At 42.4% G+C, this 230,686-nt stretch carries 232 protein-coding genes, 1 tRNA gene, 2 pseudogenes and 3 other annotated features (2 of these 238 only partly in view); of the genes and pseudogenes, 48 read left to right on the top strand and 187 right to left on the bottom strand.

The features are described from left to right. The 12 genes from IGI82_RS07720 to IGI82_RS07665 form a co-directional block, all read right to left on the bottom strand. Positions 1–480: the beginning of a beta-glucoside-specific PTS transporter subunit IIABC gene (locus IGI82_RS07720; protein ID WP_074535726.1), read on the bottom strand. 1,440 nt of this gene lie to the left of the window's left edge; only the first 480 of its 1,920 coding nucleotides appear in the window; the start codon lies at positions 478–480; its stop codon lies beyond the left edge, outside the window. 200 nt (positions 481–680) lie between these two features. Continuing rightward, positions 681–1,523, bottom strand: coding sequence for a BglG family transcription antiterminator LicT (gene licT / locus IGI82_RS07715; RefSeq protein WP_438842002.1), 843 nt, complete (start codon positions 1,521–1,523; stop codon positions 681–683). Positions 1,524–1,828: 305 nt separating this feature from the next. Further along, on the bottom strand, positions 1,829–3,604 hold the full coding sequence (locus IGI82_RS07710) for an ABC transporter ATP-binding protein (RefSeq protein WP_438842001.1): 1,776 nt from the start codon (positions 3,602–3,604) through the stop codon (positions 1,829–1,831). After that, entirely contained in the window at positions 3,604–5,352 is a 1,749-nt protein-coding gene (locus IGI82_RS07705) for an ABC transporter ATP-binding protein (protein ID WP_438842000.1), read from the bottom strand. The genes IGI82_RS07710 and IGI82_RS07705 overlap by 1 nt, the downstream gene beginning before the upstream one ends. 200 nt (positions 5,353–5,552) lie before the next feature. Next, positions 5,553–5,771, bottom strand: a complete 219-nt coding sequence (locus IGI82_RS07700) for a YneF family protein (RefSeq protein WP_005235432.1) — start codon at positions 5,769–5,771, stop codon at positions 5,553–5,555. Positions 5,772–5,878: 107 nt separating this feature from the next. After that, positions 5,879–6,682 carry an ABC transporter permease gene (locus IGI82_RS07695; protein ID WP_005225815.1) on the bottom strand — a complete coding sequence of 268 codons (804 nt, stop codon included), beginning with the start codon at positions 6,680–6,682 and terminating at the stop codon, positions 5,879–5,881. A 2-nt stretch (positions 6,683–6,684) separates the two neighbouring features. Beyond that, positions 6,685–7,593, bottom strand: a complete 909-nt coding sequence (locus tag IGI82_RS07690; protein WP_271292618.1) for an ABC transporter ATP-binding protein — start codon at positions 7,591–7,593, stop codon at positions 6,685–6,687. 240 nt (positions 7,594–7,833) lie between these two features. Further along, entirely contained in the window at positions 7,834–9,357 is a 1,524-nt protein-coding gene (locus IGI82_RS07685) for a helix-turn-helix domain-containing protein (RefSeq protein WP_438841999.1), read from the bottom strand. 297 nt (positions 9,358–9,654) lie between these two features. Then, positions 9,655–10,707: an LPXTG cell wall anchor domain-containing protein gene (locus tag IGI82_RS07680; protein ID WP_087627348.1), complete on the bottom strand. Its 1,053-nt coding sequence runs from the start codon at positions 10,705–10,707 to the stop codon at positions 9,655–9,657. A gap of 225 nt (positions 10,708–10,932) precedes the next feature. Further along, complete coding sequence (locus tag IGI82_RS07675; RefSeq protein WP_087627347.1) at positions 10,933–11,841, bottom strand: ROK family protein; 909 nt, start codon at positions 11,839–11,841, stop codon at positions 10,933–10,935. 62 nt (positions 11,842–11,903) lie between these two features. Further along, positions 11,904–13,076 (bottom strand): MFS transporter, encoded by a 1,173-nt coding sequence (locus tag IGI82_RS07670; protein ID WP_249270030.1) that lies wholly within the window; start codon positions 13,074–13,076, stop codon positions 11,904–11,906. Positions 13,077–13,105: 29 nt separating this feature from the next. Beyond that, positions 13,106–15,118, bottom strand: a complete 2,013-nt coding sequence (locus tag IGI82_RS07665) for a beta-galactosidase (protein WP_438841998.1) — start codon at positions 15,116–15,118, stop codon at positions 13,106–13,108. A 119-nt stretch (positions 15,119–15,237) separates the two neighbouring features. Between IGI82_RS07665 and IGI82_RS07660 the strand changes: the two genes are divergently transcribed. After that, positions 15,238–16,140 carry an AraC family transcriptional regulator gene (locus tag IGI82_RS07660; protein WP_087627344.1) on the top strand — a complete coding sequence of 301 codons (903 nt, stop codon included), beginning with the start codon at positions 15,238–15,240 and terminating at the stop codon, positions 16,138–16,140. Positions 16,141–16,587: 447 nt separating this feature from the next. Then, positions 16,588–17,715 (top strand): CdaR family transcriptional regulator, encoded by a 1,128-nt coding sequence (locus IGI82_RS07655; protein ID WP_087627343.1) that lies wholly within the window; start codon positions 16,588–16,590, stop codon positions 17,713–17,715. A 319-nt stretch (positions 17,716–18,034) separates the two neighbouring features. On the opposite strand, the gene garR is transcribed toward IGI82_RS07655, so the two are convergent. The 11 genes from garR to IGI82_RS07600 form a co-directional block, all read right to left on the bottom strand. After that, positions 18,035–18,919 (bottom strand): 2-hydroxy-3-oxopropionate reductase, encoded by an 885-nt coding sequence (gene garR, locus IGI82_RS07650; RefSeq protein WP_087627342.1) that lies wholly within the window; start codon positions 18,917–18,919, stop codon positions 18,035–18,037. Positions 18,920–18,931: 12 nt separating this feature from the next. Then, positions 18,932–20,077 carry a glycerate kinase gene (locus IGI82_RS07645; protein WP_087627341.1) on the bottom strand — a complete coding sequence of 382 codons (1,146 nt, stop codon included), beginning with the start codon at positions 20,075–20,077 and terminating at the stop codon, positions 18,932–18,934. Between the two features lie 32 nt (positions 20,078–20,109). Beyond that, entirely contained in the window at positions 20,110–21,006 is an 897-nt protein-coding gene (locus IGI82_RS07640) for a dihydrodipicolinate synthase family protein (RefSeq protein ID WP_087627340.1), read from the bottom strand. Positions 21,007–21,055: 49 nt separating this feature from the next. Then, the gene (locus tag IGI82_RS07635) at positions 21,056–22,384 is read right to left on the bottom strand and encodes an enolase C-terminal domain-like protein (RefSeq protein WP_438841997.1); all 1,329 of its coding nucleotides are present in this window, start codon (positions 22,382–22,384) and stop codon (positions 21,056–21,058) included. A gap of 120 nt (positions 22,385–22,504) precedes the next feature. Continuing rightward, a complete protein-coding gene (locus IGI82_RS07630) occupies positions 22,505–23,815 on the bottom strand; it encodes an SLC13 family permease (RefSeq protein ID WP_087627338.1) in 1,311 nt (436 codons plus the stop codon). 109 nt (positions 23,816–23,924) lie between these two features. Further along, entirely contained in the window at positions 23,925–25,277 is a 1,353-nt protein-coding gene (locus tag IGI82_RS07625) for an enolase C-terminal domain-like protein (protein ID WP_087627337.1), read from the bottom strand. 685 nt (positions 25,278–25,962) lie between these two features. After that, positions 25,963–27,612, bottom strand: a complete 1,650-nt coding sequence (locus IGI82_RS07620; protein ID WP_438841996.1) for an Ig-like domain-containing protein — start codon at positions 27,610–27,612, stop codon at positions 25,963–25,965. Positions 27,613–27,916: 304 nt separating this feature from the next. After that, positions 27,917–30,007 carry an ABC transporter permease gene (locus IGI82_RS07615; RefSeq protein WP_087627335.1) on the bottom strand — a complete coding sequence of 697 codons (2,091 nt, stop codon included), beginning with the start codon at positions 30,005–30,007 and terminating at the stop codon, positions 27,917–27,919. Beyond that, a complete protein-coding gene (locus tag IGI82_RS07610; RefSeq protein ID WP_016610278.1) occupies positions 29,979–30,755 on the bottom strand; it encodes an ABC transporter ATP-binding protein in 777 nt (258 codons plus the stop codon). Before IGI82_RS07610 ends, IGI82_RS07615 begins: the two co-directional genes overlap by 29 nt. Before the next feature lie 89 nt (positions 30,756–30,844). Then, positions 30,845–31,792 carry a sensor histidine kinase gene (locus tag IGI82_RS07605; RefSeq protein WP_087627334.1) on the bottom strand — a complete coding sequence of 316 codons (948 nt, stop codon included), beginning with the start codon at positions 31,790–31,792 and terminating at the stop codon, positions 30,845–30,847. Then, the gene (locus IGI82_RS07600) at positions 31,789–32,484 is read right to left on the bottom strand and encodes a response regulator transcription factor (protein WP_087627333.1); all 696 of its coding nucleotides are present in this window, start codon (positions 32,482–32,484) and stop codon (positions 31,789–31,791) included. The genes IGI82_RS07605 and IGI82_RS07600 overlap by 4 nt, the downstream gene beginning before the upstream one ends. 162 nt (positions 32,485–32,646) lie before the next feature. On the opposite strand from IGI82_RS07600, the gene IGI82_RS07595 reads away from it, so the two are divergent. Then, positions 32,647–33,264 (top strand): FMN-dependent NADH-azoreductase, encoded by a 618-nt coding sequence (locus tag IGI82_RS07595; protein ID WP_005225804.1) that lies wholly within the window; start codon positions 32,647–32,649, stop codon positions 33,262–33,264. A 134-nt stretch (positions 33,265–33,398) separates the two neighbouring features. Here the strand turns inward: IGI82_RS07595 and IGI82_RS07590 are convergent, their stop codons facing one another. From IGI82_RS07590 to tyrS, 4 genes are all read right to left on the bottom strand, one after another. After that, complete coding sequence (locus IGI82_RS07590) at positions 33,399–33,785, bottom strand: cytidine deaminase family protein (protein ID WP_438841995.1); 387 nt, start codon at positions 33,783–33,785, stop codon at positions 33,399–33,401. A gap of 45 nt (positions 33,786–33,830) precedes the next feature. Continuing rightward, positions 33,831–34,724, bottom strand: coding sequence for a deoxyribonuclease IV (locus IGI82_RS07585; RefSeq protein ID WP_005225802.1), 894 nt, complete (start codon positions 34,722–34,724; stop codon positions 33,831–33,833). Positions 34,725–34,812: 88 nt separating this feature from the next. Then, entirely contained in the window at positions 34,813–35,724 is a 912-nt protein-coding gene (locus tag IGI82_RS07580; protein ID WP_005225801.1) for an AEC family transporter, read from the bottom strand. 69 nt (positions 35,725–35,793) lie between these two features. Continuing rightward, positions 35,794–37,056, bottom strand: a complete 1,263-nt coding sequence (gene tyrS / locus IGI82_RS07575; protein ID WP_438841994.1) for a tyrosine--tRNA ligase — start codon at positions 37,054–37,056, stop codon at positions 35,794–35,796. A gap of 262 nt (positions 37,057–37,318) precedes the next feature. Here tyrS and IGI82_RS07570 point away from each other — a divergent pair, with 262 nt between their 5' ends. Then, entirely contained in the window at positions 37,319–39,763 is a 2,445-nt protein-coding gene (locus tag IGI82_RS07570; protein ID WP_034868505.1) for a transglycosylase domain-containing protein, read from the top strand. Positions 39,764–39,905: 142 nt separating this feature from the next. On the opposite strand, the gene ccpA is transcribed toward IGI82_RS07570, so the two are convergent. Continuing rightward, positions 39,906–40,904, bottom strand: coding sequence for a catabolite control protein A (gene ccpA, locus IGI82_RS07565; RefSeq protein ID WP_008378470.1), 999 nt, complete (start codon positions 40,902–40,904; stop codon positions 39,906–39,908). Between the two features lie 194 nt (positions 40,905–41,098). Here ccpA and IGI82_RS07560 point away from each other — a divergent pair, with 194 nt between their 5' ends. Next, positions 41,099–42,199, top strand: coding sequence for a M24 family metallopeptidase (locus tag IGI82_RS07560; protein ID WP_087627330.1), 1,101 nt, complete (start codon positions 41,099–41,101; stop codon positions 42,197–42,199). A 54-nt stretch (positions 42,200–42,253) separates the two neighbouring features. Continuing rightward, positions 42,254–43,132, top strand: coding sequence for an NAD-dependent epimerase/dehydratase family protein (locus IGI82_RS07555; protein ID WP_087627329.1), 879 nt, complete (start codon positions 42,254–42,256; stop codon positions 43,130–43,132). Between the two features lie 83 nt (positions 43,133–43,215). Here the strand turns inward: IGI82_RS07555 and IGI82_RS07550 are convergent, their stop codons facing one another. From IGI82_RS07550 to hprK, 6 genes are all read right to left on the bottom strand, one after another. Next, positions 43,216–43,896 (bottom strand): YtxH domain-containing protein, encoded by a 681-nt coding sequence (locus tag IGI82_RS07550; RefSeq protein WP_087627328.1) that lies wholly within the window; start codon positions 43,894–43,896, stop codon positions 43,216–43,218. Between the two features lie 14 nt (positions 43,897–43,910). Next, positions 43,911–44,336 carry a DUF948 domain-containing protein gene (locus IGI82_RS07545; RefSeq protein WP_005235398.1) on the bottom strand — a complete coding sequence of 142 codons (426 nt, stop codon included), beginning with the start codon at positions 44,334–44,336 and terminating at the stop codon, positions 43,911–43,913. A 160-nt stretch (positions 44,337–44,496) separates the two neighbouring features. Further along, complete coding sequence (gene galU / locus IGI82_RS07540) at positions 44,497–45,414, bottom strand: UTP--glucose-1-phosphate uridylyltransferase GalU (RefSeq protein ID WP_005225793.1); 918 nt, start codon at positions 45,412–45,414, stop codon at positions 44,497–44,499. A 17-nt stretch (positions 45,415–45,431) separates the two neighbouring features. Beyond that, positions 45,432–46,460, bottom strand: a complete 1,029-nt coding sequence (locus IGI82_RS07535; protein WP_005225792.1) for an NAD(P)H-dependent glycerol-3-phosphate dehydrogenase — start codon at positions 46,458–46,460, stop codon at positions 45,432–45,434. A 75-nt stretch (positions 46,461–46,535) separates the two neighbouring features. Continuing rightward, complete coding sequence (gene lgt / locus IGI82_RS07530; protein WP_010748008.1) at positions 46,536–47,366, bottom strand: prolipoprotein diacylglyceryl transferase; 831 nt, start codon at positions 47,364–47,366, stop codon at positions 46,536–46,538. A gap of 14 nt (positions 47,367–47,380) precedes the next feature. Continuing rightward, positions 47,381–48,316, bottom strand: a complete 936-nt coding sequence (gene hprK / locus IGI82_RS07525; RefSeq protein WP_005225790.1) for an HPr(Ser) kinase/phosphatase — start codon at positions 48,314–48,316, stop codon at positions 47,381–47,383. A gap of 157 nt (positions 48,317–48,473) precedes the next feature. Between hprK and IGI82_RS07520 the strand changes: the two genes are divergently transcribed. Next, the gene (locus IGI82_RS07520) at positions 48,474–50,174 is read left to right on the top strand and encodes a M3 family oligoendopeptidase (RefSeq protein ID WP_438841993.1); all 1,701 of its coding nucleotides are present in this window, start codon (positions 48,474–48,476) and stop codon (positions 50,172–50,174) included. Positions 50,175–50,237: 63 nt separating this feature from the next. Here the strand turns inward: IGI82_RS07520 and IGI82_RS07515 are convergent, their stop codons facing one another. The 25 genes from IGI82_RS07515 to IGI82_RS07395 form a co-directional block, all read right to left on the bottom strand. Continuing rightward, positions 50,238–50,597: a phage holin family protein gene (locus tag IGI82_RS07515; RefSeq protein WP_005225788.1), complete on the bottom strand. Its 360-nt coding sequence runs from the start codon at positions 50,595–50,597 to the stop codon at positions 50,238–50,240. Then, a complete protein-coding gene (locus IGI82_RS07510; protein WP_010748006.1) occupies positions 50,597–50,905 on the bottom strand; it encodes a PspC domain-containing protein in 309 nt (102 codons plus the stop codon). The genes IGI82_RS07515 and IGI82_RS07510 overlap by 1 nt, the downstream gene beginning before the upstream one ends. Positions 50,906–50,954: 49 nt before the next feature. Beyond that, positions 50,955–52,517, bottom strand: coding sequence for a daptomycin-sensing surface protein LiaX (liaX, locus tag IGI82_RS07505; protein WP_438841992.1), 1,563 nt, complete (start codon positions 52,515–52,517; stop codon positions 50,955–50,957). Between the two features lie 528 nt (positions 52,518–53,045). Then, entirely contained in the window at positions 53,046–53,723 is a 678-nt protein-coding gene (gene phoU / locus IGI82_RS07500; RefSeq protein ID WP_005225785.1) for a phosphate signaling complex protein PhoU, read from the bottom strand. A gap of 11 nt (positions 53,724–53,734) precedes the next feature. After that, positions 53,735–54,493: a phosphate ABC transporter ATP-binding protein PstB gene (pstB, locus tag IGI82_RS07495; protein WP_005235379.1), complete on the bottom strand. Its 759-nt coding sequence runs from the start codon at positions 54,491–54,493 to the stop codon at positions 53,735–53,737. 31 nt (positions 54,494–54,524) lie between these two features. Beyond that, the gene (pstB, locus tag IGI82_RS07490) at positions 54,525–55,331 is read right to left on the bottom strand and encodes a phosphate ABC transporter ATP-binding protein PstB (protein WP_005225783.1); all 807 of its coding nucleotides are present in this window, start codon (positions 55,329–55,331) and stop codon (positions 54,525–54,527) included. A gap of 13 nt (positions 55,332–55,344) precedes the next feature. Then, complete coding sequence (gene pstA, locus IGI82_RS07485; RefSeq protein ID WP_005225782.1) at positions 55,345–56,229, bottom strand: phosphate ABC transporter permease PstA; 885 nt, start codon at positions 56,227–56,229, stop codon at positions 55,345–55,347. Further along, positions 56,229–57,149 carry a phosphate ABC transporter permease subunit PstC gene (gene pstC / locus IGI82_RS07480; protein ID WP_005225781.1) on the bottom strand — a complete coding sequence of 307 codons (921 nt, stop codon included), beginning with the start codon at positions 57,147–57,149 and terminating at the stop codon, positions 56,229–56,231. Before pstC ends, pstA begins: the two co-directional genes overlap by 1 nt. A gap of 97 nt (positions 57,150–57,246) precedes the next feature. Next, positions 57,247–58,101, bottom strand: coding sequence for a phosphate ABC transporter substrate-binding protein PstS (locus IGI82_RS07475; protein WP_010748000.1), 855 nt, complete (start codon positions 58,099–58,101; stop codon positions 57,247–57,249). 401 nt (positions 58,102–58,502) lie between these two features. Beyond that, positions 58,503–59,234: an alpha/beta hydrolase gene (locus IGI82_RS07470; protein ID WP_438841991.1), complete on the bottom strand. Its 732-nt coding sequence runs from the start codon at positions 59,232–59,234 to the stop codon at positions 58,503–58,505. A gap of 96 nt (positions 59,235–59,330) precedes the next feature. Continuing rightward, on the bottom strand, positions 59,331–61,004 hold the full coding sequence (gene recN / locus IGI82_RS07465; RefSeq protein ID WP_010747998.1) for a DNA repair protein RecN: 1,674 nt from the start codon (positions 61,002–61,004) through the stop codon (positions 59,331–59,333). Positions 61,005–61,019: 15 nt separating this feature from the next. Next, a complete protein-coding gene (argR, locus tag IGI82_RS07460; protein WP_005225777.1) occupies positions 61,020–61,469 on the bottom strand; it encodes an arginine repressor in 450 nt (149 codons plus the stop codon). Positions 61,470–61,566: 97 nt separating this feature from the next. Continuing rightward, on the bottom strand, positions 61,567–62,388 hold the full coding sequence (locus IGI82_RS07455; protein WP_005225776.1) for a TlyA family RNA methyltransferase: 822 nt from the start codon (positions 62,386–62,388) through the stop codon (positions 61,567–61,569). After that, positions 62,385–63,281 (bottom strand): polyprenyl synthetase family protein, encoded by an 897-nt coding sequence (locus IGI82_RS07450; protein WP_081116532.1) that lies wholly within the window; start codon positions 63,279–63,281, stop codon positions 62,385–62,387. Before IGI82_RS07450 ends, IGI82_RS07455 begins: the two co-directional genes overlap by 4 nt. Beyond that, entirely contained in the window at positions 63,278–63,499 is a 222-nt protein-coding gene (locus IGI82_RS07445) for an exodeoxyribonuclease VII small subunit (protein ID WP_005225774.1), read from the bottom strand. The genes IGI82_RS07450 and IGI82_RS07445 overlap by 4 nt, the downstream gene beginning before the upstream one ends. Next, positions 63,480–64,832 carry an exodeoxyribonuclease VII large subunit gene (gene xseA / locus IGI82_RS07440; protein WP_087627323.1) on the bottom strand — a complete coding sequence of 451 codons (1,353 nt, stop codon included), beginning with the start codon at positions 64,830–64,832 and terminating at the stop codon, positions 63,480–63,482. The genes IGI82_RS07445 and xseA overlap by 20 nt, the downstream gene beginning before the upstream one ends. Beyond that, entirely contained in the window at positions 64,833–65,684 is an 852-nt protein-coding gene (locus tag IGI82_RS07435; RefSeq protein WP_005235351.1) for a bifunctional methylenetetrahydrofolate dehydrogenase/methenyltetrahydrofolate cyclohydrolase, read from the bottom strand. It abuts the gene before it with no gap. 293 nt (positions 65,685–65,977) lie between these two features. After that, entirely contained in the window at positions 65,978–66,442 is a 465-nt protein-coding gene (gene nusB / locus IGI82_RS07430; RefSeq protein ID WP_034858046.1) for a transcription antitermination factor NusB, read from the bottom strand. After that, entirely contained in the window at positions 66,435–66,860 is a 426-nt protein-coding gene (locus IGI82_RS07425) for an Asp23/Gls24 family envelope stress response protein (RefSeq protein WP_005225770.1), read from the bottom strand. The genes nusB and IGI82_RS07425 overlap by 8 nt, the downstream gene beginning before the upstream one ends. A 209-nt stretch (positions 66,861–67,069) precedes the next feature. Then, a complete protein-coding gene (locus tag IGI82_RS07420; RefSeq protein ID WP_005225769.1) occupies positions 67,070–68,134 on the bottom strand; it encodes a M24 family metallopeptidase in 1,065 nt (354 codons plus the stop codon). A 157-nt stretch (positions 68,135–68,291) separates the two neighbouring features. After that, positions 68,292–69,731, bottom strand: a complete 1,440-nt coding sequence (locus IGI82_RS07415; protein ID WP_438841990.1) for a glycoside hydrolase family 1 protein — start codon at positions 69,729–69,731, stop codon at positions 68,292–68,294. A gap of 25 nt (positions 69,732–69,756) precedes the next feature. Beyond that, positions 69,757–71,193 carry a glycoside hydrolase family 1 protein gene (locus IGI82_RS07410; RefSeq protein WP_438841989.1) on the bottom strand — a complete coding sequence of 479 codons (1,437 nt, stop codon included), beginning with the start codon at positions 71,191–71,193 and terminating at the stop codon, positions 69,757–69,759. Beyond that, positions 71,190–71,528: a PTS lactose/cellobiose transporter subunit IIA gene (locus IGI82_RS07405; RefSeq protein ID WP_087627320.1), complete on the bottom strand. Its 339-nt coding sequence runs from the start codon at positions 71,526–71,528 to the stop codon at positions 71,190–71,192. The genes IGI82_RS07410 and IGI82_RS07405 overlap by 4 nt, the downstream gene beginning before the upstream one ends. A 21-nt stretch (positions 71,529–71,549) precedes the next feature. Then, positions 71,550–72,797: a PTS sugar transporter subunit IIC gene (locus IGI82_RS07400; RefSeq protein ID WP_087627319.1), complete on the bottom strand. Its 1,248-nt coding sequence runs from the start codon at positions 72,795–72,797 to the stop codon at positions 71,550–71,552. Positions 72,798–72,855: 58 nt separating this feature from the next. Next, positions 72,856–73,179, bottom strand: a complete 324-nt coding sequence (locus IGI82_RS07395) for a PTS sugar transporter subunit IIB (protein WP_087627318.1) — start codon at positions 73,177–73,179, stop codon at positions 72,856–72,858. A gap of 186 nt (positions 73,180–73,365) precedes the next feature. Between IGI82_RS07395 and IGI82_RS07390 the strand changes: the two genes are divergently transcribed. Next, positions 73,366–75,309, top strand: a complete 1,944-nt coding sequence (locus IGI82_RS07390; RefSeq protein ID WP_438841988.1) for a BglG family transcription antiterminator — start codon at positions 73,366–73,368, stop codon at positions 75,307–75,309. Positions 75,310–75,456: 147 nt separating this feature from the next. Here the strand turns inward: IGI82_RS07390 and IGI82_RS07385 are convergent, their stop codons facing one another. From IGI82_RS07385 to rplU, 17 genes are all read right to left on the bottom strand, one after another. Further along, complete coding sequence (locus tag IGI82_RS07385; RefSeq protein ID WP_005225767.1) at positions 75,457–75,696, bottom strand: GlsB/YeaQ/YmgE family stress response membrane protein; 240 nt, start codon at positions 75,694–75,696, stop codon at positions 75,457–75,459. 74 nt (positions 75,697–75,770) lie between these two features. After that, on the bottom strand, positions 75,771–76,136 hold the full coding sequence (locus IGI82_RS07380; protein WP_005225766.1) for a DUF956 family protein: 366 nt from the start codon (positions 76,134–76,136) through the stop codon (positions 75,771–75,773). A gap of 114 nt (positions 76,137–76,250) precedes the next feature. After that, positions 76,251–77,162 carry a PTS system mannose/fructose/sorbose family transporter subunit IID gene (locus IGI82_RS07375; protein ID WP_005225765.1) on the bottom strand — a complete coding sequence of 304 codons (912 nt, stop codon included), beginning with the start codon at positions 77,160–77,162 and terminating at the stop codon, positions 76,251–76,253. Between the two features lie 20 nt (positions 77,163–77,182). Then, the gene (locus tag IGI82_RS07370) at positions 77,183–77,986 is read right to left on the bottom strand and encodes a PTS mannose/fructose/sorbose transporter subunit IIC (protein WP_005225764.1); all 804 of its coding nucleotides are present in this window, start codon (positions 77,984–77,986) and stop codon (positions 77,183–77,185) included. Positions 77,987–78,016: 30 nt separating this feature from the next. Continuing rightward, positions 78,017–79,009 (bottom strand): mannose/fructose/sorbose PTS transporter subunit IIA, encoded by a 993-nt coding sequence (locus tag IGI82_RS07365; protein WP_005225763.1) that lies wholly within the window; start codon positions 79,007–79,009, stop codon positions 78,017–78,019. 69 nt (positions 79,010–79,078) lie between these two features. Then, a complete protein-coding gene (locus tag IGI82_RS07360; protein ID WP_026008065.1) occupies positions 79,079–79,573 on the bottom strand; it encodes a PTS system mannose/fructose/N-acetylgalactosamine-transporter subunit IIB in 495 nt (164 codons plus the stop codon). A gap of 229 nt (positions 79,574–79,802) precedes the next feature. Further along, positions 79,803–82,577 carry a sigma-54-dependent transcriptional regulator gene (locus IGI82_RS07355; RefSeq protein WP_438842597.1) on the bottom strand — a complete coding sequence of 925 codons (2,775 nt, stop codon included), beginning with the start codon at positions 82,575–82,577 and terminating at the stop codon, positions 79,803–79,805. Positions 82,578–82,807: 230 nt separating this feature from the next. Then, positions 82,808–83,341, bottom strand: a complete 534-nt coding sequence (locus IGI82_RS07350; RefSeq protein WP_284591237.1) for a GNAT family N-acetyltransferase — start codon at positions 83,339–83,341, stop codon at positions 82,808–82,810. Between the two features lie 96 nt (positions 83,342–83,437). After that, positions 83,438–84,346: a diacylglycerol/lipid kinase family protein gene (locus IGI82_RS07345; RefSeq protein ID WP_005225758.1), complete on the bottom strand. Its 909-nt coding sequence runs from the start codon at positions 84,344–84,346 to the stop codon at positions 83,438–83,440. Positions 84,347–84,492: 146 nt separating this feature from the next. Then, the gene (gene phnE / locus IGI82_RS07340; protein ID WP_010747988.1) at positions 84,493–85,284 is read right to left on the bottom strand and encodes a phosphonate ABC transporter, permease protein PhnE; all 792 of its coding nucleotides are present in this window, start codon (positions 85,282–85,284) and stop codon (positions 84,493–84,495) included. Continuing rightward, complete coding sequence (gene phnE / locus IGI82_RS07335; protein ID WP_005235330.1) at positions 85,281–86,063, bottom strand: phosphonate ABC transporter, permease protein PhnE; 783 nt, start codon at positions 86,061–86,063, stop codon at positions 85,281–85,283. Before phnE (IGI82_RS07335) ends, phnE (IGI82_RS07340) begins: the two co-directional genes overlap by 4 nt. Continuing rightward, positions 86,060–86,848, bottom strand: a complete 789-nt coding sequence (phnC, locus tag IGI82_RS07330) for a phosphonate ABC transporter ATP-binding protein (protein WP_016610305.1) — start codon at positions 86,846–86,848, stop codon at positions 86,060–86,062. Before phnC ends, phnE (IGI82_RS07335) begins: the two co-directional genes overlap by 4 nt. A gap of 95 nt (positions 86,849–86,943) precedes the next feature. Continuing rightward, the gene (phnD, locus tag IGI82_RS07325; protein ID WP_015509497.1) at positions 86,944–87,879 is read right to left on the bottom strand and encodes a phosphate/phosphite/phosphonate ABC transporter substrate-binding protein; all 936 of its coding nucleotides are present in this window, start codon (positions 87,877–87,879) and stop codon (positions 86,944–86,946) included. Between the two features lie 459 nt (positions 87,880–88,338). Then, entirely contained in the window at positions 88,339–88,803 is a 465-nt protein-coding gene (locus IGI82_RS07320) for a GNAT family N-acetyltransferase (protein WP_016610308.1), read from the bottom strand. Between the two features lie 109 nt (positions 88,804–88,912). Next, complete coding sequence (gene rpmA / locus IGI82_RS07315) at positions 88,913–89,206, bottom strand: 50S ribosomal protein L27 (protein WP_003126181.1); 294 nt, start codon at positions 89,204–89,206, stop codon at positions 88,913–88,915. A 12-nt stretch (positions 89,207–89,218) separates the two neighbouring features. Continuing rightward, a complete protein-coding gene (locus IGI82_RS07310) occupies positions 89,219–89,563 on the bottom strand; it encodes a ribosomal-processing cysteine protease Prp (protein ID WP_005225752.1) in 345 nt (114 codons plus the stop codon). Positions 89,564–89,589: 26 nt separating this feature from the next. Then, positions 89,590–89,898 carry a 50S ribosomal protein L21 gene (rplU, locus tag IGI82_RS07305; RefSeq protein WP_005225751.1) on the bottom strand — a complete coding sequence of 103 codons (309 nt, stop codon included), beginning with the start codon at positions 89,896–89,898 and terminating at the stop codon, positions 89,590–89,592. Between the two features lie 19 nt (positions 89,899–89,917). Then, positions 89,918–89,988, bottom strand: a sequence feature (ribosomal protein L21 leader region). 169 nt (positions 89,989–90,157) lie between these two features. Between rplU and IGI82_RS07300 the strand changes: the two genes are divergently transcribed. Continuing rightward, positions 90,158–90,811: a uracil-DNA glycosylase gene (locus IGI82_RS07300; protein ID WP_010747984.1), complete on the top strand. Its 654-nt coding sequence runs from the start codon at positions 90,158–90,160 to the stop codon at positions 90,809–90,811. Positions 90,812–90,828: 17 nt separating this feature from the next. Here the strand turns inward: IGI82_RS07300 and leuD are convergent, their stop codons facing one another. The 4 genes from leuD to IGI82_RS07280 are packed head-to-tail and all read right to left on the bottom strand — an operon-like array spanning position 90,829 to position 95,360. Next, positions 90,829–91,416: a 3-isopropylmalate dehydratase small subunit gene (gene leuD / locus IGI82_RS07295; RefSeq protein ID WP_087627315.1), complete on the bottom strand. Its 588-nt coding sequence runs from the start codon at positions 91,414–91,416 to the stop codon at positions 90,829–90,831. Beyond that, positions 91,416–92,798 (bottom strand): 3-isopropylmalate dehydratase large subunit, encoded by a 1,383-nt coding sequence (gene leuC / locus IGI82_RS07290; protein WP_087627314.1) that lies wholly within the window; start codon positions 92,796–92,798, stop codon positions 91,416–91,418. The genes leuD and leuC overlap by 1 nt, the downstream gene beginning before the upstream one ends. Beyond that, positions 92,779–93,843: a 3-isopropylmalate dehydrogenase gene (leuB, locus tag IGI82_RS07285; protein ID WP_087627313.1), complete on the bottom strand. Its 1,065-nt coding sequence runs from the start codon at positions 93,841–93,843 to the stop codon at positions 92,779–92,781. Before leuB ends, leuC begins: the two co-directional genes overlap by 20 nt. Continuing rightward, positions 93,840–95,360 (bottom strand): 2-isopropylmalate synthase, encoded by a 1,521-nt coding sequence (locus IGI82_RS07280; RefSeq protein ID WP_087627312.1) that lies wholly within the window; start codon positions 95,358–95,360, stop codon positions 93,840–93,842. Before IGI82_RS07280 ends, leuB begins: the two co-directional genes overlap by 4 nt. Before the next feature lie 574 nt (positions 95,361–95,934). Here IGI82_RS07280 and IGI82_RS07275 point away from each other — a divergent pair. From IGI82_RS07275 to IGI82_RS07265, 3 genes are all read left to right on the top strand, one after another. Beyond that, complete coding sequence (locus IGI82_RS07275) at positions 95,935–96,633, top strand: O-methyltransferase (protein WP_005225745.1); 699 nt, start codon at positions 95,935–95,937, stop codon at positions 96,631–96,633. Positions 96,634–96,778: 145 nt separating this feature from the next. Beyond that, a tRNA-Arg gene (locus IGI82_RS07270) sits at positions 96,779–96,852 on the top strand. Positions 96,853–97,051: 199 nt separating this feature from the next. Continuing rightward, complete coding sequence (locus IGI82_RS07265; RefSeq protein ID WP_438841987.1) at positions 97,052–97,492, top strand: hypothetical protein; 441 nt, start codon at positions 97,052–97,054, stop codon at positions 97,490–97,492. A gap of 40 nt (positions 97,493–97,532) precedes the next feature. Here the strand turns inward: IGI82_RS07265 and IGI82_RS07260 are convergent. From IGI82_RS07260 to IGI82_RS07020, 49 genes and pseudogenes are all read right to left on the bottom strand, one after another. Beyond that, positions 97,533–97,715: pseudogene (locus tag IGI82_RS07260) on the bottom strand (N-acetylmuramoyl-L-alanine amidase); the annotation flags it as partial. A gap of 312 nt (positions 97,716–98,027) precedes the next feature. Then, positions 98,028–98,498 (bottom strand): annotated as a pseudogene (locus IGI82_RS07255) (N-acetylmuramoyl-L-alanine amidase); the annotation flags it as partial. A gap of 2 nt (positions 98,499–98,500) precedes the next feature. Next, positions 98,501–98,749: a DUF5960 family protein gene (locus IGI82_RS07250; protein WP_438841986.1), complete on the bottom strand. Its 249-nt coding sequence runs from the start codon at positions 98,747–98,749 to the stop codon at positions 98,501–98,503. Between the two features lie 37 nt (positions 98,750–98,786). Beyond that, positions 98,787–99,122: a phage holin, LLH family gene (locus IGI82_RS07245; protein ID WP_016611207.1), complete on the bottom strand. Its 336-nt coding sequence runs from the start codon at positions 99,120–99,122 to the stop codon at positions 98,787–98,789. Then, complete coding sequence (locus IGI82_RS07240; protein WP_016611208.1) at positions 99,123–99,530, bottom strand: hypothetical protein; 408 nt, start codon at positions 99,528–99,530, stop codon at positions 99,123–99,125. A gap of 481 nt (positions 99,531–100,011) precedes the next feature. After that, the gene (locus IGI82_RS07235) at positions 100,012–100,752 is read right to left on the bottom strand and encodes a 7-cyano-7-deazaguanine synthase (protein ID WP_325906790.1); all 741 of its coding nucleotides are present in this window, start codon (positions 100,750–100,752) and stop codon (positions 100,012–100,014) included. A gap of 57 nt (positions 100,753–100,809) precedes the next feature. Further along, a complete protein-coding gene (locus IGI82_RS07230) occupies positions 100,810–103,644 on the bottom strand; it encodes a M14 family metallopeptidase (RefSeq protein WP_438841985.1) in 2,835 nt (944 codons plus the stop codon). An 11-nt stretch (positions 103,645–103,655) separates the two neighbouring features. Then, positions 103,656–106,397, bottom strand: coding sequence for a phage tail tip lysozyme (locus IGI82_RS07225; RefSeq protein WP_438841984.1), 2,742 nt, complete (start codon positions 106,395–106,397; stop codon positions 103,656–103,658). Further along, complete coding sequence (locus IGI82_RS07220) at positions 106,394–107,092, bottom strand: phage tail protein (RefSeq protein WP_438841983.1); 699 nt, start codon at positions 107,090–107,092, stop codon at positions 106,394–106,396. The genes IGI82_RS07225 and IGI82_RS07220 overlap by 4 nt, the downstream gene beginning before the upstream one ends. An 11-nt stretch (positions 107,093–107,103) precedes the next feature. Then, the gene (locus tag IGI82_RS07215; protein ID WP_438841982.1) at positions 107,104–109,398 is read right to left on the bottom strand and encodes a phage tail tape measure protein; all 2,295 of its coding nucleotides are present in this window, start codon (positions 109,396–109,398) and stop codon (positions 107,104–107,106) included. A 191-nt stretch (positions 109,399–109,589) separates the two neighbouring features. Next, on the bottom strand, positions 109,590–110,054 hold the full coding sequence (locus IGI82_RS07210; protein ID WP_086269598.1) for a hypothetical protein: 465 nt from the start codon (positions 110,052–110,054) through the stop codon (positions 109,590–109,592). Further along, a complete protein-coding gene (locus IGI82_RS07205) occupies positions 110,054–110,698 on the bottom strand; it encodes a major tail protein (protein ID WP_438841981.1) in 645 nt (214 codons plus the stop codon). Before IGI82_RS07205 ends, IGI82_RS07210 begins: the two co-directional genes overlap by 1 nt. Position 110,699: 1 nt before the next feature. After that, complete coding sequence (locus tag IGI82_RS07200) at positions 110,700–111,068, bottom strand: HK97-gp10 family putative phage morphogenesis protein (RefSeq protein WP_137264644.1); 369 nt, start codon at positions 111,066–111,068, stop codon at positions 110,700–110,702. Beyond that, on the bottom strand, positions 111,061–111,396 hold the full coding sequence (locus IGI82_RS07195; protein ID WP_438841980.1) for a hypothetical protein: 336 nt from the start codon (positions 111,394–111,396) through the stop codon (positions 111,061–111,063). The genes IGI82_RS07200 and IGI82_RS07195 overlap by 8 nt, the downstream gene beginning before the upstream one ends. Next, the gene (locus IGI82_RS07190) at positions 111,386–111,706 is read right to left on the bottom strand and encodes a phage head closure protein (protein WP_272017504.1); all 321 of its coding nucleotides are present in this window, start codon (positions 111,704–111,706) and stop codon (positions 111,386–111,388) included. Before IGI82_RS07190 ends, IGI82_RS07195 begins: the two co-directional genes overlap by 11 nt. Next, entirely contained in the window at positions 111,693–111,959 is a 267-nt protein-coding gene (locus tag IGI82_RS07185; RefSeq protein WP_311902532.1) for a head-tail connector protein, read from the bottom strand. Before IGI82_RS07185 ends, IGI82_RS07190 begins: the two co-directional genes overlap by 14 nt. A gap of 141 nt (positions 111,960–112,100) precedes the next feature. Continuing rightward, on the bottom strand, positions 112,101–113,255 hold the full coding sequence (locus IGI82_RS07180; RefSeq protein WP_438841979.1) for a phage major capsid protein: 1,155 nt from the start codon (positions 113,253–113,255) through the stop codon (positions 112,101–112,103). Beyond that, positions 113,252–113,926 carry a head maturation protease, ClpP-related gene (locus IGI82_RS07175; protein ID WP_438841978.1) on the bottom strand — a complete coding sequence of 225 codons (675 nt, stop codon included), beginning with the start codon at positions 113,924–113,926 and terminating at the stop codon, positions 113,252–113,254. The genes IGI82_RS07180 and IGI82_RS07175 overlap by 4 nt, the downstream gene beginning before the upstream one ends. Next, entirely contained in the window at positions 113,907–115,088 is a 1,182-nt protein-coding gene (locus IGI82_RS07170; RefSeq protein WP_438841977.1) for a phage portal protein, read from the bottom strand. The genes IGI82_RS07175 and IGI82_RS07170 overlap by 20 nt, the downstream gene beginning before the upstream one ends. A 34-nt stretch (positions 115,089–115,122) precedes the next feature. After that, complete coding sequence (locus IGI82_RS07165) at positions 115,123–115,311, bottom strand: hypothetical protein (RefSeq protein ID WP_272017498.1); 189 nt, start codon at positions 115,309–115,311, stop codon at positions 115,123–115,125. 15 nt (positions 115,312–115,326) lie between these two features. Continuing rightward, positions 115,327–117,018 carry a terminase large subunit gene (locus IGI82_RS07160; RefSeq protein WP_438841976.1) on the bottom strand — a complete coding sequence of 564 codons (1,692 nt, stop codon included), beginning with the start codon at positions 117,016–117,018 and terminating at the stop codon, positions 115,327–115,329. Between the two features lies 1 nt (position 117,019). Continuing rightward, positions 117,020–117,382 carry a hypothetical protein gene (locus tag IGI82_RS07155; RefSeq protein ID WP_257601796.1) on the bottom strand — a complete coding sequence of 121 codons (363 nt, stop codon included), beginning with the start codon at positions 117,380–117,382 and terminating at the stop codon, positions 117,020–117,022. Between the two features lie 85 nt (positions 117,383–117,467). Next, a complete protein-coding gene (locus IGI82_RS07150) occupies positions 117,468–117,794 on the bottom strand; it encodes an HNH endonuclease (RefSeq protein ID WP_137264651.1) in 327 nt (108 codons plus the stop codon). A 1-nt stretch (position 117,795) separates the two neighbouring features. Further along, the gene (locus tag IGI82_RS07145) at positions 117,796–118,065 is read right to left on the bottom strand and encodes a hypothetical protein (protein ID WP_438841975.1); all 270 of its coding nucleotides are present in this window, start codon (positions 118,063–118,065) and stop codon (positions 117,796–117,798) included. 208 nt (positions 118,066–118,273) lie between these two features. Continuing rightward, entirely contained in the window at positions 118,274–119,494 is a 1,221-nt protein-coding gene (locus tag IGI82_RS07140; RefSeq protein WP_438841974.1) for a helix-turn-helix domain-containing protein, read from the bottom strand. A 1,034-nt stretch (positions 119,495–120,528) separates the two neighbouring features. Beyond that, positions 120,529–120,942, bottom strand: coding sequence for a phage transcriptional regulator, RinA family (locus tag IGI82_RS07135; RefSeq protein WP_016611240.1), 414 nt, complete (start codon positions 120,940–120,942; stop codon positions 120,529–120,531). An 89-nt stretch (positions 120,943–121,031) separates the two neighbouring features. Then, complete coding sequence (locus tag IGI82_RS07130; RefSeq protein ID WP_438841973.1) at positions 121,032–121,226, bottom strand: hypothetical protein; 195 nt, start codon at positions 121,224–121,226, stop codon at positions 121,032–121,034. Between the two features lie 2 nt (positions 121,227–121,228). Then, on the bottom strand, positions 121,229–121,417 hold the full coding sequence (locus tag IGI82_RS07125) for a hypothetical protein (RefSeq protein ID WP_438841972.1): 189 nt from the start codon (positions 121,415–121,417) through the stop codon (positions 121,229–121,231). Further along, on the bottom strand, positions 121,407–121,808 hold the full coding sequence (locus tag IGI82_RS07120) for a YopX family protein (protein WP_438841971.1): 402 nt from the start codon (positions 121,806–121,808) through the stop codon (positions 121,407–121,409). The genes IGI82_RS07125 and IGI82_RS07120 overlap by 11 nt, the downstream gene beginning before the upstream one ends. Position 121,809: 1 nt before the next feature. Beyond that, positions 121,810–122,004, bottom strand: a complete 195-nt coding sequence (locus IGI82_RS07115; RefSeq protein ID WP_438841970.1) for a hypothetical protein — start codon at positions 122,002–122,004, stop codon at positions 121,810–121,812. Between the two features lie 39 nt (positions 122,005–122,043). Next, positions 122,044–122,289, bottom strand: coding sequence for a hypothetical protein (locus IGI82_RS07110; protein WP_171918296.1), 246 nt, complete (start codon positions 122,287–122,289; stop codon positions 122,044–122,046). After that, positions 122,289–122,657, bottom strand: a complete 369-nt coding sequence (locus tag IGI82_RS07105; RefSeq protein ID WP_230209446.1) for a hypothetical protein — start codon at positions 122,655–122,657, stop codon at positions 122,289–122,291. The genes IGI82_RS07110 and IGI82_RS07105 overlap by 1 nt, the downstream gene beginning before the upstream one ends. A gap of 32 nt (positions 122,658–122,689) precedes the next feature. Next, positions 122,690–123,001 (bottom strand): hypothetical protein, encoded by a 312-nt coding sequence (locus IGI82_RS07100; RefSeq protein ID WP_438841969.1) that lies wholly within the window; start codon positions 122,999–123,001, stop codon positions 122,690–122,692. After that, positions 123,001–123,234 carry a hypothetical protein gene (locus tag IGI82_RS07095; RefSeq protein ID WP_016611916.1) on the bottom strand — a complete coding sequence of 78 codons (234 nt, stop codon included), beginning with the start codon at positions 123,232–123,234 and terminating at the stop codon, positions 123,001–123,003. The genes IGI82_RS07100 and IGI82_RS07095 overlap by 1 nt, the downstream gene beginning before the upstream one ends. Positions 123,235–123,385: 151 nt before the next feature. Next, positions 123,386–123,844: a single-stranded DNA-binding protein gene (locus IGI82_RS07090; protein ID WP_438841968.1), complete on the bottom strand. Its 459-nt coding sequence runs from the start codon at positions 123,842–123,844 to the stop codon at positions 123,386–123,388. Continuing rightward, positions 123,841–124,167: a hypothetical protein gene (locus IGI82_RS07085; protein ID WP_438841967.1), complete on the bottom strand. Its 327-nt coding sequence runs from the start codon at positions 124,165–124,167 to the stop codon at positions 123,841–123,843. The genes IGI82_RS07090 and IGI82_RS07085 overlap by 4 nt, the downstream gene beginning before the upstream one ends. Positions 124,168–124,169: 2 nt before the next feature. Next, entirely contained in the window at positions 124,170–124,505 is a 336-nt protein-coding gene (locus tag IGI82_RS07080; protein ID WP_438841966.1) for a VRR-NUC domain-containing protein, read from the bottom strand. Next, positions 124,502–124,750: a hypothetical protein gene (locus IGI82_RS07075; RefSeq protein ID WP_438841965.1), complete on the bottom strand. Its 249-nt coding sequence runs from the start codon at positions 124,748–124,750 to the stop codon at positions 124,502–124,504. The genes IGI82_RS07080 and IGI82_RS07075 overlap by 4 nt, the downstream gene beginning before the upstream one ends. Next, positions 124,751–125,989 (bottom strand): DnaB-like helicase C-terminal domain-containing protein, encoded by a 1,239-nt coding sequence (locus IGI82_RS07070; protein WP_438841964.1) that lies wholly within the window; start codon positions 125,987–125,989, stop codon positions 124,751–124,753. It abuts the gene before it with no gap. Then, positions 125,979–126,707 carry a conserved phage C-terminal domain-containing protein gene (locus IGI82_RS07065; RefSeq protein WP_324186758.1) on the bottom strand — a complete coding sequence of 243 codons (729 nt, stop codon included), beginning with the start codon at positions 126,705–126,707 and terminating at the stop codon, positions 125,979–125,981. The genes IGI82_RS07070 and IGI82_RS07065 overlap by 11 nt, the downstream gene beginning before the upstream one ends. A 1-nt stretch (position 126,708) precedes the next feature. After that, positions 126,709–127,428 (bottom strand): putative HNHc nuclease, encoded by a 720-nt coding sequence (locus tag IGI82_RS07060; protein WP_438841963.1) that lies wholly within the window; start codon positions 127,426–127,428, stop codon positions 126,709–126,711. A gap of 5 nt (positions 127,429–127,433) precedes the next feature. Beyond that, positions 127,434–128,117, bottom strand: a complete 684-nt coding sequence (locus IGI82_RS07055) for an ERF family protein (RefSeq protein ID WP_438841962.1) — start codon at positions 128,115–128,117, stop codon at positions 127,434–127,436. Further along, a complete protein-coding gene (locus IGI82_RS07050) occupies positions 128,117–128,452 on the bottom strand; it encodes a hypothetical protein (RefSeq protein WP_438841961.1) in 336 nt (111 codons plus the stop codon). The genes IGI82_RS07055 and IGI82_RS07050 overlap by 1 nt, the downstream gene beginning before the upstream one ends. 164 nt (positions 128,453–128,616) lie before the next feature. Further along, entirely contained in the window at positions 128,617–128,799 is a 183-nt protein-coding gene (locus IGI82_RS07045) for a hypothetical protein (RefSeq protein WP_195493374.1), read from the bottom strand. Next, positions 128,796–128,918, bottom strand: a complete 123-nt coding sequence (locus IGI82_RS07040) for a hypothetical protein (RefSeq protein WP_269116825.1) — start codon at positions 128,916–128,918, stop codon at positions 128,796–128,798. Before IGI82_RS07040 ends, IGI82_RS07045 begins: the two co-directional genes overlap by 4 nt. Further along, positions 128,915–129,346, bottom strand: a complete 432-nt coding sequence (locus IGI82_RS07035) for a hypothetical protein (RefSeq protein ID WP_156233179.1) — start codon at positions 129,344–129,346, stop codon at positions 128,915–128,917. Before IGI82_RS07035 ends, IGI82_RS07040 begins: the two co-directional genes overlap by 4 nt. Positions 129,347–129,554: 208 nt before the next feature. Beyond that, positions 129,555–130,256: a Rha family transcriptional regulator gene (locus tag IGI82_RS07030; RefSeq protein ID WP_438841960.1), complete on the bottom strand. Its 702-nt coding sequence runs from the start codon at positions 130,254–130,256 to the stop codon at positions 129,555–129,557. A gap of 20 nt (positions 130,257–130,276) precedes the next feature. Further along, positions 130,277–130,597 carry a DUF771 domain-containing protein gene (locus IGI82_RS07025; protein ID WP_438841959.1) on the bottom strand — a complete coding sequence of 107 codons (321 nt, stop codon included), beginning with the start codon at positions 130,595–130,597 and terminating at the stop codon, positions 130,277–130,279. 12 nt (positions 130,598–130,609) lie between these two features. Beyond that, positions 130,610–130,807, bottom strand: a complete 198-nt coding sequence (locus IGI82_RS07020) for a helix-turn-helix domain-containing protein (RefSeq protein WP_034872774.1) — start codon at positions 130,805–130,807, stop codon at positions 130,610–130,612. Between the two features lie 247 nt (positions 130,808–131,054). Between IGI82_RS07020 and IGI82_RS07015 the strand changes: the two genes are divergently transcribed. From IGI82_RS07015 to IGI82_RS07000, 4 genes are all read left to right on the top strand, one after another. Continuing rightward, complete coding sequence (locus tag IGI82_RS07015; protein ID WP_438841958.1) at positions 131,055–131,387, top strand: helix-turn-helix domain-containing protein; 333 nt, start codon at positions 131,055–131,057, stop codon at positions 131,385–131,387. Positions 131,388–131,397: 10 nt separating this feature from the next. Continuing rightward, positions 131,398–131,811, top strand: coding sequence for an ImmA/IrrE family metallo-endopeptidase (locus IGI82_RS07010; protein WP_438841957.1), 414 nt, complete (start codon positions 131,398–131,400; stop codon positions 131,809–131,811). 97 nt (positions 131,812–131,908) lie between these two features. Next, the gene (locus IGI82_RS07005) at positions 131,909–133,042 is read left to right on the top strand and encodes a tyrosine-type recombinase/integrase (protein ID WP_438841956.1); all 1,134 of its coding nucleotides are present in this window, start codon (positions 131,909–131,911) and stop codon (positions 133,040–133,042) included. A 467-nt stretch (positions 133,043–133,509) separates the two neighbouring features. Next, positions 133,510–133,932, top strand: a complete 423-nt coding sequence (locus IGI82_RS07000; RefSeq protein WP_087627311.1) for an HIT family protein — start codon at positions 133,510–133,512, stop codon at positions 133,930–133,932. A 39-nt stretch (positions 133,933–133,971) separates the two neighbouring features. On the opposite strand, the gene IGI82_RS06995 is transcribed toward IGI82_RS07000, so the two are convergent. Beyond that, a complete protein-coding gene (locus tag IGI82_RS06995; RefSeq protein ID WP_074535676.1) occupies positions 133,972–134,508 on the bottom strand; it encodes an AAA family ATPase in 537 nt (178 codons plus the stop codon). A gap of 114 nt (positions 134,509–134,622) precedes the next feature. Between IGI82_RS06995 and IGI82_RS06990 the strand changes: the two genes are divergently transcribed. Then, positions 134,623–135,480 carry a PhzF family phenazine biosynthesis protein gene (locus IGI82_RS06990; RefSeq protein WP_087627310.1) on the top strand — a complete coding sequence of 286 codons (858 nt, stop codon included), beginning with the start codon at positions 134,623–134,625 and terminating at the stop codon, positions 135,478–135,480. Between the two features lie 147 nt (positions 135,481–135,627). Here IGI82_RS06990 and trpA read toward each other — a convergent pair whose 3' ends face one another. From trpA to trpE, 7 genes are read right to left on the bottom strand one after another with little or no spacing between them, the layout of a single operon-like run. Next, positions 135,628–136,404, bottom strand: a complete 777-nt coding sequence (gene trpA, locus IGI82_RS06985; protein ID WP_087627309.1) for a tryptophan synthase subunit alpha — start codon at positions 136,402–136,404, stop codon at positions 135,628–135,630. After that, positions 136,401–137,594, bottom strand: coding sequence for a tryptophan synthase subunit beta (gene trpB, locus IGI82_RS06980; protein ID WP_087627308.1), 1,194 nt, complete (start codon positions 137,592–137,594; stop codon positions 136,401–136,403). Before trpB ends, trpA begins: the two co-directional genes overlap by 4 nt. After that, positions 137,591–138,238, bottom strand: coding sequence for a phosphoribosylanthranilate isomerase (locus tag IGI82_RS06975; protein ID WP_087627307.1), 648 nt, complete (start codon positions 138,236–138,238; stop codon positions 137,591–137,593). Before IGI82_RS06975 ends, trpB begins: the two co-directional genes overlap by 4 nt. After that, positions 138,235–138,993 carry an indole-3-glycerol phosphate synthase TrpC gene (trpC, locus tag IGI82_RS06970; RefSeq protein WP_438841955.1) on the bottom strand — a complete coding sequence of 253 codons (759 nt, stop codon included), beginning with the start codon at positions 138,991–138,993 and terminating at the stop codon, positions 138,235–138,237. The genes IGI82_RS06975 and trpC overlap by 4 nt, the downstream gene beginning before the upstream one ends. Positions 138,994–139,019: 26 nt before the next feature. Further along, positions 139,020–140,054: an anthranilate phosphoribosyltransferase gene (gene trpD, locus IGI82_RS06965; RefSeq protein ID WP_438841954.1), complete on the bottom strand. Its 1,035-nt coding sequence runs from the start codon at positions 140,052–140,054 to the stop codon at positions 139,020–139,022. Between the two features lie 16 nt (positions 140,055–140,070). Continuing rightward, positions 140,071–140,649, bottom strand: coding sequence for an anthranilate synthase component II (locus tag IGI82_RS06960; protein ID WP_010747970.1), 579 nt, complete (start codon positions 140,647–140,649; stop codon positions 140,071–140,073). Next, positions 140,630–142,036: an anthranilate synthase component I gene (gene trpE, locus IGI82_RS06955; RefSeq protein ID WP_438841953.1), complete on the bottom strand. Its 1,407-nt coding sequence runs from the start codon at positions 142,034–142,036 to the stop codon at positions 140,630–140,632. Before trpE ends, IGI82_RS06960 begins: the two co-directional genes overlap by 20 nt. Before the next feature lie 58 nt (positions 142,037–142,094). Then, positions 142,095–142,340: a binding site (T-box leader), on the bottom strand. Between the two features lie 67 nt (positions 142,341–142,407). Then, positions 142,408–142,620 (bottom strand) — a binding site (T-box leader). An 862-nt stretch (positions 142,621–143,482) separates the two neighbouring features. Here trpE and IGI82_RS06950 point away from each other — a divergent pair. Further along, entirely contained in the window at positions 143,483–144,934 is a 1,452-nt protein-coding gene (locus IGI82_RS06950) for a helix-turn-helix domain-containing protein (RefSeq protein WP_438841952.1), read from the top strand. A 16-nt stretch (positions 144,935–144,950) separates the two neighbouring features. On the opposite strand, the gene IGI82_RS06945 is transcribed toward IGI82_RS06950, so the two are convergent. Continuing rightward, the gene (locus IGI82_RS06945; RefSeq protein ID WP_438841951.1) at positions 144,951–147,515 is read right to left on the bottom strand and encodes an HAD-IC family P-type ATPase; all 2,565 of its coding nucleotides are present in this window, start codon (positions 147,513–147,515) and stop codon (positions 144,951–144,953) included. Positions 147,516–147,783: 268 nt separating this feature from the next. Between IGI82_RS06945 and IGI82_RS06940 the strand changes: the two genes are divergently transcribed. Then, a complete protein-coding gene (locus IGI82_RS06940; protein ID WP_438841950.1) occupies positions 147,784–148,122 on the top strand; it encodes a RidA family protein in 339 nt (112 codons plus the stop codon). A 74-nt stretch (positions 148,123–148,196) separates the two neighbouring features. On the opposite strand, the gene IGI82_RS06935 is transcribed toward IGI82_RS06940, so the two are convergent. Further along, entirely contained in the window at positions 148,197–149,348 is a 1,152-nt protein-coding gene (locus tag IGI82_RS06935) for a glycerate kinase family protein (protein WP_087627299.1), read from the bottom strand. A gap of 170 nt (positions 149,349–149,518) precedes the next feature. Between IGI82_RS06935 and IGI82_RS06930 the strand changes: the two genes are divergently transcribed. From IGI82_RS06930 to IGI82_RS06915, 4 genes are read left to right on the top strand one after another with little or no spacing between them, the layout of a single operon-like run. After that, the gene (locus IGI82_RS06930; protein ID WP_087627298.1) at positions 149,519–150,709 is read left to right on the top strand and encodes a helix-turn-helix domain-containing protein; all 1,191 of its coding nucleotides are present in this window, start codon (positions 149,519–149,521) and stop codon (positions 150,707–150,709) included. Beyond that, positions 150,702–150,929 (top strand): PLD nuclease N-terminal domain-containing protein, encoded by a 228-nt coding sequence (locus tag IGI82_RS06925; protein ID WP_375818865.1) that lies wholly within the window; start codon positions 150,702–150,704, stop codon positions 150,927–150,929. Before IGI82_RS06930 ends, IGI82_RS06925 begins: the two co-directional genes overlap by 8 nt. Further along, complete coding sequence (locus IGI82_RS06920) at positions 150,926–151,837, top strand: ABC transporter ATP-binding protein (protein ID WP_375856172.1); 912 nt, start codon at positions 150,926–150,928, stop codon at positions 151,835–151,837. Before IGI82_RS06925 ends, IGI82_RS06920 begins: the two co-directional genes overlap by 4 nt. Then, positions 151,834–152,598: an ABC transporter permease subunit gene (locus IGI82_RS06915; RefSeq protein WP_375856174.1), complete on the top strand. Its 765-nt coding sequence runs from the start codon at positions 151,834–151,836 to the stop codon at positions 152,596–152,598. The genes IGI82_RS06920 and IGI82_RS06915 overlap by 4 nt, the downstream gene beginning before the upstream one ends. A 102-nt stretch (positions 152,599–152,700) precedes the next feature. On the opposite strand, the gene IGI82_RS06910 is transcribed toward IGI82_RS06915, so the two are convergent. The 4 genes from IGI82_RS06910 to IGI82_RS06895 all read right to left on the bottom strand — a co-directional run bounded on the left by IGI82_RS06910 (position 152,701) and on the right by IGI82_RS06895 (position 155,573). Next, complete coding sequence (locus IGI82_RS06910) at positions 152,701–153,324, bottom strand: YitT family protein (RefSeq protein WP_375856175.1); 624 nt, start codon at positions 153,322–153,324, stop codon at positions 152,701–152,703. A gap of 164 nt (positions 153,325–153,488) precedes the next feature. Next, positions 153,489–154,049, bottom strand: a complete 561-nt coding sequence (locus IGI82_RS06905; RefSeq protein WP_087627294.1) for an NAD(P)H-binding protein — start codon at positions 154,047–154,049, stop codon at positions 153,489–153,491. A 63-nt stretch (positions 154,050–154,112) separates the two neighbouring features. After that, positions 154,113–154,517, bottom strand: a complete 405-nt coding sequence (locus IGI82_RS06900) for a MerR family transcriptional regulator (protein ID WP_087627293.1) — start codon at positions 154,515–154,517, stop codon at positions 154,113–154,115. 75 nt (positions 154,518–154,592) lie between these two features. Continuing rightward, positions 154,593–155,573 (bottom strand): aldo/keto reductase, encoded by a 981-nt coding sequence (locus IGI82_RS06895; RefSeq protein ID WP_005235260.1) that lies wholly within the window; start codon positions 155,571–155,573, stop codon positions 154,593–154,595. A gap of 170 nt (positions 155,574–155,743) precedes the next feature. On the opposite strand from IGI82_RS06895, the gene IGI82_RS06890 reads away from it, so the two are divergent. Next, a complete protein-coding gene (locus IGI82_RS06890) occupies positions 155,744–156,148 on the top strand; it encodes an HIT family protein (RefSeq protein WP_170927518.1) in 405 nt (134 codons plus the stop codon). 67 nt (positions 156,149–156,215) lie between these two features. Here IGI82_RS06890 and IGI82_RS06885 read toward each other — a convergent pair whose 3' ends face one another. From IGI82_RS06885 to IGI82_RS06875, 3 genes are read right to left on the bottom strand one after another with little or no spacing between them, the layout of a single operon-like run. Further along, positions 156,216–157,064, bottom strand: a complete 849-nt coding sequence (locus IGI82_RS06885) for a PRD domain-containing protein (RefSeq protein WP_005235258.1) — start codon at positions 157,062–157,064, stop codon at positions 156,216–156,218. 20 nt (positions 157,065–157,084) lie between these two features. Next, on the bottom strand, positions 157,085–158,548 hold the full coding sequence (locus tag IGI82_RS06880; protein ID WP_438841949.1) for a glycoside hydrolase family 1 protein: 1,464 nt from the start codon (positions 158,546–158,548) through the stop codon (positions 157,085–157,087). A 46-nt stretch (positions 158,549–158,594) separates the two neighbouring features. Further along, positions 158,595–160,427 (bottom strand): beta-glucoside-specific PTS transporter subunit IIABC, encoded by a 1,833-nt coding sequence (locus IGI82_RS06875; protein ID WP_438841948.1) that lies wholly within the window; start codon positions 160,425–160,427, stop codon positions 158,595–158,597. A 336-nt stretch (positions 160,428–160,763) separates the two neighbouring features. On the opposite strand from IGI82_RS06875, the gene IGI82_RS06870 reads away from it, so the two are divergent. The 8 genes from IGI82_RS06870 to IGI82_RS06835 all read left to right on the top strand — a co-directional run bounded on the left by IGI82_RS06870 (position 160,764) and on the right by IGI82_RS06835 (position 168,081). Beyond that, positions 160,764–161,687: a dihydrodipicolinate synthase family protein gene (locus IGI82_RS06870; protein WP_438841947.1), complete on the top strand. Its 924-nt coding sequence runs from the start codon at positions 160,764–160,766 to the stop codon at positions 161,685–161,687. Continuing rightward, entirely contained in the window at positions 161,677–162,336 is a 660-nt protein-coding gene (locus tag IGI82_RS06865; protein ID WP_375852417.1) for an HD domain-containing protein, read from the top strand. The genes IGI82_RS06870 and IGI82_RS06865 overlap by 11 nt, the downstream gene beginning before the upstream one ends. A 314-nt stretch (positions 162,337–162,650) precedes the next feature. Then, a complete protein-coding gene (locus tag IGI82_RS06860; protein WP_005235249.1) occupies positions 162,651–163,715 on the top strand; it encodes an ABC transporter permease in 1,065 nt (354 codons plus the stop codon). 11 nt (positions 163,716–163,726) lie between these two features. Further along, complete coding sequence (locus IGI82_RS06855; RefSeq protein ID WP_005225713.1) at positions 163,727–164,443, top strand: ABC transporter ATP-binding protein; 717 nt, start codon at positions 163,727–163,729, stop codon at positions 164,441–164,443. Continuing rightward, positions 164,440–165,927, top strand: coding sequence for a phytoene desaturase family protein (locus IGI82_RS06850; RefSeq protein WP_438841946.1), 1,488 nt, complete (start codon positions 164,440–164,442; stop codon positions 165,925–165,927). Before IGI82_RS06855 ends, IGI82_RS06850 begins: the two co-directional genes overlap by 4 nt. Further along, a complete protein-coding gene (locus tag IGI82_RS06845) occupies positions 165,917–166,840 on the top strand; it encodes a phytoene/squalene synthase family protein (protein WP_413153425.1) in 924 nt (307 codons plus the stop codon). The genes IGI82_RS06850 and IGI82_RS06845 overlap by 11 nt, the downstream gene beginning before the upstream one ends. 2 nt (positions 166,841–166,842) lie before the next feature. Beyond that, positions 166,843–167,403, top strand: a complete 561-nt coding sequence (locus tag IGI82_RS06840) for a TetR/AcrR family transcriptional regulator (RefSeq protein ID WP_010747950.1) — start codon at positions 166,843–166,845, stop codon at positions 167,401–167,403. Between the two features lie 99 nt (positions 167,404–167,502). Beyond that, complete coding sequence (locus IGI82_RS06835; RefSeq protein ID WP_010747949.1) at positions 167,503–168,081, top strand: TMEM175 family protein; 579 nt, start codon at positions 167,503–167,505, stop codon at positions 168,079–168,081. A 106-nt stretch (positions 168,082–168,187) separates the two neighbouring features. On the opposite strand, the gene IGI82_RS06830 is transcribed toward IGI82_RS06835, so the two are convergent. From IGI82_RS06830 to IGI82_RS06795, 8 genes are all read right to left on the bottom strand, one after another. After that, positions 168,188–169,192, bottom strand: coding sequence for a sugar kinase (locus IGI82_RS06830; RefSeq protein ID WP_438841945.1), 1,005 nt, complete (start codon positions 169,190–169,192; stop codon positions 168,188–168,190). A gap of 9 nt (positions 169,193–169,201) precedes the next feature. Further along, complete coding sequence (gene dagF / locus IGI82_RS06825; protein WP_074931736.1) at positions 169,202–169,951, bottom strand: 2-dehydro-3-deoxy-phosphogluconate aldolase; 750 nt, start codon at positions 169,949–169,951, stop codon at positions 169,202–169,204. Beyond that, a complete protein-coding gene (locus IGI82_RS06820; RefSeq protein WP_010747946.1) occupies positions 169,948–171,054 on the bottom strand; it encodes a DgaE family pyridoxal phosphate-dependent ammonia lyase in 1,107 nt (368 codons plus the stop codon). The genes dagF and IGI82_RS06820 overlap by 4 nt, the downstream gene beginning before the upstream one ends. After that, entirely contained in the window at positions 171,038–172,150 is a 1,113-nt protein-coding gene (locus IGI82_RS06815) for an amidohydrolase/deacetylase family metallohydrolase (RefSeq protein WP_087627287.1), read from the bottom strand. Before IGI82_RS06815 ends, IGI82_RS06820 begins: the two co-directional genes overlap by 17 nt. A 4-nt stretch (positions 172,151–172,154) precedes the next feature. Beyond that, the gene (locus tag IGI82_RS06810) at positions 172,155–173,249 is read right to left on the bottom strand and encodes a DUF871 domain-containing protein (RefSeq protein ID WP_034695473.1); all 1,095 of its coding nucleotides are present in this window, start codon (positions 173,247–173,249) and stop codon (positions 172,155–172,157) included. 1 nt (position 173,250) lies between these two features. Further along, positions 173,251–173,502, bottom strand: coding sequence for a hypothetical protein (locus IGI82_RS06805; protein ID WP_005225703.1), 252 nt, complete (start codon positions 173,500–173,502; stop codon positions 173,251–173,253). 28 nt (positions 173,503–173,530) lie between these two features. Continuing rightward, positions 173,531–174,829 carry a PTS sugar transporter subunit IIC gene (locus tag IGI82_RS06800; protein ID WP_005225702.1) on the bottom strand — a complete coding sequence of 433 codons (1,299 nt, stop codon included), beginning with the start codon at positions 174,827–174,829 and terminating at the stop codon, positions 173,531–173,533. Between the two features lie 306 nt (positions 174,830–175,135). Then, complete coding sequence (locus IGI82_RS06795) at positions 175,136–175,621, bottom strand: GNAT family N-acetyltransferase (protein ID WP_087627286.1); 486 nt, start codon at positions 175,619–175,621, stop codon at positions 175,136–175,138. A 168-nt stretch (positions 175,622–175,789) separates the two neighbouring features. On the opposite strand from IGI82_RS06795, the gene IGI82_RS06790 reads away from it, so the two are divergent. Then, positions 175,790–176,053: a hypothetical protein gene (locus tag IGI82_RS06790; RefSeq protein WP_438841944.1), complete on the top strand. Its 264-nt coding sequence runs from the start codon at positions 175,790–175,792 to the stop codon at positions 176,051–176,053. 116 nt (positions 176,054–176,169) lie between these two features. Here the strand turns inward: IGI82_RS06790 and IGI82_RS06785 are convergent, their stop codons facing one another. From IGI82_RS06785 to IGI82_RS06775, 3 genes are all read right to left on the bottom strand, one after another. Then, positions 176,170–176,340: a hypothetical protein gene (locus tag IGI82_RS06785; RefSeq protein ID WP_005225698.1), complete on the bottom strand. Its 171-nt coding sequence runs from the start codon at positions 176,338–176,340 to the stop codon at positions 176,170–176,172. Positions 176,341–176,471: 131 nt separating this feature from the next. Beyond that, positions 176,472–177,347 (bottom strand): cation diffusion facilitator family transporter, encoded by an 876-nt coding sequence (locus tag IGI82_RS06780; protein ID WP_087627285.1) that lies wholly within the window; start codon positions 177,345–177,347, stop codon positions 176,472–176,474. Between the two features lie 200 nt (positions 177,348–177,547). Next, a complete protein-coding gene (locus IGI82_RS06775) occupies positions 177,548–178,573 on the bottom strand; it encodes an NAD(P)/FAD-dependent oxidoreductase (protein WP_005225695.1) in 1,026 nt (341 codons plus the stop codon). 266 nt (positions 178,574–178,839) lie between these two features. Here IGI82_RS06775 and IGI82_RS06770 point away from each other — a divergent pair, with 266 nt between their 5' ends. Further along, on the top strand, positions 178,840–179,565 hold the full coding sequence (locus tag IGI82_RS06770; RefSeq protein ID WP_005225694.1) for an alpha/beta fold hydrolase: 726 nt from the start codon (positions 178,840–178,842) through the stop codon (positions 179,563–179,565). Positions 179,566–179,567: 2 nt separating this feature from the next. Beyond that, on the top strand, positions 179,568–182,114 hold the full coding sequence (gene mprF / locus IGI82_RS06765) for a bifunctional lysylphosphatidylglycerol flippase/synthetase MprF (RefSeq protein ID WP_005235200.1): 2,547 nt from the start codon (positions 179,568–179,570) through the stop codon (positions 182,112–182,114). 65 nt (positions 182,115–182,179) lie between these two features. On the opposite strand, the gene IGI82_RS06760 is transcribed toward mprF, so the two are convergent. Further along, complete coding sequence (locus IGI82_RS06760) at positions 182,180–183,139, bottom strand: SPFH domain-containing protein (protein WP_005235198.1); 960 nt, start codon at positions 183,137–183,139, stop codon at positions 182,180–182,182. Further along, a complete protein-coding gene (locus tag IGI82_RS06755; protein ID WP_016620494.1) occupies positions 183,136–183,411 on the bottom strand; it encodes a hypothetical protein in 276 nt (91 codons plus the stop codon). The genes IGI82_RS06760 and IGI82_RS06755 overlap by 4 nt, the downstream gene beginning before the upstream one ends. 185 nt (positions 183,412–183,596) lie before the next feature. On the opposite strand from IGI82_RS06755, the gene IGI82_RS06750 reads away from it, so the two are divergent. After that, the gene (locus IGI82_RS06750; RefSeq protein ID WP_034872372.1) at positions 183,597–184,007 is read left to right on the top strand and encodes an organic hydroperoxide resistance protein; all 411 of its coding nucleotides are present in this window, start codon (positions 183,597–183,599) and stop codon (positions 184,005–184,007) included. A gap of 58 nt (positions 184,008–184,065) precedes the next feature. Continuing rightward, positions 184,066–184,500 carry a MarR family winged helix-turn-helix transcriptional regulator gene (locus IGI82_RS06745; RefSeq protein WP_375818829.1) on the top strand — a complete coding sequence of 145 codons (435 nt, stop codon included), beginning with the start codon at positions 184,066–184,068 and terminating at the stop codon, positions 184,498–184,500. 75 nt (positions 184,501–184,575) lie between these two features. Here IGI82_RS06745 and IGI82_RS06740 read toward each other — a convergent pair whose 3' ends face one another. The 5 genes from IGI82_RS06740 to IGI82_RS06720 form a co-directional block, all read right to left on the bottom strand. After that, positions 184,576–184,938, bottom strand: coding sequence for a hypothetical protein (locus IGI82_RS06740; RefSeq protein WP_438841943.1), 363 nt, complete (start codon positions 184,936–184,938; stop codon positions 184,576–184,578). Positions 184,939–185,215: 277 nt separating this feature from the next. Then, on the bottom strand, positions 185,216–185,584 hold the full coding sequence (locus IGI82_RS06735) for a DUF7006 family protein (RefSeq protein WP_375818827.1): 369 nt from the start codon (positions 185,582–185,584) through the stop codon (positions 185,216–185,218). Between the two features lie 680 nt (positions 185,585–186,264). After that, positions 186,265–188,427: a lectin-like domain-containing protein gene (locus IGI82_RS06730; RefSeq protein ID WP_438841942.1), complete on the bottom strand. Its 2,163-nt coding sequence runs from the start codon at positions 188,425–188,427 to the stop codon at positions 186,265–186,267. 18 nt (positions 188,428–188,445) lie between these two features. Beyond that, positions 188,446–189,495: a DUF916 and DUF3324 domain-containing protein gene (locus IGI82_RS06725; RefSeq protein ID WP_438841941.1), complete on the bottom strand. Its 1,050-nt coding sequence runs from the start codon at positions 189,493–189,495 to the stop codon at positions 188,446–188,448. Positions 189,496–189,511: 16 nt separating this feature from the next. Continuing rightward, positions 189,512–190,180 (bottom strand): WxL domain-containing protein, encoded by a 669-nt coding sequence (locus IGI82_RS06720; RefSeq protein ID WP_087627281.1) that lies wholly within the window; start codon positions 190,178–190,180, stop codon positions 189,512–189,514. A gap of 92 nt (positions 190,181–190,272) precedes the next feature. On the opposite strand from IGI82_RS06720, the gene IGI82_RS06715 reads away from it, so the two are divergent. Further along, complete coding sequence (locus IGI82_RS06715; protein WP_438841940.1) at positions 190,273–191,778, top strand: helix-turn-helix domain-containing protein; 1,506 nt, start codon at positions 190,273–190,275, stop codon at positions 191,776–191,778. Between the two features lie 82 nt (positions 191,779–191,860). Here IGI82_RS06715 and IGI82_RS06710 read toward each other — a convergent pair whose 3' ends face one another. The 7 genes from IGI82_RS06710 to IGI82_RS06680 form a co-directional block, all read right to left on the bottom strand. Beyond that, positions 191,861–192,748, bottom strand: coding sequence for an SDR family oxidoreductase (locus tag IGI82_RS06710; protein ID WP_438841939.1), 888 nt, complete (start codon positions 192,746–192,748; stop codon positions 191,861–191,863). Between the two features lie 246 nt (positions 192,749–192,994). Then, on the bottom strand, positions 192,995–194,695 hold the full coding sequence (locus IGI82_RS06705; protein WP_438841938.1) for a DUF4091 domain-containing protein: 1,701 nt from the start codon (positions 194,693–194,695) through the stop codon (positions 192,995–192,997). 2 nt (positions 194,696–194,697) lie between these two features. Further along, on the bottom strand, positions 194,698–195,669 hold the full coding sequence (locus IGI82_RS06700) for an alpha/beta hydrolase (protein ID WP_438841937.1): 972 nt from the start codon (positions 195,667–195,669) through the stop codon (positions 194,698–194,700). 3 nt (positions 195,670–195,672) lie between these two features. Continuing rightward, positions 195,673–197,037, bottom strand: coding sequence for a glycoside hydrolase family 1 protein (locus IGI82_RS06695; RefSeq protein ID WP_413153447.1), 1,365 nt, complete (start codon positions 197,035–197,037; stop codon positions 195,673–195,675). Further along, entirely contained in the window at positions 197,030–197,935 is a 906-nt protein-coding gene (locus IGI82_RS06690) for an ROK family protein (protein ID WP_438841936.1), read from the bottom strand. Before IGI82_RS06690 ends, IGI82_RS06695 begins: the two co-directional genes overlap by 8 nt. Before the next feature lie 9 nt (positions 197,936–197,944). After that, positions 197,945–199,297, bottom strand: a complete 1,353-nt coding sequence (locus IGI82_RS06685; RefSeq protein ID WP_087627275.1) for a PTS sugar transporter subunit IIC — start codon at positions 199,295–199,297, stop codon at positions 197,945–197,947. Positions 199,298–199,316: 19 nt separating this feature from the next. Continuing rightward, positions 199,317–201,518, bottom strand: coding sequence for a glycoside hydrolase family 3 N-terminal domain-containing protein (locus tag IGI82_RS06680; protein ID WP_413153450.1), 2,202 nt, complete (start codon positions 201,516–201,518; stop codon positions 199,317–199,319). A 100-nt stretch (positions 201,519–201,618) separates the two neighbouring features. On the opposite strand from IGI82_RS06680, the gene IGI82_RS06675 reads away from it, so the two are divergent. From IGI82_RS06675 to IGI82_RS06665, 3 genes are all read left to right on the top strand, one after another. Next, positions 201,619–202,854, top strand: a complete 1,236-nt coding sequence (locus IGI82_RS06675) for a helix-turn-helix domain-containing protein (RefSeq protein WP_429960675.1) — start codon at positions 201,619–201,621, stop codon at positions 202,852–202,854. A 108-nt stretch (positions 202,855–202,962) separates the two neighbouring features. Then, positions 202,963–203,220, top strand: coding sequence for a hypothetical protein (locus IGI82_RS06670; RefSeq protein ID WP_005235163.1), 258 nt, complete (start codon positions 202,963–202,965; stop codon positions 203,218–203,220). Between the two features lie 346 nt (positions 203,221–203,566). Next, entirely contained in the window at positions 203,567–203,752 is a 186-nt protein-coding gene (locus tag IGI82_RS06665; RefSeq protein WP_016613442.1) for a hypothetical protein, read from the top strand. A gap of 50 nt (positions 203,753–203,802) precedes the next feature. Here IGI82_RS06665 and IGI82_RS06660 read toward each other — a convergent pair whose 3' ends face one another. The 3 genes from IGI82_RS06660 to IGI82_RS06650 form a co-directional block, all read right to left on the bottom strand. Next, positions 203,803–205,272 carry a glycoside hydrolase family 1 protein gene (locus tag IGI82_RS06660; RefSeq protein WP_015509445.1) on the bottom strand — a complete coding sequence of 490 codons (1,470 nt, stop codon included), beginning with the start codon at positions 205,270–205,272 and terminating at the stop codon, positions 203,803–203,805. Positions 205,273–205,363: 91 nt separating this feature from the next. Further along, positions 205,364–207,265 (bottom strand): beta-glucoside-specific PTS transporter subunit IIABC, encoded by a 1,902-nt coding sequence (locus tag IGI82_RS06655; protein WP_438841935.1) that lies wholly within the window; start codon positions 207,263–207,265, stop codon positions 205,364–205,366. Positions 207,266–207,434: 169 nt separating this feature from the next. After that, positions 207,435–208,277 (bottom strand): PRD domain-containing protein, encoded by an 843-nt coding sequence (locus IGI82_RS06650; protein ID WP_008378663.1) that lies wholly within the window; start codon positions 208,275–208,277, stop codon positions 207,435–207,437. 1,063 nt (positions 208,278–209,340) lie between these two features. On the opposite strand from IGI82_RS06650, the gene IGI82_RS06645 reads away from it, so the two are divergent. Continuing rightward, the gene (locus tag IGI82_RS06645; RefSeq protein WP_123833838.1) at positions 209,341–210,204 is read left to right on the top strand and encodes a helix-turn-helix domain-containing protein; all 864 of its coding nucleotides are present in this window, start codon (positions 209,341–209,343) and stop codon (positions 210,202–210,204) included. Positions 210,205–210,283: 79 nt separating this feature from the next. Next, complete coding sequence (locus tag IGI82_RS06640) at positions 210,284–210,466, top strand: hypothetical protein (protein WP_438740019.1); 183 nt, start codon at positions 210,284–210,286, stop codon at positions 210,464–210,466. On the opposite strand, the gene IGI82_RS06635 is transcribed toward IGI82_RS06640, so the two are convergent. Further along, positions 210,463–212,256 carry an oligopeptide ABC transporter substrate-binding protein gene (locus IGI82_RS06635; protein WP_438841934.1) on the bottom strand — a complete coding sequence of 598 codons (1,794 nt, stop codon included), beginning with the start codon at positions 212,254–212,256 and terminating at the stop codon, positions 210,463–210,465. The two genes, IGI82_RS06640 and IGI82_RS06635, sit on opposite strands and share 4 nt — an antisense overlap. Positions 212,257–212,633: 377 nt before the next feature. Here IGI82_RS06635 and IGI82_RS06630 point away from each other — a divergent pair, with 377 nt between their 5' ends. The 5 genes from IGI82_RS06630 to IGI82_RS06610 all read left to right on the top strand — a co-directional run bounded on the left by IGI82_RS06630 (position 212,634) and on the right by IGI82_RS06610 (position 217,391). Continuing rightward, on the top strand, positions 212,634–213,935 hold the full coding sequence (locus tag IGI82_RS06630; RefSeq protein ID WP_438841933.1) for a DUF1576 domain-containing protein: 1,302 nt from the start codon (positions 212,634–212,636) through the stop codon (positions 213,933–213,935). After that, positions 213,932–214,282: a hypothetical protein gene (locus IGI82_RS06625; protein WP_010747917.1), complete on the top strand. Its 351-nt coding sequence runs from the start codon at positions 213,932–213,934 to the stop codon at positions 214,280–214,282. Before IGI82_RS06630 ends, IGI82_RS06625 begins: the two co-directional genes overlap by 4 nt. 167 nt (positions 214,283–214,449) lie before the next feature. Further along, positions 214,450–214,812: a YxeA family protein gene (locus tag IGI82_RS06620; RefSeq protein WP_010747916.1), complete on the top strand. Its 363-nt coding sequence runs from the start codon at positions 214,450–214,452 to the stop codon at positions 214,810–214,812. 7 nt (positions 214,813–214,819) lie between these two features. Further along, on the top strand, positions 214,820–215,572 hold the full coding sequence (locus tag IGI82_RS06615; RefSeq protein ID WP_438841932.1) for an ABC transporter ATP-binding protein: 753 nt from the start codon (positions 214,820–214,822) through the stop codon (positions 215,570–215,572). A gap of 13 nt (positions 215,573–215,585) precedes the next feature. Next, positions 215,586–217,391 carry an ABC transporter permease gene (locus tag IGI82_RS06610; protein ID WP_438841931.1) on the top strand — a complete coding sequence of 602 codons (1,806 nt, stop codon included), beginning with the start codon at positions 215,586–215,588 and terminating at the stop codon, positions 217,389–217,391. Positions 217,392–217,496: 105 nt separating this feature from the next. On the opposite strand, the gene IGI82_RS06605 is transcribed toward IGI82_RS06610, so the two are convergent. The 12 genes from IGI82_RS06605 to IGI82_RS06550 form a co-directional block, all read right to left on the bottom strand. Then, positions 217,497–218,204 (bottom strand): demethylmenaquinone methyltransferase, encoded by a 708-nt coding sequence (locus IGI82_RS06605; protein ID WP_438841930.1) that lies wholly within the window; start codon positions 218,202–218,204, stop codon positions 217,497–217,499. A 252-nt stretch (positions 218,205–218,456) separates the two neighbouring features. Further along, positions 218,457–222,500: a pectate lyase-like adhesive domain-containing protein gene (locus IGI82_RS06600; protein ID WP_438841929.1), complete on the bottom strand. Its 4,044-nt coding sequence runs from the start codon at positions 222,498–222,500 to the stop codon at positions 218,457–218,459. Positions 222,501–222,521: 21 nt separating this feature from the next. Next, positions 222,522–223,148: a hypothetical protein gene (locus IGI82_RS06595; RefSeq protein WP_087627265.1), complete on the bottom strand. Its 627-nt coding sequence runs from the start codon at positions 223,146–223,148 to the stop codon at positions 222,522–222,524. Next, positions 223,141–223,764 carry a hypothetical protein gene (locus IGI82_RS06590; protein WP_430606412.1) on the bottom strand — a complete coding sequence of 208 codons (624 nt, stop codon included), beginning with the start codon at positions 223,762–223,764 and terminating at the stop codon, positions 223,141–223,143. The genes IGI82_RS06595 and IGI82_RS06590 overlap by 8 nt, the downstream gene beginning before the upstream one ends. Before the next feature lie 2 nt (positions 223,765–223,766). Beyond that, positions 223,767–224,366: a hypothetical protein gene (locus tag IGI82_RS06585; RefSeq protein WP_438841928.1), complete on the bottom strand. Its 600-nt coding sequence runs from the start codon at positions 224,364–224,366 to the stop codon at positions 223,767–223,769. 48 nt (positions 224,367–224,414) lie between these two features. Next, positions 224,415–224,813, bottom strand: a complete 399-nt coding sequence (locus tag IGI82_RS06580; RefSeq protein ID WP_438841927.1) for a hypothetical protein — start codon at positions 224,811–224,813, stop codon at positions 224,415–224,417. 108 nt (positions 224,814–224,921) lie between these two features. Further along, entirely contained in the window at positions 224,922–225,674 is a 753-nt protein-coding gene (locus IGI82_RS06575; protein WP_008378680.1) for a prepilin peptidase, read from the bottom strand. A 59-nt stretch (positions 225,675–225,733) separates the two neighbouring features. Continuing rightward, positions 225,734–226,246, bottom strand: a complete 513-nt coding sequence (locus IGI82_RS06570; RefSeq protein WP_325815608.1) for a prepilin-type N-terminal cleavage/methylation domain-containing protein — start codon at positions 226,244–226,246, stop codon at positions 225,734–225,736. 74 nt (positions 226,247–226,320) lie between these two features. Then, positions 226,321–227,532 carry a type II secretion system F family protein gene (locus IGI82_RS06565; protein WP_438841926.1) on the bottom strand — a complete coding sequence of 404 codons (1,212 nt, stop codon included), beginning with the start codon at positions 227,530–227,532 and terminating at the stop codon, positions 226,321–226,323. 3 nt (positions 227,533–227,535) lie between these two features. Next, on the bottom strand, positions 227,536–228,846 hold the full coding sequence (locus IGI82_RS06560) for a type IV pilus twitching motility protein PilT (RefSeq protein WP_008378685.1): 1,311 nt from the start codon (positions 228,844–228,846) through the stop codon (positions 227,536–227,538). Between the two features lie 91 nt (positions 228,847–228,937). Further along, a complete protein-coding gene (locus tag IGI82_RS06555) occupies positions 228,938–230,512 on the bottom strand; it encodes a GspE/PulE family protein (RefSeq protein ID WP_008378687.1) in 1,575 nt (524 codons plus the stop codon). A 14-nt stretch (positions 230,513–230,526) separates the two neighbouring features. After that, a protein-coding gene (locus IGI82_RS06550; RefSeq protein ID WP_438841925.1) for a hypothetical protein crosses the window boundary here: on the bottom strand, positions 230,527–230,686 show its 3' portion. 314 nt of this gene lie beyond the right edge of the window; the window shows 160 of its 474 coding nt (coding positions 315–474); its start codon lies off the right edge, out of view; it ends in the stop codon at positions 230,527–230,529.

The following is a 230,686-nucleotide window of genomic DNA, read 5'->3' as shown; positions in this document are numbered from 1 at the left end:
CATAAACATGAAGATCGAATCGCCGATCGCATTGAACATCACATAGGTACCAGTCGTTGTTGTATAATCGATCAAGCCTGTTGTACCAATAAAAAGCAACAGTGCGTTTAGTCCTTTGATCATCCCCGCCGCACACAAAGCCCCTAAGAAGGGTTGGAAGCAGCCGCTCAAAATATCGATCAAACGATCAAACAAGTTGCCACCTGAAGCTGTTTCTTCAGCATCACCACTGATTCCTGCAACATCGATCACTTCTGCATAGACATCTGGCACATGGTTTCCGATAACCACCTGGTATTGACCGCCACTCTTCATGACCGTCACGACCCCATCCATGTTCTTTAAGACTTCATCATTTGCGACGCCTTCATCCTTTAATTTAAAACGCAGGCGTGTGATACAATGCGTCAAGCTATTGATGTTCTCTTTTCCACCGACATTTGCTACGATTTTTTCTGCTAATTCACGATATTTTCCCATTTTTGATTCCTCCAATTTTTTTGTATTGAAGGTTTAGCCAACTGAATGTCACTATCCAAAATGTTTTCTTATTTTGATTTCTTGCTGCATGGTCAGATGTCTTGAAGCTGATGTTTGATAAGAATCATTGCGAAGAAATTTTTCTTTTTCGACTCCTTCTCATGAATCAAAAAATCCTTCTCCTTTCTTGTTTTTTTCAATCAACGATTTTTTTGCACAAGTCTGGCAATATGAATCGTTAAATACAAACTTTCGTCACTGGACATTTGATACTGATACTGATTTTCTAATAGCTCAGCGATTTTTTGCACGCATTGATACGCATTTCGATACTTCACTTTGACCATAGCCAAAAGATCTTCATCGGTTTCATCCACATGAGTAGTATGGTTTTGCATTCTTGAAACAAAAAATTTCAAATGCGTAGTGAAGCGATAAAAATAAACGGACTCTTCATCAAAGGTTGTTTTGAAAAAATATTTAACAATGTTTATGATGTCTTGCATCGTTTGGGTTAGTTCAGCAATATTGCCTTGGTCACCATTCTCAGTTTGCGCATTGACGAGATGCAGAGCAATAAAGCCAGCTTCGTCATCTGGCAGCTGAATCCCGTAATGTTCTTTGATTTTCCCTACTGTTTTGCAGCCTATTTGGTACTCATCAGGGAAAAAACGCTTGATATCCCACAATAAGACATTTTTGACCGTCATTCCTTTTTTCGATCGTTCAATGGCACAGTGCATGTGATCCGTCAACGAGATGTAAATGGAATCATTGATTGGAGATGACAATTCTCGCCGAGCATACTCAATGATCTCATTGGATAATTCAAGATATTCCAGTGGTAAGTCAGCAAGCAGCTCTTGAAATTGAGATAAGATCGTCTGATTTTCTAAGCGATACACTTTATCGACCGTTTCTGAAGAAATTTCATCTCCCACTTTTTTCTTAAATGCAATCCCCCGCCCCATAACAATAATCTCGTTTTGACTTTGATCGGTAGTGATCACAACATTATTGTTTAACACTTTACTGATTTTCATGTCCTACCCCCACTTACTTTATCATTGCGGATATGGTTCATTGCTTGTCTTTATTGCTGAGCCAACAGTCAACACAGAAAAAACCTCATGAAAGCAGCGCAAATACCGCAGCTTCATCAGGTTTAGCTTGTTAAAAATCAACAATCACTATCCATTAGAACCAGTTTTATTATCTTTATCATAGCAAAGGTAGAAAGCGCTGTCAATCGTTGTTCGTTATTTTTATATTCATCCCTTCTTTCTTTTTTCGTACAAAAAAACCTTAAAAACGAAAGTCTTTAAGGTTAGCGTTACTATTAAAACTATTAAACTTCACTTGCCTGCAAACGGTACATATCGGCATACAACCCTTTTTGAGCCAAAAGTTCATCATGGGTGCCTCGTTCGACGATCGAGCCTTTATCAAGCACCAAAATCAACTCGGCATCGCGGATGGTAGACAATCGATGGGCGATCGCGATCGTGGTTCGCCCTTGACGCATATTTGCCAACCCTTCTTGGATCAGTCCTTCTGTTTCAGTATCGATATTGGCAGTCGCCTCATCCAAGACCAGCACTTTCGGATCGGTCACCATGGTGCGGGCAAAGGAAATCAATTGCCGCTGCCCGCTTGAATAGCTGGCGCCCCGTTCAATCACTTTGGCGTGGTATTTACCAGGTAGTTTTTGAATAAAGGCATCTGCTTGAACAAATTTTGCTGCTGCTTCGATCTGTTCCTCACGAATGTCCTGATTCAATAAGCGGATATTGTCAGCGATGTCCCCATAAAACATGAAGGCGTCTTGCAATACGAGTCCGACTTTTTTCCGAAGCTCTTCCATCGTGAAGTCGCGGATATCTTGATCATCGATCAAAATTTGCCCTTCCCCGAATTCGTAAAAACGCATCAACACATTGATGATCGAGCTCTTGCCGCTTCCTGTGTGACCGACTAAAGCCACGGTCTCACCTGGATAGGCGATAAAAGAAATATGATTCAATACGTTGTTTTTACCATCATAGGAAAAACTGACATCGCGAAATTCGATTTTTCCTTTGGTGATGGTTTGACTAGCATCGGGGTTTTGCTGCGGCGTGTATTCTTCGTTATCCATAATCTTTAGAATACGGCTGCCGGCGACCATCCCATCAGTAAAGACGCTGAGAAAATCCATCATCTGTGTCATGGGATTAAAAAATCCTTGAATATAGGTCGTAAAGGCGAAAATCAACCCGACTTCAATGGGCGATTCTAAGGCATCAAACCCAAAGACCGTCAATGACAAGGCGATCGCTAAGGCATACAACAAACTAATGATTGGTGATAATAGCAGCGCATTCGTGCGGATCATAGCGTATCTGGTTTTTAAATAATCATCATTAGTCGCTTCGAATTCTTCATTCAACCGCGCCTCTTGACGGAATTGCTGAATGGTCTGCATACCAGAAATCGATTCATTCAATTTCGTATTCAGCTGACTCAGTTTTTCCCGCATTTGACGATAGATACGAGAGCTGAATTTTTGATAATACCAGATGGCTACCATTAGGATCGGCAGAAAAATCAAGTTCAGTAAGGCAATTTTGACGTTGATGCGGAACATGGCGGCAAAGGAAGAAACCACCGCAAAAATTCCTGTCAATACCATCAAGAAGACATACCAAAATTCATACAACGTTTCTGTGTCGTTGCTGACCCGTGAAACGATCGAACCCGCTGGCGTCTGATCGAAATAGCGCATCCCCAGACTATGCAATTTTTCAAATAATTTTGCTCGAATATATTGATAGGTTTTTAAAGAACCCATCGAATAAAGGAACCATTGGAAAAACCAAATCACAGCTTTTACCAACACCCCAAAGAAATACAATGCAGCAAAGAAATAAATGACTTGCTGGGTCGCCGTTTGATTAGTCAAATAATTATCCATAAAGGTTTGAATGATCAAAGGCAACAGGATATTGACGATCGATAGCACAAAAGCAAAAAAGATCGCTGCATAGAAGGTTTTCCGAAATGGCTTGGCAAAAAGAAACATTCGTTTGATGATGTTTTTTTGCTCTTTAAAGGGAATCGATTTACTCCATTCTGATTCTTGCATTAGGCTTCACTCCCTTCGATTTTGGCTTCTAGTTGCTGTTTGTCCCACATTTTTTTATACCAGCCATTTGCAGCTAATAATTGTTCATGGGTCCCACGTTCACTGATTTTCCCATTGTCGATCACGAGAATTTCTTCTGCATGCTTAACACTACTTAGGCGGTGGGCAGCAATGATCGTTGTTTTATTCTGACGGAACGTCCGCAACTGTTGTAAAATAGCTTCTTCTGTTTTGGCATCTACTGCTGAAAGGGCGTCATCTAAAATCAACAATTCTGGATCGGTGATCAAAGCACGGGCAATGGATAACCGCTGTTTTTGTCCGCCAGAAAGAGAAACACCACGTTCCCCCACCATCGTTTCGTACCCTTCAGGAAACTGACTGATATCCTCGTGGATCACTGCCAATCCAGCAGCTGCTTCCACTTCTGCTTGAGAAGCCCGTGGTTGCGCAAAGCGGATATTGTCTCGAATCGTCATGGAAAATAAGAAATGATCTTGCGGAACATAACCGATCGACCCCAAAAGAGCATTCAAGGAGTATTGCTTGCTATCGATGCCCTCGAAGGTGATCGCTCCATCAAATGAATCATACTCTCGCAACAAAAGCTTCATCAAAGAGGTTTTTCCAGCACCGGTTTTCCCGACGACACCAAGTGTCTGACCGGCAGGCAAAGTAAAGTGGATGTCTTGCAGGGCAAAATCATCTCCTTGATAGTGAAAATCATTGATTTGAACGTTAACCGTTCCTTGGGCTGGGGCATTGACCGCATCTTTTGCTTCAATAATATGGGTCTTTGCCGCCAACAATTCGGCAACCCGATCATAACTAGCATTGCCTCGTTCCAGCACATTAAACAGACGTCCGATGGCAAACATCGGCCAAACTAACATACCGATATAACTGATGAAGGATACCAATTGACCGATCGAGATGGTACCATCCATAACATAATTGCCGCCAACGATGATCGTCAGCACATAGGAGATTCCGATGATGATCGTAATAAACGGATCAAACAAGGCATCCAGAAAATTGACTTTGCGGTTTTTGATGATGGCATGGTCGATTTTGGTTTGAAAATCAGCGATGTCCTCTTTTTCCTGTCCAAAGGTTTTGATGACTTTCATCCCAGTAATACTTTCTTGGGCTTTGTCGTTGATGGAAGAAAATGCTTCTTGCGAGTCACGAAACGCATCATGCAATTTGCTGCCAAGAACCCTTGCCATGACTGCTAAGAAAGGCAGCGGCAATAGAGCAATGATCGTTAACCGCCAGTCGATAAAGAGAACCATCGCAATGATGGTTGCCCCTCCCGAGATGAAGGAATCGGCAAAGGTCAAGATCCCCGCCCCTGCCACATTTTGGATGGCATTCAAGTCATTGGTGGCATGGGCCATCAAATCACCTGTCCGATGCTTTTGATAAAACAACTGATCCATCCTTGTAAAATGTGCAAATAGCTGTCTGCGTAACGTTTTTTCTAGCCGAGCGGCACTACCCCAGATATGCGTTCGCCAGACAAAACGAAACACGTATTGAGCGATGGCTGAAGCAATCAAGATCATGACCCAAAAAAAGATCGTCTGCATCGAGATCTCTTTTTCCGCAATCTCATCGATGATGATCCCGATAACTTTGGGAGGTGCCAACTGTACCAAGGCGACCAAGACTAAAGAGCCTACGCCTAACAAATAATGTTTCTTTTCTTGTTTAAAAAACCAACCTAACTTCCTAAATATTGACATAACACTCTCCATTTCTTTATGACCTGTTGCTTAAATTTTGCGATTTTTCCGAATATTCATTGGATTCAGTTACAATTGCTACCCCGCTATTCACAGAACATAAATAGAAAAAGTAGCTTGGGGACATTTTTTATTCGTTGCTGCGTTTTGCCGCAATAAAAAGCGAGCTGATAAAATCAGCCCGCTTTTTAGAAAAAAACCTACTTTTGGTTTTTCATTTGCTGCATCATCTGACGAATTTTTTTCTCAGAAGGTTTTTGACCCATTGACATCATCATCGAGCGAAGCATATCCTCATTAACGGGAGGATTTTTCTTTAGATAATCTTGCATATATTTACGCGCCAAAAAGAAGCCGCCGACAGCGCCTAGTAATGCTGCAACAACAGCGATCACGATTACGATTCCTACACTAACCATTCGAAAACTCTCCTTTCTCTTGTACTCTCAATGAATCATTTTACTAGAAAAAAACACAAAAAGAAAGAGTGAAAGCTGGATTTATCCAAAAACTTTCACTCGTTTCCTCAACTTAATGCGACATCTCTTTTGTTGAATAACCAATTTGTTAAAAGGTAGATTAAAACACTGTAAACAAGGATCCCGATCGCCATTTCCCAATAGCCCAATCCTGGATCAAAAGCAGTCATCTGCATGTCAGGACTATTTAATACACTCGGTATTTGCTCTTTAATATTCATAAAATTAAATGGATTCCACTTCAGCCATGGGTATTTTTCTTGCGCAAAAAGCATGATCGAGTTGATGATGCTGCTTCCAAACAACATACCCAAGCCTAAGCCTACCGCCAGGCTTTGAGAGCGAATGACGGCGGAGATAAAGATGGTCAATGCAATATAAAAGACGATCAATAGCAAGTTGGTTCCCGCAAAAACAAGGGCAACGAGAATCGCCGCTAGCCCGTTGTAGCCAGTAGCAGCAAAAGGTGATTCAGCTGCTAAAAATAAATTGGCAGCTGCTAAACTACTGATGAGTAAAACAGCGGTCCCTAACAGCGCAAATAAAAACGTGTTGATGGCTTTTGCTGCTAAGATTTGGCTTCTGGAAAAAGGCCGAATCAATAAGAACTTGATCGTTCCTCGACTGAACTCTTCTGCTACTGAAGAAGCCGCCACAATCACTACAAATAAGTTTAAGAACGACGTCATATCGCTTAAAGAAGCAAATAAATCATTGGCCCCAATTTCTGGACTACCTAAGCGTACAACATAGGTCAAGCCAAACGTCATTAAAACCAATAAAAGCAGCATGATCCAAGTAGAACGCTTTTTGGTTAATTTGATCCATTCATTTTTAATCAATGTCAGCATGCTTACAAACCTCCTTCTTCGGTCCAAGCCAAGAATGTATCTTCCAAAGAAGATTGCTTTGTCCGTAGTTCTTTTAAGCCGATACCCGCCGTCACGATCGCTGCAGCGATTTCAGAACGCTGATCTGTTTGCAACGTGACTTGCAATTCGTCTTCTACATGCAAGACCTCGACGTCAAAGGAAGCTTTTAACAGTGCTTCGGTTTGCAAGTTATCATCAGTTTTGATGATCAACACATTTTTCTCTGCTTTCAACTCTGCCATTGCTACTTGATGAGTGACTTTTCCTTTTTGCACCACGATCAAATGATCGGCAATTTGTTCGATATCGCTTAATTGATGACTGGAAACTAAGACAGAGACCCCTTTTGCTCGCAAAGAAAGAATCATTTCTCGAAACTCCCGCATGCCTTTAGGATCCAGGCCATTCATCGGTTCATCTAAAACTAATAAGTCTGGTTGATGGACCAATGCCTGGGCAACACCTAAACGCTGACGCATCCCTAATGAATAGGTTTTGACTTTTTGATGGATATGTCCTTCTAAATGCACCTGACGGATCAGGGCTTCTAGCTCAGAGGCTGTGCCTTTTTTCTTCGCCATACGCTGATACTGCATCAAATTCTCATAACCGGTCATATAATTATAAAACTCAGGATTCTCAACGATCGCTCCGACTGAGGCAATCGCTGTTTTAAAAGAAGAATCCAATAAATTTCCCATAATGGCAATCGATCCTGTGTTGTGCTTCATCAAGCCAACGATCATTCGGATGATCGTCGTCTTCCCAGCCCCATTGGGCCCTAATAAACCAACGACTTGTCCTTGGTCCACCACAAAGGAAACATCATCAATGATTCGTTTGGTCCCAATCAATTTGGAAACATTTTGCAGTGCTAATACTTCTGTCAAAGTTACCCCTTCTTCCTAACACCATTTCTGCAACGATTTTAAATAAAAAACGTTATGATAATATGTATACCATGCCATCTCTGTAAAAAAAAGTCAAGAAGTGAAAAAGGAACATCGATGCTCCTGTTTTTGCTTCTTGACAACTTCCTGTATCACTGTTGCTTTTCACGTTTGCCCTATTGCTGCTGGTCAAAAGCTTGACAAAATTATAAGTTCTATTTGCTCGATCTTATAGCGGAGTCACTCCGTTTGGGTGAATGCCAGTTGGGCGAACGCTGCCTTGTTCTTGGCACTTCTGATCTGTTTGATCACTTGCTTGAGCTGTTTCCACTCCTTTGCGCTTGGGTGACCATTCCAATAAAAGAGATAAGGCTGTTCTTCCTCGGAAAATTCCTGATGGATCGGATAATCGCTAATCACCAAATCTGGTTTTTGAGACAGCGAATAATGGGCCATCGCTCGATGCGTGGCATTCATCAAGCGGTTCTTGATCCAAAGCTCTTGCGTTTTTCCGTATTTCGAATGGATCGAGAACGTGACCGGCTGTTCATATTTGATAAAAATAACTCTCAGTAACATACAGTATTGGAAAATCAAGCGATCATTCATTTGCAGTAATCTACGCAACTCTGGTAAAGAAACAGTCGCTTCCAAAAAAAACCGTTTCATGTTTGGATAAAGCACTGGAAAAGCGGCTTGCAGCTCTTGCTCGTCGGTTGTTTTGCCAAAACTATCGCTTTTTTGTCGCGTACCAAAACAGCCAGAGGCGGAATGGATCATGACCAGATTAACCAGTAAATAGTTTTTTTCGGCTTCTGTAAACGTCAACCGAAAATACACGGCTAGTTTTTCAACAAGCTGCGCTTCTTGCTGGTACTTTGGCTGAGTCAGCCACGAGATGTTAGCAGCATCGAGATCCTCCTCAAGATAGGTGTTCATTACCCCAAACATATAATACAAGAAGCTGCGTTCAACCTCCGAAATTTCAGAAAACGGCAGATGATTCCTGTTAAACAGTGGGTTCAAAAAGACCTGATCAAACTGATTTTTTTCAATTAATGGGTGCTCAAAGGTTAGTACTTCGTTTGGTAAAAACGAAAGCGGATGCTTTTGATGGATTCTTTGCACGGTTATAGCGAATAGATGAAGAAATTTATCGATATCGATTTTTCTCATATAAGAAGCATGGGTTTCAAACAACGCTTCAGCCTGCTCTTTCTCCTTGATCGATGCCAAGACTTGTGAGTCCTTCTCATCAAAAATTTGCCAATAGGTAAGATGATAAAAATAGCGGATCGCATATTCAGCACCTACCAAAGGATCACCCTTTTTTAAACTATAGGACAAATGATAATTCGCCAAAACATGATTCAACTCCTGCAATTTTCGTTGAATCGTGCGGGGACTGCTAAAGGTTTTGTGACTGAGTTGTTCAAGGGAATGATAATCCCCCTGAAAGAGCGCATCCAGCAAGATAAACCCAACGGTTCCCTGCAACAATACACTATAGGCTTGGCTCAATAGAAATCGTGGAGAAAAAGTAATCGACACTTCTTTTTCCAACCGATCATAGGTCAAAGTAAACTGAGGATAGCGTGCACGAAACACCTCTACTTGCTGAACGATCGACTGCATTTTGTTGGTTTTCCTATCGAAAACACCTGAGAGCTCTTTAATTGAATAGTCTTTCTTGTTCGTTTCGTAACAATAACTTAGAAACGCATAAATTTGTTTTTCTGTCGTATCCAAAAGTGCCTGTAACATGAAATTTCCCTCGCTCGTATAATCAGCAAACGCTGTTTTTATCCTAAATTTGTCATCTTACAAAATTGTAAGCTGGCAGTGTTTGGTGATCGTACCACCGTGCGCTCTTTTCTGTCAAATCACTTTTAACAAATTTTCCTTTCGTTATCTGTATATTTTCATAAAAAAAGTCTGACGCCTCAAAACGATCGTCAGACTTTTTGTTAAAAACGGTAAAACAAAACGTGATTGTGCTTTCTGGGGAAGAAAATTCCAATCGTGGGTTATCAATTCTCTCATTATCCTCGGCTTTTTTCTTTACTGTCTCTCATCAGAAAATAACTTTCGATTCAGCCAGTAAAGGAAGACAGTAAGGATAACCACGCCTAGACCAAAGAGTAAATAGCGAATACTCGTATTTTTGCTGCCGGTTTTCGGTAGTACGGCTCCATTGACCTCCTTAGCACTGCTTGTCTCCGTAGGTTGTTCCTGTTCCATTTTCACTGAAGACGATGCTTTAGCGAGTTGTTTGCCTGCGGGATCATTGGAGGAAACACTTCGCTTGCTTGACTGACTTTGGTTCGGCGCTAATTTGTTTGGTTTCGTTTCTGAATCTGAAAGATTCTCAGATGCCGCTTCACTAACGGTCATTGTTCCTGTTGTTGCGGTGGTTTCTTGACTCCTAATTGTCTGACTCGATTCACTCTCACTAACTGGTTGGGTGTTGAAGTTTTCTGACTCACTTGCATTGTGACTACTTTCGATACTTTGAGAATCCTGACTTGTGTTTTCCGTAGTAGAAGTCCTTGGATCCGTCGATTGAGAGTCGCTAAATTTCGGTTCGATACTACTAAAGGAAGAGCCTGTTTCTTCAGACACTTTAGAGCTTGCGCTTATCTCAGAGTTCGTGCGCTCACTAGAGCTCGGGGGTGTTATTACCTGCCATTGACTAGGCTTCAAGTTTTCAGTAATCGTTGTTTCACCGTCATAAATCACAACTAAATCTACTTTATCCACACTTTTGATCTCATCGATGGCCATCTCAGCATAGATCCTTAAGTAGTTTTCAACACCTGAAAACCAATCGACATTTGTTAGATACGTTTCACCAATCACCTTTTCACTGTGTCCATTGCCATCCCAACCATAAGTTAATCGGATACAAACGTTTTGTGAAGTCAGCGTTTTGTTCGGCCGTACCGGGATCGTAATGACTTTCAAGGCTTCATCATAGATCACTCGATTCGTTTGAACAGAAAACGATAAATTCCCTCCGGCTCGTTCTTTTGCTGAAGTATGATCGAAACCAAACACCAGCAGCAATAATCCCGCTAACAGCAAAATCAACACAATTCCAACCAGTTTTCTCATTTCCTCACTTCCTAAATAAATATTTCAAGATAACTTGATAAGGAAATTATAATAAATTCTCAGAGAAAACATGCGCCGAAAAAAAAAGGAAAGACCCAATAAAATGGCATCTTCCCTTTGCTATAAAGCATCTGAATTTGTTTATAATCTTCCACGGAATCAAATTGGGCGTGCTTATTCACACATTTTACGATTGTTCTACTTCCATTTAATCGAAACCACTATTCAAGAAAACCTTTGTTCGATAGATAGTAATAAATTATAAACCGCACCAAGAAGGTTCGCTTCGTTCCCGTAAAGACAAGCTTCGATGCTAATTTCTTTAAAATTCATTTCCAAAAGTGGTAACTGTTTTCGAACTGAACGGTACTGGTGTTTTATTTCTTGTATTAAAATCGGTTGGGCACTAATGCCACCACCAATCACTAGTTTGTCAAGATCAAGTGTCACCTGCAAATTAATAATCATCCGTGCAATCAGCTGACAATAGTCCACAAACAATTTCTTTAACGCCACATTCTCACCTTTGACTAGTTCATCAAAAACAGTTTTCCCGTCATACTGATCGTCCATATTTAAAAGTGCTGCCCCACTTTGCACGAAGCCTACAGCGGAACCTTTCAACCCAATTAGTTGTTCCAAAGATAGTTCTCCAGTCATATTTGCTAAAAAGCTTATCTCACCAGCCTGAAAGTTGCTTCCTTGATAAAGCTTGTTGTCGAGAATCAAACCACAACCAATGCCTGTACCCAAGACAATCGCTGCCCCGTGTGAACAGTCTTTTAGATTTCCAATCCACCATTCTGCTAACGCGGCGGCTTTTCCATCATTTGACAATGCACAAGGAAGTCCGTGTGTTTCTTCGATATATTTTTTTAGTGGGTATTCATGAAGATACGTTAGTGCTCCCCCGAAATACACAACTCCTTTTTTGGTATCAATTTTACCTGGTAGACTTATGCCTACCCCCTTGATTTGGTCATGATAGCTTTGAATAATAGAAGAAATCGTTTCGAGGAAATCGGTCAGATCATTCGGGGTTACACGTTGTTTTTTCTCCACGATGCTTCCTGTGTAGTCGATCAATGCATATTTGATTGCTGAACCACCAACATCAATTCCTAAATAATTCATCTATCCACTCCTGCTCTTTAATCGAACTGGTTTTTAAATTTCATAACTAATCGTTCAGTTTGTTAGTTTTCTGACACTCTCAATTGTTTACTAAAGAAGAATGTGATCAAAGCAAAGCCCGTAAAGACATAGCCTGACGAAAGCATACTGAATGCTGCTGACTGGTTAGTAAAAAAGTTGCTGATAGCAGACATAATATACGGCGAAAAGAAAACACCCAAATTAACGCCTACCATGCCAATTGATACTGCTAAATTTGCCGCATTTCTCGGTGCTTTTTGCATTAGTATCCCAAAAGAATAGGGTGTATATAATGCTGCTCCCGCACTGGCTAAAAAGATTGCTACGGTCAATGAGAACATGCTCGAACTGTTCGAGATTAAAAAGAATGAGATCCCCAAAATAAGATAACTAATAGGCATTGTGTAATGTTTCGTGTACTTTACAATGTTTCCATACAAAAAATTACAAATAAATGCGACGATCGTCGCCAATGATAGAGCAGTGCCTAAAAACTCGGCATTCGAAAAATTCGCTTCTAAAACAAACGTTGTTGCTTTCGTGTATAAATTCATAATAAATGCAAAGGTGAAAAAGAAGCCTAGCGCCGATAGAATGGTAAAAGAATTTATTCTGATCGTTCCCTTATCTTTCTCATCGCCTTCAGTCTTCGTGTGAATTGTTGGAATAAAGAAAAGAAACAAAACAACTGGTACCAAGGCTAAACCATAAACGATGTATGCATACTGCCAACTAATCACAGCCAACTGACTTGCTAAAAAGGTCATAATCATCTGACCTAAACTCTGAAAAGCAGTTTGGTAGCCTAGCATTTTATTACGAAGCTCCCCTTCATAAAAATAATCAATCAGACTCACAGCCAATGAATTATACATTCCTAACCCCGCACCAAGCGCTAAACGCGACAGATAAACAATTGTATAATTTTCTGTAATCATGGGAACCATTCCACTGATCCCAGCAATCGTCAATCCTAATAATACAACCGTCTTTGTCCCTAAACTTCTAACTAGAAATGTGCTTAGTAAAACAAAGATCATGATGGTAATATTTGGTGCAGTTACTAAGGATTCAACGGCAGTCGCCGAATGATCAACAAAGGTTTCTTTCATTTTAGAGACGGCTATGGCAATTGTTCCGCCCGATTGCAGCATCAATGAAATTGAGAGAAGTGCTAGCTTAAAGCTGGCACTTCTCGGTCTTGTTTTCTCCATAAAAACACTCCTTTTTTTGATTGCTTTCATTACTTTTGAATGAATATTTTGACGTCCCAAGGGTTTAGCTCAACACTCGTTCCGGCAATCGTTGTCTTATTTTCAAAAAGGTCAAAATATTCTTTGGTGAGACAAATTTTTTGAGGATCATTACAATAATTAAAGTAGAAAGATACTTTTTGTCCTTGTTCATTTAAACAATTTTTGATAATTACAGGGAAAGCTTCTGAGGGTCTTTCAATTTGAGCATGGGTCAACGTTTCAATGAATAATTTACGGATTACTTCATTTGAAGCAAAGCACCCGATATATGTTGCTGTGCCTTTTCCATAATGATTTTTTGTGATGGCTGCATATTTTCCCCAGTGCTGATGATTGTATGAAGCGATCGTCTCTGCAGTAGTTGGGACCAGCAGTTCCATCCATTCAGAAATATCATACGTTGTTGCTTCGTCATCCGCGAATGACAGAGTCACATTCTTTGGCTTAACAAATTGCTGATAGTGGACCCCACAAACTTCCGAGATATAACCTGGCTGAGCGGTGGTCCGAACTTTCACATGCTCATCCGTAAAGCCAGACTTAAAGGTGTAAAGAATATGTCCTCCATTTTCCACAAATTGATTTAGCTGTGCCAGTTCTGTGTCAGAAGCAGTGTATAAAGCTGGAACGATCAGCAACTTGTAACGGTTGATTCGTTCATCACCAACACTTATTACATCAGCGCCAACATTCAAATTATAAAGTTCGTCATATAGTTGACGAAAAATATCATTGTAGCCATGCGCACCGTTATTATATAATTCATGACCAGAAAACGGGAACCAGTCATTTATGGCTGTCAAGCTTTCATTACTGACAACAAAGGCAACTTGATTTTTCTGTTGTAACCCAGAAAGTTCTTTTTGGTATTTTTTCAACTCTGAGCCAATAATTTTCGCTTCGTTATAAACTGGATTTGGTTGCAGATCATGGCTTAACAAACCTTTCCAATAGGTTTCAGCAGAATTATGAATCGAATGCCAGTGCCAATAACAGATCATTGATGCACCTGAAGCAATATGGCTGAACGCTTGCAATCGCAATTGATTTTCATAAGGAACCCATTCCTTAAAGGCCTGTGCTTCTGTTTCAACAACAAAATAATTTTGATCTTTTGTTGTCCTAGCAACATCTCCCGCAAATGAAATCTCTCTTCCCGTGAGTTCATCCTGTGAAGGATGGTAAACATCAATTCCAGTAATATCGAGAGGTTTTGCAGCTTCAAAATGATTGACGTCTGGTTGAATGCCGAAAGAATAGCCACGCCATTCAAAATCAAAGTTGTGCATGACAAACTGATGATCTTTCTTATATTCATTGACGATCGAAACTTGCCATGCTAAAAAATCAGTGACAAGTTTTCTTTGGAATTTTGAAAACTCACTGCCTAAGCTCCCATTGATCGTACCATTAACAGATGGAAAATCTTCCCAAGCATTGATGCGATTGCTCCAATAAGACAAACCAAAGGCTTGATTCATTGCCTCCAAATCATGACTGAACATTTCTTTTACATATTTTTGAAATTGAATCTGGACATTTTCTCCTGCAGTTCCATAATGTTTCGTTTCATTATCTACCTGAAAACCAATCACCGCTGGATGATCAATGACTTCCTCAATCAGCTTTCGTATAATTCGTTCACTGTAATAAAGGTATTGAGGATTTGTTATATCCATAATTTGTCGCGCGCCGTACGTTTTCTTTCCTTCTTTCGTAGTAACCAATACCTCCGGATATTTTTTTACTAGCCAAGTCGGTACAGCATACGTCGGTGTTCCTACGATTACATCAATTCCGGCTGCATGCATTGCATCTAAAACACGATGGACCGACTGAAAATCGAAAACTCCTTCTTGTGGTTCATGGGTACTCCAAGTACTTTCCGCGATGCGCACAACATTGATATTCGCGTCTTTCATCATTTCAATATCTTTTTGCAACCGATCGTAGGGCATATACTCATCATAATAAGCAACGCCGTAGTGAATCTTACTCATAAAACTTCCCCTCTCTTTGAAACCGCTTTTATATTTGTGTTTACATTCTATAAAACATTTGCTAATCTGTATATGGACAAATATTTAGAGAATTTGTACATTTTTCAGGTGGTGGATCTATGAGTATATTAAAAGATGCTAAGCGATTACCAGCAATTGATTGGAAATTATCGTTCTTCGGGGGGCATACACAAGAAGTCGATGAGGGATGGTCTGTAGCTGAGGACAAGCACTTGGCTTTTGAATTGATCTATGTCATTCAAGGAAGTGAAGATGTTATTATAGATAAGACTTGTTACCACTTAGAAGCAAGTGACATGGTCATTATTCCCCCAAACAGCCTTCACAAAATCCAGGCCGGTCCTAGGCTTCATTATTTTTGCACGCATTTTGATATTGACGACCCAGATTTCGTCTCTGACATGATCAATTACAGCGACATTAAGATTACACCACAAAGTAGTTTTTTTATAGCAATCAAAGAAGTGATCCAACGTTGGATTCAATTGATCAATAACCCCGCTATCAAAGAATTCGAAAAGAAAATGCACATTCAAATTTTATTATCCCAATTTCTGCTTATATTGAATCATGAGATTGAGAAAAAAAAGCAACAGCAGCTCTTCCAAGAAAACAGCAACTTAACGATTCACTATGCAAAAACTATTTCAAAAAAAATTCAGTTGGAATTACAGAAAATTTGGAAAGATCCTCAAAAGCAGCGCTGTTTGTCTGATATATCAATCAAGGAGCTGATTGAAGAGATTGGGATCCAAGCATCTTATGGCAGTACTCTCTTTAAAAGAGTGTATGGTCTTTCTCCAAAAAAATATGAATCATCCTTAATTTTAAAAGAAGCAAAAAATTTGCTTAAGATCCACTCTCTTTCGATTGAGGAAATCAGTGAACAACTGCGTTTTAACTCCCTAGCAAGTTTCAGCAAACAATTTAAGCGGTGGGTCAACATGTCTCCGCAACAATACCGAAACAAATACTACAAATCGCTGAAAGAAAACGAATAATCAAAAAGTCGTTGAAACTATATTGTTTTCAGCGACTTTTTGATTGTTCAATTTTCATTGCATCTAACGATAACAAATAAAAACGAACCATTTATATATAAAGTTAGCTTTGTGTATCCAGTTCCCAAAAAGGTATTTGAAAAGTTCTCGCTCCTTTGTGAATAAAACGTTAGTATACACGTGCCAATGAATAATCTCTTTATGCACGATAGAGAAAATACAACGGTAGTTTTGCTAATTGGGATTCAGCGATTCAGCAAACATCAGGAAATGTTTCCATACATAAAAACACGATAGAAATTGTGAATAAAATGAACCCTAAGCAAAATAAACCGCCAATAAAACAGTTTAATATTTATCATTTAAATATATATTATATATAATATATGACCATCTTTGTGATAAAATTCAAGTATAAGCAAATCAACTTTTAGGAGTACGTGATCGATGGAATTAGAGCCAAAAGTAGCAAAATTGATTGTTAAAAGCTTAAAAGATATCATCAACCATGAAATCAATCTTTTTGATACCTCGGGTACGATCATAGCTAGTACAGATACCGTGCGGATTGGTACCAGTCATGAAGGCGCCCGTTTAGCAGCCAAAAATCAACAGACATTAACGATTGAACATGACAATCAGTTTAAAGGAGCAAAAAAAGGAATCAATATCCCGGTCCTTTTTAATCAATCCGTTGTAGCAATTATTGGAATTACTGGCGAGCGTACAAAGGTAGAGCCTTTGGGGAATATTATCAAAAAAATGACGGAGATTTTGATCCGAGAAAACTGGATTCAATTGACAAATTTCCATCAACGGCAAAACTACCACAGTCTAGCTACGATGCTGATCGCTCCTCAAAGAGATGATAGCTTGGCGGCTTATTTAGCCTCGCTCTTGGACATTGATTTGGAACGACCTCGCATCCTCGTGATAGGGAAATTCCTTTTTACTAGAGAAAAAAATAATCTGAATTATGAAAAACTGCTCCATACCATCCAATCGCATTTGCACATTTTTCCAGGTAGTTTCTTCTCGCTGATCAATCAAGAAATTTGCCTGTTTTTCGAAAAGCAGGAAGAAGCTTCGCTGATCCCCCTACTGATGCAAATGCAAAAGGATATTTCTAAGCGTTTTGATCGTCAAATGTCCTTTGGGATCGGCGGTTTAGCAGAAACCATCGATGAGTATTGGTCTAGTTATGAAAAGGCGCAAAAAACCGTCAATTGGTTGATCAATCAAAAAAGTGCGACCATCTCTTCTTATCAAGAAATGGATTATGGGTTGCTCTTTGTCGGGATTTCTGCAGAAGATAATAAACAATTGCAAAAGAAAGTGCTTGGCAGTCTGACTGTTGAGGAGATTGAGCAGTTCCAATTGATCTTTGAAACGTATAAACGCTACAATGGTAGTATTATGAAGTGTGCCGAGGCACTTTTTTTACACAAGAATACTTTTCAAAACAAACTGAATCGCATCACGGAAAAGACGGGCTACAATCCACGTAATTTGAGTGATTTTACTGTGTTGTCGGCTGCTTTTATGAGTTATCGCTTGTCTAATCTAGAGAGATGATTTGTTGAACAAGCAAATGCTTCAGCGTAACAAACTTCGCATTTAAAATTGATGGTATCATTTGTTGTTCAAGTCATCTGTTTCCAATCAGCCTGATTATCCATCAACAGCCTAACTCATAGCACCAGCAACGTTTCCCTGTTTTCTTTCTTCCAGTGGACGAAAAATTGTTTTTACACTGTATTTTTGAGTTTCAATACACGCAACAAAAAGAGAGTTCCTGTGAGAAGAAACGCTCTTTTATTATGTCCTTTAGTTGTGAACAGCTCGTGCTCTCTTTTCAATGAAAAGGAAAACAAATGACCTCGATTCGTTACTGTTAACCTTGCAGTTTTAAATCATTGATCGTTTCATAATAGTTTGCGATTGCAGAATGATCCCTTTTTTCTAATCCGTAGGCTTTCAGTGATTGCATAATCTCCATTGCAGATGCTGTAAATGGTGTAGAAACATTACTATCATGTGAGGTGTCTAATGCATTTTGCAAGTCCTTGATATGCAATTCGATACGGAAACCAGGATCGAAGTTGCCAGAAAAAATCTTTTCTGATTTTTGATCCATGACTGTGCTTCCTGCCAAACCTGTGCGAATGGCTTGATAAACTGCTTCAGGAGAAACACCTGCTTTTTTAGCTAGACAATAAGCTTCAGAAATAGCTGCGATGTTGATCGCTACAATCATTTGATTGGCTAGTTTCGTAATATTTCCAGCCCCTACTTCACCGACTCGTGTCACAGAAGAAGCCATCGTCTTCAATAAAGCTTCATATTTCTCAAAAACTGCTTTTTCTCCGCCAACCATTACCGCGATCGTTCCATCAATGGCTTTTGGTTCTCCACCAGAGACAGGCGCATCAATAAAATGGACTCCTTGTTCTTTCAAACGAGCCGCAAAGTCTTGGCTGGCTTTTGGTGCGATTGAACTCATATCAATGACTGTTTTACCAGCTGACAAGCCTTCAGCGATCCCTCCAGGATTGAATAGCGCCGCTTCTACGTTTGGAGAATTCGGCAGCATCGTAATGATCACTTCTGCTGCTTCTGCCACCTTGGCGCCTGACTCTGCTGCATGTGCACCAGCTGAAACAACTTCATCGATTGCGGATTGGTTAAAATCATACACAATAACCTCATAGCCATTCTTTACTATATTTTTCACCATTGGTTTTCCCATGATTCCTAAACCGACAAATCCTACTTTCATCAATACCCTCTCCTACTTTCGTTGATTTAATAAATATGCTCGGATCGCGGTTTCTCCAGCGATCACCACATTTTCCTCTACTTGTGTCATTGCTTCTTGCAAACTCATTGGTCGATGGATAATTGGCAAAATAAGGTCAATTCCAGCGGCATAAGCTGCCGAAACCTCTTTCTCCCGACTACCGACCACAGCAATCACCGGTTTATCGTGCTTTTTGGCTAGCTCGGCAATTCCCACAGGAACTTTGCCGTTCAGCGATTGCTGGTCAAGCTTGCCTTCGCCAGTTATGACGAGAGCAGCTTGGGCAATTTTCTTTTCAATTTCTACTAAATCTAAGATCGTTTCAATACCGTTGCACGTTTTGGCTTGGCAAAACACTTGCAATGCAGCCCCTAGACCGCCTGCTGCGCCTGCACCTGGTGCGTCAGCAATATCAATCTGCATCTCTTTTTTGATCACAGAGGCATAATGTTTCATCCACTGATCATAGGTTTTCGTTTGGTCAATCGGAATGCCTTTTTGAGGACCATAGATAGCAATGGCACCTTTTTCACCGACTAACGGATTCGTTACATCCGATAAAATATTGATTTTTACATCTTTTAATCGTGGATCGATCTTAGAAATATCTATCGAAGCAAGCTTTGCTAATCCAGCTAATCCTCTCGGGATGTCCTTTCCTTGATCGTCGTAAAAGGAGACCCCTAATGCTTTTGCCATTCCAGTCCCGCCATCACTTGTTGCACTGCCGCCTATGCCAAGGTAGATCTCTTTTGCGCCTTCATCGAGGGCAGCCAAAAGCAACTCCCCTACCCCGTAAGTCGAAGCATTTAAGGCATTCTCAGCATTTTGCTCGATCAAAGTAATCCCACTTGCTTCTGCCATTTCTAATACGACGATTTGATTAGGTAAAACACCATATTGCGCCTTCACAGGATTTCCCAATGGATTTTGAACAGTTATCCTTTTTCGTTTTCCTGCCAAGGCATCAACTAAAGCTTCGACTGTGCCTTCTCCACCATCGGCGACTGAAAATTTATCGATAGGACTATGAGGCAAAACCCGACGAATCCCTTTTTCTAACCACATTGAGATATCTTTACTGGAGGCACTTCCTTTGAAAGAATCTGCTGCAATCACAATTCGCTGTTCTTCCATGAATCCACCCCCTTTTCTATAGTTAGGCTTGATTATAAGAAACCCGCCTTCTTCATTTCATCAATCATCTTGTCTAACACAACGCCCTTACTTGCTTCCGTCGGCAAGATCGAAGGTCCCACATTCAAGCCCATCAAGTTTGCCATATCTTTGGTAGCTGAAGGGAAACTTGCTGCATCTTGCGATAAACGGATCGGGTTCAGGGTAAATTGGTTCTTTAGCGCGCCTTGGAAATCACCAGATACGTACTGGTCATAAATACCGCAAACCAATTCAGGATAAATATTTGCCGTTGAACACACACCGCCGACTGCTCCCACACAGAGTGAAGGATAAACAATGCTATCTTTTCCTGCAATCACTCGAAAGCCAACATCAGCATTCCGTCGAACCAATTCGCTTAGGAAGGTCAAATCTCCGCTCGAATCTTTGATCCCTACGATATTCTCAACGGTATGCGCCAGCTTTTCGATCAATGGTTGACTCAACGAATACCCAGCTCTTGCTGGATTGTTATACAAAAGCACCATCGTATCGGAAACCGCGTCTGCGATTGCTTTAAAATGATTGTACAGTGCTTCTTCTGTGGGTTTGATGAACATTGGGTGTAAAACGGAAATACCAGCGATCGGCAATTTTGCTGCCCGTTTGGCAAGTGCCACCGCATGTTTCGTACGTATTGGGCCCATCCCAAAGAAAACAGGTACTTTTCCAGCGGCTTCATCTAAAATGATTTCTGTTGCTGCAAGCATTTCATCATGTTCGAACATATAAAACTCACTATTACTGCCAAAAGCCAAAATGCCATGAACACCATGATCGATCACATGCCGTACGATCTTTCGCAACTTAGTTTCGCAAATCATTTCTTCTTCATTCACTGGCGTGAGTAAAGGAACAATGATCCCTTTAATCTTTTCTTTTTCCATTATGGTCAATCCTCTCACTCAAAGCTTCGATTAATTTGTATTCGCTCGATTACTCTCTGACTAAAGCTGGGTTTTTATTGTCAAATGTCCAGCCAGGAATCAAATACTGCATGGCAATCGCATCATTGCGCGCCCCTAAGCCTTCTTTTAAATACAGTTGATGCGCTGCATCTAGCTTTTCTCGGTCAAGTTCCAGCCCAAGGCCATGGGAATTTCTTGGAATGGTAATTTCACCGTTTTTGATTTGATGCGGATTTTTGGTCAAGCCTTCGCCATCTTGCCAAATCCAGTGGGTATCTGCGGCATTTACTTCCCCAGGTGCTGCCGCTGCAGTATGAGCGACCATCGCCAAAGAAATATCAAAATGATTATTGGAATGCACACCCCAAGTCAAATCTAGGTCATGACATAACTGTGCCACACGCACACTGCCTTGCATCGTCCAAAAATGCGGATCTGCCAGCGGAATCGTCACACTATCTAAGCGAATCGCTGCTTTCATTTCTCGCCAATCCGTTGCTACCATATTCGTCGCCGTCGGCAATCCTGTTTTTCGGCGGAATTCTGCCATCGTTTCTCTACCAGAGAAGCGACCTTCTGCACCACAAGGATCTTCTACATACGCTAATACGCCATGAAGGTCTTTGCAAAGCGCAATTGCATCATCTAGTAACCATCCGCCATTCGGATCAAGGGTAATCCGAGCATTGGGAAATTCTTTTTTCAACGCTTTGACGGTTTGTACTTCTTCTTGCCCTGATAACACGCCGCCTTTTAATTTAAAGTCCTCAAAACCATAGCGCTCATAGGCAGCTTTCGCTAACTTGACGATTGCTTCTGGGGTCATCGCTTCTTCACGACGTAGGGCTCCCCATGAATCATCGAGCGTATTGTCAGAAGCATAAGGCAAGTCTGTTTTGTCGCGATCTGCTACATAAAACAGATAACCTAAAAACTTCACTGATTCGCGCACTTGTCCTTCACCTAACAAAGCGGCAACGGGCACCTGCATGTGCTGTCCTAGTAAATCCAACAATGGCGCTTCAACAGCAGTCATAACATGAACCGTCGTTCGCAAATCAAATGTTTGGTTCCCGCGCCCACCAGCATCCAACTGCGCATAACGTTCGTGAATCTCTTTCACGATGTTTTTGTATTCGCCCAAAGTCCGACCCACAACTAATTCACGACAGTCTTCCAATGTCTGACGAATTTTCTCACCACCTGGCACTTCTCCTAAACCTGTATTACCCGTGTCATCAGTTAAAATAACGATATTTCTAGTAAAGAAAGGGCCATGGGCTCCACTTAGATTTAATAGCATACTGTCATGTCCTGCTACAGGGACAACTTCCATTTTTACGATTTTTGGAATCATCAAAATCTCTCCTAGTCAAATTGATAGTTTTTAATATACTGTTTCCCCAAAAAAGAATACATAGTATCGAGTGCAGACTTTTCGTCGAAAAACAGTGAATTTCTGTGCTAAAGAACATTTTTAAATAAAGATCCCCAATAAGATCCCTACTAGCGTCCATGCCAAGCTGATTCCCCAGAATTTAAAGAAGGAATAACGCAAGAATTTTCGTACATTGGTTTCCCCTAAATCACAAGCCATAATGATTTGTGGTTGGGCAATCAGTGAAGCAAACGCACCAATATTAAAGAATAATGTCAAGGCAACAATATCTGGAGCAACGCCATATTCACCTGCTAAAGCTGCAATGATCGGAATGAGCGCAAAAAACCAAGTATCGTTGGTAAACAACAGCATCAATGGCGTGCTAAAGATAGCGATCGCAATATGAACATAGGGACCAACAGCTGCGGGAATAATATTCACGAGAACTTGAACCATCGCATCCATCATGCCCGTTCCTTGCAAGATCCCCACGACAACCCCAGAAAGCAAAACGATGGGCGCAATCGGATATGTTTTTGAAGCATATTTACTGATCAATTGATTTTGATCTTTGAAGTCCGGATAGTTCACGCACAAAGCGATGATCAAACCAGCTGCGAAAATATAGTAAGAAGGCAGGTTTGAAAACGACAAAGCGATCACTAAGAGGATGGTCAAGATCAGATTGAACCAAAATAGCTTGGGACGAGCAAGCGGTCCATAGTTTTGCTCTTTCGCTAATGAATCAGCGATCCCATCAAACTTTTCTCCATTTGCCAGATGCTTTTTATGGACACCTAAACCTAAGAAATAACCAAGGATCATCGTTCCGATAAAGACAGTGATCCAAACAGGTAGCAAGGTGGTAAATAAGGTCATCGGTGCATTGGGTACATCCGGAAGCAGACTTGCAGCCCGTAAGATCCGTGCGTTCCATGGTGTGATCGATCCTAACATGATACCGACTGAGCAAAGAAAGACGAGTATCACCGGATCGATTTTCAACTTCTTAAATAGCGGCAAAAACAACGGGATCGCAATTAGATAGGTCGACATGACACTTCCATCTAATGTGGTGATCACAGAAATAAACACAGTCAAGCTACAGAGAATCGGCGCTTTGATTTTTACTTTTTTCAAAAACTTGAATACCATAATATCGAAGACTGCTGCATCAGATATCAGAGAAAAATAAGGTAATGAAAACATGATCATCAAAAAGATGTCTCGTGTCATATCAAGACCGTCAGCGATATATCCTTCCGTCGCTGTCCAGCTTGCCCCGCTTAAGAAAGAAAATGCGACAGGTATCAATGCAAAACAGACAAGTATATTTATTTTATTTCTTAGTAATAAACCCGTGATCAATGTCATCATGACAAAGCCAAGAATAGCTAAATAGCTCATTTTTTATATCCCTCCGAATAATAGATCAGTCAAAGAGGAATATAGCCGAAACTTCAATCAAAAATTTCAGCTATATCTCTGACATCAAGTAGTCCTTCAATAAATACCTTTAGCGCACAAAGCAAGGTTTTTTTGAGTCAAACTGCCAATCTTCAATAAAGTATTGCATCGCAATTGAATCATCACGGTCACGGTATTTTGGGTCCATTGACTGGTACAATTGATGTGCTTCCAGCAATTTCTCCATATTGATTTCAATACCTAGGCCAGGTTTATCGGTGATTTTGATCACGCCATCTTGAATCAAGACAGTGTCATCGCAAAGTTCTTGTCCATCCTGCCAAATCCAGTGTGTATCGATTGGTGTAATATTTCCTGGTGCAGCTGCGGCACACTGTGCGAACGTTGCCAACGTAATATCAAAATGATTATTGGAGTGAGAACCCCAAGTCAATCCCCAGTCATTCAAAATTTGGGCCATGCGAACACTTCCGTTTAATGTCCAGAAATGCGGATCAGCCAAAACGATATCTACTGCTTTTGAATTTAATGCATGATAAAATTGTCGCCAGTTGGTCGCAATCATATTTGTTGCCACTTGATGTCTCGTGGCTGTTTTGAATTCATTCATGATCTCACGACTTGAAAAACCTGCTTCAGGACCACATGGATCCTCCACATAAGAAATCGTGTCTAGTTTGTCTTTGCAAAGCTCGATTGCCTCTGCTAACGACCAAGCACCATTAGGATCAATATTGATCCGCGCTTCTGGAAACGCCTCATGTAAAGCAACTACTGCTTCCATTTCCTCTGTTCCCTTCAGCACGCCACCTTTGACTTTGAAATTTTTGAACCCATAGCGTGCCTCAAGTGCTTTTGCTTGCTGCACCATTCCCTCTGGTGTTAATGTTTCCTGTCTTCTAATGCGCTCCCACTCATCTTTTGGCTCTTCCTCTATGCGATAAGGTAGATCGGTTTTCCCTGCATCGGCGATATAAAACAAATACCCCAACACTTCAACTTCATTACGCTGCTGACCATCACCTAATAACGCACACATCGGTTTATTTAGAAACTTGCCAAGCAGATCCAGCATCGCACATTCAACCGCTGCCTCCGCTTGGACGACAAATTTCAGATTTTTTAAATCCAACCCTTGAAGTCCTTCCCCATCGTTTCCTTTCATCGCCGCTGCATTTTTGCGAATCGTTGTAATCACATTACGATAATTGGCAATTTCTTGACCCACGACAAAAGGAATGTAACTCTCCAGCATTTTGGTGATGTCTTCACCGCCATGGATCTCACCAATGCCTCTATTCCCAGTTTCGTCTTCTAATACAACAATATTCCTCGTAAAATAAGGTGCATGACACCCGCTTAAGGTAAGGGTCGGACTGTCATACCCAGCAATCGGAAACACCTGCATCTTTGTCACTTTTGGAGAACCATTTTTACTCATATTCATTCCACCTTCTCTATTATTTTTGGTTTGTTCAGTTTGAAGAAAAAACATGATTCGTAATCCAAACGCTTTAGGTTTTTATAAATTGCTTCCTGTGCATACCACTAAACCCTTCTTCGCTCATTCTTGTTAACAAAATCACAATACTTTGGTCAGTAAATGTTTTTGAAGAATTCTGCTCATTTTTCGAGCAATCGAAACAAAAATCAGTTTCTAGAAAGAAGGGTCCGAAACACTAACTAGACTAAGGGAACTTCTGATAGTTCTCGCACATTTCCAGTCATATGTCGAAAAAGCGTCAGCGTATGGAAGCGGTTTATGATCATTAACTTGCTCTAAGAATACAAATATTCTTCGCGAATAAAAAGGGTATGTGAGATAGTTATCCGCATCGTTTTTGCTTGATAAATGTTACAGAAACCATTTTAAGAATTCCAAAACAGCCAAATTTTTTCTATAATCGACAGGCTACAAGCGAAAAAACTGTAGGTCAAGCCATCGAGAAAATAGCAAAAAAACCGATAATGCCCTTGATGACCTCTTTCAGTATAAAGAACTAAATTTTACTGAATCAGTCGATCAAAACACATGAACGGTTTTGTCGCTACTTTTTATTCTGTTTTCTGCTAATCCAAGTCCCCATTGGATAATTATGTTTGGTTTTGCCCGTTATAGACTTTTGTTATCTGTTGAAGGGACTTTTCCCCATTGATTTTTTTAGCGTCACATAGTTAACGATAGACAGTATGACTATTCCTAAGAAAATCAACCGATCATTCAAGACTTCATCCGTCTGCGGGAGAAGTTTCTGCTTATTATGGTTGGCATCATCACTTCTTGCCGAGCTGGAAGAGTGACTTGACCCACTATTATTTAGCAAACCTTCCAGTGTATTGCTTGTACTACTTGGTTCTGTGCTACTGCTGGTGCTACTTTCACTACTTGGTTCCGTACTACTGCTGGTGCTACTTTCACTACTTGGTTCCGTACTACTGCTGGTGCTACTTTCAGTACTTGGTTCCGTGCTGCTACTTGTGCTGCTTTCACTACTTGGTTCCGTGCTACTGCTGGTGCTGCTTTCACTACTTGGTTCCGTGCTACTGCTGGTGCTATTTTCACTACTTGGTTCGGTAGTACTACTTGTACTGCTTTCACTACTTGGTTCCGTGCTACTGCTGGTGCTACTTTCACTACTTGGTTCCGTACTACTACTTGATTCCGTACTACTACTTGTGCTGCTTTCGCTACTTGGTTCCGTGCTGCTACTTGTGCTGCTTTCACTACTTGGTTCCGTAGTACTACTCGTGCTGCTTTCGCTACTTGGTTCCGTACTACTACTCGTACTGCTTTCACTACTTGGTTCCGTGCTGCTGGACTCCCCTGGTTCACCGGTTCCGCCACCACCGCCACCATAGCGTGGCGTATAGCCAGTAATACTGCTTGTTCTTGGCACATCATTGACCAAAGCATCAAGGATGCCCCGATTGGTATATTGTTCCAATGAACCATCCGTTTCTGTTTTGTAGGTAATGTAGATCCGTTCCTCTGTATCCCGCAAAGGAATTTCAAAGGAGCCGTCACTATTTAAAACGATCGGTACTTGCTCGACATACGTTGGGTTGGAAACGCTGGGTCCATAGACCACTCGAGCACTCGTACTGACTAGTGTCTGATGAGGACCTAAAAAGTCAATAAACGTTCCATCTTTGATCGTCACTTGGTCCGTGTCAAACGAGTTGATATACACTCGCCAATCAATGATCCGTTTGGGTTGTTGCGTACCTAAATACAGTCCTTGTTTGGTGAGTAAGGCACCCTCCCCTGAATCATCCACTGCTTGAATAAAAATAGGCACCGATTGCGTCCCATTTGCCGTTTCAAAGTTGATGTTGTTGATCTGATTTTCTATCACGTCATCACTGAACTTTGTCCAAAAATAAAAGTCCCCATGTACATTGGTATTTTGTTCGACAAATTCCGTGAAAACAAAGGTCAGCTGATTGCCAACTTGGGAAACATTGACCACTAAGTTGTTATTTTCATCGTATAAAGCATACGTATTATTAACGCCTTCAATCTCAGCTGGCAAGGTGACGGTCGCTTTGTCACCTGCTTTTAAATCACCTAAGTCCTCCAAACTCCAGGTCATATCTATTTTGAAGGAATCATCCTTTTCAATACTTGTGATGACCTCGTTGTGGCTATTAACGATCGATACATTTGTGATCAGCTTGGCACCCACATCGGTTTCCCCATAAACAACCCGCATACCAGCAAAAACAGGAATCAACAGCAGCAAGACAGCAAATGCTTTTCCTAAACGTTTGATCATTGGTTTCCTCCCTTAAGTGAGCGCTTAGCTAACCCCATCGGTCACAGCAATTACTGTACTCGACATGAATATTTTCATTAACAGTTGTCTTTTCGTTTCACGGTGAGAAAAATAGACTTCCAGTTGCCACATTCTTGCCGCGTATCAGCGACTGCCTAATAGAATCAGTGTTAACTAATTTTATCTGCTTTTCGGTGATTTACACAATTAAAACGCTTCATTGGTGAAAGAAAATAACAATGCAGCAAGCAAAAAACCAAATCCCAATCCGTGTGGATTGAAAGGGATTTGGCTAAAAAATAAATCACTCTGTCGGATCGGCGATTCGATCAATTTGCTGGAAGTACCGGTACTGACAAACAAAGTAAAAAACGATTTGGAAAATCAAAAAGAGACTAACGATCACGCCATAGTATTGCCAAACAGGCAATTCTACTAAAATACGCAAAGCGGTCATTGCCACCGCAAAATGGATCATTGCCACGACTGTTGGCAAGAAGTACATCACTTGCAGCTGGCGTCTCAGAACGTTGTGACGCTCCTTGGGCGACACACCTAAAATATGCAAGGAACGATGATACGCACCATCTTTATCTAAATCTGCAAATAAACGGAAATAGATAATCGAAGCGGAGAAAATAAAGAAAACCGAACCTAGTAATACCGTGATCATTAAAATGATGCCATTTCCTTGACGATTTTCTTGGAAAACTTGGTATTTCGAGGTATAAGACGTACGCATCGGAATGTCTTTTGCCGCTTCTGACCACTCTTCATCTGTATAGTCACCTTTGGCTTCAAACTCCCGACTGAGTTCTTCGTATTGCTGATCGATCAAGGCATTTTCTTTATCTAACTTTCCATTGAAATCAGATACCAATTCAGGTGTTTCAGCCCATTCTGGATAGTCTAACCAAATAAAACCAGATTCCATATCATCGTTAGATTCTTGTAAGAGAGCTTGCCATTCCTCAAAGGTCTTATCTGTCACAACTGACAAACCAAAGTGATTCAGAGAAAGCATTGAGGGGCTGTGGACAATCGTAATATCCTTTTTTATACCGGTTTCTGATCCCAATTCGATTGGATAGATACTTGTGCGTTCGTTCTCAGGGACTTCTAGAAGCTGTTTTCGACGTGAATAATTAGCACTAAGTGTCATTATTTGATTATCTGCAACGGAATCAGCTTCCTCACCGATTTGTTTCATCATTTTCTGATAGTCGCTTTCTCGCATAATTGAAAAGCCATTCGTCGTATAAAATGAATCATTCATAACTGCAGATTCATCAAGATTCGCATAGGCCCATAGTAAGGAAACACTATCCGTTACAGGTGAGTACCCTTTTTCTTCTATGGCAGTTTTAATTTCATTCATTTTCCCCTCAGAATGATCGAGGTCTTCTGGCCCAGACCACGGAAACACATAGGCTACACTGATTCCTTGGATTGAAGAAAAAGAAGAACTGCCAATCGCCAGCATCACAGAAATCCCAACGAATGCCACGGAGGTACTAATAGCGATCAGACTATACATCGCCGCATTGTCTCGCATGCGAAAGATCCATTCGCTGATAGTCAGCATCCGAGTCCCACGTAAGAAGGTCGGGCGTTTTTTTAATCGTTTCAACAGAAATACGCTGAACTGATGGAATGACAAAATCGTGCCTGCAACAGTCAACAAGACTCCTAGCATAAGTGGCAGCATTGAGTACGTTTGGTAGCTAAAATAAAAGACCGATCCATAGCCAACTAGTAACAGCACAATTCCTGAAAATGCCAATGCCCAATGACTTTTTGGCTCAGGACGTGGTTTTTCATTTTCCTTGATCAATGAGATGATCTGTTCTCCTTGCAAGGTCCGAGTACTGAAAAAGGAGATCAAGAGGAAAATAAAGACATAGATCCCAAAGGTCAATCCTAAACCTTCCATAGGAACCATAAATTTCAGTCCTTCTGTTAGATACATGACATTTTGCGCAATCAGCAGCAACAATTTCGTCACTAAAATCCCCAACCCAATACCGGTCACTGTGGCACAGGTTCCTAAAAGGGCATTTTCGACAAACAAAATCTTTCGCAGATCTTTTTCTTCGATCCCCAAAATCAAGTAGATCGCCAGATCACGTTTGCGTCGTTTCAAAAAGACCACAAATGTATACCATAAAAACAACAGCGACAGTAAGGCGATCACCACGAGTGCGACGGATAGACCGACCTTAGCTAAGCTTGAAAGTGTATCGCTATTAGATAAGTTTTCTTCCAATTGCGGATGAAAGAGCAAAAGACTAAAGATATAAAACACCATCGCTGCAAAAGCGCTGCTGACGAAGTATGCTGCATAGGTTCGAAAATTTCCCCGCAGATTACGAATGATCAACTGTCTGAAATTCATGACGGCGACCTCCTAAATGTGCTAGGACTTCAAGAATTTTTTGATAAAATTGCTGTTGATCAGCACCACGATAGACTTCGTTATACAGCTTTCCGTCTTTGATGAAAACGACCCGATCAGAAAAGCTGGCGGAATACGGATCATGGGTGACCATCATAGTGGTGACTTTTCGCTGTTTGTTCATCTGACTTAGTATTTCCATGACATCTCGTGCTGCCTTGGAATCAAGATTACCCGTCGGTTCGTCTGCTAAAAGCAATTCTGGTTGATGGATCAAAGCTCTAGCAATCGCAACTCGCTGCTGCTCTCCACCGGAAAGCTGATAGATGCGTTTGTCTTTTTTCTCATAGATCCCAAGTTCACGTAATAGCTGCTCCGAACGTTCTTTCATCTCAGGAACTGCCACCCGATCCAATGTCAGTGGTAAAATCACATTCTCAAGCACGCTCAATGGCGAAAGTAAATTGTAGTTTTGAAAAACAAAGCCTAGTTGCCGACGACGAAACTCCGCGAGTTTTTGCTTAGATAATTCTAGTGGCTGCTCTCCCTTGAGGATCACCGAACCTGAAGTCGGTTTATCCAATGTTGCCACCAAATTCAGCATGGTGGTCTTGCCACTGCCAGATGGACCCATAATGCTGATAAATTCTCCTTCTGGCACTTTGAGATCGATTTGTTGTAAAACCTCAACAGACACTTCCCCTGTATAGGTTTTCGATACATTTTTCAATTCTAGTAAAGCCATCATCTTCACTCCTTTGCTACCAGTTTAGCAGGCGGCACCGCAATCAGTTATCGATTTCATGATAGAAAGCTTACAAAATTGTAAGAAAGCCTTCACCTCCGAAATGTTAAGGTAACTGTCGTGCCTTGATTCTCCTTAGAGGCAAGCGACACATCGATATCTAATTGCGTACTGATCGTTTCAACTAAATAAAGACCGATCCCAGTTGCCTCTCCTGTTTGCCGCCCATTCTGACCTGTATAAAAGGGGCGAAAAACTCGCGGGAGATCCGCTGTTGCAATCCCGCAGCCTTCATCTGCGATCGTTAAGCTTCTAGAAAAAGGATCGATCTCAAAATAGACTTTACTGTCTGGCTTTGAGTACTTGATGGCGTTGCTGATGAGTTGAAAGAGCAAAATACCTAGCCATTTTTTGTCTGTTGTCACCGTGATATCTGCTTCACTCATCAGCTTCGGATAGACTTCACTGCGAATAAAATTTCGCTTCTGGTCACCGATACTGTGTTTTAACAATTCCAACAATGAGGCTGATTCGATAACGAAGTCCTCCGTGAAATCTTCCAAGCGCACAAAATTCAGCGCAGTCGCCAAGCCACTTTTTAAGCGATCTGTTTCAGCCAAAAGATCATAGCTATCGACTTCTTCACTTTCAGCCATTAGCGCCAAAACTGAGACAGGTGTTTTCATTTGATGAACCCAGATATTCATGAAACGAATATGATTTTGATGGTGCTGATCTAATTCTGTCAGCCGCTCTTGCTCTTGCTGTTCATGGGCATCGAACTGCTTGCGCCATTGCTTGGAAAGGTAGCCATTGCTTCGGTGTGTCGCTCTTCCATGCTTGATATACTGATAAAACGCAGTATTGGAAAGGTAATCTACCAAATAAATAAGAACAATGAACAGCCCGAATAGAAGCAGACCATAACCAATTACGAGGTAATTTCGATAGCCATCCAACCAAATCACTAAAACGAACAATGAAATGGCTAGGAACGTAACGAGTAGTTTAGGTAAATGAACACTTGCATATGCTTTCATTCTTCCGTACCTATCACTGATAAAGCGTAGCCCTTTCCGCGAATCGTTTGGATCGGATCATTGATGCCCATTGCCGCCAGTTTTTTTCGCAAACGGCCGACATTGACAGAAAGCGTATTGTCATCAACGAAGCGCTCATCATCCCATAATAGATTTAAGATCCGTTCCCGTTTGACCATCTCTGGGTGTGCCGACATTAACAGGGTCAATAATTCTCCTTCTCGAACAGTCAGCCATTCACTGGCTTCACGATAGACTATCTTCAATGCTTCGGGATAGTAGATCAATTCGCCAGCTTTCAAACTTCTCGCCCGATCAGACTGTGCATAATCCCCGTAGACTCTACGAATGTGGCTTTTTACTTTTGCCAGCAGCAAATCATAAGAAAAAGGTTTGACTAGATAATCATCAGCACCATATTCTAGAGCCATCACTTGATCCATATTGCCGTCACGGGCGGAGATGAAGAGAATTGGAACCAACGAGCGTTCCCTGATTTTTTGGCACCAATAAAACCCATCATAATAAGGAAGATTGACATCCAACAAAACCAAATCAGGTTGGATCATCAAGAATTCATCTAAAACCGCAGCGAAATTTTCTGGAACAAAGGTTTGATACGCATAGCGGGATAATTGATTTTCCATCATTTTGACTAACGATTTGTCATCTTCGACCACGAATATTTTCATATAAATCCTCCTGTTTTCTCTAAAGTTTACCAAATCTGTGTGAAAAAAACTGCAAAATTCCAGCTTTTTTAAAAAAAGTGTACTTATTTATTGTAAGCAAAATTATTTTATAGTATACTACATTTTGTGATTAAAACTTACTTAAAGTAAAGGTGGAAAAAAATGAAAAATATTTTAGTTGTTAAAGCCAATAACCGTCCTGATGGAGTATCTGCAAAAATGTTTGATACGTTCGTTGAAAATCTTGATACCAACAATGTGGACGTTGTAACCTTTGATGTGTACGCACAACCAATGCCTTATATCGGTCAAACGTTATTTGAAGCATTTGGCAAACTTTCACAAGAACAAGAATTAAACCAAGAAGAACAAGAATTGATGACTGTCCGTCAAGACGTGATGAACAAATTCGCAGCAGCGGATACCATCGTTTTCGCTTTCCCAATGTGGAACTTAACGATTCCTGCTGCCTTGCACACATTCATCGACTACATCTTCCAAGCTGGCTTTACTTTCTCTTATAACGAAGATGGTTCAATGAACCAATTATTGAAAGACAAAGAAATCGTTCTATTGAATGCCCGTGGTGGTGTTTACTCAGGCGAAATGAGCGCAATGGAAAACGCTGTAACCTTTATGGAAAAAGTTTTCGGTGGTATGTTCGGCATGAACATCACAGAAGAAGTAATCATTGAAGGCCACAATGCAGATCCTTCTAAAACAGCAGAAATCATTGCTGAAGGTTTAGAACGCGTAGCAGCAGCTGCGAAAAAATTCTAATCATTGCTATCGATCAACTCCTCAACAAAGCGCTATTGCTTGTTGAGGAGTTTTTTTATCCAAAAACGTAGCTCGTCTATGGATCGATAAAACAAAGAGTCCCCTTAGAACACAGCGGTCTAAGGGGACTCTTTTTATTTTGATGCTTTCCAATCAACAGGCAACAGCTCTTCTAGCGTCATGATTTGTCCTGCTGCGATCATGACCTGCGTGTTATGGTTGGCAGGATCCAGCTGGCTGATGAATTCACGGCAACGACCACAAGGTGGGATCGGCTCACCTACCGAATTGATTGCAACCATCTGTAACACCCGCTGCTGACCATCAGTGATCATTTGCGCAGCCGCAGCCTGTTCGGCGCAAAAACCCATAGAACAGCTGGTATCGATACAGATCCCTGTATAAATCTGTCCATCTGCAGTAGCCAGAGCTGCCGCAACACTCCCTGCTTCTGCAAATTGAGAGAGCTGTCTGAATCCCAGTTTTTGTTTCGCGGCATCGATCAGCAACTGAAAGTTCATTTTTCTTCCTCCAATAATAAGCTGGCTCATGGTTAAATGAACCGTTTAAGCACCCGCCATGATTTTCGTCAATAGCTCAGGATCAAAGGTCTTTTCCCGCAGCATCGCGATTTCATAGCCATAAGGGGCTTTTTTATTCTTTTTGTCTTCGCCGACATAAGGTGTTTCCAAAATTTTCGGTAACGCTGATAATTGCTCATGATGAACGATCTTATTCAAGGCTTCAAAGCCGATCGTGCCAAAACCAATATTCGCATGTCGGTCTTTGTGGCTGCCCTGTGGATTTTTTGAATCATTGACATGGATGACCTTCAAGCGATCCAACCCGATGATTTTGTCAAACTCGTTTAACACGCCGTCAAAGTCTTCTTTGACATTGTAGCCAGCATCGTTCGTGTGACAAGTATCTAGTGTAACGGATAATTTTTCATTTAAGGTGACACCATCGATAATTGCTGCCAATTCTTCAAAGCTGCGACCAATCTCGGTGCCTTTACCTGCCATTGTTTCTAATGCGATCTGGGCAGTTTGATTTTTTTCAAGGACCTCGTTTAAGCCTTTAATGATCTGCTTGATCCCAGCTTCTGGTCCTGCACCGACATGGGCACCAGGGTGCAATGTGATTTGAGTTGCACCTAAAGCTTGGGCTCGTTGGATTTCTTCTTGTAAGAACGAAACAGCAAAGCCAAAGTTTTCTGGTTTGATGGTATTGCCTAAATTAATGATGTACGGGGCATGGACGACGATATTCGAAATTCCTTTTTCCGTCATAAAATCTTGTCCAGCTGCGATCTGCATCTCTTCGATCGGTTTGCGCCGCGTGTTTTGCGGAGCTCCGGTATAGATCATAAACGTAGTAGCTTGATAGCTAGCTGCCTCTTCTGCTGCTCCTAAAAGCATTTTTTTGCCGCTCATTGAAACGTGTGAACCAATCAACATTTTTCTTTTCCTCCTAAATCTAGTCTTCTCTATTATCGATAAAAGCGCCTTGTAAAGCGATTATTTTGCTCATTGCCGTATTTTTTTATCAAGCGAGTCCAAATAACATCAGAACACCCGTCATTAGCGGCATACTTATCAAAAAGCTAATGGAAGAAACGAACCCCACCGCTTCTTCCTCCATTCCAGCAATCACGGAATTAATGACACCGAATAAAGGAATTGGAGCAAACACTAACAAACAAAGAACTGGCTTTAATAAAACTGGGATTGGTAAAACATAGAAAGCTGCGAACAGCACGAATGCCAGTCCGTACCGCAAGCTTAAAATTTTGATCACTGTTTGGGTGGTGTGCTTCGGTAAGCGGAAATCCAAAAATAAGCCAATCATAAACATGGACAAAAACGTATTTGCGATCCCGATTGGTTGGACAAGCGCCAATGCCGCTTCGGGAATCCTCCAATCCGCACTGCGGATAATCAGCATCACTAGATAAATAGTAAACGTTGGCGAACGCAGGAGATTCAAAAAGATTTTCCCTGGTTCAAACGTCGTCCGCTTTCCAATCAAGAATTCGATGAAAATCGTCGTTCCCCCTGCCAACATGATACTGTTCCCCATATCAAACAGCGAAATCAGCGGAATCCCTAAAGGATAAAAGCTTTGGGCAAAAGGAATCGCAAAATTGCCGATATTAAAGCCTGAACCGCAGTACATCGCAAACTGCTGCAGCGTGTTCGATTCTTTTTTGGTCAAGAAAAATGCGAAGAGGATCTGGACGATCGTAATGATCAACGCGATCACAATCAAACTAAGCGCACTGACTTGTACTTGCATTGAAGCTAAATTCAAAATGATTGCTGCCGGTAACGTCACATTCAAAATAATTTTGGATAAGATCGAGCCATCCGCTTTTGAAAGGACATTTAGCCGCTTAAGAAAATACCCTAAGAAGATCATGGCAAATAAACCGGCGGCATTCAACACTATATTTCCCATTCCAACAAAAACCCTTCCTCTACAAAAATTTGAAAAAAGCGAACCAACAAGGCGGTTCGCTTTTTGCGATTAAAATGTTAATAAGAAATATTTTTTCTTGCCACGACGAATCACGACGTATTTTCCACCGATCCGATCACTTGCTTGGAGCTCGTACGTTAGGTCTTGGACGCGTTCCCCATTGATGTAGATGGCACCATTTTGAACGTCTTCTCTTGCTTGACGTTTTGATGGTTCGATTTTAGCAGTCGTCAACACTTCAACGATGTTCAAAGAATCATCTGCTGTTACCTGATGGCTTGGCACCCCTTTGAAGCCTTGTTCGATCTCTTCAGCGTTCAATTCTTTGATATTGCCACTGAATAAACTTGCTGAGATACGTACGGCTTGTTCATAAGCCTCTGCCCCATGAACCAAAGTAGTGACTTCTTTTGCCAAAGCTTTTTGTGCTGCTCGAGATTCTGGTGCAGCGTTAAACTCTGCTTCGATCGCAGCGATTTCTTCTAATGATAAGAAGGTGAAATATTTCAAGAATTTGACTGCATCACGATCATCCGTATTGATCCAGAATTGGTAGAACTCGTAAGGCGTCGTTTTCTTGGCATCTAGCCAAACCGCATTGCCTTCTGTTTTCCCAAATTTCGTTCCATCTGCTTTTGTGATCAATGGCATAGTCAAACCGAACCCTTGGACTTCACGCTCACGACGTAATAATTCGATCCCAGAGGTGATATTCCCCCATTGATCGCTACCGCCTAATTGCAACAAGCAACCGTGGTTGTCGTAAAGATTCAAAAAGTCATAGGCTTGTAATAGCTGGTATGCAAATTCCGTGTAGGAGATCCCAGTTTCGATCCGACGTTTGACACTTTCTTTGCTCATCATGTAATTGATCGTAAAGTTTTTCCCAGTGTCACGCAAGAAATCAATCAGTTTCAATTCCCCTAGCCACTCATAGTTATTGGCAATGATGGCAGGATTTTCTTGGTCATCAAAATCAATGAAGCGAGATAATTGGCTCTTGATACTTTGTGACCATTCTAAAACGGTATCTAGTGTGTTTAATTGACGTTCTTGATCTTTAAAGGATGGGTCACCGATCATTCCTGTACCGCCGCCTACTAATGCGATCGGCACATGTCCGTTTTGTTGGAAACGGCGCAACATCAAAATAGGCAATAAATGACCAATATGCAGGCTATCTGCGGTAGGATCAAAGCCGATATATAGTTTCACAGACTCTTCATTTAATTGTTTGGTCAAGGCTGCTTCGTCTGTGGTCTGATGAACTAATCCGCGTCGCTTTAGCTCTTCAAAAAAGTCTGTACTCATTCTTTCTCCTCCTAATAATTGCTTCATTGTTCATCTTAACTGAAAAAGAGGTCAATGAAAAGTCTTTCTCTCAAAGTCCTTTACCAAAAAAGAAACTTTTAGGCAAATCCGTTCATTTTCCTTTATTATCGCTGGTTCAATACAAACACCAACTGGCATTTTCTCCCACACTTCTTTCGATAACAGATAGGGTGCTACCCAAGCGCCTTGTTTTTTGCTATAATTACACGGAATCTATTCTAATTTATTGAGGTGACTCTTTTTGTCCCAGAAAACGAAAAATCAAAAGAATACAGAAAACAAAAATAGAGGCTGGTTCTATTTCAACATCAGTCTTAGGGTTTTACATGCCTTGTTCTTAGTTGCTATTTCTTTGCTGGTTCTAGGCGGTTCTTTAGCCTTAGGGATCGGTGCCGGCTACTTTGCTTTTCTTGTGGAAGATACCGCAGCTCCTTCTAAAGATGAGTTACAAAAAGAATTGACCGACATCACAGAAACTTCTCAACTCGCATACGCTGATGGCAGCAAAATCGCAACGATTCGCTCGGATCTAATGCGAACGTCGGTTAATTCCGATCAAATTTCAGATTATTTGAAAAAAGCGATCATCGCAACAGAGGACGAATATTTTAATATTCATAATGGGGTCGTACCCAAAGCAGTCGTGCGGGCATTATTATCAGAAGCGACAGGCTTTGGCGGCAGCGGGGGTTCCACTTTGACCCAGCAGCTGGTAAAACAACAAATCCTTTCCAGTGAAACGACCTTTAAACGCAAAGCCAATGAGATTTTATTAGCCATGGAAGTGGAGAAATTTTTCGATAAAGATGAGATCGTCACTATGTATTTAAACATCTCCCCTTTTGGTCGAAACAATAAAGGGCAAAATATCGCAGGTGTGCAAGAAGCGGCGCAAGGAATTTTTGGCGTCAACGCAGCTGACCTGTCTTTACCGCAAGCAGCCTTTATTGCGGGTCTGCCACAAAGCCCGATCGTCTACAGCCCTTATACAAATACGGGTGAGATCAAGGAAAACTTGACCGCTGGCTTAGAACGAAAAGACTTCGTGCTCTTCAGTATGTATCGTAACCACGATATCACGAAAGAAGAATACGAAGAGGCGCTTAATTATGACTTGAAGCAAGACTTCAAAAAACAAGAAGCCATTGAACAAACGGATCAAAGCTTCCTTTATTACACTGTGTTAAATGAAGCAAAAGACATTATTGCCAAACAGCTGGCAGATGAAGATGATGTCAGTGACGAAGAATACGCCAAAGAGGAAACCTATCAAAAATACTTCGAATTGGCGCAGCAAAAACTTGTTAATGGCGGCTATACCGTCACATCAACGATCGATAAAGATATTTATAATGCGATGCAAGATGCCGTCGACAAATACGGCTATATGCTAGACAACTGGGGTGACTCCACCATCGAAGTCGGTAATGTCATGATGGACAACGCCACTGGGAAAGTACTAGGCTTTATTGGCGGTCGTAACTATGCTGACAATCAATTCAACCATGCCTTTGATGCCAAACGCCAAGCAGGTTCAAGTATCAAACCCATGCTGGTTTACGGACCGGCGATCGAAAGTGGCTTAATGGGCTCTGAATCGATGGTTTCTGACTATGCCGCAAAATGGCGGACAGGAGAAAACGCCGGTGAGCCGATCGTCAATGCCACAAACCGTGGAACCAATACTTTTATGTCGATTCGTGAATCATTGGAGGTTTCCAGTAATATCGCAGCGACAAATATTTTCCAAGATCTTTGGGAAAAAGAAGGCGATCATTTTTATGCCTACACAAATTATTTAAGCAAAATGGGCTATCCCGAAGATAATAGCTGGGCGTATGAATCAGCGCCATTAGGGGTTACAGATGTCACAGTCTTGAATCAAACGAATGGCTTCCAAACATTTGCCAATAATGGTGTTTATCAGCAAGGCTATATCATCGAATCAATCAAAGACAATGAAGGCGAAGTGCTTTACCAGCATGAAGCCAAACCTGTCCAAGTCTTTTCAGAAGCGACGGCTTCCATCATGACCGACATGATGCGTAGTGTCATCGATGAGCAAAAAACCAGTTCCTTTAAATCGGTTATCAGCGGATTGGATTGGAACCTCGGAAATGCCGATTGGGTCGGAAAAACTGGTTCCACCAACAACTGGTCGGACTCTTGGCTAGTCGTCTCCACCCCATCGATCACCATCAGCAGCTGGTCAGGTCGAGATGACAATAAAGGGACCGATAGTGCTGCAGGAACTCGGACAGCCAACTATATGGCTTACTTGATCAATCGTATTTATCAAACAAACCAAGAAGTCTTTGGTGTGAATCAGAAGTTTGAACTTTCTAGTGATGTCAAAAAAGCTCAAGTTTCCAAGTTTACTGGTACCCAACCAGGAGGAACCGTGCGAGTCGATAATCGAACCTATACCAATCCAAGCAGTACCGTTACTTCGTATTGGGCCACTGGCGGACCAGATACGGTCGATTTCAAATTTGGACTCGGTGGTTCAGATGCAAACTACGCTGACTATTGGAGAAAAGCATCTTCTAGCCGTTCAACAAATCGTTCGTCGAATACATCATCGAATAACGCATCCAACAATGTTACACCTACGGCAAATGATGAGGATGACGATGAGGAACAGCAAGACAATAATCAACAAAATACCAACAATAATGATGACTGATCAGCCTTGTGCTGATCAGTTTTTTTATGCAAAAAAAGTGTGAGGAGAAAATCCATAGATTTTCTCCCCACACGAACGATCGTTGAAGCAAAAAGTGGAACAACAAGGCGTTGTTCCACTGATCGTTTGATCAAATTGCTGCTTATTTCGTAGAGCTTTTTTCTGAAATACCGTAAGGCAAGACGATCGTTTTTTGTTCTACATCTTCTTTGTTCATCATTTTTGTCAATAGACGCATCGCAACGGCACCCATATCATACAATGGTTGCGTCACGCTTGATAAGCGTGGACGAGCTGCTTCAGCCAATAATGAATTGTTGCTGGTGATGATCTCGAAATCTTCAGGAACTTTAACACCTTTGTCTAACAAACCATCTAAGACACCGATGGCTAACTCATCGTCTGTGACATAAGCTGCTGTTGCACCACTGTTGATGATGCGATCAACTAAGGCTAAGCCTTCTTTAAAGCTGTATGGTGATTCAAAGATCAACCCTTCAGAATAGTCAAGGTTGTTTTCTTTCAAGGCTTCTTTATAGCCTTTCAAGCGGTTTTGGCCATTGATTGGATCGATCAAAGCACCGCTGACAAAAGCGATTTTTTGATTGTTTTTCGCCAATAATGAAACAGCATCTTTGGCAGCTGCTGTGTAATCGATATTGACACTTCCTACTTGTTCATCAGGATCGATCGAACCAGCTAAAACGACTGGTGTTTTTGAGCGAGAGAATTCCCCGCGAATTTCATCCGTGATGCGATGACCCATGAAGATAACGCCGTCCACTTGTTTTGCTAACAAGTTGTTCAAAACGTTGACTTCTTTCATCGTATCGCCATCAGAGTTGGCTAAGATGATATTGTATTTATACATGGTCGCTACATCATCGATCCCACGAGCAAGTGATGAGAAGAACATATTGCTGACATCAGGAATGATGACACCAACAGTCGTGGTCTTTTTACTTGCTAACCCTCGAGCAACTGCGTTTGGACGATAATCCAAGCGGTCGATCACTTCCAGCACTTTCTTACGAGTTGCTGGTTTTACATTTGGATTTCCGTTGACTACCCGTGAAACAGTTGCCATCGATACATTCGCTTCCCGTGCAACATCATAAATCGTAATTGTTTGTTTTTCCATGATATATCTCCCTTATTCTATTTTCAGAAAATCTTATTTACATTTCTTTGTTAGGATAGCAAATTTTTTCCGTATTTGCAACCGTTTTAATTTTGTTTTCATGAAAACTTAGCAATTTCCTACTTTCCCCTCCCCTATTCTCTTCGAAAGCATGATAAAATAGAAAAAGAATACTTGAAAGAAGGTTTTATCAAATGAATGATAAAAAAATCAATGAGTTAAATGGCTGGTTGAAAACCAATGGCGCAGATGTTGCCTATATTTCTAATCCAGCAACGATCGCTTATTTTTCAGGTTTTAAAAGTGAACCTCATGAACGGGTCCTTGCTTTGTTTGTCGCACCTGGAAAAGATCCCTTTCTTTTCACACCAGCTCTGGAAGTAGAAGAAGCAAAAAATAGTGGCTGGCCTTTTGACATTATCGGTTATCTCGATAGCGAAGACCCTTGGGCGAAAATCTGTCAGGAATTGACCTCTCGTTACCAAGTTTCTTCCTTCGCACTAGAAAAAAATGACCTTTCCGTCGAGCGCTATGAAGCATTGAAACGGTTTTTGCCACAGACCGATTTTTCTTTAGATGTGACTCCGGTCATTCAAAAAATGCAGTTAACCAAAACGGCTGCTGAAATTGACACCTTGCTAGAAGCTGGCAACTGGGCAGACGTTGCTTTTGAGATTGGATTTGCTGCCATCAAAGAAGGCGTCAGCGAAATGGCAATCGTGGCGGAAATTGAGTACGAGTTGAAAAAGCGTGGGGTTTCCCATATGTCCTTCGATACGACGGTGTTAGCTGGTGCCAATGCAGCCAGTCCTCATGGCGTACCTGGTGACCGCAAAGTGACTGCCAATGAACTTGTCTTGTTTGACCTAGGGGTCGTTTGGAAAGGATATTGCAGTGATGCAACCAGAACGGTTGCCTATAAAGAACCGACTGCATTACAAAGAAAAATTTATGACATCGTTCTTGAAGCTGAACTAGCAGCGCAAGCAGCGGTCAAACCTGGGATTACCGCTGGAGAATTAGACAAGATTGCTCGTGATGTGATTACTGGCTATGGCTACGGCGACTACTTCAACCATCGTCTAGGTCACGGCATCGGGACCACGGTTCATGAGTTCCCCTCTTTGATCACTGGCAATGATTTAGTGATCGAAGAAGGCATGTGCTTCTCTATCGAACCGGGCATTTATTTACCAGATCAGGTCGGTGTCCGCATTGAAGACTGTGTGTATGTCACAGCAGATGGCTGTGTACCTTTTACCAAAACAGCAAAAGAATTATTGATCTTATCTTGATTTTCCTAATGAAACGGTGCAACATGTTGGCATTACATGAAAAGGAGTGTTCTTATGAGTAAAAAAGTGTTGGTTTTAGGCGGTACGCGTTTTTTCGGTAAATATTTGGTCCAATCACTAATTGATCAAGGATTGGACGTGACGATCGCTACTCGAGGGAACACGAAAGATTCCTTTGGCGATCAAGTCAACAGAATCATCTTCGATCGCACGGACGAAGAAAGTATCAAAACAGCATTAACAAAAGAAACCTATGAGGTCATTTTTGACAATATTGCTTATACTTCCAACGACATTGAGATTCTACTGCGTCATGTCACACCGAAGCGCTACATCGTTACTAGCTCAATGTCTGCGTATCATGAATTACACTTCGATTTGATTGAAGCGGATTTTGACCCTGCTAAAGAACCCTTCAGACTGGTCAGCTCTGAGGAGGTCGATTATGCACAAGGCAAGCGAACCGTGGAAGAGATCCTGACCCAAAAATACAGTCAGATCCCGTCCGTTTTTGTCCGCTTTCCTTACGTGATCGGTGCAGATGATTATACAAAACGTTTTGCCTTTTACATCGACCATCTGATAAAGCAAAAGCCAATGGCTGTCGATAATCTAACGCATCAAATGGGCTTTGTGGATGCCCAAGAAGCTGGTAAATTTTTAGCGTTTCTAGGTACTAGCTCGTTCACAGGACCCATCAATGGTGCGTCAAAAGGTACAGTTTCCTTAGAAGAAGTGCTGCAATACGTAACGAAAAAAACTGGTCTTTCCCCGCTCTTTTCAGAAACAGGCGATCAAGGCCCTTATAATGGTACACCTGCTTATTCGATCAATGTTGGTCTCGCTGAGGAAATTGGCTTTCCATTCAGTCACCTGCAGGATTGGCTCTATCAACTTTGCGATTGGGAAATCACCCAAGCATCAAACGAATAACTACCAAAATCACAAAAAACGTTCGCCGATTTAACTGGCGAACGTTTTTATCTTTTGAAGTAATCAAATTTTTGTATCCTTACTTATGCTTCAGGATTGTTTTTTTCTAATGTATCTTTTAATTCTTCTTTCGCATCTTCTAAGTCAGCTTTGGCATCTTTTGCTTCTGCTTTCGCTGTTTTTTTGGCATCATCTGCTGCTTTTCCAGCTTCTTTTTTCAAATCAGCTGCGGCTGCTTGACCGTCTTTTTTGGCTTCTTCAACTACAGGTTTTGCTTCTTGTGCTCCTTCTTTGACGGTTTGTTTCATATCCGCTGCAGAAGATTTTGCATCAATGATGATATCTTGCACCGTGTCATCAGCGTCTACTTTGGCATCTTTCGCTGATTCTTTGACCTCGTTCGCTGATTTTTTGAAGCGTTCTGATAGGTCACCTGCTTGTTTCTTTAACTCTTCAACGGTTTCTTCTGATGAACCAGCTGCTGTTTCTTTTAAGTCATCGACTTTCGCTGTTAAAGAACCGGTGAAGTCAGATGCTTGCTCGCTTAATTTTGCTGCTTTATCTTTAGCGATATCGACAAGATCCGTACTTCTTTCTTTGGCTAAATCACCATAATCAGATGCTTTATCTAATAAATCGTCTGCTTGTTTTGCTAATTTATTTCTTAATGTTTTACCAGATTCTGGCGCCAACAAAAGTGCTGCTGCTGCTGCCGCTGTTCCTCCGATGATTGCTCCTAATAAAAATCCGCCTTTTTTACTCATTGAAAGTCCTCCTTTTATTTTTGGTTATTTTTGTCTTTGAAAAATTTCATGGCTGTTTGACCGACTTTTCCAGCTACCGTTGCTTTGGCAGTGGTCCGGCCAAGACTACCCACGCGCGTAATTAAATTTTTTCCAGAAACATTTAGTTCTGAAACACTGGTACTTAGATCTGCAACTGCTGTGAACAAAGGATCGATGGTTGCGACTTTTCCGTTCACATCTTGTAAAAGCTCATTCGTTTTTACCAATAGACCTTCAACCTCTTTTGAAAGAATATCAACGTCTTTGGTAATGACACGGATGGTTGTATTTGCCTCTTCGACCGTTTTGTCTACTTTGGTCATTGTCTTGCTGACTTGCATCAACAAACGAACGACGAAAATGACCAATACGACAAATGCGATCGCAGCAATCAATGCAGCTAGTTCTCCTCCTGACATAGAATGGCTCCTTTCCCCATTTACTTATATTAAGAATAGCATTTCACTGCACTTTCTACAAATAAAAGACTGCATTTTTAAGAAAATTATCCGCTTTCAACGAGAAATAATAAAAAAACAAAGCAATTTCATCAGAAATCGCCTTGTTTAGGAGTTTTTGTTATTTTTTTGACGCTTTCGGTGCTTCTTTGACTTCTTTTTGAGCCGGAGCTAGTTCTTTTCCTAACTCGATCAAATACTCTTTCAAGCTGTCTTTGACTTCAGGGTGCACTAGACCATACTCGATACTTGTTTTTAAGAAACCGAATTTGTCTCCAACATCGTAACGCTTGCCGGTAAATTGATGAGCAAACACGCGTTGGGTTTTATTTAATGTGTCGATGGCATCCGTCAATTGGATCTCGCCACCAGCACCTGGTTCTTGATTGGCTAAAATATCAAAAATTTCAGGGGTCAGCAAGTAGCGGCCAATAATTGCTAAATCACTTGGCGCATTTTCTGGCGCTGGTTTTTCAACAAAGTTTTTGACATTGAACAAGCCTTTTTCAACTTCCATACCAGGATCAATGATCCCGTATTTTGATGTATCTTCATGAGGAACATCCATGACAGCGATCGTTGATGCATGCGTTTTTTCATAATTATCGATCAACTGTTTCGTCAACGGTACTTGATCTTCCATCAAGTCATCACCTAGCATAACTACAAACGGTTCATTTCCGACAAATGCCCGAGCCTGTAATACGGCATGGCCTAATCCTTTCGGATGAGATTGGCGAATGAAATGAAGATTTACGTCAGTTGTTTCTTCCACTAATTTCAAAAGCTCCGTCTTGCCTTTTTCTTTTAGATTCATCTCTAATTCTAAATTGGCATCGAAATGGTCTTCGATTGGACGCTTTGCTTTCCCTGTTACGATCAAAATATCTTCGATCCCCGATTGTAAAGCTTCTTCCACGATAAACTGAATCGTTGGTTTGTCAACGATCGGCAACATTTCCTTTGCCATTGCCTTTGTAGCTGGTAAAAATCGGGTACCCAGACCGGCTGCTGGGATAACTGCTTTTTTGACATTCATGTGACTCGCTCCTTTAATCATAATGATTGATCTACCGAAAATTCGTTTTCTTCTTTGCCGTCTCGCAGCATAATATCTTTCGCTGCTTGCTTGATGTCTTTGCCTTCATACAAGACCGAATAAATCGTTTCTGTTATTGGCATTTCCACCGACAAAGCTTCTGCTAATTCGCGGGCAGCTTTTGTGGTTGAAACTCCTTCAACGATCATCCCCATATTGTCTAATACTTCATCTAAGCTATGGCCTTTTCCTAATAGGTTTCCTGCACGCCAGTTCCGTGAATGGACACTGGTACAAGTGACGATCAAATCGCCAACCCCACTCAATCCGATAAAGGTTAAAGGATTGGCACCCATTGCCACACCAAGACGACTGATTTCTGCTAACCCACGGGTCATGATCGCTGCCTTCGCATCATCCCCAAAGCCAAGTCCTGCGATAGCACCGGCACCAATGGCGATGATGTTTTTCAAAGCGGCGCCAGTTTCGACACCGATCACATCGTTATTCGTGTAGATTCTAAAGTAATCATTCATAAATAGCTCTTGTACATACTTAGCAGCCGCTTCATTTTCTGAAGCTGCCGTGATTGTGGTGATATCATGGACAGCGACTTCTTCCGCATGAGATGGTCCTGACAAGACAACGATTTCTTGCCGTTTATCAGCTGGGATCTCTTCGGCAAGTACTTCTGAGATTCGTTTATGACTGCCTTGTTCTAACCCTTTTGAGGCATGGATAATGACTGGCTTGCCAGTTGTTTTCTTAGTGAATTCTTGTGCCACGGCACGAATCGCTTTAGTTGGTACGACAAACAAGACGGCATCTGCCCCTTGGATCGCCTCTTCTAAATCTTTACAGCCTAGAATATTTTCAGGAAGCTTCAGATCTGGCAAATAATGCCGATTCGTATGATACGTATTGATTTCATCGATTTGGGCGGGATTGTTCCCCCAAATAGTCACTTCATGTCCATTTTCAGACAAGACTTGTGCCAAAGCAGTCCCCCATGATCCGGGACCTAAGACGGCGATTTTCTGTTTCACTATGGAAACCTCCTCTATCCTTTTCGCAAATTCATGCACTTCATCATTTTACCATAATTTCGATAAAATAACTGTTTAGATAATCGCTTGGTTCTTACCAAAGCTGCGGTTGTAATCCTTTAACGCTTGTTTTTTCCTGCGCCAGATCATTAAAGCGATCGCTCCGAAGAACAATAAAGCGGAAAGTGCCTGTGACACACGGATTCCACCAAATAAGTATAAACTATCGGTACGCATTCCTTCAATAAAGAAGCGCCCGAATCCATACCAAATCAAGTAGCTCAAGAAGACTTCGCCTTCTTTTAATAACCCAGTTTTCTTACGCAAGAAGATCAAAACAATAAATCCAATCACGTTCCAAACCGATTCATAAAGAAAGGTCGGCTGCCGATACGCTTCATCGATATACATATTATCGATAATGAATTTCGGTATATACAAACTTTCTAAGAAGGAGCGGCTGACTTCAGCGCCAAATGCTTCATGGTTCATAAAGTTGCCCCAACGCCCAATGCCTTGTGCCAATAAGACACTTGGTGCGGCGATGTCTAAGAAGGTCCAGGGAGAAATAAAATTTCGTTGGCAGAAAAAGTATAGCCAGATCCCCCCGGCGATCAGTGCGCCGTAGATCGCGATCCCACCAGAGCGAATATTGAAAATTTGACTTGGGTCATCAATGTAGTATTGCAAGTCAAACAGAATATAATAAAGCCGCGCACCAATGATCGCTACTGGCAATCCAATCAACATAAAATCAGTCACATCATCTGGCTTGAGCCCGACACGAACCGCCTCTCTCGTGCTTAACCACATAGCAATGATCACGCCTGATACGATAATGATCGCATACCAATAAATCGGCAAACCAAATAGTTCAAATGCGACTCGATTTACTAAACCTAACATCTATCTTATCCTCTCTAGTTTCCAGAATTTTCTTCGATCAATTGCGTCAATCGGTTTTCAAAGGTCTTCGTTGCATCGTAGCCCATCGTTTTCGCTCGGAAATTCATGGCAGCGACTTCGATAATGATCGCAACATTTCGACCAGTTTTTACGGGGATCTTGATTTGTGGTACATCGACGCCACCAATTTCAACCGTCGTATCATCGGTTCCTAGTCGATCATACTTTTTGTCTTTCGCCCAAGCTTCTAAATACACCGCTACTTGAACCTGCATATACCCTCGTACGGCACTGGCACCAAAAAGATTCATGACATCGATGATCCCGATTCCGCGGATCTCGATCAAGTGCTGCAAGATTTTTGGCGGTTCCCCTACCAAAGTCAATTCATCTTGCTTATACACATCCACCCGATCGTCAGCGATCAATCGATGCCCACGTTTGATTAACTCTAAGGCTGTTTCGCTTTTCCCAATTCCGCTATCGCCTTGAATCAAAACACCTAGCCCATAGACATCCACTAATACCCCATGGACACTGGTTCTTGTGGCTAAGCGTCCATCGAGGAAACTAGAAAGCTCTCCTTGCAGACGTGAGGTTGAGATGGGCGAACGCAAAATTGTGATCTCATGTTCTTTGCAGGCTTGAATCATTTCTGCTGGTACTTCCAAGCCGCGAGAAACGATAAACCCTGGGGTATCCTCGGCACACATTTTGCGCATCACCATCAAGCGTTCTTCTGGCATCATCCGTTCCGCAAAGGTGATCTCTTTGCTGCCGAATAATTGCAGACGATCATGGGAATAGTAATTAAAATAACCCGTCAATTCCAAACCAGGTCGGGAAATATCGCCGGTAATGATTTCTCTTTCTAAACTGTTTTCAGTTCCTTCAACTATCTCTAAATTTAAAGCCTCCGCCAGCTCGCTGACTTTGACGGTTTCTGCCATAGGTTTTCCCTCTTTTCTCAATGATTCTTGCCGCTGTTTCTTGTAAACGACACTCTGGTTCTATTTTATCATTCTATCAGTAAAGTTACTACCTTCGCCAATAGAAGTCCTCATTCTTTTTCGTTTGTGTTATTATTTTACTAAGGAGGGATTTTTAATGAAATTTTCAGCATACAAGTATCAACGCCCTGATTTTCCAGTTTATCAAGAAACATTCAAAAAAGCATTAGCAAACCTTCAGTCAGCCGATACCTTCTCGGAGGCGAAGCAAGCCCTTGATGCTTTGAACGAACTAAGAGGAACGATCGATACCGCAATGAACTTGGCTTCGATCCGCTATTCGATCGATACCAACGATGCCTTTTATGAAGCAGAAGACACCTTTTGGAATGAATATCAGCCTCATTTTGAAGCTCTGGATTTTCAATTCTATCAAGCGCTCCTGGCTTCACCTGTCTTAGATGAATTAAAAGCCGAATATCCAGAAACACTTTTTTTATTTGCCGAAAGCCGTGTGAAGCTTTTTGATGAGGCCTTGATCGAATTATTTCAAAAAGAAAACCAATTGGCTTCTGATTACAGCAAATTGGTCGCTTCTGCCCAAATCGACTTCCAAGGAGAGACCTATACCCTCGCACAACTGCGACCATTTACCGAAAACAAAGATCGCAGTGTTCGAAAAGAAGCGTTTGAAAAACAAACGGCTTTCTTCACGGAAAATGAAGACCGTTTTGATCAAATTTATGACGAGATGGTCAAGGTTCGTACCGAGATCGCCCACAAGCTCGGCTTTGAAAATTATGTTGCCTTTGCGGATACCCAAATGAATCGTTGGGACTATGATCGTTCAATGATCGAGACCTATCGTCGGGAAATTTTAGAAAAAGTCGTCCCAATTACCCAAAAACTGTACCAAAGACAGGCGCAGCGTAATCAATTGACTCAGGCAACCTTTACCGACCTGCCGCTTGTTTATCCTAGTGGTAACGCAGAGCCTAAAGGAACTCCTGAAGAACTAGTAGAAAAAGCCCGTGTGATGTATCAGGAACTATCCCCTGAAACTGGCGAATTTTTTGATTTTATGGTCGAGCATGACCTACTTGATCTACTAAGCAAAAAAGGCAAACAATCTGGCGGCTATTGTACGTTTATCCAAGACTATCAATCGCCATTTATCTTTGCCAACTTTAACGGCACTTCTGGTGATGTCGATGTTTTGACCCACGAAGCTGGCCACGCGTTTCAAGCCTTTCGCTCTCGTTGGATCAAAGAACCGGAAATTCTCTTTCCCAATTATGAGTCTTGCGAGATCCATTCAATGTCGATGGAGTTTATCGCCTGGCCATGGATGAATGCCTTTTTTGAAGAAGAAACAGAAAAATACAAATTTGCGCATCTTGCTAGCAGCCTGCAATTTTTGCCTTATGGCGTTTTAGTGGATCACTTCCAACAAGACGTTTATGAGCATCCTGAGTGGTCACCAGCACAGCGCAAAGCCCATTGGCGGGAATTAGAGCGCCAATATTGCCCAGAACGGGATTATTCAGAATATCCAGACCTTGATCGTGGCTTGTATTGGTTTAGACAAGGGCATATTTTTGAATCACCTTTCTATTATATCGATTATACATTGGCGCAAGTGTGTGCGTTCCAATTTTGGTATCGATTCATCGTGGCAAAAGACGAAACCGCTTGGCAAGATTATTTGGCCATCTGCGAAATCGGCGGCACGAAAACATTCCTTGAGATCCTGTCTCTTGCTCATTTACGTTCACCTTTTGAAAAAGGGGCGCTTGATGAGACGTTACAGGCAGTAGATACGTACCTTGCTGCTATCAAAGAAGAAAAGTTAAACTAAAAAAAGACGTTTCCGTTTCTCCACTAGCTTCATAGCTAGTGGGAGAAAACGTGAAACGTCTTTTTAACGTGAATATTTTTCGATATGGTGTTCAGTCACGATCATATTGATCACTGACATGATCAGTGCCACTAATAGCGCTGCCCCAAACGAGGAGAAGCCGAAGTTGGCTGACCCAACAAAATACGAAGTCAAATTCAGCATGAGCGCATTGATCACAAAAGTGAAGAAACCAAGCGTCAGTAAAGTCAATGGAAATGAAATGACGATCAGAATTGGTTTAATCAAAGCATTCAGGATCGACAGTACGAAACTGGCGATCACTGCAGTCATAATGCTTTGAACATGGATCATATTTGGTAATAGAACCGCCAATGTGACAAACGTCAGTGTATTCATGATAAGCCGTTGAAAATAAGACACTAGAAGTCACTCCAGTCCTCATCCTCCACCTTTTCCGCTTCTTTACGGGGACGATTTGCTTCATTGTATTTGTTTTGTTTGTAGTAGTGATTGTCGTGGCCATATCCTGAGGTGCTCTTGCGACCAGAAGGAATCAAGACCGCCATGATGATATATAAAGTGATTCCAGGAAACGCAGCAGTCACTAAAGATAGAAAGACATAGATCACGCGAACGATGGTTGGATCAATTCGCAAGTATTCTGCCAGCCCCCCTAGAGTACCTGTAATGACAACGTTATTGGCTGATTTTGTTAATTTTTTGTTCATTTATCTACACCTTCCTTCTTTTCTTTAATGAGTGTAAACCCAGCGATTCTTATTGGTCTGTATCTTTGATAAAGACATTTCCTGTTGTTGTGGATAGATCGATTTGAGCGACTTTATCGGCAACCCGACGGAATTGCAATAGTTGGTTTAGGCGTTCTTTTTTCTCACGCACAACTTCCATCTCGCTTAAACGATTGTTGATGCTACCTAAACTTGTTTTTGCGATCCCTTCAAAACCGATTCCTGTCGGTAATGCTACTTTGACATTCCCATTTACAGAGCTGGCGTTTAATTTTTGGACCGTTTCTTCTTTGTAGGTCACACGGATATTGCCGTTAACTAAAGAAATGCCGGTATTTTGTGGCGTTGCTGTCAACGTAACGTCGCCGTTCACCGTTTCGATAATGGCATCTAAAATCTCACCCTCTTGAACAGTGATCGTTCCATTCACGCCTTCAATCTCTAACATCGATGCGTTTACTTTGCGGAAATCGATATTGCCGTTTGTTGATTTTGTATAGACATCTTTCGCATCCAATTCATTGAATGTAACATTGCCGTTCAGCAATTTCACTGCCACATGATCATAGGTACGTTTTGGCAAGTAGAAAACGAGATCGGCACGAATGCGTTTGTTGGGAATTTGGAAAGAGATGCGTTCATCATCGACATTGATTTGGCTTCTTGCTTCAAAAGCATCGAAAGGCTCCGCCGCATCCATTTTACCATATAGTTTGATTTTGGCATCTACTTTGACGCCTGGTTCATCCCATAACTGGAAGGAAACATTGCCGTTTGCCAATTTCACATCGATCAATGTCGCTGCCGTTTCGTCATAGCTGAATGTGTGCTCAAATTTTGTCGCTGCAACACCAGGAACTTTCAGGTTGATGTCTTTCCATTCCATGTTGTCATTGACTGACTCTGTCACTGCCCGAACCGTTTTCTTCAAGAAGTGTCCGAAGTGTGTGCTGGCATCGACCATTTTTTCACTTACTTGGTTAAAGGTGTCAGTCGCTTGCTCTTTCCAATCCTCTGGAATATCTAATTTTTGAGAAATTTTTTCTTTTGTTTGAGACCATTGGTCTTTGCGAATATTTTTTAATTTTGCTTCCAATTCTGCTTTTTCCTCAGATAAACCATCTAAGGTTTCTTCCAAGGCAGTAATGGTCGCTTCTGTTTCGTGACGCGTAGCCAATTCATCTTCTGACAATTGATCCAACTCTTCTTTGGTGTTCAATTGCATCAGTGTTTCTTGTGCTTCTTTTAATTCTTCTTTGACGCCAAGAATTTCAGCATTGATTTCGTCCAACTCAGCAGATGCTTGGTTGGCTTCCGTTGCTAAACCATCGAGAATCTTTTCAAGATTTTCTTTGTCTTGCGCTTCGTTTTGACGAAGTTTTTCTTCGCTGTCAAACGTGAACATCTCATCGTCGTTTTCAGTATCATCAAATGGGCTTGTCGCATTCTTATCCGCGGTTACCTCAGCAGCAGCTTTGTTAATTTGTTTTTCGTCTTTGGCTTTTGCCATACCTTCTAGTAAATCCAAGGCTTCTTCTGTAGAAAGCACACCTTTTTTTACTAGATCCAATATACGTTCTCTTTCGTTCATGGAAATTGCCTCCTTCAGCAAATGTGTGATTGCAAGTTTAGCTTACGAACCTATTATGCCTTGTTTTTGCAAAAGTGTCATAGGTCTTAAGTACCAAGTTTTTCTCAATCTGCAGATTGGCAAGCAAAACCGACACTTTTTCTTCATTACACTAGGCTCAAAACGATCTTCCTATTATTAACAGTACCACGAAAAACCAATAGAAACAAAAGTTTCAGCTAGTAGAACTCTTAAGGAATAGGCCTGCTAGAGTAAATGAGTGATTGCTCCTTTCACTGCAGGTCGGCGACGAAAAGCATAGACGGCTCAACTAGTAAATTTCAAGGACGATAGAATCGATTTCCATTGGCCATCTTTATGGAGGAGCCATTTTCTATTCTGCCTATCCTATTCACGTCATCGATTGAAGCGATTCTTTCAAATCAAAAAGACCGCCGAGAGAAGTTACTCCTTAAAGGACAACTGCTTTCGACGGTCCGTCCCATCTCTTTTAAAAGAGATATGTGATCAAGAACCCAAGCTGGTTTCTTAAATCATTTCCGTACGGTTTGTATTCAATTCACTGATTTTCCCAGTAGCAAGATACACGATCCATTCACAAATATTCGTTACGTAGTCACCGATTCGTTCCAAGTATTGAGCAACGGATAAATAATCGGTCCCACTGACAACTGTTTCTGGATTTTCTTTCATACTCTCGATCGTTTTGTAATAAATGTCTTTGTAATATTCATTGACCCGATCGTCCATTTGAGCGATCATGCGGGCATCATCTTGATCAGTTTTTACATACGCCACTAAGACATTATCAACCATTTTTTTGACGTAATCCGACATATCTGAGATTTCTTTTTCGATTTCGGCGATCCGTGTTTCGCCTTTGACCCGAATCGTTGACTTCGCAATGGATACCGCATGGTCCCCCATCCGCTCCAAGTCAGAGCTGGCTTTCATTACAGTAATGATCATTCGTAGATCGGTCGTTACTGGTTGTTGCAAAGCAATCATCTCAAAGCTCTTTTTTTCTAAACGAACTTCCATATTGTTGATCGCCAAATCATTTTCAATTACTTCCTGCGCAATTTCTTTGTCATGTCTGACATATGCTCGCACAGATTTATGAATGGCACTGCTGACTAGCATCCCCATTTCATAAAATTGATTGTGTAAATTTAATAATTCTTCTTCAAATTGTGTACGCAACATCCCTTTTCCTCCTAACCAAATCTTCCTGAGATATAATCTTCTGTTTCTTTTTTGCTTGGACTTAGGAACACTTTTTTCGTGTCATTGAACTCGATCAAGTTGCCGTCCAAAAAGAACGCGGTTTTATCTGAGATTCTTGAAGCTTGTGACATGTTGTGGGTCACGATGATCATGGTGTAGCGTTCTTTCAGTGCTAGAAGGGTATTCTCGATTTTCCCTGATGAAATGGGGTCTAACGCACTGGTTGGTTCATCCAGCAAAATGATTTCTGGATCGACAGCCAATACCCGAGCGATACAAACCCGCTGCTGTTGTCCACCTGATAAAGAAAGCGCACTTTGGTGAAGTTTGTCTTTGACATCTTCCCAGACAGAAGCTGCTTTCAGGCTTTCTTCTACCGTCTTATCAAGAATCGCCTTGTCCGTGACTCCTTTTAATTTTAACCCATAAATCACATTTTCGTAAATTGAAAAGGGAAAAGGATTCGGTTGTTGAAAAACCATCCCGATTTCTTTGCGCAAATCAACGATGTCTTGCTTTGGACTATAAATGTCTTTCCCTTTATAGACAACACTTCCTGTAATTGTCACACCAGGGATCAAATCATTCATTCGATTAAGAGAACGCAAGTAGGTCGATTTCCCACAACCTGAAGGTCCGATCATTGCAGTGATCTCGCCTTTTTTGATGGAAAGGTCGATTCCTTTTAATGCTTCTTTTTTTCCGTAGTATAAATGCAGATCTTTCGATGTAATAATTTCTTCTGCCATTGTTTTGCCTCCGTTTACTGATCGAATCGGCTCAGCCAAAATGACCGGATACGTAATCTTCTGTTGCTTTAATTTTTGGACGAGTAAATATCTTACGGGTCTCATCGTACTCGATCGCATTTCCTAAGTAGAAAAAGGCTGTATAATCGCTGATCCGAGCAGCTTGCTGCATATTATGGGTCACGATGATGATTGAATAGTCGTTTTTCAAGTTGATAAGAGTTTCTTCCACTGTCCCTGTTGAGATTGGATCAAGGGCACTAGCTGGTTCATCTAAAAGTAAGATATCTGGTTTCATCGCAATTGCTCGAGCGATACACAGACGTTGCTGCTGTCCACCGGACAATGCCAAAGCACTTTTGTCTAAGCTGTCCTTTACTTGATCCCAAAGTGCGGCTTGTTTCAAGCTGGTTTCGACTGCTTCATCCAATTTCTTTTTGTTTCTTTCTCCATGACGTCGCAAAGCAAAGGCGATGTTGTCATAGATCGATTTACTGAAAGGGTTTGGTCGTTGGAAAACCATGCCGATACGCTTGCGCATTTCGAAGACATCGACTTCTTTTGTATTGACGTCGACTCCTTTATACATGATGTTTCCTGTGACTCTCGTGTTTGCGATCCCATCATTCATTCGATTCAAAGAACGCAGATACGTTGATTTACCGCAACCGGAAGGTCCGATCAATGCGGTGATTTTATTTTTTTCAAATTGTAGATCAATGCCTTTGATGGCTTCATTTGATCCATACCATACATGCAAGTCAGTGGTATAAAGCGCCACATCTTCTGGTTTATCGAAGGTAATGATATTTCGATCGTCCCAATTGTAATCGTTCATACTGTCATTCTCCTTATGCTGACGTCATTTTCTTGTACAACCGTTTGCCAGCTGCACGGGCGCCAAAGTTAAATAGCAAGACGGCAATGATCAATACCGCCGAAGCCCCGGCTGAAACTTGAGCGCCATCAGGCATCGTACCTTCTGTATTGATTTTCCAAATATGGACTGCCAGCGTCTCCGCTTGTCGGAAAAGACCGATCGGGCTGGAAACACTCAATGGATTCCAGTTTGTAAAATCAAGGGCCGGTGCACTTTGTCCTGCAGTGTAGATCAGCGCTGCCGCTTCACCAAAAATTCGACCAGAACTTAGAATGACCCCAGTCAAAATTCCTGGTGTTGCTTCTGGAACAATGATGCGTGTGACAGTTTCCCAACGGGATAAGCCTAAAGACAAGCCCGCTTCACGCTGCGTATAATGAATCGCTTGTAGAGATTCTTCCACATTTCTAGTCAATAGTGGCAAATTGAAGAAAGTCAATGCCAAGGCACCTGAAATGATCGAAAAGCCATAACCAAACTGGATAACAAAGACCAAGAAACCAAAAAGACCGACAACCACAGAAGGCAGTGAACTCAAGATTTCGATCGATGTCCGAATGATATCCGTCAACCAGTTTTTCTTCGCATATTCTGATAAGTAGATCCCCGCTCCTAAAGAAATCGGAAAACTAATGATCATTGTCACTAAAAGCAAGTATAGGGAATTGAACAATTGGATGCCGATCCCGCCACCTTCTTGATACGCTTTTGAAGAAGAAGTCAGAAACTCCCAATTGATATGGGGAATACCACGTACCAAAATGTACAATAGTAAGGAAGCCAAAATCAAAACAATGACTCCAGCAACAGCATACAAGACGCCGGTAGCAATTTTATCTGAACGTTTTGCATTCATTATTTCAATGCTCCTTTCTTCCCAATAAAGCGAATGACAATGTTAAATAGTAAGGACATCAATAAGAGAATCAAGGCTAATGACCATAGAACGTTGTTTTGGACTGTTCCCATGATCGTATTCCCAATACCCATGGTTAAGATCGATGTCAATGTTGATGCAGGTGTCACTAAGCTCGTCGGCATCAATGCCGCATTACCGATAACCATTTGGATCGCCAATGCTTCCCCAAATGCGCGAGCCATTCCGAAAACAACTGCCGTTAAAATCCCAGGGACAGCTGCTCGTAAAACAACTTTATAGATCGTTTGCCAGCGTGTTGCACCTAAAGCTAAGGATGCCTCACGGTAGTGCCGAGGGACTGCCCGTAATGCATCGACAGTCATCGTAGTCACTGTCGGCAAAATCATGATAAATAGGACAAAGGTCCCCGCCAAGATCCCAAACCCTGTACCGCCAAAAACAGAACGGACTGCTGGTACAATGACAGACAAACCGATAAAACCATAAACTACAGAAGGAATACCGACTAATAGTTCGATGACGGGCTGTAAAATCTTCTCTCCGTTACGAGGGGAGATCTCCACCATAAAGACTGCTGCACCGATCGCAAATGGTGTTGCGACGATCGCTGATAGGAAGGTTACGAAGAACGAACCAAGGATCATCGGTAAAGCACCTACTAATGGTTGGCCATCAGGACCAACAGCACTTGGATTCCATTGCGTACCAAACAAAAAGTCGAAAACATTGACTTTGTCTACAAAGAATGTCGCTAATCCACGGCTAGCAACGAAATAAAAAATGGAGATCACAACCAATACAATCAACGCAATACATAGAAAGCTAACCAGCTTTCCTCTTTGTTCCATTCTTGCGCGCTTGGATTTTTTTGTTAACACTTCTTTTACATTTTCCACGAGGGTTCCTCCTCAAAAATCAAACTAAACTCATAACCATTAGTTTATCGGTTCAACATCAATTTCTGTTAAAGCTTGTGTAAATTTTGTGTAAAGATTACTCGACGATGTTGCCTTCCCAATCTCTTTCCACCTGCATGATGGAAATTGGAATATAACCCAGATCCCCGACGATATGCTCTTGTACTTCATCAGAAAGCATATATTCGAGAAATTCAGCGGTCAATCCCGTTGGTTCTCCTTTTGTATACATATGCTCGTAAGCCCAAACTTTCCAATCATTGGTCGTTACATTTTCAATCGTTGGTTGAACCCCATCGATGGAAAGGACGTTGACTTCATCTGTCACATAAGAAAATGCAACATAACTGATGGCCCCTGGTGTATCTGAAACGATCGAACGGACCATCCCACTAGAATCTTGCTCTTGGGAAGGAATCGCTGTTTCGCCATCCATGATCCATTTTTCAAACGTACTTCTCGTGCCGCTTCCAGTCGCCCGATTCAACAAAACGATGGGCAGATCATTTCCGCCAACTTCACGCCAATTTGTAATATTTCCTAAGAAGATATTTTTTAAGTCCTCTGTTGAAATATCCGTGATCCCAACGCCTTTGTTGACGATCGGTGTGATACCTACCGTTGCCACTCGGTGGTCAACGAGTGCATCCGCATCGATCCCTGGCTTTTCTTCTGCAAACAAATCAGAATTCCCAATATCGACTGCGCCTGCTTGGACTTGACTTAACCCAGTGCCGCTCCCGCCTCCTTGGACATTGATAAATCGCCCAGGATTTGAGTTTTGAAATTCTTCCGCAACGGTTTCTACGAGTGGCTGCAAGGCAGAAGACCCGACTGCTGTGATCGATTCTCCTCGATCTGCCCAGCTTGCACATCCTGAGAGTAAAATAACCAATCCGATGATAGGACTTAGAAGTTTTAATTTTTTCATCATAACGCTCCTTGTACTTTCGAAAGTCATTGATTGTAAAAATCAATTATTTTCATTTTACCATTAGTTGAAATCAATGAAAATTATTATTTGCTTTTTTTTCTTGAGCTGAGTCTGCCCCTTTATTTAAAACGCTTTTTTTCTTTTACAAAATAACTATTTTGTAAATAAAATGACAAGATTTCTTAATTAAATTACGTGCATCCAGAAGGTATGCTGTGCTATACTGTGAGAGGAAACGTATTTTAAAAAGAACATAATTATTAATCTTGCTTCCCCAATCAAGTACAATATGTTGTTATGTTCAGCGTTTTCACGATTTCATCAACATTTCCCCAAAATGTCTGTTGAATCGAAACGGCAGAAAGAAGCATTCCTATGCATCTTCTGCCGTCTTTTTTTTATTCTAATTCACTTAACCATGCCGCCATCTGCTCAATGATGGCTTCTTGCTGTGCTTCATTTGGAAGATCCGCTGCTGCTTCTCCTTTTTGTAACCCATAGGTACCAAAGCCAGCATGATTGCCGCCTTCGATCGTTTGGAACGTCGTAGTTTCTGGAAGGAGGCTGCGGGCAGCTTGCCAATTTTCCTGATTCACTACTTGGTCTTGACTGCCTGAGAGTGACAACACAGCAATCGATTGATCAGCTAAGGATCCTTTTTCATCTGGGTAACTAGCAAAGAAAAAGACGCCTTTTAACTCGTTGTCGTTTTCAGCCAACTGATTCGCTGCAAAACGGCTGGCCATGACGCCACCTAATGAATGACCGCCAATGACATAGGAGCTATGGGGAATTTCTTCCAAGACCTCTTCTGCACGATTGCCTGCTAAAACAGCCATGTTAAAGGGCATTTTAACGATCGCGACAGGATAGCCTTTTTCCGCTAAACCTGCTGCCCATACACTATAGCTTTCGGCATCGACAAGCGCACCAGGATAGAAAATAACCAAAGGCTTTTCTTCATCTCCAGTAAAATAGAGGACATTTCCCTCATCATCTGCCTCTTTCGCTGCTGTAACTGCAGCATCCACTGCTGGGTAATGCAGTTGTTGCCAACCGACCCAACCGGCAATAGTTAAAATAACAACGGTGATCAATACACCAATCAAAACTTTTGTTCTTTTTCTCATCATATCCTCCTGCAAAAAAAGAAGATCAGGAAAGGATGGCAGACGAAAGTTGCGGGTCCATCATCTCCTGAATCTTTCTATAAGTGTTTCCAATTTTTATCGGTGAGCCAGCGCCAATAGTTCTCGTGCATGTTCGATTGTTAAATCGGTGATTTCTGCACCTGAGAGCATACGGGCGATCTCAGCCACTCGTTCTTCTTCTGATAATTTACGGACATGGGTTTCTGTCCGACCTTCTTGAATTGCTTTTTCGATAAAATATTGATTGTCCGCCACAGCCGCTACTTGCGGCAAGTGGGTGATACACAAGACTTGCGAATTCGCAGCGATCTTGGCGATTTTTTCGGCGATCGCCTGAGCTACTCGGCCACTGACCCCAGTATCCACCTCGTCAAAGACAATACTAGTGATTCCTTGCTTGCGGGAGAAAATCGATTTAAGCGCTAATAAGATTCGGGAAAGCTCTCCTCCAGAAGCAACTCGCACTAACGGTTTCATGCCTTCACCGGGGTTGGTGGTCAAATAAAACTCCACGGTATCAAAGCCGCTACTACTTAATTGTTTTGAGCCAGATGCAAACCGTACTTCAAATTGCGCGTGCTCCATATACAGCTCTTTTAACTCTTGAACGATTTCTTTTTCTAAACGATGAGCCAATTCACGTCGTTTGACGTGCAAGGCTTCCGCCAGCTGCCAAACTGCTTCAGCTTTTTGGGCAAGCTCTTCTTCTAATTGCTCCAACTGACCTTCCGTATAGGCTGATTCGCTGATTTCTTTGCTGATCTCGTCATAATAAGCAAGAATCACAGGAATTGACTCCCCGTATTTGCGCTTCAATTGACGAATCGTTTCCAGCCGTGAAATGACTTCTTCTAGTCGGCCTTCATCTAATTCAAGGTTGTCGACTTGCCGCGAAATATCAGTGGCTGCATCTTGCAACAAGTAATACGCACTTTGGATCGCTTCACTGATTTTTTCATACGCAGGATCAAGATGGGCGATCGACTGGATCTCTGATAATGCCACACTGACTCCATCTAGGCTATTAACTTCTTCGGCAGATAGAGCGCCATAGCTTTGCCCTAGAGCATCCACTATTTTTTGATAATTGGTCAGTTTTTCTCGTTCATCGATCAGCTGCTCTTCTTCATTTTCCATCAATTCCGCTTGGGCGATCTCTTCTTGTTGAAAACGCAGCATGTCCATTCGCTGCACATAGAGCTGTTCATTTTCTTGAATGGTCCGCACATGTTTTTCTAAGGAGCGATAGGCTTGATAGGCTTGACGGTAACTTGCAAGTTCCGCTTTAAAGGCATCATCTCCAAAACCATCCATCAACGCCAAATGTTTTTCTGGCTGCAGCAGCTCTTGATGCTCATTTTGTCCTTGGATATCAACTAAAAACAAGCCGATTTGGCGCAAAACCGACAAGGTAACAGTTCGACCATTAACACGACAAATAGTTTTACCCGATTGAGAGATATCCCTTTGTACGATCAGAACTTCCTCTTCATCAATACCCAGATCTGCGGTCAGCTCTTTGAACTCCAGCTGATTCGGCCATTCAAAAATCCCTTCCAAACGGCATTTTTCTGCGCCTTGACGCAAATAGTCACTGGATCCTCTGCCACCTGCTAGTAAGCCCATCGCATCGATAATGATTGATTTCCCAGCACCTGTTTCACCTGTTAGAGCCGTCATCCCCTCATGAAAAGACAGGTGCAGGTTGGAGATAATCGCAAAATTTTGGATCGACAATTCTAAAAGCATCCCTTGCCTCCTCTTTTATACGTAACGTTGGAAATCCTTGAATAGGTTCTCGGTATCTGCTTCTGTTCTGGTGATCATCAAGACGTTGTCATCATCGTTTAGCGTGCCAAATAACTCTTTGGCATAACGCTTATCGATCAAATTCGCCAAAGCCGAAGCATTGCCAGGCAGTGTGCGCAGGATCACAAATTTGTCCATTCGATCGACAGACACAAACGCCGTTTTTAGGATTTTATCTAGTTTACCACTCACGTCTTCCGTTGTCTCTTGTGGAATACTATAGCGATAGCCGCCTTTTTGGGAAGGAACTTTCACTAACTTCAATTCCTTGATATCCCTTGATATGGTTGCTTGTGTGACTGAGACGCCGCGATCTTTTAACAACTCGACAAAATCTTCTTGTTTCTGAATATCTTGTTCACTTAACAATCGTGTAATCAAGCGATGCCGTTCTTTTTTTCTCATCTCTTGTTCCTCCTGAATGAATTCCTACTAATTTTATCCTATTTTGCACAAGAAAGAAAGAGAGCCGACAAGTAAAATGTCCACTCTCTTCCATTCTTTATTTTGGTTGATGAAAGGTCTCATGTGCTGATGCAACAACTTTCGGGATGTCGATCCCTGCTGCGGTGCCTTCTTGCAGGCTTTTCTTTAAATGTACGATAAACTCGATATTCCCTTCGCCACCAGTGATTGGTGAAAAACTTAGGTTTAATACATCGAATTTTGTTTTCTTAGCGAATGCCAGTACTTCCTCCAACACTCGTTCATGGGTTTTGGGGTCACGAACGATCCCATTTTTTCCGACCGCTTCTTTGCCCGCTTCAAATTGTGGTTTGATCAGCGCCATCACTTCGCCATCCGCTACCAAAATATCGTAAAGGGGAGGTAAGATCAGTTTAAGTGAAATAAAAGAAACATCGATCGTAGCGGCTTCAGGAAGACCATCCAGGAAGTCTGTTGGTTTTGCATAACGGAAGTTGACCCGTTCCATTACAATCACTCGCTCATCTTGCCGCAGCTTCCATGCTAACTGATTGTAACCGACATCCAGTGCATAGCTTTTTTTGGCGCCATTTTGCAGCGCCGCATCAGTAAAGCCACCGGTGGAAGCGCCGATATCTAACATGATTTTATCGGTTACGTCAAAATCAAAAACTTTGAGTGCTTTTTCTAACTTGAGACCACCACGAGAAACATAAGGCAGCTTCTTCCCTTTGATCTGCAGCAGTGTATCTGCGGCAATTTTTTCTCCAGGCTTATCTAAGCGCTCATTGTTTTTTTCTTTGTACACCAATCCAGCCATCACTCCTCGTTTGGCTTGCTCGCGGGTCTCAAAGAGGCCTTGCTGGACAGCTAAAACATCTACTCGTTCTTTCTTCATGCGTTCCCTCGAATCTCAAATCGTTCCACAAATGCCAATAAAACATCCTGCGTAAATTGACCGTATTGGCTTAATTGTGCCAGAATTTCTTTGGCTTTGCCCAATTCTTCAGTCAAGGCTTGCTGCGCGCCTGCTAAGCCAAGTAAAGCAGGATAGGTACTTTTCGCCAACTCGTCATCTCGGCGGACAACTTTGCCTAGCTCTTCGGTTGTACTAGTGGCATCTAACAGATCGTCGCGAATTTGAAAGGCTAACCCAATATGCTGGGCAAAGCGATCCAATTCATGCAGAACCTCTTCCGTCTGGTCGGCTAAGACACCACCAGCAATCACCGCAAAGCGGATCAATTCTCCAGTCTTTCGTTCATGGATTGACATCAGCTCCTCAAGACGAAGAGCTTGGTTCTCCCCTTGAATATCAGCTGCTTGGCCGGCAACCATCCCTTGCGTGCCCGCTGCTTTACTCAACTGCTGCAGCAGCAAGACTTTTTGATTGGCTTCGATTTCCGCCATAGCGACTAATTGAAACGCAGCCGTCAAAAGACCATCTCCAGCTAAAATCGCTAAAGCTTCACCAAAAACCTTATGGTTGGTGGGTTTGCCTCGACGCAGATCATCGTTGTCCATTGCTGGCAGATCATCATGGATCAGCGAATACGTATGCACCATTTCTAGGGCTGCTGCACACTGGTACACCGCGGTATTGATGGGTTTGTGAAAAGCGGCGACTGTTGCTGCCAATAAAAGCGGGCGAATGCGTTTGCCGCCAGCTTGGATCGAATACTGCATGCTTTCAAATAGTCGTTGATCAGAAGTGTGTTCTTTGACAAAACGTTCCATAACTTCTTCGATCAATGGGGCGTGTTCTTTCGTAAATTCCTTCAAAGCACTCATTGGCTTTCCTCTTCAAAGGGGACTTCTTCATTGGATTCAGTCATCATTTTTGTTAAGGATTTTTCCGCTTTACTCAAGGTGTCCTTGCATTGCTTGCTCAAAACCATGCCTTTTTGAAAAGCATCTAACGCTTCTTCCAATGGAACATCACCTTGTTCCAAACGGGTTACGATTTGTTCTAATTCTTGTAATGATTCTTCAAATGTTGGATTTGCCATGATTAACTCCTTCTGTACTAATAACTTCGACAAGCGCTTGGCCATCTTGGTAATGGATCGTCAGCTGATCTTCTGGCTCGATCGCATCAATCGATTTGATCACCTGCTCATTTTTCGTGGTATAGCTGTAGCCGCGTCCCATGATTTTTAGTGGGCTTAACAAATCAAGGGATTGGACTGCATTTGCAAATTGATTTTCTTTTGCCGCATAAATATCTTTCATGGCTTTCGTTAAGCGTTGAGAAAGATAGCTGACCTCTTGATTGCTGGCTTGTAATCGCGCTTTTGGTTGTTGTTGGGCCAACCGTGAAATCAATTGCTGTGCCTGGCGATCCTTGTCATAAAGCAAGGTTTGCAAGCCTTGCTGCATCCGCTGCTGCAACTGATCGAGTTTGATGGACTGTGCCTCATACAAGCGCTCTGGTTGTCGAAAAACATACGATCCAATCACTCGCTGATAGCGTTCTTGTTTGTACTGGATCTGGTGCATAAATGCTTGCTCTAATCGGGCTTGTCTTTCTTCGATCCGCAAAATCTCCTCCGACAGCACTGGCACCGCTAATTCGGCAGCGGCGGTCGGAGTTGCCGCCCGTACATCCGCCACTAAATCGGCAATCGTCGTATCGGTTTCATGCCCCACTGAAGAAATAATGGGGGTTTTTGCATCAAAAATGGCTCTTGCCACTCGTTCTTCATTGAAAGGCCAGAGGTCCTCGATCGATCCACCCCCACGTCCGATGATCATAGTATCAAAGGACCCATCGGCTTCGACTCGTTGGATATTTTTCACCACATCATCCGCAGCTTTATTGCCTTGTACCACTGTTGGATACAAAACGATCTGAGCAATGGGGTAACGCCGCTGTGTCGTCGTGATGATATCTCTGATCACCGCCCCACTAGGACTGGTCAAAACTGCGATGCGTTTCGGGTATTTCGGCAAGGACTGCTTCGGTGCAGAAAATAAACCTTCTGCTGCCAATTTCTGCTTTAATTGTTCATAGGCTTGATAAAGAGCGCCGACACCGTCTGGTTCCATATGTTCGATCACCATCTGGTAATTTCCGCTTGCCTCATACAGAGTGATACGCCCAACCGCCATGACTTTCATGCCCTCTTCTGGTTGAAAGCGCAACTTGTCAAAAGCGCCTTTGAACATGACGGTCGAAATTTTTGCACCATCATCCTTCAAACTAAAGTATTGGTGATTGGGGCGACGACGAAAATTGGAGATCTCCCCCGTCAAATAAACCCGCTCTAGATACGGATCGACGTCAAACTTACGCTTGATATATTTTGTTAATGCGGTTACCGTTAAATATTCTTGCGCCATTTAGTTTTTCATTGTCTCCTTTGCTGCCTCGATCGTTTGGGCCATCAACATCGTGATCGTCATTGGACCTACACCTCTAGGTACCGGTGTGATATAGCTAGCGATCGGTTCGACTTCATCAAATTTCACATCGCCGATCAACTTGCCGTTGGCATCACGATTCATCCCAACATCAATCACCACAGCCCCTTCTTTTACGAAGTCTTTTGTGACAAAATGACCGCGGCCGATCGCCACGACTAAAATGTCCGCTTGTTTTGCCAACTCGGGCAGATTTTTGGTTTTTGAATGAGCAATAGTCACGGTGGCATTTGCCCCCAAGAGCAAGTGCGCCATTGGTTTTCCGACAATGTTGCTGCGACCGATCACTAAGGCATTTTTCCCTTCCAATTCGATCCCATACGCAGCAAACATTTTCATAATGCCATAAGGGGTACAAGGAATTCGGTCAGGTACACCTGCGAATAATTTTCCTAAATTGATTGGATGAAAGCCGTCGACATCTTTTTCTGGTTTGATGGCTAACAGTACTTTTTCTTCATTGATATGTTTTGGCAAAGGAAGTTGAACCAAAATTCCATGAAAGGCATCATCGTTATTGAACTGTTCGATTTCTGCTAATAATTCTGCCTCAGTAATGGATTCAGGGTAGCGGGCAACACGGGAATTGATGCCGATTTTCGCCGCAGCTAGTTCTTTATTTTTCACATAAGTCTGACTTGCTTTGTCTTCTCCAACAAGCAAAACAACTAATCCCGGTGTCACACCCTGCTCTTTTAGTGTTGCTGTCTCTGAAAGAAACGCTGCTTGCATTTTTTCAGCCAATTCTTTTCCATTGATTAATGTACCCATTCTGACAACTCCTCCAACCTGATTATACGGACTTATTTTGTAAAAAGAAACGCACCAATCGTTTGTCGATATGCTTCTTCATGTTTTCTATCATAGCATTTTCTGAAAAGAAAAACACCGTCTAAGGCTCCCTTTTTTCGGAAAAAACGAGGGTAAACCGACAAAGTGCGTGCAAAAAAACCGAACGATCAAGCAGGACCGTCAAAACAAGGCGGTTGCTCATAAATCGTTCGGTTTCTGACTCGATCGAAAAAAAGCTGATCTCTTTTGATCGATCGTGTTAGGGCTGAAAATTACTCACTTACCTGGTTGGTTTTTGTTTCTAGCTCTTGATTGACTGTCGATAAAATACCGTTGACAAACTTTCTGGACTGATCATCACTAAAAGTTTTCGCTAACTCGATCGCTTCATTCAAAGCCACACGATTCGGCACATTATCCACATAGATCATTTCATACAAAGCAATTCGTAATATCGTCACGTCCATTTTTGATAAACGCTGGATTTTCCAACCAGCTTTTAAATGATTTTGAATGACTTCATCCAAGGCTTCTTTGTAATGACAGACACCTGCCACTAATTGATCTAAATAAACAGGCACAAAATGCTCTTGTTCTTCATCGATCAATTCATGGTGTTCCAACTCGATGGCATGCATGATGGCATCTTGTTTCGTTAAATCTTTATTAAAGTCTAGTGGAAATAAAGCTTGTAACGCCATTTTCCGTATTTCATGCCGTGATAATTCTTTACTCATTTTCTTCCTCATCGTTTCCAAATAATTCTTCGATGTCTGGTAAATCTACTTTTTCTGGCACGACTGCCACAACATGAACATTTACTTCAGCCAGTTGTACATCTGTCATAAATAAGACTTGCTGCTTGACCCGTTCTTGGATCTCCATTGCCACTTTAGGCACTGACATCCCATAAGTGATATAGCAATAGATGTCCACTTTGATCCCTGTTTCATCGATCGTTAAGTAGACCCCTTTGCCATGAGCTGCGCGACCTAATAATTCAGTGACACTGTTTGCCAGTGTTCCTCGCATCCCATAGACACCTTCCACTTTAGAAGCAGCGATCCCAATAATGATCTCGATCACTTCTGGTGCGATGACGATCTCGCCTAATTCAGGACTTGCATTTAATACAAGGTTTTTATCTTCATTCATACGTTTTTGCCTCCATTCTAAACAGCTGTACCGTATTGTTTGTAAAAAAACCGCTCGTTTTTTCCGTTTGAAGCAAACCAACGCTTGATTCAATCAATAACATCCATGGCACAGTGTTTCTTCTCGCTCTAAGTTTATCATTTTCTGCACTGAGAATCTATAATAACCCACTATTCTCAATGAATTTTCTGAAAAACAAGGTCGATGAATCAGAGAATGATCAATTCTTTCGGTGAATGTGTCAACACTTTATTGCCAGTTTCGGTGATCAAAAGATCATCTTCGATACGAACGCCGCCAATTCCTGGAAGATAGATTCCTGGTTCATCTGTAATGACGTTTCCGACAACAAATGCTTTATCAGCGCGGAAGGATACATTTGGTCCTTCGTGGATCTCTAAACCAATCCCATGACCTGTTGAATGACCAAAGGCATCTCCGTAGCCAAAGGAAGCAATGTGATCCCGAGCGATCGCATCTAGTTCAATTCCGGTCATTCCAGGTTTTGCTGCGGCCAAGACTTTTTCTTGCGCTTCAAGTACGATTTGATAGATTTCCTTCAATTTATCGCCAGGATCTCCTACTGCAAAGGTTCTAGTCATATCAGACACATAGCCTTGATAGTAACAGCCAAAGTCTAACGTGATCAGATCGCCTTGTTCAATCACTTTTTCACTCGCAACCCCATGGGGCATTGCTGAACGCAGCCCACTAGCAACGATCGTTTCAAAAGATACGCTTGTGGCACCTAATGAACGCATAAAGAAATCTAACTGATTCGCCACTTCGATTTCTGTCATTCCTGGGCGGACCATTTTCAAAATATGTTCGAATCCTTGATCGGCGATATGACAGGCTTGTTGGATCAATGCGATCTCTTCCTCATCTTTGACTTCCCGCAAAGCCTCGATCATCCCCGATACAGGGGCAAGGGATGATTCCTCGATCAAGTCTTCTAAGACGGAGTATTCAGCAAAGCTGACGAAACTTTCTTCAAATGCTAAGACATTGATTTCTTCCTTTTGGCAGATAGTTGCAACTTCTTCAAAAATCGGTCCGCTATTTTTTACGATCTCAAATCCTTGAGCTTGGGCAGCTGCTTGCTCTGTATAGCGGAAATCTGTTACAAAAAAAGCTTTGTCCAACGTAATGACTGCTAAACCAGTTGTCCCAGTAAAGTTTGTCAAGTAACGCAAATTGTATGGGCTGGTGATCAAGAACCCATCAATCGAATCTTTTCTCATTGCTTCACGTAATTTTTCAACTCTTAACATGTATCGTTCCCTACTTTCTTGTTCTATACGATAGTATTATAACAAACTTCCAGAAAAAGCGGAAAGCAAGCGAAAAGTTTTCTAAAAAATGAACCTTCAGAAACTTGGGACCTCAAGTTATCAAAAAGACCATCTAGAAAACTAGACGGTCTTTGCTCTACAATTCTTCTCCATTGCTTTCAATTACTTTTTGATACCAATAAAAGGAGCTCTTTTTGATGCGTTCCCTGGTTCCTTTACCATAATCATCTAAATCAACATAAATATACCCATAACGTTTGCTCATTTCTGCAGTGGAAGAGCTGACTAAATCTATAGGGCCCCAGCTCAAATAAGCAAGAATATCAACACCGTCCTTGATACATTCTTTTAGTTGTACAATATGTTGTTTCAAATACTCAATACGATATTGATCTCGAATGGTTCCGTCTTGTTCGATTGTATCGATTGCACCTAAGCCGTTTTCGGCAATCATGAGAGGAACTTGATAGCGGTCCCAGTATTGAGATAAGCAATTGTAAAAACCTAAAGGATCTGCTCGCCATTCCCATGCAGTGGGCTTCAAATATGGATTTTGTTCACCGTCAAATGGTGCCATCGTATTTTTGGATGCGTCGACGATACGTGAATAATAGTAAGAAATCGCTAGAAAATCCATCGTATTCTCTTTTAGTAATGGCAGATCTGCCGGATGCATCTCGATAGAAAGCCCTTGATCTTTAAAATAGCGCAACGCAAATTCTGGATATGTTCCTCGCAATTGGACATCAGTAAAATAGTACTGCATACGGTTTTTTTTCATCGTTAAGACTATATCCTCTGGTTTGCAGCTAGCCGGATAAAATGTTGCATCTGCGACCATTGTTCCTAGTTTAGCATCTGGATCAATTTCTCGCCCTAATTCGATAACTTTGGCTCCAGCTATAAATTGATGATGTACCGCCTGATACATCAGTTGTTCCATATTATCAGATTGGTCATCATAAATACCTAAACTACCAAACTGAACGGTTGGTACCAAATTGATTTGATTACAGATAATCCAATATTTAACTTTTCCTTTGTATCGACTTAGTAATACTTTTGCGTAGCGTACGAAAAAATCAATTACTTTACGATTTGCAAAACCACCATATTCTGTCACCAGATGAAGCGGCATATCGTAATGGCTCATTGTTATAATTGGTTCCATACCGCAACTGATAATTTCAGCTATCAGATCATCATAAAATTCTAACCCAGCTTCATTTGGCCGCATTTCATCGCCATTAGGGAAAATTCTTGACCAAGAGATACTTGTTCGAAATGCTTTTAATCCCAGCTCTTTCAACAAGGCAAGATCTTTTTTATACGTGTGGTAAAAATCAATTCCGAACCGTTTAGGGTAATAGTTGGTACAATCTGTTGTAGCAAACTTTATCTCAGCTAATGTCCCTCCGCCTTCTTTTTTTATGTTGCTTCTATTTAATTCAGGATCAAACGCATGAATATCAGAAGTTGATAAACCGCGACCATCTTTGTCAAAAGCACCTTCAATTTGACAAGCTGCAACTGCTCCGCCCCATAAAAAATTTTTTGGAAAACTTTTTTTTGTCATTCTTCTCCTCCTAAATGATTCACAATCATAAATTTTCTCCATTAGACTGGATAACCTTTTGATACCAATAAAAAGAGTCTTTCTTGATACGAGCGCAATCTTTCGGATCATCATCAGTCCGATCAACATAGATAAAACCGTAACGTTTTTTGACTCCGTTACTTGTGGACAGTAAATCCAACGCTGACCAAGGGCAGTAAGCCCAGACCTCAACCCCTTTTTCCATTGCTCTCTTTATCGCTTTAATATGGTCTCTTAAATAGGAGATGCGGTACTCATCATGTACTTTTCCTTCTGGAGTAAGTTCATCGAATGCTCCTAAGCCATTTTCTGTAATCATCAAGGGTTTATTATAACGAGTATAAATATCTCTGAACGCATATTCTAATCCAATTGGATCAATCGCCCAATCCCAATCAGTTGTATCAAGATGGGGATTTTTACACATTTCGTAAAAACCAGGATGTGTTTCAAAACCAGAAATCTCGCCTTTTTTTCCAGAAAGATTAACGCCACTGTATCGTATTGCTTTCCCTGACTCCTTAGGGCAAGCTTTTGCACATTCACTTGCATAATAGTTTAATGCAAGAAAATCTGAATATCCTTCTCTAATTAAGTCCATATCCCCTGGCTCAACAATTGGTGCCAAGTGATTTTCTTGGAGATAGGTCATTGCCGACTCTGTATAAATACCTTTGAAATAAATATCTAAGTAGAAAGCATTTCTTAAGTCATGGGCATTTAAAGCAGCCAATACGTCTTCTGGTTTAGATGTAAGAGGATAAATCGGTGCATACCCCAAAGCAGCTCCTACTAATCCGTCGGGCACTAAATCATGCACCAATTTACAGGCCGTCGCATGTGCAAGGTTCATATGATGGTTGATTTGATAACGCAACTGATTTTGTGACTGAAGCTCTTTCGGGATATAGCATTTTTGTGTCCAATACTGGACGATAATGCTCTGTTCATTAATAGTCGTCCAATACTTAACTTTATCTTTAAACTCGTTGATAACAAACTTCGCATAATATTCAAAATCTGTAACAATTCGTCTATCCAGCCACCCCTGATACTTTTCGACAAGAGCCCATGGTAAATCATAGTGATACAGTGTAACGATTGGTTCTATTCCATAAGTTAAAAGCTCATCAATCAATTTTCGATAAAACTCAATTCCTTTTTCGTTTACTTCGCCAACACCATCAGGAAAAACTCGAGACCAAGAAATTGAAAATCGGTAGGTTGAAAACCCCATTTCTGCCATCAATGCAACATCTTCTTTATAATGATGATAATGATCACTCGCGATCTCTGCAGAAGCAAACCCCTTTTCTTCAAAGCTTTTTTCATTGATCACATCTTGCTGAGATGCTTTTTTGCCATCTAACAATGCCGCGCCTTCCACTTGATAAGCACTCGTGGCTGCGCCCCATAAAAAATTTTTTGGAAATTGTTTCATTCTTTTTGCCCTCTTTCAACTATTCTCAAAATATCAATCATCTCTTTTGTCATCTTAACTTCGGAATTTATTGTCATTAAGGTGTCCTGTGCATGAACAAACAATAAAAATATCTCATAATAGTGTCCGTTGGCTTCTTTTTGAATAACTTCTGTTTGTGCTTTATGTGCTAACACGATTTTTTTTTCTGCTTCAAAAAGTTTTTTTTCTGCAGCAGAAAAATCAAATATTTTTGCCATTTTCATTGCATCAACTAATAGATTTCTAGCATCTCCGGCATGAATAATGATTTGCATAGCTATTGGTATTAGTTCATTTTCGTTTTGCTCTTCCATAAACTTGCTCGTCTCCAATCCCTAAATTTCTAGTTCTACTGCTTGTGATTCTTCTAAGAGCTTTTCTTTTTCATAAGCTTTAAAAAATGGATACCAGATAACCAAATATAAAATAAATAAAAGTACCCACCACAACACAGCTCGTAAATCTTCTGTTACCATCACACTTGAGATCGGCGCAGGCACTTGTCCGACTTGGATCATTTTAGAAGGGATGTTGAGTAAGCCAGTGCTCATCAGAAACCAAACATACAACGCTCCGACAATAGAGTTTATCCAAGCTGGAAGCATCAACAGCGGATTGAATACCACTGGGGCCCCAAACATAACTGGTTCGTTAATATTGAAAATTGACGGGGCAAGAAAGACACGACCTAAAGTTCTCAGCTGCTTGGATTTTGAGAAGCACATCAAGATATTCAGACCTAATGTTGCACACATACCACCCATTGTGATAAACGCTAGCGTAAAAACCGCTTCACTTGTTGCAATATTTTGAGCCACTCCTCCTGCAGCAGCAGCCTCGATGTTTTCTTGGATACCTGCTAGAAAAATTGGTGTGGTAACTGCACCAAAAAGCCAACTTGAAATCCCCATCGTATAGAAGAATGCCGGAACAAAACAGATTAATATAAACCCAGGTAAGGTTTGTCCTATTGAGGCAACTGGTTGAAAAGCAGCTAATATCACTTCAAAGAGATTCACATGAAGAACATTCACCAAAACCATTGTAATTCCTAGAGCAATAACGTTCGGCACAATGGTGTTTATCCAACCAGTCACAAAGTCGGGTACACTGCTCCCTTCCATGAAACGAACCTTAGCCCATAAATGGAACACGAGCGATACAAAAAGACCGATAACCATCCCAACAGCAATTCCAGATGGTCCCAAGTTTCCCAGAAAGGCAGACAAACTATCTGTATTTTCTTCTTGTGGAATGACCGCCATCAATAATACGCAGACTGAAGTAATGCCCGCATTGGTAATATAAAACGGATGGTTAAGTTTCTCCATACACTGATTTGCCATCATGAAAGCGACAATTAATGAAATCAGTCCAAAGCTAAAATTCAAAATCGGAGAAAGATCAGGTAATGCTGGAAAAAACGATACAAACACATTATAAAAATAGATAAGTGACCCGGTTAAAATAAATGGAATGATTTTTTGCATACTGCTTGAAAGAGCAGCCAGCCAAGGCTTTGAGAAAAAAGTGTTCATGGTTGGGGCAAACGAATTCGTCAGCCAGTTCATAAATTTTTTCATATTCACAACTTCCTTTTTTAGTTTCAGTAAAAACAGATATTTTGCCTTTTAGAAACGATCAACTCTTGCGCTCATTGATTTTATGAAGAGCAATATCCAGAAGTTTTTCTCCATTTAACTGCGCGTATACATCTTGCGGGATTACCACAACAGGAACATTGTAGGGGTATGCCAATGCTTCATATTTTGATAATTCACTTGCGTAATGCGGGCCAATCATCAAAATATCAATAGCTGATAAATAATCATTCACTTCTGTATAACTCCTTGCCTCTACATTTAAGGATAATTTTCTTTTCTTTGCAGTCTTACGGGCGTTACTAGCAAGAAATCCGCTCGACATTCCAGCTCCACAACATAGAAGTATTTTTAAATTAGTCATATTTATTCCTCCTTCTTGATAGCTCCACTATAGGAAATATGTACTACGACCTTCAACCGAACTTTTTCACTTTAAAGGGCAAGGAATCTTCTAAGCATTTTCCCATTAAGGGGCAAAAGTACGCTTGACGCAGCTTTCCAATTCTAACTATAGTTAGAATTAAATGAAGAAAGGAACGGGAGCATCATGATTAATGAAAAACAGCGAGAACTGCTGAAATACCTCAGCAATGAAAACCGAATTGTAACCAGTATTGAGTTAGCAAATGCTCTAAATATTTCAACAAGATCAATTAAAAATTATGTATCTCAACTAAATACACTCTTTGAAAGTAAAATTATCATCTCTTCAAGAAACGGTTATCTACTCAGCAATCATTCGCTTATTCCAAGTTTATTAGCGCAAACTAATCAACAGATTCCCCAATCCAATGAAGATCGATCCTTTTATATAATTAAGCAGCTAATTTTTCATTCCTCAACTGAACTACATTTATTTGATTTATGTGAATCACTTTGCATCAGCTATTCGACACTTAAATCATTACTGACAAAAATGAACACAATGTACAAAACCTACAATGTTAAATTTACATCTAACAATGATTGTTTACAGATTATTGGCGATGAAAAGGACAAACGAAAACTCATTCGCTATGTCATAAGCGAAGAATCAGGCAACAGTTTTACGGACATTACACAAATTAAACATTGTTTTCCTGACTTTGATACCGATGCTTTATACAGTATTATTAAAGATGTCTTTAAAAATCATAATTACTATTTAAACGATTTTGCTCTCTCAAATCTGCTATTCCATCTTGTGATCATGATTACTCGGAAATATCAAGGTAACCCATTACGCTCTAATGAATATTTACTGCCAACAATAACTGAACAAGAACAAAACTTACTGGATGATTTATATCTTTCTATAGAAAAAAAATTTGATATTCATTTAAATCCTTATGAATTAGCAGAACTGTCAATTTTATTTCGAGCAAACGCCAATTATTCATTGTCTACGACAAAACAAGAAGTGACTGAGCTGATTGGAACGGAAATTCTTTCTTTGACTAATCGCTATGTGCAAGATATCAACACAATGTATATGATTGATCTTTCAAGTGAAGATTTCACCATACCGTTTTCACTCCATATCAAAGGACTGCTTTTTCGATCAAGAAATCAGCGTTTCACCAACAATCCAATGGCTGACTATATCAAGTTGAATAGCCCGATAATTTTTGACATGGCTATATATATTAGTTTGGATTTAATGGAATCCTACGAAGTAATTATCAATGAAGATGAAACTGCTTTTATCGCTATGCATATCGGTGCTGAAATCGAACGCCAAAATAAAAACAAATCGAAGATCCCGGTTATTTTGCTGTGCCCTGATTATCATTCATTGCGTACTAATCTTTTGAATACGTTATTGCTTGATTTTGGCAACCAAATAAACATCGTCCACAGTATTCAATCTGAGGAAGCATTGCAATCACTTAAATCAGAGGTATCCGAATGTCGACACTATATGATCATCAGTACGATTCCAGTCACAAGGATCAAAAGCGATACTATCGTTCATATCTCTCCATTTAACCTTCATGAACAGTATGATCTGATTCAAGAAGCCATCCTAAAAAACCAAAATAATTATAAAAACCAGAAATTAAGAGAACATTTTGACGAGTTTTTCGAGAGCGATTTATTTGTGGCAAAATCAAGCATGAAAAACAAAAATCAAGTTCTTTCACTTCTTTGTAGACGTTTGGAAGAAAAGGGATATGTCGATCCTGCTTTTGAAAAACAAGTCTATCGAAGAGAAGAAGCTGCTGGGACTGCTTTTCAAAATATTGCCATTCCTCATTCAGTACAGATGGATGCAATAAAAACTAGTATCGCTGTTACTATTTCCAAGACAGGAATCCGCTGGGGGAAACACACGGTATATTTAGTTTTGTTAATTGCGATCAATAAAGCAGACAAACAAACGTTTCGTGAATTATATGAATCGCTGATTGCGCTTTTTAACGACCAGCCTACAATTCAGGAAGTTCGTAATTGTCAATCATTTGAAGATTTCAAAAAGTTAATATACAGTCGCATAGATGTTTACAAATAATCATTTTCCTGTAATTAAGAAAATTTGGACAACAAAAAAACCTGATTTCAAACAGCAGACATACCAATGTATGACTGGTTGAAATCAGGTTTAGTCTTTCATGCAATTTGGAGTATATTTAGATCATTTTTACTCCGTTTTACTAGATTATCTTTTACGTCCCAAAAAGAACGATACGACTGCCACGAAAATGACCGCACCGATAATCGCAGGCACGATGGCCATACCTGCTACTTGCGGTCCCCAAGTGCCAAAAAGGCCTTGACCAATCGATGCGCCTACAAGTCCCGCAACGATATCAAAAATACAACCGCGTTTTTCGCCTGCAATGGCACCACCGATTGAACCGATGACCGCTCCTACGATCAATGTCCATAAAAAGTGCATACTAACCCCTCCTAAACTTTCTTATAAAAAGGGTACCATATTGAGAATCAATTGGAAAAATATATGCTCTCTTGTTATTTTCTGCGAGTGAAGGCTCGTTTCAATACATCAAAAAAGCCTAATGAATGCACCATATGGTCTGGATCGACGTATTCACGAATCGCTCGCAAGACTTTTTTTGGTTCTTTTGAGGAGAAGGTATACGTGCCATTCTTTTTGGTGCGGATCGCATAGCGTGGTATCCAACGGCCTTTGAACATGACCGAAGCGATCACATAGTCGACATCTTCCCATGGGATCTGAATAAACTTGCGTTTGTCACGGTCATTGTAAAACTCAAAGGCTTTATCGCCGATCATGATTTTGCCGTACTCATTGATCCCTAAAAAAGACGTAGCATCGATCGTCAAATCCACTTTTGTATTAAGAGATTGTACCATTTGCGCTTACTCCATTCTATATCGACTTATTATCTTATTATACGTGTTTGCAGCAGGTTTGGCGAATAAATAAAAAGGTACTTGGGTTGCCCCAAGCACCTTTCATTGAAAAGATTATAACAATCCGATCAAGTGTCCACCGATACCGACTAAGAATAGACCGATAATAATGATGATTGGAGAAACTTTTTTCTTCAATAACCACATACATAATAAAGTAAGCAATAGTGCAGCTAGACCAGGAATCAATTGATCCAAGTTGTTTTGCAATGTTGTTACTTTTGTATCAGTCAACGCACGGCCTTCAGCAACTTGTTGGAAGGCTTGTTGCAAACCAGCAGAGCCAGAAGGCAAGTTCGCCCAATCGACATAAGCACCTTCATCAAGCGGTACGCTTGAGACAACTGGCGCAAATGAGATCGATACCCAACGCTGAACGAGTGACCCTAATACGAACATCCCTAAAATTGAAGCGCCTTTTGTTACATCTTGCAACAATCCGCCTGAAAGGTCATCAGTGATTTTTGAACCAGCACGATAGCCGAATTCTTGTGTGTACCACATAAATGCCCAACGGATGATGTTCCATGCAACGAAGAAGATGATTGGACCTAAGATGTTTCCAGCTAAAGCAAGAGAAGCACCTAGAGCACCTAACATCGGACGTACAGTAAACCAGAACACAGGGTCACCGACACCGGCTAAAGGACCCATCATCCCAACTTTTACCCCTTGGATCGCTACGTCATCGACAGGCGCGCCATTGGCACGTTCTTCTTCTAAGGCTAATGTTACCCCTAAGATTGGCGATGCGATATATGGGTGAGTGTTAAAGAATTCTAAGTGACGCTTCAATGCAGCGGCACGGTCTTCTTTTGTTTTGTATAATTTTTTGATTGCTGGAATCATTGAGAATGCCCAACCACCATTTTGCATACGTTCATAGTTCCATGAACCTTGAATGAAGGTAGAGCGCCATGCTACGGCTAAACGATCTTTTTTATTTAATTGAATTTTTTCTGCCATTTTTTTCTCCTCCTTCGATTCTAATAGTCATTCAAGATATCGCCTAGAGGGTCGCCAGTGTTGCTGCCGCCGCCTCCATTTGATGATCCGCCCATTTTAGTTAGGTTCAAGTAGATCAATGCGATTGCTACTGCCAAAGCACCGATAGCGATCAATGTCAATTGAGAAATAGCTGCGATAACGAAACCGATAATGAAGAATGGCCATACTTCACGAGTTGCCATCATGTTGATAACCATTGCATAACCAACGGCAACAACCATACCACCACCGATAGCCATACCATCAGTTAACCATGCAGGCATTGATTCTAAGAAGTTTTGAACAGTTGCAGCAGGAATTGCCAACAATGCAGCTGCAGGAATCGCAATACGAACCCCTTGCATACATACAGCGATCACATGCCACATTTCGATTTTACGAATGTTGCCTTCTTCAGCAGCAGCATCCATAAAGTGAACGATTGGCACAGCCAATGTACGAACGATCATTGTCAAGAACAAACCAGCAACAGCTAGAGGGATCGCAACGGCAATCGCTGTATCAACACCAGCAGTTCCTTGTCCACCTAAAACTAAAATAATTGCAGATGCAACAGACGCCAATGCAGCATCAGGTGCAACAGCGGCACCGATATTTGCCCATCCAAGTGCGATCATTTGTAATGATCCGCCCAAAATGATACATGCTTCCAAATTACCGGTCACTAAACCGATCAAAGTACACGCGACTAGCGGTTGATGGAATTGGAATTCATCCAAGATTCCTTCCATACCAGCTAAAAAGGCAACGAGTACTACTAATACCATAGATATAATAGTCATGATAGACCTCCTATTTAGTTGAATACGTTTCTATTTATTCGCCAATTCATTTTTGGCTTTGCGTAAGATTTCGTCCATGTTGTCTCGAGAGTCATTTGGCACTTTACGCACATCGAATTTGATGCCGCGTCCTTTTAGATCTTCAAATGTCTTCACATCGTCCGTACCCATCGACAATACTTTACTTACAACAACTTTCCCAACAGAGTGAGCCATTGAACCAACGTTCACCTCAGTGATGTCAACGCCACCTTCAACTGCACGCAACACATCTTGTGGGTTTTCAAATAATAGTAAAGCTTTCGTATTCCCGAAACGAGGGTCTTTAGAAACTTCGATCATTTTATCCACTGGAATGACGTTCGCTTTTACTCCTGGAGGAGCTGCTTGTTCGATCAGTTTTTTACGCAAATCATCTTTTGCCACTGCATCAGAAACAACGATGATCCGAGATGGATTAACTGATTTTGTCCAAGCTGTAGCGACTTGACCATGTAGCAAACGAGAATCCACACGCGCAAGCACGATTTTGATTTTGCCATCGCCTAGAACAGTTCCCGGAGGAAGTGATCCTTTAGGTTGATCGTCTTGCACAGCTTTTGGTGCTGTCGCTTCTTCTGGTTCAAGCTCTTCTGGTTTGACCTTAACCCCTTCTTTAGCTGTTTCAACGATGTGCGCAGCGATTTCATGCGCAGTGTTCATTGAAAAACGTGAAGCATAGGCTTCGATCACCATTGGTAAATTCATACCAGCAACGATTGCCCATTTGTCTTTGTGATCTTCAAACAAGCTGTTTGCTTGGTTGAAAGGAGTACCACCCCAAAGATCAACTAAGAATAATACTTCTTCTTGATCGTCAAATGTAGCAATTGCTTCTTGCATTTTTGCCTTGATGTCATCTGGACCTTCACTTGGCATCAATGTAACAGCTTTAACATTTTCTTGTTCGCCGAAGATCATTGAACCAGATTGCAAAATGCCGTTAGCAAATTCTCCATGACTTGCTAGGATAATTCCTACCATCTTTTTACCTCCTATATCAAAATTGAAAAATGTGACACGAATACGAAAGAAAAAACAACATCGAAAAAATTAAGGGTGACTACCTTCTTTTTCCAAAATATCCTTCAAAAAGATTTTACGATCAGCTGGAACTTTGCGTATCTCTACTTCTATGCCTTGATTTTGCAAATAAAGCAGCGAAGCAAGATCTTGATCATTGACTGACACGAAATTAGTGATCATCCGTTTTCCCATTGAAAAGCTCATGCCGCCGATATTGACGGAACGAATGTCAATGCCTCCTTTGACCAGAGTCACGACATCTTGAGGGTTGGTAAATAATAACATGACTTTTTGCGTATTAAATAATGTGTTATGCGCCACCTCAAGCATTTTTGCTACTGTCACCACATTGGATTTGATTCCTGGTGGAGCAGCTTCTTTCAAGAGAAACTTTCGTAATTGGTCATTTGCGACCTCATCACTGACCACGATGATTCGATTGATACCAGTCATTTTCGACCAAGCTGTGGCGACCTGACCATGAATCAACCGATCGTCGATTCGGGCAAGACGTATATCCATTCCCATTGTGCAAGCCTCCTACATCCATCGATCCGCTTTTCATATTGAGGATCTGTTCTTTTTTCAATCACCTCCTGTATCCACTTATATAGAAGCAAAAAGCGTGCCAAGTTTTTTCGATACACTATTCTTGAAAAAACCTTAAGAATCAGCATTCGAACAATACACTAAAAAAGATACACTAAAAAATACTGTATCTTTTTTAGTGTATCTGTATTATTTGCAGGATTTAAAAAAACATTTCTTTTTCGTGATGGTTTTTGATCAGCTCCAGCAGGTAATACTCTTCTGTCTTCGGCACTTCGATATTCATCAAGCGCGAAAATGATTGGACATGCACATGCAATTGGCCGTAAAGAGGATTCTCCTCCATCGCTGCTAAATCAATTTCAGAAACAGTCAATGGTTGACGCAATAAGATCCGCTCCAGCATACCTGCGCCATGCATCACAAAATTGATCTGAAAGCCTTGCTGCGCCCCTACCAAATCCAAATCGTGAATGATCTCTTCGCCAAATTTCCACAACGGCTCTACCACTTTTTTCGCATTGATATAGGTAAAGTTTTCCTCTAAATACCGAACACAGATTTCCTTTGCCTGCCGATCATCTAGCTGCACTTCATCTTCAAAACTCAAATCGTTTTCCAATAAGATATCATCCAACAAAAGATCAACATCTTGGTCGATAAAACGTTCTAATGAAATAAACGGTGCATCGATATGCGGATCAATGATCCCCGTTGCGGCAATCAGCCGGTAGCGCTGTTGAATCTGATCCAAGTCCGTTCTCAGATCCGCCACCGATAAGGTCACTACGTCAACATTTTGATTTTGGCGTTTTGACAATGAGCTTTGGATCAATTCTTTGATGCGCTGCGCTGTCCCTTTTCCCGAAGCGCAGACCGCTAGAATCGCTTTAGGATGGTGGTTTTGTGTCACTGGTTCTTCCACAGTGACCGCTCCGTATCCGCGGAACTTCCGTAATGAATCATAGAGCTGATCGAGGTCCGTGCCGATCACTGATGCTTTACGGACCGTCTCAAGGACGATGGAGGTAGTCACCATATCGACTGTTCGAACAGCCACACCCGTTTCTCGCTGGATTTCATTATTAAAGGTCGCTAAGGACCCCATATCGACTAAGAGGATCACCCCACTGCCGTCATTGACTGCTCGTACACTATCCACGATTTTTTTCAACGCCACAGCCGGTGGCATATCTAATGGCATGTCCACCGCTGTCACTTGATCGACTTCCAACAGCTGCTTGACTACTTGTACCATACTACTAGCCGTACTGTTGCCGTGAGCTGCCACAACGACACCAATTTTCCCAGAGGAATGTGTCGTACGCAGTGAAACCAATAGAACTGCCAAGTAATAGGATTCACTTTCAGGAATCGCCACGTGAAAGCTGTCGCCGATGAAGTCGCGGACTTCTTTGGCAACTTCGAACTCTTGGGGGTAATCCGCCACCATTTGACGAATGTTGTCGTTGGTTTGCCGTTCTTCTCCCAAATGGATCTTTTTCAAAAAAGAACTGATATGCAAACTCATCGCGTAAATAAAGTTTTGCTGGAAATCGTAATTTAACCGTTTCCGAACCATCTCATAAATTTGATTTGTTACACTGATCACTTTCTGATCGACAAATTCACTTAGTTTATTAACAGAATTAAAAGAGAAGCCGTGATCTTTATAAAAAGATTTCAAATGAACATTGATATCGGTTGAAATAAAATGATTGATTGCTTCTTGATCCAAACCATCTGCTTTTAATAAGGCTGCTTTATCCCCGATGATGTCGTAGAGATTGTAAGGCAATTCATAGGAATCTGATTGAATATTGTTTAAGTTTTGATTCGGTTGAATGCTGATCTTCGGTTCAAGGATCTTAGAAAGCTCCGCCAGCTCATTGCGGCGATTCCCCAAAACGATCAATCCAGAACGAATCCCTTCTGGCAAATCGATCAAATCGATCTCAATCTCATCTTGTTGCATATGATTCAAAAAGCCCCGTGCACAGACGAGCTGGACATTGGATTTCAATTGACCGATATTCCCAAAACTGACACTGCCGATCAACGCTTTGACTACATCTTCTGTCAAGGTGATCGTCCGCTGAATACGGGACGCCTCTTGCCCGACTAACACCCGAACGAGATCGACTTTTTCTGATGCGGGTCGTTTCTCAAAGAAGGGCAGTTGAATATTGATAGGAATGCGTCGGGTAAAGGTATCTAATAGCGTTGAGTTGGGGTCTTCGGTAGTCGCTCCAACGATTCGGACATTCGCTTGATGATTTTTGCCCGTTTCCCCTAAACGACTAAACGTTCCATGGTCCATAAAGTAAAAAATCATTTCTTGCCCTTCTGGCGGTAATCGATGGATCTCATCGAGAAACAACATACTCTCATCCGCTTGATCAATAATACCGATCTTCTCTTGATCGGCACCCGTAAAGGCCCCCCGTACATAACCAAACAAATGGCTCATCAAAAGCTCTGGGTTATTTGCATAGTCGGCACAGTTAAAGACGATCAATTCTTTGTCATCGGCAATTACTTGATTGCTTTTGGCAAACTGGAACATTGCATGGGCAAAGTAGGTTTTCCCAGAACCAGTAGGCCCTGTGATCAAGCAGTTTAGCCCTTTTGGCGGATACAAGATGGCTGCTTTCGCCTGCTCAACGGCATTTTTCATACTTCCGTTGGCACCGATGATCGTCGCAAAAATATCTCGGTCAGAGGGTTTTCCTTGTACCCGTTGAGGGAAGGCTTTTTCTCTTTGCGGGCGACTTTCTTTGTAGCTTGGCACATACTTTTCCCTACTGCTGGGATCGACCCCTGCCGCCCAGTAGCGAACAGGCCGCGAGTCGCTTTTTTCGACGCGCCCTTCTTTGACAAGCTTATTTAAATCCTTACTGGCATTACTGCGCTGAATGGCTAAATGATCGGCAACTTCTGAAGTAGACAACCCTTTCTTTTCCCCTAAGCCGCTCATCGTATTTTCGACGATATATTGATAAATCCGTTCGATTCGCTTGCCCAACAGCTTCGCCTCCTTGTTTTTTCCACTTGAATACTTTACTCATTTTTCTATAAAAAAGCAACTTTTTTTCCGTACAGAAAAAGCAAAATACTTTGTTCGAAAGAGCAATAGAACGTCCTATCACATGCTACTCTCAGCATAAAGCATTTTGCCAAAAAAAGATATTCAAAAGTCAGGATGCGTTAGGCTTTTTCATTGGGAATGAACGCTGGTACCTTCTCAGGAAACCATTGCAGTTCTTTTTGCATCCAAATCACATCGTGCCATTGATTGAACTTATAGCCGACATGCGCAAAATCAGCAACTTTCCGATACCCAAGCTTCTCATGAAAAGCCTCGCTTTGTTGATTGCCTCCTGTAATGCATGCAGTCAGATTGACCACGTTTTGCGCTTTTAATTTTTCTTCAAGCGCTTGATAAAGAGCGGTGCCGAGCCCTTTTGCTTTGGCATCCGGTGCTAAATAAACGGTTACTTCAACGGTCCAATCGTACGCAGCCCGTTCTTTATAGGCTGACGCATAGGCATAACCGACGATTTCACCAGCCTCTTCTGCAACGAGATACGGGTAGCGTTTCAAGGTCTTGGCGATGCGTTCCGCGAATTCTTGAACCGATGGCACCTCCGTTTCAAAGGTAATCGGTGTCTTTTCTACATAATAAGCATAGATTGCTGTCAAGGCTTGGGCATCTGCAATCGTGGCAGAACGTATCGTCATAGAATCCCTTCTTTCAGTAAATTTTTTCCCAGTATACTCTTTCTGAACAAAAAAAACAATCCGCTTTTGACGGATCGTTTCCTAGTGATAAATGATTTAGCGGGCTTTTTCAGCTCCGCAATACACGGTAAGATGTTGTGGCAGTACCGCTACTGTGATTGGCAATTCAGGTCCTGGATCACCATCGACATTTGTTTCGATCGTTGCCCCATCCGTCAAACGAATCGCAGCTTTATCAAAGGTTTGATAGCCAAGAACATCATTTGATTCTGTCACCCCTTTGAGAAGCTCTGGGACACTTTTGACGGTCTCCCAAAGATTCGTATCCTTCAAGTAGATCAGATGTAATTTGCCGTCATCGGTACTCGCTTTAGGCAAAAGAGATTCGAAACCGCCGATCGTATTGGATGACCCAACGATCATCGTACTGCTTTCCACAGCGATCGTCGTTTTTTCGCCATTATTTTCGGCGGTCACTTCAAACGGATGACTTTCATTTTTCCGCACTTCCCGCAGACCAGAAACAAAATAGGCCATTTTTCCCAGCTTGGTTTTTTCTTCGACCTCTACGTTGTTGATCGCTGCTGGAATCATACCGATCGCCACCACATTGGTAAAATAGTCTTGATTGACCTGACCAATATCGATTTTTCGGGTGTGATCCACTGCAAATGATTCGATGGCTTCCTTAGGATCTAGTGGAATCGCTAATGCTCTGGCTAAATCATTTACTGTTCCCAGCGGGAAGAAACCAAAATTTGGTCGTTTGTCATGAGGGGCTAAGCCATTGACCGCTTCATTGACGGTACCATCACCGCCCATTGCAAAGACACTGTCAAAATCTGCTGCCGCTTCAGAGGCAAAACGTGTGGCATCTCCTTCTTTTTCGGTATGTTTGACCACGACTTCTGAAAAAGCTTCCCGCAACTTTTCTTCTGCCAGCTGCTCATATTCTTGGGCCTGTTCCCCACCAGAGCTTGGATTGACGATCAATAATGCTTTCATAAAACAGCCTCCTTGTTTGGGTTCATTTTCTATGAATCCAGTATAACAAGTTTCACGAAACCTGTCTTAAACGACCTCCGCCTATCCCCCTACAAAAAAACACAGCCTAATCAGACTGTGTTTTTTCGAGTACTCACTTCATTTTATTAAACCAATCGTTTACGCAAACGCCCAGAAATAAAATCAATGATCGTGACCGTCACCACGATCCCTAATAAAATGATCCCTACACGGCTCCATGAACGCGCATTGATGGCAAAGATCATCGGTGTACCGATCCCACCTGCACCTACGATCCCTAAGATCGAAGCTGAACGGACAGCCAGTTCAAATCGATACAAGGTAAAAGAAAGAAATTCTGGGATCAGTTGCGGCAATGTCGCAAAGCCTAATACATCCCAGCGGCTTCCTCCCGCACTAATGACGGATTCCGAGGGACCATGGTCCATGTTTTCGATCGCTTCGCTGTAAAGCTTTGCTAGCATCCCAATGGAATGGACACTGACCGCCAAGACGCCAGCAAAGGAGCCCGGACCTACCGTTTTGATAAACATGATGGCTAAGACGATTTCTGGAAACGTTCGAATCGCCGTCAGCACGATTTTCCCAAATCCCGATAACCAGCGAGGGCTGTTTTTGCTGCGCGCCGCCCAAAAGGCAAAAGGAATACTTAAAATCGATGACAAAAAGGTTCCAACAAAGGCAATCGCGACGGTTTCGATCATCAGACTGATCAAATCTTCGCCATCACCGGTATAAACATAGCCCCAATCAGGATGGATCAGGCCATAAAAGATCGAGCCGACAATTTGACCGACATTTTCTTTAACACCAGCAAAGGGCACGCCAGCAAAAGCCCAGATATAAAGGAGGATAACGACTACAGCGATCAGCCAATTCCGTATTTTTTTCTTTTTCGGTTCTGCTGGCAACATCATAATAATCGCTCCCTTAATCTATTACTAATGGTATCAATCACCAAAACAACTGCAAAAATCACTAAGACGATGATCGACGTCTGGTCATATCGAAATTGGCTTAAAGATCGTTGTAAGAAAACACCGATTCCGCCTGCGCCGATATACCCAAGAATCGTCGATGCCCGCACATTGATCTCAAAGGCATAAAGCAAGTAACTAAGAAAATGACTCATGACTTGCGGTACGACTGCATAGCGGATGATATCAAACTTCGATCCTCCAGAAGCCGTGATCGCTTCGATCGGCCCTTCATCAATCGTTTCAATCGATTCATAAAACAATTTGGTGATCATCCCAAAAGAAAACACAGAGATGGAGATCACCCCTGCAACCGGACCAATTCCGACAATGGCAACAAATAAAGCCGCCAGCATCAAATCAGGTACCGTCCGAATGATATTCAAAACAAAACGGAAACAACCACTGATCCAATGATTGGTCATGATATTTCGTGCTGCTAAAAGTGAAAACGGAAAGGCCGCCAGTGCACCAAAGGTTGTGCCGATGATCGCCATTTGGATCGTTTGCAAAATCGGCTCAACAATGATTTTGGCATATGCCCAATCAGGATGAGCCATCTTTTGTAAGATGACATTCATTTGACTGCTATTGCTAAAGAACCGTGCCAAATCAACACCTGAAATAGAGCCGCTAACGAACAATACCACTAAAAAAATGACGAGCCAAAGAACATTTTTCCATAGTCCGCTGCGTTTCGGCAACGTATTTGTCGTCATTGTCCCGCCCCTTCCTGCTCTTCCATGATCTCGCTGCCATAAATCTGTTTCAATCGCTGATCGGTCGCTTCACTGACAGGTCCATCAAAAACCAAGCCTCCGTCTCGCAACCCGATGATCCGCGTGCCGTATTCTCTAGCCAATTGGACAGAATGTAAATTGACTACGATGGTGATCCCCAGATCTTGATTGATCCGTTTTAAGTCATTCATGACTTTTTCAGTGGTTAACGGATCCAATGAAGCAACTGGTTCATCCGCTAAAATAATCTTCGGCTCTTGCGTCAAAGCCCGGGCAATCGAAACCCGCTGCTGCTGACCGCCAGACAATTCATCGGCTCGGGTATAGACTTTTTCTGCTAAATTGACCCGCTGCAGTGATTGATACGCCAACTCTTTGTCCGCTTGCGGAAACAGACCCAGCAGCATTTTGATCGTGGGATGATAAGCCACCCGCCCCGTTAAGACGTTTCGCAAGACACTCGAACGTTTCACCAAATTGAAGCTTTGGAAAATCATGCCAATGTCTCGACGAATCAAGCGCAGCTCTCTTCCTTTTGCTTTTGTGATCGACTTGTTATCGATTAAAATCTCTCCGCTTGTGATCTCGTGCAGTCGATTGATGGAGCGCAGCATCGTCGATTTCCCTGCACCGGATAAGCCCACTACGATGACAAATTCCCCTTTTTTGATATCGATGTTCAAGTCCTTCAACCCCAACACCCCATTTGGGTATTGCTTGGTCACATTCTGAAATGAAATAATCGTTTCGTTCTCTAGAGCCATGATTCTCCTACTTTCTTTCCATTAGGTAAAAATTGCTGTCCATTCGAAAAGGGTACCTCAACTACCGGTACCCTCCCGATCTATTCATCTATTAATTATTGTCCGACTTGTTCCGCATACTCTCTTACGATGTCGAAATTGCTGTCTTGTGAAACAACGTATCCTTCATGAGAGTAAATATCAGAGATGATTTGTTTTCCTTCTTCATCTTTTCCGATCGCGATAAAGGCATCTTGGATTTTTTTGTCCCACTCTTCACTCATATCGCTGCGAACACTGATCGTATCGTTCGGAATCGGTTCGGTAAAGTACATTGGTTCTACCTCATCCATGATTTCTGGGTAATCATTTTTGACCGTGTTACGGGCATCTTCAAAAACGAACGCCGCATCAACGTCGCCATTCAAGACTGATAAGACCGCTTGGTCATGGCCTTTGACTTGAACAGTCGTCACATCCGTATTGATATCGATGCCTGCTTTTTTCATTTCTGCTACTGGCCAAACATAACCGGCAGAAGAAGTAACATCTTGCGTGGCAATCGTTTTGCCTTTTAAATCTTCCAACTCTTTGATGTCGCTGCCGCTTTTTACGACGATCATTGAACGATAGCTATCAACCAATTCATCCGTTGATTCGCCACCAGGCTGCTTGATGCCATAACGCTGTGCTTGCAATAACACCTTTACATTGCTTTGCTCATTTGCTAAAACATAGGCATTCGGCGGTAAAAAGCCGACATCTACTTGTTTCGAAGCCATTGCTTCGACGATTGTATTGTAGTCAGTGGAAACACTCACTGTGACTGGAATCCCCAATTCATCACTTAACAATTGCTCAAGTGGTTTTGCTTTTGCTTCTAATGTTTCTGCTGCTTGTGATGGGACAAATTGAACGGTCAACTTTTCTGGTACATATCCTGCGTCCTCAGCCGCCGAGTCAGTACTTGCTCCACCTGAGCCACATGCCGCCAGCGTAACTGCTGCCACCAAACCTAAACCAAACATTGCCGTTTTCTTCCAAACTTTCATCACTTTTTCTCCTTTTCATTAAAAAAATCGAACTCATGGAATTCCGAACTTTCCTTTTTGATTATAAAAAACCAACGAATTAAAAACAATCTTTTTCGAATTACGAACGTTTTCTTTTTTGATAATGTTCGTGTTTTGACCGAAATCATTCGTGAGCACATTCTCAATAATCAACGTTTTTCGAAAGTTTCTTTCCATTTGTTCTACTTCCTCAGAGTATCAAATGAATATAAGGTTTGTGTTGTCAACGTGTAAAGATTCTGTTAACAGCAAAAGGAACTTTGTGAACAACAAAGCATGGACATACTCGTCATTCTTACCCCAAGTGCACAAAATTTCTTGAAACGTCTAGCCAGAAGATGACCGCACACTTTTTTTACGAAACAACACAAAAAAAGCAGAGGATTCCCTTAAGAACCTCTGCTTTTGACCTCATTCTCTTACTGTAGAAAGAGTCATTTACCCTTGGTCCGTTGGGAGCTGCAACAAGAGTACATGCTCGTTCTCAATCATTTCACCCGTCAAAACAAAGCCATTGCGTTCGTAAAGCTTCGTTGCGATCTCGTTGCCATCCACAGCGGAGATCCTTAATTCTTGCGCTTGGATATGGGTTTTGAACCAATCTAACCCAGCAAGAAACGCCTGAGTGCCTAACCCTTGATTTTGGAAATTTTCTGCGATCATAAACCGCTCGATCCACCACGAAGCTTTTGGATAATCCTCATCCGCCTCGTAAAAACTAAATAGGATAAAGCCGACCATTTCCTCACCATTGTATAGGGCAAATGCCTGACGAGGTTCCTCATAGATCGCCTCTAACATTGAGTACCAATTGGGCGCAACAAAGTCTTCTTGCTCCTTCGTTGTCTTCAAATTCATGCACGCACGATAGTTTTCCTTCGTGATTTCTTTTAATTGAATCATTGCTTCGCTCCTTATCTAAGCCATTACAAATAACTATTTCGTTAAAACGGTTTCATTGGTGTATAAAAAAACACCCAGGTTACTTTTACGTAATCTGGATGTCATTTTCTTATGCTTCTTGCGCTACTGGATAAACAGATACTTGTTTTTTGTCGCGGCCTTTACGTTCGAAACGAACAACGCCGTCAACTTTTGCAAACAATGTATCATCTCCACCGATACCTACGTTTACCCCTGGGTAAATTTTAGTACCGCGTTGGCGATAAAGGATTGATCCGCCTGAAACGGTTTGACCGTCAGCACGTTTCGCACCTAAACGTTTTGATTGAGAGTCACGTCCGTTAGAAGTAGAACCCCCACCTTTTTTGTGAGCGAAGAATTGCAAATTCATTTTCATCAACATGAGATGCACCTCCTAGTTTTCTTTAGTAGTTTTGATTTGGATATAATCGTTGTACTCTTCTTGAACTGATTGCAAGCCGATCAACAAATTTTCTAAAAGAATTTGTGCGATATTCGACTGCTCTTGGGTTAAACGAGAAGGCAGTGTGACTAATAAGTACCCACCATTTTCGTTATCTGCTTCAACTTTTGGCGCAACGCCAGCCAAAGCATCGATCCCATTGACTGCACTGATCGCTAAAGCGGATGCTGCAGCACAGACGATGTCTTTGCCGTATTCTCCTGCTTGTGCGTGTCCAGCTAGTTCAAAAGAAACAATCCGACCAGAGTCATTTCGTTTGAATGTCCCTTTGATCATATTCGTTACCCTGCTTTTCGTAAGAATTAAGCGTTGATCGCGTCAATAACAACTTTTGTGTAAGGTTGACGGTGACCTTGTTTACGGTGTGAATGTTTTTTAGGTTTGTATTTGAAAGTTACGACTTTCTTTTGTTTGCCGTGTTTTTCAACAGTTCCTTCAACAGTTGCTCCTGCAACGATTGGGGCACCCACTTTTGTTGATTCGCCACCTACTAAGATAACTTCATCAAAAGTAACCTTTTGTCCAGCTTCAACGTCTAATTTTTCAACGTAGATTGCTTGACCCACTTCAACTTTTACTTGTTTCCCACCAGTTTTGATAATTGCGTACATGCTCTACAGCACCTCCTTATAATATACTTAGACTCGCCATCCCAAGTGACTTTCGTACTTACTACTTGTTCTGTGCGGTTGTAGCTGTGGAGTCCACAATTACAACAGATTAACTTTATCAAAATGTTTTCCTAAAGTCAATCACTAATTAAGGAAAAGACAGAATTCTTTTGCTACTAGTCATTTCCTTTTGTGCATTTTTTATTTTCTATTACTATAGAAGAAAGAGCACAAGTGAAACAGAATTGGAGGAGTTTTCATGCAATACCCCAAAGAATTAGCCACTGCCGTTCAACAGGCGTCCCGCAGTTATCCGTTGGAAGGATTTGTTCCCGGTCAAGGACCGCTGCAGCCCAAATTGATGATCGTTGGGGAAGCCCCTGGACGAACCGAAATCGAGAATTTTATTCCTTTTAGCGGACAAGCAGGAAAAGAATTGATGAAATCGTTGGCTTTAGCCGGTTTGACCCGTGAGGATGTCTACATCACCAGCGCTGTTCGCAGCCGCCCATACTCCGTCAAAGAACGGATCAACAAGCGCAGCGGTGCCCATGAGATCGTCCATCCCAATCGGACACCTACCAAAAAAGAAGTCTTGCTACACGCACCGCTGCTTGACTACGAGTTGTCCGTTGTAGATCCGCCTGTCATTGCAACTGTTGGCAATATCGGACTGCAGCGATTATTAGGCAACGCCTATTATATCAAAGATCACCATGGCGAAGTGATCCGTTCCAAAATACAAGAAAGCAATCCAACAAAAGATGGCTATCAATGGTCGGAAAAAGAATATTTGATCGTGCCGATGTATCATCCCGCTGCGATCTTTTACAATCGAACGTTGACTCCGCAAATCGAAGCCGATTGGCGAGGGTTAAGAAACATCCTCTCACAAATACCAGCCGACGAATAACGACCAGTCCCCTAGCCCTACTGCCAATACGCTGGAATCGTCTGCTCATAGGCGGTGATTTTCGCCTCTTCCTGCAACGTGATACTGATCTCATCGAGACCGTGGATCAATTTGTGTTTCCAGGTAGCATCGATTGCAAAGAAATGCTCCTCCCCGGCAACGGTCACACATTGCCTTGGCAAGTCAATGCTGATTTTTTCTGAAGCAGGCAGCGAAGCGATCCTTTGGCGAACAGTCAAAGGCAGCTCGATGGGCAGCAGCCCGTTTTTGGTGGCATTCATATAGAAAATATCACCGAAGCTGCCAGCAATCACGGCTTTAAAGCCGTAATCCAACAGCGCCCATGCCGCGTGCTCTCGAGAAGAGCCAGAACCAAAATTATCACCAGTGACGAGGACTTGAGCGGTCTGATATGCTGGATCATTCAAGATAAATGCTGGATTAGGCTTGCGTTGCGGCAAATAGCGCCAATCGTCAAATAAAAATTCACCAAAGCCCGTTTTTTCAACGCGCTTCAAATAATTTTTCGGTAGGATTTGATCGGTATCGATATTGTCATTCATCAAAGGCAGCGTCGTACCTTCAAATTGCGTAAAAGCTTCCATTAACCAACACCTCCAACCACTTCTCGTACATCGACAAAGCGCCCATGAATCGCAGCTGCTGCCGCCATCGCTGGACTACAGAGGTGCGTCCGCGCGTTTTTCCCTTGCCGTCCAACAAAATTGCGGTTTGATGTGGAGGCACAGTGGACGCCTTCTGGTACTTTATCAGGATTCATTCCTAAGCACATGGAACAGCCAGGCTCCCGCCATTCAAAACCAGCGTCAATAAAGACTTTGTCTAAACCGATCGCTTCCGCTGCTTTACGAACAGGGCGTGAACCAGGAACGATAATACCAGTGACACCTTCTTTGATGGTCTGACCTTTCAAAATCGCCGCTGCCTCTTGCAGATCAGACAAACGACCATTGGTACACGATCCAATAAAAATGTATTCAATGGGGATATCAGCAGCTGTCTGTCCAGGTTGCAGCGCCATATATTCATAGGCTTGCTGATCATTGTGATCCCGCACTTCAGGAAACGCTTCGCTGACTGGTACCCCCATTTCTGGATTGGTTCCCCAAGTGATATAGGGTTCTAAGGTTGTTGCGTCTAGGGTGATCAGGGCATCATAGTTAGCATCTTCATCGGTATAAAGGCTTTGCCAATCAGCCACCGCACTGGCAAACGCTCGTGGCGCAAAGCGTCGATCCTTCACATAAGCAAAGGTCGTTTCATCAGGGGCGATCAAGCCCATTTTCGCCCCACCTTCGATCGACATATTGCAAATGGTCATGCGTTCTTCCATCGTCAGGCTACGGATCGTTTCGCCAAAGAATTCTACGGCATAGCCACCACCAAAATCAGTGCCATGGGTCGCGATCAATGCCAAAATAATATCTTTGGCGTACACTCCCGGCTGCAGCTGACCGGTAATCTCAACTCCCATGCGTTTCGGTTTTGTCTGCCAAATCGTCTGTGTCGCAAAGACATGCTCTACTTCACTCGTACCGATCCCAAACGCGATCGCACCGAAAGCACCATGGGTGGCAGTGTGGGAATCCCCGCAAACGATCGTTTTCCCTGGTTGGGTCAAGCCAACTTCTGGGCCAACCATGTGGACGATTCCTTGGTTGGCAGAGCCATTGTCACACAATTCGATCCCAAAATCTCGACAGTTTTTACGTAACGTGTCCATTTGCTTTTTTGCAACCAGATCAGTGATGGTAAAAATATCTTTGGTAGGCACGTTGTGATCCATCGTTGCGAAGGTTTTTTCGGGACAACGGACGGTCCGTCCCGCTTGCCGTAATCCTTCGAAGGCTTGCGGTGTCGTCACTTCATGGATCATATGCAGATCGACATAAAGCAGCTGCGCTTGCCCTTCTTCTCCTGTGATGACATGCCGATCCCATAGTTTATCAAACAGCGTTTTCCCCATAATTGCTCACTCCTAACTGTGCAATAACCGCTTCTGTAAAGGCAGTTGTCGTTGCTGTACCACCTAGATCACGGGTCAAGATCCCCGCATTCATTACCTCGTAACAAGCACTTTCGATGGTATCCGCCAGCTCTTCCTCTTGAAAGGACTCTCTTAGCATCATGACGACAGATAAAATCATGGAAACCGGATTGGCGCAATTTTGCCCAGCGATATCAGGTGCAGAGCCATGAATCGGTTCATATAAAGAAACCCCTTCTGCGCCATGACTTGCGCTAGGCAGCACCCCTAATGACCCTGGCAAAACCGAGGCTTCATCACTTAAAATGTCGCCAAAGAGATTTTCTGTCACGATTACATCAAAGTCTTTGGGATTTTGGATGATTTTCATAGCGGCGGAATCAACATATTGATGGGTCAACTGACAATCTGAGAATTCCTGTGCCGTTTCTTCCGCTAATCGGCGCCAAAGTCGGCTAGTCGCCAACACATTTGCTTTATCGACAGAGAGAACCCGCTTCTTCCGCGTGCGAGCAATCTCAAAGGCTTTACGCAAAATCCGTCGAATCTCTGCTTGATGATAATGATTGATGTCGTAGGCTTCTTCAGGTTTTTCTGCTTTTTCGCCAAAATAGATACCGCCAGTCAACTCACGAACGATGACAAAATCTGTCCCCCGAAGGATCGCTTCTTTAATGGGAGATAAAGCAATCACCGCATCAACTACTTTGATGGGTCGAATATTGGCGTATAGCCCTAACGCTTGACGCAAATTCAAAAGTCCTTTCTCGGGTGTTATCGGTGCGTTTTCCCAAACTGGATCACCAATGGCTCCTAAAAGGATCGCATCCGCCTGCTGGCAAGCTTGTAGTGTTTCTTGCGGCAATGGCTCTCCAGTAAGTGCCAGCGCCGCACCACCAAATGGCCGCTGGTCAAAATGAAAGCGTTGAAGATGGTCTGGACAAGCCGCTTTCAATACCGCAAGCGCACTGGCCATAATTTCTGGTCCGATGCCATCTCCTGCTAAAACCACGATCTTTTTCAAACAAGGACACCTCGATTCTTTAAAGCTGCGCTAGCCTGTACATAAGCTTTAGCTGACGCCTGCAAGACATCAAAGTCTAAGCCGATCCCGCTGATTTTTTCATTGGTTTCCTGACATTCAATAACCACGTGCACTTCCGCTTGCGCATCTTCCCCACTGGTCAAGGCAGTGATCTCATAGTTCAACAACTTCGGCTGCTGCTGGAAAATCTGATCGATCGAGTTGTAGATTGCTTGGATACTGCCGGCACCGATTGCTGATGCCACTTGTTTTTCCTCGTCTTTGATGATAGAAACCACCGCTCCTTGATGGCCATTGGACACGTATTGCAGCTGAACTGACTCCAACTCACAGCCATCTTCTTGGCTGCGGCCCTGGTCAGCCACCAACGCTAACAAATCTTGTTCGGTCACTTGCTTTTTCTTATCTGCCAACTCTTTGAAACGTTTAAACAATTCGTTGGTTTCTTCTTGGTCAAACTGGTACCCCAGCTGCTGCATTTTATCGACAAACGCATGGCGGCCAGAAAGTTTGCCTAGAGGCAGTGAGTTGGTTTGTACGCCTACCAGTTGCGGGGTAATGATTTCGTAAGTTTCAGGATTTTTCAAGACGCCATCTTGATGAATCCCAGATTCATGGGCATAGGCATTGCCGCCGACGATTGCTTTGTTTTTCGGTACCGTGATCCCAGACAAACGTGCCACCAGATCGCTGGTGCGTTTTGTTTCGTTTAACTTGATGTTGGAGGTAGCCTGATAGAAATCATTGCGAATATGCAACGCCAGCGCCACTTCTTCTAATGCGGTATTGCCCGCTCGTTCGCCGATCCCGTTGATCGTTCCTTCCACCCGATCAGCACCATTTTCGATAGCTGCCAGCGCATTGGCTGTCGCCATCCCCAAGTCATCATGACAATGGGAAGAAAAAATGATCGGCTGCTCACTCTTGATATTGGCGATCAAATAGGCAAAAAGCGCACCATATTCCGTAGGATTAGTAAACCCTACTGTATCGGGCACATTGATGATCGTCGCGCCGGCATCAATCGCTGTTTGAACCGCCTCAAGCAAGAAGGCCTTATCGGTGCGGGTGGCATCTTCTGGCGAAAATTGAACTTTTTCAAAGCGTTCACGGGCATAAGCCACATGTTCTTTGATGGAAGCAAGTACTTCTGCTTTCGTCATATTCAGCTTGTACTGGCGATGCACCTCACTCGTTGCTAGAAAGACATGGATCTGGGGATCGACGGCTTGATGAAGAGCTTCATAGGCACGATCAATGTCTTTTTTCTGACAACGGGCAAGTCCTGCAACGGTCATTTTCGTCACCGCCCCAGCAATCGCTTGGACTGCTTGAAAGTCTCCTTCTGATGCAATCGGAAAGCCTGCTTCGATCGTATCGATCCCCCATTTTTCTAATTGCAGCGCCAGTTGAACCTTCTCTTTTGTATTGAAGTTGACTCCCGGCGTCTGTTCACCGTCTCTCAATGTGGTGTCAAAAAACTGGATTTTTCTCATCACTATTTCCTCCTTGGCAGTGGTAGGGGCACGCTTGGCGCGACCTCATTCAAACAAATTGAAAAAATGGTATAAAAAAAGCACTCCATAAAGGGTTTCCTTCATGCAATGCGAATAGGACTCTTCAAATGATGCCTTAAAAAGGCGGGTCATAGAAAAAGAGTCCTTACGATAATAATAATAAAAATGCAGCTGTTTGTTTCAATCGTTTATCCATCGTCGTCACCTATCACTTTTTTTATCTTGTTATGAAGATACCAAACAGCAGGTTCCTCTGTCAACACTTTTCCCTGAATTTTCTGAATATTTCGATAAAAAGTTCGTTTTCGCCCTGATGATGGGTTGCTTTTCATCCTTGATGAAAATTTAAGCAGAACCTGACGAGATCTTCACAGGATTTTAACCAAACCTCCACATAACACCGTTATGATAGAAATATCCCAAAAATATTTTTCACCCCTTTATCCTGCCAGTCGTATGACTGGTTTTTTTGTTGTTCCAAAGACTCGAAAAGATTGAACTTAAGGTGAGTTATTCGTATAATAAGGGGCAGCGATAAATGAGGAGGATGAAGATGCGCAACGAAATGATGCATCGTCCAGTAGTCAAACCAGAACTAGTGGCGTTTATGCGTGAAAAACAAAAACAATTACCCGGCGAACTTGGTGAAATCGAGCAAGCCGCTCATGAAAAAGAAGTGCCAATCATCCCACATGAAACTGTGGTCTTTTTGCAGTTTTTATTGGGACAGCTTCAGCCAAAAGAAATCCTTGAGATCGGCACAGCGATCGGTTTTTCTTCAAGCTTGATGGCACAATGTGTGAAAGAGGGTCATGTCACAACAATCGATCGCTTTGACGTCATGATCCGCAAAGCCAAAGAAACCTATGCTCGCTTAGGAAATGAAGACAAAATCACGCTTTTAGAAGGACAAGCGGCAGATGTCCTGCCTACATTGAGTGGGCCTTATGATTTTATCTTCATGGACAGTGCCAAATCGAAATACATTGAATTTTTGCCAGAATGTCTGCGTCTGTTACGCAAAGGTGGCGTGTTGATGGTGGATGACGTGTTCCAAGCTGGAACGATTCTACAACCCATCGAAGACATCCCTCGCAACCAGCGAGCGATCCATCGCAAGTTGAATCTTTTCTTGGATACCGTGATGAACCATCCTCAGCTGACCTCCACCCTCGTCCCTTTAGGAGATGGTGTGATTCTCATTACGAAAGAAGCAGATAGCGTAATCCTTGAGGAACCTGAGAAAGGTTGAGGGCAGCTGCGCTTCCTTTTTTCAAAGAAAAAATAAGAAAAGGGCGAAAAGAGATTGACATTGCTGCGCCCTTTTTCTATAATGTTATTTGTTGCTGATTGATTTCAACAGCTTAGGCGAAGTGAGCATTCGCTGAAATTTATTTGTTCCAGTAGCTCAGCCGGATAGAGCATTCGCCTTCTAAGCGAACGGTCGGGGGTTCGAATCCCTCCTGGAACGTTATTTAACCGTCGAGAACCCTTGTTCTTGGCGGTTTTTGTTTGTTCTTGTGCCAAATGTGTGCCAAATTGATTTATATTTTTTCTTATTTCAAAAATCACGAATTCAAATTTCGTTCATCTGTGCCAAATAATTAATAGGTACTTTACATCTTTTTCTGATACAATGAAGCTATAAAATTAATGAAAAGAGGGTCAAAATGAAAAAGTTAGCAGTTGGTTTATTATTATCAATTCTATTCTTGGGTGCTTGTGGTAGTACTTCTTCAACAGAGGATTCAAGAAGCTATAGCGAATCAAATTCAGAGGTCAAAGATACGAATGACGAAGAAAAATCTGAAGCTTCAATTATCGTTGAAAAGGTTTTGAAAAAACACTATATGATCGATAATTTTGAAGTTAACTTCACCGACGATTCGTTTAAAGTATATCGAATGCCTGATGACAAAAATACCGAAACAGGCGAAGAATATAAGAATGTTTATAGCGCAATAGGGAATTTCACGTATCAGGATAAAATTTATAATTTTGACATGATTTACTCATTTACAGATAAAGATAGCTACAAAGTATTATATTTCAATACACCGTTGGACGAATCAAAAAATACAATCGACACACCACTTGAGAGCGACAAATAAAAAAGCCCCCTACTCAAAAGAGTAAGGGGTGTTTGTGTTACTTAACATCTTGCTCCAAGAACCATGAATTGATTCCGTCCAACAAGTATGCTTTTTTAGATTTAGATTGATTTACAGATTTAATCTGTTTAATCTTATACTTCTTTCCTTTAACCCACGTAGGTATCTTTTGGCCAGTCTGATAGTTGGTTGCATGGCTTTGCACCGTCACAGCATCCCCTACTTTTTTAGCAACTGTATCAGCTGTATTGGTAACCAGTTGAATATCGTTCTTGTGGGCCCAACCCAGGCTATCAATCAAATATGGTTTGTTACCGCTGACCACACGCTTGATTGTGCCAGTTTTACCGCGACTGGCAGTCGACCGACCAGCGCCTGTACTATCCTTGTATAGCGCATCAGTGATTTTCACCTTGTCGCCAACTTTAAAACTTGTTGAAGCAGCTGGCTTGCTTGTGGATGTATTGTTGTTGCTAGATGAATTTGCAGAATATCCGAACACTTCCAATGCAGCATTGACTGCAGCATCCATTTTCTTGGCCATAATGTCCATATCTTTTTGACTATCGACAAAGCCCCACTCAATTAATACTGCAGCGCCCGTTGATGCCCGAATGACATACAATGATGTTGTAGCTTTTGCTCCACGATTGACCCATCCAGTAACCGCACATACTGCATCACAGATAGCTTGCGCCAATTTGCGTGCTTCTTCATTGCCAGCATAATACCAGACTTCAAAGCCATTTGCAGTACCATTAAATGCGTTCAAGTGGTGAGATACGTGGAAAGATTTGCCTACAGCATTCATTTTACGAACGATATTGTAGAGGTTATCATTAGCAGTTTTACCGACATTATCAGTAGCATCAACCGCCTTGGTAACTGCACGAAATTTGTCATGGATCTTTTGTGCTACTTCATGCTCTTTTAAGCCGCATCCACTTGCACCAGGAACGATCGCATTATGTCCTCTGTGAGAGGTTGAGTTATTATATTTGACCATGATTATTCCCCTTTTCCAATGTAAAAGTAGTCGTCAATTTCATCTGCTGAATCAGTTTTTTCACGCTTCTTCACTTCAAATTTGAAAGTTTTATCTTGGCCGTCTTTTGTGAAATTGCCAGTAAGGTGATATTCTGATTCGCCTAATTGATTCATTGTGTGTGCTGCATCTTGCACTGGATCAACAACCTCGATGATTTCTGGTTTCGCTACTGCTTCAAAGTCTTCGATAAATTTTGCTTTGTTTCTCATGTTTATCCCTCCGATTTTGTATATAAAAAAGAGCGGCTTATTCAGCCACTCCTTGATCAACACCATCTTTCATCCCTTTTACTGCTGATTCGATTAACAGATTCAACTCGTCTTCAGTAAACTTAATGCCGTTCTTGTTAAATAAGTCTACTAACTGAGCTTTAGCTTCTTGTAACTTAGCATCTCCATTTGCTTCTGCGTAAACTTGCTGAACTGCTGATACAACAATCGCCACATAGTTCTTCTTGCTTTCCAACTGAGCTAAGACACCTTTCTTTTTCAAGTATTCTGAACCCTTTTGGCCAATAAATGCTGCCACCAACCCAACCACAACAATTAATAAGTTTAACAATGCGTCTTGTAATGCTTCCATCTAAATTCCACCTTTCAAAATAGTGTTCTCATTTTTCAATGTCTCGTTTTCTCCTTCGAGTTCTTGAATGCGTTCGTCCCTTTCTTCCACTTGCAACTCAAGAAACCCAATTTGTTCCTTGTACGCCGTCACTTGCTTCTCGTGTTCTTCCTTAAACTCTCGGAATTCTGATCTAACCGCTGCTAGTTCGTCTTTAAACTCCTTCACCTGCAACCGATAACCTTCAATAATGTTCCCCATGTTTTGGATATACAAAGCTTCAGCGTTGTTATCCCCTTCTGTCTTCACTTCTTCAACCTTATTCTTCCCCTGCACTTTAGCCACTAATTTCGGACCGTATACCGCCGAAAGAAAAACGCCGATAATTGTCATGATTTGCGGAAATCCGCTGGTCCAAAATCTATCCATCTACTTCATCCTTTATAATTATTTCCTGTTGATGCGCCTTCAGGATATTTGTGCTCATTAGCGCTATTGTGAAGCAATAAATCCACGATGGATTTGTACTGCCATCTATGAAAGTGACTAGGAAACAAGAGCCTAAAAGAAGCCATAGAAATAGCAATACAAAGTACAGAGGGAGTTTGAGATAAACATAGTCAATTATCAATCCAAACAGTTTCAAAGCACCGATGATGATAAACATCAAACCAAAATAACGACCACCAATAAATCCGAAGATATTATTGATAGCCGCATATGCGTTTGAATATGAAAGTATGTTTGAGTTGAAAAAGTGATAGAACCCATAACCAATTGATCCTAGAGAGAATGCGAAAGAGGTACTTCGTTTGTTGATATATCTAAGAATAAACTTTATTTCGTCCCACATATTTCACCTGCTTTCCAAAATAAAAAGCACACTCAATTGAGCGTGCTTCTCGTTCTATTAATTCCTACCCATTATTTGCTTCATCTTGTAATAAATTTTATTTTCTAATTTATTGTACTTAGCAATTCCTTCTGAAGGGACACGTCTTCCTAATCCTTCATTTCTGGTGTATTTACACGGGTTACAGTAGCCACAAGGGGTTTTTCTCCATGTGGGGTTAAAGCAAAACCACGTCATTTCCATCAAACTATCAAAACCGCTTTTCTTAGCAATTTCGCTCATTTGTGTCTTAGTTAAATCTAGCACCGGAAATGAGTAGTATTTAAACAAATCGTAGTCAGTTCCCAGAGCTCTATCTTTTAAAACATACGAGTAAGATCCATTTCCATCGTCTTTTTTTTCCACAAGAGGCCTTACAAAAAATTCTGCTTTATCATCTTTGTGTATATTTAACTCTAAGTCTTCTAAGTTATTCGCTTCTGCATACCGACCTAACCAATCATATTGAGTCCCCATGTATGATTCATTTAGTAATCTATTAAACTTATCAGTAATGATTTGATTGGTAGGGATTTCGTTTTTTTCTATATATATTGTTTCCATTATTAATCCTTTTGAATTAGGAAAACTAGAGTTTATTTTGTTTTTGATTTCCTTCATCGTTTTTAATTCTATTTTATTAGACGCTCTATTTCTATCAACTACATAATATGGCTGTACCATCTCTTTTTTGTTAATTACTAAATCAAGCACTCTAAATGTTGAATCCCAACCGCCGGTCCACAAAACTTTCTTCATTTTTTCCTCCTAGTGTTTACCTAATAATACAATAATACACTAGTTTGTTTGTCAAAATCAATTTATTTTGGTAGATGTTAGATTACCAGTTTCGTCAATTATTTGAACAAACTTAGATCCTTTTTGACTAACAAAATAATCCTTGTTCCATGGAATTGTGTAGATAAATCTATATATATTGTTTCCATACCACTCAGTAAGCCTTGTTAATCCGAGAGAGCTATGAGGGGTCTCTCCTGTGATATAAACAGTTCCTTCAGGTGTAATAGCTTCTATCCCGTTCTCTTTTTCAACCCACATTCTGATTGTGCCAGATGTGTTAGTTACAGTTATGGATCTATTTCCACCGTATTTCTTTTCCATGTGAGTCGCAACTTCGTTAAGAGTTTTCCATCCAATGCCAACAGTATCTACGGAATATGCTGGATATAATAAAGAAATTGGATTGTTCATAAAACAATGCATATCAATGAAGCCGTCAGCATCAATGTTATCTAATACCATATCTCTAATATACTGGCTTTCTACTTCTGAAAACGGTTCGGTACCATACACTGAACTAGGATTATCTGGGAAATTGTAATCAAAATTTCTATTAATGTCTACACCCCTTGAATTATAACGCCCAGTCACATTAAATCCTGATGGATTTGCTACTGGTATAAAGATAATCTGAACATTATTATAAAGCCACTCAAGTTGAGGGCTTTTCGTAGGATTTTGTACCAAATCCTTTAAGAAATAGTATAGTGCAACCCCTACATCTCTTGGATCTCCGCCCTCGCCATGTCCGTGAACATTACAAGTTAATAGCAACTTGTACTTCGGCGCAACCGGCATCGTTTTGACTTGCCAAATATCCCAAGTATTTGATTGGTCTTTACCTAAAATAACCTTTTCTAGATAGGATGTGCTGCTGATCAAATTATCCCACATAGGATAAAAGGTTTCAGTTGTTAATTCTTCTATATCAATTGCCTCTGAGCCATCGTGATCAGGAATTCGATTCACCGTGTTGTAGAAAATACTTTGGTTGATTTCGTCTTCTTGCTCCTGAGATGTATTCTTAGATTCTATTATAGCAACAGCGTATTTGCTTTTACTTATCGAAGCACTCCCAAAAAACCAGTTTCCTGTATAAGCGAGAATATTTTTTAGCTGATTTATATTTGGAGGATTAGGGAAATCTGTTGTCAGATCAATGAGACTCGGTTCTGTCATCTGTACTATTGCTCCATTAGCTTCTTCTGCAGAATCATAAATCGTTCGAATGTAAATACTGTTTTCAGATAATTCGCTTGAGATTATTTCAACTGTGTACCATTTATCGATCTCAGGATCAACAATAGAAGCTACTTCTACCAAAGCTTGAGTAATAGATATTTTGTTGCATCTGTTTTTAGTTTTAATTTTCATGCTTAAAAAATAGAAGTTGCCAGCTTTTAAATTGTAGTTTACAAAAGCTCTCTGCGTATTTGCCGAACCATTACCAGTTAAAGTCAAAACTCCGTTAGCTGCAGTTACCGTAGTGTCTGGAATCGAAGTTGTAACCCAAAAACTATTGTTGTTTAATCTCGCATTTGGAAAAACATTATTGATTGTTATTTCTGTCAAGTCTACACCATTGTTAATGGTTGCTATATCTTGTGTCGTTTCTAAAATCTTTTTAGTAACTGTTTTTGATGCCGAAAAGAAAACTTTACCCTCTTCAAAATAATTGGTATAGCTTTCAAAAAGCCATCTGCATTCCTCTAAGGTTGGTTCGTTTCCAATCCCAAAAATAACCGTTAAATCTACGACGATAGGTTTACCCACAACCATCTCTTTCCCTGATGCTGAGCTTGCATCTGCGTATATGTGACGCAAGTTGAACGATCTATAAGTTTCACTAATTAGCTTCTGTACTCCATCTAAACGATAAATCTGATTACTTACAGGATTGTAGACGGGAAAAGTATTATTACAAAACTCAGTTCTAATTTCTTTGCAATCTGAATTTGAGACATTAACCATGGAGCAAAAATAGTAAGTATGATCTTTTTTTATATCTAAGGCATCCAAATTTTGATATACCATTGGATTTTCGACTGTTCCTGTCCCTGTAACACGCAGCGTTTGTTGATTTTGGTTAGCCGTTAAGGTAGCACTAGGTGTCGAGGCGCTCGCCCAGCTATTAATCCCATTTTGGAAAGTTGTGTTTTTAAGAAGATTTCGACCTTGCGACAACAACACTTCAGAAAGATTTTCTACTATTTTTGGTTCTGTCACAGCATTTTCAGCAATATTGGTTGTACTCACAGCTCCTTCGCCAACGACAGCAACACTACCACCTGTCATTGCTTCTTTTACAGATTGGGATAACATCGGCATAGTAATCTGCTCAGTTCCATTTTTATCGACTTTGTTAGAAAGTCCGTTTGCCATGTTAATATTTGTTGCGTTGATGTCTGTACGAAACTTATTCGCATCTGCCAAGACAGCTACCAGCGCACTAAATTCTGCCTTCTCTATGATTCCTACGGGTTGTCCCGCTAATTCTTGAACTGTTAACTGAAATTGTTTCAGATTCGTTACTTTACCGTTTTGAATCACTTGAATACTTGCAATAACTCTTCCGGGCGTCATCATGTGCTGAGGGTATTCGATTCGGTAAATACTGTTGGCTTTATCTAAAACAGAAAAAGCCGACAAATCTGTCAGCCCGCTTGCTTCATTATGCCAATTAAGATGTAACATCAATCCCGGAACTTCTCCGACAACGCCATTATTGGTGACTTGAACAGTTAATGTCCGCCCCTTATAATCCCCTTGCGAAACAAATTGTTTTTCTATAAAAGAATAGTTCGCATAATCAATCACTAAATCGACATCTCTAAATTGATCTAGTTCCAAATTCATCACTCCTAAAAATCAATATAATCGCGTGGATTGAAAAAGTGGTCGTTTGAACTAGGATACATTTCATCAAAAAATTGGAAATGCAAATGTATTCCTGTACTTGGACCAGTCGTTCCAATTACGCCAATTTGTTGCCCTTGTGTAACTGTACTTCCTTTAGAAACGTTAACACTGCTAAGATGAGCATACCCGGTGTACATGCCATCGCTATGCTTAATAACGACCCAATTCCCATACCAATCAAAATAATTAGCATCTCCTGCAACGATCACTTCACCGTCTGCAGATGCATAAATCGGCGCATTTGAATTGTTGTTTACTAGATCTATGCCATTGTGATAATCTGCTTCACCACTGATTGGGTGAGTTCTCCATCCAAATTCACTTGTTACCGTTACCGGCGCATCAATCGGAACAATATATCCGCTGGATTGAGGAATATCTAAGTCTTTAAATTTTAAATACCATTCATTAGCCCACGTAATCCGTTCTGGATGATCGTTCAACGGGCGTTCGAAGTTTTCCTCAAACGTTCTTGTAGCAACAGCGATATCAGTCATATTCATGAACTGTGACCAAGTATATGGATAAGCATTTGTTGCAATCCACTGACCATTCGGCGCATGCCACATTAGTAGTTTAAACTGTGTTGTAATTGTATCTGGATCACCAGAAATTCCAGCTCTAGTCATAAGGTTAATCATATAAACACGACCACTTGTTGCGCCAGTTCCATCAGTCCATTGCCATACACCATAACCGAAACCAGGAGCGCCATTCCCTTCATCTGCGGTTGGATTCGCATCTGATTCACCTTGAGCGTTACCTAGTAAAGCGGCTGCGGCTTGTTGTGTACCACCAGCACCAATAAACATCGCCCAGATTTGCCAGTAGCGTTTGTCACGGTCGCTGGTCACTTCTGGAGGGTATTGGCCATTCCATCCGCCACCATTTCCGCCTGAACCACCACCATTTTGATCAATTTTAACGCCGTTTACATATAGTTCTTTGACATCTAAACGACCGTCCATTGCGACTGCATCTTGAAACGTCACTTTACCATTACGAAAAGTCCCTTCACCGCTAAGTCTATATAACGGTGCGTCAGGTGTACTTTCTTTTGGAATTTGAAAGACTGCAACTGATTTTCCATCGCCATCACCAGTATTAATCGAAAAAATGTAATTTGGTTCTTTCCAAATAGCAAATCCGTTGATATTTTTATCTGCTCCATAGGTAGATGTGATAGCTCCTAGTGATTCTCCATGGACATCATCCAAACCCGTAGAAACAACTTTCTTTTCAAACGAAACCTTACCTCCTTCAACGACTACTTGGAATGATTTGTCATCCAATGTCTTCAAAGCTACCCCTTGAACGAGGATACCTGATAGAATACCCGCAGTGATAAAGTCAGCCACGATCGCTCCGTCTTGAGTCATTGCCAAACCGTACGGACCATTCACGCCGTTGTTAGAGTATCCTAGTCCGCCTAAATTCCATCGCCAAACCTTTTGAGCATCAGCGACAGAAGGCTTATCCATGATTAAGATCTCGCTAGGTGCCTTTTCAGGTCGCATACGAACGTATCCGCCTTTTGTTCCAGTAATCCAACTTGAAGCATTTCGAACAGCTTCAACCATCAATTCAGTGCGGCTTTCAACCTTTTGACGAAGCTTTGCTGTCTCAGTCGCCGTTGTATTGGTGTAGAACTCGATATCATTGCCCAAAGTCACGCTCTTGTATTTGCCAAGTGTTGGGTACCAAGTGTACTCGATCATTCGTTCGGCTACTTCAATACCTAATTTTGCAACCGTACAATAGCAAGTATCGCCAAAATGCAATCTTGCAATATCATCGTATAGGTCTTCATATTCCATCGTGTTTTCAAGTTGTACCATAGAAACTGTATGAGTAATTGAAGGCTCATGTACTCGATCAACATCAAATTTTGTTTGACCCCATTTTTTCAAATCCGCAACAGTGGTTAGTTCTGAATTTTCGTATTTGCCAATGCGGCGGTTTTTGTCGGTTACTCCAGTCAATTCGAGATATTTGTACGTGATTGGCCCTTTATCTTCATCGTAATCGCCTTCTGGCACTCCGCCGATTAAATACAAGCTATTGTAATAGTTGCCGTCTATCTCTTCCTCAATCGATTCTAGGTTCACTCCTAAATCGACACGATAGCCATTGTCTTTCCCGATTCGAGATAGCAATCTAAAACGATAGTTGTCCATATCCAATTCGCCAGCAGTGATACTCGCTAGATTCTCGTTACCATTGTTTGAACCAATCACAGCATCAACTGGATTAGTTTGTTTGACAGTGAATTGGTGGACTGTTTGAATATCTGACTCAAATGAAAAAGGCTGCTCAAATGCTAGGGCAGCCTTTAATCTACTCATGATAATTGATCCAGTACCATTTTGAGTGAAACTACTCTCAATGAAATTCCGACTCAACATGTAACCGATCGCTCGTCCGGTAATAGAGAAGGAGTTGAGATTTTTCGTTACCTTTTTAATCTCAAAGTATTTCATCTTGCCGTCTTCATCTTCTGCACGAATGAAGTTATCTTCTTTGAGATATTCTACATTTTGACCATCTAATGAATAGTTGCCATAGAAAGTATAATCACCATTTAGAATACGGTTGATTTCAGGTAAATCAGCCCAATCAATCAAAGCGTGACCGTTCGTTTCTAAGTCCGCTGGCATTTCTTCATAAACATAAACTAAACTCACAAATACACGCTCCTTCTTAAAATTGTGCCGCTAGAAACACCCGTGGTAGTCAGTTTGTTTTCTCCCGGACGTACCAACGGCCATTCTCCTTTGCTGAAAAGTGTTTTGGAACCTTGAATAATTTTTCCGTGTTCGCAATCGACTTTTATTATTTCGGTACTGCTGTTTGTAATCGTCAACGAAGTGCTGTTGATCGTAAGTTTGACGTTGCTGCCTGTTGGTTTCAATTCAAGGTAAGGTTTTGCAGTTTCATCGCCCGGATCATGAAAGACCAGCGAAGTAGCGAATGGCAATGACTGCTCATTTACTTTCCGCTTAAAAGGTTGGCATCGAAAAGTTAAATCAAAGGTATAGAAATACCCCCACTCGTTTTCAAACTCAGTAGGGGAATCCATCATGCAAATAACATCACGGTAAGTATTGTAATCATTATGGGTAATCAACTGCCCGCGACCTCGCAACCATTGCTTTGCTTCGCGTAACCGATCATAAGGGATTGTAACTGATTCGACTTCTAGGTTATATGGTTCGTAATCATCAAATGTTTCGTGCAATGATCCACTTCGTCCTAGCACAGTGATTTCTTCGTAGCGTTTGTTTGGAGAGATTTCAGGAAGTTCAGTTTCGATAATACAATCCATATCCATAACTGCGTTGATTCCTTTGAATATAAAATTCGGTGTATCAGCATCCATGAACATTCCTACTAACCTCCCACACCGGCAAGTGCCTGTTTGCTTGCACGGTAAAATTTACGGTTCATTTTGTTTAATTCGCTTGGGTTATTCGCATCGACATTGCCAATGTGGATATGTTGTTCCACTTTAGAAGGCTGTACTTTGCCACCAATGCCTTTCCGTTTTTCTTCGTCTGATAACGGAGTAACAGTTGTCTTGCCGTTTTTATTCGTAAGCAATTCTGGTCCAGCTTCACCAACGATCGCTTGGCCATTCAATACATGACCGCCACCTGCCAAATAAGGCAAAGTAGAAATGCTAAAGCTTTTTCCGCCTACGCCAGGAACCCATTTAGGAATTTTAATGTTATTAAGACCACCTAGAAAAGCATTGATCAATCCAATCATTGTGTTTAGTGGTGCTTTAGCCATAGCAGCAATCATATCAAAAATACCGCCAAAAATATTTACAACACCATTCCACGCTCGTTCCCAATCTCCAGTGAAAATTCCAGTTATAAAATCTATAAATCCGGTGAAAATTCTCTTGCCTGCATCGAAAAAGTTTTGGAAATTTTGTATGACTCCTCCAAAAATATTGCTCATGTAACCAGCCATGAAATTAAACACTTCTACTGCTACATCCGAAACACCTCTGAAAAATGCATTAACTCCATTTCTAAACCATTCCACTTTATTGTAGGCAAGAACTAATCCTGCTATGAGCAATGCAATACCAGCAATTACAAGAATAAAAGGATTTGCTGCTAGTAATGCTGTCATCCCTGACCATACACCTTGTAAAACCCTTATTCCAGTCGCAATCTTGGTAACCGAACTCATAAGCATTCCTAAAACCACTAAAACCGGTCCGACAGCTGCTATAATCCCTGCAATCGTAATAATCCAGTTCTTGGTACCTTGATCCAGAGAATCCCACCAGCTTTTAAAACTTTTCAAAGCATCAATCGCCATTTCAAAGAAAGGCAATAAGCTTATTTGGACGGATTCGCCGACGTCTGCTAAAGCTAATTTTGCATTGTTCATTGCTTGGTTAGACTTATCAATTGGATCTAGCGTAGCTTCAAATGTTTCTCCAACCGAACCTTGACTTTCATCGGCGATTTTTGCCAAGTCTTCTAGGTTTAATGTTCCTCTTCGAATCGCATCTGCCATTCTTGGGCCGCCTTTGGTACCAAAAACTTCTGCAGCAGCGTTGATTGCATCTGTTTCTGAACTAGCATTCATTATTTTGTCTTGAAGTTCACCTAAACCTTCTGAAAGAGATTTTCCATCTTTAGCGTAGGTAACTGTTGCTTTGGACAAACTGCTTAGCGCTGCATTTCCATCAACACCAGCTTGTTCAAATTGTCCCAGCAATGTGACACCCTCGCCAAAACTTAGACCTAGCTGTTTGATTTGTGGGGCACCTTTTATAGCCGAATCAAACAGACTATCTACTGCTTGACCTGTATTTTGAGACGTTTTGGTTGTAACATCCAACACTTTATTCAAATCATCATAGGACAAATCATAGGCTTCGATAGCCTGTCTTGCATAGATAGCGGATTGAGAAACGTCTGTGCCATTAATTTCAGCAAATTGAAGGATATAATTGGTTGAATCTTCCAGTTTTTTATCCATGAAACCAAATTGGGTATTCACTTCACCAATTGCTTCCCCGACTGTTTGTAGTTCTAAGTGAGTATTTGAGCCAACGTTTTCAAACGAAGTTGCCAAACTGTCGGCAACATCGCCTGTTGCTCCAGTTTTAGTTATGATCGTATCTAACGCTTCATCAACTTCTGAGAATGCAGCTAACCCAGCAGCCCCAACTGCCAGAATTGGTGCTGTAACGCCTATAGTCATTTTCTTGCCAACGCCCGCAACTTTTTCGCCAGCTTCTTCAATTTTTTGTAACTTTTTGGCTGTATCAATAGATACATCACCTTGTTCTTTTAGTGCTTCATTCGTTTCATCCAAAGCGGCCTTTAATTTATTTTGTCCCGTTTCGGATTCAAGCATCTTCTTATAAAGTTTTTCAGATTCTGCTGAGTACTTACCAGTTTCTTCTACTGATTTTTCATATTGTTCTCGCAAAAGTTCTGTTCGCTTTTCAGCGAGCGACAACTGATTTTCGAGTTTCTTTTTCGCAGCAGTCAGTTTTTCAGTTGCTGTTGCGTCTTTATCCATAGCAGACACTTGGTTTTTGTACTCAGTAGCTGCTAAGTTCATTTCGCGATTGATTTCCTTGATCGTTTTAGAGTAATTGACTTCTCCATTTGTCTTAAAATTCAAGACTGTGTCTACCTCTCTTACGGCCATCTTAGCACTCCTTTCCTACCACCAAGGGCTTTGATCCATTGTTCTCGTTTCCGGTGGTTCAAACTCCGTATTACTTTTCAACCACTGGATATAAGATTTAAGCCACAAGTTAGGTGTTGCTTTTAAAAAAAATTCCTCACTCCAATTAAGTAGAGTGAGGGCAACATAGAGATAGAAGCTCCATGGAGTTCCTATCTCTTGTGTTTCTTCTTGTTTTTTCCTTTTTTCTTTTGAGGAGTTTGATAATCTTGTGGCTTCTTCGATTTTTTTAAGTCTTCAACCTGAAACTTCTGATTACTAAAAATTTCCATGCATGCCCCATAAGCCTGTAAGACATCGCCGTTCATACCTAAGAATTTGAAGATAGTTTGAGGATCTTCTTCTAAACCACCAGTGCGCAGCATTCCATAAATCAACGAGCGCATGATTTTTAAATCAGCAGGCGTCAAATTACGAGAATTGATCTCCCCATCGCTTTTATTGATCAAAAGATTCATATCATTTTCGAACTTCGAGTAGTCTTCCCCATATACATCTGCAATATATTCCATCGTTTCCATAGTAAATACAACAGGAAAATCATGCCCTTTAATATTAACCACACGAGAGTTGCCTAAGTCGTCAATATTAATTCCGTAGTCAACTAATCTAGCCATTACTCGCCACCACCCACTGGAGGAGTAGCTGCAGCAATTGTTTGCCATTGTTGTTCAGAATAGATTGGCTGTGCAATGAATTTTTCAAATAGCTCAAGAGATCCGGTAGTTCTATTTGAATCAAAACTTGAATACATTACATTGTTGTAATTCAAGCCAGTGGATACTAGGTTTGCCGTTACATCGTCGATCTTTGTTTCGTCTTCTTCGGTTGCATACTCTTCATCAATTACATTAGATAACTGAGTTTTCGGATACCATACTGCTTTGCGACCACCGCCTTCGATTTTGCCGATAAATCCAAATGCAAAAAACGGGAATTCACGAGCGATATTTTTCGAGAAGGTTACGCCGCTTTCAGCAACCAAACCTTTCAATTCATCCATGACATCAATAGGAATTCCCACATGGTCCAATCCTAATTCGTGTTTTGTTTCTCGTGATACACGGCGGAACATCTTGCTTGATGCCCATTTTTCTAACGTTGTTCCGTTACCTTTTACAGCCAGTTTTGTGGCAATAGGTAGTCTTACAATTTCGCCATATTCTGGTGCTTTGTTTACGCCGTCTTGTGCCTCGGGAGACATCATAGCGATCAAGATATCCTCAAGGCCTTCAAAATACAATACATCTGTTTTGCCCAAATTAATTACCTCCCCAAAGATCCATGATCTTTTGTGTCATGATTTCTTCGATTTTATTTTTGTTCTGTTCATAAGTCCCACTAGCAAAGTTCTGCGCTCTTTGATTAGTGGTCCCATTCTCAGCGAATCGCCAATAATACGCTGTATCTTCGAAAGCAACTCTTACTCTGTCCTTCTCTACCACAACCTTGATTTGATCTCGCATATGTTTTCTTTTCATTAAGCTTTTAGGTATACGTGGCAACATTTTGTCGACATAGAAATTTGCGGCTTCTTCTAATGACTCCAAAGAAACTTTGACAGGATCTACCCTGCTCAACTCGCCCAATATATCAGACATTTCAGCAAATCCATTCTTATTACTAGGCATCTTCAACGCACCTCACATAAGTATAAAAATTTGTGATCGTATCATCGTTTTCATCGCCTTGGATACCTACAAAATCCGTATAGAGAATACCTGCGTTTTCCAATGCATGTTCCAGAACTCTCAAATCTTGTTCAGTACCTGCCGTAAATAATGACACTTGATAATAAGGCATTCGTTTATGGACTTTTGAAGAAGCCATTTTTTTACTTTTGCTAACATTTGAATAAATGATATATGGATAATTCGTACCCTTAACTGCTTTATCACGTGTAACTGGCAAGTTTGTTGCTTTGAGGGCGGTTTTTAAGTCATCCAAATTAATTAACATACGTCAAACTCAACTCCATTTCCCTACCCTTTGGCAACGTATAAATGCGTGCTATGTTATACGCAATACCGTCGATTTTAACGCCATTTGTCTTCTCTGTGATAGATTTATCCCAACGACATTTAATGCGCCTCACAACGTCCGTCTTGGCTTGCTGTGATAGGTATTTTTCTTCTGCCGTTATTCCGATTTCTATATAGTACAAATCACGAACTTTCGTCCTAACTTCAACAGGTCTGTCGTTGTCATCTACAATTTCTTCAATCTTTTGTAACTCGGCAATCCACTGTAAATCATTAAGTAGGCTCATCAGTCAACACCTCCAAAGCGAAAATAGGTTCTAAGGCCATCAACGCTTCTTTGAGATCGTCAGATGAAAGTCGGTGTTCAAACATGATCGTAGTAACCATAATTTCTAAATACTCTTGCTCATAGCCGATTTTCTTTTTTACGTATCGTTTCGCTGCTTCAGCATAAAAAGAGAGCATAGAATCATCCATGCCCTCCTCTAATCGGATATGTTTTTTTAGGTTATCTAACAAATTACTTTCCAATCTATTCACCTACCAATTCCAATAATTCTGATTTAGTAGCATTGGATTTGTAAGAAATACCAACCGTATCTAAATAGGCTTTGATTTCCACAATAGTATTGTCACTAGTCGGCTTTTCTAAGTCGGCTACCCCTAACGAAGTAGGGGAAATTACTCCCCCGCTGTTACTTTCAAATGAGCAAACGCTTGAGTGTAAGTTACAGCCCAATCAAGTACTGTGTACCCTTGATAACGAGTTTCACGATCTACTACACTACGTTCAGTTTGGATAGAGAATGGCTCGTTTGTATTTTGTACCACACCTGCAGCTGGGTTGCCTAATACAACTTCGCCCGCTGGAACACCATCATCTTCAACAACTGGGATACCAAAAATAGTACCCACACCACCATCAACTACTTCTCGGATGAAGATAGGTCGACCAGTACCATCTAACACTGTTGCCAAATCGTTCCATACAGTTGTAGATTTAGCATAAAATTTAGCACCTGCAGCAAATTGAGAGACTAATTTAGAACGTAAATTGGTAAGATCTGCATATTTGATAGTATCAGTTGCAGTCACAACTTGCGGAGTTCCTGATTGTTCAGATAAAACCGTCAAAACACCTTTAGGTTGTTTTACACCAGTTCCAGTGAAAATAGCTTTACCTAAGGTACGTCCTACACGATCAGCAATTTCAGCTTGGATATAAGGAATGAATTCCTCGATAGACATAGCTTCTAATTTGAATGAAACACGGACAAGTTTTGCTACTTCAAATCCAGTCAAGGTGATTTCAGCAAATGTGTTTTTCTCGTCTTCTGCTGGAGTGCCTTCATCGACAAAGTCTGCATCCCCTGCGTCAACAGAAACATGTTGCTTGATTGTCAGATTACCTCGAACATTCAATTTGCGAATCGCTCCATAAAATGGATGTTGTTCTTCAATTAATCCTAAAATTCCAGCCATAGTTGTTTCTGGAATCAAAATAGGTTGGTTTGCTACTTGGTGAGTATATGCAGCATTGTTTACTTTTTCGTAAGCTACTTTATCCTGTGGATCAAGTTCGCGTCCCATTAAAATCTTCGCAAATACTTCTTCATATTTTGGTGTTGCTACATCTTTCACTTCTCCGACTTTTTTCAAATTTGCCACCTCTTCTGGTTTTTTATTTTCCAGCGCTTTGTCTTCGACTTTCGCTGTTTTTGGTTCTTCAAAGATTGCTTTAGCTTCTGGATTGTCTTTCATAAGTTGATCCAATGCTGCATTCGCTTCTGCTGTCTTGCCTTCTTCTAATAATTTTTGGATTTCGTCGAAATTCATTTTTTATCCTCCTTGAAACGCAAAAAACGCAACTTAGCTTCTGCCAAATCACGTTCTTCTTTGTCCTTCATATTTTGTAGTTTTTTGATAAATGACGAATTGGCTAAACTATCGAAACCAGCTACTAAAAGCAACTCGTTTTCTGAATCTTCAACCATTCCATCAGCAAATCCATAATCAATTACTTCTTGTGCGGTCATGAATGTCTCTTTGGCCATTAAATCTGCCAAGCCTTCTTTGTCTAGTCCTGTTTTTGCTACATAAGCATCTAGCAAAGAATTTTCAACGGTAGTTAATAGTTGAGCCGCTTTTTCCATATCCTTTTTCTCACCACTAACATCAGCTAACGTTGGATTGTGAATCATAAACGTAGATACAGGACTTACAAGCACTTCATCAAATGCGCATGTAATCAATGTACCGATACTGGCTACCAGACCGCTTAACTTAACAGTCGTTTTGCCTTCGTGGTTTTTAATAATGTCGTAAATCTCTTGTCCGGCAAATACCGATCCGCCATTTGTGGTTAATGTAATTTCTACATCTTCACTTCCAGCATCTTCTAATGCTCGTTTGACGTTACCTGGATAAATTGAATCTAGGTCAAACCAATCGAACAATTTACCCACATTGTCGGAAACGACATCGCCTTTAAGCTGAATCTTCTTCATTTGCACCCCCCTCTCTTATATTGTTTTGCCCAATTCTGTCAGTGTCTTTTCGAAGTAAGCGCATATCTCCGCCTTCGACAGGCTCTAATCCCAATGCAATTGTTCTGTATTCATTCACAGTCATCACACCACGATCTAACCAGCCAACCATTTGTAACTTCGTTTGCATACTTGCAAATTGAAGATTGTTGGATTCAAACATAATTGAATTACCCAATGCTCTTTCTCGCCTACTAAAAAAAGCCTTTGTAAATCCATCTGATAATTGGATCAACACTGGCTCGATTTGAGTTTCATAATAGGCAATCCACTGGTTCTCAGTGAAATTCGATTGAATGATTGAATCATTGGAGTTGAAAAGGTCTAAAATACGCTGTCTCGTTGCGGCTGACTGTTCTTTTTCAGGAACATAGGAATAAGGTTGCACCTGAACTGCATCAGCCTTAGAATCGACACCAGCGGCTCCAATACCTTCTGAATCTGTCCGAAGAAAATCTTCAACAAACTGCTTCGTATTTTCTTTGATATCTTCAGGTCGCAATGTTTGATTGAATTTTAGCAGCCATTTAACAACGTTTGAGTTTCGAATCGCTGCTATGATCCCTTGGTCGGTTGTTTGGACCACTTCAAGCAATGGTAAGAGAGACGGTGCTAGGCTATCACCCAATATTTCATTCGAAGTAAAGTCATTTCGAATGTGAATGAGGTCCCGATATCTAAAGGTATAGGATTTGCCATCACGTAGAACGAACTTAATGAAATACTCGCCACTAGGGCTAATTAATAACTCCAGAGAGTGAGAAACGATTGGATAAAGCGCAACGGGCTTTCCGTTATCATCTTTTTCCACATAAATAAAGGCATTCCCATTTACCCGATACTGCCAAATCGTTTTTTCAAGCAGCATTTGCATGCTCATTATGGCGTTGGGTTCCTGAAGCACCATCGATACAGCAATGTTAGGATTAATCTTGTCACCAAACCTATGTTTAGGCACCGTCTTACCAACTGCGTTTGCAAGTGGTCGTACAGCGCTTCGCACAATATCGGCTTCATAAACATTCCCGCTGAATCCAACAAATCCAGAACTAGGTTCGTCAATCATTTGAAACTTCGTTACAGTTTTCGGAGTTTCGTTTACTTTCCGATTAAATAATTTCAATTTCTCACCCCTTTCTAAATTCAAAAGTATTTAATTACTTTTCAAAAGCATATCCCGCAATGTTGTTAAGCATGAAAGTGGCTTTCCGTCGAACCTGTGTGCTAATACCAAAATATTCAAACATAATGTAACCTAGCCCTAGTTCTTCTTTAAATTCTGAAACCATTTCGTATTTGCCCGTTCCGCCATTATTAAACCAAATAATCAAACTTTTATTTTCCATTACATCCATTCCTTTCTAAATCAACCCAAGGTATTCTTCCATATAGCGCTCATAGATTGCATAAGCGTCCAAAAGACTTGCCAAACCATCAATACGTTTTCTCGGGTTGTTGCCCTTAACAGGTTTTATATTGGCATTCTCGTCCGTTTTTACACGCGTGTTAGAGATACACCATTTTAACAGCCCGTTATTGTTGTAATTGATATTGTCACTCATTAAATCAGCACCCAATGCTTTCATAGGAGCAGAGAGAGATTTGAACCCTTGGTAAACAGCTTCAGGAACAGAAGGTCCAAACGCATTCTTCAATTCATCGATCAGATAAGCCGAACTCCAAGCATCATAGCCAATTTTGAACGGATAAATATCGTATTCCATCTGCAATTTTACGAACCATTTTGTTATATCCTTGTAATCCACTTTGCTGTCACCAGAAAGGGTGATAATGCCTTGGTCTTTCCATTTGTCATATGGCACCTTATCGTCCTTCATACGCTCTTCAAACAAGTCTCTTGGCATAAAGTACTGTTGCATGACATAAAGCTTGTTAGGCTCGTCCTTGATGCCAAATATTGCATTCGCACAAGTTAAGTCAGTGGTTGCTGACAAGTCAATACCGCCAATAAAATACCTTGGCTTGAGTTCAAGCACATTGAAGGTTGATTCATTGTTGAAATCATTGAAGCTTAACCATGCGTCAGTATCGGATTCATTAATATTGAACTCTTTACAAAGCATGTTGCGCACCATACGAGGATTTTGTTTCGCAAGGTCAACTTTTTCCTTTAATGATTGCAATTTCTTGATAACGCCGATTCCCGGATTAGCTTTGACCCACATTTCTTCGTCTCGCCACTCCTCTGGATCGTCTAATTCGTACATGAATGGAATTGTGCGATCGTCATGATAGCCTTCAGCATTATCCCATCCATCAATGATATCTCCCATTTCCTCCCGAAGTTCATCGAAGATGTCTTCACGAGTTGTACCAGAAGTTGTAGTAATCAAAATCAAAGGTTGTTCACGAGCGGACATACTATCAACGATTACGTCATACAGTGGACGTCCGCCACGTCCTTTCCACGAATGAATTTCATCCATCAAGGAGCAATGAGCGTTTAAACCGTCCAAGCTATCCGAATCACTAGCCAAGGGTTTAAATTCAGCATCGTTAAATTCGGCTACCATGTCGGCAACTCTGGCTTTAATCATTTTTCTAAGCGTTGGTGATTTTTTAACCATCAATTTCGCTTCTTGCCAAATGATTTTCGCTTGATCTTTCTTAGCAGCCGTTGCTAATATTTGAGATCCGTTTTCTTGATCGGCAATCATCATGTAAAGTCCGATTGCTGAAGCGATTGCTGACTTACCATTCTTACGACCTATGAGTAAAAACACTCGCTGATACTTTCTATTGCCCTCGATATCCACAAATCCAAATATCGCTTCAATCATTGCTTTTTGCCAAAGCATTAACTTCAAAGGCTTATTCGCTTGTTTCCCTTTTGACGGGTGACAAAACTTTTCTATGAAGTCAATCGGGTGTTTCGCACGTTTTGAATCAAAATAATAGTCGGTTTCTGTATTTTGCAGATCAGCGACTAGCTTTTTATATAGTTTGAATATCTTTAAAGAGACTACTATGCTTCCGCCGTTTTGCCTGAAGCTTTTCCAGTATTTGAAAATGTTCGTTTCTTGATAGTCCACATCAATCCGCCCTCTCACTTAGAAAGGCGCTGAATTCAGATAAACCATCGTCATTTCTAGGAGCATCTTTAGGCAACAAGCCAAGAAGTTTCTCAGTAACTGTCGTATATCGTTGGATAGTTGTGTTGTATGACTTCAAAGCAGGGTGCTCACGCATGATTGAGTACTCACCTTGCGGCATCTCGTTAATTACGCCTTCATTTTGAATAATTTCTTTTAATTCGAGCAATGTTGCCTTCATAAACGCTGATTCTTCAATTAAACCTTTGATTGTTCGTTGCTTCTTGCTGTCAACTTCCTTAAAGATATCCGTTAGTCGCTTTATCTCGTTCGTTACTAGGCGCTTCCTCTTCTTATCGTCCATCTAAATCCTCCTTTCTTTTGGGGTGGGGGTTATATGAAATTACCCTGTGTGTTTTTCGGAGTTCCATCCCCGATTCCTAACCGATTTATTTTTTTCGATTCGAACGGGGGATAAGGTTGCCGTTGCCATCGAACATTACATCATCATTAATTATTTTTTCTTTTTCGAAATGTTCTTTGTTATGACAATCAAGGCATAAGTATTCTAAGTTACTCCATGCCAGTGATACATCTGGATCATGTATAGTCTCCTCTGTTAGGTGTTGCTTATGATGGACTATATATCCTTTGACAATCTTGTTCTTCTTTATACATCTCTCACACAATCCACCAACTGATTTGATATATCCTGCTCTACAGTTACGCCATGCCTTAGACTTATAGAATGGTTGTGATATATGTCTAGGTACCATTCTAGTAACCTAAGATCCTTCCCCGTTGATCCTGTGAATCTTTCATGATATCAGATAGCGGTCTGGTAATAGTTTTTCCTGTAATCTTCCCTGTGTGAATATGATAGTCCTTGCTGTCGACTTCTTCAGGATAAACCAACTCGATAGCAATTCTCTTAGAGCCATCTGGACGCTTACTCACATCTACATTCACTGATTCTAATTTGCTTGCATCTGCATGTTTGAGAATCCCCATGCCCATATTAAGTAACTCTTCATTCTCTTTGCTCACATTCCATACCTCCTTAACCTCTCTACAATATGCGACTCACTCTTCCAACCATGCCCAATGTATATCAACCTATGCCGATCGATATACTCGTCACTAAACTGCTGATAGCATTCAAGCAACGTGTGCTTTGGTTTCAACTCCGCTTGTCGGATGTTCTTATGTCTAAGTATTCCTACTGATAGTTGGATGTAATAGTAATGCATATCAGTCACCCCAACTCATAGATTACTTTCAGCTTGTCTGCTGAATACTCAAAGGCCTGTGTGCTCTTATAGTTCATTGTGTAACCATTCTCCGACTCATACTGATCGTTAGGCTTTATTGTTCCTAACTGCCGGTGAATAACGCCTTTAAGGTTTTGAGCTTCCATTGAGTGATAATGCCCTTGGTGAATCTCAAGCCAGCTACTCTTGCTCCATACGTCTCGAAACTCGGTAGCGAATAGCATAGGATAATCGCCCTTCTTGCCAAAGTGTCCATGAGTGAGCATAATGCCTACATTGTCTAGCTGATATGCGATCCTTGGTAGGTTGTGTTTGTTTACCGTTACTTGTGGATAGAGTGTTTCTAAGTACATTAGGAACAAATACTCAAAGTCACTGTGATTACCACTGGCAAATTCAATCCGCACCTCTGAGCTTTTTCTTAATGATTCATCTATCAGCGTAATGAAGAATGTTTTAGCCAACTCAATTGCTTCGACCATATCCACATCTTCAAGTTGGGTACCTTTGATTGTTTGGCTTGCCTTCATAGCGTTTGAGTGAAAGATATCCCCTAACACTTCTATAACGATTGTCTTATAGCCTTTATTTATGATTGCTAATACATCGGATAGATAGGTTTCAAATTTCCGTTCCGACAAAATAGGGAAGTGCAAATCAGCCAACGGTATGACTAGATTGCACTTCCCTTTGATAATTGGTTGAATTGTAATCGGCTTAGTACTTTGCAGCAATTTCGTAGCCAACGCTTGAATGCTCGTTGTCGCCCTTGGCTTAACAACTATCTTTGATTGATAAAGCTGTATAAGTCCATCTACTTGGTTGTTCTGTTCCCAGATGTTGTTAGTCGCTTGGACCAGTTCCCAGTTATCGGGATCGTATCCGTGTGCTTGTAGGACATAATCTGGATTCTTTGACTGTTCTTCAGTCATACGCAGTTTAATAAGGTTTGTCTGAGTACCATCTGATTTGATTTCTGTAGATACTACATTCTTCTTAGTCTTATCTGTTTGCTTAACACGCATATTCTTTTCGCTCGGTGGCAACTTCAACCTGGCACGTTTACTTCTAACGCTTGGCCAAGAAAACTCTTCGCCGAACTCCTCTGACAGCATAGGCGCTATTTCTATATTTGTTAGTCCTTCATTTGCCAATTCCGACAATCGTTTAACCTGTTGTTCCGTCCATTTAGTAATGTCTGCCACCTCGCTTTATCCAAAATAAAAAGCCACTCGCAATGAGTGACTTTGATATGTACGTCCCCGCTTGGGACACATTGTTAAGAGGTGTACGGGGTTCTATTGTCAGATTTGCTCTAAGGATGCCCAACAAGCAAAGATGCCTCCCGCATTAGTATGAACTAGGTGAGACAGTTATTTTGATATAAGGATACTCTGACGGCATTCCGTATATCATCCTATTAGAACTGCGACTAGGCAGTTAACATCTATAAAAAAAGCAACCTACACGCTCGCAATCTCGAGCCACCATATCCCACTATGCCACAATCCTCGGTTGCTTCTTTGTCTATTCGCATCAAGGTAGCGAAACACCTGAACACTGGATCAGAATATCGCCCCTGACCTTGGCTTACTCATTTAACTTTGAATCCCTTCCTTCATCACAGACCGCTCACAAAGCCTGCGTAAGGCAACCTGCCGTGTTCCTAGCAAGTCCAACTTAATGTTAATTGGTGAGGACGGTGTCGAACCGTCAGCCTCTATGAGCCGTCACCCTTCGACCACACCAACTGAGGAGCAACCCTCTGCGCGCTTTTTTCTGGGATCTAAGTCCCGTGTTTTGAGATTGTTTATCCGACAAAAGCCTTGGGATAACTCAAGGGCTGATTGCCACGTGCTTTTGTTCAATCTCAATGTCACTGGAGTGGTACTGCCCCACTCGGTAATACGGACTGGGACCTCTCTGCTCCGTTAATTACACTCTATATCTCGTGAATTCTCACGCCCAGATTGTGCGGATCTCCGCCACAGTGACCGAAGCTTGGCGGTGTACAGATAGCACACTTACTACATTGCCGTACGTAGCACCGTATAGCTTCTTAACGATCTTTTTTCGGTAGTCGTAACCATCATAGGCATTTAATGTCACCCTGTAGTGACTATCGCCCACAGAATAATTTTTACGTATCAAAAGGAGGTTGAATGCCGTTGTGCTTGTGGGCGATATCTGATAATACTATTTTATAACATTTTCATACCTCAAAAAGTTCAAAAAAGGTTCATAAATCAAGCTGTTTATCGACTTCTTCAAAAAACTTATTACGCAATCTCTTCGCCGTGCTCACACTAGCAAGGATGATTCTCTGTTCCACCAACCCTTGCATCGTGTATTGTGGAAATCGTTTGATATACAACTCTCGAATGATCGTCTCAGTGTCACTACCGCACTCATCGAGAAGTTCTTGTACAATCTGCTTATTACGCTTCAACCGCCGAATCTGCTTATCCGTCTCGATGGTCCACAATGTGCCGAACATCAAATCGCTGTCGCTTCTTGTTCCCTTGATATCCCCATTAACATCCTCTTCTCGATACGGAACTCGAATCTCTTCTTCAAGCTTTCTGACGTACTTATCCGTATCTCGGTAATCTTTCAACACTGCCTTGACTCGTTCAACACGCCATTTCTCCAATCACTTGCCCTCCTTATTGTCTTCCTTACCAAAAATCACACTTGCGAATACTGCCGCTATTACAGCTACAAATATCAAAACCGCTTCTGTCATTTTTGTACCTTCTCAATTTCCCGCTCTAGCCATTCATCTTTCGTTGCTAGCAAGGCGCCTTCTTTGGAGTAATATTCATCGATCAACCTTGCTGGGTTTTCTTCGGTTCCCACACCTTCGAACGAAACTACATGAATAACTTCCATCATTTTAACTTCACGAACATGATTTGATTTCTTAGGTAGTACCATTTTCATCCTCCTGCTTCCATCGCATCCCTGACTAACGGATCGTTAATAATAATCTTGTACTTCCTCTGCTCATGCTGCAGTTGTTCTTGTAACTGCTCAATTTGTTCCTGTTGGTCCACTATTGTATAGGATAGCCAACTCAAGCCAGCGATTGTCAGCAGTATCAACATTATTGCGTGGCTAGTTTTCATTGGCTTGCTCCAATAGTTCTGGGTTCTCGTAGATGTTGCCTCTAATGATGATGTATTCAGCATGGATCAGCCATCTAGCTTCATCTGTAGAATAATCAAACGGACTTTTCAAAATAATTCTGTGCGAATTAAAGTCTCCAGTTTGTTCGGACCATCCAACATCTGCAATGTCCCCTTCCCATCCTTCTACATTTTTTCCATCTTCTGTTTCACAATTAAGTAATCCAGTGGCTTGCATGAGGATTTGATCGTGATCGAAGGATGTAATGCAAGCATTTTCTTTATAGCCAATTAGCCAAAAATCGTCTCCATCATCTTTTGTTAGAATTAAATCCTTCAAAGATCTCATGACTTTACTATCTTTATCCCAACATCTAAATCTCGGTACCATCTTATCCCTCCTGTTCAATCAAACGAATAGCGGGCCCGCAAGCAAACTCATTGTTAAATCTGTAAATATTTTTCCTTACAGAATCCAGATCTTCTTCTTTGACTTCTTGATTCATTTTGTATGAAAAATTTGCCCAATCATTGAAAGCATCAAGCCAACCTTGTTCCTCGTGGTCAGTGGTAATGATGTGTTTCATTCTTATCCCTCCTGTTTGCTATCGCTGACGATTGCGGAATTAATCGATAAACCTTATCAAGTCATGCTCATATAGCGCTATTGTTCCATCGTTCATTTCTACTACTGCGTATAGGTTGGATCTTTCTCCATACTCGTTAGCAGCATATTCGGATATCCACTGATGAAATTTGCCTTTTATTTCTGTGTCTGTGTATTCACAACTAACACAATACCGCACACTCGTTATTTCACTAAAAGCATGCTCTTCTTTCTTCTCTCGAATTACTACTGGTCTAAGAATCATCATTCTTCCTCCAGTACTTTGAGATCATAATCCGAGTCAATGAATTTTTCTGTTAATTCTGGATTTATTGCATTACCCAATTCTGTGTAGATTAAATCAAAATCATCTCGGTTAAAGTCAGTTTGTAAGTAGTTATTGATGATTGCTCTGATACGGTTTTCCCAATAACTGCCCACCCCTTTATGCGCTGGTCTTGATAGCCAATGAAATATCTTTACTGTTATATCTCTTTTTGACTCTACGCCGTTTAAGTTAAAATAAATATTCTTGGTTGGGACTAAGATTAGTTCATTTCTTCGATTGATGAATGCCTTCGGTGATATTTCCGTTACAAATCCTATGAACTTTAGAACTTCTACTTGCACCATCACTCTTCCTCCTAGTTGGTAATTTCTTCCGATTACTGACTCAATATCTCGACCGTTGCACCTGCGAAATTGCCTTTCTTCAAAGGTATCTGCAATCTGCATGCTCGATCCAAAGTCCATTTGTTCAGCCCTGATATCTCCGCGGCTTCACGCTGTGTGCTGAATTCTTTGACTTCACCATCTGGAAAAGTAAATCTGACAGGTGTTGAGTTGTATCTATTCTGCTTTGGTCGATCGTAACTCTTTCCCCACAAAGCCTTTCTCAAAACTCTGATTTCGTCTTCGTCAGCACCTGGCGTATTAACTAACCTTTCCAACCGATATAAATCTTCTTTGTTAGCCATCATTCCACCCTCTTCATATTTCGCAATTTAACTACTGTCCGATCGCTGCCAAACGTCACAATAGCTGAGTTCTCAAGAACTTTGACACACACTGCTTTGAAAGGTTTTGTAAACCGTTCGGTCACGCACCAATACTCGATGCCTGCTTTTACTCTACGTTGCTTTCTGACTACTCGTGGCGGCGGGCTATACTTACCGTCTTGCACGCCTGTTACTGTGTCTGCTAGTTTCATGCTTTACTCCTCCGCTCCATTTCCTCGGCTAGCCATTCTTGTTGCTTGAGCAATCTCTCGACATGGCTGTCGATCACTTTCTTTCTCCATACTAGGTCCTTATCCGACATGTTTCTGATTTGTATTTGAGTTGGTGTCATCTGCTCACCTCTCAAAATGGAAGGCTATCATCAATATCGATCGATGAATTGCTGAATGGGTCTGATTGAACATTGTTGCGGTTTTGTTGAGCGTTGGCATTATTAGTTGTTTGACTATTTGAAACGCCGCCACCTTGTGTATTTTGGCTCTTGCGACCAGTTGTGAAGCTAAACTTGTCCGCCACAACTTCTGTTACATATTTTCTACCGCCTGAGTTATCTTCGTAGCTGCGAGTTTGGATTCTTCCGACAACTAGAATTTCGTCGCCTTTTCTGAAGTAGTTCGCAACTGTTTCAGCAGTTTTCCCCCAGAACACGATGTTCACCCAATCTGTTTCTTTTTCGCCATTGGCGTTCTTAAAATCACGATCCACTGCAATACTTGTTGTGCCCACTGCTTTACCACTTTGCGTATATTTAAGGTCGATGTCCTTGCCTAGTTTTCCTTGTAAAGTTACGTTGTTAATCATTTTTCTTCCTCCCGTTTCTGCGCCCACAACAAGAAAGCAACAGTTACTTTTGCCCATTCTTTATCCGTTAAGCCATCGTATAGCATCATATCAATGGCACAGTCGTATAAATCTGCCCCTTTTTCAAAAGACTTCTTGGCGTTGTTTATTGCAATCTGCTGTTGCTCGTTGAGTTGCGGTTGCTTTAACATTTCAACAGCTTTATTAAATTCACTAGCGGTATATGTCACGCCAAGAATGGTGATTGTTGGTTCAATATTCCAGTTGGATGCTTGAAATATACCGTCTATTGCTTTTAAGTTAATGCTATTTTCTTCACTCACATTCATTCCTCCAATTCATTTTCGATCGTTCGTGTTCCTTGTATTATTTCGATTGCTTCAACAAGATTCCTAGCTACTCCATTGAGACAACCTTTCCGGTTTTTATCTAAAAGGAACTCTTTTTGCTCATTTTTTAATTTTCCTTTTGGCATTTTGATTTCTATAAAGAAAATCCGTTTGTCATCTTTTCGAAATCCGAACAAATCAGGGAATCCTTTTTCAAGATTCATTTGCTTATGGCTAGCTCGTTTGACTGGCCCTGTATCAACTTTCCAGCAATCATGCCCGATGACCTTGAGTGAATTTCTGATTTGCTTTTGTAAATCAAGTTCGTTCACATCTTTCTCCTCGCATTCAGATATCTTTCGGCGATTTGTTCTCTAGTTTCATTGCCATTTAAGAATGGATAGCCTTGCGCTTTTTCTTCCTCAGCTATTTCGATCGCCAACCACTTAGCTTCTTCTGCATTCGCTGGCATATTGTTTTCTTGAAACACCTTAACTTGATGTTCCAATATTTTGACTAAGTCCGATCGCACAAGGCCGTTTTCTTTGAAGATAGCCAGATATGTTTTCCCGTCCATCTAGCCTCTCCATTCGTCAAAGTCTACTGAGAAATCCATAAACTTCTTGTCGAATATAAACGGTGCTATACCTGTCATCCCTTCTCGATTTTTGGCTACATCACACCGTATCTTACGCTCTTCTTTTTCATCAGCAGATAACAAAAGCACAACATTGGCATCTTGTTCAAGCGAGCCTGATTCTTTCAAATCGCTGAGTATCGGACGTTTATCTTCTCTGTTCATTACCGCCCTACTTAGTTGAGCCAACAAAACGATCGTGATGCCGTAATCAGTTGTCAGCTTTTTCAACTCTCGTGTGACCTCGTTCATGACTTGCCGTTCATTTTTGCGTGTATCATTGACAGTTATCAGCCCAGCGTAGTCCACAAACACTACATACCGTTTGTCGCTTAATCGCTGCTTGATCGCATACTTGATATCGTTTAGATTGGAATATTCCGAAGTGTACACTCGCATATCGAACCTGTTCTTCATGTCCTCGTATGATTTTCTGGCTCTTACTTTGTTTTCGTCTGACAGTTTATTATTTCCAACGAACAGCATAGAATTGATTCTTGTTTCTTTCGAGATAAGGCGCTTGATCAATTCATTTTGACCCATTTCAAAAGTGAAGAAATCACACTGTACATTGTCATTGTCTGAAAATAGTCTGTGCATAATGTTCAATGCGAAAGCTGTTTTTCCTGTACCTGGTCGCCCAGCCAAGACAATTAGCTTTCCTCCTGTGAAGCCTCCTCCAAGAAATGCATCTAAAGGTTTGTAAGTTGTCATAACTTCACTTGGTTTATCTAAGCTATCTGTAAATTCTGCGAAAGCTTTGTCCAACTTGCCATCAGACTTAATATGGTTCACGTCACGCTTTTCTTCTAGCAAGCGTGTTAACTTATCACCATCTGTCTTAGAAAGCGTCTCGGCGTATTTTATGGACGCTGAATGCAACTTGCGATCAAGATAATCATTGTGTATGATTCGTGCTAGTTCTCTTTCGATTCCAAGCTGATTCGCAGAATTCTTCAAGATGTCTAATTCATCTGCTGTCCCTGCTTTGAAGTAGTCAATGGTTCGCATTTCCCGATGGACCTGTTCGGTGGTGTATTTCATTCCTCGCAGTCTCGTCATTGACTCTACAATCAGTTTGCACTGGGGACTTTCAAACCATTCTGAATCAATATCAATGTTGGTAATGATTGATGGATTGTTTAGCATTTCAGCCACAAGTTTTAACTCATTGTTCATAGGCTTCAGACAACCTCCTTTGAGATTCAGCGATTTCATCGGAGATTGAAGAATTAACTTGTGGGCGATACTCATTCAAGTAATCATCAAACTTATTTCCAAAGAGTGTTGCTGGTCTTAGGTACTTATTCATTTCTTGGTTGTTCAACCATTGGTTTGTTTTCACATCAATTACTTTTTTAAAATCATCTAAGCGTTGACCTTCGTTCCATCTTGCTTTGATAAGGTCTTTCCATTTCTGAGTAACCTTGAATGATTTACTTGATTTGTTGTTCAGGTAGGTAATAATCTCAGAATAAGGAATCAAGTCGGGCTTGCTCGACATATTGTTTTTTGTATTACTAAAAGATGTATTACTACCTTTAGCATTTTCTAAATACCCCCCTTTAGAATATTTAATACCCCTATTTAATTTTCTAACTACCCTAATTACACGTTTATCAATCTCTTTGTTCTTTCCGTAAATGAATGAAATAGCTATATAACCCTTTTCTTGAAGGCTTGAAATTATCTGAGAACATCGGCCATTTGTTAATCCGAAAAACTCGGAAAAATGCTTGTTGCTGGCATAGCATCCCTCGTCACTTATATCTAAACTGTCAATCTCAACCAAAAACATCATTTCTTGAATTGTTAGGTTTTTATCCAGCCAAATGTGTGAAGGAATCCATACCCCTTTAAACCCTCTGTTGCTTTTGGATATTTTCCTTTCTGCCACGCTATCCCTCCTCTATTGCTTTCTTGTACAGCTCTTCTGTTTCGTATTTTTCATCAAAGCGCATTATTTGAGCGTTACTCATAATGCCAATCTTGATCAAAGCTTCTTTATCTAAATAAACAGGCTTGATTTGATATCTCTTTAGAAATTCCTCTTGCCCAAGTTGGTGAGCAATATTGTGTGTTTTCCAATCCAAAGCCACGAATGGAAATAGCCGATGGTCAACGTTACTTCTATGCCGATTACCAACTGCGGTGACATGATGTATTTGCGCTCCAGGTCTACCAGAAACTGCACATTTTCGGTACTTGCAGCAATAGTAGAAAAAGCTATCATGTTCTAGTAGATATGAGTATCTTTGATTGAGTTGGACCCCTTCTCGTATGACAAATTGAATGAGTTTCGTTATCCAAATATTGCCTTCGTTCATACTTGCTACGGCGTGCGAGAAAGGTTCGTCTTCTGTGTACTTATAATCGTATTTGAGTATTTCTTCTACGTGTTCTGGATCATCAACATACCAATTAGCTATGTCTCGAATTAAAGCGTGAGAAAGCTTATTCTGCTTTGCTGAGAGCGGCTCATTATCTATGATTTTTACTTTGACCAGATTTTCTTTCTCACGAGCCATCATTTTTAGGTATTCGGCATTTATTTCCTCTTCAAATTCGATAGTCAATCTTTTCCCTTTATGATCGATTACTTTTCCTAAATGAAACATTTACATCACTTCTTCTTTTTGGCTTCTTTTTCATACCCGTTGACCCATTTAGTCAAAGTGTTCATAACCAAACCGAAATCATAGCCGCTGAAATCATCAAGTGCTTTAGCTTGAGAGATCCCGTTTGACATCTTCGCTTGTTCGAAAAAGGCTTCTTTCGGCTGGCCTTTCAAGTCATGTAGTTTTTGTAACTGAATTTCAATTGCTTCTTTCTGCTCTGGTTCTGCTGGAATGCGTTTAAGAATTTCTTTTTGAAAAACATCTGGATCGACTTCATCAGTCGGAATGTTAAATTCTTTAAGAAAGAATGTTTTTTCGGCATAAGTTAGTGCTTGCCCGTATGCGTATGAAGCATTCTCATCATCCGCCATAGCAGCAAACAAAACTTCTTCTCTTTCTGAAGGATTATCAGCGTTGACCCATGTATATTTCATGTCCAATGTCACTAAATAGTTGAAAACGTCTTTTTTTGTCTTTTCGTTTACACCTACTTTTAGCCGTTCGATTTCTTTATGAAGAACTTCGGTTTTCAAATATAGGTTTAAACTATTCATATGACGATTGAATTCCGTTAAAACCGTTTCAGAACTTACAACAGCAAATTTCATATACTGTTTTTGTTCCTTTTTGATATATGGGATCTTTTTTCTGAGAGTGATTAATTTCTGAATAATATTTTTCTCTGCCATTAAATCAAATCCTTCCCTAAAACTGGTTCAGCGCTCCAAACCAAATCTTTGTCTTTTTCGTCAAATATGAATTCGCAGACGTCTTCAGCATGGACTAGATATTGTTTTGTTTTTTCGTAAATCTCATCCGATGAAAAGATGATTGTGCCTGGATTGGGCTTCACAAAAACGATAAACAATTCATCGTCAGCGTTGACTACACGAGGTTTGTAGCTTGTCATGATGCGTTCTTCTTTGTATTCATCAAACCCTTTAAATTGATGGATATTAGGCATCACATGGCTGGTTTCGTCTTGCAGCAGGTTGTCGTAATTTGTTGCGATGTAATCTGACATCTTCCCACTCCTCTCGATTTGTGGTAAACTTAGGTAAATATTTTTCGTAAGACTCTATGCTTGGCGGCCGGAGTCTTTTTTTGCGTTCATTTTTGCTTGCGCTTCATAGTAAATTTCTTTCCAGTCAAGTGTGCGATAGTATAGATCAAGTACTTCTGCTCTTGTCATTTCTTCACCGTCCTTGATCGTAATTCAAATACTGCTTCGTCATAGATCATTAGCAGCAACATTGCGACACAAGGGAATCCGATGACTAGCCATGTTGGTGGTTCTGATGAAAGCAATGCTCCCAATGCGAAGATGACAAGAATAAATGTTGTGCGTCTGATCCAGTAAATTTTCTTCATGCTGACTCCTCCTTGAAGTATCGATCGATCAAAGCGAGCGCTTCTTCTCTTGTGGAGACGGTATGCTGCATTGTCGATCCGCTATCTTCCTCAACTGAGATAGTGACTGATTTAATCATTTTCCCAGCTCCCCTACTTTTTGATCCGTATACTGCCGTAACTCGCTCACACGCTGTTCTAGCTGTTCCTTGTCGTTTTGCACCGTGTTCAGTTGTTGGCGCAAGCTATCAGCTTCCTGTTGCTTTGTAGCGATCTCCTGTTGCTTTTGTTCGATCTCGCGTTGCTTGGCTTCAATTTCCTTCTGCTTGTCCGATTTGATTTGCTCGATTTCGGCTTTCAGCTGCTCCTGTGTACGAGTATTGTTGGATAGCTGTGATTCGAGTTCTGACACACGCTGTGATTTGGTTTGGCCGTATTGCAAGACTGTGTTAAAGTTCGCCTTGATCGTGTCCAAATCTTGGAATGCGTTGCTTGCTGCATAGCCGATAACTCCGCTACCTAGTGCTAGTCCGATGATTGCTGTTGTTTTTGCTAGTTTGTTTTTCAATGTAATTGCTCCTTTATAAGTTTATCTGCCGATTTAATCGGTTCGTGTAAAGCAGTTCCTGGTACCTTTTTAATTCGTGAATCAATTGTGCGCGTTGGTGATCACTCATTTGGTTTTTCTTGTCGTTTAGTTCGTCGTGTAACACTCTGACTTTGTCTTTTGCTAAGTCGTGGATGGATAGTTCCTGTTGTAGTGTGTATGGCATAGGCTACATATCCAATTCCGTTTGGATTTGATTGATTCTTTCCTTAGTCACTGAAGATGGCTGCCAAGTGTCAATGAAATTCAATACTTTAGGGAAATCCTTGTCTTTGATACGTCCCCGATTGGGCACGCCGAATAATTGTTTGATACTTGCGCCTAAGTCAGCGAACAGCATACTTTTTGCACCTTGGACTAGATGCTGTTCTTGGCAAATTTGATACACTTTCTTTTGTACCGCGCGATCGATAGTACCTTTGTCTTCTGTGGTGATCAGTTTATTTTCTTCGATGTCTACCAGGCGAGTGTCGATGTCATCAAGCCGTTGATTTGTTTCCTCGTTTGCAGCTAAAGCAAGTTTCGCTAAGTCTCGTGGTGAAGTCGGCAGCTGCGGTTGTTGCTTGATGTGACTTTCCATTTTGTTGAACGCTTCAATGTATTTCAGTTTGAATTGCAATGCTTGCTTACCTGTGAAACCCATAGCCAGTAATGTAAAGCCGTCTCGATTCATGATAATTTGCGGATAAGTTTGTTTATTTTGCGGATGGACGTAATTATTTTCAAAAAATAAGTCTGTCCAATTTTGGACACCCTCTTTTAAATTCAAAAGGTCTCTTAATACGTGCTGATGTTTCTTTCCGAATACTTCTGCTATTTGCAAACTAGTCGTTACCGCTTGTTGGTCTTTCATGATTACTAATTCTTTCATTTTGGATCCTCCTTTGTTTTCTACTTTAATAATTCTTGAAAATTATCTTCCAAAAACTTCTTGGTCTCACTTGCCAGAAAAAGATAACTATCCTTTCCCCCAGCTGGATATTTAACAAATCCACCTTTGCGAATATCGATCTTATTCCTGTACTTGGGATTGTTCAGCAGATTTTCCAGAAGCCAAGTTCTTTTACGATTGACTCGTTTCATTACATCTGATATGGTCCACCATTTGCCCAAGTCATCCTCAATCTTCAATCGTTCATACTCCGTCTTTTCAACCAGAATGTACTCTTCAGGGATTTGGATAACTACATTCGCCTTAATACACTGATCCATAAACGCTCCTCCTTATACAGCTTGTTTGTTACTTAATAAGTCAGAGATTGGAATCTCTAAGTAATCAGCTACTTTTAGAAGCTTGTCCACTGAAGGTACTGACTTGTTCCATTTAGAAATTGATCCATTGCTAAAATCTAGATCCATTTCAATTTTTCTAATGGAAACACCTTTTGCTTCAGCTGCTTTTTTTACACTATCGTAAAACAAATTGAACACCTCCCGAATATTTTCTAAGAAAAACCAACTTTATCATTGACACAATGCAGAATATATTCTAAACTAAGTGCATAGCAAATAAACCGCACGGAACATTGGTAAAACCCCGAAGTGCATATACAAAGATGGTTATTTCTGATACCTTTTTTAGCCGCCAAGCTTAGGTACACTTGTAATATACCACAGAATATTTTCGGGGTCAACAATAAAGTGCAGAATTTTTACGGAGGTATTTTTTGTGGGTATATACGAGAGAATTAAAGAGATAGCAAGGTTGAAGAACATTAGTATAGCGCAGATTGAAAGGGCTAATGATTTATCCAATGGTTCAATTAGCAAGTGGTCTTCCAATGCACCATCGGCTGATAAATTAGCTAAAGTCGCAAGATATTTGAACATTAGCTCGGATTATCTTCTTGGAATGACAGATCAAATGAAGGATTCTAATGGAACGCCTATAGATTTCGATGATGAATCAACCATTCTTACCTTTGATGGTAAACCTGTTAGCCACGATGAGAGAGTCTTTTTGAAATCAGTTATTGAGTCATACAGAAAAAATAAAAAGTGAGTTGATTTAGTTGGATTCAATTAGCCCCCGTCTTCTATCTAAGCTCCGTGAGCTAGATATTGATTTAATATTTACAAAAATGCAACGGCGAGGATTTTATTGGCCAAAGGAACGAGCTATTGTAATTAACGAGACCATCCTCAAAGCCAATGACGTCAATTTCGAGATTGCACATGAACTGGCGCACGCCTTGGAAAAACATGATACTTACGGAGTTTTATATAAAAGAAGTTTTGTTTGGAATTCTAAAATAGAAAGTGAAGCTAACTTGTTAGCTGTAAAAATGTTGATCGATGTATACCTTGAAGAAAATGATATGGAGTTTGAACAACTAAATTCTACAAAGTTTATGGAGTATTACGGAATAAGAAGCTGCCTTTTCGAAGAGGTGGATAAAACGTTGAGAAGTAATTTTTCTCATTAAAAAAGCACACCTCCCCGTCCAAAGATTGGTGTGCTTTCAAACAAACAATAAGCTTATTTGTCATGCTTATTGTATCAAAATCAAGGAGTTGATTCAATTGGCAAGATTAGTTAAACGAGGAAAAAAGTGGCAATACGAGATTTCATATAAAAAGCCAGATGGAACATTTACAAAGATGAGAAAAAGTGGTTTTGCTACAAAAGGAGAAGCTTCTGCCGCTGCCGCAGAAATGGAATTGAATTTAATAGGTGGATATCAACCTATAGATAAGGATAAATCTCTTTACAACTACTTTAAAGAGTGGGCAGAACTCTACAAAAAGAATACAGTGAGTACTGTCACTTACAGTCGATATCAAAATACACTTTCAAACATTGAAAAATATTTCGGAGATACTTCCATCGGAAAGCTGACCAGGAGTAAATATCAAAAGGTTTTAAATGAGTTCTCTGAAACTCATGCTAAAGCTACTACAAAAAGGTTTCACACTCACTTAAGAGCTTGCTTAACAGATGCGCTTGCAGATAAAGCAATCCTGAATGATGTCACTTACAAAGCAATAATAACGGGCGCAAAAGAAACGAAGTCAAGTGATGATAAGTTCTTAAACTATGAAGAATTTAAGTTATTAATGAAAGAAACAGAACTTCGATTAAACCCTATTTACTCTTCGCCTTATATGATCCTAGTTGCTGGAACAACTGGACTTAGATTCTCCGAGCTACTCGGATTAACTTGGAGTGACATTGATTTCGAATCAAAGGAGATTATCGTAAACAAGACATGGCAATATAAAACTGGCGGTGGTTTTGGACCAACAAAAAACGAAACATCGAATCGCACTGTGGATGTTGATGATCATACGCTGAATATATTGAAGAAATACAAATTACAGCAAAGAGAGTTGCTATTTGCTAATAAAATCAAAAATGAGAATGACCTCGTCTTCTATAATCTGTCTAACGGACCTATCACTCCAGATGCTGCCAACAAAACTCTCAGAAAGATTCAAAAACAAGTTGGTATAAAAAAGCCAATAACTTTTCATGGCCTAAGACATACTCACGCATCTATATTATTGTATAGAGATTTGGATATATTTGTTGTCTCCGAAAGATTGGGTCATAAAAACACCTCAGTCACACAAGAAGTTTATGCTCACGTATTGGATGAGATGAGAAATAAAAATAGATCAAGAATCGTTTCCGAGATAGCAAGTTTGTATGCCTGAGTGGTGCCAAATTTTGTGCCAAAATTATAGTTTACAATCAAAAGCTAACGGCTCCTTATGATATTCTTAAGCAGTTTAGATAGCTAAAATAACTAAACGAAAGCTACCAAACGTTCTCCTGGAACGTTATATTATCGTGCATAGCGCTAGCAGATCGTTAGGAATCTTGATTCCTAGCGATTTTTTTTGACAAATTTTTTAAAAGCCACTTTTTTCAAACGTCACTTTTACCACAAATCAGCAGCACGGTGCTTTTCTTTTGCAAACAATCTATTAACTAATTATCTAAAACATCATTAATTATAACATATAGTTTTAACTGCTAAATAAATATGATATTATCCTCTCAAAGAGCGGCTTAATTGCAAAGCTCGTTTATGGTTTCCCATAATCCAGTAGCTTCACGTTTTTAGATATTATACTTCTCGAACACAACTAACAAAATTTATTCCATAGGAGGAATTTTGATGGAAGAATGTCCTTTTTGCCGTATCGTCTCTGGAAAAATAAAAAGCCATGTAATCTATGAAAATGACAGTGTTTGCGCCTTCCTTGATCATGCCAAAGACGTGGATTATCATATGCTGGTTATTCCTAAAAAACATTACACCAGTATTTTAGACTGCGACCCCGTTCTTCTTGCTCACCTCATTCAAACGGTTCAAAAAATAGCAGATCATTGTGTCACTCGCTTAGGATTTGATGGGATTAATTTGCTAAGCGCAGCAAATCAAGCAGCGGGTCAATCAGTCCCTCACTTTCATCTTCACTTGATTCCGAGAAAAAAATGTGACGGTATCAATGCGTGGCCCACATTCAATGGAGCAGCGCTCTCTTTAGAGGAAGCAGCGGCATTTTTGACCTTTGAAACAGATAGTAAGGGAGTTTAAACAAAACTCAGTAGACTAAATCTTACTTAAAAGCGCTTCTTAAAATACTTGATAATACTTTACTTGTTCTGCTAGCTGATCAGCTGGTCGAGCACCATCCAGTACATAGTCGGCTGTTTCAGCAATGATCTGTTCGTGTAAAACAAATAGCTCCCTTGCATAGGAAAGATAAGTATCTGCCCAAGTCAAAATCGCTTCTTTTGATTCGTTCGTATAATCCCGTTTAATCTGACGAGCAAAAGCAATATCTAGTGGTGTTTTCAAATAAATCACCGTATCGATCAACTGACGCAAATCTTGGTGCTCATATCCGAAGGGAAAGTCCACAAAAATGATTGGGTAAAGTAGCATCGCTCTCTTCAGATCTTTCAGTAGAAGACTGATGTCATATTGATTGATCGCTGCGCGGGGATCTTGTAAAAAATAATCAAAAGATGGTGCTGAGGGCAATGCATCGATACTATAATCATCAAAGGAGATCACTATTCCATCTGCCAATCTACTCAATTCACGAACCAATGTCGTTTTGCCGGACGCTGTAACACCACTGACTACAATTACTTTCCCTCTCTTCATGAAGTCCCTCCTCTGTCGTACCTTCAGTATAACACGCTCAACCAATCCTTTTTCTTATCCTCCCCCTGCAAAAATTATGCTATGCTTGACAAGAATAAAGAAAGCAGGTGTCCTATGGAGATAACGGTATATATCGCAAGCGGGTTTAGTAAAAATCAAACAGGTGGCAACAAGGCTGGAGTCGTTTTGCTGGAACAGCCCCTTACACCACAACAAAAGTTAGCCATCGCAAAAGAGTTAGGCTTTTCAGAAACAGCTTTTTTATCGAAATCCCCTGAGGCCGATTTCCGATTTGACTATTTTACACCAAAAGAAGAAGTTGACTTATGCGGACATGCAACAATTGCTTCCTTTGCTCTATTGTCATATTTGAACAAACTTTCCAAGCAACAGTATCGCATCGACACCAACGCCGGACGTTTGTCGATCACCATCAAAGACGGTGTCATTTTCATGGAACAGAACAAACCGCTGTTTTCAGATGTCCTTTCACTAGAACAATTAGCTGACTGTTTCGATACCAGTGCTATCAATGATCAAATTCCTATTCAAATCGTTTCTACAGGATTAAAAGATATCCTTGTTCCAATCAAAACAACGGCCCAGTTGCAGCATGTTGCACCTGATTTTGAGGAAATAAAAAAAGTAAGTGCGCTGCAACAAGTAGTTGGCATGCACTTATATGCAATGGAAAAAGAACGAATCGTTTGCCGTAACTTTGCCCCATTATTTGACATCAATGAAGAATCTGCCACAGGTACTTCCAATGCCGCTTTGGCTTGCTTCTTGCATCAAAAATGTTCCCTTGAAAAAGAAGTGTATCGCTTTGAACAAGGCAGCAATTTAGGTGAACCTTCTGAAATCTTTGTCAAACTAGTTACGACTTCGCGAAAGGAAATCCAACGTGTTTATGTTGGGGGCAGAGGGCATTTTTGCGAGACAGTCACCATCGACACCGATACACTGGCATAATCACAACAATTTAGGCTGATCTTCCATCAGCCTTTTTCCTCTTCACACATCGTGCTCTTTTTCCATAGCAGCCCATCAGTATCTCGAATACTAGTTTTCTCATAAAAAAAAGAACCCAACTTGGGTTCTTTCCTTCACCTTGATTTTCTATGGCTTACCAACAAGTTCTGCTAACAGCTCACTGACTTTAGGCAGTGGCTCGTTCTGTAAGGCTGCTACGATTTTTGAACCGATCACTACCCCATCGCACACTTGGGCAAAGCGCTGCACGTCTGCATTGGTCGAGACTCCGAAACCAGCCAATACTGGAATCGGACTTTTTTCCGAAATGGCTTGCAAATGCTGATCCAGCTGTTCGTTGTATTGGCGATCTTCTCCAGTGACACCGTTCACTGTCACAGCATAGACGAACCCTTCTGCTTCTTCGATCAGCGTCTGAATTCTGTCTGGAGGACTGGTCAAAGAGACCAGCGTGAGCAGCGCGAGATCCGCCGCATCAAACGTAGGCGTTACTAGTGATCGATGTTCAAATGGTAAATCTGGAATAATCAACCCTTTCACATCTGTCGTTTTTAACTCATTTGCTAGCTGTTCAATCCCATAATGAAAGAATGAGTTGGCATACCCCATCAATACCAGTGGAACCTCGGAATGGATGGTTTGCAGCGCAGCAATGATCTTTTTTAAAGTGGTGCCATTGGCTAATGCCTGCATTCCAGCCGCTTGGATGACCGCTCCATCTGCGACTGGGTCTGAAAAGGGCACGCCGATTTCAATGGCGGCTGCGCCATGTGTCGTCAATAGCTCGATTTCTGCCGGCAGGCGTTCCAGTCCGTTGGCACCCGCCATAATATAAGGTACAAACAAAGGCGTGCCTTGTTTTTGGCGCTCTTTTAGTTTCATCGTCAATGTTTTGCTGGTCATTTCGCTGCTCCTTTCCGATCTTTGATTTGTTGAACATCTTTGTCCCCTCGCCCAGACAAACAGATCACTAAGCGTTCTTCTGCTGTCATCGTTGGCGCTAACTTTAAAGCATAGGCAACGGCATGAGCACTTTCCAAAGCGGGAATAATGCCTTCGATTTGAGACAAGAGATAAAAGGCGTCAACAGCTTCTTCATCAGTGACCGCGAAATACTCCGCTCGCGCAATTTCCTTCAAATAAGAATGCTCGGGACCGACACCAGGATAATCCAAGCCGGCTGAAATCGAATAAGGTTCGATCACTTGCCCATCATCGTTTTGCAGCAAATGCATTTTGGTACCATGTAAAATACCGATACTCCCTTTCGTTAAAGTCGCCGCATGCTCGGTAGTATCCACGCCTTTTCCAGCTGCTTCAACGCCAATCAAACGAACGGTCTGATCGTTGATAAAAGGGTAAAACATTCCCATCGCATTGCTGCCGCCGCCAACACACGCAACGACTGTCGTTGGCAGTTGTCCTTCTTTTTCTAATAGTTGCCGCCGTGTCTCACTCCCAATCACACTTTGAAAATCTCGAACGATCTCTGGAAAAGGATGCGGACCGAGTACCGAACCCATCACGTAATGAGTGTCCTCGACGGTTGCAACCCAGTAGCGCAGCGCTTCATTGACAGCATCTTTCAATGTCTGATTGCCTGATGTGACTGAAACCACTTTTGCTCCCAACAATTCCATTCGAAAGACGTTTAGTGCTTGCCGCTGAACATCTACCGCGCCCATAAAAATCGTGCACTCCATACCGAACAACGCGGCCGCAGTTGCTGTGGCGACGCCATGCTGCCCAGCACCGGTCTCTGCTACCACTTTCTTTTTCCCCATCCGTTTTGCTAATAAGACTTGGCCAAGTGCATTATTGATTTTATGAGCACCCGTATGATTCAAATCTTCTCGCTTCAGATAAATTTTGGCACCGCCTAAGTGTTGTGACAAGCGCTGGGCATGATAAAGGGGGGTCTCTCTTCCTACATACTCTTGTAAATATTCCTGTAATTCAGCTTGAAAACTTGCGTCCGTTTGTGCTTCACGATAGACAATTTCCAATTGCTTGACTGCATACATCAATGTCTCTGGCACAAACTGTCCGCCAAAAGAACCATAAAATCCTGTTTTTGTGGGATACTGAGTCATCTTTTTTTCTCCTTTACTAAATGAATAAATTGTTCGATTTTCCGACTGTCTTTCTTGCCCTGGGTTTCAACGCCTGAAGAAACATCGACAGCATAAGGCCTAAAAAGTTGGATCGCCTCTTCTACATTTTCCGCGTGCAACCCGCCAGCAATAAAAAATCGCTCAGACAACGGCAACGGTTCTCTCGCCACTTTTTGCCAATCAAAGGACTGGCCGTTGCCGCCAGCATAAGGGTGATCTCTTACTGGAGCGTCCAATAAACCAAAATCTGCATCGCAGCTCAGGAAATCTTGCTTTAAAGTTTCTGCTTCTCCATCAAAGGCTTGGATCACTGCGATCTTTTGATGAGCAAAAACCCCCTTCTGAATGGCTGTTTGCAAAGATGGCAGAACCGTTCCATGGAGCTGAATCGCTGTCAGTTGGGCGGCTTGAATTGCCGCTTGCACTTCTTCAACACTTGGAGAAACGAAAACCCCCACTTTCCCTACATTTTCGGGTACTTGCTCCGTTATCTTGCGGACTTGGGTCGGATCGATTCTCCGACGGCTTTCGGCAAAAACAAAGCCAAGGTAATCTGCTCCTGCATTGATGGCAGTTTCGACATGCAGGCGTTCGGTGAGTCCGCAAATTTTCACTTTGGTCATCGGCGGCTCACCTGCAAATCTGCCGCTGTTTCAGCAATTCGATGGCTTCTCATCAACGTTTCTCCAACGAGGACTCCATGATAAAACGGTGCAAGCTGCAGCACATCTGCGGCAGTTCGAATACCAGATTCACTGATATAAACCGCCTCTGATGGCTGAGGTGCTATAGCAACACTGACATCCAAGGAAACGTCAAAAGTTTTTAGGTCACGATTGTTGACACCGATGATTTTGGCACCTAATGCTTGGGCTTGTTGAAATTCAGCCGCATTATGAGTCTCAACGAGTACTTCCAACCCTAGTACTTCGGCTTCTTGATACAGCGCGACGAAACGGGCTGGCTCTAACGCAGCCACGATCAATAAAACGATACTGGCACCTGCATTCTTGGCGCGAATCAATTGTTTTTTGTCGATAATGAAGTCTTTGCATAGTATAGGCACCGAAACAGCCTTACTGACTGCTTCAAGATCTGCCAGCGAGCCTTTGAAAAACTGCTGGTCGGTCAAAACGGAAATCCCGCTGACACCCGCGGTTTCATAAGCTTGCGCTTGCGTGACTGGGTCGATCGCTTGATTAATGTCTCCTTTTGAAGGTGAAGCTCGCTTGATTTCAGCAATGAGGTGCATCTTTTGTGGTCGTTCCTTGACTTGCTGATAAAATGATGGGCGTTTCGCTACGACCTTTTCGGTTTCTTGTGGCATCGCGGCAACTTCTTCAACTTTTTTCTGGATGATCGTTTCTAAAAAATCCATGATTCTCCTCCTTACAGCTTTCGTAATTATTGACTATTTGACTGGCGGATCAACTCCTGCAGTTTGTCATAGGCGGCGCCCGAAGCGATACACGCCCGTGCCATCGCAAACCCTTCCGCTATCGTGGCGGCTTTGCCGTTAGCGTAAAAACCTAACCCTGCATTTAAGACCACCGTTTCTAGATAAACGGAGGGTTGATTTTTCAACACCGCAGTTAAGATCGCTGCATTTTGAGCGGCATCCCCGCCGACGATCGCCTCGATCGGCGCTGGCGTAAAGTCGTACGCTTGTGGATCCAAAGAAAAATTGGCTACCTCTCCTCCTTGATAAAAGCTGATCGCAGTTTCACCTGCCAAATTGGCTTCATCCATTCCATTGCATCCATGGATCACCATTGCTCTTTGCCGACCAAGACTGCCTAACGCCTGAGCGGTGTCGGCCAAGCTCTCGCCTGCGTAAGTCCCAATCAGTTGCGTAGTCAACGGAACAGGATTGATCAAGGGGCCTAATAGATTAAAAATCGTTGGCGTTGCTAATTCTTGCCGTATCTTCATCACTGCTTTCATGCCTGGATGCAACGAGGGAGCGAAGAGAAACGCGATGCCGACAGTCGTTAATAGCTCAGCGATTTTTTCTGGTGATGCTTGGATCGATACCCCCAAGCAGGCTAAGACATCGGCACTGCCTGAACGACTAGAGATACTGCGATTGCCGTGTTTTGCCATCGTGATTCCCCCGGCTGCTAACACGAAAGCCGCCGTAGTGGAGACATTAAAACTATTGGAGTGGTCGCCGCCAGTACCGCAATTGTCCATGGCGTCTCCTCCTTCATAAGGAATGGTCACGGCATGCTCTAACATGATTTCCGCTAAAGCGGTCAATTCGGCGGCTGTGATGCCGTTGATCTTCATCGCAACTAACGCTGCCCCCAATTGACTTTCTGAAAACATCCCGCTTAAAATTCCTTGAGCAAAGTGGCGCATCTCCTGATAACTTAAATGACTGCCATTAAAAAGCTGCTGGGTGATTTGCTGCGGCTGCTGTATTTTGACTGCTTCCATAAATGTTCCTCCTTTTTCATTTGCTGCTTTTTGCTGAGTTTTCTGGAATGAGTTCAAGAAACCGTTGGATAAAAAATGCCCCTTCGTTTGTCCCCATTGATTCAGGGTGGAATTGAAGTCCTACGATCGGCTTTTGTCGATGCTGGATCGCCATGATGATCCCTTTTGTTTCAGCCAACACCTCAAATTGTGTAGGAAGGGTCGCTGGCTCAATGACCAGCGAGTGATAGCGCATGACAGTCATGTCTCCTAGGTAGGTTTCGAATACGCCTTTTTTCTGATACGTAAGGCTCGATTGCTTGCCGTGCATAATGGCTGGTGCTTGGACCACTTTGGCACCAAACGCTTCTCCAATGGCTTGATGACCTAAGCAGATCCCTAGAAGCGGCTTGCTATTGTGATATGTTTTGATCAAAGGAATCATGAATCCTGCCTCTGCGGGACGTCCTGGTCCTGGAGAAAAAATGATGGCTTCTGCTTCTTCAGCAACAAGGAAAAGGTCTGGATCATCATTTCGCAAGACGACTGTTTCTTCTGGACAGAGCTGGAGAAGATTGTAAGTAAACGAATCATAGTTATCGACGAGTAAGATCATTGGCTGACACCTCCAATAGTGCTTTGGCTTTGTGTAAGGTTTCGTGGTATTCAGATGAGGGATCAGAATCATAAACGACACCCGCCCCTGCCTGGACATAAGCGATCGCGTCTTTCAAAACCATTGTCCGAATCCCGATGGCAAAATCCGCTTGATCGTTTCGAGAAAAATACCCAACGGCTCCCGCATAGACCCCTCTTCGAACAGCTTCCCATTGATAGATGCGAGTCATGGCACGAATCTTTGGTGCCCCGCTGACCGTGCCTGCTGGCAGGGTTGCTTTCAAGGCATCCATTGCCGTCACACCTGCTCTGCGCTTGGCAGCCACCACCGAAACGATATGCATGACATAGCGGTATTTCTCGATCACCATGTATAAAGGAACATGAACCGTGCCATGTTCAGCGATTCGTCCCAAATCATTGCGCCCCAGATCGATCAGCATTTGGTGCTCTGCACGTTCTTTTTCATCTGCTAATAATTCCGCCGCCAAAGCTTCGTCTTCTGCTTTGGTTGCCCCTCGTTTGCGGGTACCAGCGATTGGATTTGTGGTGATCGTTGTTCCTTGAACCCGAATCAAGCTTTCAGGTGAACTGCCGATCACTTTGAATCCGTGATCGAAATCAAGATAATAGAGGTAGGCAGACGGATTCGTCACTCGCAGTTTTCGGTAATAGTCAAAAGGATCTTGTGTAAATGCTGCTTGCAGACGTTGGGAAGGAACCACTTGAAACATATCCCCTGCCGTAATTCGGGCTTTTGCCTCACGAACGATCGTTTCATAGGCATGTTGGGTAACATTACTTGTAAAATGCAGCTTTTCATTCGATAACCCACGGGTCTCAGCTGCGACCGGTGTCCTTAATTGCTGCTGCACCGCTTGGAGTACCTGCTCCATCTCGGTGGTCCCCCTTTGGCTGTAGCAATTTTCAAGGATGATCGTCAAGGTTTCCTTTTGATGGTCCAGAACGAGAAAGGTTTCAAAAAGCCAAAAGGCCATATCAGGCACCTGCAATTCATCTGCGGGCAGTTGTCCAATATCTTCATAGCAAGCTGCGATATCATAGCCCGCATACCCAATCGCCCCACTTTGCAACGGCAGATCCGATAATGCGGTGATTTCTTTTTTGACTACATACCGTTCCATTTCTTTTAAAGGGTCCTGACAGGGATACTTGTTGACCGTTTTTTCCAAAAGATCCTCTACTTGAAAAACACCATCCTTAAAGGTCAGTTTCTGAACAGGATCAAAAGTGAGGATCGAATAGCGTCCCGTATCTTCTTCTCTGGGAATACTTTCCAGTAAACATTTATGCGCCCCTTGAATCCGTAAAAACACTGAGACAGGTGTCAAACAATCGCTGTTGATTCGTTCCATTCGATACATAAGCTACTCCTTTCTTTGTAAACAAAAAGCCCTCAAGCAAACATCATAAAAACGTCTGCTTGAGGGCGAATGACCGCGGTACCACCTCAATTGAAAGTTGCCTAAAAAACAACTTCTTCTCTATCAACCGTCTAACAACGGTCTTCCTCTATAACGGGAGTTCCCGCATTTTCCTACTGCCAAAAAAGGGTTCAAAAAATGATCGGCTAAGGCCATTTCCTTGATTTTTTGGTATCGGACTCTCATCACCGCCGACTTTCTGTAACCAAAAAAGACTCAAGTACTTCTCTTAGTTTGATTTTACGTTTATTTTTTTTATTGGTTGAAGGGCAAGAAAAACAAAAAAGCCCTCATGCAAACAAACTCGTCTGCATGAGGGCGATTACTCACGGTGCCACCTCAATTGGTTCTCTAGATCGTCTATCAACGATCGTTCTCTGTAACGGGAGATCCCGAAAAAAGCCTACTGATTTCAGCCTTTCGACACAAAAGTCCATTTCTGAAGCGTCAATCTGCTGATTTACACCACCATCAGCTCTCTGCAAGACGAACGTCCTCATACTTCTCTTTTGTTTGGTCTTTACTAGTTATTGGTAGCTATATTACGTGGCTTTTGCTGTTCTGTCAACAGAAAAAAGCGAATTTTCTTTTTTTGTCTCCTTTTGACAATACAAGAAAACAACCTGCAATGGGTTGCCTTAAACAAAATAAAAAGACATTCTTTAGGATAAAAATCTCCTTCAATTCTTTCAGCGTACTTAATTATAGCTGCTACTCCATTTAAATAATATTTGTTTTTTTATAACCCTTACGTGAAGATCAAAGAGTGAAAACTTTGCTATAATTTTGCCAAAAAATCGACATTTATCCAAAATTTTCATAACATCATGAAAAAACAGAATTGTTATTTGAAATATTCTTCTATATGATTGAACCGAATGTAAGAAAGGGTGATTAAATGCACATAGACAAATTATATTTTTCCACCTTTATTTATAAAATGAGCTGCTTAGAATTTACTTACTCTCTCATTCAATCCAATGAGAAAAAAGTCGAATTATCCGAGGAAGAACAAGCAGAAATTGAATGGATCATCAATTCTGCGCTCCATCGAAAACTCTACGCCTCTTGCAAAAAGAGTCTTTTTTCCTCAAAAATAAAATTGTCGAAAGAAAGTTATTCTATGTATTTGCGTATGAAGAAATACGAACACATGATAGACCTCTAACCGTTAAAACACATAAAACAAACGCATTCCTTTAGACAGTTACTCAGAAGGTTGCCGATCCCATCTTTTTTAATAAAAAAAACATCATCCAGTGAATTGGAAATAGCAAAACTTGCCTTTTTCGTATAAAATCAAAAAGAACACGAAAGAGTTGTCTTTCATCAAAACAGTCAATGTGACTCTTTTGACCTTCAAGACTCGGAAAGGAAGTTTTTGTCATGGATGGGATGATGAAAAAAATCATTACGGAGAAGGATTTATTACGTCAGATCCTTCTCTTGGAACAACTGGCGAATCACAAAATGATCACTGCCAAGCAACTAGCAAAATTGATCGATACGACGGAGCGAACCGTTTTTTCCGATCTAACCTATATTCGCCAACAATTGCCTGATGGTTGGCAGATCGAAGCTGCCAGTAGTGGCTTTGCTCTGACCCATGATGGGCCATTGTTGATGAGTCAGCTCTGGGAAACGTTTTTCCCTCAATCGATCGGTGTTTCTTTGATGAAAGCATTGCTTTTTTCCAGCGAACTCCGTACGCAAGATATTCTTAACCAAACAGGGACATCCTATGAGACCTTGCGACGACATGTGACAAAATTAAACAAAAGTCTCACTGATTTTTCGTTGCGGATTCGGATCACCAATCGCATGATCCGCTTTGAAGGAAGTGAGATCAACATCCGTGTTTTTTTTCATCGCCTGTTACTGCCATACACCCATAACAATTACTTTTTTGAGGAATATACGATTCATGAGTCCCACTATTATCATTTCTTGGATCGCTTAGCAAAAGCCAAGCTGCAGATCGAAGTGGAACAAATCTACGGTACCTGCTGGTTTTTTATCAATACGATTCGCATCAAAGCCAATTGCCGTATCGATTCCTTTGAATTTCAGGGGGACGATCCCCTTTATAGCCTTTTCCAACAGCCATTAAGCCAGCTGTATCAAAAAGAAGGCGTTTATTTAGAACGCAGCGAACACTTCTTTAGCTTCTACTGCTTCTTAGAAAGTTGGAACTACAATAACGACTGGTCCGCAACGATCCAAGCAACCCTTGAATCCTACCAAACCATTTATCAGAAAACGACCCATTTTGTTGGAAAACTAGACAGCTTGTTGCAGTTGTCTTTAGCTAGTGATACACAACTGATTGAGAATCTACTGTTGCTTTTGATCAAATCGCAAGAGTCAGCCAAGCTCTCAGAATTGTTCGGGCTCGAATTTCACGAGATCCAACGGTTAAATCAACCCTATTCGCTACCGATCGAAGCGACGATCCATGACTTTTTAGAAGAGCAAACAGCCAGTCAATCGGAAATGAGTTTTCCATTATGGTCAACCACCACATTACTGATCCAACAAGCGATTTTACAGATCAATCCCATTCGCGCAAAAGGGTATTTTGTTTTCCAAGGTGAGCCTGCCTGGAAAGCTTATCTCCTGCAAGAATTGAATGACTTCCTCGGTGCCCGCATCCTTTTATCGGCGATCGAGCCTGGTCAACTAGAAGCGTTGGCGGAAATCGAGGTTGATTTTATTCTCTCAAATTTCCCTTTAGAGGAAGTATCTGTTCCAGTTTTTTACTTATCGATGGTACCAACGAAAAATGAGCTCAATCAAGTGACTGAGCTCATCCAAACCTATTATTTAAGCTATCGCTAGAATCATCAAGCTGCCGCTACTGCTTCACTGGAGCGGCTTTTTGCCGTCCTTGCAGCTTATTCGTAATAAATTTCTCACCCTCAACGACTGCGAAAAGGAGTGCGCCGTTAGCAGCGATACTCAACTGCTGCATCAAGGTCAAAGAACCGATCCCTAAAAGCTGGTGTCCTAGAGGGGTTAGGAAAATCGCTGCCTGTAATACGATCAGCAGTGAAAGAGAAACTAATAGCGCTCGGTTGGCAAGCAGTTGGCGATTCAAGGCTGGCTTGACCAGCTCCCGACAGTTCAACAAGTAGACCGCTTGGGCAAAGACGATACTTTGCAGCAGCATGCTTTGCTGAAGGACCGTTCCCTCAAATTGAACCGCTAAGACGTAAGAAGGAATCATGATCAACAGCGAGACGTAGAAGATGCGGAACAAGCTGTACCAAGACAAGATGCCTTCTTTGATTGGCCGTGGTGGTCGATTCATGACATCCGCACTTGCCTTTTCAAAACCGAGTGCGTAAGAAAGCGTGATCGTTGTCACCATATTTACCCATAAAATTTGGACAGGTGTCAGTGGCAGTGGTCGGTTCAACAAGAGTGCCGCAATAACGATCAATCCTTGAGCAACCGCAGTTGGTAAGAAGAAGTTGATGGTTTTCTTCAAATTATCGTAGATTCGACGACCCACTCGGACGGCATTGGCGATCGTATGAAAATTATCGTCTGCCAAAACCATATCGGCTGCTTGCTTGGTTACTTCACTGCCTTTGATCCCCATAGCGATCCCAATATCGGCTTTTTTCAGCGCTGGTGCATCGTTTACGCCATCACCGGTCATTCCGACGATCTCTTCATTCGCCTGCAAAGCACTAACGATCCGTAATTTATGCTCAGGGGTCGTTCGAGCAAAGATGTCTGTCTTTTGGACTGCTTGCTGCAATTCTTCCTCCGACAACAGATCGATTTCTAGCCCTTCCAACACGTGATTCGTGTGCTTCAAGCCAATTTGCTTGCCGATGGCTTGAGCGGTCTTGCCATGGTCTCCTGTGATCATTTTGACTTGGATGCCCGCTTGCAAGCACTCTTTTACTGCTTTGATGGCACTGTCTTTCGGAGGATCAATGATACCAGCGATCCCGACAAAGGTTAAATTGGTTAGCCCTTCGTGGGACAAGGACTCCTGTGCCGACAGCGTCAGATGCGCAAAGCCGATCAGCCGCTGCCCTTTCGCTGCTAATTTTGCACTTTCATCTAACCACCATTGCTTTTGATCTGAAGTCAGTTGGCTTTTCTCAAGCAACACTTCGGGTGCACCTTTGACAAAAACTACCGAGGCATTCGGCTCTTCTTGATTTTGATGGCGTGTTGCCATGTACTTGTAAGAGGAACTAAAAGGAATCTTATCGACTGTTTTACGCAATGGTTGCTGCGCTGATTCTGCGTATTGTAACAAGGCTTTTTCGGTTGGGTTCCCAACGAGATCCGCAGCCTTTTGTCCTTCGTCTTGCTTCAAGTCTTGACAATTTGCCATGATATCAAGCACCGTTGCTTTATCCACGTTTGACTCAACTAAAACATCGACGACCGTCATTTCATTTTTGGTCAAGGTTCCTGTTTTGTCTGAACAAATCACCGTCATGGCACCTAGTGTCTCCACTGATGGCATCGTTTTGATGATTGCTTGCTCCTCAGACATTTCCTTGACACCCATCGATAAAATCATGGTCAGCACGGCTGGCAAGCCCTCAGGAATCATCGCTACCACTAAGGCGATACCTGATGAGAACAAGAGATCAAGATCAAAGCCGTAGCGGAAGGTAGTAAAGAAGATCAAGAAAACCACTAATCCGATAATGCCTTTAAAGATTTGGTGATTCAATTGCTTCATTTTTTTGATCAACGGGGTTTCTTGCGCTTTCACAGACTGAATTGCTTGATTGATCTGGCCGATTTGTGTATCGTCTCCTGTTTCAACGACGATCCCGCTGGCAGTTCCGCTTTCTACATGGGTACCAGAAAACGCCATGTTTCGCTGGTCGCCAATCGTACTTTCTTGAGTAATAGGCTCGGTCATTTTTTGAACAGGCTCAGATTCGCCAGTTAAAATCGACTCTTCAATCACAAGATCATGGGTTTCGATCAAGCGCATATCTGCTGGTACAACATCTCCTGGTCCTAAAACGACTAAATCTCCATTTACTAAGGAAGAAACAGCAATTTTCTTCTTGCGGCCGTGAACATAAATCGTTGCTTCTTGCCCCATGAACTGCTTCAATCCATCCAGTGATTCTTGGGCTTTGCGCTCTTGCCAGTAGCCGACGAATCCATTGATGACGACGACTGCCATAATAATGCCGCTTTCGATATAATCACCAGAAATCCCTTTTAAGACGGCTGCGACGATCAAGACCAACATCAGTAAGTCGGTAAAGTGCTTGCCGAATTTCTTCCATGTGGGGATCTGCGCTGCCTCCGTAATTTTATTTTCACCTTGCTTTGCTAAACGCTGGTTGCGTTCTTCGGAGGAAAGGCCCTGCCGTGTTGTTTGCAACGTGTGTAATAGTTCTTCTATTGTGTTTTTGTACCAATTCATATTTTTTTCCTCCTTGTTTATTTATTTGATCTGAACATAGTATAAGACATTGAAACCATAAAATTCTGGCGATAATTTCAGCGGGGCCTGAAAAAAATGAGTGCTTTTATTAAAGGGGAAGAGCGGCTTGGTCGCGTGGCTTCACACAACCAACTGAAAACGTCCGTTGATTGTTTTTGCAGGTGGAATCAAGTAAACTAGGACACACCCAATCAATTTCTATCTGTTCCATCATCCAAAGGCAAGATAGACGAAAGGAGCCAAAGAAATGGCAATCTATACCGATACAAAAATCGCTCAAGGACCTTTTCTTTTCATTTCTGGTCAAACGCCGTCGCAAGACGGAGCCACACCTGAGGACCCGCAAGAGCAAACAACCATCGTTTTGAAAAAGATCGAACAGCTACTATCAGCCAATCAGTTGACTTGGTCATCAGAGGTCAAAATGACCGTCTTTTTAACAGATGCAGCCTACTTAGCTGCTGTCCGTACGGCGTTTACAACTATTTTGGCAGAAAACAAACCAGCCATGAGTCTCGTCATCGTTGCCGGCTTGGTTGCCCCTGAATTTAAAGTAGAGATTGAAGCACAAGCTACCTTGGCTTAAGCACAGAGAGAAACACCAAAAAAACTTCGTACAAAAGGCAGTAGCCAATACGAAGTTTTTTTGGTGTTATCTTCTTATTCAGTCCTATTTGAAGCGTCTGATTCAGTCTTTTTTTGCCACTGTTCCACAAAACCAGCGATGGCTTGAGCAGTCTGTTGAGCATTCACTAAGGTTCGCTTTTTCTCCATCGCTTCTGTCAACGAAATCGGACCTTGCTGGATACAAAAGACGGCAGATAGTAGTTGCGGCAGTTTTCCTAGATCGTCGCTTCGGGAGCCGCAGATGGCAACAACCGGGACCTGATGTTTGTGGGCGAGCAACGTGACGCCATAGGGTACTTTTCCCCCAGCGGTTTGCCCATCGATGCGTCCTTCACCCGTGATCAACAAATCTGCTTCTTTGATTTTTTCCTCAAATCCAACCAATGAAGCGATCGTCGCAAATCCAGGAACCAATTGACCACCTGCCAAACGAACAGCACCACCAAGCCCACCTGCCGCACCAGCACCAGGGACTTCCAGATCGATCCCCGCGGTCCGCTTGATGTGCTCAGCCAAGCGCTTTGCCTGCTGATCCAACTGCTGGATCGTTTCTTGGGATGCCCCTTTTTGCGGACCAAAAACCTGCGCAAATCCCTGATTGCCAAAATAGGGATTCGTTACATCGGCTAATGCAAACAGGTCAATTTGTGCAAGCAGAGGGTTCAACTGGCTGAGCGCCAGAGATTCTGCTTGCAGCAAAGGATTGTTTTCCATCCGCTCGTTTCTTTGAATGGTTGCTCCAAGCGCAAGTAAAAAGCCTACACCCCCATCAGAAGTGCCGCTACCGCCAAGGGTCAGGTAAATTTTTTTCACACCTTGCCTGCAAGCTGCTAAGACCATTTGGCCTAAACCAAAAGAAGAGCTATTGCGGGTGGTCTCGTCACTAGGTTCCACGAGTTGCAACCCAATCACTTCTGCAGATTCAATCAGGGCAATTTTTTCTTCCTTGATTTTTGTGATCAACATACGGGCTTGCAACTTACCGCCTAATGGAGCGGTCACTGAAACCGTTTCGTAATTGCCTCCCAGCGCAGCAATGACTGCTGCCATTGACCCTTCTCCCCCATCAGCGATTGGGATACTGCGTGTTTCCCACTGGTCTGAAAACCCGCTTAAGACAGCTTGATTTAGTTCTGCGGAAGTGGCACTTCCTTTGAAGGAATCGATCGCTGCTACAACTTTCATTTTTCTACCTCTCATTTACGATCATCTCTTTCCCAAAAGTTGGAATACTTCGCCTTATAATCAACTTGTAGTTAATTAAATCAACCAAAAATTAACTAGCAATCCATTGTAAGTCATCTCTTATCCTCTTATGATAGAAGTATACCAAACAAACCTATCGGAGGTGCACTATGGACTTACCAATTGGCGAGGAAATCGCTCGGAGAAGAAAACAACGAGGTATTACCCAGCAAGAATTAGCAGTGTTTATGAATGTGTCCAAAGCATCCGTTTCGAAATGGGAAACGGGACAGTCTTATCCAGATATCACCTCGCTGCCCTTATTAGCAGCGTATTTTGATTGCAGCGTCGATGAATTATTGATTTTGGACTCGCAGCTATCTCCTAAAGAGATCCAGCGAATCTATCAATTACTAAAAGACGCCTTTCAAACAAAAACACCAAGCGAAGTCCTCGCGCTGGCACAAAGTTTTACCAAACGGTATTACTCTTGTTACCCGTTCTTGTTACAGATGGGCTCCTTTTACTTAAATCATTGGGATCTTTTGCCAGATGTCCCTGTAGCAGATAGCACAGAAGGGCACCCCTCTGAAGAAGCCTTGATGGAAGCGAAGAAAACTACCTATTTGAAAGAAGCAGAAATCCTTTATCAACGGATCATTGCGCATGGTGACAATGCGTTGGCACAACAAGCGCAACAAATCGAAGCCTATTGTCTGTTGATGAGAAACAAGCCCGATGAGGTCTTGGCGATCCTTGGCACGAAAACTCTCTCTTTCTTACCTAGCGAACCGTTGATTGCCGCCGCATTTCAGCAAAAAAATCAGTTGCAGCAAGCTGAGATTGTGACGCAAAGTGCGATTTATCAATACTTGATCCTTTTTATGAGCTTACTGACAAATTATTTGGCAATGCTCACACAAGACGAGGAGCAACTGGAAAAAACCTTTGCACGTGGGCTGGCACTCAGCGAGAGCTTCCAACTGGCCCAGCTGCATCCCCTCTCTTTACTGAATTTTCTAGCCGCTGGGATGGTTTCGTTTGCGGCTTTAGGAAAAGAAAGCTTATTGCTGCAAGCATTAACACTGTATGTCAAAACATTAGCAGACACGCCTGAGGAAATCGTTTTGAAAGGAGACGATTATTTCAACAGCATCGATGAGTGGATCAGCGAATTAGAATTAGGCAGTCAGATCCCGCGGAACTCAGACAATGTCAAAAAGCAATTTCTCGAAATCGCGCAGTTCACACCATTATTTGAACCTTATCTGAAGCAACCACTATTTGAAGAATTATTTCAGCAGCTGCAAAAACTGTCCGAACAAGAAAATGAGCCACAAAGGAGGGCTTCACATGAATAGTGTTTCACTAAATATACCAGAAAATATGTCTGATTATTTGCCCGTACTGATCCCCTTGATTGTTTTGCAATTGGTCCTGATCATCTTGGCGGTTCGCGATATTTTAAAACAAGAACAGTTTAAATTCGGCTCCCGCCTTCTTTGGCTTATCATCGCCTGTTTTGTTAGCCTAATCGGTCCTATCCTTTATTTTGCTTTCGGAAAAGAGGACCAACAATGAAGATGATCGAGATCAACCATTTATCCAAGCGTTTTGGGCGCAAACAAGTGCTGCAAGACCTAACCTTTTCGGTTCCAAAGGGCAGCGTCGTGGGGTTTGTCGGGGAAAACGGCGCTGGCAAAACAACGACCATGAAGGCGATTTTAGGATTGATCCCCATTGATGAAGGCGAAATCACCGTTTGCGGCGAAGTGGTGCAATTCGGCTCAGCCAAGACCAATCGCTGGATCGGCTATTTACCAGATGTACCGCAGTTTTACTCGTTTATGACAGCTGTAGAATATTTGACTTTTTGCGGAAAGATCCAGCCCAATCAAGAACCTTTTCAGCCTCAGCGGGTGATGGAAGTTTTAGCGTTGGTAGGCCTGGAAGCTTCGAAACAAAAAATCGCTGGCTTTTCTCGAGGCATGAAGCAGCGTCTTGGATTAGCTCAAGCATTGATCAACCGACCAGCTATCTTGATTTGTGATGAGCCGACCTCTGCACTCGATCCTTTAGGTCGCAAGGCCTTTCTTGATGTATTGGCTAAAATCAAAGAAGAAACGACAGTTCTTTTTTCATCCCATATTCTCGCAGATGTCGAGCAGCTGTCAGATTACATTGCGATTTTGCACAAAGGCCAGATCCAGGCGTTTGAACCGATGGATTCCTTAAAAAAACGTTATCGAAAAACCGCCTTTGGGATTGTCTTTACCAACGAAGGTGACCATTCGAAATTTGCCAATCTGTTAGCATCCCACGGCATTGCGGCAGAAAGAAAGAACAATCAATTACTGATCGACGAAACTGCCGACACGAATGTTGGAAAGCAGTTGCTGCGATTGCTCAATGAACAACAGATAGTACCTGAATCCTTTCAACGGATCGAACCGACTTTAGAGGCGATTTATTTGGAGGTGATCAAATGAAGGTGTTTCTTGTTTTCTTAAAAAAAGAATTTCTCGGTGGTCTTCGCAGCAAAAAACTGCTGATTTGTTTGATTCTGTTTGCGCTGATTGGTATGCTCTCTCCCTTTACCGCGAAAATCATGCCCGATTTGATGGCCAGTATGATGCCAGAATCGATTGAGGTCACGATTGCTGATCCGACTGCGATCGATGCATGGCTGCAGTTTTACAGCAATATTGGAACGATTGGTCTGCTGGTATTTGTGGTTCTTTTTACCGATACGCTCTCTGCCGAAATAGCCCAAGGGACCTTTATTCAGCTGATTACGAAAGGATTACCGAAAACCACGATCGTCTGTGCCAAAGCTGGCTATTTAACGATTCTGTGGTCTTTGAGTTACCTCCTAAGTGCCAGTGTCAGTGCTTTTTATACGATGATTTATTTCGATGATTCCAGCGCTGCTCAAGTCCCTAGCGCATTGTTCAGCTATTGGCTGTTTGGTTTACTAGCAATCAGCATCCTGCTGCTAGGCTCCAGCTTTGCCAAAAGCATCTATCAAGGTTTGTTGTTTATTGGCGTCTGTTATCTGATGGGCATGTTAGGCAACCTATGGAGTCAAGTAACAAACTGGAATCCTTATTCCCTTTCCAGCCAATTTCCTAACTACTTAACCGACCAAATCAAACTAGGGGAACTGCTGCCAGCGCTGCTGCTGAGTTGCTTATTGATCATCAGCTGCCTAGCGGGGGCTATTGCTGTTTTGAGAAAAAGAAACTATTAAAAAACCATCGGTGCAAATGTTGTACTGACCTCCTGTAGGTAGACGTTTCGTCTAACTCTTGGGGGTCACTACCTGTTGCACCGATGGTTTGCTTCTGCTAGTTTATTCTAGTTCTGCTGTTTCTTGAACGTTCACTGCTTTTTTTGACTGTGTTTTTTGCTCGATCCGCATAAAGAAGCGCATGAAAAAGGCAATCAAATAGATAGAGAAAGCGGAAATGAGGGCTTCTTGCCAAGAAAAAATCAGGAGATTCAACAAGATGATGATCAGATTGGTTAAGAAGACACCACTAGACTTTCGAATGCCATAGTATTTTTCCAAAATCAGCGGCGGAATCGTGACCCCACCATTGGAAGCACCGATTTTGTAAAGTGAAAAAATACCAAAGCTAAAGAAGAAACTACCTAAAATCAAGGAAACGGAATAAAAACGCAAGAGCATGATCTCTGGTAAAAGCGCCAGAAGAACGGGAAATGCCAGACTGCCGATAACCGTATTGACAAAGACCTCTCGCTTTAAAAGCAAAAATGCCAACGCCAGCATCAATAAATTAATCCCCCAGACAACGATATGACGATTGATCGACCAGCCGGTTTCGATCAGATAGCCGATCGACCCGACACCAGCAGAAGCAATACTGTGAGGCAAAAGGAAAAAGTTTAATGCGATGCAGATCCACAGCACCCCAAGCAATAAAGCAAGATTTTTTTTGATAAGTGATTCCATCAACGTTCTCCTTTCAATCTGGCAACTAATTTTATGGATAAAAGCTTCTGTCTATTCTATCAAAAAAAGCTCAAAAGAAAGAACCATTTTTTTCATGAAAACATGAAAAAAATGATTCTGAACTTCAAGAAAGCATGTTGGTTTTCATCACAAATGCACAGGCTTTAGGCTGTATAGCAGTGATACATCGCAAGCATTTCTTCTGCGACTGCTTCTTGCCATCCCCCTGGCTGTAACATGCATTCTTCCATTGATGGCAAATGAACAAAGCGAACAGCCAACTCTGAGCCTACAATCAATTGGTAGGACATTAAGCGATTTTTTTGCTGCAAGAGCAGCTGATGCTTTTCAGGGGCAAGAAAAGGCGCTGTTAAGTCTGCCAATTGCTTCAATGCCTCCGATGTACAAAGTCTTTTTTCGGGTGCGACACTGATCAATTGGTTGACCTCTGCTAATTTCATTGCCTCGATCACCCGCAGCGTTGCCCGAGGATCATGGATATCCGTCAAAAAAACCGACTGGCAGCCTTGCAATGCCCGAACGAGTCGTCCTAAATCAAGAAAGTCACCATCAATGATCGTCTCACGCGCAGCATCGATCTCATGCAAACGCTCCGTTGCACGGCGGGCATAGAGTACGAGTGGTCGATTGGTTCTTTCCAAAAGTTTTTGCCGTGATCGCTGACCGATCGTGCCAGCAGCATCTAAAATCGCAAGTCGTTTCATAAGCTCCCTTTCATTTTTGAAAAATTCAAGCCTCGTTTTTTGAGTAGAAAAAATGGCTTGTCATTAAGTCTTGTTGACGAGATTGGCTTTGCGTTGACGCAATCGTTCTTCGGTCGGCAGAACATGCTCGTCGTAATGTTCCAGTTTGTATTCTAAACGTTCAACAGCTTCCGTCATATCTGAGATTTTCTCCCTGAGTACCGCAATTTGTTCTGCTAAGAGCTGCTTGCGCTCAGGAACCGTCCCTCGCCCTTCTTCAAATAAAGCCAGGTAATGACTCAACCCATCAATCGATAGTCCGGCATTACGCATTTGCCTAGTAAAGGTGATCCATTTTAAGTCGTCATCATCAAATTCACGAACACCGTTTTTATTGCGTTTGACCGGCGGAATCAGCCCAATTTTTTCATAGTAACGGATGGTATCAGCTGATACACCGCTCAGTTCACTGACTTTCTTGATATTCATGGCTTCACTTCCTTGTTTTGCATTTTTTCCTAGATCGTTTTGTATGCTACGAGCCAGAAGCCCTTTTGTTACTCGTTATTCCGCTCCTACCACTGCATGAGGCAAGTAAGGCTCTTCCAAATAAGCAATCTCTTCGGCAGTCAGCTTTAGATCAAGGGCAGGTAAAGCATCCAATAAGTGGCTTTCTTTTGTTGCGCCAATAATTGGTGCGACCACTTGTTCTTTTTGCAATAACCAAGCCAAGGCGATTTGCGACCGTTTGCTTTGGTGATTGTCAGCGATCTTTGCGACTCGTGCCACGATCTCCCGGTCTTGTTCCATCGTTTTGTCGTACTTTTGATTGGCGGTTTTATCCGTTAAGTACCGTTTGGTCTCTGCACCCCAATCTCTGGTTAAACGTCCAGCAGCCAAAGGACTATATGGCGTCACGGCAATTTTTTGATCGGCACACAAGGGCATCATTTCTCGCTCTTCTTCTCGATAAAGCAAGTTCAAGTGATTTTGCATCGAAACAAATTTGGTCCAGCCATTTTTCTCTGCAACTGCTTGTGCTTTGGCAAATTGCCAAGCGTACATCGCGGATGCACCAATATAGCGCACTTTTCCAGAAACCACCAAATCATGTAAAGCCTTCATGGTTTCTTCAATTGGCGTGTGGTAATCCCAACGATGGATGATATACAAATCAATGTAATCCATTTGTAGGCGTTTTAAGCTTTGTTCGACTTGATAAAAGATCGCTTTTCGAGACAGCCCTCCACTGTTTGGCCGTTGCTTCATTTTTGAATACAGTTTTGTGGCAACCACGATCTCATCTCGCGGCGCAAAATCATTCAATGCTCGACCGACGATTTCTTCGCTCGCTCCATAAGAATAGACATTTGCCGTATCAAAAAAGTTGATACCTAGATCCAAGGCTTTTTTGATGACTTCCCGACTGTCGGCTTCTTCTAACACCCACTCATGAAAGCCACTATTGGGATCGCCAAATCCCATTGTCCCTAAACATAAAGGTGACACATCAAGTCCCGTATTGCCAAATTTTACATAGTTCATTTGCTCGTCCTCCTGTTTTTCAAGTTACACTAAGCATACAGGTTGAAGTGCACTCTAAGTCAAGCGAATCTATAAACTTTTTTTTATTTTACTGTCAATTGACTCAAAAGGACATGCTTTTTTTCGTGCGTTTCATTTCAAATCAGCTTTTGGTACACTAAAGATAAGTATTGATACGCTATCTAGCCGAGAAAAAGGAGCGAAAGATTTTGACTTGTATTTTTTGTACTGCCTCAAAACATGCGATCATTGAAAACGAACGCTTTTATGCGATCTTTGATAAGTTTCCCGTCACCCCTGGACACTTGCTATTGATCCCCAAAGAACATCGAAGGGATTATTTTGTCCTCACCCAAGAGGAATTACAAGACTTGCAGGCTTTATTGCAGGAAGGCAAAGCCTATTTATTGGAAACTTATCGACCAGACGGCTTCAACATCGGCTTCAATTGCGGGGAGGCTGCCGGACAGACGGTCTTTCATTGTCATTGTCATTTGATCCCACGCTACCAAGGCGACGTGGAGGAACCAAAAGGCGGCGTTCGAGGCGTGATTCCTGACAAGCAAGCCTACTAAATACAAACAAGCCGTTTCTTCCAGCAAAGGGAAACGGCTTGTTTGTGTTTGTTAAAAATGAGGACGCTTAGGAATTGATCGCTGAATGGTTCATCAACCGATTGATATGAACGCCTAGATAGACGATTTCATTGACAGGGATCTTCGTTTGATATTCTTTATCGATATAGGCTTTGACTTTTGTCGCGATCTCCATAGCATTTGGATAAAGAGCCCACATTTGACGGTATAGTCCTTCGTCTTCTTCTTGCAGCAGACCATCCAAAAAGAACCGGTCAACGAAGAAACGCACGTGGGTGATAAAGCGATTATAATGGATCGAATTGGTGTTGACGTCTTGCTGGATCGAGTAGCGTACCATATTGACGATCAACCCGATCAATTTGGCTTTTTTCAACCCATCTTGATTTTCCTCGGTGTTCGACTGGGCATTGATCAAATGAAACGCGATATTTGAGGCTTCTTCTTCCGGCAGATCAATTTGATACTTCTCTTTCAACAAGCGTAGTGCCTGTTCGGCGGCTCGAAATTCCTCCGTATAGTAATTCTTGATTTCCCAATAGAGTCGATTCGTCACACTCAAGCCTTTTTGCTGACGTTCCACAGCAAAGTGCAAGTGATCCGATAAGGTAAGGTAAATCGTTGAATTTAGCGGATACGGCAGCATTTTTTGCGCCAGCTGAACGATTTCTTTGGTCATTTCAAAATAGTACAACGGAATCTCATCCACCAAATCGGCAAACTGACCCGATTTTTTTTCATCGATTGGCAGAAAAACTTGATCGATCTGGGTATCGGCTATGCTGTCGCCGACTTTCTTTCCATAGCCGATCCCCTTCCCAAGTGCAATCATTTCCTGGCCTTCCTTATCAACAAGTACGACACTTGAATTTAAGACTTTCTTGATGTAAATCATGCACTCTCGCTCCTCACTGTTTATTCTGCCAAACTTGCGCCATTGGTAGCGATCACTTCTTTGTACCAATCGAAGGAATCTTTTTTCAAACGGTCATAACTGCCGTTTCCTTCATCATCGGCATCCACATAAATGAAGCCGTAGCGTTTCGTCACTTGTGACGTCCCCGCACTGACCAGATCGATCGGTGCCCATGAAGTATAACCAATCAAATCGACTCCTTCATCGATGGCTTCCTTCATTTGTTTGAAGTGTGCCTTGAAATAATCGACCCGATACGGATCATGCACTTGACCGTCTTCAAGGACATCCACGGCACCCATACCATTTTCAACGATCATCAATGGCACTTGATACCGATCATACAATGAAAGCAAGGAGATTTTCAAGCCTTTAGGATCGATCTGCCAGCCCCATTCAGTTGACGGCAGCTTGGGATTTTTTACCCCTAAAACCGTATTGCCCGGTGTCCGTTCCGCATGTGGGTCGCCTGATTCAGCCATAGACATATAATAACTGAAAGAAAGAAAATCAACGGTGTGATCTTTTAAGATTTGGCGGTCTTCTGGTGCCATTTCAATCTTGATGCCCCGTTTTTCGAGATCTTTTTCAATCATTCGCGGATAAGCACCTTTGACTTGAACGTCCGCATAAAAATCATTTTCCAAGTTTTTCTTTAAAGTTAATTCAACATCCAATGGGTCACAAGTCAATGGATACGTCATCAACTTCGTGATCATACAGCCGACTTTGTTGTCGGGATTTATTTCATGGGCGATTTTTGTCACTAATGAGCTGGCCACAAATTGGTGATGGAGGGCTTGATATACGTCTTGCTCTTCCTTACCAGCTTCTGATTGCTCAGGAATGAGACCTGCTGTTGTAAAGGGATGACGATGGATACTGTCGATTTCGTTAAAGGTCAGCCAATATTCCACATACTCCCCAAATTCTTCGAAACAGACGGTTGCAAAGCGGACAAAGTCATCGATTACTTTACGTTCCACCCAGCCATTGTACTTCAAGCTAAGGGCTAGCGGCATTTCATAGTGAGACAACGTTACGATCGGTTTGATCCCCAAGCGCTGCATTTCTTGAAAGACATTGCGGTAAAAAGCGATCCCTTCTTGATTGGGTGTCGTTTCTTCCCCGGTTGGGAACAAACGGGTCCACGCAATCGACAATCGCAACACTTTAAAACCCATCTCCGCAAACAAAGCCAAATCTTCTGAATAGCGGTGATAGAAATCGATTCCTCGCCGTTTTGGATAGATGGTATCTGTTAGATCTGCCATCGCTTCTTTGACGGCTTCTACGGTCACGCTCATGTGCGCCGCATAATCTTTGTTATCGACATGAGGTTTGTAGGTCGCCACATCCGCCACCGACAAGCCTTTGCCGCCAAGATTCCATCCTCCTTCTACTTGATTTGCGGCGATAGCGCCACCCCATAAGAAGTCATTTGGAAAAGTTGTTTCAGTCATTTTTTCAATCCCCTTTTACATTGTTTTTGTTGCATTGCTCATTGGTTTAGACGAGTGGTGCGATCGATAAGACACCTTGGTCGCTTTGCTCATCGGTTGATTCGATCGTTTTGACCGTAAAGCTTTCTTGATTGGTGACCACACAGATCACGATTGGATCAAAACCAGCTGCTTTGATGGCATCTAGATCGAATTGGATCAGCGGTTGCCCTTGTTTCACTTGATCCCCCGCTTTTACGTAAGGGGTAAAGTGTTTGCCTTCTAGTTGAACGGTATCCAAGCCGATATGAAAGAGCAATTCTGCGCCATTGCGGGTTTTTAACCCGATCGCATGGTTGGTTTCAAACAACATCGTGATCTCGCCATCTTCAGGTGCGATCAATTCGCCAGACGTCGGAATGATCCCGAACCCTTCTCCGATCATGCCGCTTGAAAAGACTTCATCGTTGACTTCAGATAAAGCTACCACTTGCCCATCTACTGGTTTGCTCAATACTTCGGCTTTGGGATCGGCAACCGTCGTCTTATTTTCTACCACTTTGTCTTTGAATAAGAAAAGGACAAGGACAAAAGAAACAGCAAAGGATACCCCTAACGTGACCAATGCCCACACAAGATTCATCGGGTTGGCTTCATCCACGAACATAGTGATACTTGCTAGACCAGGGCCAACTAATGCGAAGGCCTTGATGGCAAACAAACCAGCCACCGCACCACCAACTAGGCTGGAAGCCATTACGCCGTAAAGGACTCGTTTATGCAGGATCGTCACCCCATACAAAGCAGGCTCGGTGATGCCAAAAAGGGCGGAGATGCCTGCAGAAACAGCGGTTGAACGAAGTTTTTGGTCTTTGGTCCGAACACTCACCGCAAAACAAGCACCAGCTTCTGCAATGTTATGTGCCAATGAGGCAGGCAAGTATAACAGCTCTGCCCCCATCTCACTCATGGACGAAACAGCATAAGGAATCATAGCTTTGTGCATACCGGTAACCACCATCAATGGTAAAACAGCGGCTAAGATCCCTGTTGCCACCCAACCTAAATGGGCATACAGCCAAATGATCGCTGCTGAAAAAATCGTTCCGACTTCAAAGCCTAATGGGCCTAAAATCAATAAAGCAACTGGAACCGTAATAATTAAGCTCATCATCGGAACAAAGAAGATACGGATCGGTTTTGGTGAGATTCGGGTAAACAGCTTTTCAATTTGAGCGTAAAATAAAACCGTTAAAATGGCTGGAAATACTTGTGACGCATAAGCGATATTTTGTAAACCGAAGCCCATGAACGCTGCGCCATCTGTCAATAGTGTTGTTAGTTCAGGCAAAATCAAGGCACCGACAGCGGAAACCGCCACCAATTGGTTGACCTTTAATTTATTTGCCGTGGTGATCGCCACTAAAATCGGTAAGAAATACAATGGTGCGCCACCGATCAGATTCAAAATTTGATACGTTTGGCTGGTATTGTCCATCAATCCAGTGACAGAAGCAAGTAGCAGTAAGGATTTCAAGACGCCCCCACCAGCGACCGCTGGAATCAACGGTTGAAAAATCGAGATAATAAAATCAAGCAGGACAGCACCCCACGATTGTTTTTGTTTGCCTTCACTTCCTCCATCCGCTGTTAGCTCATGACCTAACACGTTCATCACCTCATCATACACTTCGACGACATCATTGCCGATGATGACTTGGCATTGGACATTTTGTCGCACCCCAATCACGCCATCGACTTTTTCCAAGGCATCTTTTTGTACGAGGCTATTGTCTTTTAAGGTAAAGCGCAAGCGTGTGGAGCAATGTTCCAAATGCGCGATATTTTCTTTTCCGCCAATCAACTCAACGATGGCAGTTGCCGTTTCTTTTACATTCATAATTTTCTTCTCCTTTAATTAGTTTTCCTTTGTTGGCCAAACAAAGAAAAAAGCAGGCAGCACCTACAAAAACATTGAACGGAATCCAACGATCCCTTCCATGTTTTTTATAGGTCCTGCCTGCATTACCAGTCACATGCCTGTTTTATTACTTGCATAATACCATGCTTTATTTGAAAACGCAACCACCGTTTTAAAAATATTTTGCTAAGCCTTTTGCTGAAACGAGAAGTTTGCTACACTTAGTGGATAATCAGTTGTTTCGTCTTCCTTGGCTTGCACCAGAAGCAAGAAGAACATCGCTGGCTAAACGTATCACAAGAAAGGATGAATCGGATGACTTCATTGAATCACTCACTGCATGTTGCCGTCCCCACAGCATTTGATCATGCAGAAAGACTTGACACGAAAAGGACGATCGCTCATATCTTGCAACTGCAAAAGCAAGGGATCAAATCGGTTTTGGTGTGCGGCTCCACCGGTGAACAGCACTCATTGACCTTAACAGAAAAAAAACAGCTTCTACATGCCTTAGCGCAAGAAACCAGCTGGGCAGCCGATTTCGAAGTCCTCTTCGGTTTAGCTGGCATCGTATTTCATGAAACGCTCGCGTTGGCAGAAGCAGTCAGCAAAAATCCCCGAATCGATGGTGTGGTTTTAGGCTTTCCCCCTTATCTTTGCCTGACGCAAAAGGAAGCCGTGCTCTATGCTCAGGGATTGATCCATACTTGCGAAAAACCAGTTATTTTATACAACAATCCCCGCCGCACGGGCTTTGATTTATCTGCAGAAAGTATCTTGACCTTGATCGCTGACCCTCGGGTGATCGGCTTAAAAGAAGCTGGCAGGAAGGAGCGAGTGCCTCAACTAAAAACAAAGACGGCTGCCGATTTTCGTTTTTATGCTGGTGGTGAAGCGGACTTGGCGGAAAAGGTCGCACTAGGGTTTAACGGGCTGTCATCAATGGCAGGAAACCTTTGTCCCAAGGAGATCCAGGTGATTTGGCAGGGCTTATTGAAAGGTGATGCAACGATTTCTACGTCGAATGAATGGCAGAATATGGAACAAGCAGCTGCTGGCGATCCAACCAATACCATCAGTTACCTTCCGTGGCTCAAGCAGCAAATCACCATTGATGGACAGCCCTTTGGCTTTTGTCGTCAGCCGCTAGGTCTAGAAACAATTGATCGGTTTGGCACTGGCTCAATTCCCCCTCATCTAGCACATGAAAGGCAGGAGAACCAGACAAATGAAGATTGATGCACCGATTGATCCACAACTAAAGCACTATATTGAAAGCTCCATCATCCCGCAATACAACCAATTGGATAGCAGTCACTCCCCAGCGCACGTCCACCAAGTGATCCAAAATAGTTTTGAAATTGCTGAAACATTGCCCGTTGACCTGAATATCGTCTATACGATAGCTGCCTACCATGATATCGGCTTGCTCTATGGCCGCAAAAACCACGAAAGCAATTCCCGCAAGATCGTTGAACAAGATGCTGTGTTGCCACGCTTTTTCTCTCCTCCAGTCATTTCAATGATCGGCGAAGCTGTAGAAGATCATCGCGCCTCGCTGCCCTATGAGCCTCGCTCGCTTTATGGCAAAATTATTTCCGAAGCCGATCGCGACTTAAATTTTGAGCGAATCCTCAAGCGTACCTTGCTTTTTGCTTATGAGAAAAAGCAGCTGACAGATTTAGAACAATTGCATCATGAAGCGTATCAGTACATTTCAAAGAAATACGGTCCTCAAAGTGAGCTGAAGGTTTGGTTGGATTATCGCAAAAACCAAGACGGTTTGGCGATCATCTATCAAAAATTAGCACAACCTGAAAGCTTCCGTCACTCCTTTGAAAAAATCGTGCCGTTAGTTATCGCTACAAGCAAAGAAACTGACGATTGACACTTTGATCCAGCACCAGACTTCAAATAGGAACCCTCTGATTCAGCGCCGCAGTTGTGTCTGCACTGAATCAGAGGGCTTTTACTGTTATTCTAAACGTTCTTTCTCCACTAAAATCCCCCGCCCCTTCGCTGCTCCTACGCGCCTATTCAAATCAAAGGGCAGCAAGTGGTTTTCTTCAACCAACAGACGCCCCTTCTAAATAACCTTCCTTTTTTCACCGAATTTACTCTTTGTAAGCAAGATAGTTTGCTGAAAATAAAAAAAATGGTATTTTTATTTTATCAAGTGATAAAATATTAGGAGGAATCGTTATGTTTTTGGCAATCAATGAAATACGCCATTCCAAATTGCGTTACGCCCTAGTCACAGGGGTCATGTTTTTAATCGCCTATTTGGTCTTTTTTTTAACTGGGTTAGCTTATGGGTTGGCTCAAGATAATCGGATGGCGGTCGACAAATGGGAGGCAGATCAAATTTTGTTGACCGAAGAAGCAAATGATAATTTAAACATGTCGATGCTTCCTCGCAGTCTTTATGATGAAGTCGATGCACCAGAAAAAGCAGTTTTGGCGCAAACCGCTGGAGTTGTGACCAAAGAAGACAACGGTGAAAAAGTCGATGTCACCTTTTTCGGCATTGATCCAGATCAATTTTTAGCACCCAATATTACCGATGGCGAGATGTTTGCTTCAGATGATGAAGCGGTCGCCGACAGCAGTATTGAGGAAGAATACGGGATTTCCATTGGTGACACCATCAAATTAGCAGGCAGTGACAAAAAATTGAAAATCGTCGGTTTTACAGATAACGCCCGCTTCAGTGTCGCTCCGGTCCTCTACACCTCGATCGGTGCTTATCAAGAAATTCGTTTTGAAAAAGAAGATGATTCTGAAAATGCCCGTATCAACGCGATCGTGACTCGCGGCAAAATCAAAGAAGTGCCAGATGATCTGGTCGCTACGGATATCAGCAAATTTATTAATGAATTGCCTGGTTACAACGCACAAGTGCTGACCTTTGGCTTTATGATCGGGTTCTTGATCGTGATCGCTGCCATCGTTATCGGTATTTTTATCTATGTGCTAACGATGCAAAAATCAGAAATTTTTGGTGTCATGAAAGCTCAAGGGATCTCTAGCCGCTACATTGCTTTTTCGGTGATCGCCCAAACGTTCTTATTGGCAACCTCGGGTGTTTTGATCGGTGGTTTGGCAACGATCGGTACCGCCCTCGTGTTACCTGCGGCAGTGCCATTCCAAATCAATCTATTATTCTTTGCTAGTATCAGTGTCATGATGATTCTGATCGCGATGCTAGGTGCTTTCTTCTCGGTGCGAACGATTGTAAAAATCGACCCATTGAAAGCAATCGGATAGGAGGAAAAAACATGAGTGCCATTGAATTCAAACAAGTCAAAAAATCATTTAAAGATGGGGACGCGACAATTGAAGCCTTGAAAGAAACCAACTTTTCGGTAGAAAAAGGCGAATTTGTCGCCATCATCGGTCCTTCTGGCTCTGGGAAAAGTACCTTTCTAACGATCGCCGGTGGTCTGCAAGCCCCCTCTGAAGGCGAAGTGTTTATCAATGACGAACCCTTCAGTAAACAAAAAGAAAAGCAACGGGCAAAAACTCGTTTCAAAAAGATCGGCTTTATTTTACAAGCTTCCAACCTTGTCCCTTTTTTGACGGTCAAAAAGCAACTCCAATTAGTGGATAAGGTCAGCAAAGAAACCCAAGAGCAATCAGCAACTGAATTGTTTGAACAACTTGGGATCGAAAAGCTGCAGAACAAATACCCCGATGAACTTTCTGGTGGTGAAAGACAGCGTGTGGCTATTGCCCGAGCGCTCTATCATGATCCCACCATCATATTGGCAGATGAACCAACGGCGAGTCTTGATTCAAAAAAAGCCGTCGAAGTCGTCAAAATCTTAGCAAAAGAAACCAAAGAAAAACAAAAAGCCACCATTATGGTGACCCATGATACCCGTTTAACAGATTATTGTGATCGGGTTCTCGTCATGAAAGATGGCGTTTTAGAAGAAAAAGAACACACGAAAAAAGAAGCCGAATCAGATGATTCGCAGAAGGAGCAAGCATGAAAAAAATTATTGTTGTCGGTGCGGGCGTGTCAGGATTAGCTGCTGCTGTCCGTTTGCAAAAACTTGGCTATGACGTCACCCTCTACGAAAAAGAAGGTCAACCTGGGGGCAAAATGAATCAGATCAAGGAAAACGGCTTTACCTTTGATGTGGGCCCCACCATCGTGATGATGCCTGAAATTTATCGTGAAGTGTTTGAATATGCTGGCGTTGATCCGAATGACTATATTCCTATGGAGAAAGTCGATCCGATGCTGCAGCTGTATTTTGCCCAAGACGAACCGCTGACCTTCTCAAATGACTTAGTAGAATTGACCAAAACGCTAGAAGCGATCTCAGAAGAAGATGCTCAAGGCTATTTTGCCTTTTTAGCAGATATTTACAAACGCTATGTGATCGCCAAAGAGTCCTTCATCACCAAGTCGTTTCGGACATGGCGAGATTTTTACAATCCCAAATCATTATGGGCAGGGTTAAAGCTGCGAACGTTTAGTGACGCCTACTCTTCCATTTCTAAATTTGTCAAAGATGATCGCCTGCGTAAATCATTGGCGTTTCAAACCTTGTATATCGGTGTCTCCCCTTACCAAGGGCCGTCCCTTTATACGATCATCCCTATGATCGAGTTGATGTATGGGGTCTATTTCATCAAAGGCGGCATGTATACGTTAGCCACTGGTATGGCACGTTTGTTCCAAGAATTAGGCGGTACGATCCATTACAATACGCCGATCGATGAATTATTGATCGAAAACAAGCAAACCAAAGGCGTTCGTGTCAATGGAGAAACGATCACCGCAGATGCCGTGATTTGTGCGGCTGATTTTCCTTATGCCATGGAAAGCTTGATTCCTGATGAATCAAAACGTGGCAAATACACCAATCAAAAAATCGCTTCGATGGATTACTCTTGTTCTTGTTTCTTGCTTTATTTAGGTCTGGACAAAAAATATGAGGATAGCGCACTCCACAGCATTTATTTTGCCAATGATTTCAAACGCAATGTAGACGATCTTTTCGAGGCTGGCAAGCTGCCAGAAGATCCTTCCTTCTACTTGTATCGCCCAACCCTGAAAGATGCTTCCTTAGCACCTGATGGTCAAGAAGGTCTTTATGTTTTAGTCCCAGTACCTGAATTATCTAAATTTGATCAATGGACGGATGAAACGATCCAAAGCTACCGCCAGCAGATCATTGGATTATTAAAAGAAAAAACGATCTTTACGGATATCGATGAACACATCGTGTATGAAAAAATGTATACGCCAGATACGTTCAATGATCGGTTCAATGCCTACAACGGTGCGACATTTGGCTTGAAACCGACCTTAGCCCAAAGTAATTACTATCGTCCCCATAATAAATTTGATTATGCAGAAGGCCTATACTTCTGCGGCAGCAGTACGCATCCAGGAGCGGGTGTGCCAATCGTGATGCAAAGTGCCAAGTTAGCTGTGGAGGAGTTGTTAAAAGATGACCGTTAAATCATTAAGCGTCTTTGATGAATACGACAACGATTTTTTATACTGTGAGGCCATCATAAAAAAGCATTCGAAAAATTTTCATACCGCCTTTTCTCAATTGCCAAAAGACAAAGCCCGCGCCGTCTATGCCGTCTACGCCTTTTGCCGACGTGCCGATGATGCCGTCGATGAAAAGCAAGAACCATTGTTGATCGAAGCCATGAAAAAACGCTTGGAAGAAATGCAAAAACAAGTATCAGACGATGCGATCGACTTGCCGCAAGCCGTCAAGGAAGAAGATCCTGATGAAGCCATTTGGCGGGCATTGACCCTTTCTTTCCAACAGTTTGATCTGCAATTTCAACCCTTTTTCGACCTATTGGTGGGGCAAAAACAAGACCTTGACTTCCAGCAGCCCACCTCTGAAAAAGAGCTTTCTGACTATAGTTACTACGTAGCTGGCAGTGTAGGTCTGATGCTCTTGCCGATTCTCTCGCAAGCAGCCGCTGCGATTCAAGAGCCCGCAATCAAATTGGGTGAAGCGATGCAGCGCACCAATATTTTACGTGATATTGGCGAGGATCTGCGGATGGGCCGCATCTATTTGCCGCAAACGGTCTTGGCGCAATACAACCTTTCGCGAGAGGCTTTAGCAGCTGGCAATCAAAACCCGCAGTTTATCGAGATGTGGGAACACGAGGCGCAACTGGCAGAGACGCTTTATCAAGAATCTTTTGTCATGATGCCGCAAATCGATGAAGATTGCCGTGAAGCTCTATTATCAGCTGCTTTGATCTATCGGGAAATCTTGACTGTGATTCGCAAAAACAACTATCAAGTATTTGCTGAAAAAACAGCGGTACCGAAACAACGGAAAATCCAACTTTTGTTTACCGCGAAAAAAATGCTTCGTCAGGAACGTTGGGAGGGCTGACTTTGAACTTGCGAGAAAAAATATTACGAGTCGCAGAGAACCTGTTTATGCAGCAGGGGTATCAAGCAACTTCTACTAGACAGATCGCAGAAGCCGTCGGCATCACCCAACCCAATCTTTATTATCACTTCAAAGGCAAAGAAGCCATCTATTATGAAGTGATGGTCTCTTTGGCACAAGAGGTTTCTGGAAAGCTAAATCAGACCGTTGAAGATACTTCCTTGACGATCTCTGAAAAAATCTTGAACATGTTTCTTTTTTTAAGAAGTCGGCATCGGATCAATTTTTATATGATGATGCACGACATTCAGCATACCGTATCTGAGGACACTTCTAAAAAACTGTACTTGCTTTGGCGGAAAAATTACAAAGAACCGTTTCTTGACTTGTTTCGTCGCAGTGATTCCAATCTCCGTTCGGATGTCGACCCAGAATTTGTCACCAGTCAATTGTTAGTACTGATGGCGGCTCATTTGGACTCACCAGAAAAAGAAGACAAGATGCCAGAAGCGATCGATTTGTTTTTATTCGGAGCACTAGGCAATGGGCCAATTGCGAAATAGCTGGAACGTTGGCTTTTGTCCCGAGAATAATCATTCGACGAATTTCTGACAATCGCGTACACTGATCCAGTAAACAGAAACTTAAAAGGATGGATGTACATGTCAAAAAATCGAATCGAAGCCTTTACGGATGCGGTCATTGCGATCGTAATGACCTTATTAGTATTGGAATTGCACCAGCCCGAAGGCGATACCTTTGCTTCTTTTTTAGGAGTGGAACAGCAATTTATTATTTATTTGATCAGCTTTGTGATGTTAGCGATCTACTGGAACAATCACCATCATCTATTTCAAGTAGTGTCTAAAATCGACGGTTGGACCTTGTGGGCGAATCATTTGTTGATTCTGGCACTGACCCTCTTTCCTTTTGTAACGTCATGGGTCAGTCGTTATCCAGTCGCTCTTGCTCCACAGCTGCTATACGGAGCTGTCATTTTATTGACGGATTTCAGCTATTTCCTAGTTGGAAAATCCTTGGTTCGTGCCAATCCTGACAATCAAGCCATCGTGGAACTGTTTCGCGGATACAAGAAACTCTACTTTACGTTGTTTATCAACGTGCTGGCATTGCTCCTCGGCTGGCTGATCCATCCCCTATTTATCATCACACTGGATAGTCTCGTGCTATTGTTGTGGGTGATCCCTGAGAAAAAAGTAGAAACCTTTTTAAAACAATAAAAACACTTGCGTCCTTCTCCTAAAAGCGGTGAATGATTGCGCACAAGCAGCCGATTGGTCTACTTTTGCACAGTCATCCATCAAGAGAAGGACGCAAGTGTTTTTTCTAGCGAATCAAGTCTTTCCCAGGTGCCCGTAAGACTTGTTCAACTTGTTCTTTGGTCGTTAAGGGGACATCTCCCAGCATCGTATGAGCCAAAACTGCATTCGTGATAGCAAAATCAGCGGTGCGTTGGAGCGACCATTTTTCGGCATAGCCTAATAATACGCCAGCAGCATAGGCATCCCCTGCCCCGATCCGATCCAACACTTGCAGCAGCTGCGGTGCCGTTTCATAGGTATCTTGTGCCGTAATGATCCTTCCACTGATAAACTGCTTGTCTTCCACGGCTAGACGCCGTGTCCCGCAGAACCATTCTAGTTGATACTGGTCAATAAAGGATTGGATCAACGCAAGCTCGGCGCCTTCGGTTTCCTCTAAGGGATAAGCCAATAGCTCCTCCAAGTCACGGACAGAGCCGAAAACTAGGTCACAATAGGGTAGGATCGTTTCATACCGTCGTTTCAGTACCTCCCGATTTAATTCTTCATTCAAGCTTGGACGGAAGTTGAAATCAAAGCAGACGCGAATCTGCTTGGCATGGGCCTGTTTCGCCAAAGCCAAAGCTGTTTGCCAGGTTTTCTCAGTCAAACTAAGAGAGATCCCGCAAATATGAATGAGATCGACCGTTTCTAAAAATCCATCGATAGCATATTCTTCTGGACCTGAAACGCCAAAGGAACTATGATGGCGATTTTGATACGTCACATAGGTCGGACGAGCGCCGTAGCCGATCTCGGCGAAATAACTGCCGATATGACTATATTTTTTGCCAACAAATGCCGTTTGAATCCCATAGGAACGCAAGCTGGCTTTTGCCGTATCTCCTAATCGGTTGGCTGGCACCTGCGTCAGCATCGACGTCGTCAAGCCGAAATGCGCCAAATTGCCTAACAGATTGACCCCTGTTCCTGTAAAATCCATCCGCAAAGAGTGGGTTTGTTCCAATGTTCGATATTCTGGTGGCGTCAACCGCATCATTACCTCACCGTAAGCACCGATCCGCATCATTGATCCCCCCTATTTGGCTGCTGCCAACACCTTTTTCGTCATTTCTGCTAATGTCTGTACATCTCCAGGGCGTGTGTCCCCTGTTTCTCCATCGATGATCGAGCTGTAAATATGCGGAATGATTTTTTTCACGCCTGCATCAACAGCGATCTGCAAGATTTCTTCAAAGTTTTCTAAATCGATACCGCCGGTCGGTTCCAAATAAAAATCATTCGCGGCACAAGCCTCGGCTACCGCTTGATATTCTGCTTTATGAGCCAACCCTTTCATTGGAAAATACTTGATAGAACTAGCGCCCATGTCTTTTAATAAAGCGATCGCTGTTTCAACTGGGACTTCTGCAGCTGGAGTTTGTGAACTCAATGGACCAGTCGCAATATTGACATAGCCGACTTTTCCCGTTGGTGAAACAAGGGCATTGACGATCGTTTCAGATTGTCCTAGCAAAGCTCGTGAGGTCCCCGCTCCCGTGAACACTTGGTTAACATGCTGTGGTTGAAGAACAGCGGAAATTCGGGAGACCATTTCACTTTGATTGGGGTCGCCAGCACCAAGCCCTACAGAAAGGGCATTATTTGTTGCCACTTGATAGTTCTTCATGTCAGCGATAGCCGCCTCGTCACTATCATAGTTTTTTGATAAAACACCTAGGACGATGTTGCCCTCTGCTGCTTCGTAACAAGCTTTCGCATTGTCGATGGAGTTTGCTAACACATTTAGACAGACACGGTCAGCGAAATAATTGGGTGAAGTTTTCATTTTTGGGTTGCTCCTAACATAATTTCTTGTAAGCGATCAGTGATCACTGCCATTTCTTGTTCATTGACTGCTCGGATATCAAATTCAATAATGCCGTTATTGGCTTGGTACTCACGGGTATAAATCGCTGGTTCTCCTGCTTTTAGCGCGTCGATCACTGCTTTGGCACTTGGTTCTTTCACTTTAACACTCGCCCGATAAATGTCTCTGCCAGCGCTGTCTTGAACGATTTTTGCTTCGAAACCAGTGATTTCATTGATTGCCGCAATAAATGGTTGCAGACGCTCTTGCATCGAAGCGCCAGATTCTGTTCCCTCCGCTAGATAATCCGTCACGGCTTGGGTAAATCCGAGAATATTGTCTTTACCGATTTTCATTGCTCGACCTATCCCTTTGGATTGCAGGCGCACCCAAGAGACATAGGGCTGCTTGCCGATCACTAAGCCAGCACTCGGTCCTGAAAATGCTTTGGCACCTGAATAGATCACTAAATCAGCACCAGCTTGGGTATAGGCAAACAAATCTTCCTCAGCAGCCGCATCAACGATCAATGGAAGATCGTGTGCCTTGGCAACTTGAGCCGTTTCTGCTACCGTCAGCATACTTTTTTGAACGGTGTGATGACTCTTTATGTAGAGGATCGCCGCCGTTTCGGGTGTGATCATCTGTTCAATGTGCTCGGGTGTACACATATTGGCATAGCCTGCTTCTACTACCTTCCCACCACCTTGTGTCACCATCACTTCCACTGGTGTGCCATAATCTACGTTGTGGCCTTTGGGCAAAATGATCTCCCGCTTACTGATTTTCTCACTATATGGATGATACAAATGATAGCTGTCGCCTTGACCGATGAGTGCCGCCACTGATTGGGCGATCCCCGCTGAAGCGGAAGAAACGATCTGTGCATCTTCCGTTTTCAACAATTCTGCTAAATAGGCTCCGGTTTTTTCTGCTAGATCTGCCATTTCAAAGAAATGCTCCCCGCCGTAGCGCTGGGCTGCAAGCACACTTTCGCTGACTTTCGAGACACCTAGAATCGTCATTTTGCCAGAAGCATTGATGACTTCTTTCAAGCCTAATTCTTCAATATTCAGTGTCAAAAAGTTCCCCTCCTATCACCGCTTTTTGCGGCACGATCTGTTGTGTCGTGATTCGGCGATTGCCGTTAGAATCCGTCAATTCCTTTTCGCCCGCTTCAAAGCGGAAAATCGTAAAATCAGCATCATATCCCAATGCGATCTCGCCTTTGTTCTGTAAATGAAATTGCTTCGCAGGGGCACTGGTCACCTTCTCGATGATCTCACGCCAATCATACCCTACGACCGCTAATTTTTCCATAGTCGTCGCTAAATCAAAGACTGGTCCATTAGTACGATTGCGAATGTAGATATCTGTACTAATGGAAGAAGCCTTCAGCTGATTGGCAAATGCTGTCTCCGCCACGTCAAAATTGAAACTGTCTGTCCCATGACCAATATCGAAGACCAAGCCTTTTTCATAGGCAGCAAAGACGAAAGGCTTGATGGTTTGGTTTGTCTGATCCAAAATCCCATTGGCTTTGCCGTTAAAGCAATGGGTTACCACATCGCCTGTTTCCAATTCAGCGAGAATCTCTGCTAAATTCGGTGGTGCTGAACCAATATGGACCATCAAAGGCAGCGGTTGATTTTCAGCTTGGATCGTTTTCGCTAATTTCAACGGCGTGATGCCATTTTCGCCGATCACCGTTTTGCTCATTCGGGCTTTGATCCCGACGATAAAGTCAGGAAACTTCTGCAGTGCTTCTTTGACCAATTCTTTTTTGACTTTTGACAGATCCGCAAGTTCATCCTGCTCTACGATCCCCCATTTGGAAATGTTGACTAAAGCAAAGACATTGGTTTTGGCTTCTTTGGCTAAATCATAAAACCGATGGATATTTTCAGCGCCCGTCGTCCCCGCATCAATAACGGTCGTGACGCCTTGTTTGACACCGATCTCGTCTGGATAATCATAATAGAGCGTCATTTCCTCGAAACAATGGACATGGTCATCGATCCAACCAGCTGACAAGAACTCCCCTTCTGCTAAGGTCAGCTCTTGTTTCGCCTGCTCCTGCAATGTGGGTGCCAGAGCAGTGATTTTGCCGTCTTGAATCCCAATATCAAATACTTCTTCATCGATCGTGCGGGCTTGACGAATAATCATATCAAACATTTCGTTACACCTTCCTCTCTGTGAAAGTGAATTTCGACCAAGGATGGATAAAGGGCAGCAGAACTAACTCTTGTTCGACGATCGAACCGATTTTATTTTTTCGTGGGTCTGAGTGAGGCTCCAGCACGACTTGCAGCTCGTTTTTGTACTTGCCAAAACGATCGTTGCCGATCACAACGTCCCCTCGTTGAAAGACGCCTTCGTGGTCATGGACAGGATTGTCATGGTTCTTATACTTTTTACGAACTTCTGTGGAACGGATCATCCGATCGGTGATGTCGCCTCGACGGTAATGCTGCTCGTCCAGGGCGATTTGGCGTTCAACTTCATTGATTTCAGGCACAAATTCAATAGCAAATGCGGTCTGGTAGCGATCAATCGCTCCTAGCGCTGCCAATTCTGCTTCAGAAGCATAAGCATTTCCGATAATGACATCGTCGATCAGGCCTGTGGCAAACAAATGCTTTGCGGCAGTTTCTACAGGCATTTTCCGGTGCATTTCTAAGGTCGGTAAGCCATCATTGATATCCCAAGGTCCGATCGTTCCCGTTTGAGAAGAGATAAATGCGGCGGTTCGAATGCCTTTTTCCTTGAAACGACGACTGCATTTTTCAAAGAAATCATAGGGCAAGGCAGTCCCTTCTTGCGGATAGAAATTGTGGCAGCCGTATAAGTAAGGAATGTTGGCTTGATAGGTCAAAATATTGTCTAAATACGCCACATCATTGCTCATATTCAATTCAACAGCTAAGCCAAAGGGATTGTAGGTCAACATCGCTTCTTTATTGCCGTCAAAGCCTAAATCTAAACGAATCCCATCGGCACCTAGTTCATGGAAAAAGGTCAAGTCATCATAGGAGATGCCTAGTTCCGAAAAGATGGCTGGTGCCACGTCTAAAATCGTTTCATAGCCTAATCCTTTGGCAAAATCAATCAACGCTTTAAACTTTTTCTGCACGTTTTCTTTGCCGTCACTCACTTCCAGCATACTCATAAAAATGCGGCTAAAGCCATAATCATGGGCTAATTGCAGATAGGCTTTGTCTGTTTCAAAATCACTGTGATCGGGATACACCGATACTCCTAGTTGTCTTTTCAACTTATCTCATCCTCATTTCTTCATAAAAAGCAGTAAAACGTGTCAGTAAAAGCGAACTGCAAACAATCGTCGCCGTTATCGTCAAAAATGGTCCCCACGGAAACTGACGGCTCAGTAGGATCGCTGCAGCAACGCCAAGAATCCCGAACAAAAGCATCCGCCAAAACGGCACTTCTTGAATTTTTTTCCCTTGTGCTGATTTTGTTAACCAAATTTGACAACCAAAAAATAAACAAATGGCATAAATCCCCATGTTTGCACCTCACTCTTTTTTGTCTTGCTTAAGCGGCAGTTTCTTCTTCTTGTTCGCGGGCAATCTGCTGTTTCTCAAAGACTTTAAAGAATGGGTAGTAGATTGCGAGTGTAATAAAGAAGTTGACGATCACTAAAATCGCTGCTGCGATACTCCAGTCCGTACTCATCCAGGCGGCGATTGGTGCTGGAATGGCAAAACCAAGTCTGGCAGCCATCATCGGTACGACACCCGTAATGGTCGCGAAGTAAGAAATCGTTGTCGTAATCAATGGTGCCACCAAGAACGGAATGCCTAAGATTGGGTTCATTACGATCGGTGCACCGAAAATCACTGGTTCATTGATATTGAATAAGCCTGGCAAGATGGATAAACGGCCCAATTGTTTCAAGTATTTTGATTTGGAGAAGAAGAACAAAACGACCAACGCTAAGGTCGTACCGGCTCCACCGATCCAGACGAACCATTGTAAAAATTGTTCCGTAAAAATATTAGGCAATTCATGCGCATTGCCAGATGCTTGGAACGCTTCCATGTTTTCGGCAATGGAAATATCCCAGAATGGACGAATGACAGGACCCATGATGGCTGGTCCATGAATCCCCAGTACCCAGAAGAAACAGATCAAGAAGACAGTCAATAAGCCACCAAACAAGCTGTTACCAGCTAGCACGTCTTTTAACGGCATCAACAAGTTACTTAAAAAGCCATTGATATCAAAGCCTAACATATGACGGATCACCCAGAACAAAATCAGGATCGCTCCTCCAGGAATCAACGCCATAAATGAATTCGTCACTTCTGGTGGCACACCATCTGGCATTTTGATGGTAATGTTTTTTACGATAAAGAAACGATAGATTTCAACGGACAAGATCGCCGTGACGATCGCGCCAAACAAAGAGCCTGACCCTAAATTTGCCACATTGATATAACGTCCCGCATCAATGATGCCTTCCACAGAATCAAAGACTCGCAACGGTGGTGCAGCGGTTACAAGAAAGGACATCGTTGCTAAGATACCCGCAGTCAATGAATCCAGCTTATAGCTTTTGGCTAGCGATGAAGCAATCCCATACGTTGCATATAATGCCAATAATCCGACTGTATAACGAAAGGGAATATCCAAAACTTCCCGATACGGTTCGATCACCGCAGCGACTGATTCGATGGGAAAATTCAGTAAGATCGTGAAAAAAGACCCAACGATCGTTAATGGTAACGTAGCGATGATCCCCTTACGAATCGCTACCATGTGCCGTTGCATCCCCACTTTATTTGCAATCGGCATCAACTTCTGTTCAATAAATTCCACAAACCCTTTCATAATTGCCTCCTTAGTTTATAACATTATAATGTTTATACAAGGATAATAGCACAGTGCTTCCTGGGAGTAAATATGTTTTTTACGAATAGACGAAACTATTTTTAACAACTCAAAATAACATTTATTCATCGTAATTTTACACAATATCAAAACTTAAAAATTTATGTGTTGATAAGGGAATTTTGAATAGCTTGATACAAAAAAACCTATTGGCAATGTTTTCCAATAGGCACGATATTAAAATCAAAAATAGTATTCTTGATTCATTTAATGTTTTTTAGTTTTTCATATAAATTTCCTACTTAATTATACTTCCTTCTCATAAATAAAATCATCCATCACAAATCCTGAACCAATCGTAACGGTGCGTTCAGAAACACGCGTAAAGCCGCGATGCTCATAAACAGCGATCGCCTGCTGGTTTTGTTTGTTGACGTTTAAATGCAGTGTTTTGCCTGAGGCGATCTCCTCATACCAATCAAAGACTTGGCTGGCATAGCCTTTGCCTCTAGTGGATTGATGGAGATACAATTTACTTAAATAAATCTGTTGCTGCGTTTCTTCATACGCTGTATATCCTACTGCTCGGTCTCCTTCTAATAACAAAAGATAGACTGCTCCTTGCTGGACTTCGTTTTGAATCGCTGCTGGTGATTGGTAATGAGCCAGCATATACGCGACTTGATCGGACCCAATGATAGGTGTAAACACTTCTGGCCAGATTTCTTTGATCAAACGATCCAACGTTTGGAAATCTTCAGGTGATTGAATGATTTTTTTTGTGATTGCCATAAGAACCCCTTCTTTCTGCTGCACGAAACAAAAAATCGTTTATAAATATCTCTATTATAAGGGATAAGGAAAAAAAAGAAAGGGCACGTGGAACAAAGACCCCAAAATGTCTCAAAAGATGGTAAACTAGAAGTGAAAAAATGGTGACGAAAAGGAGGTAGCAACACGATGCAGCTCTTGCAACTACTTTTACTGGCAATCATTTTTGTTTCGTTCTTCATGGCGTTGATTGGCTGGGTTTTATCGATGACCAACGGCTTGATCTTCTCTCGTTCTCCTCAGCAATTTAAAGCGCATGCCCATGATCCTAACTATGAAAAACAACGACAAGCAGGCAAGCGCTTGAAAGAGATTATATTCCGACGCATTGTTCCTCTAGGAATAGCCTCTTTGATCATCTATGGGTTAATCGCACTATTAAACGTCCTTTAAAAGTTTTTAAAAAGACTCAAACAAATTTAAAAAAAACCGGCATCTTTTCCTGTTGATCAATGCGCCTTTCGCTTTCGCTGAGGGGAACATCAATGCATAAGATGCCGGTTTGTTTTTTATTTACTTACTGCTGCTTTTGAGGCTTGAACTTTTTTCAGTAAAGCGAAGAGGACTTGGCTATCATCAATAGCCGCAATATATTGTTGGCAAAGTGCCATCATTTCTGTTTCATCCATTTTATCTAAAGAAATAACTAATTCATTTTCTACTACCTGCTTATTATTCATAGGGCTCCCTACTTTCTTCCTTTGTTACCTCTAGTTTGCCATGAATGAGCAGGTTCCGTAAGAACTTTTCAGTTTACAAACAGGAAACGGGTGGTTTACATCCTTGTCCTATCAAGGTTTTGCCAGAAAATTTATTCGGTAGCAGGCTCGATGTGGATGTCAGTATCAAACACCTGAAAACGATCAGCTAAGAGATCTTCAATAGCATCTGCAACGTTGTGACTCTTTTCAACCGTCAAAGATTTGTCCATCGTCACGACGACATCGAGAAAAACATTGGCGCCATACATTCTTCCTCGAATCGATTTGACAGATTTCACTTCAGAAAAACCAGCGATTGCCGCTTCATACTCCACGACTAACGATTCATCAAACCCATCAGAAAGTGAAAAGGCACTCTCACGAAAAATATCGACGGCGGTTTTGATAATCAAAAGAGCTACCACGATCGCAGTCAAACTGTCCAACCAACCGATACCAAATGAGGCGGCAAAAATAGCGATCGCCGTTCCAATACTCGTCCACGCATCGCTGCGGTTGTCTTTAGCAGCTGCTAGCAGAGCGGAGCTTTTTACGCGAGCGGATAATCGCTTATTATAGTAATACATGCCATACATCAAAATAGCTGAAATGATACCGACGACTGCCGCGATCATATCGGGACTTTGCGTTTCTCCGAGTAGAATCGTTTGAATGGAGGACCATAAGACCTGCAGACCGACTGCCAGCATAATCAAGGATGTTACGAGACTTGCCACGTTTTCTGCTTTCCAATGACCATATTTATGGTCTTCATCTGCTGGCTTTTGAGCCAAACGCAAACCAATCAAGACAGCGATCGACGCTACGATATCCGTCGCATTGTTCAACCCATCTGCCCATAGTCCTTCAGAGTTTGCCAAACGACCGATGGAAAGTTTGGCGATGGAAACCAAAATGTAAGCAACGATACTTAAGATGGCGCCTCTTTCTGCTTGTTTTAATTCTGCGTATCTTGTTTGATTCATGTCATCCCCTCCAAATAGTCAACTTGAAAATAATAGCTGAAATTTTCACAGTTTGCATCATTTATTTGAGAGATTTTATTTTTTAGGAGCGGCAAACATTCACTTCTAGTGAAACGAATTTCTGTTCTGAGGACACCAAAAAAGCAGGACCCATAAGGGACTCCTGCTTTTTCTACTTTTTCTTTCACAAAGAAGCATGGCTACTCATTCACCAACAACTGGCGATTTCTTTCACTGAATTTCTCATTGTGGGATGAAACCATCGCCTGTGGGACACTGGTCGGCTCTAAATAGTGTTTGATTTGGTTGACTGCTTGCGCAGCATCTTGAAAGGCTCCCGCCAAAAGATTCACTTTGCCTTTGAAATAATGAATGTCGCCTGCCGCAAAAACACCAGGATGGCTAGTTTTTGTAGGAATCTCGCAATTGAGGTAAAAGTCTTCATGGCGTGCAAGATCAAAGGAGACTTTATCTAACAAGCCACTGTCACGGTCATACCCGTGTTGGATCAGTAGATGATCGCATAAAAAATCGATCGTTTCATGGTTGGCACTGTTTTTTAGTCGTAGAACCATATTGAATGTTTCGGCTTGATTCACCCCATCGATGGTGTGATTCATCAGCACTTGAATCCCTTCTGCTTTCATCTTCTTTACTTGTGCTTCATGAGCTTTCAATTTTTCTCCTCGGTAACACAGGGTGACTTTGGCACCATAAGACACTGCTTCGATCGCATAATCCACTGCCGCATCACCGCCGCCAGAGATCACTAGATGCTTGCCTTGGATCGCTTGCTGGTCAGGAAACTGATAGTGGATATAGTTGTCGACATTATTATGGATGAAACATGGCAATTTTTGCGGAGAAACGACACCGCCGCCGATACAGACTAAAACGGTGCGTCCAACATGGGTCCTCCCTTGGTCATCCACTGCATAAAAAAGGTCGTCTTCCTTGGTCAATGAAATGATTTTCGTTTTCAGATAGATCGTTGGATCAAACAACTTGGCCTGTTCAATCAAGTGTTCTTTGACTTTCTTTCCCTTGGTGGGCGGCAGTGCACCCACATCCCAGACCATTTTTTCAGGATAGAAATTGATCTTCCCGCCTAATTCGGCTTGTGCTTCAAACAATACGACCGATAGATCACGTAATCCAGCATAAAAACTCGCATAGAGTCCAGTGGGTCCTCCGCCGATAATTAGAACATCTGCTATAGTGGTCATTGGCTAGCCTCTCTTTCGTAAATGAAAATCATTCTCAATTAGTTAGTTCGATTATAGACAACGATCGTCCATTTGTAAAGAATTTTCTGAAAACAAATTAATTATATTTACCAATTATTTTTCTTTACATTGTAAAGAAAAAAGCCTTTTCCTGAACTTCTGGTAAAAAAAAGATGAGCAGATTGTTATTTTTTCTCATTTTATCTAGTGATATATTTGTGATCGTCCCTGACTTCAAGGTATACTCTTAGAAAGTAGGTGAAAAAATGGAAGTTGAAAAATGTTACGCGCCCTTACCGGACGGGTCTGTCCTCTATTACGAGAAAACCGGTTCAGGACGCCCTCTTTTTTTATTGCACGGAAATGGCGGCAGCAGTGCCTATTTCTCAAAGCAGGTCGACGCCTTGCGTCAAAAACATCAACTGTATTTAATCGATAGTCGAGGGCATGGCAAATCCACTAATACGCAGAAGAAAATCGATTTTTTTAAAATGGCAACAGATCTTTTAGCAATTATTCAGCAAGAAAAGCTAACGAAAATCGCCTTACTAGGATTTAGCGATGGTGCCAATCTGGCGATGGTCTTTTGCCATCTCTACCCAGAGCATGTCAGCTGCATGATTTTAAACTCTGGCAACACGGAACCGCGAGGTGTGAGGCTCTTTTCTCGAATCGGCAGTGTCTTGCAATATCTGATCGTTTGGCTTTGTTCCCCATTCTCAAAAGGAATGCGGGGCTTTCTCCCTATTTTGGGATTGTTGTTTCGTCCAATCGGTTTATCTACAGCCGATTTGAATCACCTCAGTGTGCCGACATTGATTTTGGTCGGCAAACGTGATTCGATCAAGCTTTCCCATTCTTTTTATATTGCAAACAGTATCCCTCAGTCCAATTTTATCGTCGTCAAAGGACAAGGACATAGTTTTGCACGAAAGAATCCAGAGGTATTTAACACGAAAGTATTATCTTTTTTAGAAAAGGTCGGTGAATAACTATGAGAATCTTTACTTGGCTCCGCGACCACCGCTCACTGTTTAAAACACTCTTCTTGATTGCAGTAGCCGTGATCGTGTTGGGCGAACTGCTTTCATTAAGCAAGACGATCTCCATTGATCAATTAAAAGAGTTGTTTGCGCAACTGGCACTTTGGCGAGTGGCATTAATGGCTGTCATTGGGTTATTATGTGTCTTGCCAATGGTCTTATATGACATTGTCTTGAACCGCCTATTAGGGGACAAACCTGATCGCCGTTATTTGCTGGAAACCAGCTGGATCATCAACACTATGAACAACTTAATCGGCTTCGGCGGCTTCATCAGCATCGGATTACGCTCGGAATTTTACGGCAAAGGAAAAAAAGGCAAAGAAGTTGCCCAAGCAATTTCGAAGATTTTTATTTACCTGATGTCTGGTCTTTCGATTTTATCCCTTGCTGCACTAGCCTTCGTCTTATTTGGTCCAACGACAGATTATCTGCAACAGTATTGGATCTGGCTTTTAGGCGGTAGTCTTTATTTTCCAGTTGTCTATGCCCTTAGTTTTTCCAAAAAAAATGCTTACTTAGGTGGACTGCAACGGCGTGATCGTCTGCAGTTGATCGCCGCTTCCTTATTAGAATGGCTAGGTGTTTTTGCAGCCTTCTTTACGACTGGTCTCTTGATGGGCATCTCGGTGGATGTGTTTCAATTGTTGCCACTTTTCATCGCTGCCTCCGTGATTGGGATCGTTTCGATGATTCCCGGAGAACTTGGAACCTTTGATGTAATGATGATCATGGGAATGGGCTCACTGCAGATTCCCCGTGAAAGTGTCATTGCTTGGCTGTTGCTTTTCCGCCTGTTTTATTACATCATTCCCTTTTTGATCGGTTTGCTTTTTTTCTCAAAAAATGTCGGCGTCTCCCTCAACCAGCGCTTTTCTGGTATTCCAAAAAGCTTGTTGTTGGAAGTGTTCCACAAGATCGAAGTGTTGCTGCTTTATTTGACGGGAACGATGTTGGTGCTCTCCGCCACGATTCCAGAAGCCTTTGATCAAATCAAATGGTTAGCCCACCTCAATCCGATTCGCTTGAATTTTGTGATGCAGTACCCGAGTATTTTTCTCGGTTACCTCTTTTTAATTGCCGGTCGAGGGATATCTGCCCGTGTCAGTCGCGCGTACGTGCCGACGCTTTTGTTGATTGCAGCAACAATCGGTTATGCTATTTTTGCGGGCTTCCGTTTTTCGACCATGCTGTTTCTTCTATTATTATTAGCAATCATGATTTTTTCAAAAAGCGAGTTGTTCCGTAAACAACTCGTCTTCTCGTGGGAATGGCTGACGATCGATGGTTTGTTAATTGGTTCGTTGACGATCCTCTATGTCATTATCGGGGTCTACAATATGCCTCATATCAATCGACATCCAACGCATCACCATTCGATGGATTTTTTGCTTTTCCCTTCTGAAAAATTATGGCTGCAAGGGTTCGTTGCGATTTTATTCGTCGCCATTGCGATGCTGCTGTTTGCCCGGTACTTGATGGGACCAAAACACCAATTAGGCGTCAGTGCTGCCACTGATAAAGTGAAACATGTTTTAAATACTTACGGTGGCAACAGCGACAGCCATCTGGTGTATCTAAAAGACAAGAAAGTATACGTGTATCCAGAAATTGGCGAGCCGACGGTCTTTTTTCAATTTACGACCTTTAATAACAAATGTTTAGTCATGGGGGATCCTTCTGGGAAGCAAGCAGACTTTCCACAGGCACTGGAAACTTTCTTAACAGAAATGGATCAATGGAATTATCTGCCGGTCTTTTATGAAAGTAGTGAAGAAATGGTGATGCTGCTGCATGAATTTGGGTATGACTTTATCAAATTCGGTGAGAAAGCTTATGTGGATCTACCTAGCTTCACCCTCTCAGGAAAGAAAATGAAGGGACAGCGAGCATTGAACAATAAGATTACTAAAGAAGGCTTTACTTTTGATGTGCTCACCCCACCCTTTTCAGCCGAAACATTTGCAACGCTTAAGGAAATTTCTGACAACTGGCTAGATGGACGGAAAGAAAAAGGGTTCTCCCTTGGGTTCTTTTCAGAATCCTATCTAAGCACCGCACCAATTGCTGTCGTCCGAAATCAGCAACAGGAGATCGTCGCATTCGCTTCCTTTATGCCCACCTATCAAACAGGCCTAGCATCCATTGATTTGATGCGCCACGATCCTGAAAAAGCGCCGAATGGAACGATGGATTTCTTGTTTATTCAGCTATTCGACTATTTTAAAGAACAAGGCTACCAACAATTTGATTTAGGCATGGCACCATTAGCCAACGTTGGTACTTTCCGCAGCAGTTTCTTGCAAGAGCGGATCGCCTATCTCGTTTACACCTTTGGTTCTCGTTTCTATTCTTTTGAAGGGTTACGCGAATACAAACAGAAATATGCCGCTTCTTGGTCCCCTCGCTACATTTTATACTCTCGGGATAGTTGGATCGGGTATGTCATGATGGCCCTCTTGATCGTCGATAATCAATCGGCGGAAAAAACGAAGTAAAAAAGGTTCCCATACTCCTCTTTCTTTTCGGAGTATGGGAACCTTTTTCAATTGTTGTGCTTAACTTATTCAGCCGATTTAGATGGTGCATTTTCCCAAAGTTGTTTGACGACTGGAATATTTCCCAGTTCCGTCATATTTGATGGCAGAATGACCGTATTGGTATTGCTATTCACCACATCTCTGAAGGCTTCGATCCCTAGATATGATAGTGAGCGCTCGTCGAGCTGGCTTTCTTTGATTGCTTCATTGATGGCTAAAATCCGTTTGCGTTCAGCTTCAGTGATTTTCGCGATTCGTTCTGCTTCCGCCTCGGCATCAATCCGTACACGCTTTGCCCGCGCCTCGGCATCGATTTGAGTTTGTTCCGCTCGGGCTTCGGCGTCGATCGTCATTTGAGAAGCTTTGGCTTCTGCACTCAAGACTGAAGAAGATTTCTCACCTTGGGCTCTTGTGATCATCGATTCTTTGTCTCTAGAGGCAGTGATCAATTTGTTCATTGATTCAATGATTTCTTGCGAAACTTTGATTTCCCCAATGTTGATTCGGTCTATCGCTAACCCATAGCCTGCCGTGATATCTTTGATTGAAGTAAACAATGCTACGTTGATTTCTTCAGTCCCATTTAAAACTTCATTTAAATCCATTTTCCCGATGATTCCCCGCAAGTTAGATTGGGCATCTTGGATCATTGAAACAACGGAGTTTTCATTTTCGTAGACAAAGGCACGCACATCTGTGACATGGTATTTGATTGCTTCATCAATTTGAACGATTACATTATCTTTTGTGATTGCACTTTGGGGTTCGATCTCCAAAGGAATCTGTTTCAAGGACACTCTTTCTCTAACTGTATACAAAATCGGAACAAGAAAATGAAGCCCTGGTTCCAACGTTCGAACGTACTTCCCAAAACTTTCGACAACTTTGACTTCCCCTTGACGAACGATCACAGCAGTGCTTGCAATCAGCCAAATCAGAATCACTAATACTAAAATAACTAAAATAATTTGGATAATGATCATTGTAAAAACCCTCTTCCATTTTCAAATAATGTATTGTTTACACGGGTCAATAAGACACCGTTTTCAACCCCGATAATCTCTAACATGACATTTTCAGCAGGAATCCCTGCAATCACCCGATATTCTGTATAGGTGCCATAAAGCCGTATATAGCCTGAATAATGATCCGTCAACGATCGAAAATAGCGCCCTACCGCTCGTTTTTCCATATAATCTACGATGATTTTCACCCTCTTTGCCTTCATGCAGTAAATTTGAAGCTTCAAACTCATTTGTTAATCTATTACAAGTGTTACTAACTATGATAGCACGTTTCACCCAAGAGAACAGTAAACTTATGCTGATTCCGGTTTTTTTTAGAAAAAAAACATAGAACGAAAACCAATTCCTTGCATTTTTCAATTAAATTGCATACAATTTAATTGTACAAAATATAAAAATCAGGAGTGAAGAAATGATGAAAAAAATGTATTCGACTAAAATGATCAACACTGGTGGCCGTTCAGGAGAAGTACACAGTCCCGATCATTCATTTGAGCTAAACATCACTGCACCTGGCAAACGTGTCGAAAATGCTACCAATCCAGAACAACTTTTTGCAGCTGGTTTTAGTGCTTGCTTCAACAGTGCCCTTGAATTGGTGAAAAGCAGCAAAGGAATCGATGGTGCTTCTACGGTGAGCGCACAAGTGACCTTATACGCAGAAAGCGAATCCAGTTTTGTCTTGGGTGTTGAGATCGAAGGTCAAATCGAAGGATTGTCAACAGAAGAAACACAAGAATTGCTTGAGATCGCTCATACCGTATGTCCTTATTCAAAAGCCACAGCTGGCAACATTGAAGTGACTGTCAAAGCCGTTAGCGAGTAGACTTTCGTTGAAAAAACAGCTATGATAAGAGGCGGATATTAGAAAAAGGGGTGAAAACATGAATGTCTTAGCGTTAGAAAACCAATTGTGTTTTCCTCTATACGCCGCTTCAAAAGAAATTATCAAACAGTACAAAGACTTACTGGACCCGTTGAATTTGACCTATACCCAATATTTAGTGATGTTGGTGTTATGGGAAGAGGAAGCGATCAGTGTCAAAGAATTGGGGAAGCAATTATGTCTAGATTCTGGCACACTGACACCGGTTTTAAAAAAGCTTGAAGCAAAAGGATACCTAGTAAGAAATCGAAATCAAGACGATGAACGTTCCTTGCGGGTCACATTGACTGATTTAGGCAAAGGACTCCATGAACAAGCGCTAGAGATCCCCTACAAAGTAACTGAATTCTTGCCCCTTGAACCGGAAGAACTGTCAGTCCTCCACGAGTTGACGACCAAAATGGTACAAAAATTTCAAGAACAAGAAAAATGATCCGCTGTTTTCACAGTGGATCATTTTTTTATCTTTTAAACCTTCACTAACAAACAGCGAAGAAAACGGGATGACCTACGAAGCTTTGGTTTTCAATTCGCCAATAACATTAAGCAATTGAGTTATTTGTTCTGGGTCTTCAATTTTTTTGATCGCAATTTTTACCAGTTCAAAAATTTGTTCCTCCGTCAAACCACTTTGCAAAACCTCCAATTCGGTGACAGCTGGTTGGAAACGACGAGCCAAAACTGACCCACTCATCTTGATACTTGCGATCTCAAGTATCCCTTTATTGACTAACTTACGAATCACTGACAATGACGTGTTGCGATTCAAGCCGAAGCGTTCACTAAATTCGGTACAGCATAGCGGCTCATCCACAGCCCAAAAACAAACTAAGACTTCCCACTCTTTTTTTGAAAAACTCAAGTAATCCATAACTGCTCCTTTCCATGCCAATCAGGCTGGTTCTTATTTTCTAATCAAAACAATCGCAGCTATTGACATAAGCTATCTATCCTCTACATTTTACGATTGTTTTTTCTTTCACTAAAAGGATTATATACCAATAATAATCTATTTTATTCATAATTTCAAAATAATTTTTATTTTAATGATAAATAACACATTTAATTCTCCTTCTTCTCCATAAAAAAAAAGCGACTAGATGCGCTAGTCGCTTTCTTTTCTATCAAGTGATCCTAAGAAGAACCGCTTATTGGATGTTGAAGATCAGGCTTTCGTGCTCTTTTTCTTTTAAGGAATAGCCACAAAACTCTTTATTCAAATTCGGATAATCGCGTTCGATCATCTGAATAACCTCGATTTCCGTCAAAAATTTGTCTTCCGACAATTGCAGCGAGTTCAACAAGACAAAGCGTGAGTCATAGCCTAAAATCTCTGGCATCAATTGCCAAAAATTTGAGTGATCAATTTGTTGGATCGTTTCTTCAAAGTTAGCAATCAATTTTTGTACATGATCATAGACTTTGGGATAATCAGATTTTAACAAATCCAACAGTGCTTGATCGACCACCTTATCCAAATAAGCCTTTGTGTCCGTATAGATTATTGAAGAAATCACTTATTTCATCAATCCTTTCATTCAAATGCCATATTCGACATCGTCAAGGATGGCTCCCTGTTCCTATATATAGCATATTATCGGTGATTTTCGTTCTCAGATTAAGGATAGAATCAAGAAAAAAAGGAGAAGTCGTTTTTTGATTCCTCAATCTTACTCCACAATAGCAAAATTTTGCTGAACTGATAAGCAAAGCGAATCAGCAACATCTGAAAATGAGAAATTTGTCAGATTACCCTCCTTTTTTAGATAGATTGCCTCTCTTCTATACGAAAAATCAACCGCCAAGGATCGCATCCCTTATCAGCGATCGATTTGAAACAAACAACTAGCAGCCCTTATTGCCCTTCACAAAAAACGGAGACAGCATAATTTCAGACAGAACCTTCAGCAACATGTATAATTAAAGTAGAGAAAGTCATCAAAATAAACGAGACGAGGAGTGGAGCAAAGATGAAGAACCATTGTAAATGCGGCAAGAAGTTAACTGGCAATGAAAAAAGCTGTCCGGACTGCAAACGAAAAAAACAGCAAACTTTAGATTCCTTGGAAAAATTCGTTAAATACGGCAGTTTTGCTTTAGCAGGCCTATCATTAGTTTTAAAAATTGCGAAAAGTCGACAAGCTTAGCATTGATCGACTGAGAACTTTAATAAAAAAAACGCCGTAATGGCGTTTTTTTATTTGTCTACAATCGTACTCTCCAACTGCCAATTGACCGTACCTGAATAGGTACCAGGTTCTATCAAATCCAACTTGGGAACAAAGCGAAAGTAGCAATCATATTCCTGAAGATCCAGAGTTAAGTCCGTTGATCCTGTTGGCTGCTGTTGGAAAATCACTTGTTCTTCAGAAGTGACAGAAGCCACCAGCTGATTGGTCACCGGATCATAGAGGACCAATTGGATTTCATCCGCTAATTGTTGCTGATTTTGCATAAAATCAGTCATCTGGCCGCTTAACTGCCAGGTCCCTTCGCTGGTATTGCTGACAGACAAAAGGGCTTCTTGATCAAAAGAAATCGTTAAATAAGCAAAGCCATCGTCTCTGATGGATCGTGCGAGTTCATTCAAGGTCACTGCCGCTGCGTTGATTGAAGCAGGCGCACGCTCAAATACCACGATCCCTCGAAAGTCAATGCCATAATAACGTGTCGCCGATCGATTGCCTTCTGTATCGATCACATAAGACGCAAGATAATAGGTTGTGCCCGGTTCTAGATCTGAGGTGTCTAGTGCCAATGTATCCGACAATGGCTCCGACAATGTTCCCCGTTCAACCAACGCTGCTTCAGAGAAATCCGTTTCGGTGATTGTCTTATCCTCCGTAAAGAAATCCGTGACATATATTTTGGCTTGGGTCGAATTTTGGTCATCAATCGTGATCGGTATGTAGGAATTGCGCTTTTGCCGCACGATCTGCAGGTCTGCTTTTGCTTCTGCCAATGACGCCGAACCTGTTGAAAGAGTCGGTGGAAAGGATCCGGTCATTTGATAATAATGAGTTTCTGGATCACCTGTTGTCATACTGGAAACAAACGCATTTCCATTAAAAACAGTTTGGACAGGGATGGCTACATCTAAATTCTGATCGAGCGGAGCTTCTGTGTAATTGACGGAAAAGTGAACGATGTATTCATTCCCTTTGACCATGTCGGGCAGTGTCACAACCAATTGTCCATTTTCAATGGCAAAGGGCAAGGCAGTTCCGCCTTCAGGCATGCCATTAACCATGATTTCACTGGCTTTCCCAAAATAAACCGCCTCGGGAACTAATGATAGTCCTTCTGGAAAAAGCGATGAGAGCAAGATTCCCGATTCCAAGTCAGCTAGATCACTGGTGCTTTTATAGGAGAGATAGGTCGCATAAGTAATGGTTTTGCTATTGTCGACAGTGGCTGGCTGGGCAAGTGCCGTACCAGTATCCAACAATAGTTTGACTGGGTCTTTTTCAAAAACACCGGTTCGCATATCAAGTTCTACTAGTCCTTCAACATCGACAAAGGCCACAGCTTTTTCTTGAACATAGCCCCCGTTTGCACCTGTAAAACCAAAATAGACCGGTGCACTATTGGTGAGATTCAAATTCGATTTGAAGGTGTCATCAACAGGAACCGTCACATCAACACCGAAATCTGGTACGGTGTAACGCAACGTTTGCGTCGGCTGATCAAAGACTACTGTAAAAATATGCCACTGCCCATCGGAAATATCTGGTACGGATATCGTATCTCGATGGTTTAAGACTTTGTCAATAATCAGCCAACCATCGGTGGTATATGCGTCATTTGAACCTGGAAAATTCCAAGCGATATGATGGCCGGAAGGAACATCACGATCCATCATTCCGTCCCCCGTCAACCCTGCATTATTATAAAATGTATCGAATTCAATCGCAAAACTTTGCGGGATTGCCCCCGTACTTAAAGGAGTCGCTCCTCCCGAATTTGACCAGACGCCAATCGTCGGTCCTGCTTGTTCTGCCAGCGCATTTAAACCATTGCTTTGCATCACAAAAGCGAGCCCATCGCTGTCCGTTGCTGTATTATCGATACAAAATGCCATTTCTAACCGAAAAGAACGAGTAAAAGAAACCGGCTTATTGAACCAGACACCACCACTGGAGTTGGTGGTAGCTCCATCATTAATCTGAACATAATTGACGCCCGGTTTTCCTTGTGGCGACCCCGCTTGTCCCACAGGAGTGATCAGAGAATCGTCAATCGCTAACGTAGGAAAATCTGGCGCAGATACCGCAGCATGGACGATTTCTTGTTTCCCACATAGCAGCAAAATGCTAAAAAAGAACACATAGCCCCATCGGATAATGCCAAACTTTTTCATCACTGTCCTCCGCTTTCTTCATTCTGATTCTTCTTGCACTGCCAGCCTAACATCTGCTTCTGCTTTTTTACGTCTCCTATATAAAATGAACAAGAGAAGTAGAACAAACAGGAAGAGAAGTAGCCCTCCTGCATAGAACCAGTATTGTTTTTGAAGATACGCTGCACCTAATGTTGTCTGACGGTTGATAAGGTTGGCTTGCTTGCGATCAACCACCACCGAATCCTCAAACACCCACGTTCCTTTAGGCGCATTCAACTCGATCCGTAACAGATAGGTCCCCGGTTCGAGAATGTTCTGATCAAAGGCACTAAACAGCTCCAAAACCGAATTCGGAGCTATTTGAAAATTCTCTGCAGAAAACCCACCGACCTTGTTGCCGCTGTCTTGCTCGCGTATCACGGTTTTGACAGTGATGTTGCCAAAGGCTGTGGGCTGATCATTGCGGATCCTACTTTTGAGAGCTGTAGAACCATATCTTTCCACCGCCTCAGAATTGATCAAAGACAATTGAGGATCAGGCATGGTTGCCACATTCTGACGCAAGCGGATCCCTTGTTGAATTTTATAGTTGGCTTGCAGATTTGTTTGCTGACTTTCAGTTGTTTCCGCCGGTTCTTCTTCAAAGGCAAACACACCAAGTATTTCTCCTGCAAATTCTTTTGCCTTCATTGAAAGGGTAAAATGGACCTGACGACTTTCTCCAGGGTCAAGCTGGATCGTCTGTCTCGGATTTTCAATCAATTGACTAAACGAGATTCCTTTGTTCTCTTCGGCGGTCTGTTCTGCTTGGTACGCGATGATCCCAGTAGAGGCCGTATAACTATTTAGTGCTGCTGCTTTAATGGTCAACGGCTCTGAACTTGTATTATGAAGGGCAACGGTCAAATTCTGTTCGGTCTCATGATTTACCAGTAAGTCGAAATAAGTGACGTCACTGACTTGATTTTGGGGAAGTTCAGGGGTTACAGTGAACCGTGTGGTCTGTGCATGACCGGTGACTTTCGTAAAGCAACACAAACTGATAAAGAAACTAATGAGTACGAAGCACTTGATTTGTTTTTTCATTGTCGCCCTTTCCTTGCTATTCTGCTTGATAGGTGTTTGATAAGGTCCAAGTGATCGTTCCACTATAAGTGCCGCTGTTCACATTTTGTTTTGGTACGGTTAATGAAGCATTGGAAAAGTTAAAGTCATTGGTTGCTAAGCCGGTCGTCCCATTAGCTGAAGCGATCAATGTAGGTTCTGTTGCCCCTACCATCAATTCGGTGCCCGATACTAGCGCTGCATCGCCAGAAGCCGTTGAACCATTTAAAGTGACTTTGGCATTTGCTAGCTCGTTATCGCTGGCATTCGTCATTTTCGATAATTGCGCCGTCAACTGCCAGCCAGCTTGATTTGGTCCACGGTAATCCGTGATCGATGTCACTTCATTCGACGTTGTTTGAATCACTTGTTCATCGGTAGCGATCTCTTGGATACTGCTTGTACCGAAGTTAAAATTGGTCACCTGATCCAGTGACAAGATTCCTTGTTCGATCGTTAGCGTTGCTTGACTCGTCATTGAAGCCGTTGGATTCGCTTCTGCTGCAGCTGCCGCAGTGGGCGCCATTCCTAAACCCATTCCGACCAAACCTAACATTACTGCCTTTTTGTTCATTTTCATCTCTTCCTTCACTTTTTTTAATGAGAAACCGAGGTTGATCGAAAAAAACAGCCTTAAAAAATAATAATTTAATTGGTGTTTTTTCATTCTATTCTCATCTATCATAAGTATAATCCATCATGGTTATCATACGGTTCACAGATTTAGCGTAAAAAAAACGCCAAAAAGGAGAATCCCTTATGTATCGAGAATTCATTTCTCCCGCAGAAGAAAAGAAATTAGAGATTTTCAAAGTTGTCTGCAATTCCAATGGCGTGACATTGGTCCAACTGTCAGAAGTTTTGAACATCCCACAAAAAAGTCTTCAAAAATATATTTATTTTTTAAATGAAGATTTGCAGCTGCTCTCCCCTCACCTGCTTCTATCAAAAAATCATTACAATCAGTATTTTGTTGAGCGAGCAGAGGATGATGAACCATTCTATGCAAAATTGATGTATCATTACTTGCTCAACTCCACACAATATACCTTGATTCACTACTTGATTGGGCGCCCGCAAATGACCTTGACGCAATTATGTTTGGATTTGCATGTCAGCCAATCGCATATGTATCGGTTGATCAAGAAAATCAACCAACTATTGGAAAAATTTCAAATCCAAATTCGAACAGACCTGAATAATCGCATCGTTCTTGCTGGAAAAGAGCTAGATATCCGTATTTTCACCTACAGTTTCTTGACTCAAAGCGCGCCAGCTGACTTGTGGCTATTGCCGAGCGTTTCCCATAAAAATGTCGAAGAGTTTACAGCGTTCTTTGCTATTTCTCACTTTGATCCGTTGACGAAAAATAAACTCGCTGCATTTTGGCAAGCAGTGGTCAGCCGAACGATCCAGAAAAAATATTTACCGCCGATTCCTGAAAAATACATGGGATTGATGAATTTCTATTGTTTTTTACCAGAAGAAATTCTCGAATCACTTTTTTTGAGTGCCGATTATGCCTCAGAAAAGATGCTTCAGTCAGAGTATCTTTACTTGAATTTCTTTTTGCATGTCTTTTTGCCAGGGGTTGTTCCCCAAGAAAAGAATCAAACGATCATCCAAGAGATCAAACATTCTGATACTGATCTTGTGCGCTTTTTCACCTCAATGATCAAAGATTGGCACGATACCTTTGCTCCAAGTCAAGAAGTCGCCGAATTTGAAAAACTATTAAGCAGCTGTCTGCTGGTCTTCAATCTATCGATCATTATCGGCATCGATCTTCTGGAAGTGTGGCAGCTCGAACACCAACTGTTGACCGAAAACACTCCTTCGAAAGACAAAACCTATGAAGCAATCTGCAAGCTTTTACTGACCCATGTTGAAAGGTATCCATTTGCTGACTTGGACAAAGAGTATTTTGAACAGACACAGTTGCCTTATCTTGCGCATCTCTTGTTTTTAGAAACACAGATGAATACGCCCCCGACCGTGTCGATCTATATTCAAACGACGATCCAATACCGCACGAAGCAAATGATCGAGACAAGGATCCGTTCGATTTATTCCAAAGCTTCAGTGACTTTTGTTAACCAGATGGAAGCAGCCGATCTATTGATCACCGATAGTTATGAAGAAGTAATTTTTTCCGAAAAATTAGTCTTACTGTCTAACCTGCAAGCCGAACAAGAGTGGGCAGCCGTTTTTGCAAAGATCAATCAACTGATGATGTCCAAGATGTTTGCCAAACAAGGAAAGTAAGCTGCCGATTCCATTTTCATCCCAAAAAAAAGCCCGAGCATCTTTGCTCGAGCTTTTTTCCTACAAATTTAGCCAGGGATTGTTAAGCGAAGAAGCTACCACCCGTTACACTGTACACTTGACCAGTTACATAGCTTGCTTCACCAGAGGCTAGGAAAACATAGACTGGCGCTAATTCGACTGGTTGTCCAGCACGTTTCATCAATTCTTTTTGACCAAATTCTGGGATCGCAGATTGTGGTTGTCCACCAGAAATTTGAAGTGGCGTCCAGATTGGACCAGGCGCAACGGTATTGACCCGAATGCCTTTTTCACTTAATTGCGCAGCTAGCCCTTTACTAAAGGAAGTAATGGCACCTTTCGTGGCTGCATAGTCTAAAAGATGGGCGCTTGGTTCCGCACTTTGGATCGAAGTGGTCGTGATGATGCTTCCACCAGCTGGTAAGTAATCCAATGCTTCTTGGACTGTCCAATACATCGAGATGATATTCGTTGTAAAGGTGTCTTGAATTTGTTGCGTAGTCAACTCTTTGATGTCCTTCACCGCTTGTTGCATCCCAGCATTTAGAACCAATGTATCTAACCCGCCTAATTCTTTGGCTGCTTCATGAACCAATTGACGAGCGAAGGTTTCATCTTTCAAATCTCCTGGGATCAAGACGGCTTTGCGTCCAGCTTTTTCAATGACTGCTTTGACTTCTTGCGCGTCTTCTTCTTCAAAAGGAAGATAGTTGATTGCAACATCGGCGCCTTCTTTGGCAAAAGCGATCGCTGCTGCTCGACCAATACCAGAATCACCACCGGTCACTAATGCTTTGCGTCCAGCTAATTTGTCTGAACCTGAGTAGCTTTCTTCCCCGCAATCAGGTACTGGCTGCATCTTTCCTTGAATCGCCGGTGCTTTTTGCACCTGTTTTTCAAATGTGCCATCATAATACTTCGTTAACGGATTGTTGATTTTTTCTGACATGCTCGTTTCCTCCTTGATTATTTCTACTTCTTATTTGTCATCGTTTGTTATGACCTTACTTAAAAGTGTAAAGGAAGATGGAGGGAATGAGAAACGAAACGCTCACCAGAAAAAAAGCATCCGTAAGAAAACAGATGCTTAGTAAAACGAAAATGCTGCATGACTCAGCAGTGAAAACGCCCCCAGGTATCTCATCATTCTGCTGGGAAATCATAGTGAAATTTTTGTGTGCAGTGGTTGATTTTGCTACTTTTCTAGCAGTTCGAGGAGTGCCCGACGAAAGGCCTCCATCTCCTTTGCGGTCTGTAGAAAAACATCGGGATGACTGTGGTGGCTGTCGATCATCCAGCGTTTGGTGTCTGTAACTTTAAGAAGATCTGCTACTAAGGCGTCCGTTTGCTTCGGTTGAGCAGCGTGGGCTGTCTTCAAAAGATAAAAATCTTCAATTCCCCGTTGGAGTTGCTTATATCTTAGAGACAACAATATATGTCCGTGATTCCCAGGATAGACGAAACAAAGATCACCAATCGGTAGTGAGCTCGTGTTGTATCGAATATCGGTCCGAGCCTGTTCTGGCCAGCAATTGTATGCCCAACGCAGAAAGCCGTCTGTTTTGAACTGATACGATAAGATTCCTTGCATTCGCGTTTCTAACAAGGGACTATGCAAAAAGGTATTCGGTTTGTCGGGATAATTGCAGACATAGTACTGCATCTTCCCTGGATGGCTTTTTATCAGTGATTCGTAATGGTTGCAAGTACAGTAATAGGAAGTCACAGGATGATCGATCACTGGCAGCAGCTCAAACAATACGTCTTCTTTATCAAAAGCAGCTTTGATCTGGATCGACGGATCAATTTCTTTTAAGACCGCTAACGAGGCTCGGAAACTGTCGATTTGCTGTTTCTTCGGTTCGTCAGAAACGATGCGAACCTTCTCCCATAGATTCTTCCCTTTAAAATAATCAAATACTTGGCGTAGATACTCCTGCAAATCAGCTTTTTGATTGAGAAAGCCAAAGGTGCCTTTTCCCTCATCGTAAAAGCGAATCACCAACTTTTCTGGATGGTCCAAGTTGACCAGCGGGAAAAATGGCGGCTCCCAGACCCCTAATAAACCAAACACGTCAATTTCTTCTTTGATACCCGCAGCAAAAAAACAATCCAAGTAACGCGTCAGCACAGAAAAATCACAGGACAGTTCTCCGTCTGGCGTCTTTTTGACCTTGACCATCGAATACTCATATAAATTAGCAGGATAATCTTTGACGATGTAATTGAACCAGCCCTTCCATGGGATCTCTCCGGCGATCACTGTGATCGCTTTTTGTCCGATCGCAGCGAGACTCTCAGCCATTTCCTTGATCAAGTCAAAGTGGGCATCGCTCCATAACGGAACGTCAAAGGTGCGAGCCAAATTGCTGGGCTGCTGCCACATATTTAAGTGGAACGTCTCTAAATAGTCTTTTGGAAAAGTAAAGCCATCCACTTCAATCGTTAGGTTCTTTTCTAATAAGCACTCCTCATGGCTAGTCAAGTGTGCCCGATAGACCTTGATTTTCACGGGATATGCTTGCGGTTTGATCGTCTCATCGACCTGCCACTCCAAATAAAGAGGCGCAAAGCGATCGCCAGGATAGGTTTTGGCAGTTCGTTCAAGCAATTTATCGGCGTACGCCAATTCCTGCTGACCGACATAATAATCGACGAATTGCGCTTTGACCGGCAATTCGCTAAAAATCTCAACACGTATCATGGGAATTTCGATTTCATCGGGGATCGAAAACTCGTCGCCAATAATATAATGATTGCGATTGCCATCGTGCAGCAGCAGCTGACAAGCAGCAGTACTGTTACGAACAGCTGATAACTGTTCAATCGCTTGTGGTTCTTGGGTGATCAATTCTGTTGAAGCCTTATAGCTTTCATGGACCAGGATTGCTTTCATTTTTACTCTTCCTTTCTAGGATCAATCAGCTGCGATACAAGCTTTTGATAAGAAACATTTTCAAACGCTTCTGGCATGATGGTTAGTAGTTGCTGCAAGCTGATGTTTTTTGCGATTTTTAAGCGGCTTTTGTCTGCCCATGATGGAAAAGCCTGCAACAGCAAGCGTTTATTTTCCCCTGAATCAAGCAACGCTCGAATTGGCCACTGCCCTAAATCAGGAAACAAAGCTGACTGGGCAGCTTTATCTGCCCAGTTCAACTCTAGCCATTCGACGCATGCATCAAACCAACGGGCAAAGCGTGGATCGACCATTTCTTTGCGATTACCGAAGCGTTCGGTCGCCAAAGAAAGACCGTGACGTCCTTTTTGGAAAATATGACTTTCAAAGGGAACCTCGTGCTCTTCTAGGGCTTGCAGATACGCCAATGAATTTTCGATAGGAACGACATTGTCTTCAAAGGTTGAAAATAAAAAGGTGGGTGGCGTATCTTTTGTGACACATTTCTCTAATGAAGGGGCATCGATCTTCATCACAGCAGCAAATGAAGACACTATCGCTGGGTAGCCTAACATACATAAGCTCGGTTTCATTGGGGAGAGTGTCGATAACGCCGCTGCCAAATGACCGCCAGCAGAAAAGCCGATCACAGCGATTTTTTCGCTATCGATTCCCCATTCACTGGTTAGTTCTTGGATTTTGGCAATCGCTTTTTCGGCATCTTCTAAGGAATGGCTGAAACTGCGATGTGTCCCTACATGATAGCGTAAGACCCCAGCGTGAAAGCCTTGGGCAGCAAAATTTAAAGCAATCGGCTCGGCTTCCCGCTCACTGCAAAAGGAGTAGCCGCCGCCAGGAATCACCATGACAAACGGACGATCACCCACCCGTTCATACTCGGCTTTTTCCTCATGCAGGTAAACTGTCAAACCGGCTTGCGCTTCTGGATCAAATAGATATTCCTGAAAAAACATCACTTACTCTCCTAACCCGTTTTTATCGATAACGTTTTGATACCAATAAAAACTATCTTTCTTGTATCGCGCCAAGTCCAACAGCTGCTCGTCCGTACGATTGACATAGATAAACCCGTACCGTTTAGCGATGCCTTCGTGAGTGCTGACGAGATCAATGGCACTCCACGGGCAATAGCCGATCACATCGACGCCGTCTTCGATCGCCAATGCCATCTGTTTTATGTGCTGCTGCAAGTAGTCGATGCGATAATCATCGTGGATTTTACCATCAGTTGTCAAAACATCCTTGGCACCGATCCCGTTTTCCGTGATCAAGAGCGGTAGACGATAACGGGAATAGATTTCGTTCAACGTAAAGCGAAAACCCTCTGGATCAATCGGCCAGCCGAATTCAGTCATTGGCAAATGAGTATTTTCTACTGCTTGGAAAAAGCCTGGAATCCCGAAACCAGACTGTTGATCGAGTTTCGTTTCTTTTTGAAAATAGCTGCTGACGGTCATCGTATTATAATAATTCAATGCGATGTAATCACAGGTACCCGCTGCCAAAATTTTTCGATCTGCTTCAGTGACTGTCGGTGCTGCGCCAATCTTCTCTAATAAATGCCATGCGTTATGGTTGTATGTGCCGAAAACAGCCGCATCTAGGAATAACCAATTTCTCAGCGCACTCATAGAAAGAGCTGCCAGCTGATCAGCTGGTTTTTCAGAAGCTGGATAGACACTGGCGATATTCGGTGCTGGGCCAATCTTGCCGCTAAAATTACCTGCATGAAACTGTTGGGTCACCAATGCTTGTGCCACTAGCATATGGTGATTTTCTTGAAATTTTTCTTTCATGGATTTTTGACTTGTCCCAATGACCGAACCAGCAAGTGCCATCACATTTTGCTCGTTGATGGTTTGCCATAGCGGGACTTGATGACCAAAGTTTTCGAACAGTACTTGGCAGTAATCAGCAAATGCTTGGATCGTCTCTCGGTTTTCCCACCCACCTTGCTTCGCGATTGCAACGGGCAGGTCAAAATGGAAAACGGTGACGATCGGTTGAATCTCGTTTTCTAGTAGCAGATCGATCAGTTTTTGATAAAACGCCAATCCTACTGGGTTGACCTGACCATCGGGCATGACGCGGCTCCATGATATGGAAAAACGATAGGCTTTTAACCCTAATTCTTTAAACAATTTCACATCTTCTTCATATCGGTGATAGTGATCTGATGCTACTTTAAAATCAGTGGTCCCTTGCGGAATCTCTTTGATATCTTGCACTGAGGGACCTTTGCCGTCTTCTGCCCATGCGCCCTCTACTTGATAAGCACTAGTGGATGCTCCCCACAAAAATGCTTCCGGAAATTTACTCATCCCACGGTTCCTCCTTGGCTGCGCCGATCAAATTGGCGTCCGCTTGAAAATAAGCGGCTTGGATCGCAACTGGCTGCAGCGTTTTCTCAATGATTGGTGCGGTTTTAAAAATAGCTTGATAGCTGCTAGCTATGGCTTCGATCAAGCGTGGCTGACGGCTGATCCCGCCACCGATAACGATTTTCTCCAGAGCTAAAAGACACTGAAGATCGAAACACAAGACAGCGATTTCTTTGGTATAAGCTAAAAATAAAGCCTCTGCCTCAGGATCAGCAGTTTTCGTAAGGGTATCAAAGACCAAAGGACCATCAGGCGCGATAGCCATACTAGCAGCCAAACGCTCAATTAATCCGACAGCCGAAAGACCGATCCCCACAAAAGAGTCCGCGCCTCTCATTTGTCGGTCACGAATCATAAAACTGACTTCACCAGCTTGTCCATGATGCCCACGATAGAGTTTTCCATTGAGACAAAGACCAACTCCCACGCCGGTTCCTAAAATGATCGCCGCACCATTTTGGATCCCTTGCAGATTGCCAGCTTTCATTTCCCCTAGCGCGGCGGCTTTTGCGTCGTTTTCGACACTAACCTCTGTCACCATGCCATCGCTTAACTGGCAGATCAATTCTGGCAAATTTACCCCATCAAGGTATGGCAAGGCACCACCAAAGAAGACCGTCCCTGTTTCATTAACTGAACCAGGGACTGCGATCGCCACTTTCGTGAAAGAAACTTGACGGGCATAGCTTTGGAGGATCGTTTTGATAGTTTCACTAAATGCCGCCAGCGTTGCCGGGGTGGGAAAACTTCGTCCGTCGGTGACTTCATTGTTTTCGACCCATCCCGTTTTGATGTGCGTCCCACCGATATCAATTCCTAAATAAACCAAATGTGCCACTTCCTTTGTTTACGCTTGAATTTCTTCCACGACTTTTTCTGTCATTTTTGCTGCTTCACTTGCTTGCTTTTTTTCAGCAGCCAGTTCTAATTCGTACTCTTTTTTATCCGCAATTTTTAGGAACGGATACCACATCACAATACCGATCAGCATACAGATGATCATTAAGATCGTGTAGTTAAGCCCTCCTGAAAAGGGCATTTTGATAAAAGTCGGTGTCGTCCATGGCAATAGACTCATGGTTGGATTCAAGCTGATTGGGAGGATCGTAGTCGCCAATCCCCAAGTCACAAAGCCAGCGATCAATTGTGTAAAGACTTGCGGAATAAAGAACAACGGATTCAAAATAATCGGCATCCCAAACATGATTGGCTCTGTGATATTAAAGATCGACGGGATAAACGACAATTTTCCTAATTGTTTCATTTTTGCCGATTTGCTGCGGATCATAAAGAAGGTCACAAAGCCCATGAAGCCAGCAGCATACATACCCATATAAATCACTGAAGGAATTAGATAAGGCAGTTCTTGTCCTTGTTGGTAAGCGGCAATATTCGAAACGACCATGGTCATACTAATCGCGCCGAGCGGTCCTTGTAAAACTGCATTGTGAATTCCGAAGAACCATAAGACGGCTAATAATTCCATAATGATGATGATCGATAGCGGGCTGGCAACTAAGGAGTTCAACGGCGCATTGATCACATCGATAAAGAATTGGAAAATCGAACCAGATGAAGTAAACCCAAATAAGACACGTAAGACAAAGACGACGACAAAAATGATCGTGACAACAAACACTGGTGCTAAGGATTGGGTTACCATTGGGGGAACACTATCCGGTAGCTTGATCATAATGTTTTTTCTCGACAAGAAAGCATAAAAGCGAGTGACCAACAAAGCGGTCAGCATGCCGATAAACAGTCCTTGCCCACCTAAGAAATCAAGCTTCAAGGCTCCAATCGTTTGTTCCACTGCTTGGCCATCTTGCATGACAGTTGTTGCGACGGTTTGGGGCATCAACATAATGAAACTAGCTAAAGAAATAATCGCTGAATTGCGTTCATTGCTTCCTAATTGTTTTGCGTAAGAATACGCCAAACTGTATACGACATACAAGGCAAAGACGCCAGTTGCTCCGTTGGTGATTGCTTCAACATGTTGGAAGATGCCAATTTTCGTCAAATAGTCCGTCCAACCGGGAATCGGAAAATTTCCAATGATCGTGATAAACGCAATTCCTAAAGTGATGGGACTTGTTCGAATAAAGCCTTCCATCAAAGCCGCCAATACTTTGTTTTGTTGTAATTTTTGTGACATTGGTAATAGTTTGCTACTTAAAAATGCTTCTAATTTTTCCATTCTTTCTCACTCCTTTAGTTTAAATCGTTACACTAAGCATCGTTTCTTTTTGATCGATCCGTATTAAGAATCGATAAGTACCTTTGGTAAAATGTTTGGTCCCTTGATTGTCATAGTAAACAAGTTCTGACAACGGCAATGATAGTCTTCGCTCTTTTTCTTCCTGGGGCGCGAATGAGATGAGGTCACTCGCAATTAATTGGCGACTTGGACGAACCATTGCCGCTGGGCGCTGCATGAGATAAAGTTGAATGACGGTTTCTGCAGCTGTTGCTGATTGGTTTTTCACTCGATAAGCCAATTGGATCGTCTCGCTAGATACTTCACAACCAAGCCATTCTCCAGTAAACGTACTGTAACTAAGACCTGTTCCGAATGCGAATAAGGGTTCATTTGATTCATCGCGGTATTTTGACAAAAAGCGATCAGAATGCTCACTATCTGTCAAAGGTCTGCCTGTTGGCATCTGGGCACTGTATATTGGGATCTGTCCTTCACCACGAGGAAAGGTCATCGCCAGTTTTGCCGTCGGAGAAGCCTGCCCACTCAACAGATTGGCGATCCCGATCCCGCCCATCGTTCCTGGATACCAAACGAGCAACAGACTATCAAATAATGCTTCCACTTGTGTTAAGACTAACGGTCTGCCAGTGTAAAGCACGCCAATTAAAGGCTTTCCAGTTTTTTTCAACGCTTGGATCAAACGCATTTGTTTCAATGGCAGCTGCAAATGAGCTTTTGATGCCCCTTCGCCGCTTTCCAAAAATTGTTCCCCAAAAGTCAAGACGATGACCTCTGCAGCCTCAGCCGCTTTGACGGCTTCTAAAAGCAGCTGGTCTTCTGGTTCAATCGGTCCATTCAGCTGTTCGATTCCGACTTTTAAAGGACCAAATTGCTCATACGAATCGAATAAATTGTATCCACGAGCAAAGATCAGGTTTTCAGGTGCGAAGTGCTTCAGCAAACCAGTTTTTAAAGGAATCGTATCTTGTGGCTTGCCGCTAACTGACGCCCAAAAGCCTAATGTCAACCGGCTTTCTCCATAAGGACCGATCACAGCGACGGTTTGGTCTTTTTTCAAAGGTAAGCTGCCCTCATTTTTTAAAAGCACGCAGCTTTTTTCCACTAACTTAACGGCTAGCTCTTTGGCTTCCTCCGACAAAACCTCTCCAGTCTGTTGCGTTTTCAACCCTCGATAGGGTTCCTCAAACAAACCTAATTGATTTTTTAATACGAGAATTCGCCAGACTGCTTCATCCAGCAACGCGGCTAATTCGGGTTGTTTGATCAGTTCTGGCAAGTGCGTCGCATAGACCGATGTCATCATATCAAAATCAACGCCCGCTTCCAAACCTTTCTGAGCGGCCTCCCGTTCATCTTTGGCAAAGCCATGAGGGACCAATTCTTTGATGGCCGCATGATCGGAGACCAATACCCCATCAAAACCGAATCGTTCGCGCAAAATCTCTCGGTTCAGCCAGCGGCTACCCGTTGCAGGTTCACCATTCAATAGGTTGAAGGCCGTCATCACTAGCAGTGCTTGGGCTTCGATCGCCGCTTGATAGGGTTGCAAATATTCATTGAATAAGCGCTGATTCGACATATCGACCGTATTGTATTCTCTGCCTGCTTCGGGTGCACCATAACCAGCAAAATGTTTGATGCAAGCAGCAACGTGATTGTCTGCCACTCCTTTATCAAGATTGCCTTGGTAACCGGTCACGACGCTTTTAGCAAAACGTTTGGCAGTATAAACATCTTCTCCTGGCGACTCCATCACCCGCCCCCAGCGAGGATCGCGAACAAGATCCAGCATGGGTGAAAAGATCACATGAAGGCCATTTTGGTAACATTCTTTGGCGGTCATCTCAGCGGCTTGCTCGATCAGGTCAAAATCATAAGAACCTGCTTGCGCAAGGGGGATCGGAAAAATCGTCCGAAACCCGTAGATGACATCAGACATAAACAGCATGGGAATCTTAAGTCGGCTGTGTGCCAACGTTTCCCTTTGTAACTGAATCAATTTTTGATGATCATTGACATTATAGATTGAACCAATCTCATGAATCTTCAACGATTTGGGAAGTCCAAGATCTTGCATCGGTCCCGTAGACATCACCTCATTTTCAATGACTAAACTGCCATTCAATTGAATCGTCTGAGCGATTTTTTCTTCTGGCGTCAATTGCTGAAACAATTCTTTCAATTTTTTACTATCCATGTTTGCTCCTTCCTGTAACCGTTTTATTTATCTGAATTATAAAAAGAATCCTTCCTTAGATATACTAAAAAAATATTGTTTATAATAAAATATTTATTGAATGCGAAAAAATTTACGTTATACTAAAAGAAAAAACAATGTTTGGACTTTGAGGTGTCTTATGAACAAAACAACACTGACGACCGCCATGGATCTGCTGTATCGAAAATATTTGATCCCGATGATCCTCTTGGATCAAGAAGGAACTCCTTTGTATCCCCCACTCACCTTAACAGCCCAGAATCCTCTGAAACACTATTTGGAAGAAACGAACGGCCCAGTTGCAAATCTCTATCATTTCGGCAAATATATGCTTGGTTGCTTTGCATTTCAGTTAGCTGGAAAAACCTGTTATATGGTCATCGGCCCCTGTGGTGTGATTGGTACACCAGATACGTCTTACCTGTTTCTTGAACATGAATACCACTACAATGTGCACTATTCCAAAGAAGACAAATACTCCTTTGAAGAATACATCCAGCTGCTTTATACGCTGTTTGCGGAGCAGCCGTTGGCAAAAGACCAAATCCATTGGCATTACCAAACTGAATCCCACGACCGATCCATGCAAACAGATCTTAGCTTGGAAACCAATCTTTATGAACGCCGTGTGCATGAAGCTACCTTTGATTCCTATCATTTTGAATTGCGCTATCTTGACTACATCAAACGAAACGAGCCGGAAAAAGTAGTTTGGGTATTTAACAAAATGAAAGAGACCTACAGTGTTTCCCTTTCCCCTCATGAACTTGAAGGCTTAAAACTAAAGTTTTCGGCCTTTGTCGCTGTCGTGACCCGCATGAGCATTGATGAAGGAGTACCAGTCAACCAAGCATTCGGCTTATCTGATTCCTTGATCCAAGGTCTGGTTTATATTCATTCTGCCGAGGAGTGCCTCCGCTATATCAAAGAAGCCACCTACCGCTTTATGGAGCTTCTGCATAGCTATCCGCTGGCGCAAAAATCGCTGTTGGTCAAGACGATCGTTAATTATGTCGACAGCCATCTCTATGAAAAAGTGACCATTGATGATCTCGCAGCCATCACTCAAAAACACAAGACCCATCTGTGCAATCAATTCAAAAAAGAAATGAACAAAACGATCCACAGTTACATTCAGGAACGAAAAATCAGTGAAGCCAAGCATTTATTGTTGTTCACAGACTATTCCTACGAAAAAATCAGCACCCAATTAGCCTTTGCCAATCAGAGCCATTTTATCCGCAATTTCAAAGCAGTGACGGGGCAAACACCAAAAGAATTTAAAGAGCAGCATTACGCCCATGCTTTAAGTTGAAAACACACGCTTCGAAAAAAAATACTCATAAGCAATGGCTATCATTTTTAATAACAAGCGTTGTAAGCTATCCTTTTACTCAAATCAAATTGAATGAGGAGAGATAAAATGATCCAACTTGCTCGCTTGATCTTTTGGGTACCAGTCATCTTTTTTTCGTTAGGATTGATCATCGTAACGAAACGATTGCCGCGTTTCACATGGGTTTCCTTATCCATCACGGTTTCTTTAGTGATCTTTGTTTGTAAGATTTTAGAGTATTCCTATACGATGCCTGACATGCAGCTAACTTTCTATTTTATGGGTTTCTTGATTTCGGCTAGTCTTCTTTGTTTTATTTTCTACTTGAGGATCAGAAAACGGTGAATGACAGTGGCGGGTTTTCCACGTAAATTAGTCAGGTCCCCAGTAACTAGGGACCAATAGCTTCATCAAATACACGGGTTTCTTCCTATCTTTTTAAAGAACTCCCCTCCCCTGAAAAGGGGCTTTTTTATTGCTAGTTCTGATTCTAACCTCAAGCTTACTGTGTTACTCTAGAAAGATTCGAATCAAAATATAAGGATGTGCCACTCGTTTTTCTCCCCCCTTCCTGCACACAATCGTTATTCCATGAGCTCCTTGCCTTTTTAACGAACTAAATATATAATGAATTTGCAAAATAATAACACGAAAGAACAAATCATCAATCCTCATAAAAGGAGCTTGCCCTATGAACTGGCTGACCTTTGTCGTCCAACCACTGACCCTGTTGTTTTTTCTTACAGTATTCTCTCTTGTCTATTTGATGCCCGAAGCCGTTGTGCCTAAGCCCAAAATGAAAAAATGGGCGTTGACTGTTTCATTGATCTTTCTAGCATGGCAGCTGCTAACCCCCTTTCTCTTCTTTTTTTACTGAGCACAACAAAAAAGCGGCTCTCTTTTTTGAGAGCCGCTTTGGTTTATTTTTTAATCCTGTAACAAACTACCGCCATTGGTAGCAATGACTTCTTTGTACCAGTAAAAACTATCTTTACGGGAACGGTCAAAGCTACCGTTTCCTTCATCATCCGCGTCTACATAGACAAAGCCGTAGCGTTTCGACATTTCTGACGTTGAAGCCGAAACTAAGTCGGTACAACCCCAAGGCGTATAGCCCATCAATTCCACACCATCTTCGATCGCTTCATACATTTGTTCGATATGCGCCTTCAAATAATCGATTCGATAGCTGTCATGGATCGAACCATCCTCTTCCACCGTATCCAAGGCACCTAAGCCGTTTTCAACGATAAACAACGGTACTTGGTAGCGGTCGTACAAGTTATTCAAAGTCACACGCAAGCCGATTGGATCGATTTGCCACCCCCAGTCAGAGGCTTCCAAGTATGGGTTTGATTCGCCTAAAGAAAAGTTGCCGGCCGTTGCTTCGCCGCCTTCTTCAGGATTGTGGCGAGCAATAGAACTCATGTAGTAAGAAAAGGACATGAAGTCGACAGGGTATTGCGCAAGAATGTCTAAATCGCCGTCTTCGAAGGTCACTTCGATGCCGTTTTCTTTAAAGAAGCGCTTCGTATATGCGGGATACTTCCCACGAACTTGGACATCAGAGAAGAAGAGATTCTCGTGGTCACGCTTGATTTCTTCCATCACATCTGCTGGATTTGGTGTAGCTGGGTAAGCTTGCATTCGTGCCAACATCATCCCTACTTTAATGTCAGGATTGATTTCGTGGGCAAATTTTGTTGCTAAACTAGAAGCCACAAATTGATGATGCACGGCTTGATACATGTCAGAAAGGTTTTGCGTGCCGTCTTCGGATAACAAGGCACCACCAACATAGCCAGAGATCCCCATGATATTGATTTCATTGAAGGTCAACCAGTATTTGACTTTGTCTTTGTAGCGGGTCAACACAGTTTCTGCGTATTTGACGAACAAATCGATCACTTGGCGATTTTTCCAGCCGCCATAGTTCAACGCGATCCCGATAGGTGTTTCGTAGTGAGAGAGGGTCACTAAGGGTTCGATCCCGTATTTCGCACACTCATCAAACACATTGTCATAAAATTGCAAGCCCTCTTCATTTGGCTGAGCATCGTCACCATTTGGAAAAATTCTTGACCAAGCGATGGACAGACGGAACGTTTTAAAGCCCATCTCTGCGTACAAGGCGATATCTTCTTTGTAACGATGGTAGAAATCTGATCCCCAACGTTTTGGATACAAGCCTTCTTTGTCATTTAAGGCAAACAAGACTTTTTCCCGAGTCATTGGTGCAGCAAATTCTGCCATGTTTTTACGGTCTTCTGGTTTGACAGCGATCGCCGTATCGGATGTCGCTGGGCCACGTCCGCCTTCGTTCCATGCTCCTTCAAATTGGTTGGCTGCAGTGGCGCCGCCCCATAAAAAGCCTTTTGGAAATTGTTTTTCTGTCATGATTAGCCTACTTTCTTTTTCTTTATTGATCGACACAGCGGATCAGTAAGAAAGCATTCTTACTGATCCTACGACGTGCCGATAAACGCATTTATTTTACGACTTCGATCAAATTGTCGTTCGCTGTTACTTCTTTTGACTGTGTCGTTTGGATGTCACTGTAGTCGTTAGAGTTTGTGACGATGACTGGTGTCAGTAAGGAATAGCCTTCCGCACGAATCGCTTCAGTATCAAAAGAGATCAATTTTTGACCGGCTTTGACTTTGTCTCCTTGGTTGATGTAGGCAGTAAAGTGATTGCCTTCAAGTTCCACCGTATTCATGCCGATGTGGATCAATAATTCTGTCCCATCCTCAGTGACTAAGCCGATGGCATGTTTTGTTGGAAACAAGATTTTGACTTCTGCATCTGCTGGAGCAGTGATTTCACCGATCGCTGGTTCAACGGCGATCCCTTTTCCCATAGCACCTGAAGAAAAGACTTTGTCTTCCACATCTGCTAAAGCAACCACTTGACCAGTTACTGGGCTTTTGACTGTTTCATCTTTGACGCTGGCAGAAACGGTTTTCGCTTCTGGTGCTGGCGCTGCTGGTGTTGCTTGACCGTCGACTGGCGAATCAACAGTTGTATACAATGTTGGTACTTTCAATAACATCATGATGATAAATGACGCTACGATTGCAATAACTGTACCGATGGCTAAGTGGATCACGCTATGGAAGCTGCCTGTTGCTGGATCGATATATGCAGGGTACAAGAAGATACCCATACCGCCCATTGCGTAACCAGTAACGTTAAAGATTGACAAGTAGATACCAACGAAACCTGAAACTAAACAAGAAACGATAAATGGTGTTTTCATTGGCAAAGTATAACCGTAGATCGCAGGTTCAGTCACACCGAAGATCGATGAGATCAATGCTGGCATTGCGCCTTGTTTGACTTTTGGTTCTTTCGTTTTCAACCAAATCGCTGCTAGCACACCCGTTTGCGTGAAACATGGTAGCACTGCGGCGGTCAAAATAATCGAAGAGCCGTTTTGCGCCATATCCATGATCGCCAATGGCACAAGACCCCAGTGAAGACCAAACATAACCAATACTTGCCATAATGCCCCTAAAGCAAATCCATAAATGATTGGGCTGAAATCATAAACCGCTTGGAAAGCAACACCGATCCAGCTAGATGCTGTATTTGCGACTGGACCTACCACAAAGAAGGTCAACGGCACAGTGATCAAAATCGTTACAAAAGGAACCACAAACATTTTGACTACATCAGGTGTAACTTTGCGCATAAACTGTTCAATTTTCGAAGCGACAAAAATCGCTAGAATAATCGGCAGTACGCTATTAAAGTAGCCACCTGCTGGTAAGGTCAAGGTTAGACCAAAGACTTTGCTCGCTTCAGCAACGCTTTCTGCTAAACCAGGATAGACCATCGCACCTGCAATCGCTAATGCTGTATAGGTATTCATCTTGAATTTCTTTGCAGCAGTTACGGCTAAGATCATAGGTAAGTATTGGAACAAACCATCGCCTAGGGTATTCATTACTACATAGATTCCATTGGTCGCTTCCATCCCAGTTGCTGCAAGTAGCGCCGTGATCCCTTTTAAAATACCGGCTGCCGCTAATGGACCTAAGAACGGTTGAAACAAGCTTGAGATGACATCGATAAAGCGGTCAAACAAACTGCCTTTCTTTTCGTCGCCTTCGTCGATATCAAGACTGCCGCCATCGGCTAATCCGCCGACTTTCAGCACTTCATCGTAAACATCTGGCACATGATTACCGATAACCACTTGGTATTGTCCGCCTGCTTTGACAACGGTCACGACACCGTCACGTTTTTGCAAATAATCTGTGTCTGCTTTGCTTTCGTCTTTTAAGTGGAAACGTAAGCGAGTCACACAGTGTTTTACAGAAGAGACATTTTCTTTGCCGCCAACGTGGGCCAAAATGTCTTGTGCTAATTCAGTATATTTTGCCATTTTGATTTCTCCTTTTTAATAGATCATTTAATAAAAATAAAAAGACCGGCCATTTCTACAATAAACAAGCAGGAGTATCACCCATAAAAAACGAGACGGGTCTCCTCAACGAGTATTGTAAGAAAGTGCAGGTCTTGCCAGCCGAACTGTAACGAATCCATTTCCATTCTTAGGTTAATTTTGAGTGAGCGGCTAAGTTACCGATATGCAGAATCAAATACATCAATTCCATATCGTTGACATGCCAGCCCTTTTGTTCAAATAAGTATTCTTTGATCGAATCTGCGGTTTCTTTTTCTTTCGGATAGCTGCTGAAAGCCAAGGCAATCATCGGATTAGCCAATACTGGCTCTTCTTTTTCTTGACTTTGTCGAATTAAATAATAGCGAATGTGGGTCACAAACCGTTGGAAGTAGGAAGAATTCTCATCGTACTCGATGTTCATACTATACTTAACGATCCGTAAAATATTGTTGGTCAACTCGGTGTGCTCATAGGCACTTTGATTGGCGCTTTTTTCAATTTGCGCATTGACGAAATGCAAAGTGATAAACGCAGCTTCTTCTTGCGAAAAATCGGGATACAGCTCTTTGCGGATCAACTCGACCGCTTGGACACTGACCGCATATTCCTTGGCATAAATTTTCTTGATTTCCCAATGCATGGGATTGGTCAAAACAATTTCTTGCTTTTGACGACTGATGGCAAACAAGATATGATCCATCAGTGTGAAATAAACGTTTGGATTGAAATCGGTTCCAACACTTTCCCGAAAAAGACGCACGATTTCATAAATGACGGCCATTTGTTTCTCGTCAGCCTTCGTCATGACTTTCGACATATGTTCCACTGTCAAGTCATCTTCTGGGTAGTATTTTTTTTCGATTCGCTCAGCCGGAATCAGGTCACCCGGTTTCGTTTGAAAGCCGATCCCTTTTCCCATTAGGATCACTTCAACTTCATCTTCTTTTGAAAGTACAACATTGTTGTTGATCCTCTTGATAATCTTCACGAACGATCCTCCTTGATCAGCATAGCGCATACACAGCTTTGCATCGTTTGACGTCTATGCAGAAGGTCTTGTATTTTTTTCTTTCTCTGACTTGCCATTAAGTGACGAGGTGAATGTCTGCTCCAGGCAGTACTGTAGGATATCGTCAAACCTAGCTGGCACTTCATTGCGTTTTACTTCTCCCCTCCTTTGATGATCAATGACTGGACCTTACCTTGGAACCGGTTCTTTTTTTAGCGAATAGAAATAATGGAGCAAAAAAAGAAGACCAAAGCAAAAAAGTGTACAACCCAAGAAACCTTGGGTAATCAATGCACTTTTTTCCTCTGGTCTTGCCTGCCGAACAGTAACGAATCCAGTAATGAGAACACTCTCGTGTTCCGTTGAGATAATAGTACTCATTCTGAGAAAAAATGTCAACACTTTTTTTGCAAACGTTTTTCTTTTTTCGTTTTCGGCTTCGTTTCACTCTTATTTGAAGTGGATTTTTTACTAATAGTGAGGGGTTTTTCTGTATAAATCCTCTGTAACAGCTTGGGCATTTTTTATCCAACAGCACAACACAAAAAAACCGTAATCTTCGTACATTACGGTCATAGCTAGAAGGATGATGCTTTACAAAAGACGATCAATCACAAAGAATCAAAGAATTGGGGAAGGTCTGGTGCATGACAGACATTCAATGTGACTGACCGCTTTTAGCGATTCATGCGCTTCATGACTTCCACAAACGAAAAGGTGTCTTTGAGAGGGGGAAGCAATCAAATAACCTTTCGATTCTTCAAGATGTTGCTCGATCCTGCGATAAAAACCGCAGAGAGCGAGGAAAATGCTGTTCCTATCATAAAGGAAACAGTCACAAGACTTATCATTGAAATGTCAACGATAAGGTTTCGCAGAAAAGGCAGTACTAGTTTTTAAATGGGTTGATTTCCCAAGGGCCGAATGGTTCAAATTCCATGAAAAACTACCTCCTTTATTATTTGCTATACCTTATTATATTTGATAACATGTTATTAAAATCACATTGTTCAGAAATGCGTCACAATTAAGGAGGTCCCCCATGAAACAGCAAGGCTCTTTAATCAAAAAACTGCGCACAGATCGCAAAATCTCGCAAGCCAAGCTTGCCGAAGGTATTTCCTCACGTACTACCCTTTCTTCATTCGAAAATCGTAAAACAAACCTCTCTTCACAAACCCTGTTTGACTACTTAGACAAAATGAATATCACGGTTCATGAGTTCAGTCTGTTGATCGACAGCGAAGCCACGGATCAGAAACGTCAGCTGGTGCAAGATTTCTATACCCGTTACTATGAGCGAACACTGACTCTCGACTACTTGACTAGCCTGGAAAAACGCTACTTTGAGACACAAAATTTTTTCTATTATTCTTTGTATGTCCAAGGATTGCTGCTGCTCAACCGTGAATCATTTCTGATGAATCAAGGAGCTTACACCCAAGAAGTCGAACTGGTAAAGCAATACTTGTTTGATATCGAAACCTGGGGGCGCTTTGAGTTAAATTTATTCTCAAATTTGTTATTTATTTTTGACCAAGAAACGATCAGTTATTACTTAGATCATGGGATCAAAAAAATCCTTCACTACGCCAATGATCCATTTTATGCAAATCTGTTAAGTGTCGTGATCTTAAACGGCTGTGCCTTTGCCAGCGAAAATAAAGATGCCTATCTACTAAACAAGTTTCTGCTTTTGTCTGAACCGCTCCCCAATACTCCTCTCTATTTTTATTTAAAAATCCATCAAGTGCTGTATCAGGAAATTTACTCGTATTTGCAATCCGCTCAGTTGAACAAAGAGATTCTAAAAAACACCTTAGTCGTTATTGAACAAGCCGGTTACCAGAACCATAAAAACGATCTCCAACAGTTGCTTGCTGCTGTTACCAATCGTGCGATTTAGCCGCTTATTAAATGGGCATTTATGTAATGTTATCTAACAAAAAAAGCTGATCTTCCAACGGAGCTCAGCTTTTTCGTCAATGTCACTCCAACCCGCCCACGAAACAGCCGCTCGAAATGAAGGGTTCAACATTCGACTTGCTTCTTCCGTCTACATGGACCAAGAAAAAAACCAGTTAGGTTTTAGACCTAACTGGTTTTGTTTGGCAAAAGCAACGAGCATGCTGCTGCCGATTCATTTGTGTAATTTACTAACCGATTAACGAGATTCTGAAGTCACACCGATGGTTGCCCATGGGTTATGATCGGCGTCAAATGCCCAGGTAAAGTTTGCGACACGATCAGAGATCGGTAAGATTTGATTCCGATACAACGTTGGGATCGCAAAAGCTTCTTCAATCGCATATTCTTGCCATGCATCAAAAGCAGCCTTCCGTGTTGCTTCATCAAAGGAATCGATTGAATCGATCGCAGCTAACAATTCAGTATTTTCATCTGACTCAAAACGAGGGTAGTTAAATGCTGAATTTGGTCCCCATAAGCTGGTTGGTGATGGATCTGAACCAGTAGACCAAGCAGCTTGGAAGACATCGATATCTGGATCATCGTTTTTCAGCTTGTCGTAGAAGGCTTGGAAATCGATCAAACGACCTGTTGAATATTGAACATCTAAACCGATTTCTTGCCATTGTTGAACATAGTAATCCGCCAATGGTTGGGCAACTTCCCCACCAGACATTGACGCAAAGTTGATGGTCAATTTGTTGCCATCTGGATCTTCTCGGAAGCCATCGCCATCAACATCGATAAAGCCAGCGTCATCTAGAAGTTGGTTTGCTTTCTCCATATCTAAGTGGTATCCTTCGGCATCGCTATTGTGCAATGTACCATAAACAGGTGGGATCAATGTTGAAGCATTTGAACGCAAGCCGTGGTAGAAACGCTCACCGATCGCATCATTGTCGATGGCATAGCCCATTGCTTGACGCAATGCTTTGTTCGCCATTTTTGCATTTGGATCAAAATCAACACTGTTTGTTTCATCATTCCATGAACCTAAATTAAAGCCAAGATACGTGTAAGATTGTTCTGGACGACCTAACATTTGGTAGCCATCCATGTTTTGATACGTATCAAAGGTATCTGTTGGCATTTTTAAGACTAAATCGTATTGCTTCGCGTTTAACGCTTCATTGATTGAAGCCGAAGGGACGTTACGCATCACGATTTTTTCTAAGTTTGGTGTATCGCCATAGTAATGTTCATTCGGTACATATTCCACCGTTTCACCTGGTACGATATTACTCATTTTGTATGGACCAAAACCGATTGGATTGGTTCGAACGGGATCACTTGAAGGCATATCTGCCACTTCAATGCCTTCAAAGGCATGTTTCGCTAATGCAGAATGCCAGATCGCTCCACCGGATTGCTGCATACCTGGATGCATTTCTTTAAACTCGATTTCAACGACTTTATCGCTGACTGCTGTGATTCCTGAGATCGTATCGGCATCGCCGCTGTGGTATTCTTCCATACCAACGATATTCGTAAAATCATTGTTGTAACGAACGCCATCATAGTCTTGATGTCCGATGACTTCATAAGAGAAGATCACGTCTTCAGCCGTTACATCGACCCCGTCAGACCATTTCAAATCTTCACGCAAAGTGATCGTTGCTTTGTTGTTATCGACATCTAATTCTAAATCAGCTGGTCCACCATTCACAATTCGGAAATCTTCATCTTGTAGGAACAAATATTCATGGCTTGGTAACATGAAGTCACGGTCATAAGCATCTTGATAAAACTCCCATTGAAACAACCCTTGGAATTGCGTATCAGTTACTACCGCAACATCTAAGACGCCCCCATCGATCACTTCATCGTTATTTTCAACTGCAAGCTGCAAATCATTGATATCAAATCCAGCTGCCTCAGTTGATGATTCTTGTGTATCTGTCGAACCTGTTCCACCTCCGTTACTTTGTCCGCAAGCCCCTAAAACAAGCGCTGCCAATAAAGTAATCATGCCAAACTTCGTTTTCTTCATACTCTTCCTCCTTATTTAAATCCCTTCCTCGTGATTCAGTGATCACTCGATCTTCGAATAAAAAAACCAAGCAAACAGTTTTTTTTATCTTAAAATGGCTTTTTTATTAGAAAATCTGAACGAGATTAACTAAATTATAACAATTTTCGTAAAATTCTTTCTGTCAATAATTTCACCGATTGATGAAATTATTGAAAAAACGGCGATTCTCCTTGATACATCGCCGTTATTTTTATTCGCATTTTCTTAAATTTTTCTTTTTCTCCCTTTTTTGGTTCTCATTTACCTTGTTCTCCCGCTGCTTAAAACTGTCAAAAAATACTTTTTTGTCGCTAAAAGGTGTGATACTATGAAAAAAAGGAGCGTTCAATGAAACTATGGCAGATAAACGAGTTTTCTTACAAACAAAATCGAAACCCTTTGCACCTATCTCACAGCTCTTAACCCAGCGCTTGCTTTTGGCGTATAGCATCGTCTTGATCCTCATTGGCTTGGTTGCTTCCCCTCCTCAAGCTTTGTGGCAAGGCTCGCTGGCAATCTTAAATGCCCCCAGCAATTTGATTTCTGATTATTTTGCGATCGGCAATCTTGGAAGCGCCTTTTTAAACAGTGGCTTATTGACATTGATCAGTATCCTCCTTGCGAAAAAGCAAGGAACGATTATTAGTGGACCAATGATCGCTGCTTTTTTTACCATATCTGGCTTTTCTTTTTTTGGAAAAAACATCTTTAACTCGATTCCCATTCCACTTGGTGTCTATTTATACTCTTACATACAGCAACGCCCCGCTACACAATATTCACTGGTTGCCTTATTTGGCAGTGCCGCCTCGCCGGTCATCAGTTACTTAGCATTCGGTATAGGGTTGCCTTTACCCGTCGGGATCGCTTTCGGTTATGGCATCGGTCTATTGATCGGTTTGGCGCTCCCTCCTCTAGCAGCTCAATTTTTACAATTCCACCAAGGTTTTTCTTTGTATAATATCGGGTTTGCTGCTGGCATCATCACTATGTTTTTCACAAGTTTTTTACGCCTATTCGACTTGGAAGTCTATTCAAACAAACAGTTGACGACGGAGTATCACTATTACCTGACTGGGTTCTTGCTCATTCTTTGTCTTGCTATGTTTCTTATCGGGTATCTTCTAAATCAGCGATCCCTCAAAGGCTTGCCTGAGCTTTTTCAAACGTCAGGGAAATTAATGACGGACTATGTCACGATTTTTTCCCTTGGGGTCACGATGATGAACATGGCGATGATGGGGATGTTGATGCTGTTCTTTGTCTTCTTCTTACAAGGCGAACTATCTGGTCCCCTTTTAGGCGCAATATTGACCGTGATAGGCTTCAGTGCATTCGGGAATCACTGGAGAAATAGTTTGCCTGTCATGGTTGGGGTGGTTTTAGCAACCAAGGTCGGTTTGACCTCTGATGTATCGACCTTCAGTTTATTGCTGACAGCGATCTTCGGCACCAGTCTAGCCCCCATCAGTGGGTATTATGGTCCAGTTGCTGGCGTAATCGCTGGGGTGGTCCATGCAGCCTTGGTCACAAATATCACCTATTTACATGGAGGATTGAACTTATACAATAATGGCTTTTCCAGTGGATTTGTCGCGGCAGCAATGGTACCATTGTTAGATGAATACCAGCAAATCAGAAGGCGGAGAAGAAAATGATTGAAAAAGAACGGGCACGGCGAATCGTCGATGAAGTGGTCACCTACTTTTTGTCCCATGACTGTCAAAAGATAATAAGTGAGATGGCCTTTGAAGCAGAGGGATTTAAAGCAGTTGTGCAAGGTCAATTTCCAGAGCAGCCCTCTGATTTAGAACATTTTATCGACATGCTCAACACACCAAGAGATAGCACGTTAGAAAATTATTATGTGGAGCTGTTAGGCGGTCATCAAACGATCCATGAAGAAAAAGATTACTATCTATTAGGATTAATGATCGACGAAGCATCCATCATGTACGAGGATGAGCAATTGATCGTTGAATTGTATCGCAAAAAATACAACTGAAAAGCCCTACGCAAAAAACGTTTCTAAGCGGTGACCTTCACCCTTTAGAAACGTTTTTTGTTCGTTTGTCGTGACAAAAATGAAAGTTTATTGATAGATTTTTCACACTACTTTTCAGAAAACCAGCGTTATACTTTCATCATAATAAAAAACGAGGTGACCGATAGATGAAAAAACTTCTGATTGGACTTGCAGCGCTCCTCCTCATAGGGTTCGGCGCATTGCAAGTCGCACAAACCGTCATCATGGGCGGCGACAGCTACTATGTCCAAATCACCACAGATGGTGAAAAGACGACTTCTAAGGATGACAATGGGAATGTCTATACGCAATACCATTACGAATTGCCAGGGTATGATGAGAACGGCAAAAGCAAAACTCTTGATTTCAACGGTTTCCAAGAACGACCATTGCGTAAAGAAGCCTATTTGAAGCTTACTTGGAACGAAAAAAAAGGGGTAACTGGCTATGAAGAGGTCAAAGAAAAAGACATCCCAGCCAAAGCATTAACCCAATTAAAAGGAGCGTAACGCAACGATGGAAAAAATTATTCAAGCAAATGAACTGACCAAAGTATACGGAACAGCTAACGAAAAACAAACCGAAGCCTTAAAAGGCATCAGCTTTGATATTGAAAAAGGCGAATTCATTGGGATCATGGGGGCTTCAGGTTCAGGGAAATCCACCCTACTAAACATTCTTTCAACTTTGGATCATCCGACAAAAGGTGCCATTCGCATCAACAATAGCGATATCACCAAACTAAAAGGCGATGCCTTGGCAGATTTCCGCAGCCGTGAAATCGGCTTTATTTTCCAAGACTTCAATCTATTAGAAAACTTAACGGCTTCAGAAAACATCGCTGTCCCATTGTCTTTACAAGGAGTCAAACCAAAGATCATCCAACAACGGATCAAACGAGTCGCAGAACGCTTGTCCATCACACATATTCTCGACAAATATCCAGCAGCGATCTCTGGTGGACAAAAGCAACGGGTGGCAGCCGCTCGAGCATTGATCACAGAACCAACGATCCTTTTTGCGGATGAACCGACAGGTGCCTTGGATTCAAAAAGTGCGAAAGATTTATTGAATATGATGGACGATTTGAATACCAATGACCAAGTATCGATTTTATTGGTCACTCATGATCCCCTTTCTGCCAGCTATTGCCAACGTATTTTATTTATCAAAGACGGAAAGATCCATCAAGAAGTCAAACGTGAGGATCAAAGCCGCGAAGCATTTTACCGCCAGATCCTTGTCATTCTAGGAAACTTGGAACAATAAGGAGGAAGAACACATGCTTTGGAAACTATCACTTACCGGGATCAAAGCTCGGTTGAAGGATTATATCGTCCTCTTTTCTGGTCTAGTCATGGCTTCAGCCATCTTTTATATGTTCGAATCAATGGCGAGCAATGAAGCCTTTTTAAAAAGCAACTCGATCATCAGTATGGTGGTCTTCGTCTTTCGTTTTGGCTCGGTCCTCTTAGGGATCATTACCTTTGCCTACATCTTATATGCCAATTCTTTCTTGATGGCGATGCGCCAAAAGGATTATGCCATGTTTATGATGTTAGGAGCCAAAGGACGAAAGATCGCCCAAATGATTTTTATCGAAACCTTTATGGTAGGTATCGTTGCCACCGCCGTCGGCTCTATCTTAGGGATCGGCTTAGCAAGTGGTGTCAATACTTTGCTAGTCAATCAATTAAACTTGCAGATCACCCATTATGCAGCATTTAGTCCAGAGGCATTGATCGTAACCGTCGTCTTCTTCTCGGTTCTCTTCTTGATTGCTGCCATCTTCAATGCACGGGCAATTGCCAAAAAATCGATTTTAGCATTATTAAGAGAAACAAGCACGCCGGCACAAGTCAAACAACGGCCATTCTTGCTCTTCTTGCAAACCATTTTAGGTCTTTGTTCCTTAGCCATCGGCTATTATATGATGAGCGACTTGATGAAATTCCAATTGATCGGGATCGGCATCGCCCTAGTCACCATCGTTCTTGGCACATACCTAGTCTTTCGTTCGGTGATCATCGCTCTTTTATCCCTATTAAAGAAGAACGATACGATCGCATTGAAAAAGTTAAACAATTTCACCTTGTCGCAATTAAGCTTTCGGATTCGTGAGTATACCCAGATGCTTTCAATGGTGGCGATGCTTTTTGCTTTAGCATTAGGTGCCTTGACGGTTGGTCTTGGCTTTAAAAACGAGATCCCTATCTTAGCAAAAACTGTTGCCCCTTATGACTTGTATTTGAACAATGCCCAAAACGCCTCTGACGAACAAGTCAACGCGTTAAACCCGACCCTTGATGTGACCTACAGCATGAAAGAAACAGATGACACCATTTATTACGTGAAGGAACAATTCAACGAAAACAACTTGCTCAGCTCCAGTATGGATCAGTTGAGTGTCGATGTCACTTACAACAAGCTGACTGGCGATCAATTAGCTTCTGATGTGACCGCCCAAGACCAATTGCGTAGCTACCTCTTACCAGAACAACGAGGTAAGGAGATCCAAGTCGTGGATCAAACCGCTTTTGGTGCGGTCAATGCGCCGGAAACTAGCTTGCGAATGGTACAAGTCAAAGACTTTCAAGCAAGCTACGATGGTCTGCGTGATTTGGCGCAAGCAAATCAAGACGCAAATTCTTCAGAAACCGCCGATATGAATTTCTCACAACGGGTCTTCGCCTACGACAGCTATAACGGGATTTTCTCTGGTTTTGAATTTATGGGCTTCTTCCTGGGTATCGCCTTCTTGACGATGTTAGCTAGCTGCCTGATGTTCAAAATTCTTTCAGGGGCAAACAGCGACATTCAACGTTACACGATGTTGAAAAAAATCGGTACCCGCACGCGTTTACTGAAAAGCTCGATCCGCAAAGAGATCGGCGTGCTCTTCCTAGTTCCTGGTATCTTAGGAATGATCCATGTCTTGTTCGGTCTAAAAATGTTCACCACCTTGATGATCGATCCGTACCATGACCTATGGCTACCTTTTGGCATCTTTATCGCCCTCTACGCCATTTATTACGTGGTGACCATTGGGTTATACACCAACATTGTTTTAAACCCAAAGAAAAAATAACAATCACACTCTGAATTGCTCAACGCAAAGAGACCATCAAGCCATAAAGGGCATGATGGTCTCTTTCATTTTTCTTGTTTTTTCTCGGACAAAGGGAAGGCAATCTTAGGGTTTGACCCCTAGATGCATCGCCGCCGCACCTCCTGCATAGCTTTTGACTTGCAGCACATCAAAGCCAGCTGCCTGAAACTCCCGTTTCAATGTCTCCTTGTCAGGAAAATCCCGCGCAGACTCCTGGAGCCAGGAATATTCTTGATAGCTTTTGGCGAACAATTTGCCAAATAACGGCATGACATGGTGAAAATAAAAAGTAAACAGTTGCCGCCAGCCGATCAGTGTGGGCTGTGATGTTTCGAGACAAACGATTTTCCCGCCTGGGCGCAGCACCCGATGGATTTCCGCCAAGACTTGTTGGCGATCCGCGACATTTCTCAACCCGAACCCGATCGTCACATAATCAAAGTGCGCGTCTAGAAAACTTAATGCCATCGCATTGCCCGTCTGCCACTGGATCTGCGTTTGTTGCTTTTTCTGTGCCTTTGCTTTGGCAACCGTTAACATTTCTTCGCTAAAATCAACGCCGGTCACTTGCCCCGTCGGACCGACCGCTTCATTTAAAGCAAACGCCCAATCCCCGGTCCCGCAGCATAAATCTAATATCTCAGCACCCATTGGTACTGCCATCCGTTTCATGGTGTCCTTGCGCCACCGTTTGTGCAGCTGAAAGGAGATAATACCGTTCATTCGATCATAACGGGAAGCGATCGATTCAAATACATCATGTACTTTGGTTTCTTTGGCTGTTGTTGCCATTGCGGCACGTCCTTTCTTTGTTCCCTTCGTTTTGCTGTTGCTTCACGTGCCTCTGCTTTTTAGTCTAGCACGAAAAAACCTGCGGAACAAAAACCCTGCTTTCCCCTTTTCCTCCAGTAATTTCCCCACAAAAAAACAGCCTTTCCTACATAGCTCCCCGCTTGTTGACCAAGGCAATTCGGTCAGCAACAAGCGGCTCCAGCAGTGAAAGACTGTTCTTCTTCTGTTTGTTTTAAAACAGGTTGTTCACGTTTAATCGATGAAGTCCCAGATATTGTTCCAATAAGAAACACGGTCTGCGCCATTTTCATCTTTGTAGCGCACAGAAATCAAATTACGGATGTCATGAACAGGAATGTCAAGGGTGACAGAATCCGTGACGGGTCTTTGCTGCACGTTGTATGTTCGATAAAAGGTTCCATCCATATAGACGTCAAAGGTACTAAGATTGGAGTAAAAAATCTGCAGCTGATTGTTATGAACAGCAAGGTTGATCAACTCACCAGTGACAGCGCGTGTACCGGTCTGCAGCGTGAGACTGTCTTCCCCTATCAGGATGTTTTCCGTCTCTGGTTGATTCCCCGAAACTCTTCCGTTGATCGTTACCGGGGTCAGAACATTACCAGCAGCTGCCTGTTCATCCACTCGAGCAGTCAAGTTCCATTCCATGCGATCCCCCGGTGCGATTGGTCGTTCTAAGTGGATCGTGATACGATCGCCAGAAAGACTAGCCGAGGCGATATTGTCTTGGTACACGAGCGCATCGACATTTAAGAACGTCAATAAATTCGGCGAGATATCTAGTGTCACGACAGCATTCTCAATATCGTCTTTCCCAGAATTTCGCGCATCGTTGCTTTCTACGATCGTCCGCAAGATCAATTGATTACCCACTGTGATAATCGGATTGCCTTCTTCATCACGATCAAAGCTTTGCGGTACTCGCAACGTAATCGATGGGTCAGAAGGTCGAATACTGGTGACTTCAAAGGAGAGCGCTGGTGGGAAACGATCATCGCCAATGGCATCACGATACCCTAAATAGTCCTCGTAATCGCTGGCGGACGGATTCGTGCTCCCCAACTGACCATTGGGTTCCGTCGTGGTCGTATCTGGTAAGGTTCCTACGAAATCGTCGTAGCGATCATTTGCGAAATCTTTTGCGTAAAATTCGATATACACATCCTCTTCAGGAACAAGGCGACGAGGTAATTGATACTGCCATGGTACGGAATTGCCTTGTTCGGCATCAAGCGTAATGACATATGGGTCACCTGAAGCATCACGGATCAATCCTTGCGCGGTACTCGCATAAATGGCGACCCGCTCTTTTGGCTGATCGTCTTGCGGAGAATGAAAATCCATGATCCCCGAAACTGTTGTCGTCCGTTCATTAAAGACCTGATCCTCTGCCACTTGCAGACCAGTCGGTGGTCGTACATCCACGACGACCGCATCAGGCAAAGCGGCAATACTCTCTTCTGTTGCATGAATAAAAATCGAATCGTCAACACCCTCCATCGTGGGGTCTAATCCCCGATGGGCACGCAGCACTTCAAAACGTTGACCTGTCTTGAAAAAGTCGTCCCGCGTCCATGCGATCACACCATTATGCACTTCACCAAAAACATCGACAGTTGATTTGGAGGAAAGCCATTGCGTTTCAAGCTGGTTGCCTGCTTCGTCCTTCAAAGCAACTTCCACCCAGACTTCATCTTCCCAGGCATCACGAATCGCCCCCGTATATTCATACGGAACGACCGCTTTGGCATAAAAGGTTTTGTCGGCATTGGTCGGGGTCACTAAGTGCTGGATCATTGGCGGATAATTATTGGCAGAAAATCGCGTGTAGGCATTCCCGCCCCTAAAAGTCGTACTGTTGAATTCATTTGAAAAAGGCTCTCCCGGCTGCGGACTAACGATTTGTGCAAAATTGACATTGCCTAGTTGATAGCTCAGTGGATTCCAGAAATTGTCCGGATCACCATCTAGATTCACTCCGTTGCGTTTTTCCCAAACCGCTAGTCCAACACGATTAGACGTAAAGGTACTGTTGCGATTTGTGTTTGAGAATGCTTGTCCGCCATTGGGACGGTTATTTCGGAAGTCATAAAACAGTGGTTCGTCGATAGTGAAATTACTTACATTGGTGGAACTGATAATACCATTGTTGGCTCCACTTGTATGCCCCTCCATTCGAAAGGTAGCATCTTTGCCAGCTAGAAATTCGAACCCACCACTTTGTCCCCAAACTGCTGGTCCCCTGTGAGCATAAATATGAATTCGACTGTTTTCATCTTTTGCATTAAAGACCGAGGTTCCACTGCTATCAAGGGGAAACTGAATCCCTTGTCGACCTGCTCTATCTGCACCATTACTGGCAGTAATGGTGGAAGCGGCTGACGGATCAAATTCTCGTTCTTCATCATTGTACTGATCGAATACGGCAAAGCCTGTTTCATCAATATAGATGCCGTCATCTGCCGCAGTCCTGGTGCCTGCATGGTTAAAGATGTTCAATTGGCCAGCTGACTCCACATAGAACTCGTTGTTCCGCCCGTACATCCGCACTGCAGCCGCATTGCCATGGTATTTGACGATATTCATTCTCCCTTGGTCGGCAAGCACAAAGGTCTGTTCCCCTACTAAGCGAAACCGCATGACAGAAGCATAGTCATGATTTTGCCCATCGCCAAACAGATTGAACTGCGACCCTTCTCCCGTCACCGTCACATTGCCACCGAGTTTGGTGGTCGCTCCCGCTTTTGAAATTTGATTGACAAAAGAAGGGGTTCCTTGCGGTACACCATTCGTGGGACTGGGCGCTCTAGAATACGAGTTTACGACCGCCCCACCAGAAATAATCGTACGAGAAAACTTATTTTGGGTCTCATCCCGCCGTCCAATCAAGGAAATGATTGCACCGTCAGCTCCAGCTAAGTCCATTTGTGACGAGGCATTTAAAACCGTGCCTTCACCTTCGACTTCAAAAATCACCTCGTTGGTACGTCCTTCAAGATTTGCCCAAATTACTTGTAGCTGGACGCTGTAGAGGTCTACTTTGGAACCCTTATTGACTCGAAACGAGGTTGAAATGTTGTTGTTATTTGGATGAAGTCGAAAAATCGGCCGAGTATTTGAGATCTTGACATCCGCCTCATCCGTGATCAAGACACTTTTGACATTAAAGCTGCCATTATCATTATTAGTACCTGCCGTTGGATTTCTGTGAGCCACCCAATGGAACGTTCCGCGAATCTCGAGATTTCCTTGCTGCAAATAAAGGAAATCATTGCCCGTACTTCCCTCTAGCACACCACTTTTTGCCTCGATATTTTCTATTTTGACTGTCCAAAAAGCCGATGCTGCCAGCGATTGTTGATAGATCAATGCATCTGTAGATCTATTGCTTCCTTGAAAATCGATCATCATGTTTTTTAATTCAAAGACCGCCGGCTCACGATCATGGGTAGTCGTCAGTTCAAAGAAACGTCCAGTCGGAATCGTGGTATTGTTTGGTGTCCCATTCGTGTTGAAACGCTTCGGTGTGGTCAGGGTAAAGCCATTCCCATCGATGGACACCGACCGGTTCAACGCAGCTAAACGATTGTTGGTCTCATTCGTATACTCAGCGGTAATGTCAGCGAGAAACACGATTTCAGAGATCGAGGAATCACTAAAAGCAGCCCGCAGCTCTTGATAGTCCGAAACTTCGGCACGCTCTCCTTGCGTCGCCCGTTCTGAAAGTAGTTCGACTGCCGCTGACTCATTGGTTTCCTGCTGCTGAATGTCAAGCAAGGCTGCTTCTTCTACAGCCTTGTCAGCTTCCAATCGCAAGGCTTGTCGTTCATCGAGAGAAGGCGGAGCGATTTTTTGCAGCGTCCGGTTTCCCCGCTTAAGAACAAATTCGATGGCGTCTTCTTCTCCTAAAGAGACTGGTAATGCCAAGGACAACGTTTCTTCCGTAGGCGCCACTTCGATTTCCACACCATAAACACCCTCTTGTTCAGCTGGATGCAAGGTCGCTTCTTCCAGCTCAAGCATTTCAAACATTTCTAATGACACCAGCGCTTCATGATTCGCCATCAAGAAAAGCGTCTCGCCTGCGGCTTGTTCCGATTCGATCGTCACTACATATTGTCCTGTATCTGGGTCAAAGTGACCGGACACTTCATAAGAATTGCCACCATGGATAGCAAAGACCGCATACAAGATAGAAATAATGATAAAGCCCCCTAATGCAGCGGCAGCCAGTTTGATTTTCGAGACAGTCGCTAGAACAGTAAATGATTTCATCTAGGCACCCCTTTCCTTTGATTACTCCAACAGTTCTTGTCCCGTTTCAAAGCTCGATAGATAATACAGCTTGATAACGACACTTGCCGAAAACGCATCTGCTCCTGACGTATTGCTTCCTTGCCGATATTCGACTGATTCAACTTTTAAAAAGCGATTCAGGTTTTCCATCCGATCAATAAAACGCACGATTCCTTCATTCGTCTCACTCAGGAGGTCAAAGCCGATCCTTGTGACCCGAAATTGCGTAGCCAAAGGATTGTCACCAGTCTGATCCGCCATTTGTTCTGGTGTAGGGTAAAGCATCTCCTCATTAAAGGTCGATTGCAAAATCGTGATCGGCAATTCCGTTTCAAGAGCAGCGAGATCGGTAAAATAAGACTCGATCGCCATGCCATTGGGAATGATCGGCACCTCATTGACGGTCTCTGATGAAAGAAGGTCTGGTTCCCCTTGCAGGTAGACCAGCTGTTCTTGAATGTCGCGGATCTCAGCTTCGATCCCAGCTAATTCCTGAGCCAATTCGATCCCTTCGGCACGTTTGGGGTTCAGCAAAAATAGCCAGAAAATGAGTACGGAGGTAGCAAGAACTAGTGCAATCACCGCGGAGATGATGATGTGTTTTTTGGAGAAAAAGACTCTAGTCATCCGCTTCCACCTCGCTTTCTTCTTCGCTGTCTTCACTGATCACTTGTGGTGCATCGATTCGTGAGAGATAGACAGTGATGCGCCCATCTTGCGGCGTTGAACTATGAGAGAAGGATTGATAAGTCACATGATGTACCCAATCAATTGCTTCAAAAGCCGATTTAAGGCGAATCAGACTTTCATAAACATCCCCTTGGACCGCCAAGTTCACCGAAGGAAACAATGGTGTGCCGTCTTGGGCTGTTTCGGACATTGTCCCCTCGCCATTTAGCAGCAAATTGTACGAATTGATGGTCACATTGATCCCTGATGCCACTTCTTCAAAAGTCTCCATAATAGGTGCCGTGAAATATTTCTCTTGCTTTTGCAGGGCAATGAATTCTTGTAGGTCTTGAGATTTTGACGCCAACATCTCTTCTAACTGGCGCTGAAAGACGATACGCTCTGCTTGACTAGACATGATATTGCTTTGATTATTGGTCACCAAACGTTGATAATACCAAAAGCCTAACCCACAAACCCCAACGACAACTAACGAAAGGAGAAGCGACACCGAAAGAATGACTTCAAACGCCCGATTACGGATAAATTTATTAGGCAATAGATTGATGTTCATGGTTACACCTCTTTCGTCGCTAATCCAGCAGCCAAGACATAGCGGTCGGGAATTTTTTTCTTGCTGGTTTCACTTACTTTTGCGGAAATCATTTTGACTGGCAAAGAAGACACGTCATGAAAAATTTCTTGGACTTCTTTCCGCAGCATTGGATGACCGCCGACTAAGTAGATTTTTTTCAATTCACAGTCAGGTGAGATTTCCTGATAATAGTAAGCAATCACCGAATTCAGGGTTTCTGCCAACCCTTCCAGAGCTTGGATCTCCGCGCTTTCCCTAAAGCTCACTTGCACAGATTGGGCTTTTTCAATATATTTCCAATTGGCTTGATTATAATCTTCATACTGCAAGTAGGTCGGCACCAATTCTTCAAAAAAGGTGATATTGGCGATGCCAGCATCTAACTCGACCAGCACGAAATTTTCACTCCAGTTGATCTGTCGCTGAAACATACGACTATACGCCAGAAAACTGCAATCGACGCCCATCAGCTGATGGCCGCCTTTTTTCAATGTGTCGCCGAGTTGAATCAAAATCGGCTCGGATGTGACCACGACTGGCACATTGCCATTGATGGTAAACCGATTCCGCTGGATGACCACAGCTTGCGGCTCTGCTTTTTCTTCCTTCTTGCTGGCCCTTTTCTTTTTCTATTTTGGCACTTTTTGTTTATTGCCTTTGCCTAGGATCAGTAGATCAAAAATCGGGTTTTCAAAAGGCAAGGAGATGGACTCCCCCAATTCAAAATACAAGTACTCGCGAATCTCTTTTTCCGAGTTCATCTTACCGATTGGGATCTGTTTGATCAGCAGACGAGAATTTAGTGCCGTGATCACCACACTCATCGTGCGTAATCCCAAGCGTTTGGCAATCTCATTGAAGGCGGCTTCAAGACTATCAGGATTGCGCAGCTTATCATCTTTAAAAATCGTACCATTCACGACCAGCTCGCCGTATTTGAGGCGATCACCTTTTTTGGTACAGTAACGGATGCAGTTTTTTTGGATGTCGATCCCAACTAAGCGGGGAATTGTTTTTTTGCCAAACATACGAGGACCTGCTTTCTTCTTGTTGGTTTTATATGAAGGAACCAACGTTATTTCTATGTACAACGCTTGCTTAGCAAAACAAGCAAACGCCAAGGTCAGCAACCCGATTCAAAGGAACCAGCCGCTGCCAAGATAAACCATGCCGGTAGCAATGGCGATAAAGGGACCAAAAGCAATGTAGCGGCTTTTGACCTTGCCCCGTAGCATTTGGATCACGTAAAAGATCACTGCCAAGCAAGAAGCGACAAATAAAACGGTCAAGACTTGCACTGGGCCGATATACACGCCTAAGACGGCAAATAATTTGATATCGCCGCCACCCATGCCTTTTTTACTGAGCTCCGCTAATAGATACAATGGCAAGAAGCCAGCAAAGAAGCCAACGAGCCAATACCACCAAAATTCATTTTGCGGTTGGATCAACCGTAAACCGATCCCTCCAGCGAAAAAAGGGGCTAACACTTTATTGGGGATCAGCTGATAGAAGATGTCGCTGGCAGAAATAATGGCTAATAAGGCTAATAAACACCAAGCGGCAATCACTTCAGCAGTGCCCCAAAACAGCAAGGTCGTACCCGTAAATAGCATGCCGATCAACACTTCATAAAGAAAAGCAATCAGCGGGATCTTTTTTTGACACTTGCGGCACTTGCCTTTTAAAATAAGGTATGATAAAACTGGAATGAGGTCCCTTGCACCTAATGTCTGTTGGCAGTCATCACAGTGCGAGCGAGTCAGCAGGGATTCCTTTTTGGGAACCCGCCAACCAACCACTAGGAAAAAAGAACCTAGACACATTCCTATGATGAAAAGATAACCAATGATTAGGCCCATTGGGATCTGTTGCAAAATTTCGTTCATAAAAAACTCCTTTTTTCCTGGGGGTTGAGTTGCCGTACACCTTAGGTCAGGTTAGTGACTTAAGGTGTAGGAGTTCCGAAGACATCATCTCGAGTAAGAGAGTTGATTTCTGTTTGTGTGTAACCATTATCAGCTTCACCAATAGCATTATTCTTCTTCTGTCCAGCTTCTAATACCTCTTCAGGTACAAACATCGACAACGCTCCATCTGTATCAATATAGAACATAACAGTACTTTCAGTATTTTCGACCCAAGAATCACTGTTAAGCAAGCCATCTTCCATGACATCTTCTAAAGTGAACTCAATGTCTGCAGAACTGTTATTATTCAATTCGTGATTTGTTGACTGGTATAAAACCCCCGCTGAAAAGGCTTGTTGAATTTCAGATACTACAGAGTCTTCACGGGTATTTTGAATCACGTTCCCAATCGCAATAACCCCGATCCCAGCGATGATCGCTAAGATAACGACTACTGCCAGCAACTCGACCAAGGAGAGGCCGCGCTCGTCTTTCAATAATTTATTCAATCGATTGTCTGTTGTTTCTTCTGCTAAAATTGCATCAATCATAGTGTGTTTACTCCTCCTGTTTCTTCCATATATATTAAACAAGCTGTCTAGGTAGCTTGATAATACCAAAATCATTATCCTTGGATCGCACCGAATAAATCGAACATCGGGATCATGATCGCCGCAACGATCAAGCCAACGATCACACAAATCACCAAAATAACTATTGGTTCAATAATTGTTTTCATTCGCTTACTGGTTTCATCAACTTCTTTTTGATAGATGATACTCAATCGTTTCAGCATGTCCTCTAGGGAACCAGTACTTTCGCCAATCTCGACCATCTGGGTCACTAACATCGGGACCATCATGTTGCCCCGAAAGACATCGCTCATCTTGCCACCTTCTTCAATTTGAAAGGCACAATTATCGATGATTCGCTTGATGTATTTATTGGATACGACATCCCGACTCATATTCAAGGCGGTCACCATACCGACGGAGCTGCTAAGCAGTGTCGACATGGTTGTCATAAATAATGAAAAACTATTTTTGGTGATCATATCGCCCACCAGCGGAATGCGTAATAGAAAACTTTGAAAAGCGAAATCGAAGGTTGGATTACGTCGTGCGATCCACAGGCCGAAGAAAAATCCGACGATCAAGACGGCTAAAACCCACCCTCTGGTTTGAAGGAACTCGCTGATTGCCATCGTTGCGACGGTGATCGTCGGCAGATCGGCATCAAATCCTTCAAATACTTCCACAAACATCGGGACGATCATTACCAATAAAATGATCCCTACGATAAAGGTTAAAATCACTAAAATAATCGGATAAACCATCGCGGTGACGATGCCGCTACGGTTTTCGGCGCTTTTTTCATAGTAATCCGCCATATCCTTCAAATTTCCTTCCAGTGATCCAGACATCTCCGAAACAGCGATGACACTGGTCAGAAGTGTCGGAAAGGCATTGGGATGATCTTTGTAGGCTTCTGAAAGCGGGCGTCCGCTATCAATCTCATCCCGAACTTCACCAAGAATTTTCTTGAAATTCGGGTTTTTTTGTTGCTCTTCTAGCATTCGTGAAGCATCAACGATCGTGATCCCCGAAGCGATCAGTGTGGAAAACTGGCGCAAATACCCTACCAGCAGTTTTAACGAAACTTTTGTAAAGAGTTGAATCTCTTTATTCGCCAAGGTTTCTGGCTGTTCGATCAAGCTGCTGACTTTGATGTGCTTTTGGCGCAGTTTTTGGCGGGCTTCGACGGAGGAATTGGCACGCAAGCTGCCAGAAAACGTTTCGCCACGGACATTGGTGCCTTGATAGGCAAAGAGTGCCATCGGCTATTCGCCCCCTTCCTCCATCAAGTTATCTGCCACATCGGCATCGACCCGTTCCGCAGCAACCAGTTCTTCTAAAGAAGCGCTCATGGTATGCATGCCTTCGTTTTTCCCCATCTGCAGCATATTATGGATCTGGTGGGTTTTCCCTTGACGGATCAAGCTGGCGATTCCTCGGGTATTGAGCATCATCTCGGTTGCTGCTACCCGTCCGTTGCCATCGATCGTTGGCAGCAAGCGTTGGGACAAGATCCCTAGTAATGCGCCAGCAAGCTGTGTACGAATCTGAGTCTGCTGATCGGCAGGAAAGACATCGACGATCCGTTCAATGGTCGCTGGGGCACTTGACGTATGCAAGGTTCCTAATACCAAGTGTCCCGTTTCCGCTGCCGTCAAGGCAATCGAGATCGTTTCAAAATCTCGTAGCTCCCCTACTAAGATGACGTCTGGATCTTGCCGCAGGGCAGCTCGTAAGCCATTGCCAAAGGACATGGTGTCGCTGCCGACTTCGCGCTGGGCAACGATGCTTTTTTTGTGGTTATGGATGTACTCAATCGGGTCTTCCAACGTCAAAATATGCGTCTTTTTGGTATCATTCAAATAGTCCAGCATCGCAGCCAGTGTCGTTGATTTCCCTGAACCGGTCGGCCCTGTAACTAAGAACAAGCCTTGGCTTTTATGGATCAGAGTCCGCAAGACGGTCGGCATACCGAGTTTGCTTAACTTCGGGATCTCGATGGGGATCTGCCGCAAGGCGATCGAAACGGTATCTTTTTGGCGGAAAATATTGACCCGAAAGCGACAGATGTCGCCTAGTTCGTAGGCCAAGTCGGTCTCGCCTTTTCCCTTGAATTCCTCCCATTGCCTTTGGTTGCAAAGGATTTCGGCAATGGCTTCGATGTCCTTGGTGTCGATGGTCGGCACCCCTTCGATCGGTAGCAAGTCGCCGTGGCGACGAAAAATCGGCGGTACGCCTTCGACTAAATGGATATCCGATGCTTTTTGTTCGACGGCGATCATCAACCAATGATCGATCCGCTCTTTAGGTGACATGGCAGCAAATTGCGCCGCTTCGTTGCGATTGACGCCCTGTGTACTGCTGGCAGTCGTCGTTTTTGTCACTGCTTGCCGTTCTGCTTTTTGAATGATCTCCCGCGTCGAGACAGATCGGTCTTGATCGCTCTGGCGACTGTGGGCACGTTTTTTTTCTCTCAGTTCACGATTTTCCCGAATGCGGGTACGGGTCGGAGCTGTTTTTTCTCTCGTCGCCCTTTTGGTTGCTCGCTCTTGTGTTGCCACTCTCGTTTGATCCATTAAACCAGCCCCTTTCTATGTGCATTTCCTTTTAAAACAATGTATGTAGTTCTCCGGTGATCCCTGGATCACCGATAAATCAATCAGCGCCTCACTCTTCTGCGGCGACCACCTTCAAGACTTCTTCGATGGTGGAAAAGCCTTGTTGCACTTTGTCTAACCCATCATCCAACAAAAAGCGCATCTTTCGTTCCTGAACATAATCCATCAGCTGGTCGTTGGTCGCTTTGTTCGTGATCATACGGCGCAGCTTGGCATCGATCGTCAACAGCTCTTGGACGGCCATTCGCCCTTTGAATCCTGTATTGCCACACTTTGGACAGCCAACGGGTTGTGCCAGTTCCGTGACCGTGATGCCATAGGATTCAAATAACTGCTTGTCCTTGTCGCTGGCTGGTCCTACTGTCTTACAAGAAGAACAAAGGGTTCGGACGAGCCGTTGAGCTAAGATGCCTTCTAACGCATTGGCGACCAGAAACGGTTCTACGCCCATATCGACTAAGCGATTGATGGTACTGACGGAATCGTTGGTATGAAGGGTGGATAATACCAAGTGCCCAGTCATGGAAGCTCGAATCGCAATCTCCGCCGTTTCGCCATCCCGAATCTCTCCCACCATCACGACATTGGGGTCTTGCCGCAAGATCGACCGTAACCCAGCGGAAAAGGTCAAACCGACGTTGCTGTTAACTGCCACTTGGTTGATACCTTGCAGCTGAAACTCTACTGGGTCTTCGACGGTGATAATATTGATCTCAGGCGTGTTCAACTCTTGCAGCGCTGCATACAAGGAAGATGATTTCCCGGATCCTGTCGGTCCAGTGACAAGAATGATCCCGTGGGGTTTATGCAAAATCGCTTTAAAGGTTGCCAATACCTTCGGTTCAAAGCGAAACTCATCTAGGCGCCGAATGCCACTGGAGCGATCCAACACCCGAATCACGACTTTCTCCCCATGAATGACAGGCAAAACCGAGACCCGCAAATCAACCACGTTGCCCCCGTTACGAATCATTGCCCGACCATCTTGTGGCACACGTGTTTCGGTGATATCCAAGGAGGAAATGATTTTCAGTCGTGAAGTAACCCCAGTCTGAATACTCTTAGGCAAGTTTTCATGGGTGCGAAGCTCCCCATCGACCCGTAAGCGGACGACTAATCCTTTTTCTTGGGGATCGAAATGGATATCACTGGCGCCCCGATCCACCGCATCTTGCAGCAGGGTATTGACCAATTTGACGATCGGCGAATCATCTAATTTTGAGTCGCCTTCTGGATCGATGGTTTCAACGAGAGAGTCGCTCAAGCCATCCAAACTGATCTCAGAAGGGTAATCGCGAACGATCAGTTGTTGGATATCGGCATTGTGGGCTTTTTGCGGACGAATCAATAACCCAGTGATCAAACGCATTTCATTGATCGCCGCATAATCTCCAGGGTTTGCCATCGCAACGGTCAAACGATTGCCTTTTTTCTCTAACGGAAAGACGCTGTGCTGTTTGGCAAACGAGCGGGGGATCAGGGACAAAACCTCTGAGCTGATCTCTAAGTCAAACAGGTTGCCTGTTTGTGTTTTCTCAGCGGTGGTTGAACTTGGACTACTCTCTGACTTTTTGAGAGGCCTTCTAGGTTTTCTACGTGGCGTTCTTTCACTTGATTGCGGCAACTGGCGCCCTCCTTTCAATAATCGAGTTTATTGATATAGTCAAACATTCGTGTAACGGTTAAATATGCTTCATCATCAGACCACATGTTTCGATCCAAAAAACTTCTGAGGATCGTTACCTCCCCCGGTTGCGCCTGACTTTCAAAGTCGCGGACGCGATAATTGACGCCTAAT

Source organism: Enterococcus sp. AZ067 (assembly GCF_051715005.1).
GTDB classification, from domain to species: Bacteria; Bacillota; Bacilli; order Lactobacillales; family Enterococcaceae; genus Enterococcus_D; species Enterococcus_D casseliflavus.
Note: the sequence above shows the minus strand (reverse complement) of the source record. Positions and strands in the feature narration are given on the sequence as shown.

Coding starts and splice junctions, on each gene's coding strand:
- licT (WP_438842002.1), bottom strand. CDS start 1,523: ATGAAAATCAGTAAAGTGTTAAACAATAATGTTGTGATCACTACCGAT.
- IGI82_RS07710 (WP_438842001.1), bottom strand. CDS start 3,604: ATGCAAGAATCAGAATGGAGTAAATCGATTCCCTTTAAAGAGCAAAAA.
- IGI82_RS07705 (WP_438842000.1), bottom strand. CDS start 5,352: ATGTCAATATTTAGGAAGTTAGGTTGGTTTTTTAAACAAGAAAAGAAA.
- IGI82_RS07700 (WP_005235432.1), bottom strand. CDS start 5,771: ATGGTTAGTGTAGGAATCGTAATCGTGATCGCTGTTGTTGCAGCATTA.
- IGI82_RS07695 (WP_005225815.1), bottom strand. CDS start 6,682: ATGCTGACATTGATTAAAAATGAATGGATCAAATTAACCAAAAAGCGT.
- IGI82_RS07685 (WP_438841999.1), bottom strand. CDS start 9,357: ATGTTACAGGCACTTTTGGATACGACAGAAAAACAAATTTATGCGTTT.
- IGI82_RS07680 (WP_087627348.1), bottom strand. CDS start 10,707: ATGAGAAAACTGGTTGGAATTGTGTTGATTTTGCTGTTAGCGGGATTA.
- IGI82_RS07675 (WP_087627347.1), bottom strand. CDS start 11,841: ATGAATTATTTAGGAATTGATGTTGGTGGTTCAGCAATCAAATATGCA.
- IGI82_RS07670 (WP_249270030.1), bottom strand. CDS start 13,076: ATGGAGAAAACAAGACCGAGAAGTGCCAGCTTTAAGCTAGCACTTCTC.
- IGI82_RS07665 (WP_438841998.1), bottom strand. CDS start 15,118: ATGAGTAAGATTCACTACGGCGTTGCTTATTATGATGAGTATATGCCC.
- IGI82_RS07660 (WP_087627344.1), top strand. CDS start 15,238: ATGAGTATATTAAAAGATGCTAAGCGATTACCAGCAATTGATTGGAAA.
- IGI82_RS07655 (WP_087627343.1), top strand. CDS start 16,588: ATGGAATTAGAGCCAAAAGTAGCAAAATTGATTGTTAAAAGCTTAAAA.
- garR (WP_087627342.1), bottom strand. CDS start 18,919: ATGAAAGTAGGATTTGTCGGTTTAGGAATCATGGGAAAACCAATGGTG.
- IGI82_RS07645 (WP_087627341.1), bottom strand. CDS start 20,077: ATGGAAGAACAGCGAATTGTGATTGCAGCAGATTCTTTCAAAGGAAGT.
- IGI82_RS07640 (WP_087627340.1), bottom strand. CDS start 21,006: ATGGAAAAAGAAAAGATTAAAGGGATCATTGTTCCTTTACTCACGCCA.
- IGI82_RS07635 (WP_438841997.1), bottom strand. CDS start 22,384: ATGATTCCAAAAATCGTAAAAATGGAAGTTGTCCCTGTAGCAGGACAT.
- IGI82_RS07630 (WP_087627338.1), bottom strand. CDS start 23,815: ATGAGCTATTTAGCTATTCTTGGCTTTGTCATGATGACATTGATCACG.
- IGI82_RS07625 (WP_087627337.1), bottom strand. CDS start 25,277: ATGAGTAAAAATGGTTCTCCAAAAGTGACAAAGATGCAGGTGTTTCCG.
- IGI82_RS07620 (WP_438841996.1), bottom strand. CDS start 27,612: ATGATCAAACGTTTAGGAAAAGCATTTGCTGTCTTGCTGCTGTTGATT.
- IGI82_RS07615 (WP_087627335.1), bottom strand. CDS start 30,007: ATGAATTTCAGACAGTTGATCATTCGTAATCTGCGGGGAAATTTTCGA.
- IGI82_RS07610 (WP_016610278.1), bottom strand. CDS start 30,755: ATGATGGCTTTACTAGAATTGAAAAATGTATCGAAAACCTATACAGGG.
- IGI82_RS07605 (WP_087627334.1), bottom strand. CDS start 31,792: ATGAAAGCATATGCAAGTGTTCATTTACCTAAACTACTCGTTACGTTC.
- IGI82_RS07600 (WP_087627333.1), bottom strand. CDS start 32,484: ATGAAAATATTCGTGGTCGAAGATGACAAATCGTTAGTCAAAATGATG.
- IGI82_RS07595 (WP_005225804.1), top strand. CDS start 32,647: ATGAAAAATATTTTAGTTGTTAAAGCCAATAACCGTCCTGATGGAGTA.
- IGI82_RS07590 (WP_438841995.1), bottom strand. CDS start 33,785: ATGAACTTTCAGTTGCTGATCGATGCCGCGAAACAAAAACTGGGATTC.
- IGI82_RS07585 (WP_005225802.1), bottom strand. CDS start 34,724: ATGTTGATTGGTTCACACGTTTCAATGAGCGGCAAAAAAATGCTTTTA.
- IGI82_RS07580 (WP_005225801.1), bottom strand. CDS start 35,724: ATGGGAAATATAGTGTTGAATGCCGCCGGTTTATTTGCCATGATCTTC.
- tyrS (WP_438841994.1), bottom strand. CDS start 37,056: ATGAGTACAGACTTTTTTGAAGAGCTAAAGCGACGCGGATTAGTTCAT.
- ccpA (WP_008378470.1), bottom strand. CDS start 40,904: ATGGAAAAACAAACAATTACGATTTATGATGTTGCACGGGAAGCGAAT.
- IGI82_RS07560 (WP_087627330.1), top strand. CDS start 41,099: ATGAATGATAAAAAAATCAATGAGTTAAATGGCTGGTTGAAAACCAAT.
- IGI82_RS07555 (WP_087627329.1), top strand. CDS start 42,254: ATGAGTAAAAAAGTGTTGGTTTTAGGCGGTACGCGTTTTTTCGGTAAA.
- IGI82_RS07550 (WP_087627328.1), bottom strand. CDS start 43,896: ATGAGTAAAAAAGGCGGATTTTTATTAGGAGCAATCATCGGAGGAACA.
- IGI82_RS07545 (WP_005235398.1), bottom strand. CDS start 44,336: ATGTCAGGAGGAGAACTAGCTGCATTGATTGCTGCGATCGCATTTGTC.
- galU (WP_005225793.1), bottom strand. CDS start 45,414: ATGAATGTCAAAAAAGCAGTTATCCCAGCAGCCGGTCTGGGTACCCGA.
- lgt (WP_010748008.1), bottom strand. CDS start 47,366: ATGTTAGGTTTAGTAAATCGAGTCGCATTTGAACTATTTGGTTTGCCG.
- hprK (WP_005225790.1), bottom strand. CDS start 48,316: ATGGCAGAAACCGTCAAAGTCAGCGAGCTGGCGGAGGCTTTAAATTTA.
- IGI82_RS07520 (WP_438841993.1), top strand. CDS start 48,474: ATGAAATTTTCAGCATACAAGTATCAACGCCCTGATTTTCCAGTTTAT.
- IGI82_RS07510 (WP_010748006.1), bottom strand. CDS start 50,905: ATGAACAAAAAATTAACAAAATCAGCCAATAACGTTGTCATTACAGGT.
- liaX (WP_438841992.1), bottom strand. CDS start 52,517: ATGAACGAAAGAGAACGTATATTGGATCTAGTAAAAAAAGGTGTGCTT.
- phoU (WP_005225785.1), bottom strand. CDS start 53,723: ATGTTGCGTACACAATTTGAAGAAGAATTATTAAATTTACACAATCAA.
- pstB (WP_005235379.1), bottom strand. CDS start 54,493: ATGGCAGAAGAAATTATTACATCGAAAGATCTGCATTTATACTACGGA.
- pstB (WP_005225783.1), bottom strand. CDS start 55,331: ATGAACGATTACAATTGGGACGATCGAAATATCATTACCTTCGATAAA.
- pstA (WP_005225782.1), bottom strand. CDS start 56,229: ATGAATGCAAAACGTTCAGATAAAATTGCTACCGGCGTCTTGTATGCT.
- IGI82_RS07475 (WP_010748000.1), bottom strand. CDS start 58,101: ATGAAAAAATTAAAACTTCTAAGTCCTATCATCGGATTGGTTATTTTA.
- IGI82_RS07470 (WP_438841991.1), bottom strand. CDS start 59,234: ATGAGAAAAAGAACAAAAGTTTTGATTGGTGTATTGATCACCGTTGTT.
- recN (WP_010747998.1), bottom strand. CDS start 61,004: ATGCTTTTAGAATTGTCGATCCAAAATTTTGCGATTATCTCCAACCTG.
- argR (WP_005225777.1), bottom strand. CDS start 61,469: ATGAGAAAAAAAGAACGGCATCGCTTGATTACACGATTGTTAAGTGAA.
- IGI82_RS07455 (WP_005225776.1), bottom strand. CDS start 62,388: ATGAAGAAAGAACGAGTAGATGTTTTAGCTGTCCAGCAAGGCCTCTTT.
- IGI82_RS07450 (WP_081116532.1), bottom strand. CDS start 63,281: ATGAGTGCTTTGAAGGAATTTACGAAAGAACACGCCCCATTGATCGAA.
- IGI82_RS07445 (WP_005225774.1), bottom strand. CDS start 63,499: ATGGCAAATCCAACATTTGAAGAATCATTACAAGAATTAGAACAAATC.
- xseA (WP_087627323.1), bottom strand. CDS start 64,832: ATGGCGCAAGAATATTTAACGGTAACCGCATTAACAAAATATATCAAG.
- IGI82_RS07435 (WP_005235351.1), bottom strand. CDS start 65,684: ATGGGTACATTAATCAATGGAAAAGAATTGGCTGAAAAAATGCAAGCA.
- nusB (WP_034858046.1), bottom strand. CDS start 66,442: ATGAGTAAAGAATTATCACGGCATGAAATACGGAAAATGGCGTTACAA.
- IGI82_RS07425 (WP_005225770.1), bottom strand. CDS start 66,860: ATGAATGAAGATAAAAACCTTGTATTAAATGCAAGTCCTGAATTAGGC.
- IGI82_RS07420 (WP_005225769.1), bottom strand. CDS start 68,134: ATGTTAAGAGTTGAAAAATTACGTGAAGCAATGAGAAAAGATTCGATT.
- IGI82_RS07415 (WP_438841990.1), bottom strand. CDS start 69,731: ATGACAAAAAAAAGTTTTCCAAAAAATTTTTTATGGGGCGGAGCAGTT.
- IGI82_RS07410 (WP_438841989.1), bottom strand. CDS start 71,193: ATGAAACAATTTCCAAAAAATTTTTTATGGGGCGCAGCCACGAGTGCT.
- IGI82_RS07405 (WP_087627320.1), bottom strand. CDS start 71,528: ATGGAAGAGCAAAACGAAAATGAACTAATACCAATAGCTATGCAAATC.
- IGI82_RS07400 (WP_087627319.1), bottom strand. CDS start 72,797: ATGAAAAAATTTATGAACTGGCTGACGAATTCGTTTGCCCCAACCATG.
- IGI82_RS07395 (WP_087627318.1), bottom strand. CDS start 73,179: ATGACTAATTTAAAAATACTTCTATGTTGTGGAGCTGGAATGTCGAGC.
- IGI82_RS07390 (WP_438841988.1), top strand. CDS start 73,366: ATGATTAATGAAAAACAGCGAGAACTGCTGAAATACCTCAGCAATGAA.
- IGI82_RS07385 (WP_005225767.1), bottom strand. CDS start 75,696: ATGCACTTTTTATGGACATTGATCGTAGGAGCGGTCATCGGTTCAATC.
- IGI82_RS07380 (WP_005225766.1), bottom strand. CDS start 76,136: ATGGTACAATCTCTTAATACAAAAGTGGATTTGACGATCGATGCTACG.
- IGI82_RS07375 (WP_005225765.1), bottom strand. CDS start 77,162: ATGGCAGAAAAAATTCAATTAAATAAAAAAGATCGTTTAGCCGTAGCA.
- IGI82_RS07370 (WP_005225764.1), bottom strand. CDS start 77,986: ATGACTATTATATCTATGGTATTAGTAGTACTCGTTGCCTTTTTAGCT.
- IGI82_RS07365 (WP_005225763.1), bottom strand. CDS start 79,009: ATGGTAGGAATTATCCTAGCAAGTCATGGAGAATTTGCTAACGGCATT.
- IGI82_RS07360 (WP_026008065.1), bottom strand. CDS start 79,573: ATGGATATACGTCTTGCCCGAATCGACGATCGGTTGATTCATGGTCAG.
- IGI82_RS07355 (WP_438842597.1), bottom strand. CDS start 82,577: ATGAGCGGCTTAGGGGAAAAGAAAGGGTTGTCTACTTCAGAAGTTGCC.
- IGI82_RS07350 (WP_284591237.1), bottom strand. CDS start 83,341: ATGACGATACGTTCTGCCACGATTGCAGATGCCCAAGCCTTGACAGCA.
- IGI82_RS07345 (WP_005225758.1), bottom strand. CDS start 84,346: ATGAAAGCATTATTGATCGTCAATCCAAGCTCTGGTGGGGAACAGGCC.
- phnE (WP_010747988.1), bottom strand. CDS start 85,284: ATGATGTTGCCAGCAGAACCGAAAAAGAAAAAAATACGGAATTGGCTG.
- phnE (WP_005235330.1), bottom strand. CDS start 86,063: ATGACGACAAATACGTTGCCGAAACGCAGCGGACTATGGAAAAATGTT.
- phnC (WP_016610305.1), bottom strand. CDS start 86,848: ATGGCTCTAGAGAACGAAACGATTATTTCATTTCAGAATGTGACCAAG.
- phnD (WP_015509497.1), bottom strand. CDS start 87,879: ATGAAAGTTTGGAAGAAAACGGCAATGTTTGGTTTAGGTTTGGTGGCA.
- IGI82_RS07320 (WP_016610308.1), bottom strand. CDS start 88,803: ATGATTCAATTAAAAGAAATCACGAAGGAAAACTATCGTGCGTGCATG.
- rpmA (WP_003126181.1), bottom strand. CDS start 89,206: ATGTTGATGAAAATGAATTTGCAATTCTTCGCTCACAAAAAAGGTGGG.
- IGI82_RS07310 (WP_005225752.1), bottom strand. CDS start 89,563: ATGATCAAAGGGACATTCAAACGAAATGACTCTGGTCGGATTGTTTCT.
- rplU (WP_005225751.1), bottom strand. CDS start 89,898: ATGTACGCAATTATCAAAACTGGTGGGAAACAAGTAAAAGTTGAAGTG.
- IGI82_RS07300 (WP_010747984.1), top strand. CDS start 90,158: ATGCAATACCCCAAAGAATTAGCCACTGCCGTTCAACAGGCGTCCCGC.
- leuD (WP_087627315.1), bottom strand. CDS start 91,416: ATGGAAGCTTTTACGCAATTTGAAGGTACGACGCTGCCTTTGATGAAT.
- leuC (WP_087627314.1), bottom strand. CDS start 92,798: ATGGGGAAAACGCTGTTTGATAAACTATGGGATCGGCATGTCATCACA.
- IGI82_RS07280 (WP_087627312.1), bottom strand. CDS start 95,360: ATGAGAAAAATCCAGTTTTTTGACACCACATTGAGAGACGGTGAACAG.
- IGI82_RS07275 (WP_005225745.1), top strand. CDS start 95,935: ATGCGCAACGAAATGATGCATCGTCCAGTAGTCAAACCAGAACTAGTG.
- IGI82_RS07265 (WP_438841987.1), top strand. CDS start 97,052: ATGAAAAAGTTAGCAGTTGGTTTATTATTATCAATTCTATTCTTGGGT.
- IGI82_RS07250 (WP_438841986.1), bottom strand. CDS start 98,749: ATGAGAAACAAAGCAAAATTTATCGAAGACTTTGAAGCAGTAGCGAAA.
- IGI82_RS07245 (WP_016611207.1), bottom strand. CDS start 99,122: ATGGAAGCATTACAAGACGCATTGTTAAACTTATTAATTGTTGTGGTT.
- IGI82_RS07240 (WP_016611208.1), bottom strand. CDS start 99,530: ATGGATAGATTTTGGACCAGCGGATTTCCGCAAATCATGACAATTATC.
- IGI82_RS07235 (WP_325906790.1), bottom strand. CDS start 100,752: ATGAAGAAAGTTTTGTGGACCGGCGGTTGGGATTCAACATTTAGAGTG.
- IGI82_RS07220 (WP_438841983.1), bottom strand. CDS start 107,092: ATGGATGCTGATACACCGAATTTTATATTCAAAGGAATCAACGCAGTT.
- IGI82_RS07215 (WP_438841982.1), bottom strand. CDS start 109,398: ATGGCCGTAAGAGAGGTAGACACAGTCTTGAATTTTAAGACAAATGGA.
- IGI82_RS07210 (WP_086269598.1), bottom strand. CDS start 110,054: ATGGCTAGATTAGTTGACTACGGAATTAATATTGACGACTTAGGCAAC.
- IGI82_RS07200 (WP_137264644.1), bottom strand. CDS start 111,068: ATGCCTAGTAATAAGAATGGATTTGCTGAAATGTCTGATATATTGGGC.
- IGI82_RS07195 (WP_438841980.1), bottom strand. CDS start 111,396: ATGTTAATTAATTTGGATGACTTAAAAACCGCCCTCAAAGCAACAAAC.
- IGI82_RS07190 (WP_272017504.1), bottom strand. CDS start 111,706: ATGAGCCTACTTAATGATTTACAGTGGATTGCCGAGTTACAAAAGATT.
- IGI82_RS07180 (WP_438841979.1), bottom strand. CDS start 113,255: ATGAATTTCGACGAAATCCAAAAATTATTAGAAGAAGGCAAGACAGCA.
- IGI82_RS07175 (WP_438841978.1), bottom strand. CDS start 113,926: ATGAAGAAGATTCAGCTTAAAGGCGATGTCGTTTCCGACAATGTGGGT.
- IGI82_RS07165 (WP_272017498.1), bottom strand. CDS start 115,311: ATGGAAAATAAAAGTTTGATTATTTGGTTTAATAATGGCGGAACGGGC.
- IGI82_RS07155 (WP_257601796.1), bottom strand. CDS start 117,382: ATGGACGATAAGAAGAGGAAGCGCCTAGTAACGAACGAGATAAAGCGA.
- IGI82_RS07150 (WP_137264651.1), bottom strand. CDS start 117,794: ATGGTACCTAGACATATATCACAACCATTCTATAAGTCTAAGGCATGG.
- IGI82_RS07130 (WP_438841973.1), bottom strand. CDS start 121,226: ATGGTACTACCTAAGAAATCAAATCATGTTCGTGAAGTTAAAATGATG.
- IGI82_RS07125 (WP_438841972.1), bottom strand. CDS start 121,417: ATGAAAACTAGCCACGCAATAATGTTGATACTGCTGACAATCGCTGGC.
- IGI82_RS07120 (WP_438841971.1), bottom strand. CDS start 121,808: ATGGTACCGAGATTTAGATGTTGGGATAAAGATAGTAAAGTCATGAGA.
- IGI82_RS07115 (WP_438841970.1), bottom strand. CDS start 122,004: ATGAAACACATCATTACCACTGACCACGAGGAACAAGGTTGGCTTGAT.
- IGI82_RS07110 (WP_171918296.1), bottom strand. CDS start 122,289: ATGATTCTTAGACCAGTAGTAATTCGAGAGAAGAAAGAAGAGCATGCT.
- IGI82_RS07105 (WP_230209446.1), bottom strand. CDS start 122,657: ATGGTGCAAGTAGAAGTTCTAAAGTTCATAGGATTTGTAACGGAAATA.
- IGI82_RS07100 (WP_438841969.1), bottom strand. CDS start 123,001: ATGGCTAACAAAGAAGATTTATATCGGTTGGAAAGGTTAGTTAATACG.
- IGI82_RS07095 (WP_016611916.1), bottom strand. CDS start 123,234: ATGAAACTAGCAGACACAGTAACAGGCGTGCAAGACGGTAAGTATAGC.
- IGI82_RS07090 (WP_438841968.1), bottom strand. CDS start 123,844: ATGATTAACAACGTAACTTTACAAGGAAAACTAGGCAAGGACATCGAC.
- IGI82_RS07075 (WP_438841965.1), bottom strand. CDS start 124,750: ATGGACGGGAAAACATATCTGGCTATCTTCAAAGAAAACGGCCTTGTG.
- IGI82_RS07070 (WP_438841964.1), bottom strand. CDS start 125,989: ATGAACAATGAGTTAAAACTTGTGGCTGAAATGCTAAACAATCCATCA.
- IGI82_RS07060 (WP_438841963.1), bottom strand. CDS start 127,428: ATGTTTCATTTAGGAAAAGTAATCGATCATAAAGGGAAAAGATTGACT.
- IGI82_RS07055 (WP_438841962.1), bottom strand. CDS start 128,117: ATGGCAGAGAAAAATATTATTCAGAAATTAATCACTCTCAGAAAAAAG.
- IGI82_RS07050 (WP_438841961.1), bottom strand. CDS start 128,452: ATGTCAGATTACATCGCAACAAATTACGACAACCTGCTGCAAGACGAA.
- IGI82_RS07045 (WP_195493374.1), bottom strand. CDS start 128,799: ATGAAGAAAATTTACTGGATCAGACGCACAACATTTATTCTTGTCATC.
- IGI82_RS07040 (WP_269116825.1), bottom strand. CDS start 128,918: ATGATTAAATCAGTCACTATCTCAGTTGAGGAAGATAGCGGATCGACA.
- IGI82_RS07030 (WP_438841960.1), bottom strand. CDS start 130,256: ATGAAAGAATTAGTAATCATGAAAGACCAACAAGCGGTAACGACTAGT.
- IGI82_RS07025 (WP_438841959.1), bottom strand. CDS start 130,597: ATGGATCAGTGTATTAAGGCGAATGTAGTTATCCAAATCCCTGAAGAG.
- IGI82_RS07000 (WP_087627311.1), top strand. CDS start 133,510: ATGGAAGAATGTCCTTTTTGCCGTATCGTCTCTGGAAAAATAAAAAGC.
- IGI82_RS06995 (WP_074535676.1), bottom strand. CDS start 134,508: ATGAAGAGAGGGAAAGTAATTGTAGTCAGTGGTGTTACAGCGTCCGGC.
- IGI82_RS06990 (WP_087627310.1), top strand. CDS start 134,623: ATGGAGATAACGGTATATATCGCAAGCGGGTTTAGTAAAAATCAAACA.
- trpA (WP_087627309.1), bottom strand. CDS start 136,404: ATGACCAGCAAAACATTGACGATGAAACTAAAAGAGCGCCAAAAACAA.
- trpB (WP_087627308.1), bottom strand. CDS start 137,594: ATGACTCAGTATCCCACAAAAACAGGATTTTATGGTTCTTTTGGCGGA.
- IGI82_RS06975 (WP_087627307.1), bottom strand. CDS start 138,238: ATGACCAAAGTGAAAATTTGCGGACTCACCGAACGCCTGCATGTCGAA.
- trpC (WP_438841955.1), bottom strand. CDS start 138,993: ATGGATTTTTTAGAAACGATCATCCAGAAAAAAGTTGAAGAAGTTGCC.
- trpD (WP_438841954.1), bottom strand. CDS start 140,054: ATGGAAGCAGTCAAAATACAGCAGCCGCAGCAAATCACCCAGCAGCTT.
- IGI82_RS06960 (WP_010747970.1), bottom strand. CDS start 140,649: ATGATCTTACTCGTCGATAACTATGATTCGTTTACTTACAATCTTCTC.
- trpE (WP_438841953.1), bottom strand. CDS start 142,036: ATGTATCGAATGGAACGAATCAACAGCGATTGTTTGACACCTGTCTCA.
- IGI82_RS06950 (WP_438841952.1), top strand. CDS start 143,483: ATGGATGGGATGATGAAAAAAATCATTACGGAGAAGGATTTATTACGT.
- IGI82_RS06945 (WP_438841951.1), bottom strand. CDS start 147,515: ATGAATTGGTACAAAAACACAATAGAAGAACTATTACACACGTTGCAA.
- IGI82_RS06940 (WP_438841950.1), top strand. CDS start 147,784: ATGGCAATCTATACCGATACAAAAATCGCTCAAGGACCTTTTCTTTTC.
- IGI82_RS06935 (WP_087627299.1), bottom strand. CDS start 149,348: ATGAAAGTTGTAGCAGCGATCGATTCCTTCAAAGGAAGTGCCACTTCC.
- IGI82_RS06930 (WP_087627298.1), top strand. CDS start 149,519: ATGGACTTACCAATTGGCGAGGAAATCGCTCGGAGAAGAAAACAACGA.
- IGI82_RS06925 (WP_375818865.1), top strand. CDS start 150,702: ATGAATAGTGTTTCACTAAATATACCAGAAAATATGTCTGATTATTTG.
- IGI82_RS06920 (WP_375856172.1), top strand. CDS start 150,926: ATGAAGATGATCGAGATCAACCATTTATCCAAGCGTTTTGGGCGCAAA.
- IGI82_RS06915 (WP_375856174.1), top strand. CDS start 151,834: ATGAAGGTGTTTCTTGTTTTCTTAAAAAAAGAATTTCTCGGTGGTCTT.
- IGI82_RS06910 (WP_375856175.1), bottom strand. CDS start 153,324: ATGGAATCACTTATCAAAAAAAATCTTGCTTTATTGCTTGGGGTGCTG.
- IGI82_RS06905 (WP_087627294.1), bottom strand. CDS start 154,049: ATGAAACGACTTGCGATTTTAGATGCTGCTGGCACGATCGGTCAGCGA.
- IGI82_RS06900 (WP_087627293.1), bottom strand. CDS start 154,517: ATGAATATCAAGAAAGTCAGTGAACTGAGCGGTGTATCAGCTGATACC.
- IGI82_RS06895 (WP_005235260.1), bottom strand. CDS start 155,573: ATGAACTATGTAAAATTTGGCAATACGGGACTTGATGTGTCACCTTTA.
- IGI82_RS06885 (WP_005235258.1), bottom strand. CDS start 157,064: ATGATTTACATCAAGAAAGTCTTAAATTCAAGTGTCGTACTTGTTGAT.
- IGI82_RS06880 (WP_438841949.1), bottom strand. CDS start 158,548: ATGACTGAAACAACTTTTCCAAATGACTTCTTATGGGGTGGCGCTATC.
- IGI82_RS06875 (WP_438841948.1), bottom strand. CDS start 160,427: ATGAATGTAAAAGAAACGGCAACTGCCATCGTTGAGTTGATTGGCGGA.
- IGI82_RS06870 (WP_438841947.1), top strand. CDS start 160,764: ATGACTTCATTGAATCACTCACTGCATGTTGCCGTCCCCACAGCATTT.
- IGI82_RS06865 (WP_375852417.1), top strand. CDS start 161,677: ATGAAGATTGATGCACCGATTGATCCACAACTAAAGCACTATATTGAA.
- IGI82_RS06860 (WP_005235249.1), top strand. CDS start 162,651: ATGTTTTTGGCAATCAATGAAATACGCCATTCCAAATTGCGTTACGCC.
- IGI82_RS06855 (WP_005225713.1), top strand. CDS start 163,727: ATGAGTGCCATTGAATTCAAACAAGTCAAAAAATCATTTAAAGATGGG.
- IGI82_RS06850 (WP_438841946.1), top strand. CDS start 164,440: ATGAAAAAAATTATTGTTGTCGGTGCGGGCGTGTCAGGATTAGCTGCT.
- IGI82_RS06845 (WP_413153425.1), top strand. CDS start 165,917: ATGACCGTTAAATCATTAAGCGTCTTTGATGAATACGACAACGATTTT.
- IGI82_RS06835 (WP_010747949.1), top strand. CDS start 167,503: ATGTCAAAAAATCGAATCGAAGCCTTTACGGATGCGGTCATTGCGATC.
- IGI82_RS06830 (WP_438841945.1), bottom strand. CDS start 169,192: ATGATGCGGATCGGTGCTTACGGTGAGGTAATGATGCGGTTGACGCCA.
- dagF (WP_074931736.1), bottom strand. CDS start 169,951: ATGAAAACTTCACCCAATTATTTCGCTGACCGTGTCTGTCTAAATGTG.
- IGI82_RS06815 (WP_087627287.1), bottom strand. CDS start 172,150: ATGTTTGATATGATTATTCGTCAAGCCCGCACGATCGATGAAGAAGTA.
- IGI82_RS06805 (WP_005225703.1), bottom strand. CDS start 173,502: ATGGGGATTTATGCCATTTGTTTATTTTTTGGTTGTCAAATTTGGTTA.
- IGI82_RS06800 (WP_005225702.1), bottom strand. CDS start 174,829: ATGAAAGGGTTTGTGGAATTTATTGAACAGAAGTTGATGCCGATTGCA.
- IGI82_RS06795 (WP_087627286.1), bottom strand. CDS start 175,621: ATGGCAATCACAAAAAAAATCATTCAATCACCTGAAGATTTCCAAACG.
- IGI82_RS06790 (WP_438841944.1), top strand. CDS start 175,790: ATGCAGCTCTTGCAACTACTTTTACTGGCAATCATTTTTGTTTCGTTC.
- IGI82_RS06785 (WP_005225698.1), bottom strand. CDS start 176,340: ATGAATAATAAGCAGGTAGTAGAAAATGAATTAGTTATTTCTTTAGAT.
- IGI82_RS06780 (WP_087627285.1), bottom strand. CDS start 177,347: ATGAATCAAACAAGATACGCAGAATTAAAACAAGCAGAAAGAGGCGCC.
- IGI82_RS06775 (WP_005225695.1), bottom strand. CDS start 178,573: ATGACCACTATAGCAGATGTTCTAATTATCGGCGGAGGACCCACTGGA.
- IGI82_RS06770 (WP_005225694.1), top strand. CDS start 178,840: ATGGAAGTTGAAAAATGTTACGCGCCCTTACCGGACGGGTCTGTCCTC.
- mprF (WP_005235200.1), top strand. CDS start 179,568: ATGAGAATCTTTACTTGGCTCCGCGACCACCGCTCACTGTTTAAAACA.
- IGI82_RS06760 (WP_005235198.1), bottom strand. CDS start 183,139: ATGATCATTATCCAAATTATTTTAGTTATTTTAGTATTAGTGATTCTG.
- IGI82_RS06755 (WP_016620494.1), bottom strand. CDS start 183,411: ATGAGTTTGAAGCTTCAAATTTACTGCATGAAGGCAAAGAGGGTGAAA.
- IGI82_RS06750 (WP_034872372.1), top strand. CDS start 183,597: ATGAAAAAAATGTATTCGACTAAAATGATCAACACTGGTGGCCGTTCA.
- IGI82_RS06745 (WP_375818829.1), top strand. CDS start 184,066: ATGAATGTCTTAGCGTTAGAAAACCAATTGTGTTTTCCTCTATACGCC.
- IGI82_RS06740 (WP_438841943.1), bottom strand. CDS start 184,938: ATGGATTACTTGAGTTTTTCAAAAAAAGAGTGGGAAGTCTTAGTTTGT.
- IGI82_RS06730 (WP_438841942.1), bottom strand. CDS start 188,427: ATGAAAAAGTTTGGCATTATCCGATGGGGCTATGTGTTCTTTTTTAGC.
- IGI82_RS06725 (WP_438841941.1), bottom strand. CDS start 189,495: ATGAAAAAACAAATCAAGTGCTTCGTACTCATTAGTTTCTTTATCAGT.
- IGI82_RS06720 (WP_087627281.1), bottom strand. CDS start 190,180: ATGAAAAAACACCAATTAAATTATTATTTTTTAAGGCTGTTTTTTTCG.
- IGI82_RS06715 (WP_438841940.1), top strand. CDS start 190,273: ATGTATCGAGAATTCATTTCTCCCGCAGAAGAAAAGAAATTAGAGATT.
- IGI82_RS06710 (WP_438841939.1), bottom strand. CDS start 192,748: ATGTCAGAAAAAATCAACAATCCGTTAACGAAGTATTATGATGGCACA.
- IGI82_RS06705 (WP_438841938.1), bottom strand. CDS start 194,695: ATGAAAGCAATCCTGGTCCATGAAAGCTATAAGGCTTCAACAGAATTG.
- IGI82_RS06700 (WP_438841937.1), bottom strand. CDS start 195,669: ATGTTTTTTCAGGAATATCTATTTGATCCAGAAGCGCAAGCCGGTTTG.
- IGI82_RS06695 (WP_413153447.1), bottom strand. CDS start 197,037: ATGAGTAAATTTCCGGAAGCATTTTTGTGGGGAGCATCCACTAGTGCT.
- IGI82_RS06685 (WP_087627275.1), bottom strand. CDS start 199,297: ATGGAAAAATTAGAAGCATTTTTAAGTAGCAAACTATTACCAATGTCA.
- IGI82_RS06680 (WP_413153450.1), bottom strand. CDS start 201,518: ATGGATAGTAAAAAATTGAAAGAATTGTTTCAGCAATTGACGCCAGAA.
- IGI82_RS06675 (WP_429960675.1), top strand. CDS start 201,619: ATGCGAAAAAATTTACGTTATACTAAAAGAAAAAACAATGTTTGGACT.
- IGI82_RS06670 (WP_005235163.1), top strand. CDS start 202,963: ATGATCCAACTTGCTCGCTTGATCTTTTGGGTACCAGTCATCTTTTTT.
- IGI82_RS06665 (WP_016613442.1), top strand. CDS start 203,567: ATGAACTGGCTGACCTTTGTCGTCCAACCACTGACCCTGTTGTTTTTT.
- IGI82_RS06660 (WP_015509445.1), bottom strand. CDS start 205,272: ATGACAGAAAAACAATTTCCAAAAGGCTTTTTATGGGGCGGCGCCACT.
- IGI82_RS06655 (WP_438841935.1), bottom strand. CDS start 207,265: ATGGCAAAATATACTGAATTAGCACAAGACATTTTGGCCCACGTTGGC.
- IGI82_RS06645 (WP_123833838.1), top strand. CDS start 209,341: ATGAAACAGCAAGGCTCTTTAATCAAAAAACTGCGCACAGATCGCAAA.
- IGI82_RS06640 (WP_438740019.1), top strand. CDS start 210,284: ATGTCACTCCAACCCGCCCACGAAACAGCCGCTCGAAATGAAGGGTTC.
- IGI82_RS06635 (WP_438841934.1), bottom strand. CDS start 212,256: ATGAAGAAAACGAAGTTTGGCATGATTACTTTATTGGCAGCGCTTGTT.
- IGI82_RS06630 (WP_438841933.1), top strand. CDS start 212,634: ATGGCAGATAAACGAGTTTTCTTACAAACAAAATCGAAACCCTTTGCA.
- IGI82_RS06625 (WP_010747917.1), top strand. CDS start 213,932: ATGATTGAAAAAGAACGGGCACGGCGAATCGTCGATGAAGTGGTCACC.
- IGI82_RS06620 (WP_010747916.1), top strand. CDS start 214,450: ATGAAAAAACTTCTGATTGGACTTGCAGCGCTCCTCCTCATAGGGTTC.
- IGI82_RS06615 (WP_438841932.1), top strand. CDS start 214,820: ATGGAAAAAATTATTCAAGCAAATGAACTGACCAAAGTATACGGAACA.
- IGI82_RS06610 (WP_438841931.1), top strand. CDS start 215,586: ATGCTTTGGAAACTATCACTTACCGGGATCAAAGCTCGGTTGAAGGAT.
- IGI82_RS06605 (WP_438841930.1), bottom strand. CDS start 218,204: ATGGCAACAACAGCCAAAGAAACCAAAGTACATGATGTATTTGAATCG.
- IGI82_RS06600 (WP_438841929.1), bottom strand. CDS start 222,500: ATGAAATCATTTACTGTTCTAGCGACTGTCTCGAAAATCAAACTGGCT.
- IGI82_RS06595 (WP_087627265.1), bottom strand. CDS start 223,148: ATGACTAGAGTCTTTTTCTCCAAAAAACACATCATCATCTCCGCGGTG.
- IGI82_RS06590 (WP_430606412.1), bottom strand. CDS start 223,764: ATGAACATCAATCTATTGCCTAATAAATTTATCCGTAATCGGGCGTTT.
- IGI82_RS06580 (WP_438841927.1), bottom strand. CDS start 224,813: ATGTTTGGCAAAAAAACAATTCCCCGCTTAGTTGGGATCGACATCCAA.
- IGI82_RS06575 (WP_008378680.1), bottom strand. CDS start 225,674: ATGAACGAAATTTTGCAACAGATCCCAATGGGCCTAATCATTGGTTAT.
- IGI82_RS06570 (WP_325815608.1), bottom strand. CDS start 226,246: ATGATTGATGCAATTTTAGCAGAAGAAACAACAGACAATCGATTGAAT.
- IGI82_RS06565 (WP_438841926.1), bottom strand. CDS start 227,532: ATGGCACTCTTTGCCTATCAAGGCACCAATGTCCGTGGCGAAACGTTT.
- IGI82_RS06560 (WP_008378685.1), bottom strand. CDS start 228,846: ATGGATCAAACGAGAGTGGCAACACAAGAGCGAGCAACCAAAAGGGCG.